Here is a 230,686-nt window from a genome sequence, read left to right as displayed (position 1 = left end):
CGTGGCGCTGGTGGACGGTCAGCCGCTCACCCTCGGCCTCAAGGAGCTCCTCGAGGTCTACCTGGACCACCGCTTCACCGTGGTGCGCCGCCGCAGCGAGTTCCGCCGCAGCAAGAAGCAGGCCCGCCTCCACCTGGTGGAGGGCCTCCTCGTCGCTCTGGTGGACATCGACGAGGTCATCCGCCTCATCCGCTCCAGCGACAACAGCGCACAGGCCAAGGAGCGCCTCATCGAGCGCTTCTCGCTGAGCGAGATCCAGACGCAGTACATCCTGGACACGCCGCTGCGCCGGCTCACCAAGTTCGACCGTATCGAGCTGGAGTCGGAGCGCGACAAGCTCAACGGCGAGATCGACGAGCTGACCGGGATCCTCGACTCGGACACGGAGCTGCGCAAGCTGGTCTCCTCCGAACTGGCCGCGGTGGCGAAGCAGTTCGGCTCCGACCGGCGTACCGTGCTCCTGGAGTCCGCGGGCGCCCCGGTGGCCGCGTCGTCGCTCCAGGTGGCCGACGACCCGTGCCGCGTCCTGCTGTCGTCGACGGGTCTGCTGGCCCGCACGGCGAACGGGGAGCCGTTCACGAACGACGAGGACGGCAAGCGCGTCAAGCACGACGTGATCGTCTCCGCGGTGCCGGCGACGGCGCGCGGCGAGATCGGCGCGGTCACCTCCGCGGGCCGGCTGCTGCGGCTGAACGTGATCGACCTGCCGCAGCTCCCGGACACGGCGGCCACGCCGAACCTCTCCGGCGGCGCGCCCATCTCCGAATTCCTCTCCTCCTTGGAGGCCGACGAGACGGTCGTCTGTCTGACGACGCTGGACGAGTCCTCCCCCGGCCTCGCCATCGGTACGGAACAGGGCATCGTCAAGCGCGTGGTGCCCGACTATCCGTCCAACAAGGAGGAGCTGGAGGTCATCACTCTGAAGGACGGCGACCGGATCGTGGGCGCCGTGGAGCTGCGGACCGGCGAGGAGGACCTGGTCTTCATCACGGACGACGCCCAGCTCCTGCGCTTCCAGGCGAGCATCGTGCGCCCGCAGGGGCGTCCCGCGGGCGGCATGGCCGGCATCAAGCTGGCGACCGGCGCGAAGGTCATCTCGTTCACGGCGGTCGACCCGGCGGCGGACGCCGTGGTCTTCACGGTGGCGGGCTCGCGCGGCACGCTCGACGACTCGGTGCAGACGACGGCCAAGCTCACGCCGTTCGACCAGTATCCGCGCAAGGGCCGGGCGACCGGTGGTGTGCGGTGCCAGCGGTTCCTGAAGGGCGAGGACTGCCTGAGCCTGGCCTGGGCAGGCCCGGCGCCCGCGCGCGCGGCGCAGAAGAACGGCACACCGGCCGAGCTGCCGGAGATGGACCCGCGCCGTGACGGCTCGGGTCTCTCCCTCGCGAAGACGGTGTCGGTGGTGGCGGGACCCGCCTAGAACTCCTTGTCCTGCACGTAGCGGAGAACGCCCCACATGCTGTGCTCGTCCACGGTGTGCGGGGCGTCGCTCGTACAGGCGTCGAGTTGCTTGCGGAGCCCTTCGGTGTCGATGTCCGTGCCGATGAGGACGAGCTGCGTCAGCCGGGGCTCCTGCGCGGGCCACGGCTCGGGATAGAACCGCAGGAACCGTCCGACGGCGTGCACGGCGTACCGGTTGCGGACGTCGGCGGTGCCGAAGTCGACGTAGCCCTTGATGCGGTACAGCCCGTCGGACCGGCGGTCGAGGAAATCCATCAGCCGGCGCGGGTCCATCGGCATGTCCGAGGTGAACGCGACGCTCTCGTAGGCGGAGTGCAGATGCCCGGTGTGCGGCTGTGAGGAGTCGTCGTGCCGGTGCATGTCGTCGAACGACAACTGTCCGATCCGCTCCTCCGTGGGGCGGCAGTCGAAGAGCAGCTCGGGGTCGACGCGCCCGTACGACGCGGACACGACGGCGGCCCGTGCCGCGGCCGCCCGCGCGACACTCAGCACCCGTTCCCGCTCGGCCTCCTCCACGCGGTCGGCCTTGTTCACCACGACGAGGTCGGCGATCCCCAGGTGCCGCTCCACCTCCGGGTGCTTCTCGCGCGTGGCATCGAACTCGGCGGCGTCGACGACCTCGACCAGGCCGCCGTACACGATCCGCGGGTTCTCGCTGGCGAGCACCATGCGCACCAGTTCCTGCGGTTCCGCGATGCCGCTCGCCTCGATCACGATGACGTCGATGGCATGACGGTCATTGACGGGACGAGTCAACTTGTCCAGATACAGATCAAGTTCACTCGCGTCCACGGCGCAGCACAGACAGCCGTTGCCGAGCGACACGGTGGAGTCACCGAGCTGGCCCGCGACCGCCATCGCGTCGATCTCGATGGCCCCGAAGTCATTGACGATCGCGCCGATACGGGTGCCTCCGCTGCGGTGCAGAAGGTGGTTGAGCAGGGTGGTCTTCCCTGATCCGAGGAAGCCCGCGAGGACGACGACGGGGATCTGCTGCGGGTTCACCTTGCTCAACACGCGACCTCTCTCACGCCGAAGCGTGCACCGGCTCGAGGACCGGCTCTCGTACGGAGAATGAATGCCGCCCCAGGATACGAGCGCGTAGAAAGGCCGCGTAGTGAACGATTGCTAACGGCGCTCGCGGGGCACACGTTGGACATGGCGCCGGTTTTCGCGACCTGAGCATCCCTCCGTGCGCCTCCTCTCCGCCTCCCTGCCGATCAGAGCCGCTCGGCACCCTGGGAGACGGCAAGCGCGCCGCCCACCGCTTCGCCGGTCCCCACCACTGTCGCCCCGCACCCGACGACCGGCGGACGGTCGCCTGAATCGGGGGTTGACATGACCACACAGAGTTATGGAGCGTGGCGGACGGTGTCCGCCGCGGTCGCGGGCGGAATCGCAGGGGCCGCCGGCCTGCACCTCTGGCAGCGGTTCGGCCGCCCGGCCCGGAAGTCGGCCGCGGCCGAGCGGCACCGACAGGCACGTGCGCATCAGCAACGCATGCACTGGGATTTGCTGACCAAGGCCCTGGACGACCCGTCGCTGGCCGTCGTGATCGACAATTACGGCCAGGACCTCTCCCCGGAGAAGCGGCGTCAGTTCCTGTACGCCAACCTCTGGTACGTCCAGGTCTTCCACCTGTACGACTCCGGGGCGCTGACCAAACGCGAGGTCTTCGGACGCCTGCGGGAGCTCTTCCAGAGCGCGTACATCCGTGACTACTGGGAGGCGACCCGCCACCATCGCGCCTCGCTCGACCCGAGGTCCACGGAGGCGGAGATGGGGCGGATCGCCGACGCGCTCTTCAAGGAACTGGAGGACGCGGAGACGGACGAGTGGTGGGTGGTGGGCGAGCCACCCCAGGCGTGAGAACGAGCGCGTCGACCCTGGGCCCGATCCGGTCCGGGGGCCTTGGTCTGCGGGGACTCGAAGGCCTTCGCCCATCCCGGTGACAGTCGCCAACTCCCCCTGGAATCAGGGCTAGGCTATTCGCGCCCCACCCAGGCGCACGACGCGTGACGCCTCACGTCACCATGCCCAGAAGGAACCGGTTTCCCTTGAAGATCGTACGTCGCATCGGGGTGCCCCCGAGCGCCCGTGGAAGCACCTCCGGCGCGACCTGCCCCGATGTATTCGAACTCAGCGACGGGAACTTCGCCGTGATCGGCACCGAGGCGACCGCGGACCTCAGGAACGAACTTCCGAAGGACGCGGGCGTCGCTGACTACGAGCGCATCGTGATCGTGAACCGGGAGACCTTGGTACGCGCCAAGAGCGACATCCCGGACGCCTGATCACCCTCCGCCCGCGGCGGTCGACCCACAACCCCGGGTCGGCCGCCGCGGCCGTTCGTCACGGCATGACAGGCACCGCCACCGGCGGCTCCGTCCCGACGTAGCGCGCCGCAGGCCGGATGATCTTCGAATCCTCCGCCTGCTCAAGGATGTTGGCGCTCCAGCCGACGACCCGGGCCGCCGCGAACGTGGGCGTGAACATCGTGCGCGGCAGCCCGCACAGCTCCATGACCACGCCGGCGTAGAACTCCACGTTCGTGTGCAGTTCGCGGCCCGGCTTCAGCTCCGCCAGGATCGCCTCGACGTGCCGTTCGACCTCGACGGCGAACTCCACGAGCGGTCCGCCGAACCGCTCCGCGATGCCGCGCAGCATGCGCGAACGCGGGTCCTCCGTGCGGTAGACGGGGTGCCCGAACCCCATGATCCGGTCACCGGCCGACACGCGCTCGCGAATCCAGGCATCGATGCGGTCCGGGGTGCCGATCGCGTCCAGCGTGTCCAGCGCACGGCTGGGCGCCCCTCCGTGCAGCGGCCCGGAGAGGGCACCGACCGCCCCGACGAGACAGGCCGTGACATCGGCTCCGGTCGACGCGATGACGCGCCCGGTGAAAGTTGATGCATTGAAACCGTGATCAATGGTTGAGATGAGGTACTGCTCGATGGCCCGCGCATGGGCGGGTTCGGGCTCCGAACCCGTCAACATGTAGAGGTAGTTGGCCGCGTACGAGAGGTCCTCGCGCGGCTCCACGGGGTCGAGGCCCTCACCGAGCCGGTGCAGTGCCGTCAACATCGTGGGGACCACGGCCGCGGCCGCGAGGGTGTCCGCGCGGCGCCGGTCGGCGTCGATGTCGTAGACGGGACGGAAACCGCGGGACGCGCCGAACAGCGAGAGCGCGGTGCGCAGTCCCGCAAGCGGTCCGGACACGGCTCCGGCGCGAGCGATCGCCGGGAGCGCCGCGCGCACCTCGTCGGGCAGGCCCCGCAGTGCCGCCGTCTCCCGCGCGAAGGCGGCCGACCGGGGGGCGTCGGGCAGCTCGCCGTGGATCATCAAATGCCAGACGTCCTCGAATCCGCGGGTCTGCGCGAGATCGACGGCGGAGTACTGGCGGTAGTGGTAGAAGCCCTCGCGCCCCCTGACGTCCCCGAGTGCGGTGTCGGTGACGATGACGCCCGCGAGCCCTCGCGGTACGTCGGCGACGGGGGCGGCAGTGGTCCCGTTGATCGGCATGTTTCCTCCCTGGACTTGATTCGACTGTCCATGCTTGACTCAATCTCTGTCAATATTGATCCAGTCAATACATCGCGATGCGGATACGGTGACGCCCATGAGGGATGAAGAGCCGGCACCGGCGCAGCAGGCCCGCCGACTGAGCACCAAAGAGACCGCCGAACGGCTCGGCGTGAAGCCCGAGACCGTGTACGCGTACGTGAGCCGTGGGCAGCTCTCCAGCAGGCGGAAACCGGACGGCAGGGGCAGTACCTTCGACCCGGGTGAGGTCGACGCCCTCGCCCGTCGTAACAGGCGTGAGAGCGCGCCGAGTTCGGGCACGAACGAGCTGTCCGTCCGCACCCGGATCACCCTCATCGAGGACGACAGGTACTTCTTCAGGGGGGTCGACGCCGCGGCCCTCGCCGCCCGCCATTCGTACGAAGAGGTCGCGGAATGGCTGTGGACGGGATCACTGCGGTCCGGCGCCCGGTTCGCGGCACCCAAGGAGTCCCTCGCCGCTGCCCGCCGCGCAGTCGGCGCGCTGCCCGAACACAGCAGCCCCGTCGACCGGTTGCGGGTGGCGGCCGTCGCCGCCGCGACGGCGGACCCGCTGCGCTACGACCTCTCCGAGCAGTCCGTCCTCGGCGCCGCGCGCTCCCTGATCCCGACGCTCGCCGCCGCGCTGCCGCTGCGGAACGCCACCTACATGGACGGCCAGCCGATCGCGCAGCGCCTCTGGGGTCGACTGACGTACAAGAGGCCTGACGAGGCGTCACTGCGGGCTCTGGACACGGCACTTGCGCTCCTGGTCGACCACGACCTGGCCGCGTCCACGCTCGCCGTGCGGGTCGCGGCGTCGGCACGCGCCCACGCCTACGCGGCCGTCTCCGCGGGCCTGGGAGTCCTGGAGGGGCCGCTGCACGGCGCGGCCAGCGGGCTGGCCCACCGGATGCTCCTGGAGGTCCTGGAGCGGGGCAGCGCCGGGCCGGTGGTCGCCGACGAGCTGCGGGCCGGCCGCCGTGTCCCCGGGCTCGGCCACCGCCTCTACAAGAGCGAGGACCCGCGCGCCCAGGCCCTGTTCGCGTGCCTGGAGGAACTGCCGGACGCGCACCCCGCCCTGGAGGCGGCACGGGACGTCGTGGCGACGACCGCACGCCACACGGACCTGCACGCCAACGTGGACCTGGCGCTCGCCGTGTTCACCACGTCGTTCGGGATGGCCGCCGAGGCGGGCGAGACGATCTTCGCGGTCGGCCGCACCGCGGGCTGGATCGCGCACGCTTTGGAGGAGTACGGCGAACGTCCGCTCCGTATGCGCCCATCAGGCCACTACGTAGGCCTGCGTCCACCGCAGCCCCTGCCGTCACCACACGGCGAGGAGTGATCTCGCGGGCAGGTTAGGCTCGCCTGTGTGAGTACGTGCGCGACCGCCTCGCAGGACCTGGACGAACCCCTCGCGGGCACCGCGGCCACCGCCCGGACCTGGCTGTTGATCGAGCAGTCCGGGCCGTGGGGCGCCAAGGCCCTGACCTCCAGCCATCTGGACCCTGACGTGGGCCGTGCGCTGGAGGCGGCCGCCGAGGGCACCGGAGTGCGTGTGGCGCTCATCCGGCGCCCCGGCCGGCATGCGGACTTCCACGCTCCGACCCGCCATCAGGTGTATGTGGCCCACACGGCTCCGGGTAACGCGTGGCTGCGGAGTGCCACGGTCGCCGACCCTGAAGCGCTGACGCGGCTCGACTTCGCTTCCTTGGGGGCGGGCGACCACGGCGGCTTCGGCGAGCCGCATGGAGGCGCCCCGCTCGCGCTCGTCTGCACGAACGGCAAGCGCGACCGCTGCTGCGCCCTGCTGGGACGTCCGCTCGCCTCCGAACTCGCCCTCTCCGGCGAAGAGGGCGTCTGGGAGGTCACGCACCTGGGCGGGCACCGTTTCTCCCCCACCTTGTTGGTGCTCCCGTACGGCTACGCCTATGGAAGGGCGACGACAGCCGACGTCAAAGAGGTTCTGGAGGCGGTGCGCTCGGGCCGGATCGTCACCGAGGGGTGCCGCGGCAGCTCCGCCTGGGACCGCCCGGGGCAGGCGGCGGAGCTCGCTGTGCGGCAGGCGGCCTCCGCGTTCGGCGCCGACGACCTGATCCTCGTACGGACGGAGGCGGTCGGGACCGACGCCCCTTCCTGGGAAGTGACCGTCGCCCACGTCGACGGCCGCCACTGGAGCGTGACGGTCGTCCAGGGGGCCTCGCTGCCTCCGCGCCCGGAGAGCTGCGGCGCCGCCCTGGCGTCTCCGGCCCGCATGGATGTCGTGGCTGTACGTGAGGTTCCCGCAGCGTAGAAGCGAAGTTCTCGCCCTATTGGATGCGGGGTTCTCGCCCTGTAGACGCGAGGTTCCCGCCCTGTAGAAGCGATGTTCTAGCTCTGTAGACGCTAGGTTCCCGCCCGGTAGAAGGATCATGGGAGAGCGGCGGAGGAGATCCGCACCACAAGGGCTACGAACGAGGGCGGAACGCCCCGTACCGTTCGTGACCATGAGCGCGAAACCCCCCTCCCGCCGACTGCGCCTCGCGATGCCGCGACGCGTGTTCGCGCAGGTCCTGCTGATGCAGGTGGCGATCGCCGCCGGGGTCGCCGTGCTGGCCACGGGGCTCTTCCTGGCGCCGCTCGGCGAGCAGTTGGACGACCAGGCGATGCGCCGCGCCCTCGCCATCGCGCAGACCACGGCCGCGCAGCCGCGGATCGCCGCGGACCTGGAGTCATCCCGGCCGACGGCGGACGGGCCCGTACAGGTCGATGCGGAGCGGATCCGGCGGGCCAGCGGCGCCGAGTACGTCGTGATCATGAACAACAAGGGGGTCCGCTGGTCGCACACCGATCGCGACCGGATCGGAAAGGTCGTCTCCACGGACCCCAGCGACGCTCTCGCGGGGCACGAGGTCATGGAGATCGACGACGGCACCCTCGGGCGCTCCGCGCGCGGCAAAGTGCCGCTGAGGGGCTCGGACGGGGCCATCGTGGGCGCCGTCTCGGTGGGCATCGAGTACGACAGCGTGCGCGCACGCCTCATCCACGCGATCCCCGGCCTGTTCGCGTACGCGGGCGGAGCCCTCGCCGTGGGCGCGCTGGCCGCGTATCTGATCTCGCGACGGGTGCAGCGGCAGACGCGTGACCTGGCGTTCTCGGACATCTCCGCGCTGCTCGCCGAGCGCGAGGCGATGCTGCACGGCATCCGCGAGGGCGTCGTCGCCCTCGACCGGACCGGCCGGATACGCCTGCTCAACGACGAGGCCCAGCGGCTGCTCGGCCTGGACGCCGAGGCGATCGGGCAGCCGCTCGACTCCGTGCTCGGCGCGGGACGCACGACCGATGTGCTCGCGGGACACGTCACCGGCACCGATCTGCTGACCGTACGCGGCCAGCGCGTTCTGGTCGCCAACAGGATGCCCACGGACGACGGCGGCGCGGTGGCCACCCTGCGCGACCGCACGGAGCTGGAGCAACTGGGCCGCGAGCTCGACTCCACGCGCGGCCTCATCGACGCCCTGCGGGCTCAGGACCACGAGCACGCCAACCGGATGCACACGCTGTTGGGGCTCTTGGAGCTGGAGATGTACGAGGAGGCCGCGGAGTTCGTCGGCGAGGTGGCCGACTCCCACCGGTTCACGGCCGAGCAGATCACCGAGAAGATCCGGGATCCGCTGCTCGCGGCCCTGTTGGTGGGCAAGGCGACCGTGGCCGCGGAGCGCGGGGTGGCCCTCGGCATCTCGCGGGACACCGAGCTGCCCGACCGTCTGGTGGATCCGCGCGGCCTGGTCACGATCGTCGGCAACCTGGTGGACAACGCCCTGGACGCGGCGGCCGGTACGGGGCTCCACGCGCGCGTGGAGGTGGTGTTGCGGGCGCAGGCCCGTACAGCGGTCCTCCGTGTGCGCGACACAGGGCCGGGCGTGCCCGCCGATCAGCGGGAGGCCGTCTTCATGGAGGGGTGGTCGACCAAGGAGCCGCCCGCTCACGGCAAGCGCGGTATCGGCCTGGCCCTGGTGCGACGGCTCGCGGAGCGGCAGGGTGGCACGGCCGAGGTCACCGCGTCGCCTTCAGGGGGCGCCGAGTTCGTCGTGGTGCTGCCGGAAGCCCTCACCGATCCCGTACCGAGCGCGGCCGAGGAGGTCCGATGATCGAGGTTCTGGTCGTGGACGACGACATACGTGTCGCCGACGTCAACGCCGCCTATGTGGCGAAGGTGCCCGGCTTCCGCGTGGTGGGCACGGCGCACAGTGCCGCCGAGGCGCTGGAACGTATCGAGGACGTCGATGTCGACCTCGTGCTCCTCGACCACTACCTGCCGGACGAGACGGGCCTCACCGTCGCCCGTACGCTGCGCGAACGCGGCCACCAGATCGACGTGATCATGGTGACCGCGGCGCGCGACGTGGCGACCGTGCAGTCCGCGATGCGCCACGGGGCCTTGCAGTACCTGGTCAAACCGTTCTCGTTCGCGGGTCTGCGCGGCAAGCTCGAGGCGTACGCGCAACTGCGGCGCACCCTCGACGGCGGGGGTGAGGCCGAGCAGGCGGAGGTCGACCGGATCTTCGGCGCGCTGTCGGCCACTCCCGCGCCCGAGCTGCCCAAGGGCCACTCCCCCACCACGGCCGAACTCGTCCGCAGGGCCATGATGGGCGCGGAAGGCCCGCTGTCCGCGCAGGAGTTGGCCGACCGCACTCGGCTCAGCCGCCAGACCGCCCAGCGCTATCTGAAGCTCCTGGAGCGCACGGGGCGGGTCCGGCTGAGCCTGAAGTACGGGGACACGGGGCGGCCCGAGCACCGCTACGAGTGGGCCGCCGGCCTCTGACGGGGGGCGGGGCCGCTAATCGCCGTCCCTAGTCACCGGTGGCCAGCGACCAGTCACCTGTCACCTGTCACCTGTCACCCGCGACGCGGGTCAGACGGCCCCGGCGCCGGTGAGGGCGCGTACTTCCGTCTCGGCGTGCTTGGCCTCGTCCGGCGGCTCGGCCGAGGTCACGGTGCCCAGCCAGCCCGCGAGGAAGCCGAGTGGAATGGAGACGAGCCCCGGGTTCTCCAGCGGGAAGTACTGGAAGTCCACGCCGGGGAAGAGCGACGTGGGACTGCCGGAGACCACCGGTGACAACACCACGAGCAGCAGCGCGGGCACCAGGCCGCCGTACACGGACCACACGGCGCCGCGCGTGGTGAAGTTCCGCCAGAACAGCGAGTAGAGCAGTACGGGGAGGTTGGCCGACGCAGCCACGGCGAAGGCCAGGCCGACCAGGAACGCGACGTTCAGATCGCGGGCGAGCAGGCCGAGGCCGATAGCGAGCACACCGATGCCGGCCGCGGCGACCCGCGCCACGGTGACCTCGCTGTACTGCTTGGCGTCCGCGCCCCGCTTCCGCAGCGTGGCGTAGAGGTCGTGTGCCACCGACGCCGAGGACGCGAGCGTGATGCCCGCGACGACGGCGAGGATCGTGGCGAAGGCGATCGCGGCGACGATCGCGAAGAGCACCGTTCCTCCCGTGGAGTCCGCGCCGCCGCCCAAGTCGAGCGCGAGCAGCGGAACTGCCGTGTTCCCCGCGGCATTTGACCCACGTACGGCGTCCGAGCCCACGATGGCGGCGGCACCGAATCCGAGCACGATCGTCATCAGGTAGAAGCTGCCGATCAGCCCGATGGACCAGATGACGGAGCGGCGCGCGGCCCGCGCCGTCGGCACGGTGTAGAAGCGCGACAGGATGTGCGGAAGGCCGGCCGTGCCGAGCACGAGAGCCAGGCCCAGGCTGATGAAGTCGAAGCGCGCGGTCCAGCTCCCGCCGTACTTCAGACCCGGCACGAGGAAGTCCGAGCCATGCCCACTGCGCGCGGCGGCCGTGCGCAGGAGTTCGTCGAAGTCGCCGTGGAAGCGCGCCAGGACGAGCACCGTCAGGGCGATCGTCCCGCCCATGAGCAGGACCGCTTTCACGATCTGGATCCACGTGGTGGCCCGCATCCCTCCCAACGACACGTAGATGACCATGAGCGCGCCGACCCCGACGACGGTCCATGCCTGCGCCGCGCCGCTCGACCCGCCGAGCAGCAACGCGACCAGGCTGCCCGCCCCCACCATCTGCGCCACCAGGTAGAGAACGGACACGGTGACCGAGGACGTGCCCGCCGCGATGCGTACGGGACGCTCCCGCATCCGGGACGCCACGACGTCGGCGAGCGTGAACCGGCCGCAGTTGCGCACCAGTTCGGCGACCAGGAAGAGCACCACCAGCCAGGCCACGAGGAAGCCGACGGAGTAGAGCAGGCCGTCGTAGCCGAAGAGCGCGATCAGGCCGGAGATGCCGAGGAAGGAGGCGGCCGACATGTAGTCACCGGCAATGGCGAAACCGTTCTCCATAGGTGAGAACAATCGTCCGCCCGCATAGAACTCCTCCGCCGAACCATGCCTGTTGCGGCTCACCCACGTCGTGATCCCGAGCGTGACCGCCACGAACGCGCTGAACAGCAACAGCGCCAGAGTCTGATGGTTCCCGGTCACCATTGCCCGCCTTCGCTCCGCGCCTTGCCGTTGACCTGGCCAAACGGGCCGACCTGACCGACCGGGCCAACCGAATCGACCTGACCGACCGGGCCGACGTGACCGGCCGGGCCGACGTGACCGGCCTGACCGCCTTGATCGACCTGACTCACCGGATCCGCCTGATCGGGCCTGCCAGCCGGGGCGGCTGCCCCCGGCTGCGCCGAACCGTTCATGCCTACGGCGCCGTCGATGCCGCGCGTCATCTCCTGCGTGTCCCAGCGCAGTTCGAGCGCGGGGCGGTCACGGCGCAGGCGGGCGTGGCGCGCGTACAGCCACGTCAGCAGGAACGTACTGGCGAACTGACCGAGCCCCGCCACCATCGCCACGTTCACAGCGCCCGCGACCGGCCGGGCCATCAGCGCGGGCGCGCTCGTGGCCGCCACGACGTACGCGACGTACCACGCGAAGAAGATCGCGACCGCGGGCACGACGAACCTCCGGTAGCGCCCGCGTACTTCCTGGAAGGCGGCACTGCGCTGCACCTCCAGGTAGACCCCTGCCGCGCTCCGCTCCGCGGGTACGGACTGGGCGGGCACCGCCGGCGCCGCCGCACCCGTGCCGTCCCACTCGCCCCACCCCGAGGCCAGCGCGTCGTGCCACGGATCGCCGAGGCCTCCGCGGTCACCGGCCCGGGGCTGCGCCGTATCGCGCCCGTCGTGCTTCTCCACCGAACTCTCCTTGTCCGCGGCCCACATCGGCCGCGTGCCCAAGGATGGACAGACCGGGAAGATCCCGGACTCTCCTCGCAAGCCCTTCACCCCATTAGGTGATGGACTAGGTGACGGACGTACCCGGCGGTCTCGCGAGCCCGTGCCCGTAGGCGTAACGGACCGCCTGGGCACGGTCCTTGAGGCCGGCCTTCGCGAACAGGTTGTTGATGTGGGTCTTCACCGTCGCGGTCGAGACGTGGAGTGTGCGGGCGATCTCCTGGTTGGTCAGCCCGTCGGCGATGAGCACCAGGACCTCGGCCTCCCTCGCCGTCATCCCGTCAGGCGGCTCTTTCGGACCGGGATCCGCGGCCACGGGCTGAGCCAGACGCTCGAGCAACCTCCGCTGGATGCTCGGCGCCAGCCCGGCGTCCCCGGACAGGACGTCGGACACCGCCCGCACGATCTCGTCACCCCCCGCGTCCTTGGTCAGATATCCGCGCGCCCCGGCCGTGAGAGCCGGGAACAGCGACTCGTCGTCCGCGTACGTGGTGAGGATGACGACCTGGGTGCCCGGGTACTCCGCCCGGATCCGTCTGGTCGCCTCGACTCCGTCGCAGCGCGGCATGCGCAGGTCCATCAGGACGACGTCCGGGGCCAGTTCGGCCACGAGCGCGACCGCTTCCTCGCCGTCTCCCCCCGCTCCCACGACCTCGATCCCGGGCAGCAGCCCGAGCAGCATCACGATGCCCTCGCGCACCACCGTCTGGTCGTCGACCACCACCACGCGGGCCGGGGGCCGCCCCGCGCCCGCCCCCGCGGCGGGCCCGCTCATACCGGAACCCTCAGCTTCACCACGAACCCCTCCTCGTACGGCCCGGCCTCCAGCGTGCCGCCCATCAACTCGGCCCGCTCCTTCATCCCCAACAGACCGTAACCGCCGCCACTGACAGTGAGCTCCTGGTGCGGCTGAAGCGCACCCGAATCCCTGATCTCCAGGGCCACTTCGCCCGGCCCGTACTCCAGCCGCATCTCCGTCTTCGCCCCCGGAGCGTGCTTGCGTACGTTCGTCAGGGCCTCCTGCGCCACCCGGCGCACCGTCTGGGATGCCTCCACCGACATCGGGCGCCGCTCGCCCCGCACGACGAGGCTCGCGCCGTCCGACGACCCGACCAGCTCCCGCAGGAAGTCCTCCAGCGGTGTCATCTCGCCCCGCAGCGCGGAGAGCGCCTGCCGGGTCTCGGACAGCCCGTCACGGGCCATGCCCCGGGCCGCGACGACCCGGTCCAGGATCTGGTCGCGGGCGGCCCCGCCCTCGATGAGCAGCCGGGCCGCCTCCAGGTGCACGAGCTGCGCGGAAAGGCTGTGCGCGAGGACGTCGTGGATCTCCCGGGCGATGCGGGAGCGCTCGGCGAGCGCGGCGGACTCCGCCTCGGCGACCCGTGCGGCCCGCTCCTGCACCAGGAGCCGCTGTGCGTTCCCCCGCGCCTCCGCGTCCAGGCGCAGCACGTAACCGGAGAGGCAGAGTCCGATGGTGATGGCCGCTGTGGTGAGCCACGGGTCGTCGTTGACCAGGACGAACCCGGTGAGGGACACCCCGGTCGCGGGCACCGCGGCAGCGAGCGGCATGCGCTCCAGCGCGGTCACCGCGCAGCCGCACCACAGCACCGTGGCCGGCGCGTAGAACCCACCGCGCTGCGCCAGTACCGCGACGGCCAGCAGAAAGGCGAGCAGTCCGAGGGAGGGCAGCAGTCGATGGGCGAGTGTCGTGCGGTAGAACGCCCACGCCGCGGCGCCGCACGCGAGCAGGACCACCGGCGCCAGGGCCGCCGCCCAGTCGGCGACGTCCCGCTGCTCGACCGCGGTCCACAGCAGGATCGCGAGGAGCGCCACCCGCACGGCCCACGCCAGCATCCGCCGGGCGCGCGTCAGCCCTTCACGGGAGAGCGCCTCCCGCGACGGCCACGCGGTCCACTGGCTCGGGGTCACCTGCGGTCCTCCCAGGCCGGCTGCGCGACAGGACCAACGTACGCCGATCGCACACCGTCGGCCCGCCACATCAGGACCCCGGCGCGGACCAGGAGCGAGAGGGCGAAGCCCAGCATCAGGGCGGAGGTGCCGAGGTGGATGCCCAGGGCGAGGCCGATGCCGACGAGGCTGACGCGGATCGCGATGCCGCCGGTCCAGGTGCCGACGGTCGCGGCGGTGCCTTTGGTCCAGACGTCCCCCTGCTCGTCCCGCCAGACGCGCGTCGTGAACGCCCACCCGATGCCGATGCCCAGGCTGACCAGCAGCTCGGCGACGAGCAGAATCACCGAGCCGGCCAGGTGGTGCGGGTCCGTGAGGGAGCCGTCCCGTATCGCGAAGAACGCGAGGAGGGCGGGCAGCAGCAACCACTTGCGATCCGTCGAGAGGCGCTCGGTCTTGAACTGGCGCACGAGCACGAGCGCGACAACAGCGACGATCACCAGGACATCGGTGAGCCCGGACATGACGGCCTCCGTGGAGCGGTCGGGAGCGAAGTGTTCTACGCCGTCGACGCTACGGAAAATGGCAGGTCAGGTGATCGGAGCCAGGGTGGATCACGGGTGGATCAGGTGGCTCCACCCGTGGGTGGAGCCACCTGCCGGGCCGCGCCGGAGGGCGCGGCGCACGCGTTACGCGTCGATGCGCGAGCGGTCGAGCGTCGCGGCGGAGCTGCTGATGAACTCCTTGCGCGGCGCCACGTCGTTGCCCATCAGCAGATCGAAGACCTGCTCGGCCGCGTCCAGCTCGCCGATGTTGATCCGGCGCAGGGTGCGGTGGCGCGGGTCCATCGTGGTCTCGGCCAGCTGGTCGGCGTCCATCTCGCCCAGACCCTTGTAGCGCTGGATCGAGTCCTTGTACCGCACGTTCTTGCGCTGGAACTCCAGGAGCGTCTCGCGCAGCTCCCGGTCCGAGTACGTGTAGACGTACTTGTCCTGGCCCTTCTTCGGCTGGACCAGTTCGATGCGGTGCAGGGGCGGCACGGCGGCGAAGACGCGCCCGGCCTCCACCATGGGCCGCATGTAGCGCTGGAACAGCGTCAGGAGCAGGCAGCGGATGTGCGCGCCGTCGACATCGGCGTCGACGAGCAGGATGATCTTGCCGTAGCGCGCCGCGTCGATGTCGAAGGTCCGGCCGGACCCGGCTCCTATGACCTGGATGATCGCGCCGCACTCGACGTTCTTCAGCATGTCGGAGACCGACGACTTCTGAACGTTGAGGATCTTTCCGCGAATCGGCAGGAGCGCCTGGAACTCGGAGTTCCGGGCGAGCTTGGCCGTGCCGAGCGCGGAGTCGCCCTCGACGATGAACAGCTCGCTGCGCTCGACGTCGTCACTGCGGCAGTCCGCGAGCTTCGCGGGCAGGGACGACGACTCCAGAGCGGTCTTACGGCGCTGCGCGTCCTTGTGCTGACGGGCCGCGATGCGCGTGCGGGCCGCGGCGACGGCCTTCTCCATGACGGCGCGGGCCTGGGCCTTGGCATCGCGCTTGGTGGAGGTCAGAAACGCCTTGAGCTCCTTCGCCACCACGTTGGCCACGATCCTGTTGGCCGCCGAGGTGCCGAGCACCTCCTTGGTCTGCCCCTCGAACTGCGGCTCCGCCAGGCGCACGGTGACGACGGCGGTGAGACCCTCCAAGGCGTCGTCCTTGACGATGTCGTCCTCGGCGACGCGCAGCAGCTTCTGGCTGCGCAGCACCTCGTTCATCGTCTTCGTGAGCGAACGCTCGAAGCCCGAGACGTGGGTGCCGCCCTTGGGGGTGGCGATGATGTTCACGAACGACTTGATGGTCGCGTCGTACCCGGTGCCCCAACGCAGCGCGACGTCGACGGCGAGCTCGCGCGTGACCTCGGTCGGCGTCATCTGACCGTGGTCGTCGAGGACCGGAACGGTCTCCTTGAAGCTGCCCTGTCCGGTCAAGCGGAGGACGTCGCAGACCGCCTTGTCCTGCGCCAGGTACTCGCAGAACTCGCTGATGCCGCCGTCGAAGCGGAAGGATTCCTCGCCCTTGCTGCCGCCCTCACCGAGGCCGTACTCGTCGCGTACGACGATGGTGAGTCCCGGCACCAGGAAGGCGGTCTGCCGGGCACGCTGGTGCAGGTTCTCCAGCGAGAGCTTCGCGTCCTTGAGGAAGATCTGCCGGTCCGCCCAGTAGCGGATGCGCGTCCCGAGGCGGTTCTTCGGCACCTTCTTGATCTTGCTCAGTCGCGCCGAAGGGTCGAACGGGGCGTCCGGGCCGGGCTTGGAGAAGGCGCCGGGAACTCCGCGGCGGAAGCTGATCGCGTGTGTGTGTCCACCGCGGTCCACCTCGACGTCGAGGCGCGCCGACAGTGCGTTCACCACGGAGGCGCCCACGCCGTGCAGACCGCCGGAGGCCGCGTAGGAGCCGCCTCCGAACTTGCCGCCCGCGTGGAGCTTGGTCATGACGACCTCGACTCCGGAAAGGCCGGTCTTGGGCTCGACGTCCACGGGGATGCCGCGGCCGTTGTCCCGCACCTCGACGGACCCGTCGTCGTGCAGGATCACCTCGATGTTGTCGCAGTAGCCGCCCAGGGCCTCGTCGACGGAGTTGTCGATGATCTCCCAGAGGCAGTGCATCAGGCCACGACTGTCGGTCGAGCCGATGTACATGCCCGGACGCTTGCGTACGGCTTCAAGCCCCTCGAGGACGAGCAGGTGCCGCGCGGTGTAGTTGGAACCGTCCCGGTCTGCTCCGGTCAGCAGCGCTGTGGACGGCACGGACGTTTCGGCGGTCACGCGGTTCGCTCCTCGCTGAATTTCAGATGGGGCCCTTTTGGGTACAGGGCCGGCGTCGGTCGCCGCTCAGAGGGTACCGAGGCCTGGTAGAGCCGTTGTCACGCCACCCTCACCTCAGCCCAGACTAGTCCAAGGTCGTATGCATGTTCGATCCCTCGATGGAGTGAAGCACACATCACGTTCCCTTCCAGGCATGAACCATTTAGGCTCCGGGCACGTCCTCATGAACAACCGGCAAGCCGGCCGGGGAGGACCGACCTGACAGAACGCGCGAACCCGTAAGACTCGTAAGAGACGCAATACGGCACATTCGCCGCCACCCGGCAGCAGACAGCCGGTCTCGGAGAAATTTTTCGAGGAAAAGCCGCGAGCGGGAACGTTTTCGGCCTGGTTGGATGTTGACCCTGGTACGACAGCTCGTCGAGCTAGAGAAGAGGCGACGTGACTACTGTTCTGACCCCCGCGAGCCCACTGACGGCCGCTGACCGCTGTGACCGTTGCGGCGCCCAGGCGTACCTGCGCGTCGTTCTCATCAGCGGTGGTGAACTGCTCTTCTGCGCCCACCACGGTCGCAAGTTCGAGCCGGAACTCAAGAAGATCGCCGCTGAGATACAGGACGAGACGGAGCGGCTCACCGCCGTTCCGGCAGGCCCCGAGACCGAGGATCGCTGACACCTCGCACCCACGACGAGCCAGCTCCGGCACCAGGCCGGTGAACGGGCGGCCACCCCTCGACCCAGGGGCGGCCGCCCGTCCTCGTATCCGTGGAGCGCGTCAGGAGTGCTGCCGCAGCACCCGCAGCACGTCGGAGACCCGCGTGTAGACACCAGGACTCCCCGCGCGCCCACAGCCACTCCCCCAGGACACCAGGCCGATGAGTCGACCCTGAGCGACCAGCGGACCCCCGCTGTCCCCCTGGCAGGCATCCTTGCCGCCGTCCGGCTCACCGGCACACAGCATGGAGGACGGCAGATACCTACCGTCCGAGCTGCCCGGATAGGCCTCCTCGCAGACGGCGTCGGGGAGCACCTGGACGCGCGCCGCGTGCAGGGTGCGCGCGTAGTCGCCCGTCCCCGTCGTGTCACCCCACCCGTAGACAGCGGCGCCCGTACCGGCTTCGTAAGCCGCGTCCCCGTCGTTGGCCATCGGGATCACGAATCCCCCGGGTAGCGGTGTGGCCAGTGTGAGGACCGCCACATCGCCGGAGTTGGTGTAGCCGTCGTAGTCGGGATTGATCCACGCGTCGCGCACATCGATCTCCGCGCCGTCGTCGGCCCGCAGGTCGCTCCGGCCCGCGATGACCTTGAGGTCGCGTACCTCGCCGCGCGGTGCGCCCAGTACGTCCTCGCTCAGGCAGTGCGCCGCGGTGAGCACGGTCGAGCGTGCGACGACCACACCGCCGCAGAACTGCCCCGCGCGGGTACCCCCGAATCGGTCACGACTGGCGAGCGCCACCGCCCAGGGGCTGTCGGCCACGCGGACCGGGCGGCCGCCGATGACTCCCTCGTCCGCGACCGCGGGCGGCGACGAGGTCAAGGGCAGCGCGACCGCCGCGGCCAGCGCGGCCAACGGCGCGGTCAGCGCTCTCGCGAAGGGGCGACGCATGCGGGCTCCTCACTCTGGGTGGCAACAGCACACCCAGAGTGATTCAGCCGCGCGCGCCACGCATCGCGAGGACGCGCTCACAAACGCGTGCGGCGAAGGCCCGGCACAGCCCCGCTCAAGGGGCGTGCCGGGCCTTCACAGAGCCGTACAGCGCGTGTGACTAGTCGAGGTAGTCGCGCAGCACCTGCGAGCGCGACGGGTGGCGCAGCTTCGACATCGTCTTGGACTCGATCTGGCGGATGCGCTCACGCGTGACGCCGTAGACCTTGCCGATCTCGTCGAGGGTCTTCGGCTGACCGTCGGTGAGACCGAAGCGCATGGACACGACGCCCGCCTCACGCTCAGACAGGGTGTCGAGCACGGAGTGCAGCTGCTCCTGGAGGAGCGTGAAGCTCACCGCGTCGGCCGGCACGACGGCCTCGGAGTCCTCGATGAGGTCACCGAACTCGCTGTCGCCGTCCTCACCCAGAGGGGTGTGGAGGGAGATCGGCTCGCGGCCGTACTTCTGGACCTCGATGACCTTCTCGGGGGTCATGTCGAGTTCCTTGGCCAGCTCCTCCGGGGTGGGCTCGCGGCCCAGGTCCTGGAGCATCTGGCGCTGCACGCGCGCGAGCTTGTTGATGACCTCGACCATGTGCACCGGGATACGGATGGTGCGGGCCTGGTCGGCCATGGCGCGGGTGATCGCCTGACGGATCCACCAGGTGGCGTACGTGGAGAACTTGTAGCCCTTGGTGTAGTCGAACTTCTCGACCGCGCGGATCAGACCGAGGTTGCCCTCCTGGATGAGGTCCAGGAAGAGCATGCCGCGACCGGTGTAGCGCTTGGCCAGGGAGACCACCAGGCGGAGGTTGGCCTCCAGGAGGTGGTTCTTGGCGCGGCGGCCGTCCTCGGCGATGATCTCCAGCTCGCGCTTGAGCTTGGGGGCGAGCTTGTCGGCATTGGCCAGCTTGTCCTCGGCGAACAGGCCGGCCTCGATGCGCTTGGCGAGCTCGACCTCCTGCTCGGCGTTGAGGAGCGGGACCTTGCCGATCTGCTTCAGGTAGTCCTTGACCGGGTCGGCGGTGGCGCCGGCGGCCGCGACCTGCTGGGCGGGCGCGTCGTCCTCGTCCTCGTCGGACAGGACGAAGCCCTGACCCTCGGGGGTCTCCTCGTCACCACTCTTGGCCGCGGTGGGGGTCTCCTCCGTGGCCTCGTCGTCGAGGAGCTCGTCGTCCTTCTTGCCCGCCGTCTTCTTGGCGGTGGCCTTCTTGGCGACGGTCTTCTTGGCCGTGGCCTTCTTGGCGGTGGTCTTCTTGGCCGCGGCCTTCTTGGCGGGCGCGGCGTCGTCCGCCGCCACCTCGTCGGCCGACACCTCGGGGGCGGCGGTGGCGGCGACCTTCTTGGCGGTGACCGTCTTGGCCGCGACGGTCTTGGTCGCGGTGCGCTTGACCGGACTCTTGGCTGCGACGCTCTTTCGGGGACGCTTGGGCTCAGCGGCACTGACCATCAGCGTCACACCCTCTTCCTCGAGGATCTGGTTGAGGCTGCGCAGAACGTTCTTCCACTGAGTGGCCGGAATCTGGTCGGCTTCGAACGCACGGCGCACGTCATCGCCGGCGATCTGGCCATCAGCCTTTCCCCGCTCAATGAGCGCCATGACAGAGACGGACTCGGCGATCTCCGGCGGGAGCGTACGGGATGTGCTGGCCGACACGAACAACCTCTCGGAACGTTGGAAAACGGCTTCCGGCCCCGTCCTGTGTGGACCGGAGCCGACGACCGCCGACTTGGGGATGGGTCGGCGGCGCGGGCGGGGGCCGGGGAGATGCACAGCGCCTTGAACGGCTGCTGTATTCCCTCCTCGGCTGTCACCTCTTAGGTCATCGCGTTGTTCCGAGGAGCGTTACGCCCAATCTGCGTGGCCCGAGTCACACCCCGTAAGTGGTCAAAAACAGACGGATACGGGCAGAGTCGGTCACTTATTGCGGATCGTACGGGCGAACACCCGCCCCCGCACGAACAACGGACCCATACGACCGAGTCGCCGGATGGGGCCTCCTCCTCATGCGCGAGGCATGCGGGGGCGCCGTCCGGCGACATCTGGTGCGTACTCCCTCGCTCTGCCGCGCTCTCGGCGCGGTCAGTGCTCGCGCGGGGCCGGCACGACGCGCTCCACCTCGGGGTGGACCATCAGCAGCTGGCGCATCGCGGCCTCGGCGCCGGAGCTGTCGCCCGCGGCGAGCGCGTCGGCGATGCGGCCATGGTGTGCGACGGACGTCTCGGTCGGACGGTCGCAGCCGGTGACGGGGCCGCCGGAGACCTGAAGGGCTGCGCAGACGATGCCGGAGAGGTGCTCCAGCATGCGGTTGCCCGCGAGCTGGATGAGCAGCGAGTGGAACTCGGCGTCGGCACGGGCGAACGTGATCGAGTCCCCCTGCCCGAGCGCGTGCCCCATGATCTCGACCATGTCCGCAAGGCGCTGCTGCACGTCCTCCCGGCCGTGCCCGGCGGCGAGCCGCGCGGCGAGGGGCTCGATCGTCCAGCGCAGCTCGCTCAGCTCGCGGCGCTGGTCGTCGCGCTGCGGCCCGAAGGCACGCCACTCGATGATGTCCGGGTCCAAGAGGTTCCAGTCGCTGACCGGGCGCACGCGCGTGCCCACGTTCGGCCGGGCGCTGACCAGGCCCTTGGCCTCAAGGACGCGGAGCGACTCGCGGACGACGGTACGGGACACCTCGAAACGCTGGCCGATCTCCTCGGGCACCAGCGGGCGATCCGCGCCCAGGTCGCCGGAGACGATCATCTGCCCCAGCTGCTGGACGAGTTGACCGTGCAGACCGCGGCCCCGGCTGCCCGCAGCGCGTCGGCCCATCCGGCCGAGATCCTGGTCGGTGTTGTCCCAGGGAGAGGCGCCGACGCGGTCGGCGGTCGACTCCGCGTAGGGGTAGCGGTCGAGTTCGCCCGGTCCGGAGAGGCTCGAGTCGGCGGAGCGGGCGGCGGTCATCATGGTGTGCGCAAGGGTAGTCACGGAATCTGTTGTCGGCGCCGTCCCCAACTCCCTTGAGGTCTTTGGTGAAAAGCACACGAAAGGGTGATCTCCCCCCTCGCCGCAATTGACGCCTTATCGGAAAGAAATGCGTGTTCCGTGGGGAGTTGTGCGCGGTGCGGGACCAGAAGGCGCCGGACGGTCGTCATCGCACCCTGGGACGCAGCACCATGAGCACATATGCGCAGAGCAGAGCAGTGAGCGACAACATCAGCGCACCGCCCACGGGTTGAACGATCATCCGAACTCCGGCGGCGACGAAACGCTCGGCACCGAAGGGCCAGTGCACGAGGGCGAGATCGCGCAGCCTCGCCGGAAGCCCCGCCGCCGTTCGCACAGACGGTCCCTCCAAGGCCTTTTGTACGAGAGGCACGACGACGATCGGCACGGCGATCACGGCGGCGAGGCCGGCGGCCGTGGACCGGAACACACCGGAGGCGAGAACGCCCGCCCAGGCGCACGCGATGACGAGGGCGAACCAACTCGCGGTCAACGAAAGCCAGTCGGCGGGAACCTGGGTGAGCTCTTCGCCGTACACGAGGTGGAGCAGCGCGGCGTCGCAGCCGACGACCAGGACGGCCATGAGAACGGCGGTGGCCGCTCCCACCAGCAGTTTGGCCGCCAGGAGTCCCAGGCGGCGCGGGACCGTGCCACGGTCGGCGGCGAGTGCGGGATGGCGGAACTCGTCGCCGAACGCGAAGGCGCCGAGCAGCCCAGCACCCAGCGCCGCGGGCGGCAGGGGCAGCTCCTGCGGCCAGGCCGCGAGCAGGCGCGGCTGCGGGGTGTGGCCGACGCGCGCGAGGAGTACGGAGAGGAGCGCCGATACGGCGAGGACGAGCGCGGCGGTGACGTAGCCGGTGGCGATACCGGTCGCGCGGCGCAGTTCGTACCGCAGGGGCCGCAGGGGGCTGCGGGCCGGGCGGACGGTGATGGGCGGGGGCAGCGGCGACAGCGCCGACGGCTGGTGCGTCGTACCGCTCTCATCCGCGCGACGACCGGTCGGCTCCCCATCGGCGAGCGGCACGAACGTACTGGCCGTGTGAGGGGTGTCGAGCGGAGCCGTGGTGGTGGCAGGTTGCGTGCCGGCCGCCGGTTCGGCGGGAACAGCGGCTTCGGCCGTCTGCACACCCTGGTCGTCGGCCGCCGCAGGCGCCGGGGCCGCGGGCGTCGGCGCCACCGGTGTCAGGGCCACGGCCGGGCCCGCGTCGCCGGTCTCGTCCGCGAGTTGATGGACGAGGATGCCGTGCCGGTACGCGGCCTCGCCCACGTCCGCGCAACTACTGCCGTACACCGAGAGCCTGCTGCCGTCCTCCGTGACCACTTCGACCGACCGCTTGGCCGTGCGCGCTTCCTTGGCCAGCAGGACGGCGAGCCGCGCGGCGTGCGGGCTGCGGACGGCGACCCGTGGCCGCAGCCGGGTGCGCGCGAACTCGGTGACTTCCTGGTCGGCCGTGAGCCTGCCCTCGTCGAGGGTGACGACGCGGTCGGCCGTGCGGGCCGCTTCCTTCGGGTCGTCGGTGGTGAACAGGACGGTGCCGCCGAGGGCCGCGTGTGCGCGCAGGATGCCGTGCAGCCACTTGCTCTCCCGGACCGACAGGCCCGCCGCGGGGCCGTCGAGCACGAGCGTGTGCGGGTCGGCGAGGAGCGCGCAGGCCAGGCCGAGGCGGCGGTCCATGCCCCGGGACAGCGTGCCCAGGCGCTGATCCCGCAGGCTGACCAGGCCGACGACTTCGAGGACCTCGTCGGCGCGCTGGACGGGGACCCCTGCCACGGAGCACAGCATGCGCAGTTGCCCGCGGACCGTACGGGCGGGGTGACCGGGTACGTCGCCGAGCAGGACGCCCACTTCGCGCGCGGGGTGGGCGATGCGGTGCAGCGGACGGCCTCTGAAGTAGGTGATGCCACGGCCCTGTTGGAGTTCGAGCATGAGCCGGACCGTGGTCGTCTTGCCTGCACCACGGGCGCCGAGCAGCGCCGTGACACGGCCGGCGTGCGCCTCGAAGGTCACGTCGTCGACCGTGGGCGGGCTCTCCTTACGGGCGTTGCTGGTCAGTCCGATGGCCTGGATCATCGCTTCTCTCGCAGGATGGGAGACCGCTCGGCGGCCGAGGCCCGTCCGTCGGAGGGACGAGGGACGAGTCTCGTGGGTACTCCAGCAAGATAACGCTACATTTCCGGCTTTTCGGGCAGGGGTGGGTGCGGGTGTCCCCCTTCCACGACGGATCGCCGGATCGGCCGGACCCTGGGCACGCACCGGGCCTGAGCAGCGGCGTCACCGCCGCGAGTCGGTCGGCTGGACCGTCAGACCTCCGGTCGCAGCATCGGCGGGTTGAGCAGCGTGGCACCGCCGGCCCGGAAGAGCTGGGCGGGCCGTCCGCCCTGCCGGGTGGTGGTGCCACCGGTCGGCACGAGGAATCCGGGCGTCCCGGTCACCTTGCGATGGAAGTTGCGCGGATCGAGGGCGACACCCCAGACCGCCTCGTAGACGCGGCGCAGCTCCCCGACGGTGAACTCGGGCGGGCAGAACGCGGTGGCCAGCGAGGAGTACTCGATCTTCGATCGGGCGCGCTCCACCCCGTCCGCCAGGATCTGCGCGTGGTCGAAGGCGAGCGGCGCGGCCTGCTCACCCTCCCGCCCGTACCCGCCCTGGTGCAGCAGTGCCTCGACCGGGGCCCAGCGGGCGCTGTGCGCGTCTCCGCCCGCACGCGGGGCGGGCAGATCAGGCGCGAGCGCGAGATGGGCGACGCTGACGACCCTCATCCGGGGGTCCCGCTTCGGCTCCCCATAGGTGGCGAGCTGCTCCAGGTGTGCGCCGTTGTCCTGCGCTGGCACGCCGGGATCGTGGGCGCACAGGCCCGTCTCCTCGGCCAGCTCGCGCGCCGCGGCCGCCGTCAGGTCCTCGTCGTCGCGTACGAATCCACCGGGGAGCGCCCAGCGGCCCTGAAACGGCGGTTCGCCCCGCCGCACCGCCAACGCACACAGGGCGTGGCGGCGCACGGTCAACACGACCAGGTCGACGGTGACAGCGAAGGGCGGGAAGGCCGACGGGTCGTAGGGCGACATGGAACGATCATAGTCGTCTGCCTGACGATAAACAGTCCCTTCGCTGGTTGCTTCCGCTGCGCAGATTCCGCAGTTTCGTGAGCACTTCCGCGTCGTCATGAGCACCGATCGAGCAGTTCCGCGTGATCATGAGCAGCGGTGACGTTCAGCAGCGGTCATGGCGTTGACGATCTTCTGGTTCGGGCGGTGCGCTCGCTTCGCACCAGGACCCGGCTCCTGGACATCGAGGACGGGCTCGTCGTCCGGCTGGGCGAAGTCAGGTAGGGGGCGCGTCGCGGTCGCCTTCTTCTCGTGGTCCGAGTGGGCCGAGCCGGTGGTCGAGCGCGGCGCCGACCTCGGGGCAGTTCTTCCGGATGACGTCGAGGAAGGCGTTCAGCGTCGGGGAACGGTCCCGGGCGCTGAAGGACAGGACCAGATCGGGCAGAGGCGTGCGCGGGGTCACCTCGCAGAACCACGTGCCCCGTCGTGGGGCCGTCAGCATGCGAGAGGGTCCCAGACCGACGCCCACACCGCAGGCGGCGAGACCGATGATGGTGTGGATGTCCCTCGCGACGGTCGCGCCGGACAGCGCCGGGGAGTCCTTGCCCAGGAGGGTCCGCAGCATGGTGACGACGGCCGGCTCGTCCTCCCCCGGCGCGACGATCAGCGGCTGTCGCCGCAGCTGGTCCACGTCCACCGATGCCTGGCCCGCGTACGGGTGCGTGCTGCTCACGACCGCGACCAGGTGGTCGTGTCCGATCGGCACCGATACCAACTGCTCGGCCCCGACGCCCCCTGGCCGGCCGAGGCCGATCGCCACGTCCAGTTCGCCGGCGACGAGCGCGGGCGTGCTGCGCCTGGTCGCCATCTCGTGCAGTTCCAACCGCACGTCGGGCCGTTCGCGGCCGAACCGACCGAGGACGTCCGGCAGGGGTTCGAGCAGCGCCGAGGCGATGAACCCCAGACGCAGCTGCCCCGTCTCGCCGCGTGCCGCCCTGGCTGCGTCGACCGAGGCCGCCGCGATCTCGTCGAGCGCCCTGCGCGCCCTGGAGAGGAAGGCCACGCCGGCAGCCGTCGGAAACACCCCCTGGCGGGTGCGATCGAACAAGCGCGCGCCCACTTCCCGTTCCAGGTCGGCGATCTGCTTGGACAGCGGTGGCTGCGCGATGCCCAGCGCACCGGCCGCCCGGCCGAAGTGCGCGTGCTCCGCGAGGGTCAGCGCATACCGCAGGTGCCGCGCCTCCATGCCAGCCTCCCCGTCATACCTCACATGTATCGTCGAACAGCCTGTCAGATCTTTCACTGGATGATCGGGGCCGGGTCGCGTGGACTGCGGTCATGACCGATTCTTCCTTCGCGGACACCGTCTTCGTCTTCGTGCACGGCGCCTGGCACGGTTCCGGACAGTGGGCGGCGACGCAGCGCGCACTGGCCGCACTCGGTGCCGCGAGCATGGCCATCGACCTGCCGGGGCACGGCTTCGACGCGCCACTGCCCACCGGATACCTCCAGCCGGGCCAGCCGGGCCTGCTGACCGAGAAGTCCGCGCTCGCCACCGTGACGATGGACGACAGCGCCGAGGCCGTCCTTGACACGCTGCGCCTGGCCCGCCACCACCGTCGCGTCGTGCTTGTCGCACACAGCGCGGGCGGCGGCCCCGCATCACTGGCTGTCGAGCGCGCACCCGAACTCGTCGACGAGATCGTCTACCTTTCGGCCTTCGTACCCGCCGGACGGCCCCGGTTCTTCGACTATCTCGGCGCACCCGAGAACGCCACGGCACGGGGCCGGAGTCTCAACCTCGGTGACCCCGCGGAACTGGGCGCCGTGCGGATCAACCCCCTCTCGCAGGATCCCGCCTACATCGAGGAACTGCGGCAGACCCACTACCACGACACCGCTCCGGACCGCTTCGACCGCTGGCGCTCGGCACTGAGCCCCGATCTGCCGCTGGCGATCCCCACCACCCCGGTCACCGTGACTCCACAACGCTGGGGGCGCGTCCCGCGGACCTTCCTGCGCTGCGCGGACGATCGGGCGCTGCCGACGGCCGTGCAGGATCTGATGATCGCGGAGGCCGACCGGGCCATGCCCGGCAACCCGTTCACCGTGCGCACCCTCCCGGGCAGCCACAGCCCGTTCGCAGCCCGGCCCCACGAGCTCGCCGCGGTTCTGCTGCCGTGAGCGGCGGACGCCTCGTGCTGCCGGTGGTGCTCAGCGCCACTTTTGTGCAACTGCTCAACGTCACTGTCGCCCAGGTGGCTGCGCCGGCGATACAGGCCGGCCTGGACGCTGGTCCCGGCGCCGTGCAACTGGTGCTCGCCGGATACACCCTGACGTACGCGTGCCTGCTCATCCCCGCCGCACGGCTGGGCGACCGGTACGGCTACCGCCGACTGTTCGTGGCGGGCACCGTGGTCTTCACCGCGGGTTCGCTGGCCGGAGCGTGTGCCCCCGACGCCGCATCGCTGATAGTCGCCCGGCTGGTGCAGGGCGCGGGCAGCGGTCTGGTCGCCCCCCAGGTCCTGTCGCTCATCCAGGCCGCCACTCCTGCCACGCGCCGGCCGCGCGCCTTCGGCCTGTACGGCGCCACCATGGCCGTCGCCTCACTGGCCGGGCCGCTGATCGGCGGCCTCGTCCTCAGTGCCGATCTCTTCGGCCTCGGCTGGCGGCCGGTGATGCTCCTCACCGTGCCGGTGGCGCTCGCCTCGCTGGCAGGAGCGACCGCGCTGCCCCGCACCCGCGGAGCGGACGGACTCCGCGTCGACAAGCTGGGTGCGCTGCTGGTCGCCATGGGAGCCGGCGCGCTGGTCCTGCCCCTGGCGCTGGGGCGGGAAGCAGGCTGGCCATGGTGGACGTGGGCCGGTTTCGCCGTGGCCGCGGCCGCCCTCGGTCACTTCGTCCGGAGCCTCCCGCACCGGCCTGATCCGCTGATCCATCCCGCGGTGCTGCGTGACAGGTCGGCGCGGAGCGGGACGTTGCTGGTGTTCGTGTTCAACACGGGCGTGCCCTCCTTCACCTACCTGCTCTTCCTCCATCTTCAGTCCGCTGTCGGGTACTCGGCCCTGGCGGCCGCACTGGTGTCGGCACCGTTCGCCGCCGGCGCCGTCGTCGGCAGCAGAGTCGCGCCCGCTCTCACCCGCCGGCAAGGGCCGACGGTGCTCACCGTCGCGTCCCTGATCCTCGCCGGTATGTGCCTGGCGCTGGCCCTCCTCGTCGGCTCGGCGACGGGACGCCAGGCGGCACTGCCGGTGCTGGCCGTCGGCGGAGCCGCGTTCGGCGCCTTCACCGCGTCGGTGTTCACCCTGGTCCTGGCCAAGGTGCACGGCCCCGCAGCCGGTTCGGTCTCCGGCCTGCTGCCCACAGCACAGCAGCTCGGCGGATCCATCGGAGTGACCGCGGCCGGACTCGCCTACTACGCCCCCGCCGCCGATGCGGACACCGCGTTCCGGCACGCCATGCTCTACCAGGTCGCCGCCTTCACGATCACCGCGCTGATCAGCCTCCGGCTCCACCACCGGCCTGGCACCGAGCCCGTTCACGCCCACAGCGGTCACAGCGGAGGGGCACGGAGGTAACGCGTCGGCCTCCAGCGGCCTTCGCCTCACCCTGTCGGCCGTGCCCGCTCCGAATCGCCGAGGGAACATAGACGACGATCGCCGGTTTCTGAAACCGGCGATCGTCGCGACACTTGAAGCTCTCCCGCGCCAACGTCCGCTCGGCCAAGGCGCTTTCCGCAGGACGACACAGCACTCAGGAGAGCGCCTCCGCAAGCAGGGGCCACCCGCCCTCAGTGGCCGGCAGCACGCCGTACTCAGAGCGACCGACGGGTAACCCTCTCGTGCGTTCTGCTCATGATCGGCTGTCGAAGGCGGTGCTCACAGGGCGCGGAAAGCCGCATCGCGGCAGAAGCCACTGCTCACGAACCCGCGTTCCCTACGCGCTGTTCCTGGGGTGGTCCGCGACTGTCCGGTTCCGATCCGTCGCAGACCCGTCACACCCCCAATTGCAGGACGTCCGCAGCCTCCTCGACCATGGCGAGGCCGAGTCTGCTGACGCGCGCCGAGAAGGCGTGTCCGGCCACGCGCAGGCCCGCGAGCCCGACCTCGCCGAGGGGCGCGCTACGCAGCGGGGACAGCGTCACCGTTCGGGCGGGCACGTCCGGGCGGATGCCCACGAGGGTGGCGAGCAGGTGCACCCCGGCCGCCGCCGCGACGGCGGCCGGTCTACAGGCGGCGGGATGCGGCAGCGGGGCACTGCCTTCGATGCGCTGCTCCCCCGCGTACATCTCGGGCAGCCGGTACGCGAAGGTCTCAGCGGCACCGAGGACGCCTTTGAGCAGGGACGACGCCTCCTTCTCGTAGCCGGCGGCGGCCAGGCCCGCGACGGCGACCGCCGTCTCGTGGACGCGCACCGCGCCGGCGCGGTGCCCGAACGGGTTGTACGACGCCTCCTTCACGGCAAGACTGCGCAGCCCCCAGCCCGAGTCCAGGCCCGGTCCGCCCAGCAGTCGGGCCAGTTGTTCGGTCTGCACCTTGTCCAGCAGGCCCGGTGCGCACGCCCCTGCGGCGAGCAGCCCGGTGTCCAGCAGATGGGCGGCGCTGCCGCTCAGGTGCGGCAGGGGGCGCCCGTCCGCGGTCCGCGCGGCCGCCGGTCTTCCGCCTCCCCGGTCCTCGACCCAGAAGTCCTGACGGAAGTGTGTACGCAGTCCGTCCGCCCACTGGCGCAGTTCGGCACCGCCGGGTCGGTCGTAGGCGTCGAGCAGCTCGGCACCGAGGAGCGCGGCCCGGTGGGCGTGTGCCTGGGTCTCGCAGCGCACGGGACCACCTGGACCGGGGTCCGGCAGATACGGCCCTTCACGAGTGGCGGCGCGCAGCCAGCGGAGGCACCTCTCGGCGGCGGGCAGCAGCTCCGTGACCTCCTGCTCGACGAGCCCCCACCGTCTGGCCTCGGCCAGGAGGACGGGGAACAACAGCGTGGCCTCGATGCCGGTGCAGCTGGGCGGCAGCTGGGGGCCCACGTTGCGCAGCGGCCCGGGAATTCGACCGAACTCCGGTCCCGGTTCGGTCAGTTGCGTGCGGGCCAGGGCGCGCAGGGTGCCGGCCGCCAACCGCGTCCCGAGAGGCAGGGCCATCCGCGCGGCCGCCAACGACTCCGCCGGGGCGGGGCCGCAGCGCCACGGCGCGCCGGCCGCGAGGGAGATGTCGAGCGGATGCGCGGGGTCGCGCACCAGCAGCGCCTGGAGGTCGTCGACGCAGGTCCCCAGCAAGGGCGCCACGCGCGGATCGTCGCCGTGCGCGCGGGCCGGGGCGAACGGCTTCACCGTGCTGTGCCCCCCGGCTCTGCCGATGCCCGAGCCGTCGGCCCGGATCCGTAGCTCCACGGTGTGCGCGCCGCCGGGCGGCAGGTCGAACTCCCAGCGCAACAGCCCTGCCGAGGCGAGGGCGTCCATCGGTGGAGGTGTCGCGGTGACGACGGTGAACCCGGTGGGCGACGACCATCGCATGCCGGTGTCATGGACCGTCGCGGGCAGTTCGCGACCGGGCATTCCCGCGGCCACTGCTCCGAGTTCGGCGAGATCGGTGCCGAGAGAGACTTCCAGAGGCAGGCGGAGCGGGCGGGATGCCGAGCTGTGCAGCGTGATCCGCTCTGTGCCGTCGGCATGCCGGAACCGCTCGACGACGACGTCCGGGTCGGGGCCCGCGTCGGGGGACGCGCGCACGGTCCCCACGAAGCGGGCTCGGTCGGCCGTCACCATCCGCGCCTGCACAGGCTGCGGTTCGCGCCCCGCCACCCGGATCCGGCAGCGCGACAGGAGGCGCCGGCCGCCGCGGTAGAAGCCTTCGAGGCCCTGCGCCGTCAACTGCCCTCCGTCGGAGGAGATGGCGAGCCCGGGGAGCGAGACGCAGATCAACGCTTGGTGCGCGGGCGGGAGTTGACCGGTCGGCCGCCGCGCGGGCGCGGGTGGCGGACCGGTGGGGGGAAGCGTGGGGCGCCCCGCGGCCATGGCCGGTGGAAGTGTGGAGCGCCCGGCGGGCGTGACCGATGGAGGAGTGGAGCGCCCCGCAGGCGCGGCTGGAAGCGGGGAGCGCCCTGTGGACGCCGCAGTGACCTGCGGTGGCGTGCGGTGGGCACTGCCTCCGTCGGGCAGGGGTCGGCCCCCGATGTCCGGCGCCATCACCCTTCCCCTCCCCGAAAGCACGCCGCGCGTGGTGCGCCTGTCCGCCCGATCCGGTGGCCGTGCCCGAAGATCTGTCCGCCGATGCACGCCCGCCGGCCCCCCGGGCCCGCACCGGGGGTCGGTCGAAGCTCCGACTGCCGCATGAGGCGCCTCCTTTCGCGCGCGGTCGCGCGAGGCGCCGGCATCCTGCCGGACTGGTGAACACGGAGGCGGCACGGCCCGGCCGTCGCTACCGCCACCGAGGTGAACGGAGCTGCCCCGCCCCAAGTAACGCCATAGCGCAGTGAAGCGGCTCCGGAGTGCCCCTGCGGCGCCGCTCATCCGTCGCGCCTTGTCCGCTGTCGGCCGACGCGGCGACGGCTCGTGGGGCGCCGGGGCGGGCGTACTCCCGATCGGCCACCCGGCCTCGTCCCCGCCCCGGGGCTGCGCTCGCCCCGCCGCCGCAGCGCGGCTTCGAGACCACGCGCGGCGCGCGACATGCCCGGGTCCACCGCGGATCCGCGCGGTGCGAGAAGAAACGCGTCACGGCTGTCGTCCCCTCCGTCGCGGCCGTCATCTCCGCCACTCCCACCGCTTCCGTCGCTCTCCGCCGTCGGCTCGTCGTCGGCCCTGTCCGCCCGCTTGCCTCGCAGGGAGCGCCGGACGAGCTCGGGGTCGACTCCGTCGGCCCGCGCCTCGTTGAGCAGGCGGGCGAACACGTACCCGGGGTCGACGGCGAGGGCCATCTCCAGTGCCTGATCCGCCTCGACCGTGTCACCGAGCGACCAGGCCACCCACCCGGCAAGGGACAAGGGGGCCGCGGCGTACTCCTCGTACGGTCCGACGCACCGTCGGGCCAGGGCCCGCCAGAGCCGGAGCGCGGCGCGCGCCTCCTCGCCCTCCATCCACTCCGCCGCCCGGTCCCGGGTGATCCGGTCCTGGAGGCCGAGGATCACCGCGGCGGCCTCGTCGTGCGCCACCAGCTCGTCGTCCTTGCGGTCCGCCTCCAGCGGTTCCGCGTCCTGCGGCGCCTCGGCGAGCCGCCACAGGACGCGGCGGGCCAGGTCGAGGGTGTCGGCCTCCACCTCCTCGCGCGGGACACCCCCGATGATCCTCGGGACGAGATCCATCGCCGCCGCGTCCAGGGCTCGCGTCTGCTCGGTGACGAGGGCGGTCTCCCACGGGGCGAGGCGCATGCGCACCTCCTGGACGGATGGCCGTACCTGGATGCCCGCGTACGCCGCCGTCGCCGCCATCACCGAGGTGCCCTCGGTGTCGATGGCGTTCCCCTCGGGCGGGCAGCACTCGGGGCGCGGGCAGCAGTAGGACCAGTACTTATTTACACACCGCAGCTACCAGCAACAACGTCGCAGACATGGCGCTGACCTGCGTTTTTACTACCACTGAGCTTCGGTTCTCTACTGCTGTTTTTCGCAGGCTCGTGCCAGGAGAGTGCCAGCCAGCTACCTTCTGGTCATCGCCGGATACTTAGGCCAAGGAAGGCAGGCGAAGCGCCATGACAGACGACGATGTCCGAACCAGAATCACGCTCGTCGCCAGGAACGACCAGGCACGCCAGGCGAGCGAGGTTTTCAAAACGCTGGCACGAGAGCTTGAACCCACCGTGTCGTTTATGGGGCCAGTCGCGACTCGACGGTCCATCCACCCTGACGACATGCTGCACCTTGCCCAGTCCCTGACTGGCGACGTCAGCGAGACGGTCAATGAGCGGCTAGCCGCCATGGGAACCCCATTCGAGACGACCGTCGAAGTTTGGGTCAACGGCCTTCCGACGGACGACGACTAGTCAGCCGCGCGTGCGCCCCCGCACGGTCTCTAGTCTCCGTGGCGGGCGTTGGGAACCATCCGAGGGTGCTGGCGAGTGAACGACAGGAGAAGCGTGCGTCGCCTGCTCGGGGCTGCAAGCGAAGGGGGAGCTAACGTCCTATGGAGACCGCACAGGTAGCCCTGGTCATCAGTGGCTGGGCAGGGCTCATGGCAGCTGGAAGCCTCGCCACGGCAGTCGCGACGTTTCGGCGTGGCCGCCCTCGCGTGGCTCTAGTCAGCACCATGCCTCACCTTTCACCGAAGGCTGGCGCTCGACAATACGATGTGCACGCGATAAACCGTGGGGCGGCCGACGTCAAGGTGTCCAACTTCTGGGTCGTCTGCCGACCTGCGAGGTTCCCAGGGCGAGGGACCCACATGCGGAGCGGGATCATTGTGGAGGGGAACCCAAGCGCCGAGCTGAGCGCCTTCAGCGATGCCTGGTGGACCATCGAAATCAGAACGTATCTGTTGGATGAGTCCAAGACCCACGTCCCCTGTGGTGGATGCCGAGTTGCGAATGGCCATTGCCTGTTTCGAGGCGGTGGGCAGTGAGTCGGCTATTACCGGTGTGAGTACGAGTAGTTTGCCGCCGTCTGCCTGGAAGGTTTCTGTGAGGTCGAAGATTCCTGCGATCATGAGGCATCACCGCTGCGCGTGAGTCGTTCTACGTCGGCGCGCCGGTACCGCCGGTGCCCTCCAGGAGTGCGAAAGCATGGCAGTTTGCCGAGGTTGGCCCACCTGGTGACGGTCTTGGGGTCGACGCCTAGGAGTGCGGCCACTTCGCCTCCGGACAGGAGTTGACGCGGGATACGGTTGGTCATGCCGTCGCCTCCTTCTTCTTCGATGCGGCAAGCCAGGAACGTACTTCGGCCGGTTCATATCGAAGGCAGCGCCCTACTTTGATGGGCGTGGGGCCGGTTCCGAGGTGGGACCACATGTAGAGGGTCTGGATGGGTACGTCCAGGTATTCGGCTAGCTGACGGACGGTAAGGAGTTTTTCCATTTTTCGGTTCCCTTCCTTCTCCTTTCTCACACTGCGGCACTTTGCCCAGCTTGGGAAGAGGTTCTGGTCGGCTTTCTCGCGCTGGAATTGTTAGCGAAATGGGTAAGAGGTTTTCGCAGGTCAGCGAACTTTCGGTGCGCTAAAAAAATCTTGCTGCTTCGGTGTCGGGGTGCAGCGGTAGAGTGGGTGCCAGCAAAGCCAGGGGGGCCGAGCGCAAAGAGTTTCGAAATGGCTACAGTCAGCGACAGGTGGCATTCGAGCCGCCCCCGAAATCCCGACGCGACGCCGTGCCATTCGCACAGCACCAAGACCAAGACCGTGTACGCCACGGCAGCGCACGGCGACACGAAACGCTGGTCGGTCCGCTATCGGGATAGCAACAAAACGGCGCGGCGAAAGTCCTTTGCAAGTAAGGGACTTGCCGACCAGTTCGCGCGCAAGACCGGCCACGACCTAGACCGGGGCGCGCTCGTAGACCCTGAAGCAGCACGCAAGACGCTCCGCGAAGTCGCAGAAGAGTGGCTGAAGTTGGAGGCTGGGGCGAATAGGCATCGGCTAACCACAGCCGAGGGAGCCCGCAGGCAGCTCGAACGTCACGTGTTGGCGTACCTGGGCGGACGCCAGATAGGCCAGATCAAGCGGCTGGACATCGAGCGATGGCTGAGCGACCGGAAAGACGACCTAGCAGCCAGCACCCTTGAAATCGTCTACGGCCGGTTCAAAGCCGTGCTCACGCACGCCGTCGTCCACGACTACATTCCGAAGTCACCCGCGATGCGCGTACCAGGCCCGGACGTAACACGACCCGAGATCAAGCCCCTGCCGCTGCCCGTGGTGCAAGCGCTCGCGCTCTCGGCACCGCCCCGGTACCGGGCACTCGTCTGGCTTGCCGCCGGTTCAGGTCTTCGGCTCGGTGAGCTGCTGGGGCTGGAGCGGAGCGCCGTCGACCTTGAAGCCGGTGTGGTGCACGTGCGGTCGCAGCTTGTCCGCTTGGACAAGGGGGCGCCCTTCATCGGTGAACCCAAGACGCAGGCTTCGTACCGGTCGGTGCCGCTCGCCCCTGCTGTTGTGGAAGCCCTACGGGCGCACCTGGCGGCGTTCCCTCCCGTGCCGGTCGAGTTGGTCGACCGCACCGATACTCGTAAGCCACACAGCCGCCCAGCGCGTCTGGTGTTCGCGAACGGGCACGGCAACGCGCTCAACACAGGGAACTGGTCGCGCGTGTGGTCGAACACCGTCAAGCGAGCGAACACGCGGCTGACGGCCGCTGGGCACGCGCCCGTGCCAGTCGGCACGTCCATGCACTCCCTTCGACACTTCTACGCGTCGATGCTCATCCAGCACCGCGAGTCCGTGAAGGTCGTCCAACGCCGTCTAGGGCACAGCAAGCCCAGCACCACGCTCGACGTGTACGTGCACCTGTGGGACGACGTCCCCGACACGACCGCCGACGCCGTGCAGGGCGTGTTGGGCGCGCTCCGGCTTGCAGCCTGATGTGCCAGGAGAGTGCCAGCCAATAGCGCGACGTGCCACGTCTTTGCAGGTCAAGCCGCTAGAGCAAGGCAGTAGGACCAGTACCTGCCCTCGGAGAGGCACAGTGCTTCCGTGACCGGCACGTCGAGGCCGCCACAGGCCGTCCGCAGCAGCTGGGCGAGGGGGCGCAGCCGCTCCATGACCTGCCGGCCCGATCGCGCTCCCGAGGGCGTGCCGTCCTGGCACAGGAAGGCGACCACGCTGTCGGGGCGCCCGTCCCTGCGCTCGCACTCGCCGATCAGGCAGCGGGCCATCTGCTGCGCGACGGACGCCCAGTCCTGCGGGCGCTCGGGAATTCCGATGCGCACCCTGCCGCCGAACCTCCCCTGATGCAGGGCGACCAGAACGACGCTGTCGTCCGGCCGGAATCCGAGCAAGTACGGGAGCGCCTCGGCGAGTTCACCGGCGGTGCGCAGGGTGATCTTTGCCTCGCCGGTCTGTCCGGCGGGCTGGCTGTGATTCGTCATGCGTCGACCATGCAACGGATCTCCTGATTCCGTTTTGGCCTGTGGATAACCTCAGTCAGGGACACGACACGAGTTGTCCACAGGTCGGCGGGCTCGTTCGCGCGATGTCGGTGCCATCGGGTTGCATGGGGGCATGAGCAACGAAGACCTACGGACTGCCGCCGATGTCGTCCTCGCCCGCCTCGTCGGAGATCCGAGCGGTACCGCCCGGCTGCGTGAGGACCAGTGGCGCGCGATCGAGGCGCTGGTCGCCGACCACAGACGTGCACTCGTCGTGCAGCGCACCGGCTGGGGCAAGTCCGCGGTGTACTTCGTGGCGACGGCCCTGCTGCGTGAGCGCGGCAGCGGCCCGACCGTGATCGTCTCCCCGCTGCTCGCCCTGATGCGCAACCAGGTGGAGGCCGCCGAGCGCGCCGGAATCCGCGCCCGCACGATCAACTCGTCGAACACCGAGGAATGGGACGCCGTCCGCTCCGAGGTCGCCGCCGGTGAGGTCGATGTGCTCCTGGTGAGCCCGGAGCGGCTCAACAACCCTGACTTCCGGGACAATGTGCTGCCGCAGCTCGCCGCCGCCACCGGCCTGCTGGTGGTCGACGAGGCGCACTGCATCTCCGACTGGGGGCACGACTTCCGCCCCGACTACCGACGCCTGCGCACGATGCTGGCCGAGCTTCCGCGGGACGTCCCCGTCCTGGCCACGACGGCGACAGCCAACGCGCGCGTGACGGCCGACGTCGCCGACCAGCTGGGCACGGGCGGAAACTCCGACGCGCTCGTGCTGCGCGGACCTCTCGACCGAGAGAGCCTGAGCCTGGGTGTCCTGCAACTTCCCGACGCCGCGCACCGGTTGGCCTGGCTCGCCGATCACCTGGACGAGCTGCCGGGTTCCGGGATCATCTACACCCTCACGGTCGCCGCCGCGGAGGAAGTCACCGCCTACCTGCGGCAGTGCGGGCACACCGTCACCTCGTACACGGGCAAGACGGAGAACGCCGACCGGCAGCAGGCCGAGGAGGACCTGCTCGCGAACCGGGTGAAGGCCCTGGTCGCCACCTCCGCGCTCGGCATGGGCTTCGACAAGCCGGACCTGGGGTTCGTCGTGCACCTGGGCTCTCCCTCGTCACCGATCGCGTACTACCAGCAGGTGGGCCGCGCGGGGCGTGGTGTGGAGCACGCCGAGGTCCTGCTGCTTCCGGGCAAGGAGGACGAGGCGATCTGGCGCTACTTCGCGTCCCTCGCCTTCCCGCCGGAAGAGCAGGTCCGACGCACCCTGGACGTGCTCGCGCAGTCCGAGAGGCCCCTCTCGCTCCCGGCGCTCGAACCTCTTGTGGAGCTGCGCCGCTCGCGTCTGGAGACGATGCTCAAGGTCCTCGACGTGGACGGGGCGGTGCACCGGGTCAAGGGCGGCTGGATCTCCACCGGGCAGCCCTGGGCGTACGACACCGAGCGCTACGCGTGGGTCGCCAAGCAGCGCGAGGCGGAGCAGCAGGCGATGCGCGACTACGCGACGACGAGCGGCTGCCGCATGGAGTTCCTGCGCCGCCAGCTGGACGACGAGGCGGCGGCCCCCTGCGGCCGCTGTGACAACTGCGTGGAGCCGAGGTTCACGACCGACGTCTCGCCGCAGGCGCTGACCTCGGCCAAGGGCGAGCTCGGGCGACCGGGTGTGGACGTGGAGCCCCGCAAGATGTGGCCCACCGGACTCACGGCCGTGGGCATCGACCTGAAGGGCCGGATCCCGGCGGGCGAGCAGGCGGGCACGGGGCGGGCGCTCGGCCGGCTCTCGGACATCGGCTGGGGCAACAGGCTGCGCCCCATGCTCACGCCCCAGGCTCCGGACGGCCCGGTGCCGGACGACGTGGCGCGGGCGGTCGTGGAGGTCCTGGCCGACTGGGCGAAGGGGCCGGGCGGCTGGGCGTCGGGCGCCCCCGATGCCACGCCGCGTCCCGTGGGCGTGGTGACCATGGCGTCCCACACCCGACCGCAGCTGATCGAATCGCTGGGCGCCGGCATCGCGCAGGTCGGACGTATGCCGCTGCTGGGCCGGATCGCGTACGCGCCCGGCAGCGACACCGCGCACATCCCGCGCAGCAACAGCGCACAGCGGCTGCGAGCCCTGGACGGTACGTTGACGCTGCCTCCCGAGCTGGCCGAGGCGCTCGCGCGCGCGAACGGGCCGGTGCTGCTCGTCGACGACTTCATGGAGACGGGCTGGACGCTGGCCATGGCGGCCCGACTGCTGCGTCGGGCCGGCGCCGAGGGGGTGTTGCCGCTGGTCCTCGCGGTGCAAGGCTGAGGTGCGCGTCCGAGGGGTGACCTGTGGGCAGGGATATAGGTGACGCATCGCCAAATACCGGGCCGCGAGCTCAATTGCTCGTTGCCGAGTGCCAGCGCGACGGGAAGAATTGGTCTCGCTCCCCGCGTGGCTCCCGTGGTCCGGTAGGGCTGTGCTGCGGTGCGCTCCCCCAGTCCGACCCCGCCCCCAGTGTGGGCGTGTAGCCGAAGGGAGGACCGTGACCTTCGGATTCGCTTCGTCCTCGGCGACATCGCTGTCCGCGTCCTCGATGCGCACCGAGAGGTCCGCCGATTCCACCAACCGACCGACCAGGCTGCTCGAACCCGCGGAATGGGCGGCGGCCGGGATCCCGCTGCTGCGCAATCCGCGTGAGGTCGTCAGCGGCCTGCACACCCGCCACCGACCCCTGCCGATGACCGCTGTCGTGGCCGTCCTGGACCCGGACGAACGACTGCGGGCGAGTGCCTCGTTCACGCGCCGCGAGAGCACCATGGACGGCTGGACGTTCCGCAACGCCCTGCTGTCCCAGCTGCGCCGGGTCATCCCGCACGATCTGCGCCGACGGACCCCGGTGCGTACCGCCGTCCTGCTCTACTGCCGTGACGGGGACGCCCGTTGGACGGAGGAGGACGGAGCCTGGATGTGGGGGCTGCGCGACGCCTGCACGCTGCACGGCCTGCGCTGCGGGGCCTACATCACGATGACTCGTGACGGTTGGCAGGTGCTCGGCGAGGGCCGCGGCGGTCGGCGCCCCAGTGTGGGTTCCGTGGCCGAGGTGCTCGGTGGGGACGAGCAACCGGCACCCCGGACCGGCGGTGCCGCGACGGAGATGCTGCGCCGCGCGGCGGCTCGCTGATCTGCCGGACCGTGATCGCGCGACGGCCTGCCGGGCTCCCCTGACACCGCCGAGCGGTGCGGGCAGCCGGCAAGCCGTGCGTCAGACCCCTGCGCCCAGCAGCGCGTTGATGCGCTGCGGGTCGCCGCACACGATCAGCAGCGCACCGGCCCTGCCGAGGGCGAGCGGCAGCGCCGTCACAGCCGTCTCGTCGGCGCCGCCGTTCATGGCGACGACGACCACCGGCCGCGCGGTGGCACGGCTGAGGGCGGAGGCATCGGCGTAGAAGACGTCGTCCCCTGCGTCGTGCTGCGCCCAGTAGGACTCCGCACCGAACGACAGCTCGTGCGTGGCCCACGGGTGCGCGTCACCCGTGGTGACCACCAGCACCTCGCCGGGCGCGCGGCCCGTGTCGAGCAGCAGGTCGACGGCTTCCTCCGCGGCGTCCAGCGCGCCCTCGACCGAGGCCGGGATGAGCTGGATCTGCGGCTGGGAGTCCGAAGTCGAAGGCGTGGCCGGGGCGTTCGACCCCGGCTTGGGGGCACCGGCCGACTCGCGCGGCGTGCGCTGCGCGGGAGGCGTGGGCCTTACGGGACCCGGGCGGCCGGGTCGCGGCGGCGCCGCGGGACGCGGGCCGGGTACGGGACGAGGGGTCGGCGCGGTGCGGCTGCTGGCCGGCGTGGCGCGGGGACCCTGGGCGCTCTCGTGAATCTGAGGCTCCTCGGGAATGAGAGGCATGAGGTGATATCTATCAAACGCGGGTGCGGATTGCGCCAGCGGGGGGGGGGCACATCAGTGCGGGCGCAGCGGTCAGAAGTCGAAGCCGAGCTGGCCCTCGATCTGCGGAACGCTGACGTCCGCCCAGCTGCGGGCCTTCTTGAGGTGCCGCCACTGGGGCAGCGCATCAAGATACGCCCACGAAAGTCGGTGGTACGGGGTGGGCCCCCGCTCCTCCAGCGCGGCGCGATGCACCGGCGACGGGTATCCGGCGTTGGCCGCAAACCCGAAGTCTGCATGGTCGATGCCCAGTTCGGCCATCATTTTGTCGCGGCGGACCTTGGCGATCACCGACGCGGCGGCGACGGCGATGCAGGAACGGTCCCCCTTGATCACCGTCCGGACCTGCCAGGGGTCGCCGAGATAGTCGTGCTTCCCATCGAGGATGACCGCGTCCGGTCGCACGGGCAGGGCTTCGAGGGCGCGTACGGCGGCGAGGCGGAGGGCCGCCGTCATGCCCAGGTCGTCGATCTCCTCGTGCGAGGCGTGCCCCAGGGCGTGCGCGGTGACCCAGCCCTCCAGCAGGCCGGCCAGTTCCTCGCGGCGCTTGGGGCTGATCAGCTTGGAGTCGGTCAGCCCCTCCGGCGGGCGGCGCAGCCCGGTGACGGCGGCGCAGACGGTGACCGGGCCGGCCCAGGCACCGCGGCCGACCTCATCGACACCGGCGACGATCTTGGCCCCGGTGGTGGCGCGCAGTGAGCGCTCGACGGCGTGGGTGGGTGCTTCGTACGGCATGGCGGCAGACAGCGTACGCCGCCATGCACCCCTCGCGACACCCGGCCGCCCTCAATCCGTGTGCGACCTGAGCAGGGGGACCATCACGCGGTCGATCAGCTCCACCAGATCGGCCTCTTCCCATTCACTTCCGCACACCTTGGAGCGGTACATCATCATCGCCGGAATGACGTCGCACACGTAGGAGTCCGACGCGTCGGCGCGCACGTCTCCGCGCTCGATTCCGCGACGTACGACTTCCTTGATCAACCGCACGCTCGGCTCGATGACTCCGTCGAAGATCACGCTGTGGAAGCGCTCCGCGGTGAAGGTGTCGCACTCGTGAACCACCGAGCGCAGCGCGAAGCCGGGCCGCGAGTACATGGCCGCCCTCGCCTGCTTGCACAGCTCCAGGAGGTCCTCGCGCAGGCTGCCCAGATCCGGCACCGCGTCGAGCGTCGGCAGTCCGGCCCGCAGGGCGTCCACGACGAGGTCTTCCTTGGAGGGCCAGCGCCGGTACACGGCGGCCTTGCCGGTCTGCGCGCCCGCGGCGACGCCTTCCATGGTCAGCCCGTTCCAGCCGACCGTACTGAGCTGATCCAACGCCGCTTCCAGGATGGCCCGTTCCAGCACGGGACCACGCCTACGCAAGGAAGCGGCCGACTGGGCGGGAGCGGCCGTCCAGCGCGAAGTAACCATCGTCATCTCTCCGTTGACAGTCCGAGAGCGGTCCGAACACACGGCAGCAAGTTCAGTGAACGGTTGCGTTCACTGAAGGGGAGTCACTACCGTTGAACGCGACAGTGAACGCGATCGTTCACTAACGCTCTTGTGGGGGATCCATAGTGACAACCTCTCAGTTAACGCAAGATCAGAAGCCAGGGACAGCCCGCCGGGAGGGGCATCCCGGCATCGCACTCACCGTCATCGCCGCCTGTCAGCTCATGGTGGTCCTCGACGCGACGATTGTGAACATCGCGCTCCCGCACATTCAGGACGCCCTCAAATTCTCCACCACCGACCTCACGTGGGTCGTCAGCGCCTACACGCTCACCTTCGGCGGCCTGCTGCTCCTGGGCGGCCGCGCGGGTGACATCCTCGGCCGTCGCCGGGTCTTCATCACCGGCATCCTGCTCTTCACGCTCGCCTCCCTCCTGGGCGGACTCGCCCAGGAACCCTGGCAGTTGCTGGCCGCACGAGCACTTCAGGGCGTGGGCGGCGCCATCGCGTCACCCACCTCACTGGCCCTCATCACCACCACGTTCCCCGAGGGGCCCGAGCGGAACAGGGCGTTCGGGGTCTTCGCGGCGGTCTCCGCCGGCGGCGGCGCCGTCGGGCTCCTCGCGGGCGGCATGCTCACGGAGTGGCTCGACTGGCGCTGGGTGCTGTTCGTGAACGTACCCATCGGCATCCTGATCGCCGTGGTCACACCGCGCTACATCAGCGAGTCGGAGCGGCATCCCGGCAGCTTCGACATATCCGGCGCGCTCACCTCGACGCTCGGCATGGCAGCGCTCGTGTACGGCTTCATCCGCGCCTCCGAAGCGGGCTGGCGGGACAGTCTGACGCTGGGGTCCTTCGGGGCGGCCGTCGTCCTGTTGCTCGCGTTCGTGGCGATCGAGAGCCGGGCCAAGGATCCGATCACTCCGCTGCGCATGTTCGCCGACCGCAACCGTTCGGGCACGTACGTGATCATGCTGGCCCTCGCCGCGGCCATGTTCGGCATGTTCTTCTTCATCGTGCTGTTCGTGCAGAACGTGCTGGACTACACGCCGATCAAGGCCGGTCTCGCCTTCCTTCCGGTGACCGCCGCGATCGCGATCGGCGCGGGCCTGTCCCAGCGGTTCCTGCCGGTGCTCGGACCGAAGCCGTTCATGGCGGGCGGTTCGGCGCTGGTGGTGATCGGCCTGGCGTGGCAGACGTTCATCAGCCCCGACAGCTCGTACGTCGGAGGGGTGCTCGGCCCGATGCTGATCTTCGGCTTCGGCATGGGGCTGAACTTCGTGACGGTGACCGTCACCGCGGTCTCCGGCGTCGCGCCGCACGAGGCAGGCGCCGCGTCGGGCCTGCTCAACACGACACAGCAGGTCGGCGGCTCGCTCGGCCTGTCCATCCTGACCACGGTCTTCGGCACGGCGAGCCGCGACGAAGGCAGGAGCCAGGCGGCCGACTTCATGGCGAACGCCTCGCCGGAACAGAAGGCCGCGTTCGCCAAGACCCACGAGCTGCCCGCTCCGTGGGCGAATGAGGTACTGGCCCATGGCATCTCGACGGCCTTCATACCGGCGGCGGCCATGGCGGTGCTCGCGTTGATCGTCGCAGGTCTGGTGATCAAGGTCCGCAAGAGCGATCTGGAGGCACTCGCCGGCACGGCCACCGCGGTCGGGCCTGCCGGAGGCTGAGGCCCCGCTCAGGGCGCGGACGACGTGGATGCCGGGTTGCCCCGACGGACGGGCCGACCCGGCGTTCGCGCCGCCTCTCACCCCCTACGGGCGCGAAAGCCGCGCGGGGTGGTCAGACCGACGCGGCCGGTAGCCACTCCGCGAGCGGCTCCGTACGCTCCAGCCACTCGGCCGGGGGCGCCCCGATCTTCTCGGCCGCGACGACGCCGCCCACGATCGCGCAGGTCGTGTCCATGTCGCCGCCCACCTGCGCGGTGCTCCAGAAGGCCCGCTCGAAGTCCCCGAGCCCGCGCGCCGCCGACCACAGAGCGAACGGCACGGTGTCGTGCGCGGTCGTGCGCCTGCCGCAGCCGAGGACCGCGGCCACGGTGGCCGGGTCGCCGTAGTCGAGCATGTCCTTGGCCCGGCGCAGCCCCGCGCCCACCGCGCTGCGCGGCACGAGAGCGATCACGCCGTCCAGCAGGTCCCCGGGTTCGGCGGGCCGGACGGTGAGGCGACGAGCGCCGCGGCGGCGGCCACGGCCATCGCCCCGACCACGGCCTCACGGTGCTGATGCGTCGGATACGCCGAGATCTCGGCCTGATGGGTGGCCTGCTCGGGGTCGTCGGCGTAGTAGGCACCCAGCGGCGCGATCCGCATCGCCGCGCCGTTGCCCCACGACCCCTGTCCCTTGAACAGCGCGGACGCCAGCGCGCGCCAGTCGCCGCCCTCCCGGATCTGCCGCAGCAGCCGGTTCACGGCGGGGCCGTAGCCCCGGTCGAAGTCATGGTGCTCGGCGAACGAGCAGGCGAGGTCGTCCTGGTCGATGCGGTCGTGCGCGGCCAGCACGGCCACCACGGAGCAGGCCATCTCGGTGTCGTCGGTCCACTCCCAGACGCCGTCCGGCAGGGCACGACGCTTGAGCAGCGGATAGTTCGCCGGAACGAAGAACTGTGAGCCCAGCGCATCGCCCACGCAGAGCCCGCGCAGGCTGGACAGGGCGCGGTCCAGTCGCCTGTCGGGAGAGGAATCAACGGTCATCGCTCTGCCACCCTATCCGGTGACTCCGTACGATTCCGGTTCGCACCAGCGGTCGAATTGCCTGTCCATCACGTACTTTCCGTTCTCCCCGAGAACGAGCGTGCGTGTCTCCGCGTTCCCCGGGTTCGAGAGCGACTCGAAATCCGCGACGGTCCAGTGGAACCAGCGCATGCAGAAGAGCCGCATGGTCAGGCCGTGGGTGACGAGCAGGACGTTCGGCGGATGGTCCGGGTCCTCGAAACTGCGGTACAGGCTCTCCAGGAACGCCCCCACCCGGTCGTACACGTCGGCTCCCGACTCGCCCTGAGCGAAGCGGTAGAAGAAGTGCCCGTACGCGTCCCGGTACGCCTTCTGGAGCCGAACGTCGTCGCGGTCCTGCCAGTTTCCCCAGTCCTGCTCCCGCAGCCGCGGCTCTTCCCGCACCCGTACGAGGTCGGGGTCGAGCCGGAAGGCGCGGAACGTCTCATGGGTGCGGCGGTAGGGCGAGACGTAGACGCTCACCCGCTCACGGCCGAACAGCTCCCGCAGCCCCTTGCCGGTCTCCTCGGCCTGCCGCCAGCCCTTCTCGGTGAGCGCCAGAGCATGGTCGGGCTCGCGCTCGTACACGGTGTCGTCGGCATTGCCTTCGGACTCCCCGTGCCGGACCAGAACGATGCGCCGCGGTCGTGCCATGCACAGACCCTAGATCGGTTCGGCCGATTTCGAGCACTCGTACGGCCCCATCCGGCGTATCTTCACACGGCACGCGCGCGTGCCGTGTGAACGCCTACACCGTCCAGGTCGGCTCCATCTGCACGATGTCGCCGGCGATGGCGGCCACGTCGTCGTCCGTCTGGGCCCGCAGCAGCAGCCGCTCCACCCGGTCGACCTGGTACTTGCCGTGCTCGGCCGCCGATCTCCACATCGACAGGACCAGGAACTCGTCGCCCGGAGCCTCACCGAAGAGGCCGCGGATCATGCCGGGCGAGCCGGCCATCGCCGGATTCCAGACCTTCTGCTGCATCAAGGTGAAGTGCTCGGCCCGCTCGGCGTTCACCTTGCAGTGCGCGACCCGTACGACGTCCGCGTCCGTGAAGATCGGCTCGAAGCCGGTCTTCACATCGAAGAGGTGGTCGAACAGCTTCACCTGGATGTCTTTGTACGTCCCCGACTGCGACGCCGCGAGCCGGTCGTGGGAGCGCGCCATGAAGGAGTCGTAGAAGGCACGGCTCTCCCAGAAGGCGAAGACATGCGCCACATCAGGACGCTTCCTGCTCCAGCCCCCGCCCTGCCCCCGGAACCCCGGCTCTCCAAGGAGCCCCGCCCATTTCCGCTGTCCCCGCTCGAACCCCCGACGGTCCACCACAGTGCAGCGAATCCACTTGACCAGCACCGCGCCATCGTACGGCGCGGTGCGTGACATGGGGTCACTCTCCGGCGTAGTGCACGCGCTCCAGCTCGCCGAGTTCGTCGTCGCTCAGCTCGATCCCGAACTCACGGTCGAGTACGGCCTTCAACTCGCCTGCCTGAACGGCTCGTTCGGACCTCTCCCCGTCCGCCGACTCGATGACCAGATCCCGCCCGGTGAGCATGCGCCGCGCCTCCTTGGCGGCGTACTGCACCACAGGGCGCCGGATGAACGTCGACCTTGTATGCGTGGAGGTGTAGTGATTCAGCACTACATAGTCGACAGGATGGCGCTCCTCCAGAGTGAAGGCGTAGAGGTCACGCCAGCCGTCGGGCCGCAGATTGCGCAGCACCCACAGGTCGTCGCCCTCCCGGGCCAGCCCGAACTCCCATACGCCTTGGCGCACTTGGGCGCCGTCCTGGAGCGGGATCGGCTCCCTCAGTCCCGCGGCACCGAAGCCGACATCGCACAGCCACTCCTCGCCCTCGCCCGTCGAGACCCGGGTCAGCATGTGGGTCACAGGGCGCAAAGAAGAGGAGCCCAGACGGACGCGGGCGCCAAGTCCCCTGACGGAGAAGCCGATGCGCTCCAGGAGGGCCGCGAACAGCAGGTTGTGCTCGTAGCAGTAGCCGCCGCGGCGGCGGCGCACCAACTTGTCCTGCACCGCGGACAGTTCGAGCGGGACCGGCCTGCCGAGCATCATCTCCAGGTTCTCGAACGGAATCGCCGCCACATGAGCGCGGTGCAGCGCGTGCAGCGTCTCCGCATCGGGCTTCAGGTCCCCCTTGACACCGGTTCTCGCCACGTAGGCGTCGACATCCACTTCTTCCCCGCTCCAGGTCATTCCCCCATGATCCCTCGCTCCGTGGCCCGTGGCACACCGATGTCAGTGCGACGACGTAGCGTGTCCGTAGCACGTGACACCAGGAGTCAACGGAGCACCGAGAAGGGGGAGTTCGGTGAGCAGCCTTCGCAAGGGGATCGACAAGGTCGAGGTCGGGCTGAAGTGGGATCCGAGCCCGATAGGCTCACCCCCCGACGACCTGGACCTCGTCGCCGCGACCTATACGAGCGACGATCCGCACGGCAGACCCGACTACCTCGTCCACTTCGACAGCCGCTCCCCCGACGGGACGATCACGCTGAACCGGGACAGCAGGACCGGGCAGGGCTTCGGCTTCGACGAGGTCATGACGATCGAGCTCGACCGGCTCGCGGCGCGGTACGCGCGCGTGGTCGTGGGCGTGGCCATCCAGCAGAACGAGGACGAGTCCGGCAGCACGAAGACGTTCTGGAACGTCGCGAACACCGCCGTGCGGATACGCGAGGGCCACACCGACCTGTCGCAGCACGACCTCTCGGCCGTGGCCGGCCACTCGGCCACCACCATCGGCGAGTTCACCCGCGACGCCGACGGCGAGTGGTCGTTCCGCGAAGTCATACGGGGCTTCGACGGCGACCTCGCCACGTTCGCCGCCGCGATGGGCTCCTTGTAGCGAACGCCAGAGCGACGCCCGAGCGAACGTGGTGGCGCAGGCGCGCGTACGAACACCGAAGGGCGGCGGGACCGTGATGGTCCCGCCGCCCTCGGCTCAAGCGATCAGATCAACGCTCGGTGATCAGCTGCAACCGCTGGTCGAGCCGCAGCCCTCGCAGATGTAGCAGGAGCCGGCGCGCTGCATCTTCGTACCGCAGGAGAAGCAGAGCGGGGCGTCGGCCTGGATGCCCAGCTGCATCTCGACGAGCTCGGCGCTGGTGTGGGCCTGCTTCGGGGCGGGCACCACGGCGGCGGACTCGGCCTTCGGCGTCTCGACGGCCTTCAGCTCCTGGGCGAGCGGCGCCGACTGGGCCAGGCCCTCGACGTCGACCTCGTCGTCGGCGGGCTCGTAGGAGCCCGTCTCCAGGTGACGCTGACGCTCCTCGGCGGAGTGGATGCCGAGCGCGGAACGCGTCTCGAACGGCAGGAAGTCGAGCGCCAGGCGACGGAAGATGTAGTCGACGATCGACTGCGCCATCCGCACGTCCGGGTCGTCCGTCATGCCGGCCGGCTCGAAGCGCATGTTCGTGAACTTCGAGACGTACGTCTCGAGCGGCACGCCGTACTGCAGACCCACGGAGACCGCGATGGAGAAGGCGTCCATCATGCCCGCGAGGGTGGAGCCCTGCTTGGACATCTTCAGGAAGACCTCACCGAGACCGTCGTCCGGGTAGGAGTTGGCGGTCATGTACCCCTCGGCGCCGCCCACCGTGAAGGAGGTGGTGATGCCGGGACGGCCCTTGGGGAGGCGCTTGCGGACCGGGCGGTACTCGACGACCTTCTCGACCGCCTTGCGGATCTCGGCCTCGGCCTTCTCGGTGACCTCGGTCTTCTCCTTCTCCTTGGTCTTGGCGGAGAGGGGCTGGCCGACCTTGCAGTTGTCGCGGTAGATCGCGAGCGCCTTGACGCCCATCTTCCACGCCTCGAAGTAGACCTCTTCGACGTCCTCGACGGTCGCCGTCTCCGGCAGGTTGACCGTCTTGGAGAGGGCGCCCGAGATCCACGGCTGGATGGCCGCCATCATGCGGACGTGGCCCATCGCGGAGATGGAGCGCTCGCCCATGGCGCAGTCGAAGACCTCGTAGTGCTCGGTCTTGAGGCCCGGGGCGTCGATCACATTGCCGTGGTCGGCGATGTGGGCGACGATCGCCTCGATCTGCTCCTCCTGGTAGCCCAGGCGGCGCAGGGCCTGCGGGACCGTGCCGTTGACGATCTGCATCGAGCCGCCGCCGACCAGCTTCTTGAACTTGACCAGGGCGAGGTCGGGCTCGAGGCCGGTGGTGTCGCAGGACATCGCGAGACCGATGGTGCCGGTCGGGGCGATGACCGACGCCTGGGCGTTACGGAAACCGTTCTTCTCGCCGAGGCGGACGACGTCCTGCCAGGCCTCCGTGGCGGCGGCCCAGATCGGGGTGTCCAGGTCGTCCACGCGAACGGCCACGGAGTTGGCGTCGGCGTGCTGCTTCATGACGCGCTGGTGCGGGGTGGCGTTCTTGGCGTAGCCGTCGTACGGGCCGACGACCGACGCCAGCTCGGCGGAGCGCTTGTAGGACGTACCCGTCATCAGCGACGTGATGGCGCCGGCGAGGGCGCGGCCGCCGTCCGAGTCGTAGGCGTGGCCGGTCGCCATGAGCAGGGCGCCCAGGTTCGCGTAGCCGATGCCGAGCTGACGGTAGGCGCGGGTGTTCTCGCCGATCTTCTCGGTCGGGAAGTCGGCGAAGCAGATCGAGATGTCCATCGCGGTGATGACCAGCTCGACGACCTGCGAGAAGCGCTCGACGTCGAAGGACTGGTTGCCCAGGCCGTCGTCCTTGAGGAACTTCATCAGGTTCAGCGAGGCGAGGTTGCAGGACGTGTTGTCCAGGTGCATGTACTCGCTGCACGGGTTCGAGCCGTTGATCCGGCCGGACTCCGGGCACGTGTGCCAGTGGTTGATGGTGTCGTCGTACTGGATGCCGGGGTCGGCACAGGCCCAGGCGGCCTCGGCCATCTTGCGGAAGAGCGACTTGGCGTCGACCTCCTCGATGACCTCGCCCGTCATACGGGAGGTGAGACCGAACTTGCCGCCCTCCTCGACCGCCTTCATGAACGTGTCGTTCACGCGGACCGAGTTGTTGGCGTTCTGGTACTGGACGGACGTGATGTCGTCGCCGCCCAGGTCCATGTCGAAGCCCGCGTCGCGCAGGGCGCGGATCTTCTCCTCTTCCTTCACCTTGGTCTCGATGAAGTCCTCGATGTCGGGGTGGTCGACGTCGAGGATGACCATCTTGGCCGCGCGGCGCGTGGCGCCACCCGACTTGATCGTTCCTGCGGAGGCGTCGGCACCGCGCATGAAGGAGACCGGACCCGAGGCGTTGCCGCCCGAGGACAGCAGTTCCTTGGAGGAGCGGATGCGGGAGAGGTTCAGGCCGGCGCCGGAGCCGCCCTTGAAGATCATGCCCTCTTCCTTGTACCAGTCGAGGATCGACTCCATGGAGTCGTCGACGGCAAGGATGAAGCAGGCGGAGACCTGCTGCGGCTGCGGCGTACCGACGTTGAACCACACCGGCGAGTTGAAGCTGAAGATCTGGTGCAGGAGGGCATACGCCAGCTCGTGCTCGAAGATCTCGGCGTCGGCGGGCGAAGCGAAGTACTTGTAGTCCTCGCCTGCCTTCCGATACGTCTTCACGATGCGGTCGATGAGCTGCTTGAGGCTCACCTCACGCTGCGGCGTGCCGACAGCACCGCGGAAGTACTTGCTGGTGACGATGTTGACCGCGTTCACCGACCAGAAGTCGGGGAACTCGACGCCACGCTGCTCGAAGTTGACCGAGCCGTCGCGCCAATTGGTCATGACGACGTCGCGATGCGCCCATTCCACCTCGTCGTACGGGTGCACGCCGGGGGTGGTGTGGATGCGCTCGATACGCAGACCCTTGGTGGCCTTGGAACCCTTCGTACGGGAACCTCGTGCCGGGCCGCTCGCCGTCTCTGTCATGCCGCCTCCCATATACCGGGCTAAAACGCCCAAAAGTGCCCGGATCTTCCCGTGCACGGTGTGTGTCTTGTGTCGCGGACGCCGCTCTCGCCGTCCGCAACAGGTCTGTGGTCGCCGCCGCCCGGCCTCGGCCGGTCAGTCGGCAGCGTGGGCGGGCACCGGGACTTCGACCGTCCCTCCGGGCCCGCAGTCGCTCTCTACGCGTTCTCCGCCCGCGTCGGCCGCCTGAGCGCCGCGCGTGTGTTCCCTCAGTTCCGCGATCGCCGACTCGAAGTCGTCCAGCGAGTCGAACGCCCGATAGACGGACGCGAATCGCAGGTAGGCCACGAGGTCCAGCTCCTGAAGTGGGCCGAGTATGGCCAGACCCACGTCATGGGTGGTCAGTTCGGCGCTTCCGGTGGCGCGCACCGCCTCCTCGACCCGCTGGCCGAGCTGGGCGAGGGCGTCCTCGGTGACCGGCCGCCCCTGACATGCCTTGCGTACGCCGTTGATGACCTTGGTGCGGCTGAAGGGCTCGGTCACCCCGCTCCGCTTGACCACCATCAGTGAGCACGTCTCCACCGTCGTGAAACGACGGGAGCAGTCCGGGCACTGACGGCGACGGCGGATCGACGTGCCGTCGTCGGTGGTGCGGCTGTCGACGACACGGCTGTCGGGATGCCTGCAGAAGGGGCAGTGCATGAACTCCCAACCCTCCTTCACGGCACGACTCGATAGCCACGAGAGGCTGGTCATGCCCCTCGCGACAGCCCCAAGCATAGGCGATGACCACGGGCCTGAAGGACCGGGGACCACAACTTCTGGGCTGCTGATGCAATCCAACCACTACATCTGGGGTTCGGCTGCTTTTTCGGCCCTAGAGCGTGTCGCGGCCCGGGAGTTCGCGCGGAACGCCGCCCCAGCCCCACAGGCCACAGGCCTCACCGGTGCGACGCACGGGAATCGGGGGTGGTGCCTCGTCCACGAGGCGACGGATGGCAGACTGAGGGAGCCCACGGAGCGGGCCTCGGCCCCGGCGGAGAAGCGTACCGGATTGAACCGAATTGCCCGTCCGGCCGGTTGGCAGCCATACACCTAGGCGCATGATCACAACAAGTAATCTGCGATTTTTCACTCGAACGTGTGTTTGGCGCAACCTTTCGAAAGGAACTACCGTTGGCTAGCTAGGGAGACATTCTCGAGAGGGGCCGACCGACGTGACCACGACCGCAGACAGCGCCACCATCACTGCCCAGGGCCACTCCCAGGGCCGACTCGAGCCGGTGCATGCCATGAATGACGCATCCATGAGCCAGGAGGGTCCCAAGCCCGGGCGCTCATTGCCCGGCCGACCCCCAGGGATCCGCGCGGACAGCTCGGGCCTCACCGACCGGCAGCGTCGGGTGATCGAGGTCATCCGCGACTCGGTGCAGCGTCGGGGCTACCCGCCGTCGATGCGGGAGATCGGTCAGGCGGTCGGCCTGTCCAGCACGTCGTCGGTCGCCCACCAGCTGATGGCTCTCGAGCGCAAGGGCTTCCTGCGCAGGGACCCGCACCGTCCTCGCGCGTACGAGGTCCGGGGCTCGGACCAGCCCAGCGCGCAGCCCACGGACACCGCGGGCAAGCCGGCGGCCTCGTACGTGCCGCTGGTCGGCCGGATCGCCGCCGGTGGGCCGATCCTCGCCGAGGAGTCGGTCGAGGATGTCTTCCCGCTCCCCCGGCAGCTGGTCGGTGACGGTGAGCTGTTCGTCCTGAAGGTCGTCGGCGACTCCATGATCGAGGCCGCGATCTGCGACGGTGACTGGGTCACGGTCCGCCGTCAGCCGGTCGCCGAGAACGGTGACATCGTGGCCGCCATGCTGGACGGCGAGGCCACCGTGAAGCGCTTCAAGCGTGAGGACGGCCATGTGTGGCTGCTGCCGCACAACTCCGCGTACCAGCCGATTCCTGGTGACGAGGCGACCATCCTGGGCAAGGTGGTTGCCGTACTGCGGCGCGTCTGACGCACCTCCCTGACCGGGCCCCGGGACCAACTGCGCCGGTTCCGGGGCCCAGCGCTGTCCGCGAGGGGCCCCGGTACGGGACTACGTGCCGTCGGCCTTCGCCACCGCGTCGATCGCCGAGAGCGAGCGGCGTACCTGATTGCGGTCCGTCGTGTACCAGAAGTCCGGCATCGAAGCCCGCAGATAGCTTCCGTAGCGGGCCGTGGCCAGGCGGGGGTCGAGCACCGCGACGACGCCGCGGTCCCCCGTCGCCCGTACGAGGCGGCCCGCGCCCTGTGCCATCAGGAGCGCGGAATGCGTCGCCGCCACCGCCATGAAGCCGTTGCCCCCCGCGTCCTCGACCGCCTTCTGGCGGGCGCTCATCAGTGGGTCGTCGGGGCGCGGGAACGGGATCTTGTCCATGACCACCAGCTGGCAGCTGGGTCCGGGGACATCCACGCCCTGCCACAGTGAGAGCGTGCCGAACAGACAGGTCTTCGGGTCGGCCGCGAAGTTCTTGATCAGCTCGCCGAGGGTGTCCTCGCCCTGGAGCAGGATCGGGAACTCGGGGAGCCTGGTGCGCAGCTCCTCCGCCGCGGCCTGCGCGGCGCGCATGGAGGAGAACAGGCCCAGCGTCCGGCCGCCGGCGGCCTGCATCAGCTCGGCCAGTTCGTCCGTCATGTCGCTGCGGGTGCCCTCGCGCGCGGGGCGGGCCAGGTGCTTGGCGACGTACAGGATGCCCTGCTTCGGATAGTCGAACGGCGAGCCGACGTCGACACCCTTCCACACCGGGAGGTCGTCCCCTGTCGTGCCCTCGGGGGCGAGACCCAGGGACGCGCCCACGCCGTTGAAGTCGCCGCCGAGCTTGAGGGTCGCCGAGGTCAGGACCACGGAACGGTCGGAGAAGAGCTTCTCTCTCAGCAGCCCCGACACGGACATGGGGGCGACGCGGAGGGAAGCGCCGAAGCGGTCGTGGCGCTCGTACCAGACGACGTCCCACTCCGATCCGTTCGTGATCCGCTCGGAGACGTCGTGGATCGTCTCCACGGAGGCGAGGGCCTGCTTGCGGACGGCGTCCTCGTCCTGGACGGACTTGTCGCGCGTGGAGCCGAGGGCCGTGATCACCGTGCGGGAGGCGTCGCGCAGCGCCATCAGCGCGTAGCCGAGGTCTTCGGGGATCTCTTCGAGGCGGCCGGGCAGGGCCAGCTCCATGAGCCGCTCGAAGCCCTCGGCGGCGGTCTGGAGCTGGTCCGCGGCCTTCTCGTTCACGAGCTTCGCGGCGCGGCGGACCGCGCGGTTGACCTGGCCCGGGGTCAGCTCGCCGGTCGCCACGCCAGTGACTCGTGAGACCAGCTCGTGGGCCTCGTCCACGATCAGGACCTCGTGCTGCGGCAGGACCGGGGCGCCCTCGATGGCGTCGATCGCGAGGAGCGCGTGGTTGGTCACGATGACGTCGGAGAGCTTGGCGCGCTCGCGGGACATCTCCGCGAAGCACTCCTGGCCGTACGCGCACTTGGACGCGCCGAGGCACTCCCGTGAGGACACCGACACCTGGGCCCAGGCGCGGTCCGAGACACCGGGGGTGAGGTCGTCCCGGTCGCCTGTCTCGGTCTCGTCCGCCCAGTCCCGCATGCGCAGCAGGTCCTGGCCGAGCTTGCTCGTCGGCGCGGCCGCCTCGAACTGGTCGAAGAGGCCCTCTTCCTCCTCCTGCGGCACGCCTTCGTGGAGGCGGTGCAGGCACAGGTAGTTCGACCGGCCCTTGAGCATGGCGAAGCTGGGGCGGCGGCGCAGCAGCGGGTGGAGCGCCTCGACGGTGCGCGGCAGGTCCCGCTCGACGAGCTGGCGCTGTAGCGCCAGCGTCGCCGTCGCGACCACGACACGCTCCCCGTGCGCGAGGGCCGGCACCAGGTAGCCCAGGGACTTTCCGGTGCCGGTGCCCGCCTGGACCAGCAGATGGGAACCGCCGTCGATCGCCTCGGCGACGGTCTCGGCCATGGTCACCTGGCCAGGGCGCTCCGTGCCGCCGACCGAGGTGACGGCGGCGTGCAGGAGATCGGGGAGTGAGGGCTTCGTCATAGGTCGACCACCCTAAACGGCACCACTGACATTCCCGCGATCAAGGCTGGTGCAGGGGGTTGGCGACGGTGCCCTCCACCGCGGCGTGCGGGCGGTGGGAGCGGTCGCGGTAACCGTCGAGGTGCAGCCGGTTGCGGTTGAGGCAGAGCCGCTCGATGCGCGGGGTGAGCAGGTCGAACATCTCGTAGCGGTCCTTCAGCTCGGGGAAGCGGGCGTGGTGGCGCAGGATCTCGGCGCGCAGCAGCGTCCAGAACTCTTCCTCGGGGACGCCGAGTTGAGCCTCGTACAGGGGCGCCAGATAGCGGAAGACGCCGACGAAGAGCCCGGAGTGGATGAACTGGGTGAGGAAGGACGGGCGCTCCGTGAGGAGGACGTTCCGTACGTCCTGGGGCATGGAGTCGTGTTCGGGGAGCGGCTCGGCGCTGATGTTGACGTCGTCCACGAAGTCCTTGACCGCGAGGCGTACGGGTACGTCCTGGTCGTCGAAGACCACGATGGCGTTCTCGCCGTGGGGGGAGAACACGGTGCCGTAGCGGTAGAGGAAGCGCAGCAGGGGCGGCAGCAGTGCGGCGAAGAGGCGGCGCAGCCAGGTCTTCGGGTCGAGGCCCGAGCGGACGACGAGCTCCGCGGTGAACGCGCGTCCTTCAGGGTCGGTGTGCAACAAGGAGGCGAGGGTGCGGGCGCGCTCCCCGGGTGCGAGGTGCCGCGCGACGGGCTCGCGCCAGATCGCGCCGAGCAGCTCCTTGTACTGGTACGGCACTTCGTCGAGGCCGTCGTAGAGCGGGTGCTTCACCGTCACGGAGGCGACTTCGCCCAGCAGGATGACACCGCATTCGTCCCGCAAGAAGGCGTCGGCGTCCCGCAGTCCGTGCATCCATGTGGTGACCGCGGGAGCCGCGAGAGTGCGCTCGGTGGGGAGTCCGCGCCAGACAAGGGTGTTGAGGACCGACAGCGGCAGTTTCACCGTGTGCCGCTCCGGGCGGGTGGTGTTCAGGAACGTACGGATCGACTGCTGGGGCAGGCGCAGGTCGCCGTCGGTGGGGAGCGGGACGATCGCGTTCGTGGCGACGGAGGGTGCGAACAGTTGCAGCACGACGTCGTCCCACTGCCAGGGGTGCACGGGAAGGTAGAGGTACGCGGCCGGGTCCAGGCCGCGAGCACGGAGCGTGTCCGCGAACAGCTGCCGGACGGGCCCGTCGAGTTCCCGCGCGTAGAGCCCGTCCGCGGATTCCAGGCCGGCCGCGCCCCGGTAGGTGGCGAGACCCGTGTGCACCGCGATCCAGGGGAGGCTGGTGTGGCGACGGGCCTCGGGGGCCCACCGGGAGGTGTCGGAGGCGGAGAAGCCGAGGCGGCCCTTGTTGAGGACGATCCAGGGGTGACCGGTCTGGTGCCCCTCCAGTTCCGCGTAGCCGAGGTCGGCGAGCCCGTCGGCGCTCAAAGCGGTGTGGTCGAGGCGGGCGTCGGCGGCGAGGGTGACGGTGAGTTCGCGGATGAGGTGGCCGAGGGTGGTGCCGTCCAGGCCGAGGACGTGTTTGGCGGCCAGAAGGAAGGCCAGTGGGTCGGTGGCTCGTTCCTCGGTGGCCGATCCATGGGTGGTCGGCTCGTCCGTGGCCTGCTGATTCGTGGTCGGCTGGTTCGTGGCCCGCTCGTCGGTGGTGGACTCGGCCGGTGCGGCTGACCAGCGCAGGCTTGCCGGGTCGACCTGCCAGCTGCCGTACGCCCCCCGGCGGGCGCGGAAGCGGAGCACGCCGCCGGCGGAGTCCGGGCCGGGCGGGATCGTCAGGGTGTGGGGGTGGTGGCCGGGCCCTGCCGCCGCCGCGGGGTCCTCGGGCACCGGCCGGAACAGGTCCTCGTAAGCGAACTCGCCGATCAGTTTGGCCAGCAGCCGCGCACCCGCCCTGTCCCAGTTCTCACGCGTGAGCTCGGGCGGGTCGTACAGCGCGGGCTGCTCTGCGGAACTCGGGACGATGGACGGATTCGGCACGGGGACTCCTCGCGAGGGAACCGGATCGGGTCGAACTTCGTTACTGTGAGTGACCGGCTCAGAGCGCGGCGCGCAGGGCTCGGTCACGCATCATGAGCGCCGCCCGTTTGTCGGGGAGGTCCACCTCGGCAGAAAGGCGGAAACCAGCGCTGAGGAAGGCTGAGACGGAAGGGGTGTTGCGAAGGTCGGGTTCTGCCACGACGCGCGCGCATTGCGGGCGATGGTCGAGCACGTGGTCGGCGACGGCTTTGAGGAGGGTGGTCCCGAGCCCTCGGCCGCGATTGGCGACACCACCGATGAGGAGGTGGATTCCGGTGTCGTGCGGGCGGGCGGGGTAGTGGCGGGCCAGCGGATCGAGGTCGGCGCGGTAGATCTCCCAGTAGCTCATCGGCGTGCCGTCGAGGACGCCGAGACAGGGGACGCTGCGCCCGTCGCCGTCGAGCTGGGGGGTCAGGTGGTCCGCGGTCACGCTGTCGGGTCCCGCGAGTTCCCAGAAGGCGGCCACCGCCGGGTCGTTCATCCACCGGCTGATGAGCGGCACGTCACGTTCGACGCGGGCCGGGATGAGTTGGAACACGCCTGAGGGGGTGGCGACGGGGCCCCACTCCCCCACGTCGTCGAGCAGATCGTGCTCGGTCAGCGCTGTGGGGCGGTCCGGGCGGCCCGTGGTGGCGGGCCCGGTGCCCGGGCCGGTGGCGTTCTGTTCGGCGATGAGCGCGAGCAGTTCGTCGGGGAGCCGGAGGTCGAGGGTGTCCTGGCCGTCGGTGTTCTCCGCGCGCGCGGCGGACGTACGGGGCTCGGCGACGGGTGCGGTGCCTGCGTCGGTGCTCGCATCGATGGGGGGCACGGCGACGCTCCTCTCAGGAAGGGTCAGGAAGGGGGTCAGGTGGGGGTGTGAGGCGGGGTCCTCGGGTTCGCGGGTCGCAAAAGGACGCGGGTTCTCGGGGGTGCGGAGGGGGCAGGGTCGAGCGGGATCGGGGAGCAGCGCTCGGGGCTAGGCGTAGAGGGGGTTGGCGATGGTGACGTAGACGGACTGGGTGTCGACGGGGCCGACGAGTTCGTCGAGGCCGTGAATGCGGGTGAGCAGGTTCGCCTTGCAGCGCAGCGTCGGTGTGTCCAGGAGTCGGCTCGGCAGGGGGCTGCGCAGGCGCGCGGGTCCGGTGGCCGCGTCGCCGAGGAACCGGCGGAACGCCGCGAGCAACAGGCGCTCGTCGGCGAGACGTTGGGAGCCGAAGGCGCCGATGAGGCCGAGGACGTTGTTGATGGCGAGGTAGTAGGCGAACCGCTCGTCGGTGACCTCGTCGGAGACGAAGGTGTCGCTGTGGGCGCCGATGCCGGGCAGCCGCCGGTCGAGTTCGGCGCGGCGGGACTCACGGAAGTAGTAACCCTGGTTGTCGCGGTAGCGGCCGCCGATGGGCCAGCCGTCGGCGTCGAGGAGGAGGAGGGTGTTCTGCTGGTGGGCTTCCAGCGCGATGCCGGCCTCGCTGTCGAGCCACAGGACGGGGCGGACGACGTGTTCGAGATAGCGCAGGAACCACTCGGCGCTCACGGCGGAGCGGGGGCGTCCGGTGCGGGCCGCCAGGCGAGTGACGGTGTCGGCAAGACGGGAGGTCATGCGGGTCGGTCCACCCCCGCCCGTCCGGTCTTCGCGGCCAGCCATGTCCGCGCGGTCCGAGACGTCCGTGAGGTCTGTGAGGTCCGTGCGGTCCTCGCGAGCCGTCCGGTCCTCGTGGGCCTTGGGGGCGTAGGAGGGGCGTGGAGAAACGAGGCCGGCGATGCACGTGGCGTCGTCGCCAGGGCGGAAGGGGTTGTTGCGGATCATCACGTCGAGACCGGGGACGGGCTCGCCGGACAGGTCGTCGACGGCCAGCCAGGCCGGGTCGCGGACGATGTCGAACCCCGGGTGCGCGGCGCGCCACTGGTCGGAGAGGCCGCTGCGCAGGAGGCGGTGGACCTCGACGCCGCGGTGGAGTTCCTTGCGGAGGTTCTCGCGACGGGAGTTGGTGATCCGCAGGCCGAGGGAGAGCTTCAGCATCGCGGGTGCGTCGGGGCGGTACAGGGTGCGGACGGAGGAGGTGGGGAACCAGGGGGCGCCGTGCGGGCCCAGATCGCGCAGCAGTCCGGCGTCCAGGAGGGCGGCGGTGGCGGGGTGGTGCTGGAGTTCGCGGATCTGCCAGGGGTGCAGGGGCAGGGCGGCCGCGTAGCCGTCGGGCACCGCGAGCTCGGGGCCGGCCAGCCGGGAGGTGAGTCGGCCTGCGGAGACCGTGCGGCCTCGCTCGGTCCAGGCCGAGTCCTGGGCCAGGACGTCGGGGGCCACGGCCATCCAGTGCAGCGGGAAGGAGCCGCGCAGTTCGGGTGAGTAGAGGCGGGCTTCGGCCTCGGAGAGTCCCTCGCGGCTCTTCGGTGTCGGGTGCAGGGGATGGCCGAGGATCAGCGACTGCTCCGCGGCGAGGAAGCGGTCGGGGCCGTCGGCGGGCTCCTCGCGCCGGTCGGCGATGAACGTGGCCGTGCGGCGGGCCGAGTCGGCGACCCGGCCCACCAGGTCGCCACCATCGCCTCCGCCACCGTCGTCTCCGCCACCGTCGCCGCCACCACCATCGCCGACGGCGGTGTCGGTGGCGGAGGCGAACTGCGCCGCCGCGCCCTCGGCGTCGCGGCCGTGGCCGGGACCCGTGCCCGTGTCGCCGGGCACCGATTCGCGGCCCAGCAGGGCCGCGAGGGTCACGGCGTCCACGGAGGGGGCGCTGTGCGGGGCGCCCTCCAGCCGGGGCGGGCCCAGACGGTGCCAGCCGGTGGGCGACCAGTAGAGGACGGGGACGAGGAGTGCGGTACCGCTCGCGGGCAGCGGGACGCGCAGGGTGCCGGGAGAAGGAGGGGTGATGGCGTTCTCACGTACCCAGCAGCGCAGCAGGTTCTCGACTGCCGCGCTCTGGGCGGCAGTGGTGGGGTCCGGGTGGTCCAGAAGGTCCTGGTGCCCCAGGAGGTCCGGATGTCCCCAGGAGTCCGCGGTGGGCGGGTGCAGACGCTCGGCCTCTTGGCCGCCGCCCATCTGCCGCGGGACCGTTTCGCGTTCCGAAGTGCGCGAGGGCTGCGTGTCGCAGGCGCCGCCGGCAGAGGGACGGGGACGGCCGTCGGATGCGGGAGTGGCGTTCAAGAGTGCTTCCTTGCGTGGGGTGGTGGGCTCCGTGAGGCGGTGGGCCGTGGTGCTGCTGGTCCGGTGTTCCGCTGCTGCTACCGCCGGGGGTGTGCGACCGGGCTCAGGCGTGCCGGGCACGGGCGACGGCCACGAGGGCGTCCGCGAACCGGTCGACGACGGCAGCGGCCTGCTCATCGGTGATCGTGAGGGGCGGCAGGAGACGAACGACGCTGGAGTGGCGACCTCCGAGCTCGACGATCAGGCCCCGGTCGAGGCACGCGTCGCGGACGGCCGCGGCGAGGTCCGGTGCGGCGGGGAGCGGTGTGGCGGCGGGTGCGCCGAGCAGTGGGGCGTCGGCGAGGCCGGACGGGCCGGTGTCGGGGGCGCCCTCCGGGTCGACCAGTTCGACGCCGATCATCAGGCCGCGGCCCCGGACGTCACCGATGCAGGAGAAATCCTCGGCCAGATGCTGGAGTTGGCCGAGCATCCGGGTGCCGAGTTCACCGGCGCGCTCGGCGAGCCGGTTCTCGCGGACGTACGAGAGTGTGGCGGCGCCCGCGGCCATCGCGAGTTGGTTGCCGCGGAAGGTGCCCGCGTGCGCGCCCGGCGGCCAGACGTCCAGGTCGTCGCGGTAGACGATGACGGCGAGCGGAAGACTGCCGCCGATCGCCTTGGACATGACCATCACGTCGGGGACGACACCGCTGTGCTCCACGGCCCAGAACGCGCCGGTCCGGCCGACGCCGGTCTGCACCTCGTCGGCGATCAGCGGGATCGACCGGTCCTCGGTGAGGGACCGCATCCGGCGCAGCCAGGCGTCGGGGGCGGGGATCACGCCGCCCTCCCCCTGGACCGGTTCCAGGATCATCCCGGCGGGCCGCGGCACCCCGGACTTGGTGTCGTCGAGCAGGGACCGGGTCCAGCGCGCGGCGATTTCGGCGCCGCGCGGGCCGCCGATACCGAAGGGGCAGCGGTAGTCCTGCGGATACGGCAGGCGCGTGACCCGCACGTCCTGCGCGCCGCCGGACGCTTCGAGCGCCCCCGCGGTCATGCCGTGGTACGCCCCGGTGAAGGCGAGGATGCCGGAGCGCCCGGAGGCGGTGCGGACCAGTTTCAGCGCGGCCTCGACGGCGTCGGTCCCGGCCGGGCCGCAGAACTGGACGCGGGCCCGGTCGGCGAGACCGGCCGGCAGCGTACGGAACAACTCCGTGGTGAAGGCGTCCTTGACCGGGGTGGCGAGGTCGAGGACGTGCAGCGGTGCGCCCGAGTCGATGACCTTCCTGATGGCCTCCAGGACGACCGGGTGGTTGTGGCCGAGGGCGAGCGTGCCCGCACCGGAGAGGCAGTCCAGATAGCGACGGCCGTCGGCGCCCTCGATGGTGAGTCCGCGGGCACGCACGGGCACGATCGGCAGGGCGCGCGCATACGTGCGCGCCGCCGACTCCCGAGCGGACTGGCGGCGCAGGATCCCTTCGTGCACGGCGCTGTCGCGTGCGACGCTCTCGCGCGCCTCCCCGTCGTACGGGGCGGGCACCGTCACGGACGCAGAATCGGTCACGGCCACGGCTGTTGGTCCTCCCGCTGCAGATATGGCTGCATATACGGCCGACAGGGCTCGTCGACTCATCCCAAGGCGGGGGCAGTTGGCGCGCGCAGACCAGAAGGACCGTCCTGGCATGCCAGGACGGTTCGAGGATTGAACGCCGACTGCGGATCCCCCGTACGTACCAACGACGATGTGGCCGGAGGAACACGGGTCGAACGCGGACTCATGAAGAGACCTTCGCCACGTGCCGTCCGCGAGCCGCACCGAAGTCGTTCACGAGCCGTTCGCGACCGTTCGCGACCTCATGTGCGACGCCGTCCCCGCCCCCGTGCCCGTCGGGACGAGAGGTTGTAACGATCCGTGGCCCGCACAAGATCCCTCCGTGACGGAACCGTTGCGGTTCCGTCGGTCGTCCCCGACGGCACCGGCATAGTGTGGGGTGCCGTCCGGGGAGGGGCCACGGCGCTCGTCCACCGCACACGTACGGCAGTGCAACGATCTCGAAGCCCAGGGGGATTCACGACATGCGACCCATACGCCCGCTGCTCGCCGCTCGCCGCTCGAGGAGCGTGCGCGGCAGAACGTCCCCTGTGGCGGCGGCAGTTGCGCTCGGCGCGGTTCTCGCTCTGACCGCCACGGCGTGCGGTCCGAGCGAGGACGACGCGAGCGACAAGCCGACCGCTTCCGCGACCGCGGGCGGCGACTCGATCCAGATCCCTGACGACCTCAAGGACAAGCTCAAGGATCACGGGATCGATCTCGACCAGTGGAAGAACGGCGAGTGGAAGAACTGGGACAAGGACAAGTGGCTGCGTGAGGCGCAGGACTTCGTCAACCCCATCATCGACGGTCTGTGGGACTCGGACCGCATGCGTGACGCCGACAAGAACCCGGACAACGAGGTCGACGACAGCGACATCTCCGGCGACCAGGGGGTGACGGACCCCGAGCCGAAGCCCGTGCAGGCGGCGGCCGCGGCCAGCCCGTACCACGGCAGCGCCCCGTACGCGGGCAAGTTGTTCTTCGACGGGCCCGAGGGTTCGCTGGTCTGCTCGGCGACCGTGGTCGCCGACCCGGCCAACCCCGGGAAGTCCGACATGATCTGGACCGCGGGCCACTGTGTGCACGCGGGCAAGAAGGGCGGCTGGTACCGCAACATCGCCTTCGTGCCGTCGTACAACGACAGCGGCAAGTCCGCGGCGGAGTTGCAGGGCGCGCCCAAGGAGGAGGTCGCTCCCTACGGTGTCTGGTGGGGCGACTGGGCGCAGACCTCGGACCAGTGGATCGAGCAGGGTGGTCCGACCGGCGGCGCGGGCGCTCCGTACGACTTCGCCGTGATCCACGTGACGCCGGAGAAGGGCAGCACCGCCAAGTCCCTGGAGGAGACGGTCGGTTCGGCGCTTCCGGTGAACTTCAACGCGCCGGCGGTGCCGAAGGTCGCGCAGCTGACCGCGAAGGGCTACCCGGCGGCGCCGCCGTACGACGGCCAGAAGCTGTACCAGTGCGCGGACAAGCCGGGCCGGCTGTCGCTCACGAAGACGGACCCGACGATGTACCGGATCGGCTGCACGATGACCGGCGGTTCGTCCGGTGGCGGCTGGGTCGGCCAGGGCTCGGACGGCAAGCCGGCGCTGGTGTCGAACACCTCGATCGGTCCGGTGACGGCGGGCTGGCTCGCCGGGCCGCGGCTCGGCAAGGAGGCCAAGGGGATCTACGACTCGGTGAGCAAGAAGTTCGCCGGCCGGTGATGCCCGGGTGACGCCTGCCTCACGGCCGCGTCACCCCTGAGTGGCGGGGTGGAGAAACCTTCACCACCCCGCCGCCGTTCGTACCCAACTCCCCAGGCATAGTGGGGGCTCCGTGTCTCAGCGGGTTCACGGAGTCACCTGTGCCCCGAATGACACGCTCATGACATTTTTTACCGGGGGTCATCTCACCATGCGTTCCATACGTCCATCCGTCGCGCGCGGTCGCGGGCGACGCGCCGTCCTCGCCGCGACCGGCATCGCCGCGGCGCTGGCACTCACCGTCACCGGCTGCAACGACAGCAAGGACACAGACGACGGAGCCGCCGGCAAGCCGGCCGCGACCACCTCGCAGGGGTCCGACAGCGGCGCGAAGCTGCCCGGCGACGTCGCCGACAAGTTGAAGAAGCACGGCATCGACCCCGACAAGTGGAAGAACGGGGACTGGAAGAACTGGGACAAGGACGACTGGCTGCGCGAGGCCAAGGACTTCGTCAACCCGGTCATCGACGGCCTGTGGAAGCCCGAGCGGATGAAGTCCGCCGAGGACCCGAACAAGACGATCGCGGCGAAGGACTACGCCGACGACCAGGGCGTCACCGACCCCGAGCCCGAGCCGGTGAAGGCGCAGGCCGAGAAGACGCCGTACCACCGGAACGCGGCGCCGGTCGGCAAGGTCTTCTTCGACTCCCCCGAGGGTTCGATGGTCTGCTCCGGCACCGTCGTGAAGGACCCGCGCAACCCCGGTAAGTCCAACCTGGTGTGGACCGCGGGCCACTGTGTCCACGCGGGCGCGGCGGGCGGCTGGTACCGCAACATCGCGTTCGTGCCGTCGTACAACGACCTGGGCAAGTCCGCGGCCACGCTGCGCAACGCGACGCAGCAGCAGATCGCCCCGTACGGCACCTACTGGGCGGACTGGGCGTCCACCTCGAACGAGTGGATCGACCAGGGTGCCGCGTCGGGCGGCGCGGGCGCTCCGTACGACTTCGCCGTGCTGCACGTGAAGCCGGAGCAGGGCACCAAGTCGCTGGAGGAGACCGTCGGTACGGCCCTCGCCGTGGACTTCTCGACGCCGTCGGTGTCGTCGGTCGGTTCGATGGGCGCGTGGGGCTACCCGGCCGCGCCGCCGTTCGACGGCCTGCTGATGCACAAGTGCCTCGACCGTCCCGGCCGGCTCTCGCTGAGCCCCGAGCAGCCGACGATGTACCGCATCGGCTGCACCATGACCGGCGGTTCGTCGGGCGGCGGCTGGTTCCGCGTCCGCGCCGGGAAGACCGTCCTGGTGTCGAACACGTCGATCGGCCCGGCCGGCAACACCTGGCTGGCAGGACCGCAGCTGGGCGCCGAGGCCCAGCAGCTCTTCGACAACATGAGTGAGAAGTACGGCAGCCGGTAAGACGGTCGCCCGACGGCTCCACGACGTGAAGGGCCCCCTCCGACCGATCGGAGGGGGCCCTTCACGTACAGCGCGTACGACGGCGAACGCGTCAGGCCGTGACCACCGCGGGGACGTACGGCGCGAACTCGGCCGCCAGTTCCTCGTGGACGCGGGCCTTCAGGAGCGTGCCTTCCGGGGTGTGCTCCTCGGAGATCACCTCGCCGTCGGAGTGCGCCCGCGCGACCAACTGGCCGTGCGTGTACGGCACCAGGGCCTCGATCTCGACCGAGGGCCGCGGCAGTTCGGCGTCGATGAGCGCGAGCAGCTCCTCGATGCCCTGGCCCGAGCGGGCCGAGACGGCGATCGAGTGCTTCTCGACGCGCAGCAGCCGCTGGAGGACCAGCGGGTCGGCCGCGTCCGCCTTGTTGATCACGACGATCTCGGGGACCTCGGTGGCGCCGACGTCCCTGATGACCTCGCGCACGGCGGCGAGCTGCTCCTCCGGCGCCGGGTGCGAACCGTCGACCACGTGCAGGATCAGGTCGGACTCGCCGACCTCCTCCATCGTGGAGCGGAACGCCTCGACGAGGTGGTGGGGCAGGTGCCGTACGAAACCGACGGTGTCGGCCAGCGTGTACAGCCGGCCGCTCGGCGTCTCGGCCCGGCGCACGGTCGGGTCGAGGGTGGCGAACAGGGAGTTCTCCACCAGGACGCCCGCGCCCGTGAGGCGGTTGAGCAGCGAGGACTTGCCCGCGTTCGTGTAGCCGGCGATGGCGACCGACGGCACCTTGTTGCGCTTGCGCTCCTGGCGCTTGATCTCGCGGCCCGTCTTCATCTCCGCGATCTCCCGGCGCATCTTCGCCATCTTCTCGCGGATCCGTCGCCGGTCCGTCTCGATCTTGGTCTCACCGGGGCCACGGGTGGCCATGCCACCGCCGGAGCCGGAGGAGCCACCGCCACCCATCTGCCGGGAGAGCGACTGACCCCAACCACGCAGACGCGGCAGCATGTACTGCATCTGCGCGAGCGCGACCTGCGCCTTGCCCTCTCGGGACTTGGCGTGCTGGGCGAAGATGTCGAGGATCAGGGCGGTCCGGTCGACCACCTTGACCTTGACGACGTCTTCGAGGTGGATGAGCTGGCCGGGGCTGAGCTCACCGTCGCAGACGACGGTGTCGGCCCCGGTCTCGAGGACGATGTCGCGCAGCTCCATGGCCTTGCCCGAGCCGATGTACGTCGCGGCGTCGGGCTTGTCCCGGCGCTGGATGACACCGTCGAGCACGAGCGCGCCCGCGGTCTCGGCGAGGGCGGCCAGCTCCGCGAGGGAGTTCTCCGCGTCGTGGACCGTTCCCGACGTCCAGACGCCGACGAGGACGACGCGCTCCAGGCGGAGCTGTCGGTACTCGACCTCGGTGACGTCCTCGAGCTCGGTGGAGAGGCCGGCGACGCGGCGCAGGGCCGCGCGCTCGGAGCGGTCGAGCTGGTCGCCGTCCCGCTCTCCGTCGATCTCGTGGCTCCAGGCGACGTCCTCTTCCATCAGGGCATCGGCCCGAAGACCTTCGGGGTTGTTCTGCGCGAAGCTCTGCGCGTCCTGGGAAGGGGAAGAAGAGGAGGTCATTGGATCCTTACGTCTGTGGGATACGGAATCTGTGACGGACGCCTCGTCCGTCATCAGTGACAACGCACGGCCCGTCCCCGGGATTCCCGCGCCGTCGACCTGAAGATGTTCGCACGGCACGGGGCGTCTCGTCACCCGACTTATTTCCCGTGGCGACCGGGCTGAAGCCCGCGATCACCGCCTACTTCTGCGGCTTCTCGCTCACCCAGTCCGGGTGCCCCGGCATCGGCGGGGTCTTCGCCCCGTACAGCCAGGCCTGGAAGAAGTCGCTCAGGTCGCGTCCGGCGGTCCGGGAGGCGAGCGCGACGAAGTCCTCGGTGGTGGCGGTGGAGTCACGGTGCGTGCTCACCCAGCGCCGTTCGAGCCGCTCGAAGGCGTCCTTGCCGATCTCCTGGCGCAGCGCATACAGGACGAGCGCGCTGCCGTCGTAGACGACCGGCCGGAAGATGCTGATCTTCTCGCCGTGGGCGGGAGCCCTGGGCGCCGCGGGCGGTCCGCCGGCCGCGCGCCAGGCGTCGGAGGCGCGGTAGGCCTCCCGCATCCGCGTCTTCATGGGCTGCCGCGCCTTCTCCTCGGCGTACTGGGCCTCGTACCAGGTGGCGTGTCCTTCGTTGAGCCACAGGTCGGACCAGGTACGCGGGCTGACGCTGTCGCCGAACCACTGGTGCGCCAGCTCATGGACCATGATCGATTCGACGTACCACTCCGGGTACTCGGGGCGCAGGAACAGCTCTCTCTCGAAGAGAGAGAGCGTCTGCGTCTCGAGTTCGAAGCCGGTGGTGGCGCGGGCGACGAGCAGCCCGTAGTTCTCGAAGGGGTAGCGGCCGACCTTCTGCTCCATCCAGGCGAGCTGCGCGGGCGTCTTGTCGAGCCAGGGGCGCAGCGCCTTGACGTCGCCGGCCGGAACGACATCGCGTACGGGCAGGCCGTGCGGTCCCTTCTGGTGGAGGACCGCGGAGTGGCCGATGGAGACCTGGGCGAGTTCGGTGGCCATGGGGTGGGCGGTGCGGTAGGCCCAGTCCGTGGCTCCTCCTTGTCGCGTGGTCGGCGACGTCGCTACAGGAAGCCCGTTGGCGACGGCCGTGTACCCCTTCGGCGCGGTGACGCGGAAGGTGAAGTAGGCCTTGTCGGCGGGGTGGTCGTTGCAGGGGAACACGCGGTGCGCGGCGTCGGCCTGGTTCGCCATCGCGAGCCCGTCCTTGGTGCGCACCCACCCCACCTCCTCCTTGCCGGGCACGGGGTCGCTGGTGTGCCGCACGGTGATGTGCAGCGGCTCACCGGGCGCGATCGACCGCGGGGGCGTGACGATCAGGTCCTCGGCGCTCGTGGCGAAGTCCGCGCGGGCGCCGTTGACGTCCACGGAGCGGACGGTGCCGTGCGAGAAGTCGAGGTTGACCCGGTCGAGCCAGGTGGTCGCCCGAGCGTCGATCTTGGTGACGGCGTCGAGCGGCTTGCTGTTGTCGCCCCGGTAGGTGAAGGCGATGTCGTACGACCGCACGTCGTAGCCGGGGTTGCCGAGGTGCGGGAAGAGCCGGTCGCCGATGCCGAGCGGAACGGCGGGCTGGGGCGCGGCGGCGGCGAGCAGGGCGACGGAGGCACCGGCGGCGAGCAGGGCGGCGGCGCGCGGCCCGCGCGCCCCGCGGACGAGGGGCTGAGGTGGCTGAGTGAGCTGAGCGGCATGGACTACGGCTATCAGCGCGCGCGGCCGCGCCACGGACGGCACGCGCCGCACCACTCGAACGGGGTCCGGCGATGGCTTACAGGGCGTCGGCCGTCGCGTGCTGGGCGCGCCCCACGTCGTACACCCCCGGCACGTTGCGCATCGCTCTCATCAGGCCCTGGAGGTGGGCGGCGTCCGGGAGTTGGAGGGTGTACGTGTGCCGGACGCGGCCCTGGGCGGGCGGTTCGACGGTCGCCGAGATGATGGCGACGCCCTCGAGCGCTATGGCTTCGGTGAGGTCCGCGAGGAGGTGCGGGCGGCTGAAGGACTCGGCGAGGAGCGTCACGCGGTACTCGGCGCTCTGCGCGTCCGCCCAGTGCACGCCGATCTCGGCGCGCCCGGCGCCCTTCATGCGCTCCACTCCGGAGCAGGCGACGCGGTGGACGGTGACGACGCCGCCGCGGATGGCGAAGGCGGTGACCTCGTCGGGCGGTACGGGCGTACAACAGCCCGCGAGGCGTACGGACGCTCCGGGCTGGTCGACCACGGCGTTGGCCGCGGCGGGCCGCGCGGACGGGCCGCTGTAGGGCGCCCGCGGCGCCGACCCGGTGTCGCTCGGGCCTTCCGGATGCGTGGCGAGCCAGCGGCGGATGGCGATGCGCGCGGCGGGCGTACGGGCGTGGTCGAGCCAGTCGCGGGACGGCTCGGAGGCGGCGGCGCCCTCGCTTCCCGCCATGAGCAGTTGGACCGTGTCGCCGTCGCTGAGGACCGTACTGAGCGTCGCCAGGCGGCCGTTGACCCGCGCGCCGATGCAGGCGTGCGCGTCCTCGCCGTACTGCGCGTACGCGGCGTCCACGCAACTGGCGCCCGCGGGCAGGCCGATGGTGCCGCCGTCGGGCCGGAAGACGGTGATCTCGCGGTCCTGGGCGAGGTCCTCGCGCAGCGTCGACCAGAAGGTGTCGGCGTCGGGCGCGGACTGCTGCCAGTCGAGGAGCCGGGAGAGCCAGCCGGGCCGGGTGGGGTCGGCGCGCTCGCCGACGGTGTCCAGGTGCTCCTCGCCGGAGGGCGTGTACGGGTTGCCGAGGGCGACGACGCCGGCCTCGGCGACCTTGTGCATCTGGTGCGTACGGATGAGGACTTCGGCGACCTCGCCGTCGCCGCGGGCCACGGCGGTGTGCAGCGACTGGTACAGGTTGAACTTCGGTACGGCGATGAAGTCCTTGAACTCCGCGACCACCGGCGTGAAGCAGGTGTGGAGTTCGCCGAGGACGCCGTAGCAGTCCGCGTCCTCGGCAACGAGGACGAGCAGGCGGCCGAAGTCGGAGCCGCGCAGCTCGCCGCGTTTCCGCTTCACGCGGTGCACGGACACGAAGTGCCGTGGCCTGATGAGGACTTCGGCGCTCAGTCCGGCCTCGCGCAGCACGCCGCGCACCTCGTCGGCGATGGCGGCGAGCGGGTCGTCGCCGCGCGCCGCGTTGAGCGCCATGAGCGTCCGGGTCTCCGCGTACTCCTCCGGGTGCAGGATCGCGAAGACCAGGTCCTCCAGCTCGGTCTTCAGGGCCTGGACACCGAGGCGCTCGGCGAGCGGGATGAGGACGTCTCGGGTGACCTTGGCGATGCGCTCCTGTTTCTCCTGGCGCATGACGCCGAGGGTGCGCATGTTGTGCAGCCGGTCCGCGAGCTTGATCGACATGACGCGCACGTCGTTGCCGGTGGCGACCAGCATCTTGCGGAAGGTCTCGGGCTCGGCGGCGGCTCCGTAGTCGACCTTCTCCAGTTTGGTGACGCCGTCGACGAGATAGGCGACCTCCTCGCCGAACTCCTCGCGCACCTGGTCGAGGGTGACGTCCGTGTCCTCGACGGTGTCGTGGAGCAGGGAGGCGGTCAGCGTCGTGGTCTCCGCGCCCAGCTCGGCCAGGATCAGCGTCACCGCGAGCGGGTGGGTGATGTACGGCTCGCCGCTCTTGCGCATCTGGCCGCGGTGCGAGGACTCGGCGAGCACATAGGCGCGGCGCAGGGGTTCCCGGTCGGCGTCCGGGTAGTGGGCGCGGTGGGCCTCCACGACGTGGCCGATGGCGTCGGGGAGCCGGTCGCGGGCGGCGGGGCCGAGGAGCGCGGCGCGGCCCAGACGCCGCAGATCGATCCGTGGGCGGGCGCGCCGGCGGTGTGCTCCGGGCGTGATCGGCCCCGGGGTCGCGGGGTTGGTCGCCTCCGCACTCATGAGCACCTCCGGCTGGTTCGACCGGTGGCGGGCTGGCGGGGGCACCCGTCCGGACCGGTGCTTGATGCTACCGAGCCCATCACGTGGCGCAGTCCCGCTCTCGCCCAGCGTGAAACGGATCACCCATTCGAGCGAAGGTTCACGGGTTTACGGTTTCGATTCCCGCGAACCAGTCCGCGTCGATCTCACCCTCGGCCACGATCACGGCGGGACCGGTCATCTCGATCTCGCCGTCGGGCCGCTCGGTGATCGTCAGCCTGCCACCGGGCAGATCGATCTCGTACGTGACGGGGGCCCCGGTCACGGCCGGGTCCCGGCCGTCCCTGCGGGCGGTCGCGACAGCGACGGCGCAGGCGCCGGTGCCGCAGGAGCGGGTCTCTCCGGAACCGCGCTCGTGGACGCGCATGGCGACGTGTCCGGGGCCGCGGTCCACGACGAACTCGACGTTCACCCCCTGCGGGTAGGCGTTCGCCGGTGCGAAGAGCGGCGGGTCGTAGAGGGTGCCGGCGTGACCGAGATCATCGACGAAGGCCACGGCGTGCGGGTTGCCCATGTTCACGTTCGTCGCGGGCCAGGTGCGGTCGTCGACACTGACCGTGACGTCGCCCGCGGGGAGCGTCGCCTTGCCCATGCCGACCGTGATCAGGCCTTCCTTGTCGATGTGGACCGCCTTCACACCGCCCCGGGTGGCCACGGCGACATCGCCCTCGGTGACGTGTCCCGCGAGCTGGAGGTAGCGGGCGAAGACCCGCACGCCGTTACCGCACATCTCGGCGATCGAGCCGTCCCCGTTGCGGTAGTCCATGAACCATTCGGCCTCGTCGGCCAGGTGCCGCGCCTCGGGGTGGGCGGCGGAGCGCACGACGTGCAGGACGCCGTCCCCGCCGATACCGGCGCGACGGTCGCACAGAGCCGCGACGGCGGCCGGGGGCAGCGCGATCGCGTTCTCAGGATCCGGGATGATCACGAAGTCGTTCTCGGTCCCGTGGCCCTTGAGGAAGGTCGTCATTCGTCGATCGTACGAGATCGGTCCGACAACCGGCTCGGGGGTCCCGCGCGGCGCCTCAGCGCAGGCGGGCGACGCGCCAGACCGCGAGGACCGCCACGGCGGCGACCACGACCACATAGGCGCCCACGACCCGCCAGTCCGGCCAGCGGCCGGAGCCGCGCGGCGGGAGGCCCGGCAGGGTGTAGCCGACGCGGCGGGCGGCCATCATGCCCCAGCCCGCGGCGCAGGAGCTGATCAGCAGGCCCAGCATCGCGACGACGGCGCCGCCGTCACCGAACTCGAAGAACAGCGGGAACGCGAACATCAGGGACCCGACGGTGGCGAGCATCACAATGGGGGCGAGCTGCCAGATCCGCAGTCGACGCTGCGGGCGCAGCTCGACCTCGACCTCGGCCGCCTCGTCCTGCGCGGCGATCTCGTCCGCGGTCGGACCGTCGGCGATCACGCCGTCAGGGGTCCTCTCAGGACCGTCGGGGCTCAGTTGCTCGCCGCCTGGTGCGGTGTCACGAGGGCCGGCCTCCATCGCCACGCGCCCTCCCACTTCGGACTCCACTGGTCGATCGATGGTCGATGATGGCACGCTCCGGGAGGCCGGGATGACCGCCCGAGCGTCCCGATGCCATCACGTGATCAGGCTGTAACCGGTCGTTCGACCAACGCCATTGCGCGGTCCGGGAGTTCCCCGCGTTCGGCGACGGCCCCACTGAGCCAATGCACCCGGGGGTCACGCCGGAACCATGAATCCTGGCGGCGCGCGAAGCGTTTGGTGGCGCGGACGGTCTCGGCGCGCGCCTCGTCGTCGGTGCACTCCCCCGCGAGCGCCGCGAGTACCTGCTGGTAGCCGAGGGCGCGCGACGCCGTACGCCCCTCGCGCAGACCCTGGGCCTCCAGCGCGCGCACCTCGTCGACGAGTCCCGCGTCCCACATGCGGTCCACGCGCGTGGCGATGCGTTCGTCGAGTTCGGGGCGGCCCACGTCGACGCCGATCTGGACGGTGTCGTAGACGGAGTCGTGTCCCGGGAGGTTGGCGGTGAAGGGCTTGCCGGTGATCTCGATGACTTCGAGGGCGCGCACGATGCGGCGGCCGTTGCTCGGCAGGATGGCGGTCGCGGCCTCCGGGTCGGCGGCGGCGAGGCGGGCGTGCAGGGCGCCGGAACCACGCAGCGCGAGCTCGTCCTCCAGGCGGGCACGGACCTCGGGGTCGGTGCCGGGGAACTCCATCTTGTCGACGGCGCCTCTTACGTAGAGCCCTGATCCGCCGACGAGGATGGGCCAGCGGCCCGCGGCGAGGAGGCGGTCGATCTCCGCGCGGGCGAGCCTCTGGTACTCGGCGACGCTCGCGGTCACCGTGACGTCCCAGATGTCGAGGAGGTGATGGGGGACGCCGGACCGCTCCTCGGGCGTCAGCTTGGCGGTACCGATGTCCATCCCCCGGTACAGCTGCATGGAGTCGGCGTTGACGACTTCGCCGCCGAGTTCCTTGGCGAGGAAGACACCGAGATCCGACTTTCCTGCCGCGGTGGGACCGACGACGGCGATGACCCGCGGGGCGGGAGCTGCGCTCTTCACCGGCACAGTCTCGCAAACCTCGGGGCCTCTTCTCGAACGAGCTACGTGACGGCACGGGTGCGGGGTCGTTGCCTGTTGCGAGGTTCCGGCCGCCCGGTTCGAGGACCGGTGACCCGTGCGACGCAATGAGACGCACCGGGCAGGGCGGGAACTCGCCCACACGAGTAACGTATGGAGTTGAAATGGGCGTTTTTGCCATGTTTCGCCGGAAGGCCAAGACCAGCGACGAGGCGTCAACCGCCGAGGCGCAGGCCGCCACTCTGACGGCCGACCCGGAGGCGGAGGAGGCCGAGGCCGCGACCGAGGCCGCCGAGGCCCCCACGGCCGAGCAGGAGGCCACGGAGGCCGAGGCCGGCGAGACCGTGGAGGCCGCCGCGACGGAGAGCGTGGAGATTCCGAAGCAGCAGTCGGCGGAACAGGCCGCCGACAACGAGGCCGGCGAGAGCGTCCGTAAGTAGGTTCCGCGCGGAAGGTGCTCCCATGGGCTTCCTGGACACTCTGAAAGCCAAGCTCAACCCTGCGAAGGACAAGGTCTCCGACCTCGCGCAGCAGCACGGGGACAAGATCGACCAGGGTCTCGACAAGGCCGCCAAGGCGGTCGACGACAAGACCAAGGGCAAGTACAGCGACAAGATCCAGCAGGGTACGGACAAGGCGAAGGATGCCCTGGACAAGCTCTCCGGACCCGACGCGAACGGCAAGGACGGCGGGGGCACGCCGTCGCCCCCGGCGGCGTCCTGACGTCGCGGGTGTGCAGGGCGGACGGCCGCGGGACCACTGGGTTCCGCGGCCGTCCGCCGTGTGCGACCGGTTCGGAGGTCAGGTCCAGGAGGCGACGAAGTAGCCGACTCCGTAGGGGGCGTCCTCGTACAGGAGGCGGGCCGTGCCGTCCTGCTTGTCCCAGGCGTCGCTGAGGAGCCGCCAGGGGACGCGGCCGGAGATCTTGAGCTCGCGGGCGAGGTCCTCGTCGAGGCGGGCCAGGTACCCGTCCCGGTCGGCGGTGCGCAGGGCCTCCGCGATGTCGGCGTCCACGCCTTCGGCGCGCTCGTCCAGATAGCCGGGGGCCTTCACCGTGCGGCAGGCGGTGCCGTCGCCCATGACGAGGAAGCCGATGCGCTCGGTGCCGAGGGGGCCGTCGGCGAGGCGCCAGCCGCTCTCGGCGACGTCGGGCGCCGACCCGTCGGCCGTCACCTCGTGGCCGAGGACCTTCCCGGTCCACCCCGCGCGCGCGAGCAGCCACGCGCCTACGGAGAGGGACGGCGGGAGCGTGGCCTCCACGGCGTCGGACGGCGCGCCCAGGTGGACGTCGAGGTCGACGCCGAACGGGCGGAAGGAGCCCTTGGCGCCCGGCCGGTGGACGCCGGTGCGCGGGCCCTCGCCGATCACCCGGATCAGGTCGGGAGCGGCCGCGAGCAGCGCCGCGATCGCCTCGTCGCACGCCGCGCGCGCGGCGTCCAGTTCCGGGGCCGCCCCGGCGGCGACCTCGGGCACGAGGAGGGGCGGGCAGGGGCAGACGGCGGCGGCGACAAGCATGATCGGCAGCCTACTGGTCGGGCGGGCTCGCGCAGGAGGGAGCCGTGTCCCGGCCGTCGCCGGACCCCCGATCACGGTGCCCGTCAGTCGACGGCGCAGCCCCCGGTCATCGCCGGGAGCGGCTCGGGGACGCCCACCTTGGGGAGGCCGAGCAGGACGCCCTGCTGCTTGTCCTGGACTTCCTTGGTGCGCTTCTCCCAGGCGTCGCCCGCGCGCGTGCGCCGTACGGACAGGGGTGCGCCCTCGGCGAGGAGGTGGTGCGGGGCCGCGTACGTGATCTCGACCGTGACGACGTCGCCGGGGCGGACCTCCTCGTCCGGCTTCGTGAAGTGGACGAGGCGGTTGTCGGGGGCGCGGCCGGAGAGGCGGTGGGTGGCGCCGTCCTTGCGGCCCTCGCCCTCGGCGACCATGAGCTCCAGGGTGCGACCGACCTGCTTCTTGTTCTCCTCCCAGGAGATCTCCTCCTGGAGGGCGACGAGACGCTCGTAGCGCGCCTGCACGACCTCCTTGGGGACCTGGTTCTCCATGGTGGCCGCCGGCGTTCCGGGGCGCTTGGAGTACTGGAAGGTGAAGGCGTTCGCGAAGCGGGCCTCGCGGACGGCGTGCATCGTCTGCTCGAAGTCCTCCTCGGTCTCGCCGGGGAAGCCCACGATGATGTCGGTGGTGATGGCCGCGTGCGGGATGGCCGCGCGGACCTTGTCGATGATGCCGAGGAAGCGCTCCTGGCGGTACGAGCGGCGCATCGCCTTGAGGACGGTGTCCGAGCCGGACTGCATCGGCATGTGGAGCTGCGGCATCACGTTCGGCGTCTCGGCCATCGCCGCGATCACGTCGTCCGTGAAGTCGCGCGGGTGCGGGGACGTGAAGCGCACGCGCTCCAGGCCCTCGATCCGGCCACAGGCGCGCAGCAGCTTGCTGAAGGCCTCGCGGTCGCCGATGTCGCTGCCGTACGCGTTCACGTTCTGGCCGAGGAGCGTGATCTCGGAGACGCCCTCGGCGACCAGGGCCTCGATCTCGGCGAGGATGTCGCCGGTCCTGCGGTCCTTCTCCTTGCCGCGCAGCGCGGGGACGATGCAGAAGGTGCAGGTGTTGTTGCAGCCGACCGAGATGGAGACCCAGGCCGCGTACGCGCTCTCGCGGCGGGTCGGCAGCGTGGAGGGGAAGGCCTCCAGGGACTCGGCGATCTCGACCTGCGCCTCTTCCTGGACGCGGGCGCGCTCCAGGAGGACGGGGAGCTTGCCGATGTTGTGCGTGCCGAAGACGACGTCCACCCAGGGCGCCTTCTTCACGATGGTGTCGCGGTCCTTCTGGGCGAGGCAGCCGCCGACGGCGATCTGCATCCCGGGACGCGAGGTCTTACGGGGAGCGAGCCGGCCGAGGTTGCCGTACAGCTTGTTGTCCGCGTTCTCCCGCACCGCGCACGTGTTGAACACCACGACGTCGGCGTCGCCGTCGGAGCCCTCGGGGGCGCGGACGTAACCGGCGTCTTCAAGGAGGCCCGAGAGGCGCTCGGAGTCGTGGACGTTCATCTGGCACCCGTAGGTGAGCACTTCATACGTCTTGGGGTCCTGAACGTCCACTGCCTGACTCCGGTCGCCGCTGCTGGTCATGGAACAAGGGTAGGCCGTCCGGACGACACGTCTTCACGGCCGCCTCACGGCCTCAGCCGCGCCTCCTCGGGCCGCTGGTCCTGCGCGCCGTCGTCCAGGAAGCCGCCCGACTGGTGCAGCCACAGGCGGGCGTAGGTGCCGTCGGAGTCGAGCAGTTCCTGGTGGGTGCCCTGTTCCACGATGCGGCCGCGGTCGAGGACGACGAGGCGGTCCATGCCCGCGACCGTGCTCAGGCGGTGGGCGACGACGAGGGCCGTGCGGTCCTCCATGAGGCGCCACAGCGCTTCCTGGACGAGGACCTCGCTCTCGGAGTCGAGGGCGCTGGTCGCCTCGTCCAGGAGCAGGATCGGGGCGTCGCGCAGGATGGCGCGGGCCAGGGCGACGCGCTGGCGCTGGCCGCCGGAGAGCTTGATGCCGCGCTCGCCGACCAGGGTCGCGAAGCCGTCGGGGAGGGTGTCGGCGAACTCCGTGACGTGCGCCGCCTCGGCCGCGCGCCGGATCTCGGCCTCGGTGGCGTCGGGCCGGGCGAAGGCGATGTTGTCGCGCAGGCTGCGGTGGAACATGGCCGGGTCCTGGGGCACGTACGCGATCAGGCCGCGCAGGTCCCGCTGGCGGAGACCGGTGATGTCCTGGCCGCCGACGAGGATCCGGCCGCCCTGGAGGTCGGTCATCCGCAGCAGCAGCCGGGTCAGGGTCGTCTTGCCGCCGCCGGAGCGGCCGACGAAGCCGATCCGGGCGCCGCCGGGCACGTCCAGGTCGAGGCCTTCGAAGAGCGGTCGGCCGCCCGCGTGCGCGAAGGTCACCCGCTCGAACCTGACGTCGGCGCGGCCCGTGCGCACGGGTGCGGGCGACGGCGGGTCGAGGACGGTCGGCGGCTCCAGGAGGAGCTGGGTGAACTGGGCCGCCTCCGTCATCGAGCTCTCCAGGCGGCGGTAGATCTGGTTGAAGTCGAACATGATGCGCGTCGCGTTCGTGTAGTACGTGAAGGCGACGACGACGCCCTCGACGCCGTGCCCGGCGCCGAGCGTGACCGCGAGCAGCAGTCCGAGCGCGTTGGTGAGGACGGAGAGCGGGGCGACGACGGTGTCGATGCGCAGGTTGCCGTAGTCCCAGGAGCGGAGCATCAGGCGCCGTGACTCGGCCACGCGGGTGCGGTGCTCGGCGGCCTCGCGCTCCTCGGCGGCGAACGCGCGGACGGTGTCCATGTTCATCAGGCTGTCCGCGACGTGTCCGGCGACCCGGGCGATCGCCGCCTCGCGCGCGTCGACGAGCCGCTGGCGGCGGCGGATGAGCGGTGCGACGCACAGCCCGGTCAGCGTGATCATCGACAACAGGCCGACGACGAGCAGGGGTTCGTAGGTCCACAGCACCACCGAGCCGAACAGCAGCGGCACGAGGCTGCCCGTCACCTGGAAGACGAGCGTGTCGACGAACTCCTCGAAGCGGGACGCGAAGCTCAGGACGCGCTTGGTGAGCGATCCGGCGAAGTTGTCGTGGAAGAACGTGGCGTCCTTCGCGTACAGCTCGTCCATGCCGAAGACGTAGAGCCGCTCGACGCCGCGCGCGTCCAGGCGGTTGAGGCAGTGGAAGCCGAAGCGCCACAGCGTCTCGGCGAACAGGAGGACACCGGCGAAGGCGAGGACGTACGGGAGCGCTTCGGCGATACCGACCGTGCCGGAGCCCGCGATGTCGCCGACGAGTTTCGCGACGAGGAGCGGTGCCACGTAGTGCAGGCCGATGTTGCCGAACGCCGGGAGCAGCAGGGCGGGAGCGGTCAGCCGGCGCTGCCGGGCGAGTTCGCGTCCGTAGCAGCGCAGCGCCAGCAGGACCGCTCCGCGGCCCGGGGTGGTGCGGGGTGACTCGGGTGTGGTCGACACGTCCGCCCCCTCGGCATCGGGGGGAAAGTGTCCCGCGGCGGCGGGTGCAGGGTCCACGTGTTTTTTCCGGGCCGGCCCCTGCTCGCCCGCCGCTGCTCCTGTTCAGGAGGTCGCGGGCAGCGGAACCTCCTGTTCGGCGGCCGCCTGGGTCGGTCGGGTGGCTCGGTGGCCTCCGCGCGCTCGGCGGCGGCGCGTTCCTCGAACTCGCCTTGTGGCACGGACAGATCCGTCGTGCCGCGACCGCGCACGTCGAGCGTGATCCTCGTGAACTGCTCGCGCGGGGCCACGACTTGCTGTCACCGGAGCGAACCGCCACCTCACTCCGCGCCCCGGCGAAGGGGAACGGACGGGCGCCGATGGGCCGGGGCTGAGCCGCCGCTGCCCGAGTCCGCCGGGCCTGGTCAGGCCGGGTGCGACCTGGCAGGATCGCGCCCATGCCGCAGCCGTCCGCCCGTTTCTCCCGCCACCGCGCCCTCCTGGGCTCCGTGGCCGGCCTCGTGGTGTGCGGGCTGCTGCTGTGGTGGCTGCTGCCGCTGGGTGACGAGCGGCCGAGCGGCCGGATCACGTTCAGCACGGGCGCCAGGACCGGTGTCTACGAGCGCTACGGCAACCTCCTCGAATCGGCGCTCGCCCGCGACCTGCCCGACCTCGACGTGACGCTCGCCGACAGCGAGGGCTCGTGGATGAACGTGGAGCGCGTGGCGACCGGTAAGGCCGACTTCACGATCGCCGCGGCCGACGCCGTCGCCAAGTACCAGTCGGAGGGCCTGCCCGGTGCCGACCGGCTGCGCGGCTGCGCCCGCCTGTACGACGACTACATGCAGCTCGTCGTACCGAAGTCGTCCTCCGTGAAGTCGGTCGCCGACCTGCGCGGGAAGAAGGTCGCCGTCGGCGGCGCGGGCTCCGGCGTGCGGCTGATCGCCGACCGGCTCCTGTCCGCGGCGGATCTGGACATCGACCGGGACATCCAGCCGCAGAACCTGGGGATAGACGCCATGCCGCGCGCCCTGAGGTCCGGCAAGATCGACGCCTTCTTCTGGTCCGGCGGCCTGCCCACCAACCACGTGCGCGATCTGTCGGACGAGTTCCCGATCCGCCTGATCGAGCTCGGCAGCCTCCTGAAGAAGCTGCACGAACAGGGCGACGCCTCCCGCTACTACCGCGCCGCCGTCATGCCCGCCGACGCCTATCCGGCGGCGCAGCAGGGCGAGCCCGTGACCACGCTGGCCGTGGCGAACCTCCTGGTGACGACCGACCGCACCGATCCGGAACTGACCGAGGCGATGACCCGTACGGTGATCGACAGCCGTGACCGCATCGGCGCCGAGGTGCACGCGGCCCAGCTCGTCGACCTCAGGACGGCCGTCTACACGGACCCGCTGGCCCTGCACGAGGGAGCCCGCCGCTACTACCGGTCGGTCAAGCCCTGAGACGTGGTGAGCCGGTCGTCGAGCTGTGAGGCGCCGGTCTCGTCCCGGGACCGCGGGACGGGCGCGGTCCTGGGCACGCGCAGCGTCACCTTGAGGCCGTGCGGCTCGTGCGTGGCGTACGTGAGGGTGCCGCCGCCGGCCGTCAGGAGGGCCCGCGAGATGGACAGGCCGAGGCCCGACCCCTTGATGTTCTGGTGCTGGGTGCTGCGCCAGAACCGGTCGCCGATCCGGGCGAGCTCCTCCTCGCGCAGGCCCGGACCGCGGTCGGCGACCTCGATGGCGGTGGTGTCGCCGTTCGCCACGACGGTGACGCGTACCTCCTCGCCCGCGGGCGTGAACTTCAGGGCGTTGTCGACCACGGCGTCCAGGGCGCTGGACAGCGCGATCGGGTCGGCCCAGCCGGTCGCGGCGGGGCAGTCGGCGACGAGCCGTACGCCCTTCTCGTCGGCGGTGGGACGCCACGCGTCGACCCGCTCGGCGGCGAGGTCGCCCAGGTCGGTGAGGTGCAGGTCGGCGGCGGCGTGCTCGGCCAGGGCCAGGTCGAGCAGGTCGTCGAGGACCCGGGCGAGGCGCTTGCCCTCGGCCCGTACGGACGCGATCTCCTCGTTGCCCTCCGGCAGCTCGTACGACAGGACTTCGATGCGCAGCAGCAGGGCGGCCAGCGGGTTGCGCAGTTGGTGCGAGGCGTCGGCGACGAAGGCGCGCTGCTGCTCCAGGACGTCCTCGACGTGATCGGCCATCTCGTTGAACGACCGGGCCAGGCGCCGGAGTTCCGGCGGACCGCCCGCGGCCGCGACCCGGGACTTGAGGCGGCCCGTCGCGATGTCGTGGGTCGTGGCGTCGAGGACCCGTACGGGGCGCAGCACCCAGCCGGTCAGGCGCAGCGCGGCGCCGACCGCGAGCAGCATCGCGGCCACTTCGCCCGCCGCGATGATCAGCCAGCCGCGCAGCGTCTTGGCGCGCATCGCGCCGGTCGGCGAGTCGGTGACGACGACCGCGACGACGTCACCGTCACGGATGACGGGCGAGGCGACCACGAGCCGGCCGTGCTGCCACGGCCACACCTGCGGCGGATCGTGGCTGCCGCGCGAGTACAGCGCCTCCTCGAAGGCGTCGCGTACGGCGCCCTCACCCAGCGGGACCCGGAAGGTGCTCGGCGCGCGCCCCATGGGGGCGCGGTCCCGGTAGAAGACACCGGCCCTTATCCCGTACACGTCGTGGTAGCGGTCGAGCTCCTTCTGGAGCGTCTGCTGCCGCTCGTCGGTCTCGGCGGCCGCGCCCGCCGCGGGGCGGGTCGTGACGAACTGCGCGAGCGAGGCGAACCGCGCGGTGTCGTCGATGCGGTCGACCACGACCTTCTGCTGCTGCGCGGAAGCCACGCTCACGGCGAGCGGGAAGCCGAGCGCGAGAAGTACGCCCGCCATGAGGACGATGAGCAGCGGAAGCAGGCGTGTGCGCACCCCGGGACTCTACGGGGTCCGCTACGCGGCCGGGGCGACGAGCCGGTAGCCGACGCCGCGCACGGTCTCGATGAGGGCGGGCATCCGCAACTTGGAGCGGAGCGAGGCGACATGCACCTCCAGGGTGCGCCCCGTCCCTTCCCAACTGGTGCGCCACACCTCGCTGATGATCTGCTCCCGGCGGAAGACGACGCCGGGCCGCTGCGCGAGCAGGGCCAGCAGGTCGAACTCCTTCCGGGTGAGCTGGACCGCGCTGCCGTCCACCGTGACCTGCCGGGTGGGCAGTTCAATGTGCACGGGGCCGAGCCGCAGCCCGCTCTCCGCGGCGGGCGCGGCCTCCCCCGCCGTACTGCGCCGGCTGACCGCATGGATGCGGGCGAGCAACTCCCCCGTGTCGTACGGCTTCACCACGTAGTCGTCCGCGCCGAGATTGAGGCCATGGATGCGCGACCGTACGTCCGCGCGCGCGGTCACCATGATCACGGGTGTCGAGGTGCGTTTGCGGATCTTTCCGCAGACCTCGTAGCCGTCCTGGTCGGGCAGGCCCAGATCCAGCAGGACGACACCGAACGCGGCGGCCTCGGGCACGAGCGCCTGGAGCGCCTCCTCGCCGTTGCGCGCGTGGTGCACGGCGAATCCGTGGCGGGACAGGACCGCCGACAGGGCCGCGGCCACATGGTCGTCGTCCTCGACGAGCAGCAGTCTCATTCCGGCCCCCTCACGCATTCCGGTCTCTCCATGTTCACCAAGGCATCCACGCCGATCCATAAGGATGTCGTCAAGTGCCTGCGGGTTACGTCCTTGTTCCGTTATGCACCCGGTACGCGGACCCCGCGTCGCCTTCACGCATAGTGTCCGGTTGCGGCCGGATCGTTATGCTCAATTTCCCCTCAGATGTAATGACGCTGGTCGTACCGGGTTACTACTGTCCTCCCAACCGAGGAGGATGGAGCACCACCCCGATGACCGATGTTTCGGTGACCAAGGACGCCACTCCCGACGCACTGGTCGCGCTGAGCCGGGTGAACAAGCACTTCGGCGCGCTGCACGTGCTCCAGGACATCGACCTGACCATCTCGCGCGGCGAGGTCGTGGTCGTCATCGGCCCGTCCGGTTCCGGCAAGTCGACCCTGTGCCGCACGATCAACCGCCTGGAGACCATCGACGACGGCGCGATCACGATCGACGGCAAGCCGCTGCCGCAGGAGGGCAAGGAGCTGGCCCGGCTCCGCGCCGATGTGGGCATGGTCTTCCAGTCCTTCAACCTCTTCGCGCACAAGACGGTGCTCGAGAACGTGATGCTGGGCCAGATCAAGGTCCGCAAGACGGACAAGAAGCAGGCCGAGGAGAAGGCCCGCGCGCTGCTCGACCGCGTCGGCGTCGGCACGCAGGCGGACAAGTACCCCGCGCAGCTCTCCGGCGGCCAGCAGCAACGCGTCGCCATCGCACGGGCGTTGGCGATGGACCCGAAGGTGATGCTCTTCGACGAGCCGACGTCCGCGCTCGACCCGGAGATGATCAACGAGGTCCTCGAGGTGATGCAGCAGCTCGCCCGGGACGGCATGACGATGGTCGTGGTCACGCACGAGATGGGCTTCGCCCGCTCGGCGGCCAACCGTGTCGTCTTCATGGCGGACGGCCGCATCGTCGAAGAGGCCGTCCCCGACCAGTTCTTCAGCAACCCGCGCAGCGATCGGGCCAAGGACTTCCTGTCGAAGATCCTGCACCACTAGACGCGTGTCTCGCGCGTGCGCCCTCGACCGGCGCCCCGCGCGCGCGTGTTGAACCTTTCCCACCTGCCGAATCTGCCGACACGAAGGATGTTCCTCATGAAGCTCCGCAAGGTCACCGCGGCGGCCTCCGTCGCCCTCGCGCTCGCCGTCACCGCCACCGCTTGCGGCGGGGACGACAAGGACAGCGACAACGCCGGCTCGGGCGGCGGCAAGATCACCATCGGTATCAAGATCGACCAGCCGGGCATCGGGCAGAAGACCCCGGACGGCAAGTACAAGGGCTTCGATGTCGACGTCGCCACGTACGTGGCGAAGGCGCTCGGTTACGACGCGGGTGACATCGAGTGGAAGGAAGCCAAGAGCGCCGACCGCGAGACGATGCTCCAGCGCGGTGACGTGGACTTCATCGCCGCCTCGTACTCGATCAACGAAGAGCGTGAGGCGAAGGTCGACTTCGCCGGTCCGTACCTCCTGGCCCACCAGGACGTCCTGATCCGCGCCAACGACAACAGCATCAAGGACCCGAAGGACCTGAACAGCAAGAAGCTGTGTTCGGTGACGGGTTCGACGTCGGCCCAGAACGTCAAGGACAAGCTGGCCCCCAAGGCGCAGCTCCAGGAGTACGGCGGCTACTCGGAGTGCCTGACGGGCGTTGAGAACAAGGCCATCGACGCGCTGACCACCGATGACTCGATCCTCGCGGGTTACGCCGCGCAGGCCGAGTTCAAGGGCAAGTTCAAGCTGGCCGGCTTCAAGATGACCAACGAGAACTACGGCATCGGCGTCAAGAAGGGCAGCGACCTCAAGGCCAAGATCAACAAGGCCCTGGAGAAGATGGTCTCGGACGGTTCCTGGGAGAAGGCCGTGACGGCCAACTTCGGCCCGGCGAACTACAAGAACGAGCCCGCCCCGAAGATCGGCAACATCGTCAAGTGACGTGGTGACGCAGGGCGCGGCGGTCCCTCCGCAAGGACGGACCGCCGCGCCCTCCCCACATCCGGCAGCCCTCCACACACGCGGAAGCGCGGGAGATCGTGTTCGACTTTCTTGAAGGTTACGACCTGCTGGGAGCGTTCTGGGTGACGGTGAAACTCACCGCTCTCTCAGCCGTCGGCTCCCTCATATGGGGAACCGTCCTGGCCGGGATGCGAGTCGGCCCGGTCCCCCTGATGCGCGGCTTCGGCACCGCGTACGTCAACATCGTGCGGAACATTCCGCTCACCGTCATCATCGTGTTCACCTCGCTCGGCCTCTTCCAGACGCTCGGCATGGACCTGGGCTCCGAAGAGTTCGCGACGATCAACTTCCGGCTCTCGGTGCTCGGTCTGACCGCGTACACGGCGGCGTTCGTCTGCGAGGCGCTGCGCTCGGGCATCAACACGGTGCCGATCGGCCAGGCCGAGGCGGCCCGCGCGATCGGGCTCAGCTTCAACCAGGTGCTGCGGCTGATCATCCTTCCGCAGGCGTTCCGTTCCGTGGTGGCCCCGCTCGCCAACGTGCTGATCGCGCTCACGAAGAACACCACGGTGGCCGCGGCCATCGGTGTCGCCGAGGCCGCGCTCCTCATGAAGGAAATGATCGAGAACGAGGCCCAGCTCATCCTGATCTCCGCCGTCTTCGCGTTCGGCTTCATCTGCCTGACGCTGCCGACCGGTCTGATCCTCGGCTGGGTGAGCAAGAAGGTGGCGGTGAAACGATGACGTCGGTCCTCTACGACGCCCCCGGCCCCCGGGCCAAGCGGCGCAACATCCTGTACTCGATAGGGTTCCTCGCCGTCTTCGCGCTCGTCGTGTGGTGGCTGGTGACCAAGCTCAACGAGAAGAACCAGCTCGACTGGGTCAAATGGAAGCCGTTCTTCACGGACAGCCGTCCGTGGGAGACCTACATCTGGCCGGGTCTGGAGAGCACACTGACGGCGGCCGGGTACGCGATGGTCATCGCGCTGCCGCTGGGCGCGCTCTTCGGTATCGCCCGTCTCTCCGACCACCTGGCGGTGCGCATTCCGTCGGGCACGGTCGTCGAGTTCTTCCGCGCGATCCCCGTCCTCATTCTGATGATCTTCGCGAACGCGGCGTACTCCGAGTTCACGAACGTCTCCTCGGACGACCGTCCGCTCTACGCGGTCGTCACCGGCCTGGTGCTCTACAACGCCTCGGTCCTCGCCGAGATCGTCCGCGCGGGCATCCAGTCGCTGCCCAAGGGCCAGACGGAGGCCGCGTACGCCATCGGTCTGCGCAAGGGCCAGACGATGCGGGCGATCCTGCTGCCGCAGTCGGTGACCGCGATGCTGCCGGCGATCGTCAGCCAGCTCGTCGTCATCGTGAAGGACACCGCGCTCGGCGGCGCGATGCTCACGTTCTCCGAACTGCTCGCCTCCGTACGGCCGATGAGTGCCGCCTACGGAGCGAACACGATCGCCTGCTTCACGATCGTGGCGGTCATCTTCGTCGCGATCAACTTCACCCTGACGACGTTCGCCTCGTGGCTGGAGGCACGGCTGCGGCGGGCGAAGAAGTCGACGGGGGCGGTGCTGCCGCCGGCGGCCGTGGCGGGCACGGCGGCGACCGGCGCCGGGGGCGGCGTCTAGGTGTATTGACCCGCAGGGTTGTTGACGCGGGTGATGGGTGGCTGGCCGCCGAGTGCGGTGTGGCTGCGGTGGTGGTTGTAGGTGTGCAGGAAGTCTGCCAGGGCCGCGGTGCGTTCGTCGTTTGAGGTGTAGAGCCGCAGGTAGGCCCATTCCTCGAGCAGGGTGCGGTTGAAGCGTTCGACCTTGCCGTTGGTCTGGGGCCGGTAGGCGCGGGTGAGCTTGCCACTCGCGCCGAGTTCGGCCAGGACGTTCTTCCAGGCCAGGCCCTTGCGGTAGGCCCAGGCGTTGTCCGTCAGCACGCGTTCGATGCGGGTGATGCCCATCTCGGCGAAGAACGCGGCCGCGCGGGTGAGGAAGGCCGCGCAGGTCGCGGCCTTCTCGTCCGGGTGGATCTCGCTGTAGGCGAGGCGGGAGTGGTCGTCGACGGCCGAGTGGATGTAGTCGTAACCCATGTTGTTGCGGGTGACGCGGCCGGCCTGGCGGCCCAGGGCCTTGTGGCCGCCGCCGTCGGGAATCCGGCCGAGTTTCTTCACGTCGATGTGGATCAGTTCGCCGGGCCGGTCGCGTTCGTAACGGCGGATCACGGTGCCGGTCGGCCGGTCGATCCAGGACAGCCGGTTCAGCCGGTGGCGGGTCAGAACGCGGTGCACGGTCGAGGCGGGCAGTCCCAGGATCGGGCCGATCCGGGCCGGCCCGAGCTTGCGGTCGGTCCGCAGCCGGCAGACGTCGGCCTCGATACTCGCCGGGGTCCGATGCGGTGTCGTCAAAGGCCTGCTGGAGCGGTCGGCCAGGCCCGCCCCGCCCTCGGCTCGCCACCGCCGGAGCCATTTATGGGCGGTCGCCCGCGAGATGCCCATCTCGGCGGCGACATGGGCGACGGGACGGCCGGACGCGACACGTTCGACCAGCAGGCGCCTGCCGTGCACGGTCAGCCGGGCATTACGGTGGGACACGAAGACCTCCGTGTGGTGCAGTCCTAGACAGCTCCACCACACCGGAGGTCTTCGCCATGATCAAGACCCGCCAGTGTCAACAACGCTCGTGATCAATACATCTAGGGCCTGGCCCGTCCGCGGCATCCGAGGCCGCGTCATCGACCGGTCGTGTATCACGGAGGCAGTGGCGAGAGCGCCACTGCCTCCGTCACTTGACGCAAGCACCGGCAATGGGTTGCATACGCTCTGTGAACGCGCACCCCGCTCCAACTGCCCGTCCTTGTACGTCCAGTACGCCACCCGCGGATCACCGCGGGACGCTCGTCGGCGGGCTTCTCGGGGCAGGAGGAGCCGCGCCGTGGATCCGGTGATCGTCGTCGGCGCGGGCCCGGTCGGGCTCACGCTGTCCCTCGCCCTCGCGCGTCAGGGCGTCCCGTCCGTGATTCTCGACGAAGGCCCCGGCAAGGACGAGCAGCGTCCGGCCCGTACCGTCGTGCTGCGCGAGGACACCGCGGCGCTCGCCGAACGCCTGGCGGGAACGTCCTTCGACGGCGTCGGCACTCGCTGGACCGGCTGGCGCTCGCTGCGCCGCAAGCAAGAGATGCGCGCCCTCACCTTCGGGGAGCCTGGCGAGCAAGGTGAGCCCGGCGGGCCGCTGCCCGCCCCGCTGCACATCGCCCAGCACGACCTGACGGGCGCTCTGCGCGCGGCCGTCGCACGCGAACGGCTCATCAAGGTCGCCGTCGACTCCCGGCTCGACTCGATCGAGGAGGAGAGGACCGGCCTGACCGCCCACACCCGCGGCCCCAAGGGCACGTGGTGGCGCGGCAGTTACCTGGTCGGCTGCGACGGTCCGCGCTCCACGGTCCGCAAGCTCCTCGACATCCGGTTCCCCGGCCGCACCGCCGTCGAACGACACGCGGTCGCCGCGCTGCGCACGGAACTTCCGTGGCCCGGTGAGGCGTTGCTCCATCGGAGCCCTCCGTGGCGGACCTCGGGTCCTTCGGGCGCGGAAGTCGTCGGCCGGCCCCTCACCGACGGCGTCTGGCGCCTGGACTGGCTGCTGCCGCCCCGCAGCGACCTGGTCACCCCGGATGTCCTGGTGACCCGCATCCGGGAGACCCTCGCGGGCTGGTGCGGAGGCTCCACCCCGCCGTACGAGCTGCTCGACACGGGCGTCCACACCGTCCACCACCGGCTCGCCCGCCGCTGGCGCGTGGGCCGCGTCTTCCTCGCCGGGGACTCCGCGCACCTCCTGGGCGCACTCGGCACCCAGGGCCTGGACGAGGGTCTGCGCGACGCGGACAACCTCGCCTGGAAACTGGCGCTGGCCTGGCACGACGGGCCGCGCCCCAGCTCCGACGCGCTCCTCGACAGCTACCAGGCCGAGCGACGCGCGGTCGTCGCCGGACGGCTGCGCGCCGCGGACCAGGCGCTGCCCATACTGCGCGGCGGCAAGGGCCTGCGGTCGTACGTTCCCGGGTCGGCCCGCGGACACGACGCACTGCTCACCGACGGTCACCTGGGGCACGGCCCGCTCGGCGCGCCCGGGGCGTACGCCGACTCGCCGCTCGCGCCCGCGCGCTCCACCTCGCAGGTGGAGGTCGGCACCGCCCCGGCGCGCCCGTCGCCGATGTACGGGTGACGGCGCCCGACGGCTCGTTCGTCCAGCTCCGCGACCGGCTCGGTCTCGGACCGCTGCTCGTCGTCCTCGTCGCGCCGGGCACCGGCGTCTGGGACCGCAAGCACTGGATGTCGGCGGGTCTGATGCCGCGGCTCGCGGCGGCCGTCGCCGCGCTGCCGCACGAGGCGGAACTCCTGGTCACCGAGAGCTACCCGGAGGCCGCCGCGCACACCGTGCTGCTGATCCGGCCCGACGGCCATCTGGTGACGGCACTGAGCGGGGTGCGCCCCGCGGAGCTCTACGAAGCGGCGCGCTCCGCCCTCGGCGGGCCCGCGTCGGACGCGGACCCCAAGGAGAGCCCGAAGAGCGCGGAGAGCGCCGCCCGGGCCTGAACATGGAGAGGGTGGGCGTCCTCACGGTCGGTTGACCGGCGCCCACCACCATGCTGTACTGCGGAGCGTGACGATCGACACCGATGTGCGCCTGTGGCGGAGGGTCCATATGGACCTCGTCCGCTACGCGGGCTGCATGTGTCGCCCGTCCTGCTGAAGTCGCCTCTTTTCTTCCCCGCGCGCCCTGCCCTGCGCCGCCATTCCCACGGCCGCCGCGGCGCGCGCCCTTCGCGAACTCCTCAGGACGGTACCCGTGTCACCGCACACGTCTCCTCGTACGACTGGTACGACCACGATCGCGCCGCCCACGCAGGCGGAACTCCTCGACTTCGTCCGCCGCACCGCCGCGGACCACGACCTCGTCGCCTCCCTCCCCCTCGATCCCGAAGGCCGTACGTGGGTGCGGCTCGAAGGCCCCGGTGGCAGCGAGGCCTGGCTCATCGGCTGGCCGCCGGGGACCGGCACCGGCTGGCACGACCACGCCGAGTCCGTCGGCGCGTTCCTCACCGCCGCCGGTGAACTGACGGAGCACTCACTCGCCGCCCGGCTGCCCACCGACGGCTGGAAGACCCTCGAACTGTCCGAAAACGTCGACAGGCAACGGCAGTTGCGCACCGGCCAGGGTCGCGCCTTCGGCCGCCATCATGTGCACGAGGTGCTGAACGAGTCCCGTACCGAGCACGCCGTCTCGGTCCACGCCTACTACCCGCCGCTCCCGCAGATCCGCCGCTACAGCCGTACCGGCCCCGTGCTGCGCCTGGAGTCGGTGGAGCGTCCGGAGGACTGGCAGTGAGCGACGCCACGCGCCCGGTGGGCATCGACGAACTCCTGGAGCACGTACGGTCCGGGCTCGACCGGGTCGAGGCGGCGGAGATCTTCGCGGCGGCCTCCGCCGGCGAGGCGCTCCTGGTCGACATCCGGTACGCGGCACTGCGGGAGCGCGACGGGCTCATCCCGGGCGCCCTCGTGGTCGAGCGCAACGAACTGGAGTGGCGCCTCGACCCACAGGGCAGCCACCGCGCCCCGGAGGCGACCAGCCACGACCTGCGGGTCGTGGTCGTCTGCAACGAGGGATACGCGTCCAGCCTCGCGGCCGCGTCCTTGCGGCAGTTGGGGCTGCACCGCGCGACGGATCTGGTCGGCGGCTTCCAGGCGTGGCGAACGGCGGGACTTCCGGTGACTCCGGTGACTCCGGTGACTCCGGACACCTAGATCGCTCCGGTGACTCCGTACGACTGGATCACTCCGGACGTGGTGGCGGCTTCGGACGCTGCGGCGAACCCGGAGGTGCGGTGAACGCGGCCGCTGTGGTGAGCATGGCGGCTGCGGGTAACTCGTTGGCCCCGGAAGGTCCGGTGCTCGGTCGTCGACAGCCCAGCCGTTGCCGCGCCCGCTGGCCTCAACCCCCGGTCTGCCGACGGCGGCCCGGAAAGCTGTGTCCTGGGGCCACGGGGTCTGAGGTCACACGGCCTGAGGTCACAAGGCCTGAGGCCACGGGCCTCCCGGAACAACGGGCCCGATGAGAGGAAAGCTGCACCAGTAGGAGCCTGTGCCTGCGCCGACCACCGCCGCGAGGCGGGATGCGGGCACAGGCTCCAAAGTCTCCCCCGGGGCCTTGAACACCCCCGGGGCCTTGGACAAAGGCCGCCCCGCTTGGATGCGGCCCCGACCCCGGCCCCGACCCCGGCAGAGCCCCTACACCTCGAACCCCTACTCCTCGAACCCCAAGTCCTCGGTCTCCTCGCCCTCTTCCTCCAGCGCCTGCCGCACCACACGCAACGCCATGCCCTCCGGGTACCCCTTGCGGGCGAGCATGCCCGCGAGGCGCCGCAGCCGCTTGTCGCGGTCGAGGCCGCGCGTGGAGCGGAGCTTGCGGGCGACCAGGTCACGCGCGGTCTCCTCCTCCCGCTCGGTGTCGAGCTGCCCGACGGCTTCGTCGATCACCGCGGAGTCGACACCCTTGGTACGCAGTTCACGGGCGAGCGCCCGACGGGCCAGCCCCCGACCGTGGTGCCGGGACTCCACCCACGCGTCGGCGAAGGCGCTGTCGTTGATGAGCCCGACCTCTTCGAACCGGGACAGCACCTCCTCCGCCACGTCGTCGGGGATCTCCCGCTTGCGCAGGGCGTCGGCCAACTGCTTGCGCGTGCGCGGGGTCCCGGTGAGCAGGCGCAGACAGATGTTCCGCGCCCGCTCCGCCGGGTCCCCGGACGGCTCCCCCCGTCCGGCCCTCGACGGGTCCGGGGGGCCGTCGTCCTGCTCGGCACCGGACGAGTCCCCGAACCCGCTCCGGCGCCGACGCCCGCGCGGCCCGGCCCCGCTCCGCGCACGTCCACCCCGGCGCGGCCCGTCCGCCGCGCCGTCCCCCGCTTCGCTGTCGTATCCACCCTCCCCGTACCCGGCAGCGTCGTACGCCTCGCCGTCCCCGCGCCCCTGGTCCGCGGGGACGGCGAGGTGGGCGGCGTCGTACTCGGCCCAGTCGGTTCGTCGTGTCACGGACTAGCTCTTCGCCGCCGCGGCCTTGGACTTGGCGGCCTTGGGCGCGGGCACCGTCTTGGCCGCGTCCTCGGTGGCCGCGGGGGCTGCCGCGTCCACGGCCGGCTCGACGCTCGGCTCCTCCGCCTTCTTCACGCCGACGCCCAGCTTCTCCTTGATCTTCCTCTCGATCTCATTGGCCAGGTCGGGGTTGTCCTTGAGGAAGTTGCGCGCGTTCTCCTTGCCCTGGCCGAGCTGGTCGCCCTCGTACGTGTACCAGGCACCGGCCTTGCGGACGAAGCCGTGCTCCACGCCCATGTCGATCAGGCCGCCCTCGCGGGAGATGCCCTGGCCGTAGAGGATGTCGAACTCGGCCTGCTTGAAGGGCGGCGCGACCTTGTTCTTGACGACCTTCACGCGGGTGCGGTTGCCGACCGCGTCCGTGCCGTCCTTCAGGGTCTCGATGCGGCGGATGTCCATGCGCACCGAGGCGTAGAACTTCAGCGCGCGGCCACCGGTCGTGGTCTCCGGCGAGCCGAACATCACGCCGATCTTCTCGCGCAGCTGGTTGATGAAGATCGCGGTGGTCTTGGACTGGTTGAGCGCGCTGGTGATCTTCCGGAGCGCCTGGCTCATCAGACGGGCCTGAAGACCCACGTGCGAGTCACCCATCTCGCCCTCGATCTCCGCGCGCGGCACCAGGGCCGCCACGGAGTCGATGACGATGAGGTCGAGGGCGCCGGAACGCACCAGCATGTCGACGATCTCGAGCGCCTGCTCGCCGTTGTCCGGCTGCGACAGGATGAGGTTGTCGATGTCGACGCCGAGCTTCTTCGCGTACTCGGGGTCGAGGGCGTGCTCGGCGTCGATGAAGGCCACCGAGCCACCGGCGCGCTGCGCGTTGGCCACGGCGTGCAGGGTCAGGGTCGTCTTGCCGGAGGACTCCGGGCCGTACACCTCCACCACGCGGCCGCGCGGGATGCCGCCGACGCCGAGCGCGACGTCGAGCGCGGTCGACCCGGTGGGGATGACCTCGATGGGCTCATTCGGCCGCTCGCCCATGCGCATCACTGCGCCCTTGCCGAATTGCCGTTCAATCTGTGCGAGCGCGGCGTCGAGCGCCTTCTCGCGGTCGGTTCCTGCCATGGGTTCCACCCGGTTTGCTTGAGTCGATCGCTTCACGTCAAAGACGCTAACGCCTGCCACTGACAATCGGCCTCGACGCCCGTCCGGCCTGTGGATAACTCGAGGCTCCTCGCCCGGTCACTCTTCTCGAATCCCTTGGGATTACTGGCGAGAGAGCCCCTGGACACTCCATAAGAATGGATGTTCGATTTTGGTGTCAAGCGCACCACGCGGCACACGGCGACCTGTCGCATCCGGGATGACGTCCTCGCTCCCGATGAGCGACGAGGGGGATGACGTGCGGGTTCAGGTGCGTGGGCGGAGCGTTCGCGGGCGGGGCGCCAGCCGGTGGATCACGTGCGGGGTGATCGCGTTCGGCGCCGTGTTCCTGGATCCAATCCTCCGGCCCACGGTGTGGGTGAGCGGGTCGAGGTGCTGTTCCGCGCCGGCTCCCCCGAGAACGCGAGGATCAACGGCTTCGTCTCGTTGCGGCTGCTGCCGCTGGTCTTGGGCGGTCTCAGGCTGCTGGCTGCTGGTCTCGGCCATCGGGCATCGGGCATCGGGCATCGGGCATCGGGCATCGGGCATCGGGCATCGGGACGACCGTCGCCGTGATGCGCCGACGACAGCGCTCCTGACGGTCGTCTCCGGGGGGGGCGGCCCCTGACTCTCCCGGGCACGTCACCGCGTACTCCCCGCGGCGTACGGCGAGCGTCTTCGGCGGGACGACGACTCGACGGGCGCACGCGACGAGCCTTGTCCGCATGGAGATCATGCGGGCCACTGGAACCGACGCCCGGCGGCGCGCAGCCCGCCCGGCCGAGCGCATCGCCTACGCGACCGGCTTGGCGCTCATCGCCTCCGGCGCTTTCCACCTCGGAGTCTTCGGTGTGGACGGCGGCCCGTGGGACGGCCCCGTCTCCTGGCGCAAGCCGGTCACCTTCGGGCTCTCCTTCGGGCTGACGCTGATCGCCCTCACCTGGGTGACGTCGTACCTACAGGTGGGCGCACGACTCAGGAACGTCCTTCTCGTCGTGTTCACGGCGGACTGCGTCCTGGAGGTCGGCGGCATCACTCTCCAGGCCTGGCGCGGGGTTCCGTCGCATCTCAACATGGAGACCGCCTTCGACACCGCCGTCTCCATGTCGCTCGCGGTGGGCGGCGGCGTTCTGGTGGTGCTGCTGACGGTCTTCGCGATCGTCGCCTTCAGGAACCGTCCGGACGGCCCCACCGGAATGCCTCTCGCCGTGCGCGCCGGTTTCGCCGTCCTCCTGGTCGCCCTCGCGTCCGGCGCGGCGATGATCGCGCGCGGGGTAACGCTGACGCGGACGGGGCACCAGGAGGCGGCCTATCACTCGACGGCCGCCCTGAAGCCACTGCACGGCGTGAGCCTGCACGCCGTGCTCGTCCTGCCGGTACTGGCCTGGCTCATGACCCGTACGTCGTGGAGCGAGCTCACCAAGAACCGCGTCATGTATGCGGCCGTCAGCGCCTATGTGGCCGCGGTCCTCGCGACCGGCACCTGGGCCGCCCTCACCTACGAGACCTGAGACGTACTAAGACCTACTGGCTAAGTCCTGCTTGCTAAGACCTACCAAGTCCTACTGAGCATCGGTCTCCGAGTCTTCCCGCGGCTCCTTCAGCGCCCGTCGCGCCCGCGCGAGGAGGGACGCGCCGCCACGTCGGCGATGCCCGTGCACCCGCGGGTCGTCCGTGACGTCGTAGCGCTTCACGTAGGCCCCCAGGAACGCCTGGAGCGTGGCCACGGCGGGGATCGCGATCAGCGCGCCTACGGCGCCGAGCAGCGCCGTCCCCGCGATGACCGACCCGAAGGCGACCGCCGGGTGGATGTCCACGGTCTTCGCGGTCAGCTTCGGTTGCAGCACATAGTTCTCGAACTGCTGGTAGACGACTACGAAGATGAGCACCCACAGCGCGTACCAGGGGTCCACGGTGAAGGCGATCAGCATCGGCAGAGCGCCCGCCAGATACGTGCCGATGGTGGGGATGAACTGCGAGACGAGGCCCACCCACACTCCGAGCACGGGCGCGTACGGCACATCGAGCGCCGCGAACAGGATGTAGTGCGCGATCCCGGAGATCAGTGCCATCAGGCCGCGCGAGTACAGATAGCCGCCCGTCTTGTCGACGGCGATCTCCCAGGCGCGCAGCACCTCGGCCTGCTTCGCGGGCGGCAGCACCGAGCACAGCGCGCGCCGCAGCCGCGGTCCGTCGGCGGCGAAGTAGAACGAGAACAGCAGGATCGTCAGGAGCTGGAAGAGGCCGCCGAGCACCTGCGCCGACACGTCCAGGACGCCGGTCGCGCTGTTCTGCACGTACTTCTGGAGCCAGTCCGAGTGCAGCAGACTGTCCTGGACCTCCACCCTGTTGAGGTCCGTGTGGAACGTCTGGTTGATCCAGTTGATCACCTGGTCGAGATACTTCGGAAAGTCCTCGACCATGTCCACGATCTGGCCCGCGAGCATCGATCCGAGCAGCACCACGAAACCGGCGCCCACGACCATCACGGCCAGGAAGACGAGCGCCGTGGCCAGACCGCGACGCACTCGGCGCGCGGCCATCCAGCTCACCGCGGGCTCCACGGCGAGCGCCAGGAAGAACGCGATCAGGATGTTGATCAGCAACCCGGTCAGCTGGTGGAAGGCCCAATTGCCCAGCTGGAAGCAGGCGATGAGTGCCAGGGCCAGCACCATGGCGCGCGGCAGCCAGCGCGGCATGCCCACGCGCGTGCCGGACGCCGCGCCCGGCGGTCGCTCGGGCGGCGTCGTACCGGGCGGAGCGGCGTCGACCGCCACCTGGAGGTTCTCGTCTGTCGCAGCCACGGGGCCAGTCTCGCCCACTCCGCCGGCCATCGGTGGCCGTCCTCGCTCATCCACCCCGCTCAGCGCTTCTCGGCCGGGACGTCCATGGCGGCGCACACCACACGCCAGACGTCCTTCGCTTCCCAGCCGGCGTCGAGCGCCTCCTGGACGGTGCGCCCTCCCAGACCCGCCATCACGTGATCGCGCGCGAAGGTGTCCGCGTACCCGGAACCGAAATGTTCCGCCATCTGCTGCCAGAAGACCGTCAACCGCATGACTCCAGTATCCCGCCCCTGAGAGTGCAGCCGAGCCGGGGAGGCTTGCTGAGAACGCTTTCCACCCTACGGTCGGTGCATGGCCGAAACCGGAGCTTCCCCACTCCCCTCATCGTCCTCGGCACGCTCCCCGCTCTCTCGTGCCGAACCGTTCGTCTGGCTGACCGCGCGCGTTCTGGAACAGCGCCGCTTCGCCTACCACTTCCTGGAGGGTTCGCCCGCGGCGGCCGACGCCGTCGAGACCGCGCTGGCCGCGTATCGCAACGAGGACGACGGCTACGGGCACGCTCTCGAACCCGATCTGCGCGGCCCGGTCAGCCAGCCCCTGGCCACCGCTCACGCGCTGCGCGTCCTGGACTCCGTCGGGCGGTGCTCGGGGCAGCGCGTGGAGCGCGTGTGCCGCTACCTGACCGCCGTCTCGACCCTGGAAGGCGCGCTTCCGGCGGTGCATCCCAGCCAGCGCGGCTACCCCTGCGCGCCGTTCGTGCCCGTGGTGGACGACCCACCGAGCGACCTGCTCGCCACCGGCCCCGTCGTCGGCCTGCTGCACCGCAACGAGGTGTGGCACGCCTGGCTGTTCCGCGCGACGGACTTCTGCTGGTCCGCCATCGAGTCCCTGAAGACGTCGCATCCGTACGAGGTGGAGGCCGCGGTCGCCTTCCTGGACGGCGTACCGGACCGCTCACGCGCGCGGGCCGCCGCCGACCGGGTCGGCCGTCTCGTACGCGAGCAGCGGCTCGTGGTGCTCGATCCGGACCACAGGGACGAGTATCAGGTCGCTCCCGGATACGCCCCGGGCGAGCATCACTTCCCGTACGACTACGCGAAGGCGCCCGAGTCGCTGGCGCGCTCCTGGTTCACCGACGAGGAGATGGCCCGCTCGCTCGACCATCTGGAGCGCGAACAACAGGCGGACGGCGGCTGGCCGCTCCGCTGGCGGCAGTGGGCGCCCGGAACCGCCCTGGAGGCGCGTCCCATGGTGACGATCGAGGCACTGCGCACCCTGCGCGCGTACGGGCGTCCTCTGTAGAGGAGGCGATGCCGCCCGCCTACAGAAGTCAGCTTCCGAAGGCCGACCCTCAAAGATCAGCTCCTCAAGGTCGGCCCTCAAGGACCAGGTCTCATGAGCCGGTCCGGCCCGCATCAGGCACCTCGCACGTGCGTGGGTCAGCTCTCGGCGTCGCGCAGCAAGAGCGCCGCGAGGGCGAGCGCCGTGCCGCGCGGTGACGACAGATCGATGCCGGTCTGGTCGGCGATCTTCGCGAGCCGGTTGTCGACGGTGTTCGGGTGCAGCCCGAGCGCCGCTGCGGTCGCCCTGCGGTCCTGCTGGTGGGACAGGTGCGTCCGCAGCGTCTCCACGAGCTCGGGCCGGTCGGCGACCGGGTCGAGCAGCGCGGCGATGCGGTGGCTGCTCTCGTTCCGGCGCGAGAGGTGGTACTCGAGCAGGACGTCGTCCAGGCGGTGCAGGCCGGGCGGCACCCCGCACGCGCGCGCGATGCGCAGGATCTCGGTCGCGGTGCGGCCCGCGTCGGTGATGTCCTCGGGGCCGGCCGCCGGGACCGCGGCTACCCGCACCCGCAGGCCGCTGGCCCGGCTCAGGCGGCGCGGCAGGTCCTCGGGCGGGGCGCAGTCCTCGGGCACGATCACCCGGCCGCCGTCGCCGTCCAGGAGCGCCAGGACCTCCACGCCGAAGGAGTGGTCGAGTACGGTCTGCACCCGCCGTAGCCGGCGCCGGACCGCGACAGGCCCCTCGGCGGGCGGCGTCTCCAGGCCGAGCGCCAGGACGAGCGCGGGCCCTTCGAGGCGGAGCTGGTCGAGGAGCACATGGCCGGGCGGGACCATCCCGTCGAGCAGCCCGCGCACCAACGACCGCTGCTGCGCCCGCTGTTCGGCCTCCAGGGCGGACCGCTCGTCCAGATACGTCTCGGCGACGGCGCCCACGATGGCCGGATGGCTCTGCAACAGGATGTCGACAAGCTCGACGAGGGCGGCCTCCTCGCCGGGTCGTGCGACGTCGCGCAGCGCCTGCCAGAGCGCGTAGACGCCGAGGGCGTGGGTCCGCAGCAGCAGGTGCAGCGGCATGCCTTCCTCGGCGCGCTGAGCGGCCCGCTCGCGGAACACCCGGTGGTTGCCGGACCGGTCGGGGTCCGGGTCGCCGACGCGGCGCAGGAAGAGGCGTACGCCGTGCCGGGCGGTCGCCGCGATCTCCAGGTCCTTGACGTCGTCGGGCAGCTCCGCGTACCCGGGCAGTTCCTCGAAGGACTCCCGCGCCATCCGGCGGGCCAGCTCGTTGACGCGCGGTTCGCAGCGTGCGGCGAGCGAGCGCGCCTCGGGCGACAGGGACACGGTTCCTCCCTCGTCCGGTTCCGGCGCCTCCTTGTGACGCGTCACATTACCCAGCCGCCCTGGAGGCGACGTGGGGTGGCGTTCCACGCCCTGGAGGTCGCCTCGGACATGTATGAGGCAGAGGGACGAAAGCCCCCGGGCGTCACGTCACACGAAGCAGGTCATCCGGTGAGCGCCCGCACTCCCGCGGTGACCACTACGGCGACCGCGACGACCACCAGGAAGGGCGCGCGCAGCACGAGGGCCAAGGCGGCCGCGGCGAGCCCGGCCGCCTTGGCGTCGAGGACCAGCGTGCGCCCGTCCGCGAAGGCCTGCTGAGCAGTGAGAGCGGCCAGCAGCGCGACCGGCAACAGCGCCGCGAGACGCCGCACCACGGGCCGCTCCAGGGCACCCGCGGGAACCAGCAGGCCGATGAGTTTGACGGCGTAACAGCCCACAGCGGTGACGCCGATGGCGATCCAGATGTTCAACGGTCCGCTCCTTGCGACGTAGACGTGGACGTGGACTGAGACGTGGACTTAGACGTGGACGTGGACGTGGATGTAGAGGTGATGGAGGTGTCGGCCTGCCGCCGCCCCTGTATGTAGAGCACCGCGGGCGCGGCGAGCGCGGCCACCAGCACCGGCACTCCCGCGGGCAGCACGGGCAGCAGACCGAGCCCCAGGACGACGGCGAGCCCGGCGACCATGCGCTCCGTGGCGGACTTCAGCATGGGCGCGAGCAGGGCCAGGAAGACGGCGGGCCCCGCCGCGTCGATCCCCCAGGCGTCCGTGTCACCGATGGCCTCGGCCCCCAGGGCGCCGACCAAGGTGGTGAGGTTCCACAGCACGTACAGGGACAGCCCGGTCACCGTGAAGCCGATGCGCGCACTGCGCCGGGTCGGCTGCGCGAGCGAGACGGCGGAGGTCTCGTCGATGACCCAGTGCGCGGCGAACGGCCGCACCGCGCGCGGGAGAGCGAGCAACTGCGAGAGCCGCAGCCCGTAGAACGCGTTGCGCACCCCCAGGAAGAACGCTCCCGCGGCCGCCGTGAGCGGATTGCCACCAGCCGCGAGCGCGCCCACGAGCGCGAACTGCGAGGCTCCCGTGAAGACAAGAAGGCTGAGCGCACAGGTCTGCAGCACGGTGAGGCCGCTGCCCGCCGAGGTCACTCCGAAGGCGAACCCGGAGAGTCCGACGGCGATGCCGACGCCGAGCGCGTCCCGCACGACGGCGGCATCGGTCTTGTCCACCGCTGCTCCGTGCTCGGGAGGAGCGCCTTCTGTTGTTCGTATGTCTGCGGGTGCTGTCTGTTCTGCCACGTCTCGGACGGTACGAGAAGGCCGGTGCCGGAGTCTTGTACGTTCTTGCGCTCGCGCTGGTACGCCCCTGGTGGCACGCCGACGATCCGGGTGAAGTGCCGGTTCAGATGCGGTTGGTCGGTGAAGCCGACGGCCGTGGCGGCGTCGGCGGGCGGCGTGCCCGCCTCCAGGAGGCGCCGCGCGGTCCGCACGCGCGCGTTGGTGAGCCAGGTGTGCGGTGGCATCCCGTAGGCGTCGCGGAACGCGCGCAGCAGCGCGAACGGGCTGGAGCCGAGCTCGGCGGCGAGCGCCTCCAGGGACGGTGGATCGACCAGCCGCTCGCCGAGCACCTCGCGCGCGCGTGCCGCCGCCCGGGCCCCGGCGGACCGGCGCGGCCGCTGGGCGAGGACGTGCCGTGGTCGCGCAGCAGCCGGGCGAGGACGACCCGCAGGAGGCTGTCGGCGGCCAGGGCGTTGCCCTGCTCGGCCGCCCGGTGCACCTCGCGGATGAGGCGTGAGGCGTGCGGATCGGCGACGATCGTCTCGCCGAAGGCGGCCGTGCCCCGCACGGTGGTGGTCTCGGCGGCGATCTCCGCGACCACGTCGGCCGACGGGTAGAGCGTGAAGTACGACCAGCCGTCGGGGCCGCCCGCCCGCGCGGTGTGCGCCACCTCGGGGTTGATCATGACGACACTGCCGGGCCCCGCGTGCAGGGTGCCGTCGGGCATGCCGACCTCCTCGACACCGCGGGTGACCGCGCCGAACACGTACCCGTCGTGGCTGTGACGCGGGAACGTGTGCCGCAGGTACCGGGCGCGCAGCAGGTCGAGGCCCGGCAGACTCTCGTACCGCCAGTGCCGCGCCCATTCGCCGTCGCCCGCCATACCCCCATTCTGCGGTACGCCGGATCGTCCGTTTGCCCAGGTCACGGCGGTTGTCAGTGGTGGGGTGCAGGATGGGGGCATGGTCAGGTCCACCCCAGGGGCCCACAGCGCCCACGACGCCCTCGGCGGCTTCTCCCCCGCGACCCGCGGCTGGTTCACGGGGGCGTTCCCCGCGCCCACGTCCGCGCAGGCCGGGGCGTGGCAGGCCATCGGCGCGGGGTCCGACGTGCTGGTCGTCGCCCCGACCGGCTCGGGCAAGACGCTCGCCGCGTTCCTGGCCGCCCTCGACCAGCTGGCGTCGACGCCGCCCCCGGCCGACCCCAAGAAGCGTTGCCGCGTGCTGTACGTCTCCCCGCTGAAGGCGCTCGCGGTCGACGTGGAGCGCAATCTGCGCAGCCCGCTGACCGGGATCCGCCAGGAGGCCGTGCGGCTGGGCCTGCCCGAGCCTGAGGTGAAGGTCGGCATCCGCTCAGGCGACACCCCGCCCGCCGAGCGCCGCGCTCTGGCCACACGCCCGCCGGACATCCTCATCACGACGCCCGAGTCGCTGTTCCTGATGCTGACGTCGGCGACCCGGGACGCCCTGACCGGCATCGAGACGGTCATCCTGGACGAGGTGCACGCGGTGGCCGGCACCAAGCGCGGCGCCCATCTGGCGCTCTCCCTGGAGCGTCTCGACGAGCTGCTGCCCCGCCCGGCCCGCCGTATCGGCCTGTCCGCGACGGTCCGCCCGGTCGACGAGGTGGCACGCTATCTGTCGCCGCAGCGCAAGGTGGAGATCGTCCAGCCGCCGTCCGGCAAGGAGTTCGACCTGTCGGTGGTCGTCCCGGTCGAGGACCTCGGTGAGCTGGGCGGCTCCCCGGTCGCCGACTCAGGACAGGCTGCCGAGCGCCCCTCGATCTGGCCCTCCGTGGAGGAGCGCATCACGGACCTCATCGAGGCCCACCGCTCGACGATCGTCTTCGCCAACTCGCGCCGCCTGGCGGAGCGGTTGTGCAACAGGCTGAACGAGATCGCGTACGAGCGGGCCACCGGCGAGGCCCTGCCCGAGGACCACTCACCGGCCGAGCTGATGGGCGGCTCCGGCGCGGCGACCGGCGCGCCCACGGTCATCGCGCGCGCCCACCACGGCTCGGTCTCCAAGGAGCAGCGCGCCCTGGTGGAGGAGGACCTGAAGGCGGGCCGGCTGCCCGCCGTCGTGGCCACGTCCAGTCTTGAGCTCGGCATCGACATGGGAGCGGTCGATCTCGTCGTCCAGGTCGAGTCGCCGCCTTCGGTGGCCTCCGGGCTTCAGCGCGTCGGGCGTGCGGGCCACCAAGTGGGCGCGGTGTCCACGGGCGTCGTGTTCCCCAAGTACCGGGGTGACCTGGTGCAGTCGGCGGTCGTGACCGAGCGCATGCGGTCCGGCTCCATCGAGTCCCTCAGGGTCCCGGCCAACCCGCTGGACGTCCTGGCCCAGCAGCTGGTGGCGATCACCGCGCTCGACACCTGGCAGGTGGACGACCTCCTGGCGCTGGTCCGCCGCGCCGCCCCCTTCGCCTCGCTCCCGGAGTCGGCGTTCACGGGCGTCCTCGACATGCTCGCGGGCCGCTATCCGTCCGACGCCTTCGCGGAGCTGCGGCCGCGCGTCGTGTGGGACCGCGTGGCCGGCACCGTCACGGGCCGCCCCGGAGCGCAGCGCCTCGCCGTCACATCGGGCGGCACCATCCCCGACCGCGGCCTCTTCGGGGTGTTCCTCGCGGGATCCGACCCCAAGAAGGGCGGCGGCCGCGTCGGAGAGCTCGACGAGGAGATGGTCTACGAGTCCCGCGTCGGGGACGTGTTCACCCTCGGCACCAGCTCCTGGCGCATCGAGGACATCACCCGCGACCGCGTCCTCGTCTCGCCCGCCCCCGGAGTCCCCGGCCGGCTGCCGTTCTGGAAGGGCGACCAGCTGGGCCGCCCGCTCGAACTGGGGCGTGCGGTGGGCGCGTTCCTGCGCGAGGTCGGCTCCGCGAAGCCCGACGACGCGCGCGTGCGTCTCGCCACGGCGGGCCTCGACACCTGGGCCGTGGAGAACGTGCTGTCGTATCTGGCCGAGCAGCGTGAGGCCTGCGGCCACATCCCGGACGACCGCACGATCGTCGTCGAGCGGTTCCGTGACGAGCTGGGCGACTGGCGCGTCGTCGTCCACTCCCCCTTCGGCGCACAGGTGCACGCCCCCTGGGCGCTCGCCCTCGGAGCCCGCCTGAGCGAGAAGTACGGCATGGACGCCCAGGTCATGCACGCCGACGACGGCATCGTGCTGCGCCTGCCCGACGCCGATCTGATGGGCCTGGACCTCCTCGACCAGGAGCCTTCCAAGCCGGGCATGGAGTACGACGCCGAGCAGGCCCCCATCGGCGCGGCCGACGTCGCCTTCGACAAGGGTGACGTGGACCAGATCGTCACCGAGCAGGTGGGCGGCTCGGCCCTGTTCGCCTCCCGCTTCCGCGAGTGCGCGGCCCGCGCGCTGCTGCTCCCGAAGCGCAACCCGGGCAAGCGCACCCCACTGTGGCAGCAGCGCCAGCGCGCGTCCCAACTCCTCCAGGTGGCGAGCGAGTTCGGCTCCTTCCCGATCGTCCTGGAGGCCGTGCGGGAGTGTCTCCAGGACGTCTTCGACGTACCGGGCCTCGCGGAGCTCATGGGCGACATCGAGTCCCGCAAGGTCCGTCTCGTCGAGGTCACCACCCCCGAGGCGTCCCCCTTCGCCCGTTCCCTCCTGTTCGGCTATGTCGCGCAGTTCCTCTACGAGGGCGACTCCCCGCTCGCCGAGCGCCGCGCGGCGGCGCTGTCCCTGGACGCCCGCCTCCTGGCGGAACTCCTCGGCCAGGCCGAGCTGCGCGAGCTCCTGGACGCGGACGTCCTGGCCGAGCTGGAGCAGGAGCTCCAGTGGCGCACGGAGGACCGCCGCATCAAGGACGTCGAAGGCGTCGCCGACCTGCTGCGCCTCCTCGGCCCGCTCACGGACGCGGAGTTGACCGAGCGCGGCGCGGAACCCGGCTGGGCCGAGGACCTGGCCGCGGCCCGGCGCGCCATCCGGGTCCGTATCGCGGGCGCCGACCACTGGGCGGCGATCGAGGACGCGGGCCGGCTGCGCGACGCCCTGGGCACAGCCCTCCCCGTGGGCGTCCCGGAAGCCTTCACGGAGCCGGTCAAGGATCCCCTCGGCGACCTCCTGGCCCGCTATGCCCGCACCCACGGCCCGTTCACCTCGACGCAGGCGGCGTCCCGCTTCGGCCTCGGCGCCGCGGTCACCGAGGGCGCCCTGCAGCGCCTCGCCGCGAGCGGCCGTGTCGTACAGGGCGAGTTCCACCCGGCGGGCATCGGCCAGGAGTGGTGCGACGCCACGGTCCTGCGCCGGCTGCGCCGCCGCTCGCTGGCGGCGCTGCGCCACGAGCTCGAACCGGTACCGCCCGCCGCCCTGGCTCAGTTCCTGCCCCAGTGGCAGCACCTGGGCGGCCACGGCCTGCGCGGTATCGACGGCCTGGTCCGCGCCGTCGAGCAGTTGCAAGGCGCCTCGGTCCCCGCCTCCGCCCTGGAGAAGCTCGTCCTGCCCTCCCGCGTCTCCGGCTACGCCCCGGCGATGCTGGACGAACTCACGGCGTCCGGTGAGGTGTTGTGGGCCGGCGCCGGTTCCCTGCCCGGCAAGGACGGCTGGGTCAGCCTGTACCTTGCCGACAGCGCTCCGCTCCTCCTGCCGCCCCCGCACCCCTTGGAGCCGACGGCGCTCCACCAGTCGGTCCTCGACACCCTCTCCGGCGGCTACGGACTGTTCTTCCGGCAGATCGCCGACCAGATCCGTGCCACGACGCATCCGGAGGTCACCGATCCGCACCTGGCCGACGCCCTGTGGGAGCTGGCCTGGTCGGGTCGCCTGACGAACGACACGATGGCCCCGATGCGCGCCCTCCTCGGCTCGGGCCGCACCGCGGGCTCCACCGCCCACCGGGCCCGCCGCGCGGTCCCCCGCGGCCGCTACGGAAGCCTGACCGGGGCCGCCCGGCCCACCTCACGCACCGGCCCGCCCACGGTCGCGGGCCGCTGGTCCCTGCTGCCCGCCCTGGAGCCCGATCCGACGGTCCGCGCCCACGCCCTGGCCCGCACCCTCCTCGACCGGCACGGCGTGGTGACCCGCGGTGCGGTCGCCGCGGAAGGCGTCGAGGGCGGCTTCTCGGCCACGTACCGGATCCTGTCCGTCTTCGAGGAGAGCGGCCAGGCCCGCCGCGGCTATGTGGTGGAAGGGCTCGGCGCGGCCCAGTTCGCGATGGACGGCGCGGTGGACCGCCTGCGCGCGGCGGCGAACGCGCGGGAGCGCGGTGCGACCCTCCCGACCCGTACGCACCCCCGGACGCCCCCGCCCCGAAGACCGCCGCGCCCCGCGCCCTCATCCTGGCCGCCGCCGACCCTGCGAGCGCGTACGGGGCGGCCCTGCCCTGGCCCGAACCCCCGCCGGCGTGAGTCACAAACCGGGCCGTAAAGCGGGCTCCCTCGTGGTCCTGGTCGACGGCGAGCTGACGCTCTACATGGAGCGCGGCGGCAAGACGCTCCTGGCCTGGCCCGCGCCGGAGGGCGCCGACACCACCACGGCTCCCGCGACCCTGACCGCCGCCCAGCTGGCGCAGGACCCCCGTCTGCCCGCCGCCGCCCAGGTCCTCGCCGACGCGGCCCGCTCCGGCGTCCTCGGCACGATCACGGTCGAGCGGATCAATGCCGAGGCCGCGCTCTCCTCCCCGTACGCACCTCTCCTGGAAGGAGCCGGCTTCCACGCGACACCGCGCGGCCTGCGCCTGCGCGCGTAGCGAGCCGCGCACGGCCGAAGCGGGGCCGCCGTGCCTACCCTGGACCCATGCCCGAAGGAGACACCGTCCTCCAGGCCGCGAAGCGGCTGCACACCGCCCTCGCGGGTCAGGTGCTCATCCGCTCCGACCTGCGGGTCCCGCGGTTCGCCACGGCGGACCTCACGGGTCGCACGGTCCTGGACGTCATCTCGCGCGGCAAGCACCTGATGACCCGGATCGAGGGCGGCCTCACGCTCCACTCGCACCTGCGGATGGACGGCTCCTGGAAGATCTACGCGCCCGGCGAGCGCTGGCGCGGCGGCCCCACCCACCAGATCCGCGCGATCCTCGCCAACGACGCCCACGCAGCGGTCGGCTACCGCCTACCGGTGCTCGAACTGCTGCGCACCGCGGAGGAGTCCAAGGCCGTCGGCCACCTCGGCCCCGACCTGCTCGGCCCCGACTGGGACCCCGACACGGCCCTGCGCAACCTCCGCAAGGATCCGGCCCGCTCCCTCGGCGAAGCCCTCCTCGACCAGCGCAACCTGGCCGGTATCGGCAACGTCTACAAATCCGAGCTGTGCTTCCTGCTCCGCGTCACTCCCTGGCTCCCCGTCGGCGAGTTGCCGGCCGAGACCGCCGACCGTCTCCCGCTCCTCGCGAAGAAGCTCCTCGAAGCCAACCGCGACCGGCCGACCCGCGTCACCACGGGCCGCCCCCGCCCCGACGAGCGCCTCTACGTCTACGGCCGCGCTCCCCGCCCCTGTCTGCGCTGCCGCACCCCGATCCGCGTGGCCGACCAAGGTGACGGCACTCGCGAGCGCCCCACCTACTGGTGCCCGACCTGTCAGCAGGGCGCGGCCCCCACCCGCTGACGAGCAACCCACGCACGACAATTGACGACCCGTCAGAAAAGCTCGTACGGTCCCCTCATGCCCGTCAAGGCGTACGACCTCACCGGACGCACCTCCTTCGTCACCGGCGCCGCGAGCGGTATCGGCCGCTCCACCGCCGCCCTGCTCGCCGAGGCGGGAGCCACCGTGCACTGCGCCGACCGCGACGCACAGGGCCTGCACGAGACGGCGGCCCTCATCAAGGAAGCCGGCGGCACCGCCCACACCCACACCCTCGACGTGAGCGACCACGACCAGGTCGCCGAGGCCGTGGCCACCGCCGTCGAGACCTCCGGCGGGCTCGACATCATGGCGGCGATCGCCGGAGTCATGCACAGCAGCCCGGCCCTGGAGACCCCCGACGAAGACCTCGACCGCGTCCTCGCCATCAACTTCAAGGGAGTGCTCTACGCCTGCCAGGAGGCGGCCCGCGCCATGATCGCGGCAGGCACGCGGGGCAGCATCGTCACCATGGCCTCGGGCGCCGTCGACACCGGCGGCCCGGGCCTGCTCTGCTACGGCGCGGCCAAAGCCGCCGTCGTCCAGCTCACCAAGACGCTCGCCACGGAAGTGGGCCCGCACGGCATCCGCGTCAACGCGGTCGCGCCCGGCTGGATCCGTACGCCGATGACGACCCGACACGACGAGAGCATCCAGGCCCACACGGAGGCCCTGATGGTGCGCATGTCACCCCTGGGCCGTGTCGGCGCACCCGACGACATCGCGCACGCGGTGCTGCACCTCGCCTCGGACGCCGCCGCGTTCACGACGGGCCAGATCCTCCGCCCGAACGGCGGCGTCGCCATGCCCTGGTGATCCGCCCCCACAACCCCGCCCCCGCCTGCCGCCCCGCTCGCACGGCCCGTACCCGCACCCTGCGGGCCCCGTGATGCCCCGGCGCCCCGGCCACCCCCGCGGCCCGCGACTTCGGCAGCGCGTGCACCGGCAACAGGCTGAGCCCCCATCCCCCGACAGCGACCGCCCCCTCGAAGGCCCCGGCGTCCGACGCGAACGCGAGACGCAGCATCCCCCACCACCACAGCACCCCGAGCGCCACGGCCGGTATCCAGCGCAGCATCGGTATCCAGCGCACCACCGACCGCCCTGCCACCGACCGCTCACCTCCGCCCGACCAGCCCCACCTCTTTGACGCTAAGCGCACCGCCCGGCCCTCGCCAGGGCGCGAAGGGGGCGCGCCGCGATCACGCGACACGCCCCCGACGCCCTACGACAGCGACGCTCAGCCTCGATCCTCCGCCTGGAACATCCAGTGGTGCTTCTCGAGGTCCGCCGTAACCCCGATGAAGATGTCCTGGCTCACCGGATCCGCCTCACCGGTCGCGTCGATCCGTTCCCTCATCCGGGTGATCACCGCGCCGAGCGCCTGCACCAGGGTGCCCACGGCGTCGGTGTCCTTGATCCAGCCTTCTGCCACGGCGCCGATGCCGCTCGTGGCCGCCACCGTCCCGGCCCGCCCGTCCGGCGGGACGCCCAGCGTCGAGGCGCGCTCGGCCACGGTGTCGGAGTGCAGGCGCGCGGTGTCCACGACCTCGTCGAGCTGAAGATGCACCGACCTGAACCGGGGGCCGACCACGTTCCAGTGGACCTGCTTCGCCACCAGCGAGAGATCCACCAGGTCCACCAGGGCGCCTTGCAGCGCCTCGGACACGGTCTTCAGATCAGCTTCGGACAGCGGGCTCTTCACGGCGTACATCCGTCTCCTCCGTTGCACAGCGACTCAACGAACCACTACTAACGAACCACCAACAAAGATGGCACACATGCACTATTACGGACACACAGAGGCAAACGGCATGGACTTAAGGCCCGAAGCGCACAGCAGAAGGCCCCGGCCGGTCACCCCGGCCGGGGCCTTCTCCCCATACACGCTGAGCGCAGGCGCTACGCCGCTACGACGTCGACCGCCTCCGCAGGCGCCTTGATCGTCACCCGTTCCGGCGGTACGCCGGTCACGGAGACCGAATTGAGCATCGGACGTACCGGTGCGGGCACCGGCTCCGACGGGACCGCTGCTGCCGACTCGGCCAGCTCGGCGAGGCTGAGCTCGTCGCTCACCTCACGCATCAGCTCGGACATCCGTACGTCAAGCGCGTCGCAGATCGCGGAGAGCAGCTCGGAGGAAGCCTCCTTCTGCCCCCGCTCCACCTCGGAGAGATAGCCGAGCGAGACTCGGGCGGACGAGGAGACTTCGCGCAGAGTACGGCCCTGGCGCTGGCGCTGCCGACGCAGCACGTCACCCAGCAGGCGACGGAGCAGAATCATCGGTGGCTCCCTCCTCGGACCGCGTAGCCGCATCCTTCACGCCCCACCGTACCGCCTCGTGCCGCGGCCGTGCGGGGAGCGATGTCGTGTTCACTCAGGGCTGCAAACATCAAAACCCCCCGTTCTGTTCCGTATCCTGTGCCCGCGCATTCTCAGTACGTTCGCCGGAATGCCCTCCGACCAGCTCTTCCGTGAGCAGCCCGAGCACGCTCCGTGCACTCTTCATACGGATTTCCGTACGGTCGCCGTTCAACCGCAGCGCGGTCACTTTGCGGCTACCAGCGAAATTCCGGGTACTCCCGGCGCGATCCGCTCCGGGCCCCACGACGGCCACGAAAACGGTGCCCACCGGCTGCCCGTCCTGCGGCTCGGGGCCGGCCACACCGGTGGTGGCGATCCCCCAGTCCGCGCCGAGCGCCGCCCGCACACCCGCCGCCATCTGCAACGCGACCTCGGGATGCACCGGACCGTGCGCGGCGAGCAGCTCGGCGTCGACACCGAGCACCTGGTGCTTCAGTTCGGTCGCGTACGCCGTCACGGAACCGCGGAAAGCCTTCGAGGCTCCCGGTACGGCCACCAGCTCGGCGGCCACGAGACCGCCGGTGAGCGACTCGGCGACGGCGAGGGTCTGCCCTCGCTCCGTCAACAGCCGCAACGCCTCGGCAGCCCCGTCCGTCACTTCTCGGCCGCCTCCGAGGTCGACGCCGCGGACGCCTTCGACACGGCCGCGGCCTCGGCGGCCTCCGCGAGGCCCGCGCGGCGCAGCACGATCGCCTGCCGCACGTAGTCGAGCCCGGTGACCACGGTCAGCACCACGGCGACCGCCATCATCCAGAACCGGAAGGTGGCGAGCGGCCCGGTCAGCGCCAGCACATACATGCCGACCGCCGTGCCCTGCGCCAGCGTCTTCATCTTGCCGCCGCGGCTGGCCGGGATGACCCCGTACCGGATCACGACGAACCGCAGCAGCGTGATCCCGAGCTCACGCCCGAGAATGACGCCCGTCACCCACCACGGCAGGTCTCCGAGATACGAGAGACAGATCAGCGCCGCGCCCATGATCGCCTTGTCGGCGATGGGGTCGGCGATCTTCCCGAAGTCGGTGACCAGGTTGTACGTACGGGCCAGATGCCCGTCGAAGACGTCCGTGATCATGGCGACGGCGAACGCCGCCCACGCCCACGCCCGCCACACCGGGTCGTACCCGCCGTCGGCGAGCATCAGCATCACGAACCCCGGCACCAGCAGCAGCCGCACCATGGTCAGGATGTTGGCGATGTTCCACAGGCTGGCCTGGTCGACGGCCGCAGCGCTCAGCTTGCCGCCGGGCGCAGGCCTACCGGTCCCGCCCGTGGCGGATGCCGGCACTCCGGTCATCTGGCCGCCTCCTCAGTACAGTCGAGCGGCTCGGCCACGAGGTCCACGCCCTCGGTGCCAACCACCTTTGCCTCGACCATACGGCCGACCGTCAGACCCGTGCCGCCCGTGAGCCGCACCTGTCCGTCCGTCTCGGGCGCCTGGTGCGCGGCGCGGCCGACCACGCCCTCGCCGTCCTCGGACTCGTCCACGGACTCGACGAGCACCTCGACGGTCTCACCGAGGCGGTCCTCGGCGCGCTGCGACACCAGCTGCTCGGCGAGGCGCGAGATGTGGGCGAGGCGCTGCGCGACGACGTCCTCGTCGAGCTTGTTCTCGTACGTGGCGGCTTCCGTGCCGTCCTCGTCGGAGTAGCCGAACACACCGATGGCGTCGAGCCGCGCCCCGTTCAGGAACCGCTCCAGCTCGGCGAGGTCGCTCTCGGACTCGCCGGGGAAGCCCACGATGAAGTTCGAGCGGACACCGGCCTGCGGGGCCTTGGTCCGAATGGTGTCGAGCAGCTCCAGGAAGCGGTCGGTGTCACCGAAGCGGCGCATCGAACGCAGCACGCCCGCCGCCGAGTGCTGGAAGGAAAGGTCGAAGTACGGCACGACCTTGTCGGTTCCCGTCAGGACATCGATCAGTCCCGGTCGCATCTCGGCAGGTTGCAGGTAGCTGACGCGCACCCGCTCGATCCCGTCGACACCGGCCAGCTCGGGCAGCAGCGACTCCAGGAGACGGATGTCACCCAGGTCCTTGCCGTACGAGGTGTTGTTCTCGGAGACCAGCATGACCTCCTTGACACCCTGCTCGGCGAGCCAGCGCGTCTCGTTCAGCACGTCGCTGGGTCGTCGCGAGATGAAGGAGCCGCGGAACGACGGGATGGCGCAGAAGGAACAGCGCCGGTCGCAGCCGGAGGCCAGCTTCACGGAGGCCACGGGCGCCCCGTCGAGCCGGCGGCGCAGCGGCGCGCGCGGTCCGGAAGCGGGCGCGAGCCCGTCGGGCAGGTCCACCGGAGCGTGCCCGGGCAGGGCGACGCCGGCACCGGCGTCCTGGCGCTCGGCGGGGCTGATCGGCAGCAGCTTGCGGCGGTCGCGCGGGGCGTGCGCCTCCACGCTGCCACCCGCGAGGATGGTCTGGAGGCGGCCGGAGATGTCCTCGTAGTCGTCGAACCCGAGCACGCCGTCGGCCTCGGGCAGCGCCTCGGCGAGCTCCTTGCCGTAGCGCTCGGCCATGCAGCCCACGGCCACGACGGCCTGGGTTCTGCCATGCCCCTTGAGGTCATTGGCTTCGAGGAGGGCGTCGACGGAGTCCTTCTTGGCGGCTTCGACGAAGCCACAGGTGTTCACGACGGCGACATCGGCGGCCTCGGCGTCCTCGACGAGCTCCCAGCCGTCCGCCTCCAAGCGGCCTGCGAGCTCCTCCGAGTCCACCTCGTTACGGGCGCAGCCAAGGGTGACAAGTGCGACGGTACGGCGTTCGGGCATGGAATCAAGACTACTTCGTTCCACTGACACCCCTCGCCGCGAGGGGTGTCAGCAAGATCGCCGAGGGCGTCCGTCAGCCGACTTCGGGGTCACCCTTGGTGTACGTGAGGCGCTCGACCTGGCCGGCCTGGAACTCGTCCTCGATCTCCTTGCCGTTCACGAACAGCTGGATGGCACCGGCGTCACCGAGCACGAGATCGATCTTCTGACTGTCCTGGAAGGTCTTCGACTGGCCCTTTTCGAGCAGCCCGTCGAACATGATGCGCCCGTTGTGGTCCTTCGCGGAGATCCAGCTGCGCCCGTCCGGCGCGCTGATCTTCACGGTGACCTTGTCCCGGGGAGCGGCGGCGATCGCGCTGTCGGACGGGTCCGGCTTCGGGTCCGCGGGCTTCTTGGAGGGACTCGGCTTCGGGTTCGCGGGCTTGCTGGTGGCGGGCGTGGAGCCCTCGGCGGCCTGCTGCTTGTCGCCGTCGTCGTCTCCGCCGTTGACCGCGGTGTAGCCCACGAAGGCGATGACCGCGACGATCGCGGCGACCATGGCGGCCGTCCAGTTGGGCCGGCGCGGCTCGGACCGGATGCGCTCGGCCTCGAACAGCGGTGTGGCCGGTGTCGGAGCGGGCCGGCTGCCGTGTTCGGCGCCGAACTGTTCGAGCAGGGGTTCGGGATCGATCCCGACGGCACGCGCGAGGGTGCGGATGTGGCCGCGGGCGTACACATCGCCGCCGCAGCGCGAGAAGTCGTCCTGTTCGACGGCGTGCACGATCGGAATGCGCACGCGCGTGGACTGGCTGACCTCGTCGACGGTCAGACCCGCGTCGATCCGTGCCTGCTGAAGGGCACGGCCGATCGAGGGCCGGTCGTCCGCGGGAGGGATCCGGTCTTCCGAAGGGCGGTCGTCTTCAGGGGAGTTGCCGATGGACACGGGGGCGCCTTTCGAGCGTGTAGCCACCTGCTGGAGGTTCAGTCTAGGGGGGGTACGAAAGGGTGGGGCAACCGGGCGGTCGGACTTTGTACGCCATCGGAGCCATCAGTACCGCCCGACATCCTGATGGTGGGACGTGGAGCCGTCCCCTCCTCAACTTGACGTACTCGAAAGGGAAACGGTTGCCCCCGCCGCCCTTACGAGTGATATCGAAAGAGAAACGTTCTAGGACTGAGCCTCCCCGCGGATCACCGCGAGCACTCCATCGAGTTCGTCGGCCTTGACCAGCACGTCCCTCGCCTTCGAACCTTCGCTCGGGCCCACGATGTTCCGTGACTCCATGAGGTCCATCAGCCGTCCGGCCTTGGCGAAGCCGACCCGCAGCTTGCGCTGGAGCATGGAGGTGGACCCGAACTGGGTCGAGACGACCAGCTCGGCGGCCGCGCACAGCAGCTCCAGGTCGTCGCCGATGTCCTCGTCGATCTCCTTCTTCTGCTTGGTGCCCACGGTGACGTCGTCCCGGAAGACGGGCGCCATCTGGTCCTTGCAATGCTGCACGACGGCGTGGATCTCGTCCTCGGTGACGAAGGCGCCCTGCATACGGGTGGGCTTGTTCGCCCCCATGGGGAGGAAGAGCCCGTCGCCCTTGCCGATGAGCTTCTCGGCACCGGGCTGGTCGAGGATGACGCGGCTGTCGGCGAGCGAGGAGGTCGCGAAGGCGAGGCGCGAGGGCACGTTCGCCTTGATCAGACCCGTGACGACGTCGACGGACGGCCGCTGTGTGGCGAGCACCAGGTGGATGCCGGCCGCGCGCGCGAGCTGCGTGATGCGCACGATCGAGTCCTCGACGTCCCGCGGCGCGACCATCATCAGGTCGGCCAGCTCGTCGACGATGACCAGCAGGTACGGATACGGCTTCAGCTCCCGCTCACTGCCCTCGGGCGTCTTGAGCTTGCCGTCCTTGACGGCCTGGTTGAAGTCGTCGATGTGCCGGTATCCGAAGGCCGCGAGGTCGTCGTAGCGCAGATCCATCTCCCGTACGACCCACTGGAGCGCCTCGGCGGCTCGCTTGGGGTTGGTGATGATCGGCGTGATGAGGTGCGGAATCCCCTCGTACGCGGTCAGCTCCACGCGCTTGGGGTCGACGAGGACCATCCGTACGTCCTCGGGGGTGGCCCTGACCATGATCGAGGTGATGAGGCAGTTGATGCAGGACGACTTACCGGAACCGGTGGCACCGGCGACGAGGATGTGCGGCATCTTCGCCATGTTCGCCATCACGTAGCCGCCCTCGACGTCCTTTCCGAGCGCGACCAGCATCGGGTGGTCGTCCTCCGCCGCGTCGGCGAGGCGCAGCACGTCGCCCACGTTGACCATCTCGCGGTCGGTGTTCGGGATCTCGATGCCGACCGCGGACTTGCCGGGGATGGGCGAGATGATCCGGACGTCCGGGGACGCGACGGCGTACGCGATGTTCTTGGCGAGGGCCGTGATCTTCTCGACCTTCACGGCGGGGCCGAGCTCGACCTCGTAGCGCGTGACCGTCGGGCCGCGCGTGAAGCCGGTGACCGCCGCGTCCACCTTGAACTCGGTGAAGACGTTCGACAGCGAGTCGACGACCAGGTCGTTCGCGGCGCTGCGCGACTTGCCGGGGCCACCGCGCGTGAGCAGGTCGAGCGAGGGCAGCGCGTACGTGATGTCGCCGGCGAGCTGGAGCTGCTCGGCGCGCGACGGCATGTCGCGGTGCCCGTCGGGCGCGGACTTGGTCAGGTCGGGAACGGCCAGCTTGGACGGGGTGGGCTCGGGCTCCGCGGCGACCGCCCCGGCCTTCTTGGCGCGGGCCGTCGGCACGGGCGCCGTGCGCTCCGGCGCGGGCGCCTCCCCGTACGCTCCCCACGCTCGGCCCCGACGCCCTGCGTCAGGTCGGCGACGAGCGGCGACGGCGGCATGCCGTGCAGCACCGCACCGTCGAGCGCGGCGGCAGCGGCGGCGGCCACGTCGACGGCGTCCATCGGCCGGTCCATGGCGGGCTGCACCGACGTCCGCCGGGGCCTGCGCCGCTTGGAGAGCGCGTCTTCCTCTATGCGGTCGGCGTCGTACGCCTCCGGGGCGGTGGGACGCCGCCTCGCGCGCGCGGGTGGGGCCTCGCGCCACTCCTCGTCGTACTCCCCCACGCCCGCCTGAGCCGCCTCGACGGCCCCGTCGTCGTGCACGACGCCGAGCCGCACGCCGAGCAGACGCAGCCGCTGCGGGATCGCGTTGACGGGCGTCGCGGTGACGACCAGGAGCCCGAAGACGGTGAGCAGCACGAGCAGCGGGACCGCGAGCACCTCGGTCATGGTGAAGGTCAGCGGCGTCGCCGCAGCCCAGCCGATGAGCCCGCCCGCGTCCCTTATGGCCTGCATGCCGTCGTCCCGCGCGGGCGAACCGCAGGCGATGTGCACCTGGCCGAGCACGCCCACGACGAGCGCGGACAGACCGATGACGATCCGTCCGTTGGCCTCGGGCTTCTCGGGGTGCCTGATGAGCCGTACGGCGATGATGCCGAGCAGCAGGGGCACCAGGAGGTCGAGCCGGCCGAACGCGCCGGTGACGAGCATCTCCACGAGATCGCCGACCGGCCCGCGCAGATTCGACCAGGTTCCGGCGGCGCAGATCAGCGCGACGCCGAGCAGCAGCAGTGCCAGACCGTCCTTGCGGTGCGCGGGGTCGAGCCCCTTCGCGCCGCGCCCTATGCCGCGGAACATGGCTCCTACGCTGTGCGCGACGCCGAGCCACAGGGCGCGCACGAGTTTGTAGAGGCCGCCTGTGGGGTTGGGCGCCGGCTTGGGTGCGGGCTTCTTCGCCACTGCCTTCTTGGCAGGCGCCTTTTTGGCGGCCGCCTTCTTGGCAGGGGCCTTCTTCGCCGGAGCCTTGGTCGGCGCGGCCGCCTTCTTCGCGGGCGTCTTCTTGGCTGCGGGACGTGAGGCCATAGGTGCGAGGTTACCGGGGGAGACGACTGTGGACACGTGCGCCCGGTGCTTCACCCGTAAGTGTCGCGGACTGACGGGCCATGAACTGACGGGCTCTCAAAGCCCGGTCGGTGTCTCAGTTCTGGGAAGGCAGGGTGGGCGTGCCGCTGCCGGTACCGGGTTCCAGAGCGTCAAGAGCTCTGCGCAGTCCGGTGAGTTTGCGCTCCAGGTGGGCCGCCGTGGCCACCGCCGCCGCGTCCGCCGATTCGTCGTCGAGCTGCTTGGACAGCGCCTCGGCCTGCTCCTCGACGGCCGCGAGCCGCGCCGAGAGCTCGGCGAGCAGCCCCGCGGGCTCCTTCGTGTCACCCACGGCCTTGCCGCCGCCCTCCAGCTGGAGACGCAGCAGAGCGGCCTGCTCACGGAGTTGGCAGTTCTTCATGTACAGCTCGACGAAGACCGAGACCTTCGCGCGCAGCACCCACGGGTCGAACGGCTTGGAGATGTAGTCCACCGCGCCCGCCGCGTAGCCGCGGAACGTGTGGTGGGGGCCGTGATTGATCGCGGTGAGGAAGATGATCGGGATGTCCCGTGTCCGCTCCCGACGCTTGATGTGCGCGGCGGTTTCGAATCCGTCCATTCCCGGCATCTGAACGTCCAGCAGAATGACCGCGAAATCGTCCGTGAGCAGCGCCTTGAGCGCTTCCTCCCCGGACGATGCCCGAACCAGTGTCTGATCGAGCGCGGAGAGGATGGCCTCCAGCGCCAGCAGATTCTCCGGCCGATCATCGACCAGGAGGATCTTGGCCTTCTGCACCATGGCCCGCCCTCCTCGCCCCGGCATGGGGCCGCCCCTGTCCGCAGGACTCGGGGAGGCTCCGTTCGCCGCCCCGGGGGTCGACTCCCTTGCGTCGCCCGTCCTTGTGCCGGTCATGGTAGCCGCACCCCGCCTGTCGCCACACCCTGTCACCGCGATGTCACTGTGCACGTAGCAGAAACGTAGCGGGAGACCAGAAGGTTCCCCGAATACCGCGCTTCTACACGGCTACGGCCACACTCAGTCAGCAACTCCGCGTGAAAATTCCGGTTCCCGCTCACTCACCGCGCATCCACTGCTCCATCACAGAGAGCAGATGGTCGGGATCGACCGGCTTCGTAACGTAGTCGGACGCCCCGGACTCGATGGCCTTCTCCCGGTCGCCCTTCATCGCCTTCGCCGTGAGGGCGATGATCGGCAGGCCGGCGAACTGCGGCATCCGCCGGATCGCCGTCGTCGTCGCGTAGCCGTCCATCTCCGGCATCATGATGTCCATGAGCACGACCGTCACGTCGTCGTGCTGCTCCAGGACTTCGATGCCCTCCCGGCCGTTCTCCGCGTACAGGACCGACAGACCGTGCTGCTCCAGGACGCTGGTGAGCGCGAAGACGTTACGGATGTCGTCGTCGACGATGAGGACCTTCTCGCCGCCGAACTGGAACCCGCGGCGCGGCGCGGGCGCACTCTGCTCCACCGCTCCGTCCCACTGCTCCTCCGCTCGCTCCTGGGCGGGCGCCGGCTGACCCGGCAGCGCGGCCCGCGACTCGATCGAGGGCAGGTGCCTGCGACGCCGCCTGAAGAGCGCGGCGGGGCCGTTCTGCGTCTCCTGGTACGACTTCACCTCCGCCGGCGTCTCCACGTCCACGCGCTCCGGCGCGGCGTCGAGCGCAAGCGGCTGGCCCGGTTCGATGGCCGGGGCGAGTTGCGCGTAGCCCTGCGGCGGCAGCTCGCTCGGGTGCAGCGGCAGGTAGAGGGTGAACGTCGAGCCGCGCCCCGGCTCGCTCTGGGCGTGGATCTCGCCGCCCAACAGGCGGGCGATCTCACGGCTGATGGACAGACCGAGGCCGGTGCCGCCGTACTTGCGGCTGGTCGTTCCGTCGGCCTGCTTGAACGCCTCGAAGATGACACGCATCTTGCTGGCCGCGATACCGATCCCGGTGTCGGTCACCGAGAAGGCGATGAGATCGCCGTCCGCCTCCCGCAACGAGCCCGCTTCCAGGAGCTGTTCACGGATCGCGTTCGGTACGTCGGCACCGGCCGGCCTGATGACGAGCTCCACGGCTCCGGAGTCGGTGAACTTCACCGCGTTGGAGAGCAGGTTGCGCAGCACCTGAAGGAGGCGCTGTTCGTCGGTGTGCAAGGTAGTGGGCAGTTCCGGCGACACCCTTACGGAGAAGTCGAGTTGCTTCTCCGCGGTCAGCGGCCTGAACGTCGCCTCTACGTAGTCGACGAGCTGCACCAGCGCGATGCGCGTCGGCGAGACGTCCATCTTGCCCGCCTCGACCTTCGACAGGTCCAGGATGTCGTTGATCAGCTGGAGCAGGTCGGAGCCCGCTCCATGGATCGTCTCGGCGAACTCGACCTGCTTGGGGGTGAGGTTCGCGTCGGCGTTGTCGGCCAGCAACTTGGCGAGGATCAGAAGCGAGTTGAGCGGCGTCCGCAGTTCGTGCGACATGTTGGCGAGGAACTCGCTCTTGTAGCGCATGGAGACCGCGAGCTGCTCGGCGCGCTCCTCCAGGACCTGCCGCGCCTCTTCGATCTCGGTGTTCTTCACCTCGATGTCGCGGTTCTGCTGAGCGAGCAGCTCCGCCTTCTCCTCCAGCTCGGCGTTGGACGCCTGGAGGGCCTTCTGGCGGTTCTCCAACTCGGCCGACCGCTCACGGAGTTGCTCGGTCAACTCCTGGGACTGCTTGAGCAGCACCTCGGTCTTCGTGTTGACGGAGATCGTGTTGACGCTCGTCGCGATCATCTCCGCGATCTGCCCCAGGAAGTCCTTCTGGATCTGTGTGAAGGGCGTGAAGGACGCCAGCTCGATCACGCCGAGCACCGTGCCCTCGAAGAGCACGGGGATCACGATGACCTGCGCCGGCGGCGCCTCCCCGAGGCCCGAGGCGATCTTCAGGTAGCCGCTGGGCGCGTTGTCGACGAGGATCGTGCGCCTCTCCTGGGCGGCGGTCCCGATGAGCGTCTCACCGGGCCTGAAGGACGTCGGCATCGAGCCCATGGAGTAGCCGTAGCTGCCGAGCATGCGCAGCTCGTACGCGTCCTCGGGCGCGATCCCCGCCTCGGCCGCGTCGTCCAGCGGCAGCGCCAGGAAGAACGCGCCGTGCTGCGCCGAGACCACCGGAGTCAGCTCGCTCATGATCAGGGATGCCACGTCGTCGAGGTCGCGGCGGCCCTGCATCAGACCCGAGATGCGGGCCAGGTTGCCCTTGAGCCAGTCCTGTTCCTCGTTGGCGATCGTGGTGTCGCGCAGGTTGGAGATCATCTTGTTGATGTTGTCCTGAAGGACCTGGATCTCGCCCGCGGCGTCGACGTCGATCTTGAGGTTGAGGTCGCCGCGGGTCACCGCGGTGGCGACGGCCGCGATGGCGCGCACCTGACGGGTCAGGTTCCCTGCCATCTCGTTCACGGACTCGGTCAGGTCGCGCCACGTGCCGTCCACGTCGCGCACCCGCGCCTGGCCGCCCAGCTGTCCTTCCGTGCCCACCTCGCGGGCCACCCGGGTCACCTGCTCGGCGAAGCTCGACAGCTGGTCGACCATCGTGTTGATCGTCGTCTTCAGTTCGAGGATCTCGCCGCGCGCGTCGATGTCGATCTTCTTGGTCAGGTCGCCCTTGGCGATGGCCGTCGTGACCATCGCGATGTTGCGCACCTGGCCGGTGAGGTTCGACGCCATGCCGTTCACGGACTCGGTGAGGTCCTTCCACGTACCGGACACTCCGGGTACGCGGGCCTGCCCGCCGAGGATGCCGTCCGTACCCACCTCGCGGGCCACCTTGGTGACCTGGTCGGCGAACGAACTCAGCGTCCGCACCATGGTGTTGAACGTGTCGGCGAGCTGCGCGACCTCGCCGCGCGCCTCGATGGTGACGGTCCGGGTCAGGTCGCCGTTGGCCACGGCCGAGGCCACCTGGGAGATGTTGCGCACCTGACTGGTCAGGTTGTTGGCCATCAGGTTGACGTTGTCGCTGAGTTCCTTCCAGATGCCGGTGACACCGGGAACCCGCGCCTGGCCGCCCAGTTGTCCCTCGGTACCCACTTCACGGGCCACCCGGGTCACCTGCTCGGCGAAGCTCGACAGCTGGTCGACCATCGTGTTCACGGTGGTGACGAGTTCGAGGATCTCGCCCTTGGCGTCGACGGTGATCTTCTTGGAGAGGTCGCCGCGCGCCACCGCCGTCGTGACCTCGGCGATGTTGCGCACCTGAAGGGTGAGGTTGTTGGCCATGCCGTTCACGGACTGCGTCAGGTCCTTCCACGTACCCGACACACCCTGCACCTCGGCTTGTCCGCCGAGGATGCCGTCCGTACCCACCTCGCGGGCGACCCGCGTCACCTGCTCCGCGAAGGCCGAGAGCTGGTCCACCATCGTGTTGAGGGTGTTCTTCAGCTCCAGGATCTCGCCGCGCGCGTCCACATCGATCTTCTGCGACAGGTCACCGCGCGCCACCGCCGTCGCGACCTGGGCGATGTTGCGCACCTGGGCCGTGAGGTTGCCGGCCATGCCGTTCACGGAGTCCGTCAGGTCGCGCCACACACCGGCGACGCCGGGCACCTGAGCCTGCCCGCCCAGCCGGCCTTCGGTGCCCACCTCGCGGGCCACCCGGGTCACCTGGTCGGCGAAGGCGGAGAGCTGGTCGACCATCGTGTTGATGGTGTTCTTCAGCTCCAGGATCTCGCCGCGCGCGTCGACGTCGATCTTCTGCGACAGGTCACCGCGCGCCACCGCCGTGGTGACCTGCGCGATCTGTCGCACCTGTGACGTCAGGTTCCCCGCCATGAAGTTGACGGAGTCGGTGAGTTCCTTCCACGTACCGCTCACACCGTCGACACGGGCCTGACCGCCGAGGCGGCCCTCCGTGCCCACGTCGCGCGCCATACGGGTCACCTGATCGGCGAAGCTCGACAGCTGGTCCACCATCGTGTTCACGGTGTTCTTCAGCTGGAGCATCTCGCCGGAGACGTCGACGGTGACCTTTTGCGACAGGTCACCGTTGGCCACCGCCGTCGTCACCTGCGCGATGTTGCGCACCTGACCGGTGAGATTGCGGAAAGCCGTGTTCACAGAGTCGGTGAGGTCCTTCCAGGTACCGGCGGCCCCCACCACCAGCGCCTGGCCACCCAGCTCACCTTCGACACCGATCTCCCGTGCCACACGCGTGACTTCGGAGCCGAAGGCGGAGAGCTGGTCCACCATCGTGTTGACGGTGTTCTTCAACTCCAGCATTTCACCGGCGACATCGACGGTGACCTTCTGCGACAGGTCACCGTTGGCCACCGCCGTCGTGACCGTCGCGATGTCCCGCACCTGCGTGGTGAGGTTGCGGAACACCGTGTTCACGGAGTCCGTCAGGTCCTTCCACGTACCGGCGGCACCCGGCACGTTCGCCTGCCCGCCCAGTTGCCCCTCGGCCCCGACCTCGTTGGCGACGCGTGTGACCTCGTCCGCGAACGTACGCAGCGTCTCGGTCATCTGGTTGATCGTCTCCGCGAGCTGGGCGACCTCGCCGCGCGCCGACACCGTGACCTTCTGGGACAGGTCGCCGCTCGCCACGGCCGTGGTGACCTGAGCGATCCCGCGCACCTGCGCCGTCAGATTGCCGGCCATGAGGTTCACCGAATCGGTGAGGTCCTTCCACACGCCGGCCACTCCGGGCACCTGCGCCTGCCCGCCGAGCTCGCCTTCCGTACCCACCTCGCGGGCCACTCGCGTGACCTCGGAGGAGAACGACGACAGCTGGTCGACCATCGTGTTCACGGTGTTCTTCAGCTCGAGCATCTCGCCCGCGACGTGAACCGTGACCTTCCGCGACAGATCACCCTTGGCCACCGCGGTCGTGACGAGAGCAATGTCACGCACCTGCGCGGTGAGCCGGTACGCCATCGTATTGACGGAATCCGTCAGATCTTTCCATGAACCGGACATTCCGCGTACGCGCGCCTGCCCGCCGAGCTTGCCCTCGGTACCCACTTCGCTGGCCACGCGCGTGACCTCGTCGGCGAAGGTGGAGAGCTGGTCGACCAGATTGTTGACGGTCCGCCCGACCTTCAGGAACTCGCCCCGCAGCGGATGTCCCGCCCCTTCGGGCACCTGCGCGCGCAGCTCCATGCGCGGCGACAGATCGCCCTCGGCGACCGCGGTGAGTACCCGGCCGACCTCGGAGACGGGTCGTACGAGATCGTCGACGAGCGCGTTCGAGGCGTTGATGGCGGCCGCCCAGGAGCCCTCGCAGGCGCCCGTCTCCAGGCGTTCGGTGAGCTTGCCCTCCCTGCCGACCATGCGCCGCACACGGGACAACTCGCCGGTCAGGTGCAGATTCCGGTCGGCCACCTCGTTGAAGACGGCCGCGATCTCCGACATCACGCCGTCGCCGTTGACCGTCAGCCGCTTGCGGAAATTGCCGTCCCGCATCGCGACGAGGCCGGCGAGCAGCCTGTTCAGCGCCGCAGTGTCCACGTTTGTCGTGCCATTACGTGACTTGCGCTGTTTAGTCAGGGACTGTCCGCCTTCCGCGCGCGCCTTCTTGCCCCGCGTCGCTGCGCCAGACTCCACTGTGTCCCTCCCGCAGGGGTCGACCTGTACTGCTCGGGTTGCTCGGGTTCGCTTCTACCGTCGCATCGGCGATTCGATGCGTTTCTCTCGAGAAGCTTGCCCAGTGTTTCACCATGGCTGAACCAGGCCATAACAGTTCGGCAGCTTCGCACACCGTCCGCACACCCTCCGGGCGGAAACACAGACGACCGGCATCCGCATGGACGGCGAAGGTAAGTAACCTGGCATGCGGCTGTCCACCCACCCCGGTCCGCCCGGCTGGGCGGTGGCGAGAAACGAGCGGGCATCGGAGGGGCGGCCGAGACATGGGTACGGGAGACCTGAGCCTCGACACTCGTACAGCGAGTACAACTCGTACAGGGAGTTCTGTGATCACCGCGCGCGCGGCTGCCACCTTCGAACCCGTCGGACGATCCGTCGCGACCGCCCGCTCCTTCGTTCGCGACACCCTCCAGGGGTGGGGCCACGCCGACATCATCGACGATGCGGTGGTCCTGACCAGCGAACTCGTGACAAATGCCGTGGTTCACGCGGGCACATCCGCGGAGGTCCTGTGTCTGCGCGGTGACGACCACGTCCGTATCGAGGTCTCCGACCGCTACCCAGAGCGCGAGATTCCGATCCAGTCCTCGCCGATCAACATGGGCAGCCCCGACCGCGAGGGCGGCCGCGGCCTCCAGCTGTGCGCGGCGCTCGCGGGCCGCTGGGGCGTCGACTATTCGGCCACCCACAAGCTCGTCTGGTTCCAACTCGACCTGCCCGAGCGCTCGGTGGGCACCCGCACCGCGGGCCCCGCGCTCCCCACGGACCTCCTGCCGCTCGCCGACGACCACGTGCGCGTCGCGGTCGTCCAGATCGACAAGACGGGCGCGATCACGTCCTGGAACGAGGACGCGGAGCACCTTTTCGGTTACGCCGCCGAGCTCGTCACCGGCAAGCCCCTCACCGACTTCGCGGCCTGGCCGCACACCCCCGGCACCAGCACGGGCATCGCCGACGCGCTCCTGCTCTCGCGCTGGGAGGGCAGCTACGGCATCCGCGACGCCAACGGCCGGGTCGCCCCGGTCTACGCCTCCCACCTGCGCGTCCGCGACACCGACGGCGAGCCGTCCACGGTCTGCCTTCTCGTACGGGAGCACGAGCGCGCCGTCCTCCAGACGCCGCTGCGCGGTCCCGCCCCCGATTCCGCCGGGCACTCGGACAGTCAGGGCGCGGACCCCTTCGAGGTCTTCATCGGCTCGCCGGCCCCCGACGACCTGGACGGACTCCTTCAGCGCACGGTCGAGCGCGCCCGCGACATGCTCGACGGCGACTCCGCGTTCCTCCTCCTGGCGACGGACGACGAGACGGAACTGGAGGTCCGTGCCTCCACCGGTCTCCCCTCGGCCCGCCAGCGTTTCGCACGGGTTCCGGTCGAGGTGGGCCCCGGCCGCTACAGCTCGGCGCGGATGCCCGCCGTTCACGAGGACCTGACCCAAGTCCCGGGCGCGGTCCCCCTGTTGAACGGCACGGGAATGCGCTCGGTGGTGACCGTCCCCCTGAAGGTCGAGGGCCGTCTGACCGGTTCCCTCGGCGTCGCGGCGGAGGCCCCCGACCGCTACTCGAACGAAGAGGCCCTGCGCCTGCAATTCGCGGCCGACCGCATCGCGCTGGCCGTCGAGTCGGCCCGCCTCGGCGAGCTCGAGAAGCTCCGCCGCGGCTCCCTCAGTTTCCTCGTCGAGGCCTCGGACCTCCTGGCCGGCACCCTCGACAGAGACCAGACCCTGGCCCTCATGGCCCAGATGACGGTCCCGACCCTGGCCACGTGGTGCGCGGTCTACACGATCGCCGACCAGGCTTCGGACCCGTATCTCTCGTACGTCCTGCACGAGGACGAGGAGCGCATCGACGGCCTCAAGGCCCTGCTCTCCAAGATCGCTCCCCCGGACCCGGTCCCGACCCCGGGCGCCCGCGTCTGGGCGGCCCCCGCGGAGGCCGCCCACGAGGCCGCACTCCGTTCGTCGATGCGCAGCCTGGGCCTCGGCGGACCGGCGAGCGTCAGCTCCGGAATCGGCCCGACGCTCCAGACGGCGGCGGCGGTCGGCGGCGAGACAGTGGTCCTCCCCCTGGTGGCCCGCAACCGCGTCATCGGCATGCTCACCCTCGGCAAGCCGACGGACGAGCACTTCCGCCAGGAAATCCTGGAACTGGCCGAGGACTTGAGCCGCCGAGCGGCCCTCGCCCTCGACAACGCCCGCCTGTACTCGGAGCGCATGGCCATCAGCCAGTCCCTCCAGCGCAGCCTCCTCCCCCCGGAGCTCCCTGACGTCCCCGGCGTCGAGGTGGAGGTCATCTACCGAGCGGCCGGCGAGGGCAACGAGGTGGGCGGTGACTTCTACGACCTCTTCCCGATCCGCGACGGCGCGTACGGCTTCGCCATCGGCGACGTCTGCGGCACGGGCCCCGAGGCGGCGGCCGTCACGGGTCTCGCCCGCCACGCACTGCGCCTGCTGGCCCGCGAGGGATTCGGCGGCCCCGCGGTCCTGGAACGCCTGAACGCGGCGATCCTCGACGAGGGCGCCCGCAGCCGCTTCCTCACCCTGCTCTACGGGGAGTTGTGGCCGCAGGAGGACGGCTCGGCCATCCTCAAGATGGTCTGCGCCGGCCATCCTCTCCCGCTCCGCCTGCGCCAGGACGGCACGGTCGTCCCCTTCGCCGAACCGCAGCCCCTCCTCGGCGTCATGGACGACCTGGAGCTCTACGAGCAGACGATGACGCTCGACCCGGGCGATGTCCTGCTCTGTGTCACGGACGGCATCACGGAGCGCCGCGAGGGCAGCCGCATGCTCGGCGATGACGGCCTCGCCGAAGTCCTCTCGACGTGTACGGGCCTGACGGCCGGAGCGGTGGCGGCCCGCATCATGCGCGCGGTGGAGCGCTTCGCCGCTGACGCCCCGTCCGACGACATGGCGATCCTGACGATGCGCGTGCCCGGCCTTCCGCACGACTGAGGCCGAGGGGGGCGGGGGCAAAGAAAAAGGCCCCCGCCCGATCAGGGCGGAGGCCTTAATGTCAGAGCCCCCAAGCGGAATCGAACCGCTGACCTTCTCCTTACCATGGAGACGCTCTACCGACTGAGCTATAGGGGCCGGTCGCTTTCGGGGTTTCCCCCGCAGCAACGAGATAAATGATACCTGAAGTTCAGGCCCTGCCGAACCGCCCTAGAAGGCGGGTTGGAGCAAACCGCCCAGCGCATTGCAGCTCGTCACGAGTCGCTGCAATTGCCGCCGCGACATGTGCGCGTCCACCGGCAGGGCCAGCGTCTCGTCGGCGGCCCGCTCGGTCTCGGGCAGCACCACGTCGCGCCGGAACGCCGGCATCCGGTGCACCGGCGTCTTCACGGGCACGCTGCAGTCAACTCCCTTGCCCCGCAGCACCCGGGCAAAGGCGTCCCGGTCCGGCCGCCCGTTGCCGGGCACCCGCACCACGTACTGCTGATAGGTGTGCCCGTCGTGCCCCGTGGGTGTGCGTACGCCGTTGAGCCTGCCGCTCAAGTACGCGGCGTGAGCCCGCCGTTGAGCGACCTCGTCGTACGGCTTCTCGGATTCGCCCTGCTCGAGGACGAGTACACCGTGCCGCTGCCCGAGCTCCCTCAGCCGTACGACGTCGGCCCTGTGCCCGAAGCGGTGCACGGCGACGACAGCCGCGGTCCGCCCTGTCACACAGGCTGCGACGTGTGCGGGATCGATGCAGTACGTGTCCGGGTCGATGTCCGCGTAGACGGGTGCCGCCCCGGCCAGCAGTACCGCCTCGGCCAGCTCGGCGTGCCCGTAGGCCGGCACGATCACTTCATCTCCGGCGCCGACACCCGCGGCTTGCAGCATTGCAACTGTGCCCATGACCTGGATGTTGGCCTCACAACGTGAACGAGAAGTGACGCACAACAAAAAAGAGCTGGTCCCCGAACCAAAAGGTTCGGGGACCAGCTCTTTATATAAAATTTGTTCGGCGGCGTCCTACTCTCCCACAGGGTCCCCCCTGCAGTACCATCGGCGCTGTGAGGCTTAGCTTCCGGGTTCGGAATGTAACCGGGCGTTTCCCTCACGCTATGACCACCGAAACACTATGAAACTGTCAACCGGAGTCGTGGCCTATGACTACGACGGTTGTTCATGGTTTCAGAACCAACACAGTGGACGCGAGCAACTGAGGACAAGCCCTCGGCCTATTAGTACCAGTCACCTCCACCCGTTACCGGGCTTCCAGATCTGGCCTATCAACCCAGTCGTCTACTGGGAGCCTTAACCCCTCAAAGGGGGTGGGAGTCCTCATCTTGAAGCAGGCTTCCCGCTTAGATGCTTTCAGCGGTTATCCTTTCCGAACGTAGCCAACCAGCCATGCCCTTGGCAGGACAACTGGCACACCAGAGGTTCGTCCGTCCCGGTCCTCTCGTACTAGGGACAGCCCTTCTCAAGACTCCTGCGCGCGCAGCGGATAGGGACCGAACTGTCTCACGACGTTCTAAACCCAGCTCGCGTACCGCTTTAATGGGCGAACAGCCCAACCCTTGGGACCGACTCCAGCCCCAGGATGCGACGAGCCGACATCGAGGTGCCAAACCATCCCGTCGATATGGACTCTTGGGGAAGATCAGCCTGTTATCCCCGGGGTACCTTTTATCCGTTGAGCGACGGCGCTTCCACAAGCCACCGCCGGATCACTAGTCCCGACTTTCGTCCCTGCTCGACCCGTCGGTCTCACAGTCAAGCTCCCTTGTGCACTTACACTCAACACCTGATTACCAACCAGGCTGAGGGAACCTTTGGGCGCCTCCGTTACTCTTTGGGAGGCAACCGCCCCAGTTAAACTACCCATCAGACACTGTCCCTGATCCGGATCACGGACCCAGGTTAGACATCCAGCACGACCAGAGTGGTATTTCAACGACGACTCCCCAACCACTGGCGTGGCTGGTTCAAAGTCTCCCACCTATCCTACACAAGCCGAACCGAACACCAATATCAAACTGTAGTAAAGGTCCCGGGGTCTTTCCGTCCTGCTGCGCGAAACGAGCATCTTTACTCGTAGTGCAATTTCACCGGGCCTATGGTTGAGACAGTCGAGAAGTCGTTACGCCATTCGTGCAGGTCGGAACTTACCCGACAAGGAATTTCGCTACCTTAGGATGGTTATAGTTACCACCGCCGTTTACTGGCGCTTAAGTTCTCAGCTTCGCACACCCGAAAGTGCACTAACCGGTCCCCTTAACGTTCCAGCACCGGGCAGGCGTCAGTCCGTATACATCGCCTTACGGCTTCGCACGGACCTGTGTTTTTAGTAAACAGTCGCTTCTCGCTGGTCTCTGCGGCCACCCCCAGCTCATGGAGTAAATCCAATCACCAGTGATGGCCCCCCTTCTCCCGAAGTTACGGGGGCATTTTGCCGAGTTCCTTAACCATAGTTCACCCGAACGCCTCGGTATTCTCTACCTGACCACCTGAGTCGGTTTAGGGTACGGGCCGCCATGAAACTCGCTAGAGGCTTTTCTCGACAGCATAGGATCATCCACTTCACCACAATCGGCTCGGCATCAGGTCTCACCCTCATGTCATCCGGATTTACCTAGATAACGGGCTACACCCTTACCCCGGGACAACCACCGCCCGGGCTGGACTACCTTCCTGCGTCACCCCATCACTCACCTACTACCAACTTGGGCCGGCGGCTCCACCACTTTCCATTCCCCGAAGGGTCCGGAACGGCTTCACGGCCTTAGCATCACTGGATTCGATGTTTGACGCTTCACAGCGGGTACCGGAATATCAACCGGTTATCCATCGACTACGCCTGTCGGCCTCGCCTTAGGTCCCGACTTACCCTGGGCAGATCAGCTTGACCCAGGAACCCTTAGTCAATCGGCGCACACGTTTCTCACGTGTGTATCGCTACTCATGCCTGCATTCTCACTCGTGAACCGTCCACAACTCGCTTCCGCGGCTGCTTCACCCGGCACACGACGCTCCCCTACCCATCACGATCCCCGTTGGGGGTATATATCGCAATGACACGACTTCGGCGGTACGCTTGAGCCCCGCTACATTGTCGGCGCGGAATCACTAGACCAGTGAGCTATTACGCACTCTTTCAAGGGTGGCTGCTTCTAAGCCAACCTCCTGGTTGTCTCTGCGACTCCACATCCTTTCCCACTTAGCGTACGCTTAGGGGCCTTAGTCGATGCTCTGGGCTGTTTCCCTCTCGACCATGGAGCTTATCCCCCACAGTCTCACTGCCGTGCTCTCACTTACCGGCATTCGGAGTTTGGCTAAGGTCAGTAACCCGGTAGGGCCCATCGCCTATCCAGTGCTCTACCTCCGGCAAGAAACACACGACGCTGCACCTAAATGCATTTCGGGGAGAACCAGCTATCACGGAGTTTGATTGGCCTTTCACCCCTAACCACAGGTCATCCCCCAGGTTTTCAACCCTGGTGGGTTCGGTCCTCCACGAAGTCTTACCTCCGCTTCAACCTGCCCATGGCTAGATCACTCCGCTTCGGGTCTTGAGCGCGCTACTGAATCGCCCTATTCGGACTCGCTTTCGCTACGGCTTCCCCACACGGGTTAACCTCGCAACACACCGCAAACTCGCAGGCTCATTCTTCAAAAGGCACGCAGTCACGACGCAAGGAACAAGTTCCTTGCGCGACGCTCCCACGGCTTGTAGGCACACGGTTTCAGGTACTATTTCACTCCGCTCCCGCGGTACTTTTCACCATTCCCTCACGGTACTATCCGCTATCGGTCACCAGGGAATATTTAGGCTTAACGGGTGGTCCCGCCAGATTCACACGGGATTTCTCGGGCCCCGTGCTACTTGGGTGTCTCTTAAACGAGCCGCTGACGTTTCGACTACGGGGTCTTACCCTCTACGCCGGACCTTTCGCATGTCCTTCGTCTACATCAACGGTTTCTGACTCGTCTCACAGCCGGCAGACTGTGACAAAGAGATCCCACAACCCCCTGCATGCAACCCCTGCCGGGTCTCACACATACAAGGTTTGGCCTCATCCGGTTTCGCTCGCCACTACTCCCGGAATCACGGTTGTTTTCTCTTCCTGCGGGTACTGAGATGTTTCACTTCCCCGCGTTCCCTCCACATACCCTATGTGTTCAGGTATGGGTGACAGCCCATGACGACTGCCGGGTTTCCCCATTCGGAAACCCCCGGATCAAAGCCTGGTTGACGGCTCCCCGGGGACTATCGTGGCCTCCCACGTCCTTCATCGGTTCCTGGTGCCAAGGCATCCACCGTGCGCCCTTAAAAACTTGGCCACAGATGCTCGCGTCCACTGTGCAGTTCTCAAACAACGACCAACCACCCATCACCCCGAACCAACCGGTTCGAGTGCACTGGGGCCGGCACTGAAGGCGACCACACGGCCGTACCTTCAGACACCCAACAGCGTGCCCGACACCCTCGCCCGATCTTTTCGCTTTCCACGCCGAAGCAGTATTTACGACCAGAGCAGGTCAAGTGTGCCGAATAATCAACGTTCCACCCATGAGCAACCACCGTCGAACATTTGCCGACGTAATGGCCCTGGACCACCAAGCAAGCTTGGCAGCCTAGATGCTCCTTAGAAAGGAGGTGATCCAGCCGCACCTTCCGGTACGGCTACCTTGTTACGACTTCGTCCCAATCGCCAGTCCCACCTTCGACAGCTCCCTCCCACAAGGGGTTGGGCCACCGGCTTCGGGTGTTACCGACTTTCGTGACGTGACGGGCGGTGTGTACAAGGCCCGGGAACGTATTCACCGCAGCAATGCTGATCTGCGATTACTAGCAACTCCAACTTCATGGGGTCGAGTTGCAGACCCCAATCCGAACTGAGACCGACTTTTTGAGATTCGCTCCACCTTGCGGTATCGCAGCTCATTGTATCGGCCATTGTAGCACGTGTGCAGCCCAAGACATAAGGGGCATGATGACTTGACGTCGTCCCCACCTTCCTCCGAGTTGACCCCGGCGGTCTCCTGTGAGTCCCCATCACCCCGAAGGGCATGCTGGCAACACAGAACAAGGGTTGCGCTCGTTGCGGGACTTAACCCAACATCTCACGACACGAGCTGACGACAGCCATGCACCACCTGTACACCGACCACAAGGGGGGCACTATCTCTAATGCTTTCCGGTGTATGTCAAGCCTTGGTAAGGTTCTTCGCGTTGCGTCGAATTAAGCCACATGCTCCGCTGCTTGTGCGGGCCCCCGTCAATTCCTTTGAGTTTTAGCCTTGCGGCCGTACTCCCCAGGCGGGGAACTTAATGCGTTAGCTGCGGCACCGACGACGTGGAATGTCGCCAACACCTAGTTCCCACCGTTTACGGCGTGGACTACCAGGGTATCTAATCCTGTTCGCTCCCCACGCTTTCGCTCCTCAGCGTCAGTAATGGCCCAGAGATCCGCCTTCGCCACCGGTGTTCCTCCTGATATCTGCGCATTTCACCGCTACACCAGGAATTCCGATCTCCCCTACCACACTCTAGCCTGCCCGTATCGACTGCAGACCCGGGGTTAAGCCCCGGGCTTTCACAACCGACGTGACAAGCCGCCTACGAGCTCTTTACGCCCAATAATTCCGGACAACGCTTGCGCCCTACGTATTACCGCGGCTGCTGGCACGTAGTTAGCCGGCGCTTCTTCTGCAGGTACCGTCACTTTCGCTTCTTCCCTGCTGAAAGAGGTTTACAACCCGAAGGCCGTCATCCCTCACGCGGCGTCGCTGCATCAGGCTTTCGCCCATTGTGCAATATTCCCCACTGCTGCCTCCCGTAGGAGTCTGGGCCGTGTCTCAGTCCCAGTGTGGCCGGTCGCCCTCTCAGGCCGGCTACCCGTCGTCGCCTTGGTGAGCCACTACCTCACCAACAAGCTGATAGGCCGCGGGCTCATCCTTCACCGCCGGAGCTTTCAACCTCCCCCATGCGAGGAGAGGTGGTATCCGGTATTAGACCCCGTTTCCAGGGCTTGTCCCAGAGTGAAGGGCAGATTGCCCACGTGTTACTCACCCGTTCGCCACTAATCCACCCCGAAGGGCTTCATCGTTCGACTTGCATGTGTTAAGCACGCCGCCAGCGTTCGTCCTGAGCCAGGATCAAACTCTCCGTGAATGTTTCCCCGTAATCGGGGTGACACCACGAGAGCGGAACAACCAGGAGGAATAATCCCGGTCGTTCACAGCGTCCTCGCTGTGCGCCTGCCAACCCACTAGAGGCCGACAGGACTTTTTCAAAGGAACCTCATCTTCGACCCGAAAGGGCCGGAGACGGGGTATCAACATATCTGGCGTTGATTTTTGGCACGCTGTTGAGTTCTCAAGGAACGGACGCTTCCTTTGTACTCACCCTCTCGGGCTTTCCTCCGGGCGCTTCCCTTCGGTCTTGCTATCTTGCGTTTCCGACTCTATCAGATCTTTCCGATCCGATTTCCTCGGGGTTTTTCTCGGCTTTTCAGGATTCCGCTTTCGCGTTTTCCTTTCCGGCGGCTCCGACTTTATCAGAGATTCTGAGTCGGAATTCCCCGCCCGATGCGGGGAGTTGGTCCGAGCACGTGAGTGCGCCGGTTTCCCCTCGGGCGGAGACGTAAACGTACTGGAGCGGGGCGCCTCGATGCAAATCGAGGCGCCCCGCTCCCTACGAGCTCCGGACGAGCGTCAGACCTCGACGACGACCGGGAGGATCATCGGGCGTCGGCGGTAGGTGTCCGAGACCCACTTGCCCAGCGTGCGGCGGATGAGCTGCTGCAGCTGGTGGGGCTCGACCACGCCGTCCTGGGCCGACTTCTCCAGGACGTCCTGGATCCTCGGCATGACGGCGCTGAACGCCGAGTCCTCGATGCCGGATCCGCGCGCCTGGATCATCGGGCCGCTGGTGATCTTGCCGGTGCTGGAGTCCACGACGACGAAGACCGAGATGATGCCCTCGTCCCCGAGGATCTTGCGGTCCTTCAGCGCCGGCTCGCCGACGTCGCCGACCGAGAGGCCGTCCACGTAGACGTATCCGGCCTGGACCTTGCCGACGATCTTGGCCTTGCCCTCGACGAGGTCGACGACGACGCCGTCCTCGGCGATCACGATGCGGTCGTGCGGGACGCCGGTGAGGGCGCCGAGCTCGGCGTTGGCGCGCAGGTGGCGCCATTCGCCGTGGACCGGCATCAGGTTCTTGGGCTTGCAGATGTTGTAGAAGTACAGGAGCTCGCCCGCGGACGCGTGGCCCGAGACGTGCACCTTGGCGTTGCCCTTGTGGACGACGTTCGCGCCCCAGCGGGTCAGGCCGTTGATCACGCGGTACACCGCGTTCTCGTTGCCGGGGATCAGGGACGACGCCAGGATCACCGTGTCGCCGGAGACGATGCGGATCTGGTGGTCGCGGTTGGCCATGCGCGACAGGGCCGCCATCGGTTCGCCCTGCGAGCCCGTGCAGACCAGGACGACCTCGCTGTCGGGCAGGTCGTCGAGCGTCTTGACGTCCACCACGAGACCGGCCGGGACCCTGAGGTATCCGAGGTCGCGGGCGATGCCCATGTTGCGGACCATCGAGCGGCCGACGAAGGCGACCCGGCGGCCGTACTCGTGCGCCGCGTCCAGGATCTGCTGGATGCGGTGCACGTGGCTGGCGAAGGACGCGACGATGATCCGCTTCTGGGCGCCGGCGAAGACGCCACGGATCACGTTCGAGATGTCGCGCTCGGGCGGGACGAAGCCCGGGACCTCCGCGTTCGTCGAGTCGGAGAGGAGAAGGTCCATGCCCTCCTCGCCGAGCCGCGCGAAGGTCGGCAGGTCCGTGAGGCGACGGTCCAGCGGAAGCTGGTCCATCTTGAAGTCGCCGGTGTGGACCACCATGCCGGCCGGGGTGCGGATGGCGACGGCCAGCGCGTCCGGGATGGAGTGGTTGACCGCGACGAACTCGCAGTCGAAGGGGCCCAGACGCTCGCGGTCGCCCTCGCTGACCTCGAGCGTGTACGGGCGGATGCGGTGTTCCTGGAGCTTCGCCTCGATCAGGGCGAGGGTCAGCTTCGAGCCGATCAGGGGGATGTCCGGCTTCTCACGCAGGAGGTACGGGACACCTCCGATGTGGTCCTCGTGACCGTGCGTCAGGACGATGCCCTCGATGTCGTCGAGGCGGTCCCTGATGGACGTGAAGTCCGGCAGGATCAGGTCGATTCCGGGCTGCTCCTCCTCCGGGAAGAGCACTCCGCAGTCGACGATCAGCAGACGGCCGTCGAACTCGAAGACGGTCATGTTGCGGCCGATCTCACCGAGGCCGCCGAGCGGGGTGACCCGCAGGCCGCCCTTCGGAAGCTTCGGAGGGGCGCCGAGTTCAGGATGCGGATGACTCAAAAGACTCTCCTCACCACGCGCGCCACGTACCTGTAGGCACGTGGCGCGCGTGACGTTCGTGCAGTAGCAGTTGTTGTTTGGGTGGTGCTCAGGTCTTGCTGTTCTGTTGATTCAGTTGTGGAGCTTTGCCAAGTCTGTTGTCAGAGCTGTACCCCGCCGGCTGCAAGATCGATCTTGAGCTGGGCGGTTTCGTCAGCGGTGAGTTCGACGAGGGGCAGGCGCAGCGGTCCGGCCGGGAGGCCCTGGAGGGCGAGCGCGGCCTTCGTCGTGATCACGCCCTGGGTGCGGAACATGCCCGTGAACACCGGAAGCAGCTTCTGGTGGATCTCTGTCGCCTTGTGTACGTCGCCGGAGGCGTACGCGTCGAGCATGGCGCGCAGTTCGGGTGCGACCACATGGCCGACGACCGAGACGAAGCCGCAAGCGCCGACGGAGAGCAGGGGGAGGTTGAGCATGTCGTCGCCGGAGTACCAGGCGAGGCCCGAGCGGGCGATGGCCCAGCTGGCGCGGCCGAGGTCGCCCTTGGCGTCCTTGTTCGCGACGATCCGGGGGTGCTCGGCGAGCCGGACGATCGTCTCCGTGTTGATCGGTACGCCGCTGCGGCCCGGGATGTCGTAGAGCATCACGGGCAGGTCGGTCGCGTCCGCGATCGCCGTGAAGTGGCGGAGCAGGCCCTCCTGCGGGGGCTTGTTGTAGTACGGCGTCACCGTGAGCAGGCCGTGGGCACCCGCTGCCTGGGCGGTGCGGGCCAGTTCGATGCTGTGGTGCGTGTCGTTGGTGCCGACTCCGGCGACGACGTGGGCGCGGTCGCCGACCGCTTCCACGACGGCGCGTACGAGCTCCGCTTTCTCCGCGTCGCTGGTGGTCGGGGACTCGCCGGTGGTGCCGTTGACGATCAGGCCGTCGTTGCCTGCGTCCACCAGGTGGGCGGCGAGTCGCTGCGCGCCGTCGAGGTCGAGTGCGCCGTCCGCCGTGAAGGGCGTGACCATGGCGGTGAGGACCCTCCCGAAGGGGGTCTGCGGAGTCGAGGTCGGAGCCATGGGTAACACGCTACTCGCTGCTCAGCACCGGGTCCCCCCTCGGGGGATACGACGAGTCATGACAAAGGAGGAGCCCGGCACTGCCTGCTCGGGGGTTCAAGCAGTGCCGGGTCCGTTTGATCAGGCTAGATGAACTTCCCGAAATGCCGCAATACGGACACTTCGGTCGGCTCATCCGTACATCTGTGCCGTAGCAGGGACTACGGCGCCACGCGACCGTTCGCGTTGAACGCGGCGTACGTGAGCGGCATGAGCTGGGCCCACTCCGCCTCCATGCGCTCGCCGACCATCTCGATCTCGCGCTGCGGGAAGGACGGCACCTTGGCCATCTCGTGCTGGGTGCGCAGGCCAAGGAAGTGCATCAGCGAGCGCGCGTTGCACGTCGCGTACATGGACGAGAACAGGCCGACCGGGAGCACCGCGCGGGCCACTTCGCGGGCCACGCCGGCGGCCAGCATCTCCTGGTACGCCTCGTACGCCTGGCGGTACGAGTCCTCCATGCAACGAGCCGTCAGCTCCTGCTGGGCCTGGGTGCCCTCGACGAACACGTACTTGCCCGGACGGCCCTCCTGGACCAGCTTGCGGTCCGCGTCGGGGACGTAGAAGACCGGCTCGAGCTCCCTGTAGCGACCCGATTCCTCGTTGTACGACCAGCCCACGCGGTGCCGCATGAACTCGCGGAAGACGAAGATCGGGGCGCTGATGAGGAAGGTCATCGAGTTGTGCTCGAAGGGGCTGCCGTGGCGGTCGCGCATCAGGTAGTTGATGAGCCCCTTGGAGCGGGCAGGGTCCTTGGACAGCTCATCCAAGGACTGCTCGCCTACGGTGGAGACACGGGCCGCGAACAGCACGTCGGTGTCGCTCGCGGAGTGCTTGACGAGCTCGACGGAGACGTCGCCTCGGAACGTCGGCTTGAGGTCTTCAGCAGGGGTTTCGGTCACGGCTTGGGGGGTCCTTCCCATCACTTCGCTCGGGCGGCGCCCACTCTACGGGCCCCCACTGACACCCGGGCATTCGCGCGCTTCTCACGACGTTCCCTGGCGAAGACGAAAAACTTCTGTGTTTTTGGGTGAAAGGTGGCACCTTTTGGGGCAGTCGAGCGTCTGTGTAGATGAACACACTTCGTTCGAACCCCTTGAGGAGAAGCACCGCCCATGTTTCGTCGGCGCGAGCCCGTACCGTTCGCCTTCATCGCCGAAGCCGACAAGTTCCGCAGTAACGTCACGCCGCCTGCGCGCGAGCGCCCCTCCGCGGGGCAGATCGCCGGTCGCACCCTCGTGGGGCTGACCGTGGTCGCCGGGCTCGTGGGTTCCCTGTTGTTCGGGATGCCGGCTCTTTCGGCAGATCAGTCCCCCGCGCAGACCCAGCAGTCAGAAGCCTCAGACGGTCGTTGACCGAGATCCGACTCGTCCGGACCCCCTGGGGTGGAAGGCCGGAGCGCGCCTGGGTAGCCTCACCGGGCACAGCCCCATGCAGCATGGATCGAGTGAGGACCAGCCGTGCCCCTGCCCTTCCTGACGGCCGACCGTGCTTTCGACGAGGCCGCGGACACCGCGCTGCCCTTCGACGACCGCGATCAGTGGCGCCGCCCGTACCGCCCCGGGCCGTACCGGGTGGGCGCGGCCGCGTTGCTGCTTCTGCTGGCGTCGTACGTGCTCTTCGCCTCGGTGATCATCGCGGTCGCCGGTGACACGTCCGCCGCCACGGTCTGCGGCGTGCTCGCGGTGTTCGTCATCGTGGTGGCGCTGCGCCTGCTGCGGATGGGCACCTGGGTGAGCGCGCGCGGACTGCGCCACGTCGGCTTCCTCCAGACCCGTACGGCGCCGTGGAACCAGATCGTGACCGCGCGCACGGTGCAGCAGCCCGTGCGCTGGCTCGGGCTGCCCCGCACCGTGCAGGGGCAGGCCCTGGTCCTCGTACGACGTGACCGGCAGGGGGAGCAGATGACGCTGCTCACCAGCCACAACGGAGACTTCCTCGGGCGGAGCACCGCGTTCGACCGGGCCGCGGACACCGTCGAGGTGTGGGTCGAGGAGTACCGGCCGCAGAAGTGACACCGGCTCAGCACGAAGGGGCCGCACCGACATCGCGTCGGTGCGGCCCCTTCGTCGTACGGGTCAGACGCCCGCGGTACGCCCTTCGTGGAGGGCGATCGCGCGCTGCATCGCCTTCCGCGCGCGCGGGGTGTCCCGTGCGTCCTTGTAGGCGACCGCGAGACGGAACCAGCAGCGCCAGTCGCCCGGGGTGTCCTCGGCCTCGGCCTTGCGCCGGGCGAAGACCTCGTCGGCCGAGTCACGGTCGATCCGGCCGTGCTGGTCGCGGCGGAGCTCGTCGACGGGCAGGCCGCCCTCCGCGTCCAGGAGTTCGGCCAGGCGGTTGGCCTTGCGGACGAACTGGGTGTTCGCCCACAGGAACCACACGCCGATCACCGGCAGGATCAGCACCGCGACCCCGAAGGTGATCGTCAGCGCGGTGCCGTGCCGGATGAGCATGATGCCGCGGTCGCCGGCCAGGACGAAGTAGACGACCAGGACGGCGGCCGTGACGGCGTAGGTGATTTTGGCGCGCATCGCAGCAGGTCAGCCGTTCAGGTCGAGGAAGTGTTCCAGGCCGAAGGTGAGGCCGGGGGTCGTCGTGACCTTGCGGGCGCCGAGCAGGATGCCCGGCATGAAGCTGCTGTGGTGCAGCGAGTCGTGCCGGATCGTGAGGGTCTCCCCCTCGGCGCCGAGCAGCACCTCCTGGTGGGCCAGGAGGCCGCGCAGGCGGACGGAGTGCACGGGGATGCCGTCCACGTCCGCACCACGGGCGCCGTCGAGCGCCGTCGTCGTCGCGTCCGGCTGCGGCGCGCTGCCCGCCTTGGCGCGCGCGGCGGCGATGAGCTGCGCCGTGCGGGAGGCCGTGCCCGACGGGGCGTCGACCTTCTTCGGGTGGTGAAGCTCGATGACCTCGACGGACTCGAAGTACGGGGCCGCCACCTCCGCGAACTTCATGGTGAGGACCGCGCCGATGGAGAAGTTGGGCGCGATGAGGACACCGGTCCCCGGGGAGGCCGCCAGCCACTGGTCGAGCCGCGCGAGACGTTCGTCCGTCCAGCCGGTGGTACCGACCACCGCGTGGATGCCGTGGCCCGTGCAGAACTCCAGGTTCTCCATCACCGAGTCGGGCGTGGTCAGTTCGACCGCGACCTGGGCACCGGACTCGACGAGCGTGTCCAGCTTGTCGCCGCGGCCCAGGGCCGCGACCAGCTCCATGTCCTCGGCGGCCTCGACGGCCCGTACGGCCTCGGAACCGATCCGGCCCCTGGCTCCGAGGACCGCCACGCGCAGCTTGCTCATGTTCTCCCTGATCCTTACGTGCGTGCGGAAGGCTGTTACGCGACCGCTTCGTGCAGACGCGCGGCCTGCTTGTCCTTGAGCGGGCCGATGACCGCCAGCGACGGGCGCTGTCCCAGGATGTCGCGTGCGACGGAGCGCACCTCGTCCGGGGTCACCGCGGCGATGCTCTCCAGCATGTCGTCGACCGACATCTGCTCGCCCCAGCACAGCTCGCTCTTGCCGATGCGGTTCATGAGCGCGCCGGTGTCCTCGAGGCCGAGGACGGTGGAGCCCTTGAGCTGGCCGACGGCGCGGGCGATCTCGTCGTCCGTGAGGCCGTCTCGCGCGACCTGGTCGAGCTCGTCGCGGCAGATCTTCAGGACGTCGTGCACCTGGCTCGGGCGGCAGCCCGCGTACACGCCGAACAGGCCGCAGTCGGCGAAGCCCGAGGTGTACGAGTACACGCTGTAGGCCAGGCCGCGCTTCTCGCGGACCTCCTGGAAGAGGCGGGAGGACATGCCGCCGCCGAGTGCCGTGTTGAGGACGCCCATGGCCCAGCGGCGGTCGTCGGTGCGGGCCAGGCCCGGCATGCCGAGGATGACGTGGGCCTGCTCGGTCTTGCGGTCGATGACCTCCATGCGGCCGGCGGCGCGCAGGGTCTTGAGGCCGCCGCGCGGGCCGACGGGGGCCGCGCTCGCGCCGCTCAGGGCGCCCGACTTCTCGAAGGCGGCGCGGACCTGGCGTACGACCGTGTTGTGGTCGACGTTGCCGGCCGCGGCGACGACGAGGTGCGTCGGGTCGTAGTGCTTCTTGTAGAAGCGCGAGATCTGGCCGCGGGTCAGGGAGTTGATCGTGTCGACCGTGCCGAGGACCGGACGGCCCAGCGGGGTGTCGCCGAGCATGGTGTGCGCGAACAGGTCGTGCACGCAGTCGCCCGGGTCGTCCTCGGTCATCGCGATCTCTTCGAGGATCACGCCGCGCTCCGCGTCGACGTCCTCCTCCTCGATGAGGGAGCCCGTGAGCATGTCGCAGACGACGTCTATGGCGAGCGGCAGGTCGGTGTCGAGCACGCGCGCGTAGTAGCACGTGTACTCCTTCGCCGTGAACGCGTTCATCTCGCCGCCGACCGCGTCGAGCGCGGCGGAGATGTCGAGGGCGCTGCGCTTCTTGGTGCCCTTGAAGAGGAGGTGCTCCAGGTAGTGCGTCGCGCCGTTCAGCGTCGGGGTCTCGTCGCGCGAGCCCACGTGCGCCCAGATGCCGAAGGTGGCCGAGCGGACGGAGGGGAGGGTCTCGGTGACGATGCGCAGGCCGCTGGGGAGCGTGGTCCTGCGGACCGTACCGATGCCGTTCTCGCCCTTGATCAGGGTTTGGGTACGGGCGACGGCCCGCGCCTCCGAGGAGGTGCGGGCCGTCGCCTTGGTGCTACGGGACGTCACTTGTCGGTGTCGTCCTTCGTGTCGTCGCCCTCTTCACCCTCGATGACGGGGATCAGGGAGAGCTTGCCGCGGGAGTCGATCTCGGCGATCTCGACCTGGACCTTCTGGCCCACGCCGACGACGTCCTCGACGTTCTCCACGCGCTTGCCGCCGGCGAGCTTGCGGATCTGCGAGATGTGCAGCAGACCGTCCTTGCCCGGCATGAGCGAGACGAACGCGCCGAAGGTCGTCGTCTTCACGACGGTGCCCAGGTAGCGCTCGCCGACCTCCGGCATGGTCGGGTTGGCGATGCCGTTGATCGTGGCGCGGGCGGCCTCGGCCTGCGAGCCCTGCGCGGCACCGATGTAGATGGTGCCGTCGTCCTCGATCGTGATGTCGGCGCCGGTGTCCTCCTGGATCTGGTTGATCATCTTGCCCTTGGGGCCGATGACCTCACCGATCTTGTCCACGGGGATCTTGACGGTGATGATCCGCGGGGCGTTCGGGGACATCTCGTCCGGGACGTCGATCGCTTCCATCATCACGTCGAGGATGTGGAGGCGGGCGTCACGGGCCTGCTTGAGGGCGGCGGCCAGGACGGAGGCCGGGATGCCGTCGAGCTTCGTGTCGAGCTGGAGAGCCGTCACGAACTCCTTGGTGCCGGCGACCTTGAAGTCCATGTCACCGAAGGCGTCCTCCGCACCGAGGATGTCGGTGAGGGCGACGTAGTGCGTCTCGCCCTTGATCTCCTGGGAGATCAGGCCCATGGCGATACCGGCGACGGGGGCCTTCAGCGGCACACCGGCGTTCAGCAGCGACATGGTGGAGGCGCAGACGGAGCCCATGGACGTCGAGCCGTTGGAACCGAGGGCCTCGGAGACCTGACGGATCGCGTAGGGGAACTCCTCGCGCGTCGGCAGGACCGGCACGATCGCGCGCTCGGCGAGCGCGCCGTGGCCGATCTCGCGGCGCTTCGGGGAGCCGACGCGGCCCGTCTCACCGACGGAGTACGGCGGGAAGTTGTAGTTGTGCATGTAGCGCTTGCGGGTCACCGGAGAGAGGGTGTCCAGCTGCTGCTCCATGCGCAGCATGTTCAGCGTGGTGACGCCCAGGATCTGGGTCTCGCCACGCTCGAACAGGGCGGAGCCGTGCACGCGCGGGATGGCCTCGACCTCGGCGGCCAGGGTGCGGATGTCGGTGACACCGCGGCCGTCGATTCGCTTCTTCTCCTTGATGACGCGCTCACGGACCAGGGACTTGGTCAGCGAGCGGTACGCGGCGGAGATCTCCTTCTCGCGGCCCTCGAACTCCGGGAGGAGCTTCTCGGCGGCCAGACCCTTGACGCGGTCCAGCTCGGCCTCGCGGTCCTGCTTGCCCGGGATGGTGAGGGCGGCGGACAGCTCGGTCTTGACCGCGGCGGTCAGGGCCTCGAGCACGTCGTCCTGGTAGTCCAGGAAGATCGGGAACTCGGCGGTCGGCTTGGCGGCCTTCGCGGCGAGGTCCGACTGGGCCTTGCAGAGGACCTTGATGAAGGGCTTCGCGGCATCCAGACCGGCGGCGACGACCTCTTCGGTCGGCGCCTCGGCGCCGCCCTCGACCAGCTTGATGGTCTTCTCGGTGGCCTCGGCCTCGACCATCATGATCGCGACGTCGCCGTCCTCCAGGACGCGACCGGCGACGACCATGTCGAAGACGGCGTCCTCGAGCTCGGTGTGCGTCGGGAACGCGACCCACTGGCCGTTGATCAGCGCGACGCGGACGCCGCCGACCGGGCCGGAGAAGGGCAGACCGGCCAGCTGCGTCGACGCGGACGCGGCGTTGATCGCCACGACGTCGTACAGGTGGTCGGGGTTGAGCGCCATGATCGTGGCGACGACCTGGATCTCGTTGCGCAGGCCCTTCTTGAAGGACGGGCGCAGCGGGCGGTCGATGAGGCGGCAGGTGAGGATCGCGTCCTCGGAGGGCCGGCCCTCACGACGGAAGAAGCTGCCGGGGATCTTGCCGGCGGCGTACATCCGCTCCTCGACGTCCACCGTCAGGGGGAAGAAGTCGAGGTTGTCCTTGGGGTTCTTCGAGGCCGAAGTGGCCGAGAGCACCATGGTGTCGTCGTCGAGGTAGGCGACGGCGGAACCGGCGGCCTGGCGGGCCAGACGGCCCGTCTCGAAGCGGATGGTGCGGGTGCCGAAGGAGCCGTTGTCAATGACGGCCTCGGCGTAGTGGGTCTCGTTCTCCACTAGCGTTTTCTCCGTTACTTTCGTCTGTTTCGTCTTTTGTCCGGATCTGCCCGTGTGGCAGTCGGACGGAACGGAGAAGCGCGCCTGGGTGCGGGCCGGTCTTCGATCGAAGCACCCGGGGATCCTCTTGCGTCTCCGGGGGCCACTACCGAGGACCGGCGGCGGCGCGAGTGCGCTTCTCCTCGTACTCGTACGTCGTACGCGTACGTCACCAGACTACAAAGCCTGTGTGACAGTGCGCACGTACAGCAAAGGGAGCGGCCCCATCAAGTGGGAACCGCTCCCCGTCGTGCCGTCTTAGCGGGCGCCGGCCGCACCGCGGCGGATGCCGAGGCGCTCGACCAGGACACGGAAGCGCGCGATGTCCTTCTTGGCCAGGTACTGCAGCAGGCGGCGACGCTGACCGACCAGGATCAGCAGACCACGACGCGAGTGGTGGTCGTGCTTGTGCGTCTTGAGGTGCTCGGTCAGGTCCGAGATGCGGCGGGAAAGCATGGCGACCTGGACCTCGGGGGAGCCGGTGTCGCCCTCCTTCTGGCCGAACTCGGCGATGATCTGCTTCTTCGTAGCGGCGTCGAGAGACACGCGTACTCCTCGTAGTGTTCTTCGTGGCCACCGAGTGCCCCTGGTCTCAATCTCAGGGGAGCTTCCGTGACTCGGGAGGCGGGGCTCGCTGGGCGCTGTCCCCAGGAGGACCCGGGGGCGCGTACACAAACGGCCGTCACACAGCGTACCAGCCGTCGGCCACGTCCCCGACCGGGCCCTTGGTCCCGGATCAGCTGGTCATGGCGCGAGCCGACGCGTACACGTCGAAGACGGCGAGAGCCAGCGGGATCAGCGTGAGCAGAACGAACGTCTCGGCGATCTCCAGGAAGCGGCCCCAGAACGGGGTGACGCCGCGCCGCGGGGTGATCAGGCCGATCGCGGTGACCAGGGCGGTGGCCGCGCCGATGGCGGCGACGATCCAGACCGTACGGATGTCGAGCGCGGTCGTGTCCTGCTTCAGGGCGTCGATCACGTAATCGACCGGCGGGTGCAGCGCGAGGCCGAGGCCGAGGAAGACCAGCGCGGCGAGGCCGGCGGCGAGCGTGGCGCCCACTTGTGCCGTGTAGCGGAACAGGTGGGCGCGCATCAGCATCGCGATGCCGGTGGCCAGCGCGAGCAGCTGTCCCCATACGTTGCTGGAGAAGCCGAGGACGATCGACGCGCCTACGGAGACCAGGGCGCAGCCGCCGACGAGACCGACGAGCAGCTCGTGGCCGCGGCGGGCCTGCGCGGCGACCCGCTCGGCGTCGACGGCCTCGTGCGGGTCGGCCGGGGCGGCGGAGGTCTCATAACCCGCGCGTGCGGGGTTCGGCGGCTCGAAGCCGATGGGCAGCCGCGCGAAGCGCATGGACAGACCCGGCAGGAACGCCAGGGCGCTCACCGCGAGCGGGGCGCAGATGGCGGCCGTCTCGATGGGCTTCAGGTGCGTGAGGATCGCGATGAAGGTGGTGATCAGGCCGATCAGGGACGCGAAGACGAACGCCACGAAGGGGCCGTCACCGCCCGGCGACACCAGCGTGAGCACTACAGAGGCGACCAGAACCGCCGCGCAGGCGAGCAGGAACTGGAGGCGGCCGATGCCCTGCCCTTCGGAGAGGGGCAGCAGGCCGGAGCCGGCCACCGCGACGTTCGGCAGGGCGCCGAGGCCGAGCGCGACGGCCGAGCCGCGGTCGTCGTAGACCCGCGCCCGGACGCAGGCGAGGGTGATCAGGAGGACTCCGGCGACCGCCGCGAGGATGCCCTGGAGGCTGTTCATGTCGTGCCGGACTCGCAGCGTCGTGTACTGGGAGTTCCAGGCCACGAAGGCGATCAGGGCGGGCAGGACACCGGCGGCGACGAGGCCGGCCGCGCGCGTGAGGTCACCGCTCCACAGGGTGCGGTCCTTCGTGACGGCGGAGGCCACCGCTTCGGAGACGTCGTCGAAGACGGCGGGCGGCAGCGACTCGGCGAACGGGCGCAGCGTCAGCAGCTCGCCGTCCAGGATGCGCTGCGCCGCGAACGAGCGGGCGCTGTCGAGGACCGTGCCGTCGCGTCGTACGAGGTGGTAGCCGACGGGCGCGCCCTCGGCCGGGCTCTGCCGGGAGAGCCGCAGGATCTCGGGGTACAGGTCGGCGACCGGTACGTCGTCGGGCAGGGCCACGTCGATACGGCTGTCGGGCGCCACGATCGTGACGCGGCAGAAGCCGAGGCCGGCGCCTGCCCCCGCAGGGGTTCTGGTGCCCGATCCGCCGGCGCGGCCGGTCGGCGCGGAGGCCGTCATGCTCACCTGCTGTTCCCCCTTATGTTCCCGAAGGCTCTGTAGAGATCCTGTGTACGTTGCGCCGCGCGCTCCGCGATGCCGGTCACCCGCGTTGTTCCGCCGGGAGTTCGGGAGAGGCGCACGATCCGAACCGTGCGGATTGCCCGTTTTTCCCGGGCGGATTCGCAACTGCTCACGCGTACCTCCGGCACCCTACCGCCCGCCGTTGTCAGTAGTTGTCAGTAGGATCGCGAACCGCGATCGACGTCCGCCTGACACGGGGCGGCGGACGGAAACGCTCGGTCCGGCAAGGGAATTGGTGCTAAGTGAGCCACATCGTCGTCAAGCGCCCACCTCGGGCACTGCCGTCCGAGGTGCCCACGGAAGAGGTGGTGCTCCAGCCGCCGCCGGAGCTTCCGCGCGGGCAGCAAGAGGGCGCGCTGATGCAGATCCTGCCCATGCTGGGCATGGGCGGTTCCGTGGTGTTCTTCTTCAACCCGCAGGCCCAGCCCTTCATGAAGATCATGGGCATGGTCATGGTGGCGTCCACGATCGCGATGGGCATCGCGATGCTGGCCCGCTACCGCAAGGGCAACCAGGGACAGATGGCGGACATGCGCCGCGACTACCTGCGCTATCTGTCGCAGACCCGGCGGGACGCCCTGGGTACCGCGCGCAAGCAGCGCGACGCGCAGTACTACCTGCACCCTTCGCCCGAGCAACTGTGGGCGCTGGTCGCCGAGGGCAGCCGCGTGTGGGAGCGGCGTACCGGTGACGAGGACTTCGGACAGGTCCGCGTGGGACTGGGCCCGCAGGGTCTGGCCACTCCCCTGGTGCCGCCGCAGACCGCCCCGGTCGACGAGCTGGAGCCGCTGACGGCGGGCGCGATGCAGCGCTTCCTGGCCACGCACAGCACCATCGAAGAGCTGCCGATGGCCGTGTCGCTGCGCGCCTTCTACCACGTGTCCGTGAGCGGTGAGCCGACGACCGTGCGCGGCTCGGCCCGCGCGCTGGCCGCCTCCCTCGCCTCGCTGCACTCCCCCGAGGACCTCGTCATCGCCGTCGCCACCGGGCGCGAGTCGGCGCACGAGTGGGAGTGGACCAAGTGGCTCCCGCACACGCAGGCGCAGGGCGTCTCCGACGGTGCGGGCAGCCGCCGCCTGATCGCCACCAACCCGGTGGAGCTGGAGGACCTGCTCGCCGCGCGCCTCGAAGGCCGGCCGCGCTTCCATCCGGGAGGCGCCCCGGTCCCCGAGCAGCCGCACCTGGTGGTCGTCCTCGACGGCGTCTCCCTGCCGCCCACGTCCCTGCTGGCCAGCCCCGAGGGTCTCCAGGGCGTGACGGTCCTGGAGGTCGTCCCCGGCGACCTGGCCGCCGGCCGCGGTGACCTCTCCGTCGTCGTCCACCCCCAGGTGCTGCGCCTGGAGTCGGCGCACGGCATGGTCTACGAGGGCACGCCGGACGTCCTCTCGTACGAGGGTGCCGAAGCGCTCGCGCGGCAGCTCGCGCCGCTGCGCATGGCCACGGGCGGCGACAGCGACGACGAGCCGCTGCTCGCGAACCTGGAGTTCACCGACCTGATGAACCTGGGCGACGCGGCGAGCGTCGACACCAAGCGGACCTGGCGCCCGCGCTCGCAGGCCGAGCGGCTGCGCGTCCCCATCGGTGTCGGTGACGACGGCCGGCCCGTCATGCTCGACCTGAAGGAAGCGGCCCAGGAGGGCATGGGCCCGCACGGTCTGTGCGTCGGCGCCACCGGTTCCGGCAAGTCGGAGCTGCTGCGCACCCTGGTGCTCGGTCTCGCGGTGACGCACTCCTCCGAGACGCTGAACTTCGTCCTCGCGGACTTCAAGGGCGGTGCGACGTTCGCGGGCATGGCCCAGATGCCGCACGTCGCGGCCGTGATCACGAACCTCGCGGACGACCTCACGCTCGTCGACCGTATGGGTGACTCCATCCGCGGTGAGCTCAACCGCCGCCAGGAGATGCTCCGCGACGCGGGCAACTACGCGAACATCCACGACTACGAGAAGGCGCGCGCGGCCGGTGCCCCGCTCCAGCCGATCCCCTCACTCGTCCTGGTGATCGATGAGTTCTCCGAGCTGTTGACGGCGAAGCCGGACTTCATCGAGATGTTCGTCCAGATCGGCCGCATCGGCCGTTCGCTGGGCGTGCACCTGCTGCTCGCCTCGCAGCGCCTGGAGGAGGGCCGGCTCCGGGGTCTGGAGACGTACCTGTCCTACCGGATCGGTCTGCGGACGTTCTCGGCCGCCGAGTCGCGTGCCGCGCTCGGTGTCCCGGACGCGTACGAGCTGCCGAACGTGCCGGGTTCCGGCTTCCTGAAGTACGGCACCGACGAGATGGTGCGCTTCAAGGCGGCGTATGTGTCCGGTGTGTACAGGACGGGTGCGGCGGCGCAGGTCACGACGTCCGGCGGGTCCCTCCCGGTGGACCGGCGGCCCGTGCTCTTCACGGCCGCCGAGGTTCCGGTGCAGTACGTGGCGGTGCCGCAGCAGCGCGAGGAGACGCCGCGCGACGACAAGGACGACGCGCTCGCCGACACGGTGCTCGACGTCATCGTCCGGCGCCTGGAGGCGCAGGGGCCGGCGGCGCACCAGGTGTGGCTGCCGCCGCTGGACAGCCCGCCGTCGCTGGACTCGCTGCTGCCCGGCCTGGCGCCCGTACCGGGCCGTGGCCTCACGCAGCCCGGGTACGAGGGCGCGGGGCGCCTGATCATCCCCGTCGGCCTCGTCGACAAGCCGTACGAGCAGCGCCGTGATCCGCTGTGGGTCGACTTCGGCGGCGCCGCCGGTCACATGCAGATCCTCGGCGGTCCGCAGTCCGGCAAGTCGACGCTGCTGCGCTCGATCATCGCGTCGTTCGCCCTGACGCACACGCCTCAGGAAGTCCAGTTCTACGGCCTCGACTTCGGTGGCGGCGGCATGGCGGCCGTCGCCGGTCTGCCGCACGTGGGCGGGGTGGCCTCGCGGCTCGACCCCGAGAAGGTGCGGCGTACGGCCGCCGAGGTCTACGGCGTCCTGACGCGTCGCGAGGAGTACTTCCGCACGGCGGGCATCGCCTCGATCGCCGACTTCCGCAACCGCCGCGCGCGGGGCGACATCTCGATGACCGACCAGCCGTGGGGCGACGTGTTCCTGGTCATCGACGGCTGGGGCAACTTCCGTACCGACTACGAGGCGTTGGAGCCGCTCGTCCTGGACATCGCCGCGCGCGGTCTCGGCTATGGCATCCACGTGATCCTGACGGCGTCGCGGTCCATGGAGGTCCGGGCGAACATGAAGGACCACCTCATGAACCGCCTGGAGCTTCGGCTCGGCGACACGATGGACTCGGAGTTCGACCGCAAGGTCGCGGCGAACGTGCCGACGGGTGTTCCGGGACGTGGCCAGACGCCGCAGAAGCAGCACTTCATGGCGGCGGTGCCGCGTATCGACGGTCTCTCGTCGGACACGGACCTGGCGGAGGCGACGAGCGCGCTGGCCAACGAGGTGACCCGGCACTGGACCGCGCCGGGCGCTCCCGAAGTCCGTCTGCTGCCGCGCGAGTTCTCCGCGAAGCAGCTGCCGCCGGGCGACCGCTTCCCGGAGCGGGGCATCTCGTTCGCGCTGGACGAGGACAACCTCGAACCGGTGTTCGTGGACTTCGACCAGGACCCGTTCTTCCTGATCTTCGGCGAGAGCGAGTCCGGCAAGTCGAACCTGCTGAAGCTGCTCATCCGGCAGCTCACGCAGCGCTACAGCGGCGACAGCTGCAAGCTCTTCGTGGTCGACAACCGCCGTTCGCTGCTCGATGTCACGCCGAAGTCGCACCTGGCCGAGTACATCCCGATGTCGAACCAGATGCAGCACCACATGGACGCGCTCGCCGACCTGATGCAGCGGCGCACGCCGACCGCGGACGTCACGGCTCAGCAGCTGCGCGACCGCAGTTGGTGGCGCGGCCCGACCGTCTACGTCGTCATCGACGACTACGACCTGGTGTCCACTTCGAGCGGCAACCCGCTGTCGGGGCTGACGGAACTGCTGCCGTTCGCCCGTGACGTGGGCGTCCGCTTCATCATCGCGCGCTCCACGGCCGGTGCGGGGCGCGCCGGTTACGAGGCCTTCATGCAGCGCATCAAGGAACTCGGCGCGCAGGGCGTCCTGTTGGCGGGCGACCCGGCCGAGGGCGACCTCCTGGGCGGGCTGCGGCCCCGGCCGATGCCGGCGGGGCGTGGCACGTTCGTGTCGCGCAAGCGGGGGAAGCCGTTGGTTCAGGTGGGGTTGGAGGAGTAGGTGCGTTGGCGCCGACGCCGGCGCTGGTGCGTGAGCATGCGGGCTCCTCGCGGGTGCTCGTGGGTGCTCGTGGGTGCCTGTGAGTGCTCGCGAGCAGGTGAGTACGCACCTGTGAGTGCTCGCGAGCAGGTGAGTACGCGAGAGGGCCCGGACCGTGGTTCATCGGTTCGGGCCCTCTCGCGTCGCCGTCGATCCGGGCGCTGCCCTGTGCCCGGCAGGCCGAACGGGCCCTAGCAGACGCGGAGGCCGCCCGTGGCACATCTGCGGCATATCCGCCCCGCCCGCCCCTGACCGCCCAGTAGGCTGATCGCTCCGTTCGTCCGCACCTTGGAAGGGGCCCGCACACCATGGCCGACGCTCAGGAGACCCCTGAAGAGATCAAGGCCCGCAAGGAACGCGAGAAGGACGAGCTGTACGCGCTCGACATCTCCGGTGTCGAGTGGCACAGCGCGCCCGGTACGGAGCAGGACGAGGAGCGCGTCGAGATCGCGTATCTGCCGGCCGGCGCCGTGGCGATGCGGTCGTCGCTCGAGCCGGAGACCGTGCTGCGCTATACCGAGGCGGAGTGGACGGCGTTCGTGCTCGGGGCGCGGGACGGGGAGTTCGACCTGGAGCCGGCGCCGCACAACGGCGGGCTCGACGCGTAACGCGGGCACTTCGCGTAACGCGGACACTTCGCGTAACGCGGACACTTTGCGTGGAGCAAGCTGCGTCGTGCCCAGCGCTGGCAGCGTCGTCCAGCGCGGGCGGTGTCGCGTCGTCCGGTTCGGGTGCCACGAAATCGTGAACGTTCTACTACCCCTGCCCCACTATGCCCCGATCTCGACGAGCTTTCCTGTCAGACAAGTGATCGCTGAAGCTGATACGCGTACCGCGAGAGCAGGCCGCAGGGGGCAGCGACTGAGCCCGATCCGCGAGCCGACGGAGCGAGAATCCGCAGGTCACCGAGGCACTTGCGACCCCTTCTCGCTCTTGCCCCGCGCGGCTGCGACTCTTTAACTTGCTGACAAGTGAGGTAAGCGCAGGGAGAGGGAGCGCCGTGAAAGGCACCGAGCAACGCCGTCCGGTGGTCGTGCTCTACGAGCGGATCGTGGACGCCGTGCACGCGGGCACCTACCCGCCGGGCTCCGTCCTCCCCTCCGAACCGAAGCTCGCAGCCGCGTTGGGGGTCAGCCGCCCCGCCCTGCGTGAGGCGCTGCTCCTGTTGCAGGAGGACGGCCTGCTCACCGTGCGCCGCGGCGTCGGCCGGACCGTGGCCGCGAGCCCGCCCCGCCGGGGTTTCGAGCGGCTGCGACCGCTGGAGGAGCTCCTCGGCGCGTCGCAGGTGAGCCCGCTGGTGCGGGCGATGGAGGAGCCGACGGACTTCACGACCCAGCAGCTGCTGACCCCGGCCACCGCCGAACTCGCCTTCTGGGAGTCGGTGTTGACGGGTGAGGGCGCGTCGGCCGCGCACAGTCAGGAGTGGGCGGCGCCCGCGGACGTGCTCGCCGACGTCCACCCCGCGTTCGCCGAGGCACTGGCCGCGGAGCGCTCGGGCGTCACCATGCTCAGCTGCCTGATCGGCGTCTCGCGCGGCCTTCCGCTCGCCGGACACAGCGCGCTGTCGGCCACGCTGCTCGGGCGGCGCCGCGGAGAGCAGTTGGGTCGCCCCGCGGACACGGCCGCGCTGCTGGTCATCCAGTCCGTACGGGTGGGGGACGTGCCCGTACTGGCCGCCAAGTACACGCTGCCCACGGGGACACCGTCCCTGCCGGTGGTGCAGTCGCTGTAAGAGCCCGGACGAGCGCACCACACGATCGTCATGTGACCTCGTGCACTCCCCCGAGGGCAGCCCTGTCGCCGCCGCACCCGCTCCCGTACACTCTCGCCGCATGCACTTGTCTGACAACGTCACCGTCGCCGACTGGATCCGTCGCGCCCCCAAGGTCGCCCTCCACGATCACCTGGACGGCGGGCTGCGCCCCGCGACGATCATCGAGCTGGCCCGCGAGTCCGGTTACGAGGGACTGCCCTCCGAGGACCCGGTCGAACTGGCCGCCTGGTTCCGGGACGCCGCGGACTCCGGTTCGCTGGAGCGGTACCTCACCACCTTCGCCCACACCTGCGCGGTGATGCAGACCAAGGAGCAGCTGCACCGGGTCGCCGCCGAGTGCGCCGAGGACCTGGCGGCCGACGGCATCGTCTACGCCGAGGTGCGCTACGCCCCCGAGCAGCACCAGGAGCGGGGGCTGACCCTGGACGAGGTCGTGGACGCCGTCAACGAGGGCTTCCGCGAGGGCGAGCGGCGGACCGGCGGGCGCATCACCGTACGGGCGCTGCTCACCGGCATGCGGCACACGGACCGTTCCACGGAGATCGCCGAACTGACGATCGCCCACCGGGACAAGGGCGTCGCGGGCTTCGACATCGCGGGCGGCGAGATCGGCAACCCGCCGGCGCGTCACCTCGCGGCGTTCCAGCTCCTCAAGCAGGCCAACTGCCACTACACGATCCACGCCGGAGAGGCGGTCGGGCCCGAGTCGGTGCACGAGGCGCTCCAGGTCTGCGCGACCGAGCGGCTCGGCCACGGTGTGCGCGTCATCGAGGACATCGAGTTCGCCGCCGACGGCACCGCGACCCTCGGCGCCCTGGCCGCGTACGTCCGCGACAACCGCGTTCCGCTGGAGGTCTGCCCGACCTCGAACCTCCAGACCGGCATCGCCGACGGCTACAAGGCCCACCCGATCGACGACCTGCGCAGGCTCGGCTTCACGATCACGCTGAACACCGACAACCGCACGGTCTCGGGCACGACGCTGTCGGCCGAGTTCCAGCACCTGCACGAGGCGTTCGGCTACGGCCCGGAGATCCTGTACGACTTCACGCGCGCCGCCGTCGAGGCCGCGTTCCTGCCGCTGCCGGAGCGGACGCGGCTCATGGACGAGGTCATCGACCCGGCGTACGACGAGCTCGCCGGCCGGGTCTGACCCGATCCACCCTCTCCTCCCACGACGCCCACGACGCCCACGACGTCAACGACGCGCCCAACTCGCCCTCCGCCAGGATGGTTTGGCGCATGGGCCGGGTCGCCGTGTGGCAGGTCTGTCGGCGAACGGGCGGGCATGTGGACACCGCCCGCAGTCGACAGGAGCAGCAGCATGAAGATCCGTACCGCGGTCGTCTCGGCCTTCCTCGTCGCCGGCGCAGTGTTCGGCGGCGCGGGGGCGGCCGTCGCCCACGGCGGCACCGGGGCCGGAGCCTGGGGCACCGCAGTCGGCTCCCCCGGGGTCCTGTCGGGCAACGTCGTCCAGGTCCCGATCAGCATCCCCGTGAACGTCTGCGGCAACAGCATCAACGTCATCGGGCTGCTGAACCCGGCGGTGGGCAACACCTGCGTCAACGGCTGACGCCGCCCGGCGCCGACCGGAATCACCGAGGGCGCCACTCTCGTACCGCGTGCTCCTATCGCGTACGGGGGTGGCGCCTTTCCGCGCCCGCGGCCCCGGCCCGCCCCCGCGTGCCCTGCCCCCCGCTCGCCGCTCGGCCCAACTCCGTTACCCGCGAGACACCTTGACGCCCGAGGGGCGCGATGCCACGATTCCGGCGCCGTGATGTTTACGTAAACATCGATCGACGCCAGAAGCTCCGAAAGGCGATCGCATGCCCACGACACCCGCCCGCTCGCACCGCATCCGCGCCACCCGCACACCCGCGGCCCTCGCGGCGGCCGCGCTCACGATGATCTGCGCCACGACCGCGTCGGCCGCCTCCCCGCCCCCGCCCCCGCCCCCGGCGCGCTGCCTGCCGACACCACCCAGTTCAAGGGCGTCAACTGGGCTGATCCGCGCGACAACTTCGCCGACGACACGCTCCAGCTCTCCGGTCTCTCGACCTCCGACACCTACGCCCGTACGTACGCGAAGTCGACGCGCATCATCTCGGCGTTCCGCGCCAACCTCGGCGCGAATACCGTCCGGCTCCCCATCAACCCGTACACGGTGAACGGCAGTTACTGGAAGTCGTACCGTGCGGTCATCGACGCGGCGTCCGACCAGGGATTCAACGTGATCGTGTCCTACTGGGAGGGCACGGGCGCCCGGAAGGACGGCTTCATCGACGACGAAGCCGCGTACTGGCCCATGTGGAACACGGTCGTGGGCGCGTACAAGCGCGACCCTCACGTCTACTTCGAGCCCATGAACGAGCCGCACGGCTACACGGAGACGGAGTGGGCCGACATCGCGGCGAAGTGGCTGGACACGTACGCGTCGGTGCCGCGCAATCGCGTCGTCGTCAGCGGCGCGGGCTACAACGACCACGTCACGTCCGTCTGCGCCGACCCGCGCCTCGCGGGCACCTACCTCTCCCTCCACCACTACGGCTTCTGGAAGTCCTACGCCACGTACGACGAGTGGAAGTCCGACCTCAAGGAGCGCATCGGCGGCTGCGCGAGCCGCACGGTCGCGGACGAGTTCGGCGCCCCGATGACGACGGGACTCGACTACAACCTCCCGGCCCCGACCTCCGACGCCACATCCGACAACAACTTCGTCAACTACGTCCAGGCGGTCACGGACACGTTCCGCGAACTGAAGATGGGGTCGGTGTACTGGCCCGGATTGCGCACGGACGACACGTATTCGCTCCAGACGTTGACGGGTCCGACGAACCGGCCCTGGCTGGCGACGACCAACCAGTCGGGGGCGGATCGGCTGGCTTGGGGGTGGGGGCGGGGGGCCGCGGTCGGTCGCTGACGTGGCGTCATGATGTGACGTGGCGTCATGATGTGGTGAGTGGGCGGATGTTGATCGATCCGTCGATCGGTAGTGGTGTGTCACGCCTCGCGGCGGTGATCCTGTCCGTTCCCGGTCTCAGGCATGGCGAGGGTCTGCCGCACGTGAGGCCGAGAACGGGCATGATCGGCCTCACGACATGACACGACGCGACGCGACGCGACACCATGCGACGCGACGCGACACGACGCGTGTGCCCGAGCATCAACGCGCTCCTCACCACTCATGCTCGCGAGCCGGGAGGCCCCATGGAGATTTCGCTGCGCGAAGTGCGAGACGCCGACCTTCCGGTCTTCTTCGCCCAGATGAACGATCCCGAGGCGATCCGCATGGCGGCGTTCACCGCCCAAGACCCCGCCGACAGGGTCTACTTCGAGGCCCATTGGGCGCGGATCCGCCAGGATCGGGCGGTGGTGATGCGTACGGTTGTCGACGGTGATGGCGGCTTCGACGGTGGTGGCGACGGCGAGATCGTCGGGCACGCCTCCGTCTACGGCCCTCCCGAGGAACGCGAGGTCACGTACTGGATCGGGCGCCGGTACTGGGGCCGTGGGGCGGCCACGGCCGCTCTGCGCGCGCTGCTCGACCTCGTTCCGGAACGTCCGCTGCACGCCCGCGCGGCCGCCGACAACTTCGGCTCGCTCCGGATCCTGGAGAAGTGCGGGTTCGTGGTCACGGGGAGGGAGCGGGGCTTCGCGAACGGGCGGGGTGAGGCGGTCGATGAGGTGGTCTTGACCTTGCATGGCCGCGGCTGAACCCGGACCGAGGTGGGGCGGAGCTCTGTGGCCGCCCAGTCCTGCGCCCGCCGATCCAGCGAGCGGAGTCAGCCGGCGGAGCCGACACCGAAAGCCAAGCGGATGAGGGACGGAATGCCCTTCTTCGCCTCACCTGTCGCCGACAGCACGCCGAAATAGACGCGCCCATGCTCCACCTGGACCTGATACGGGTCGACCCTGGAGAAGAATGCCTCGCCCCCGGAAGGGATCGCGAAGTAGAAGTACGTGGACTGCTTTCCGGTCTTCGGATCGAGGCTCACCAGTGACACGGGTGCCACGTCGTCCGTGCCCATGGTCAGCGCCAACAACCGATCGCCGCTCATGCGCAGGGGGTACATCTTCTGGTCGTGTCCCGCGTCGAACTTCACACCGGTTTTGCCGGTGGCCAGATCGAAGGCCACGACCCAGTTCGTCTTGTCCTCGATGGACTCGAGCCGCTCCCCGCTGGTGATGAACACCTGGTCATCGCTCACCACGGCCTGTGTGCAGTCGTCCACGGCATCGCCGCTGCACGCCACTTCGTAGTGACCGCCCTCCAGGCGGATGGTCGCCCGGTACTTTCCGCCGGAGTCCAGAGAGATCAGATCCGTGATCTCCATGTCCCCCGCGCCGACCGCGATCACCGCGGGCTTGCTCGAGAGGATGGCGACGAGACCGACGCCGTCCGCGACCCGGTAGACCCACTTGGTGCGCGCGGTCCGCGGTTCCAACTCCTTGACCTGATAAAGAATCTCGGATTCCTTCTCCGGCGGATAGCAGTCATAACGCACCGTCAGTGCCTTGCCGCCGGCGAATCCACCGATCGTGCACTTCTTCGTCCGGTCCAACTGCCACAGCTGCTTGCCGGTACGCATGTCGTAACCGGCCGCCCCGACCTGCCAGTTGGTGGCGACGACCCCCTTCACCATGGCCATCGTCGTGCCCTTGGTGAAGTAGTTCTTCTTCCGCGGGATCGTGGTCTGCCACAGCTTCTTGCCGGAACTGAGCTTGATCACAGCGAGTTGGTCACACGCGTTCCCGTGCTTGGGATCTCGCATGAGCACCGCCGTACGCTCGTCCGCCGTGACGGAGGACGTGTATCCGCAGATGCCGCCGGGGAGTACGAGGCTCCAGACGACGGTTCCCCGCCCGGACGGCTCATAGGCCTTGATGCCGTACAGGGTCGTCCCCTTGGCCTTGACGAGGACCTTCTTGGTCACCCAGAGCCCTGAGGTGTCCTCCTGCTTGCCCTGCGCCAGAGTGTTGGTCTGCATGTCGGCCACGAGATGACCGGCGCGAGGTGCGGACTTCGGCAGCGACTCGACCGTCTCCCGAATGTCATCGGGGGCCTGTTCGACGGCCTTCTGCTCCGCGACGTCCTGGGACGCCCCCCTGCCCGATCCCGGCCATACGAACCAGGCTCCGAACCCCATCGCGACGACCAGCACGAGCACAAGACCGAACACCGTCCGCCTTCGCCGCCTCCTCGTCTCTGCCGCGGTCTGCTGCGACTGGGTGAAGGGGGACGGCGGCGGTCCGAATGCCATGGTTCGCTTCTGCCCTTTCGCAGGCCGGAGATAGGAGAAGGGTGGGCGCCTCCCGCGCGCGCCCACCCTCTGCTGTGTTCAGCCGAGTCCTACTGGAAGTAGCTGGCAGCCTTCTTGTCGCCCGCCATGTAGTCGCCACCGGAGGTGTGCACCGTGTGGCCGATGCCGGTCAGCGCCTGGTGGATGTCGTCGGCTTCCTTGTCCCACTTCTGGAGCTTCTCGCCGAACTTCGACTGGGCCTCGCCCGCCCAGTACTCCTGGCTGCGCACGACCAGCTGTCGGAGCTCCGCCAGGTCGGACTCGAGCGCCTTGGCCTCGTTTCCGATGGTGGTGGCTGCCATGTCCAGCCCGTCGTACTTGACTGTCAACCCGTCCGCATTGCTCGCCATGTCGGCTTACCTCGTCTCGCTCGGTCGTGTACGTGTGGTGGGGTGTTCGCTGCGCTCGGATGTGCTCTGAGACGCCGGACGTCTCAGTAGCTGCTCAGCGAGGACTGGGCGCCGTCGTTCAGGTTGATCTTGTTCATGGCCGCCCGCACCTCGTCTTCCTTGGTGTCCTTGAGGTTGCGGGTCTGCGTCATCGCGTCGATGACATCGGCCAGGATCTTGCCGATCGCCTTGAGCGACTGGTTGATCTCGATCTGCTTCTTGTCGAAGGCACTGCGCCCGATGCCCTGCCACTGACCCTCAAGGCTGTCGATCACGCCCTGAAGGTGGTGCGCACGCTTGCCGATGCCCTCGTACTTCTCAAGCATCTGCTTCTGGAGCGCGACTACTGCGGCATCTTCAAGCCTCTGCTCACCAGCCATGCTGTGCCTGCCTTCCTTGGTATGCCTCTAGTTCCAATTGCTGTGGCTCAGACCTCACTTGAGGCCGAACCGTTCCCCCGTGGTCCACCCAGGGAACACTGGCACCCCACGGTTGAAAGTCTCACTGGCTGCGCCGTGCCCTCATCACTGCGAACCCGCCGCCCCCGATCACGATCACCGCCGCAACAGCTCCGAGCGCAATCCACAACGTATTGCTGTCACTTGAAGACTTCGCTTCCGATCCTGCCGCCTCGGCCGGGACTTCTGAAGCCTCCTGCGAGGGCTGTGACGAGCCTGATGCAGAAGCGGAAGGGGAGGTCTCGGTCTTCGCGGGGCTGCCGTTCTCCTTGAGGAGGGGGTCCTGATTCGCGGCGCCGGCGCTGTAGTTGGCGTCTTCAAGTACCTTGCGTGGGCGAATGATTCCGTAGCCGAGGTACTTGCTCGGGTCGTCCTTCTTCCAGGTGCGGCTCGCCGTGTCGATCATCGAGCGCAGGACCTGGTTCGCCGTCCAGTCGGGGTGGGCGGACCAGATCAGGGCGGCGGCGCCGGAGGCGATGGCGGTTGCCGAACTGGTGCCTCCATCACGCGTGCAGTACGACTTGAACGTGGCATCGCACCAGCCAGGAATATCGATGCCGGGCGCTGCCAGGTCCACGTAGTTGCCGTACGACGAGGACTTGGAGACCGTTCCTCGCTCGTCCACCGACCCGACTCCGACCGCGTACGGATAGGCGGCCGGATAGCCGATGTGGCCCGACTTCACGCCTTCGTTGCCTGCCGCGACCATCAGCAGCTTGCCCTTGGACGCGGCGTACTTGAGCGCGGCCTCCTGGTCCGGATCGATCGTCTCGGAGCCGAACGACATGCTGAGAATGTCCGCGTCCGAGTCCGCGGCCGCCCTGATCGCCTCCGCGGGCTCCGGCGTCTTCTTCAGTTCCGCCTTGTCCTTCAGTTCGGCGAGCTGGATGCGGAAGGGCAGAACCTTGGCATCGGGTGCGAGGCCCTTGATCCCGCCGCTCGCACCTGTTCCGGCGATCAGTTCCGCCATGGTCGTGCCGTGGCCCGAGTAGTCCTGAGTCGAGTGGTACGCGACGGACGCCGGGACTTCGCTCGCAAGGACCTGCCCCTTCAAGGACGGGACCTGTGCGTTCACCCCTGTGTCGATGACCGCGATCTTGACGCCCTTACCGGTGCTGATCTTCCACATCTGGTCGGCCTGCATCGCGTCCAGGTACCACTGCTGGGACTGGGCGTCGTACGCGGCCGCGCTCGGCGCGAAGCCGACGCTCATCGCCGCCAGGGCGCCGACGACCGCCCCCACCGCGCGCACGCGTCTGCCACCGCACGCCGTGAGGAGCGAGGAACGGTCGGATCGTCGGCTGGTCCCTGACTTCATACTGCTTGTGTCCTCGTTCGGCTTCAGTTGACGACCGGCGGCACGTCGCGCCGGTTGGCGGGCAGGTGGGTGTTCACGTCCTCGACGACGTAGTCCGGACGCTCCGCGGCCTCTGTCTCTTCCTCGTTCGGCTTGCCGTTCTTGCCCGGGCCGCGCACGAGGCCGGAGCCGCCGCGCGTCATGCCGTTGCGCTCGGCCCGCGCTGCGGAGCCACGCGACGCGGGGTTGCCGGTCACCGCCTCGCGTGCCGTGCCGCCGCGATTCGTACCCGCGGGGTTCGCCCCGGTCTGCTTGGCGCCGGAGCCGTTGGAACCGGGCGCTCCGAAGACCCCCCGCTGCCCCACGCGCCCGGTGGTCGACCGGGAGTTGCCCCCAGTGGCCTCGGCGCCCATGACCGATCCGCGAGGGATGCGCGAACCGTTCTGTCCGGGCGCGCCGGTGCGCGCGTTCGTGGGACGGCCGCCGACCACGCCGTTGGACCGCCCGGCACCCGTCGTCGGTCCGCCGGCCGTCCGCGGCGTCGAACCCGCGGCGCGTGGCGTTCCGCCCGAGATGCCGCGGCCCATCGGCGAAGCAGCCTTCCCGCCGGCTGTCCCGCCGCGGGCGGTCGACGCCGCCCTGCCCATCTCGCCCGCACCGCCACGGCCCATGGACCGGGCCGCACTCTGGTTGCCCGTACCGGACGGGCCTCCGGACCGGCCTTGAGCCGACAGCGGCGAACGCGTCCCTGCCGGGCCGACGTTGCGGCCGGTCGTGCCGCCCGTCATCGGAGGTACGTAACCGTTGCCGAACCCGTTGGCCGACGGGCCCGTGAGGTTCGGACCGCCGGAGACCGGAGCGGGCCCGGTCGTCGGCGACGGCGCGGTGGGCGACGGCAGCGTGCCGACGCTGTCGATCTCCGTACCGACGGCGCGGTCCGGAAACGTGATGGTGCCTTCCGCGTGCTTGGCGGGCGGCGTGGTCGTAGCCGTAGCCGAATCGCTGACCTGCGGATGGCCGACCGCCACCTGCGAGACGTGGTGGGAGCCGCTGGTGGCGGTCCCGGTGGACGTGCCGGTCCCGGTCTCTCCGGGAGAGCGGGTGTGGCCGGCAGGCTTCGGCACCCCCACATCAGGCATCGCCTCAAGCTTCGGCGGGTTCTGCTGCAACGTCTCCAGCTGCTCCGCGGAGACGACGTAGTACGACGAGAGGCGGTTCATCTGGTTGATCGCCTCTTGGCGGTCCTTCTCCACCTTGACCGCGGCCGCGTAGTCGTCGTTTCCCTCGACCTGCTTGACCGCCGGAAGCTGCTCGGGCCGCTGCCCGGCGTTGGGCCTGGTGTCCCGCGGCGGCATCGCGCTGCGTACGGACGCCAACCCCGCGGAGGCCGCGCTGAGTTGGTCGCCGGCCGTGCCCGCGTACGTACTGAGCTGCTCGGCGTACACGACCAGCTTCCCGCCGAAGTCGCGGAAGCTGTCGCCGGACTCACCGACCCAGTGGACCTTGGTGATGTGGCCGTCCAGCTCGGAGGCCGCGGCCTTGATGGCATCGCGGGCGTCCCACAGGGCCGAGCCTGAGGTCTCGAGGTCCTCGGGGTTCGTCTGGTGGACCATGTCGAGCATGGTGTTGAGGTCGTGGTCCTCGAAGTCCGACTTGCGCGCCGCGAGTGCCTGGCCGACCGGGGTGGCGCCGACGGCGGCACGGAAGATTCCGTTGACCCAGCCGCCGCCCTTGTTGTTGTCCTCGACGTCGTGGGCGAAGTTCGTGAAGGAGTTCTGCTGGGCGACCCGCTCGTGGTCCGCCTCGTGATTCTTGTCGGTCATGGTCAGAACCCACCGCCGGTCTTCGCGTCGTTGGTGCGCCGAGTGCCCTCACGCTTCTCGTCCTGATGCTGCTGGAGCTCGGAGACCTGCGTCTGGATCTGCCAGAACCGCCGCCGCTGCTCTTCTTCGAGATTGTCGAAGCCGCGGTGCGCTCCCTGCACGGCGATACCGATCGCCTCGATCTGCAGCTTGAGCGTCTTCGACAGCGTGACCAGCTGGCCGTGCACCGAGTGGTAGGCGGTGAACAGGGACTCGGCCTCGGGGAATGCCTGCGCGCCCTCGTTGTGCAGGGACGACTTGTTGATGGTCTGCGCGTCCACCTTGGTCGGGTTTCCGGCCGAGGCCTCCAGGTCCCGCAGCACGGTCGCCACGCGCTTCTGGAACGTGGTCAACGCCTCGTTCGTGACCTCCAGGTTCGCCGCCCTCGCCGCCGACGGTCCCCCCACCATGTCTGCTGGAAGCACGACGTCTTCCTCCCCGTTTCCCCGTACACCCGACTCGTCCGAAACGGACCGTCCACCGGTCCCCATCGCCACGCGATCGCAAAGCTGGTCGCGCCTTACAACGCTTTTACCACTGTAGTCATCCTGTACATCTGCTCCAACCGAGCTTCTGCGTCAACTCCGCTACAGGGCGGCCCCGAGGATGTAGATCTTTAGCGTGAATCCGGGCAATTCTCCGTGCCCGTAGGACCTCCGAGACAAGCGCCTGCCGTCGGCACCCGCGCGCCCGCATGACCTCACGCGGGAGGAAACGGGCATTCCGGCCGATGCTCCCGCGAAGCCTTTACGGAATATCCACGAACAGGCCCCGGCCATCCGAAGTCCACTTCTGTGAACATCTTTACGGGTTGCTAGCTTGACCGGAAGCAATGCGTCCAGCGGGCGCCGCCGGCACATCGAACGCGGGGGAAGGATCGTCCATGGCATGGGATGAGTGGGAGCAGCTGAAGGCGGACGCCGCCGACCGGCAGTCGACTCGCATGCAGTTGAACCAGCTCGACCCGGGGGACGGCGGCGGCAGCGCCTCGCTGCCCGGCCAGACCGGCGATCTCAAGGTGCGCAACGGCGACCTCGCCAAGATCGGCAGCCAGGCCCACACCCTGTACGACAACCTGTGGGACAAGGCCCGCGTGGCCATCCCCAGCAGCGACAAAGCCGCCGGCGATCTGAGCGGGCAGGGCTTCGCGCTCGGGAGCGGCCTCAAGCACGTATCGAACAGGTGGGACGAGCAGCTGAAGTCCCTGATGGACGCGTGCGCCCACATCTCGAACCACATGCAGGTCACCAAGAAGGTCCATGCCGGTGACGAGCACTACATCCAGAGGCAGATGAGCAGCATCGACGCCCTGGACGCCGGGTTCGACGAGCGGGCCGGGGCGCCGGGCGAGAAGAACCCTGCCTACGACCCGCCGAAGAAGAAGTAGCGCGACAGAGACGTACAGGAGAAACGAATACTCATGGATCTCGACGCGCTGCGCTTCGCCAACTTCAAGACTCTCGACGACGCGGTCGCCGACTGGAGCCTGCTGGTACGTCATCTCTCGGACCTGAAGAAGCAGGCCGAGGAAGGGCTGCACAAAGCCGCCAATACGGCCGACTGGTCGGGGCTGAACGCACAGGTCACAAAGGAGTTCGTCGGCAAGACCGCCGGCGAGTTCGCCGACGCCCACACGCAGGCCAACACCATCCACAAGATCCTCAGCGACACTCAGGGCGAGTTGAAGCAGTACAAGAAGGATCTTGAGGACGCGATCTCCCGCGGGCTCAAGAAGAACCTGACCGTCACCAGCACCGGTGGTCACGGCTTCACCGTCACCATGAACATCCACCCGGACCGGGCCGCCAAGGGGACCACCGTCCCCGAACACAGCGAGAGTGATGTCACCGCGCTTCGCGACGAGGTCCAGCGCATTCTCGACAAAGCCTCGGAGAGCGACAATTCGGCATCCAAGGTGCTGACCGCCATCGCCGACCAGGCGCAGATGGGCTTCGCCGACGCCGACTACAAGGATCGTGACTCCGCGGCGGAGGCGGTGAAAGCCGCCGAGGATCTCTCGAAGATCGCGGCGAAGAACCCGAAGGACCTCACACCCGCGGACTTCGACAAGATCAACGCGGGTCTGGAGAAGTACAAGGACGACCCGCTGTTCGCCGAGCGGTTCGCCACCCAGCTCGGGCCGAAGAAGACGCTCGAGTTCTGGGAGGGCATCAACGACCCGCACGTGAACCCGAACGTGGGCCGTGAACGCCTCGACAAGCTCGACGACCTCCAGCGCAACCTCGGCCTGACGCTCGCCACCGCCACCCGGAGCGACTCCGCCGACATGACCAGCTGGAAGGGCAACATGATCAAGATGGGCGATCAGACGATCGGCCCCAACAGCCTTGGTCCCAGCGGGTTCCAGGTCATGAGCAACCTGATGCGCACGGGCGACTACGACGACGACTTCCTCAAGAGCTACGGCACCAAGCTCATGGAGACCGAGCGCAAGCTCACGCGTGACGGCGAGATGGACAACCGCACGTGGATGCGGTCGATGAACACTCCTTGGCTCAACCGCATCGGTGACGACAGCGGATCCGACCCCCTCACCGGATATCTCAAGGGGCTCTCCAACTCCCCCGATGCGGCTGCCGACTTCTTCAACGAGGAATACCTGCCCAAGGACGACGACCACAAGGAAGCGGTCAGCAACTTCAAGTACCTCTTCGAGGACCGGAAGTGGCCCGAGGAGACCGATCTCCACGGTGACGACCTGCACACCGGACAGAACAACCTGGCGCTGGCCCTGGAAGCCGCCACGACCGGGCATCCGGCGGGTGAGCTGCCGACGCTGGACACGCCCGCGCACACCGCCGATCAGGCGAAGCTGTTCAACGCCATCGTCTCCTCCATCGGGGACGATCCGGAACGGCTGACCGGCAACAGCTACATGTCCGACAGCATGGGGCAGATCGCCTCCGAGTACCTGCCGGACATCAACCGGGCGACGACGGATGTGTCACGGGACTCGAGCGACTGGGGCGAGATCGAGAATCTCTATCCCATCGACGGCGCGGACTCCGAGGTGAACCACAGGGACGTGACCAAGTTCCTCTTCGCCGTGGGCCAGAACCCCGAGGGCTACGCTGCCGTCGAAGTGGGCCAGGAGGCCTACATGTCCAAGCTCATGGCGCATCATCTCGACCCCGACCTCCCCGCGGACCAGCGTTTCTCGAACGACCAGGAGACCACGGTCAAGTACATTGCCGAGCGGTCCGGAGAGGTCTCCGGCACGCTCGGCCTCGGGCGTCAGGAAGAGCTGGCGAAGCCTGCCGGTGACGAGGACAAGGACTTCGACTACGGCGTCTCGCAGCGGAAGAACATCATCTCGGGCACCGTCGGCACGGTCGTGGGCGTCGGAACGTCCTTTGTCGCGACTCCCTGGGTGGGCGCGGCCGTTGGCGGCGCGGCCGGCACGGCCACGAGCGCGGTGCTCGAAGGCGTCTTCAAGGATGCGGAAGGACACGCGCTGGAGAAGGCCTCGGACGAGATGGGCAGCCGCTGGCAGGCCGGCCTGTCACGGAACAACGAATACGTTGCCCTCGGCGCCCAGACGGCGGCAAACGAGTACCACTTGAAGAACACCGACGACATCGGCACCTGGGCCCGCGAGGGATCGCGCCAGGGCTATATCAACGCCCGGTCCATTCTCGATGGTCAGGCTCCGGGTAGCACCACCCACTGACCTTCAGCCACACCTGTGAGAGTCCAATGAACCCCATCTCGATGTCATGTCGCGGTCGACGCGCGAGACTCGTCGTCGCCCTGCCCGCTCTGCTTGTCGCGCTCACGTCGTGCACCGGCGACGAGGAGCAGCGCGAGTACGCCACGCCGAAGTCGCTGTGTGGTTCGCGGATCGACTCCGACGAGCTCGCGAAGTTCCTCCCGCCGGGCGAGGAGGTCTCGGTGAAGGCCACGGCGGACACCTCCAAAGCCAGTCGGTGCGCTGTCTCCGTGGACGGCAAGCGCATCGTCTTCACCGCTCAGGAGTGGTGGAACGACATGTCGGTGCTGAACTTCGCCCTGGGCATGACGGACGCGAAGCTCGATCACCGGACCGACGACGGGCGTTTCGTCTACTCGGAGAACCAGGCGTTCGGCAAGACCGAGGGCTGTCGGAACAGCGAGCACGCCGATCAGGTCCTCTATACCGCCATTCAGGCCACCGGGTCCGATCACAAGGACGCGGCGGCCATGAAGAGGCTCATCTCGGACTACACGAAGGACGTCGAGGAGTCGAAGAGCTGCCGGTGACGGTGACGCTCGCGGGCGTCAGCTCGCCGCGGGCGAGGGGGTCTGGTCGGCCTGGATGTCGAAGTCGACGTTCTTGCCTTCCACCTTGGAGACCTTGACGGTGATGCCCAGGGTGCTGCCGTCGCTCGCGGTGAGCGTGCAGCGCGTGGTGGTGCCGACCTTGCCTTCGAGGTCCTCGGGGCAGGTGATGTCCGGCTCGGGCTGTCCCGTCGTCTTGGCGAGCTGCTCGGCGACCGTGTCGGCCAGCTTGCTCTTGGACACCTTCGGGTCGGTGCTGCCCACGCTGACCGAGCCCGAGCAGCCGACGAGGAGCGTGCCCACCGCTACGGCGGAGAGGGCGCAGGTGGCAGCGGCGAGACGGGACTTGATCATGGTGGTTCCATTCCTGATGGTCAGGGAGGCGGGACGCCGAAAGGGAGAAGCGGAGGCCGAGGCGCTCCGGCTCATCGGGGCGGTCAGCATATGGCGCATACGGGGACCACGCCTGGGGTGTTTCGTCGCCTGTCCGGCACATCGCCATACTCCATGGACTCTTCGCTTCAGCAACAGACGATCTTCACCGTCAACTGCCGCGACTGAGCTCAGTTCACAGGAGTACATGGCGTCCGCAGTAATCTCGCCCCATGGAGCAGCTGGTAGGGATCCTGGCGAAGGTCTTCCTCTTCGCTTTCATCATCGGAATGTTCACCCTGGTCATCAGGGCATTCATGCGCAGCAGCCAAGAGGACAAGCGGATGCGCAGGGGGTGGACGGAGCTCGAGCAGGTGGCCGCGGAGCGCGGCTGGACGCATGAACGCCGTGCGGCCGGGCGGGCCACCGAATACTGCGGTGTGGGCCCCATGCCGGGCAGCGGCTCCAACCTGACCGCGTGGCACTACACCACCGGGGAGTTCCGAGGCCGTTCGTTCAAGTGTTTTGAGTACCGGTACTCGAACCCGCTCTCGGGCAGCAGCCAGGTCGGAGAGAGCAGGAAGCTCACGATCGAGTCGGTGTTCCTTGTCTCGGCTCCTGGTACGGCGCCGTACCTGAACCTGAGGCGGCCGGGCACGTTCGACAGGATGATGGGCCGAGGGCCCAGGAAACTGCTCGGTGTTCCGGAATTCGACGCCAAGTTCCGATTCGACACGCATGACGAGGATTTCGCCAGGAGCGTCCTGAGCGACGACTTCCGGGCCTTCCTTCTGTCCGATCAGCGCGCCAGGAAGAATCCCCTTCGAGTGCGCGACGACGAGTTGTTCACCTGGTACACCGGAACTCTTTCGCCGCAGGCGCTCGAAGACCGCCTCGACTACCTGTGCGACGTACTCGACCACATGCCTGAGCAGGCCTGGGTGGCGCTCTGACAAAGAAGAATGCCCCTTACCCGGCGTGAAAGCCTGCCAAGGTAAGGGGCACTTCGCCCAGAGGGTCGGCCTGCCGCTCCGAGCCGTGCTGGCTCAATCGTGGTGTGCTCGCCCCCGGGTACGACGCTCCTCATCGATCTCTGCCTTCTGCTCCCACAAGTACGTGCGGGCAGCGGCTTCTTGATTCTTCCGCTCCTCCGGCGAAAGTTGATCGAACTCCCGCCACCCCTGCTTCATCCGCTCGCCCAGCGCTTCCGCGTACGCAGGAATGCGTGCGGCCTCACGGAGGCCGACCCGGCCGCTGAGCACCTCGCGCGCCATCTCGCGCAACGGGTCGTCAGGGGCTCGGCCGTCAGCCAATCTTTGCAGGCTCTTGCGGAGGGCTCGGGCACGAGCCCGGTCGCCGCACGTGTTGAAGGTGTCCAGGATCGCTCCTTGGGACAACTCTTCGGGTTTGCTCGGCGCTTTGAGGAGGGTCGCCGGCTCGATGACGTCAGTGAAATTGACCATACGGTCGTCCATCTCTCGCTGATTCCAGAACCTGCCGAACCCTGTCCAGCGCGGCGTTCACCGTCTGGACCGTGGCCGCGTGCGTCGTGAGGAAGAGATTCAGCAGTCCCTGATCCGAGATACCGATGCCGGTGTGCTTACCGCAATGGTTCTTGAGTTCGGCGGCCTCTTCCGCCGCTCGACCGACTTGTCGAGCGAACCTATCGAGATCCGAGGGAGTCACCTTCAACGCCACCCGTAGACCTCCATTTCGATCGTCACAGTCCGGCCCCTTCGTCAACTCGCCTCGCTCGCCACGCTGTTCACTCGCACGGTGCATGGTGGCGGTACGCAGGGAGAAACGAGCAAACAGGCTTTGAGGCGGCGATAGGGTGCCCGCCGTGACCGAGAACAGGAGCGGCAGGCTCCGCGGCAGTGAGTCCCTGGACGACCGTGTGAACGCGATGGCCGCGACCGATGACCGCGCGCGGCGTCTCTTCTCCGGTCTTACCGTCCTCTTCGCCGCGTTGCTCGGCCTCGGCTCAGTGGTGTTGCTGGCTCGTGGGCTGAGCGGTGCAGGGCCTCACTACAGCGGCTCGCAGATGGTCGTGGCGGGGGTCGGTGTCGGTGTGGCCGGCGCGGCGCTCGTCGTCCGGGCGCGTCGGGACGCGAGTTGGACGTTGCTGGGGGGCGCGTGCGGGGCATGTGTCGCGTGGCTGGCCGTGGGTGCCGCTCTGGGAAGGATGTAGAGGTTGAGCTGCCCCGGCATACAGCAGGGGAGGTCGATGCCACCGGGGACGAGCGGCCGGGCTGCCTGTCCATCGGGGCCGTCTTGGCGGCAGGGACGCCCGGTGGTGCCGTTCAGCAGGTGGTGAGGTGCGGCGGTCGCCGCGCAGGGGCCCGGCGGGGAGCGGCCTCAGCACTTCCCGTTCCGCGACGTAACCGTCAAGCGGTACGCGAGTTGCTTGTACTTGTCGCTGCTCTCGGCGCCCGCGAGGCCCGGCGGCGTGTGGTCCTGCTTCTTGTAGCGGGCGCGCTCGACGTGCAGGCAGTACGCGTGGTCGGTGCCGTCCGCCTCGACCGTGAAGTCGCCGTCGGTGGACGGGTCTGCGGAGGTCGGCGTGGCGGTCACTCCGGACTGTGGTGCGCCGCCGCCTCCGTAGCGGATGACCGTGTCCTCGATCAGCGTCGCGTAGTCGTCGAAGGAAGGGGTGTCGCCCGTCAGGTTGCTGACGCGGTACCAGTAGCCGTCCAGGTCGTCCGTCGACCGCGTGACCGCGTTCGTCAGCTCGTCGTCGCTCCACTCGCCGTCGCCGTCCATCGCCGTCAACTGCGCGCCCTGCCAGACGCAGAGCGCCGCCATCGTCAGGAGCAGCACCCGCGCCACCACGAAGGCCGCCGTGGGCAGTTCGTCGCCCGAGGGGTGCGTACGGCGGCGTAGCGAGCGGATCCAGTCCGCCCTGACGCAGGCCATCGCCACCACCACCGCCGCCAGGGCGAAGCAGGCGATCGCCGGGCCGGTCACGGGCGGGCCTTGCGGCGGCGGGCGTCGCGGACCGCGACCGCCGTGCCCATGAGGCCGACGACCAGCACGATCGCGCCGAGCGCCGCGTACGTGCCCAGGCGGGCGTTGCGTTCGTCGGCCGTCTCGCCGAAGTGGGCCTGCGGGACCATCGGGGCCTGCGCCTGGGGGCCCGCCTCGTGCGGGGAGGGGGACTCGACGGGGTGGTCGTCGTCGGTCAGGGCGGCCACCGGGTCGATCACGCCCCAGCCCACGTACGCGTCCTTGCCGGGCACCGAGCGCTCCGCGGTCTGTTCGATCTGGGCGACGATCTGGGCCGCGGTCCAGTCGGCGTGCTTCTCCTTCAGGAGGGCCGCGACGCCCGCGACGTACGGGGCCGAGAAGCTCGTACCGCTGTCGGCGCACTGGCCGCCCATCGGGACCGTGGAGACCATGTCGACGCCGGGGGCGGCCACGCCGACCCAGTCGCCGGCCTGGGAGAAGGCGGCGCGTTCGTTGTTGCGGTCGGAGGCCGCGACGGCGAGGACGCCGGGGTACGACGCCGGGTAGGTGCGGCCCGCCTTGCCGCCCATGCCGTCGTTGCCCGCGGAGGCGACGACGACGATCTCCTTGGCCAGGGCCGCGTTCACGGCCTGCTGGAGTCGGGGGGTCGGCTTCGCCGCGTTCGACGTGTCCTGGGAGATGTTGATGACGTCGGCGCCCTTGGCGACGGCGTGGTCGATCGCGTCGGCGAGGGTCTCCGCGGTACCGGTGCCCTCGGCGTCGTTCTGCTTGATCGGGATGATCTTCGCGTCGGGGGCCAGGCCCTCGAACCCGGTGCCGTCGGCCTTGCGGGCGGCGATGATGCCGGCGACGCGCGTGCCGTGGCCGACGGTGTCCGTCGTGCCGTACGCGTTGCCCCAGTCCTCGATCTTCTCGCCCTTCTTGTTCTTCTTGGGGAGGAGGTTGGCGCCGCTGCTCTTCTCGACGGCCGCCGCGAGCTGCTTGTTGTTGGTGGCGACGCCGGTGTCGATGACCGCGACCTGCACATTCTTGCCGGTCGCCTCCTGCCACAGCTCGTCGAGGTTGACGCGCTGGAGCGCCCAGGGGCGGCCTTTGTACGTGGTCTTGCCGAACTCGCACTGGTCGGCCGCGGCGGCCGGGGCCGCGGGCAGCAGGAAGGTGGTCGTCAGCGTGGCGGTCGCGGTGAGGGCGGTCGCCGCGGCGATCAGCGCCGGCCTGCGGATCCCGCGCGCCCCGGCGTCCTCGACTCGGCCGGTGTGTCGCATCAGTTGTCGCGTGAGTCGTCGCGTCAGTCGTGGCATCAGTCGGTCCCCCGTACGCCTACGAACCCTGCGGCTGGCTGGCCGCGCCGATCGACAGACGCGGGCCCGTGGGCAGGAGCTTCGCCCACTCCAGCGGGATGTCGGTCGTGGGCGTGTTCTCGTATCCCAGGCGGGTCTGCGCGATCTTCGCCTCCTGGAGGAGCTCCTTCTGCTGCTTCTCCGAGAGGCCGACGCCCTTGTCGTTCGCGTCGCCGTCGCTGTTGGACTGGAGCGCGTACCGCAGGCCGGTGTCGGTGACCAGGAAGGTGCCGCCGGAGTCGTCCGTGCCCTGGACCTGGCGGAAGAGCTGGCCCGAGCCAGGGGTGACGTAGGTGCTGGAGGAGCCGGTGGCCAGCGGCACCGGGAAGTCGTCGCCCGCCCAGGTGCTGAGCGTGGTGGCGTTGCTCGCTCCGACGCCGCGCAGGGTGTTGCAGATGACGTTGCGGCCGTGGGTCGTGGCGCTCGCGTCGTTGACGGTCTTCGCCGCCTGCGTGGGCCAGTGCTTGTCGTCGGCGAAGCTGCCGTCGGTGACGATCTGGCCGAGCGACACCTTCTGGGCCTCACTGCTCGGGTTGACGGCGGAGAGGTCCTTGGAGGCGAGCAGGAGCTGCGCCGTGAAGGGGGTGACCGTGGCGATGCGGTCCGCGAGGACCACGTAGTACTGCACACCGTTGGTGGCGTTCTCGGTGACCAGGACCTTGCCGACCTTGTTGGTGGCCGCGTCCAGCGAACCGTTGTTGCGCGAGGGGGTGTTGGCGGTGGCGCCGACCGACGGGAAGGAGACGGCGGTGCCGTTGTGCAGCGTGGCCAGCCACTCGTCGGAGACCTTCTGCGGCGTGCGGTTGGCGGCGTCGAGGGCGCGCAGCAGCTGCTGCTTCTCGATGTCGTCCGAGGCGGCCAGCGCGTACTTGGTGCCGCGCGCGTCGACGACGTACTCCTTCTTGGCCTTGTCGTCGGAGATCACGTACATCAGCTCGCCGCCGGTGAGCCGGTTCGTGTTGTCGGTCTGCTTGCGGTCGTCCTTGCCGAGCACGAACGTCGCCTGCTGGACCTCGCCGCCGCTGGTGGGCCGCTCGCACACCATCCAGCGCTTGGCGGCGGCGGCTTCCTTGGCGGAGGGCAGACGGTCGGGGGCGTACGGGATGCCGACGGTGACACCGTGCGGGATCTTGCCGCTGTCGAGCACCGACTCCTCGACGGTCATCACGCTGTCCTGGTGGCCGTCCCCGAGCAGGAGCTTGGCGGAGGCCATGTTGAGGACCGGGTGCAGCTGGGCCTGGCGCTTCTTGCCCTTCTTCTCGCCGGCCTCCATGATCACGTAACGCGTCGTGGACTTGCTCGCCACGATGACGTTCGCGTACGGCGTCTTCCAGCCCTTGGGTGCCGTGGGGCTGAAGAGGCCGATGCCGCCGAAGACCGCGAGGACCACCACGCCGACGATCGTGCCGGGCAGCACCGCCCGCAGCGGCCTCGGCGCTCCCTCCTCCGAGCCCGAAGGAGAGGGCTGGAGGAAGGACGCCAGGGTGCGGCGCTTCGCGAAGGTGTAGGCGTTGAGTTCGTCCCGCCGTGATGCCATCTGTGTCCGCTCTCTCCCCGTGCGGAGCCATGGGGGCAGCTTCCCGCTCCCCCGTCTTTCGGTGACTGTGGTGCCCCGGTGCGCTGCGCGACTGCCGTGGCTGTCAGACCCGGCCCCTACTATGCCTGTTGCGACGTTGTGCGTGTGGCACGGGTAGGGTGCTGAGGCTTTCCAACGAAGACTGAACGAGGACTGCACGAGGACCGTGAAGCCTTCTATGGGGCCTTTGCGTATGGGATTTCGGGAGAGTTCGGGGGGTTTTGAGTGATGGCTTCCGCAACGCGGACTCGATCGCGGTCGCAATCGGGTTCACGGTCGAGATCACGATCGGGTGACCCCTCTCAGCAGGGCTCCCCGCCCCCTTCACAGATGTCACACATTCCTGCACAGAATTCCCGTACGGGAAATGCGCAGGCCCCCTATCGCGGTCCCGTTTCCCCGCATCTGAAGTCGCGTTCCGGACGCGGCGGTTCCTTCGGTGTGCAGCGGCTCGTGATGATCGAGCTGGCCGGCGCGCTCGTCGTGGTCGGCTGGGTGATCGGCACGGTCGCGCTCATCGCCACGGGTGCCGTCGCCGCCCTCCTTCTGCTCCTCGCTCTCGTACGACGCCGGGGGCGTTCCCTGCCGGAGTGGCTGGGCACCGTCCTCGCGCTGCGCTCCCGCCGCCGGCGCGCGGCGAGCACGCCGGTGCCGCCGGGGACCGAGCCGGGTCTGGCGCCCGCCGTGGAGTGCGACCCGAGCCTGCGCACGTACAGCCTCAACCGCGGTGACGACCGGGACCAGCGTCCGGTGGGCATGGTCGGTGACGGCGGGTTCCTGACCGCGGTCCTCCAGGTCGAGTCGGACGCGACCGCGCTGCGCGCCGAGCGCAGCCGCCGCCCGCTGCCCGTCGCGATCGTCCGGGACGCGCTCGAGGTGGACGACATCACGCTGGAGTCCGCGCAGGTCGTGCTGCACACGCAGCCCGCGCCCGCCCTGCACCTGCCCCAGCAGTCGGTGGCGGTCAGCAACTACGCGCCGTTGCAGGCGCAGACCGGTTCGCCCGCGGTGCGCATCACCTGGATCGCACTGAAGCTCGACCCCGAGCTCTGCCCGGAGGCCGTCGCCGCGCGCGGTGGCGGCGTGGTCGGGGCGCAGAAGTGCCTGGCGCGGGTCGCCGAGCACCTGTCCAGCCGGCTGAGCGGTGCCGGGTTCCGGGCGAGCGTGCTCACCGAGGAGGAGCTCGTCGCCGCGGTCGCCACGTCCGCGTGCGCGAACCCGATGGTGACCGCGCAGGCCGGGCGCAGCGAGGCGCCGCAGCGGCGGACCGAGGAGGAGGGCCGCAGCTGGCGCTGCGACAACCGCCGCCACACCACGTACTGGGTGCGCCGCTGGCCCCAACTGGGCGCGGACACTGTTCAGTTGCCCCAGCTCGTCGCGCAGCTGACCACGGTTCCCGCGCTGGCGACGACCTTCAGCCTGACTCTCGCCAAGGGCGACCAGCAGGATGTGACCATGACCGGCCACATGCGCATCACCGGCCGCAGCGACAGCGAGCTGACCACCGCGCGGCGCGATCTGGAGCGGGCCGCGCGCCAGGTGCGGACCGGCCTCGTGCGGCTCGACCGTGAACAACTGCCCGGCGTTCTGGCCACGTTGCCGCTCGGAGGTGCCCGCTGATGGCCATGACGACCCAGGTCACCGAGTTCGGCGAGCGGCTGCGCACCGGCTTCGGGCTGCTCGGCCCGCGCCACGCGCGGCACTCGCTCTCCGTCGAGCAGATGGACGCGCTGGCGCTGCCCATCGGCGACGACGGCGTGGTCGTCGGCGTGGACGCCGAGGGCCAGCCCGCCGTCATGGGCATCAACCGCCCCACCCCGTACGACATCGTGCTCATCGGCGGTCTGTGGACCGCGCAGGTGCTCGCCCTCCGGGCGGCCGCGACGGGGGCGCGGGTCGCCGTCGAGACGGGTCGCGCGCAGCAGTGGGCGCAGCTCGTGCAGGCGGTCGGCGGCGGGCAGTCCGGGATGACCGTGCACGACGTGGGGCGGGTGCCGCCGCAGGGCGCCTCGGCCGGCGGTCCGGTGCTCGTCATCCGCGACTGCGGCATGCGGCCGCCGCGCGGGCGGGTCGCCTCGGCGCCCTGGCAGTCCGTCCTGACGCTGCTGCCGTACCTGAGCCCGGTCGCGCCGCGCCTGATGCGGCAGGCCCGTCTGGTGGGCGTACAGCGGGTGTCGCCGGACGAGGCGACCGAGATCGGGCGCGTCATAGGGCTGCCGCGCGGGGAGTACGAGTCGCTGCCGACGCTCGCCGACGGCGTGACGCTGTGGTGCACCGACCGCGACCGCCAGTACGTGATGACGCAGGCGACGGACGCCGAGAACGGCTTGCTGGGTACCGCGCGCCGGATGGACTGAGGGAACTCCGTTGCCTTCACGGGCGATTCGGGCATTTGCGGTCAAGTGGCCATGCTCGTTCGTCACGTTTTGGTGTACGTCCGCCTCGGTCCCGGCACTCCGGGCCCCACGTGACGCAGCGGACAGCCGGGACGGGGTGGATGGGCCTGCCGTGCACCCGGTTTTCGTGATTAGGCTGGGGTTGAACGTGTTGCGGGCACCCTTGTACGGGTGGGCGCGTACGGCGGCAGGTGCTCGACCACACCAGGAGGCATTGTGAACAGCGATCGGGACGGAATCCGCGGGGGCTGGGATTCACCCGCCGATGATCAGTCCGACGCGGAGTCCAGTGTCGAGATGACGGGCGAGTTCACCATCGACTACGCCCCTCCGGCCTGGTACACGCAGAACGCGGCGGCGAGCACGCCCGAGCCGCCCGCACCGGCTCCGGTTCCGGCCCCGCCCGCTCCGGTTCCGCCGGCTCCCGCGCCGGTCGCCCCGCCCGCGCCCCAGGCCGCGTCCGACGTCAGCTCCGACTCCGGCTCCGGCAACGGGGACTTGGAGAGCGGCGCCACGATGAAGTTCTCCGCGGCCGCGCTGAAGCGGGAGTTCGCGGAACTGTCGGCGCTCGGCGAGCAGCAGCCCGAGCAGGGCAGCACGCAGGAGCACGAGCACGGGAACGCGCAGGGGAACGCGCAGGGCGACGAGCACAAGGACGAGCAGCCGGCCCCGCAGGCGGACGTGACGCCCGCCGAGGGCGACGCCGAGACGCCACGCTCCTGGGTCGACGCCCACAGCACGCAGGGCGACGCCCCCACCGGCGGCTCGGACGACGGGGACTTCGCGCTGCGCGCGGCGGACACGAGCGCCGGTACCGGTACGGACACGGGCACGGGCACGGGAGCAGACCCGGGTACGGGCACCGACACGAGCAGCGGTGCTGACAGCGGCGCCCCCACGAGCACGGGCCTCGACGCAGGCGTCGACCCGGTCGCCGGCAGCGACGCCGCGAACACCGGCGAGGCTCCCGCGCTCCCGGATGCCTTCGTGACCCCGACGTCTCCCGAGGCCCCTGAGTCTCCCGAGCTCCCCGAGCCGGCCGTCGTCGCCGAGACCGCCGGCACGGACGGCTCGGATCAGGCGGAGTCCGCGCCCGACGCCCCCGTCGTACCGGACGCGCCCGCCGCCTGGACTCCCCGCCCGCCCCGGAAGGCGGGGTCCCGCCGCTGCCCCCGGCGTTCCAGCCGGCCGCGCCGCCCGCCGCCCAGCAGTGGACCGAGCCGGCTCCCGGCCAGCAGCCCCGGCCGCTCCGGTGGCCCCCGCCGCCCCGGTCGCCCCCGCCGCGCCGGAAGCATGGCCCGCGCAGCCCCCGGCGGCCGCACAGCACCAGCCTCCGGCCCCGGCGCAGGGCGGCTACGGCTTCCCGCAGCAGCAGGCTCAGCCCCAGCCGGGCGGTGGCTACGGCTTCCCCAGCCTCAGCCGCAGGCGCAGCCCCGGCCCCGATCGCGGCACCGGGTCAGCCCATCGCCCCCAACCCCCTGCCCCGCAAGGCGGTTACGGCTTCCCGCAGCAGCAGCCCCGGCTCAGCCGCAGCCGCAGCCGCAGCCGCAGGCACATCCCCCGCCCCCCAGGGCGGCTACGGCTTCCCCAGCAGCAGCCTCAGGCCCAGCCCCAGCCGCACCCGCAGCCCCCATGCAGGCTCAGCCGCAGCCCGGCGCCCCCAACCCCCTGCCCCGCGAGGCGGTTACGGGTTCCCCCAGCAGCAGGGCCAGGCCCAACCGCAGCCCCCGGCCCAGGGTCAGGGTCAGGGTCCGTACCCGCAGCCGCCCGCGGCCGCGCAGCCCGCCCCGGCCGCCGACCCCCGTACCGGCGCCGCCTGGCCGCAGCCCATACAGCACGACCAGCGCCAGCCCACGAACGTCGGCGGCGCACCGCTCGGCTACACCGCGGCCGTCGAGCTGTCGGCCGACCGGCTGCTCAACAACAAGAAGCAGAAGGCGAAGAGCAGCCGCCCCGGCGGCGGCAACAACCGCTTCAAGCTCGGCGGCAAGAAGGAAGAGGCCGAGCGGCAGCGGAAGCTGGACCTGATCCGCACGCCGGTCCTGTCCTGCTACCGCATCGCCGTGATCAGCCTCAAGGGCGGTGTGGGCAAGACGACCACGACCACCGCGCTCGGCTCGACCCTGGCCACCGAGCGCCAGGACAAGATCCTCGCGATCGACGCCAACCCGGACGCGGGCACCCTCGGCCGCCGCGTGCGCCGGGAGACCGGCGCGACCATCCGCGACCTGGTGCAGTCGATCCCGCACCTGCACTCGTACATGGACATCCGGCGGTTCACGTCGCAGGCGCCGTCCGGACTGGAGATCATCGCGAACGACGTGGACCCGGCGGTCTCGACGACGTTCAACGACGAGGACTACCGCAGCGCCATCGACGTGCTCGGCAAGCAGTACCCGATCATCCTGACCGACTCGGGCACCGGCCTGCTCTACTCCGCGATGCGGGGGGTCCTCGACCTCGCCGACCAGTTGATCATCATCTCGACCCCGTCGGTCGACGGCGCGAGCAGTGCCAGTACGACGCTGGACTGGCTCTCCGCGCACGGCTACGCCGACCTCGTCTCGCGCTCCATCACCGTCATCTCGGGTGTGCGCGAGACCGGCAAGATGATCAAGGTGGAGGACATCGTCAGCCACTTCGAGACGCGCTGCCGCGGTGTCGTCGTGGTCCCGTTCGACGAGCACCTGGCGGCCGGTGCCGAGGTCGACCTCGACATGATGCGGCCGAAGGTGCGCGAGGCGTACTTCAACCTCTCCGCGATGGTCGCCGAGGACTTCGTGCGGGCTCAGCAGCAGCAGGGCCTGTGGACCCAGGCGGACGGCGGCCAGCCGCCCACCATGGCCCCGCCGATGCCCGGTTACCAGCAGCAGCCCTACCCGGGTCAGCAGCCGCCCCCGCAGCCGTACCCCGGCCAGCAGCCGCAGGCCCCGTACCCGCCGCAGGGGATGCCGCCCCAGGGTCCGCCGCCGCCCGCCCAGCCGGGTCAGCCCGGACCGCAGCCCGGCTGGCAGACCCCGCCGCCTCCGCCGCCGCAGCAGGCACAGCCGCAGGCGCAGCCGCAAGGTCAGCCCGGCCCGCCGCCGGCGTGGCAGCAGCAACCACCGCAGCAGTGACAACTCACCGAAAGGCCCGCACCGTTGGACGGTGCGGGCCTTTCGCGCGCTCCTGAGCATTACGGGCATCACGCTCTGGCCTGCAAAGCGTCAGAGGTCTCGACCAATGTGCGTGAAATGCACGTCAACTCGTTATTTCCGCAGGCCACATGGGGTTCACCTGCCGTTGACGTGCGTCAACAGCCGCTGATAAACACACACTTCATTCAGCCATGCCCATGCTGTGCGAGCGATGCGCGAGGTCACCGACCGATGAACGAACAAGCTCAGCAACATCCGCACCACAGAACTCTCCTGGCAGCCGGTCTCGCCGCGTTCTCCCTGACCGCCGCGCTGGCCACGCCGCTCAATCCGTTCCCCCAAGAGGCCCAGGCCAAAGACAGCGGCGACAAGACGACGCTCACCGTCGCGGTCGCGCAGAGCGTCGACTCGCTGAGCCCGTTCCTGGCGCAGCGGCTGCTCAGTACGAGCATCCACCGACTCACGTACGAGTACCTGACGAACTACGACGCCAAGGACAACCACGTCATCCCCGGCCTCGCCACCAAGTGGGAGTCGTCGTCCGACAAGTTGACGTGGACGTACACGATCCGGGACGACTCGAAGTGGTCCGACGGTGAGCAGGCGACGGCCAAGGACGCGGCCTTCACGTTCAACAAGATGATGACGGACGAGGGCGCGGCCACCGCGAACGGCTCCTTCGTCGGCAACTTCAAGAAGGTCACGGCGCCCAGCGACACCCAGCTGGTCATCGAGCTCAAGAAGCCGCAGGCGACCATGACGGCGCTCGACGTCCCGATCGTGCCGGAGCACGTCTGGAAGGACGTCAAGGACTACTCGAAGTTCAACAACGACGACACGTTCCCGGTCGTCGGCAACGGCCCGTACGTCCTGACCGGCTACAAGACCGACCAGTACGTGAAGCTGGAGCGCAACAAGGACTTCTGGCGCAAGACCGGGAAGCCGCAGTTCGACGAGATCGTCTTCAAGACGTACAAGGACCAGGACGCCGCGGTCGCCGCGCTCCGCAAGGGCGAGGTCTCCTTCGTCGCCGGTTCCCCGGCCCTGACACCCGCTCAGGCGGCGTCCCTCAAGGGCGAGAAGAACATCAAGGTCAACGAGGGTCCGGGGCGCCGCTTCTACGCGATCGCCACCAACCCGGGCGCGCGGACCAAGGACGGCAAGAAGTTCGGCGACGGCAACAAGGCGCTGCTCGACCAGAAGGTGCGCCAGGCGCTGTTCCGCGCGGTCGACACCAAGGCCATCGTCGACCGGGTCTTCCAGGGCCACGCGGTGCAGGGCGAGGGCTACATCCCGCCGCGCTTCAAGGACTACTTCTGGCAGCCGTCGGACAGCCAGAAGCTGAGCTACGACACCAAGGCCGCGGCCGAGCTGCTCGACGACGCGGGCTACAAGCTCAAGGACGGCAAGCGCGTCGGCAAGGACGGCAAGCCGCTCGACTTCCGCATCCTGTGCCACGCCACCGACCCGAACGACAAGGCGATCGGCAAGTACCTGAAGGAGTGGTGGGGCAAGCTCGGCATCGGCCTGAAGGTCGACTGCATCGACGACGTCTCCGTGCCCTGGTACGCCGGTGAGTACGACCTCGCCTTCGACGGCTGGTCGGTGAACCCGGACCCGGACTTCGTGCTCGGCATCCACACCTGCGCGGCGCTGCCCACCAAGGCCAAGGAGAGCGCGGCCACCGACAACTTCATCTGCGACAAGAAGTACGACGAGCTCTACCAGAAGCAGCTGGCCGAGTACGACCCCGCCAAGCGGGCGGACATCGTCAAGCAGATGGAGTCGTGGCTGTACGACTCCGGGTACATGAATGTCATGGCGTACCCGAACGCGGTCGAGGCGTACCGCACGGACCAGATCAAGTCCATCCAGACGATGCCCACCGCGGCCGGCAACATCTACGGCCAGGACGGCTACTGGAGCTGGTGGTCGGCCGTTCCGGCGTCCTCGTCGGACAGCGGTGACTCGTCGGACTCGGGCAGCTCCACCGGTGTCGTGATCGGGATCGTGGTCGTCGCGCTCCTGCTGATCGGCGGAGGCGTGTTCTTCGGGATGCGCCGCCGGACGACCGCGGACGACCGCGAGTAAGAGAGCACGTGAACCATGGCTGCTGACAGCACCCCGGCGCTCGTGCAGTCCGCGACGTCCGACGGCGGCCCCACTCCGGTGGGGCCGTCGTCGGCCGCCCGCGGCCCACGGGCCCGCAACACCAAGGCGTACCTCCAGTACGCCGCGACGAAGATCGTGGGGGCGGCGGTCTCGCTCTTCGCCGTCCTCGTCACGAGCTTCTTCCTGTTCCGCCTCATCCCGAGCGACCCGGTCAAGCAGATGACCGGCGGCCGGCGCGTCTCCGAGCAGCAACTGGAGAACCTGCGTCACCAGTTCGGCCTCGACCAGCCGATGTGGAAGCAGTTCACGTCGTACATCGGGGACGCGCTGACCGGCGACTTCGGGATGTCGTACCAGTTCCACACCCCGGTCATCGACAAGATCACCGATGCGCTCCCCGCGACGCTGCTGCTGACCGGCACGGCGTACGTCCTGTACTCGGCGCTCGGCATCTGGCTGGGCACCCGCACGGCGTGGCGCAACGGATCGCGCAGCGACCGCTTCAACACGGCGTTCGCGCTGACCCTGTACTCGGTCCCGTCGTTCTGGCTGGGCCTGCTCCTCATCATCGTGTTCGCGGTGGGCGTCGGCCCGATCCCCGGCATGTTCCCGACGGGCGGCCTCGAATCGGGTGGCGAGAGCGGATTCGCGTACGTCATCGACGTCGCGCACCATCTGGTCCTCCCGGTGATCACGCTGGTCGCGGTCGGCTACGCGCAGACGCTGCTCGTCATGCGCTCCTCGCTGCTCGACGAGATGGGCAGCGACTATCTGACGACCGCGCGGGCCAAGGGGCTGCGCGACGACGTCGTGCGCCGCAAGCACGCGGTGCCGAACGCGATGCTGCCCACCTTCACCCTGATGTTCGTGAACCTCGGACAGGTGGTGGCGGGGCAGATCCTCGTCGAGACGGTGTTCTCCTGGCCGGGCCTCGGCGGCCTCTTCTACCAGGCGCTCTCCGTGCCCGATCTCCCGCTCGTCCAGGGCCTGTTCTTCGTCTTCGCCACCGCGGTGATCCTCGCGAACACCCTCGCCGACATCCTCTATCCGCTGCTCGACCCGAGGGTGGGCCGATGACGACGACAACCCCCGCGAGCGCCAGTGCCAGGTCGCTGGCGCGCGCCCGCAAGCGGCAGTCCCTGGCCCGCTTCTGGCGCTCCTACCGCGCGCACAAGGGCGGCCTGTGGGGCCTGGGTCTGCTGCTCCTGATCGCGCTCGTCGCGATCCTCGCCCCGGTCCTGGTCGGCGCGGACGCGCAGTCGGTGACCAGTGCGCCCGGCGGCCCGCTGGAGGGACCGAGCGCCGAGTTCCCGCTGGGCACCGACCAGTTCGGGCGCAGTGTGCTCGCGCTCCTGGTGTACGGGGCCCGGGTCTCGCTCACCGTCGGTCTGCTCGCCGCGTTCCTGTGCGTGGCGATCGGCACGGTCATCGGGATCGTCGCCGGGCACTTCCGCGGCTGGTACGCGACCGTGCTGATGCGTGTCACGGACTGGTTCCTGGTGATGCCGACGCTGGTCCTCGCGATCGCGCTGGCGACGGTGATGGACCGCTCGATGTGGACCGTCATCATCGCGATCGGCGTGACGACCTGGCCGACCACGGCCCGGCTCGTGCGCGCCCAGACGCTGGCCGTGGAGTCCCGCCCGTACATCGAGCGGGCCCGCGCGCTCGGCGGCGGCCACGGTCATGTCATGACCCGGCACGTGCTGCCGAACGTGATGCCGCTGGTCCTCGCCCAGACCACGATGATCATCTCGTCCGCGATCCTCACGGAGGCGACCCTCGCCTTCCTCGGTCTGTCCGATCCGACGATCACCTCGTGGGGCGGCATGCTCCAGGACGCGCGCGAGGCGGGCGCGGTGAGCGCGGGCGACTGGTGGTACCTGGCACCGCCCGGCATCGCGATCGCCGTCGTGGCGCTCTCCTTCACGCTGTGCGGCCGCGCCATCGAATCCGTCCTCAACCCGAAGCTGGGGGTGCGGTCATGACGCTTCTGGAGGTACGGGACCTCGAAGTGACGTACGCCGGAGGGGCGCAGGCCGTCCGCGGCGTGAACCTGTCCGTCGAGGCGGGCCAGAAGCTCGGCATCGCGGGCGAGTCGGGCTGCGGCAAGTCGACGCTGGCTCTCGCGCTGCTGCGGCTGCTGCCCGCCGGAGCGAAGGTCTCCGGCGAGATCCTCCTGAACGGGGAGGACGCCCTGGCCATGAAGTGGGGCCGGGTCCGCGCGGTGCGCTGGGCGGGCGCGTCGATCGTCTTCCAGGGCGCGATGCACTCGCTGAACGCCGTGCACCGCGTCGGCGACCAGATCGCCGAGCCGATCCTGCTGCACAAGAAGGCCACGCAGGCGGGCGCGAAGAAGAAGGTCGCCGAACTCCTCGAACACGTGGGGCTTCCGGCCGCGCGCGCCGCCTCGTACCCGCACGAGCTGTCCGGTGGCCAGCGCCAGCGCGTGATGATCGCGATGGCGCTCGCCTGCGACCCGGAGCTGATCATCGCGGACGAGCCGACGACGGCGCTGGACGTGATGATCCAGGCCCAGATCCTGCGCCTGATCGAGCAGTTGGTGGCGGAGCAGAGCCTCGGGCTCATCATGATCAGCCACGACCTCGCGGTCCTCTCCGACACCTGCGACCGGCTCGCGGTGATGTACGCGGGCCGCGTCGTCGAGGAGGGCCCGGCCGCCGAGGTGTACGAGAACGCGGCGCATCCGTACGGCAAGGCGCTGTCGGCCGCGTTCCCCACGATCGGCGATCCGGCGTCCCGGTTCGCGCCGCGCGGGCTGCCCGGCGACCCGCCGGACCCGTCGGCGCTGCCGTCCGGCTGTACGTTCCATCCCCGCTGCCCGGTGGCGGTGGAGGTGTGCTCGACGCAGGACCAGGTGCTGCGGGACGCGGGGCCGGGGCGACGCGTGGCGTGTGTGCACGTGGACGCGACCGACAGCGCCGCCGACGCGGTCGAGGCAAGGAGCACGACGGCATGACCGAGACACTGTTGAGCGCCGACCGACTGCACATGACGTTCCCGGGCCGGCGGGGCGCCGCCGAGGCACGGGCCGTGGACGGCGTCGACCTGGACATCGCGCCGGGCGAGATCGTGGCCCTGGTCGGCGAGTCGGGCTGCGGCAAGACGAGTCTGGCCCGCACGCTGCTCGGCCTGGAGCGGCCGACGTCGGGGCGAGTCACGTTCTCCGGGAAACCGCTGGACTACGGCTCACGGGCGCTGAAGGCGTACCGCAAGCGGGTGCAGCTGGTGCTCCAGGACCCGAGCGGCTCGCTCAATCCGCGGCACACCGTGTACGACGCGGTGGCGGAGGGGCTGCGTATCCACGGGTACGCGGGCGACGAGCGCGAGGCCGTCGCCCACGCCCTGTCCCGTGCGGGGCTGCGGCCCCCGGAGCGGTTCTTCCTGCGCTACCCGCACGAGCTGTCCGGCGGTCAGCGCCAGCGCGTGGTGATCGCGGGTGCGCTGGTCCTGGAGCCGGAGCTGATCGTGGCGGACGAGCCGGTGGCGTCGCTGGACGCGTCGGTGCGCGGCGAGATCCTGGCGCTGCTCCTGCGGCTGCGGGACGAGTTGGGGCTCTCGGCGCTGGTCGTCACGCACGACCTGGGGCTCGCGTGGAACATCGCGGACCGGGTCGCGGTGATGTACCTGGGGCGGATCGTGGAGACGGGCAGGGTGGAGGAGGTCCTGACGTCGCCTCAGCACCCGTACACGCAGGCCCTGTTGTCGGTGCTTCCCGAGGCGCCCGGCGATCCGGTGGTCCTCACCGGCGAGCCGCCGGACCCGTCGCGGATTCCCGGCGGCTGCCGGTTCCACGCGCGGTGCCAGATCCTGGCGAGCGGGGAGGCGGACGCGGCGGGTGTCTCCGAGGCGTGCCGGACCGTGGACCTGCCGGTGCTGTCGGGTGCGGGCGGGGCGCAGGTGGCGTGCCACTGGGCCGCCGCCCGGGTCACGGAGGGGGCGCCTTAGGCGCCGCCTCCGGGGGCTCGGCGACGGGTACGGGTCGTTCGTGGCCGCTCGCGCGGTTCCTCGCGCCCCTGAAGGCGTGCGGCTTCGCCGCTTGCCCTTCAGGGGCGACACCCCCGCCCGGCGACGAAGGCGCGGAACCGCCTACTCCTGGTGGAACGCCGCCGCCTGGCCCACCACATAGTCACCGGCCGGCTGCTGCGTGATCACGTTCAGGCGGTTGAACGCGTTGATGCCGGCGATCAGGCAGACCAGGGCCCCGAGCTGCTCCTCGTCGAAGTGCTTCGCGGCGTTCTCCCACACCGCGTCGCTGACGCCGCCGGCACCGTCCGCGAGGCGCGTGCCCTCCTCGGCCAGTTCGAGCGCGGCGCGCTCCGCGTCGGTGAAGACCGTGGCCTCGCGCCAGGCGGCGACGAGGTGCAGCCGCAGCGTGGTCTCACCGGCGGCGGCCGCCTCCTTGGTGTGCATGTCGAGGCAGCCCGAACAGCCGTTGATCTGGCTGGCGCGGATCTTCACGAGTTCCTGCGTCGCGGCGGGCAGACCCGCGTCCGCGAGCGGCATGTGCGCCCCGGCGAGACGCTTCACGAAGCTCATCGCGGACTTGTTGGCGAACATGTTCAGGCGCGCTTCCATGGCGTGCTCCCTGTCTCGTTGTGGCTGGGTACGCCTAGGTGACGAGACAGGGGGCGACGGTGTGACACACCTGAGGTGTGGCCTGGGCCACGTCCTAGTCGGTGTACGCCTCGATGAGCTCGCGCGCGCGCTTCACGTCGTCGGCGATCGCCTCGACGAGCTGCTCCAGCGAGTCGAACTTCGACATGCCGCGCACGAACGCGAGGAAGTCCACGGCGACGTGCAGCCCGTACAGGTCGAGGCCGACGCGGTCGATCGCGTACGCCTCGACGGTCCGCTCGGTGCCGTCGAACTGCGGGTTCGTGCCGACGGAGATCGCGGCGGGCATCGCCTCGCCGTTCACGTGCAGCCAGCCCGCGTAGACGCCGTCGGCGGGGATCGCGGTGTGCGGCAGGGTCTCCACGTTGGCGGTCGGGAAGCCGAGTTCGCGGCCACGCTGCGCGCCGCGCACGACGACGCCCTCGACGCGGTGCGGCCGCCCGAGGATCTCGCGGGCCCCCTCCACGTCACCCTCGGCGACGAGCCGCCGGGTCAGCGTGGACGAGAACGGCTCGCCGCCGCCCGCGCTGCCACTGACGTACAGGTCGACGACCTCGACCTCGAAGTCGTAGGTGGCACCCTGCTCGACGAGGAAGTCGACGGTGCCCGCGGCCTTGTGGCCGAAGCGGAAGTTGGGGCCCTCGACGACCAGGCGCGCGCGCAGCTTGTCGACGAGCACCTTCGCCACGAAGTCGGCCGGCGACAGCTTCGAGAACTCGGTGGTGAACGGGAGGATGAGGACCGCGTCCACGCCGAGCTCGGCCATCAGCTCGGCACGCCGGTGGTGCGGCGCGAGCAGCGGCGGGTGCGAGCCGGGGCGCACGACCTCGCTCGGGTGCGGGTCGAAGGTGACGACGACGGCCGGGACGCCCAGCTCGCGCGCCCGTTCCACGGCCCGCCCGATGATCAGCTGGTGTCCGCGGTGCACTCCGTCGTAGGAGCCGATGGTGACGACGCTGCGCCCCCAGTCCTGGGGGATGTCCTCCAAGCCACGCCAGCGCTGCACGGTGATTGCTCCTCGCGAACCTGTGTACGACGGTTTCGTCTCTGCGTCTGCGCGTCCCGGTCCGTCTCCGCACCGAATACGCAGGTCTAAGAGTGCCATGCCGACTGCTCGCGCCTCGCATCGGGAGGCGGGGCGTCGGTCAGGCGGGGACCCGCACCCCGGCCAGGTTCTCGATCATGCGGCGGGCGCTGGGGCCGACCAGCGCCGCCCACTCCTGGGGCGCCGCCGCGAGCCACCGCGCGACCAGCGGCGCGAACTCCGGCACGGTCCGTGCCAGCTCCACCAGGCGCCGGTCGAAACAGGCGGCGCCCTCCGGGGTCCGTACGAGCAGCATGCCGGTGCGGTGCACCAGCTCCCGGCTGGGCGCCTGTCCGCGTCGCGCCGCGCTCCGGGCGACCGCGCACAGCACGGCGTCCAGGACCGTGAGGTCCCGCTCCTGGCCGAGCAGGACGTCGAGGAGCTCGGCCCGCAGGGCGCGCGAGGCGGGCGTGCCGGGGGCGGCGAGCACGGGGGCGAGGGCGCCGCGCACGGCCACGGCCCCGGTCTGGAGCAGGCCCACGACCAGCGGGAACAGCACGGCTCGCGCACCGGCGCCGTACTCCAGACGCCGGTCCACGAACCCGGCCACCTGCCCGGCCGCCGCCTCCGGCCGGTCCCGTGCCAGATCCTGTACGAGACCCGCGGCTCGGCGGGCGAGTGCGGGGGTGGTGACCTCGGCCAGGGTGCGCAGCACGTCCCCGGTGCCGGGTCCCTGCTCCCGCAGCCTCGCCTGGAACGCGGCGAGGACCGGCTCCGGGTGCGTGCCGAGCGCCGTGGCGAGCGCCGCCGCGGGCAGCTGCGGGTCACCGGCGGCGAACCGGCTCAGGGCGGGCGCGAGATACGCGGAGCGGGACTGCGGATCCCGGACGAGGAAGGCGAGCGCGGCGCCGTGCAGGGTGCAGTCGGAGGGGCGGGACAGCAGGGCGAGCGCCGCGTACCGCAGCAGGCCCCGGTCGGCCTCGCTGGTGACGCGGGGCGCGGCCCGCAGTCCGTACGCCACGGCCGCCACGTGCCGGGCGGGCCGCTCGTCGTGCGCCCATCGGTCGACGGCCCGGCACAGCGCGGACGGCTCCTCGTCGGCGAGCGCGGCGAGCAGCTCGTCGGCGCGCGGGTGGGCGCAGTCGACGAGCGCCTCGGTCAGGTCGTCGACGGCCCGGTGCCGGTGGGTGTGGAGCAGCGCCTGGGCGGCGGTCGCGACGGTGGCGTCGGGCAGCGCGGGCAGCTCCCGCTCGTCGTCGAACCACCGGGTCAGCTGCCGCTGCACCCGCCCCGGGTCGGCGGCGAGCGCCTCGGCGACGGCGTCGAGATACCGCTCACCGGCCTCGGCCCCGTCCCGTACGACGAGCCGCCGCAGCAGCGCGAACCGCGTGTCGTCGTCGATGTCGAGCGCCATCCAGAACCACGGCCCGAAGGCCCCGGCGTCGGCGAGTTCTTCGAGTACGGGGAGGTGGGCGCGGGCCTCCCGCACGCGCAGCAGCACCTCGCCGACGAGGTGGGCCGCCCACCAGGAAGCCTCGTCCCCGGCGCCGGGCACCCCTGCCGCGGGCCGCGGTGGCTCCGGCCCGATCCAGGGCACCAACTCCCTCAGCTTGGAACCCAGTTCGGCCGCGCCCACCTGTCGCTCGACCTGAAGCAGCGCGCGTACGACCGGGCCCGCCCGGTGCCGGGGCACCGGCACCGACGACCCGCCGCGCCGCCGCAGCACCAGCGCCTCGACCGCCGCCTCCAGATCCAGATGCATGCCCTGGATCCAGTCGGCGACCTCCTCGTGCGCGAACCGGTACCCGCCCCCGGCCGGCACCAGGACGCCCTCCGCGAGCACGGCCGACGCCCACCCGGACACCCCGTCCCGCACCCCCCACGGGAACAGCTCCTCGAAGGCCGCCCGGTCCAACTCCCCCTGCCCTGGCCCCAGACAGCGCCGTGCCGCCTCGTGCAACTGCCCCGACACCCGCGCCGCGAGCCGCCGCACGCCGCTGCCGCGCACTCCGGCGGGCGCGGCGAGCCGCACCGCCACCCGCAGGCACATCAGGTCCAGATACGCGCCGAAGATCTCGTCCCGGTCGGGGCACCCAAGGACTCCCCGGCAGCGCCGCCCGTACCTCCGCGAGCAGCCGCAGCGACAGCGGATGTCCCGCCTCCTGCCCGGCCAGGGCGCCCTCCGGGATGCCGTACCGCTCCCGCGCCGTCCGCGCGGGGCCGTCCGCCAGGTCCCCGATCCGCACGCAGGCGGGCAGTCGTCCGGCCCGCCCGTGCAGCACGTCGGCGCCGAACAGCGCCCCGGCGCGCTCCCAGTGCTCCGCGCGGCAGGCCACGACGAGCCGTACGCCCGCCGCCGTCAGCCAGCGCTCGGTGCCGCGCGACCACGCGGCGAGCCGGTGCGCGAGGACCGGGGCATCTCCTCCGGCCCGTCGAGCAGCAGCACGAGCGGGCGCCCCGCGTCGCGGGCGACCTTGGCGACGCGGTCGGGCGTGAGGTCGCCGAGCTCGCCGGGTTCGGTGTCGCGGGACGCGGCCACGATCCGGCAGGACCGCTCCAGAGCCCGCGCCACGGCGTCCGCGACCGACGTGTCGGCGCCGCGCAGATCGGCGCCGCGCAGCCAGAGGGTGGGCGCGGCCCCGTCGCCCGCGGCCCGCCGCGCGGCGAGGGCCGCCAGCTCCGTCGTACGCCCGCTGCCCGGGTCCCCGACGAGCGCGAGCACGGCGGCGCCGCCCGCCGTGAAGGTCGCCAACTCCCGCACCACGTCCGGCCGTTCGACGGGTTCGACCCTGCCGCTCCGCCCCGGCCCGTCGCTGCCCACGGAGACGGCGGCCACCTGGAGGACACCGGCGAGATTGAGGTCGCCGCCGTACGCGGGCACCGTCGCCGCGTTGCGGGCGAGGAGTTCGGCGAGCGGCCCGCGCGGGTCCGCGGCGGCGGCCGCCCGCAGCGGCACGGCGAACCCGGCGGCCTGATGCGCGGATTGCAGTGCGGTACCGAGGACGGCGACCACGGCCCCCGTGCCGGCGTCGAGCACGGGCCCGCCCGCGGCGCCTCCCCGAGCCGCAGCGCGTCGGCGCCCGCGGTGCCCACCGCCAACTCCATGGCGCTGTCGAGGAGATGGAAGCGGTCGGTGGCCGTGTACGTCACCTCGCCGTGCCCGAGCACCCGCGCCTCGCGCCAGCCTCCGGCGGGAATGCGCACGTACGCCCCGTTCTCCAGCGGCCCCCGAGCCGCGACCGGCAGCGGGGCCGCGCCGAGCCCTTCGGTCCGTACGAGGGCGAGATCGGCCTCGGGGAGCGCGACGACCGACTCGGGTCCGACGACGCAGGTGACTCCGCCCGGCGCGTGCAGCACGACGCGGCCGAGCCCGTCCACCGCCTCGTGGCTGGTGACGACGGTGCCGCGGTCGTCCGCGGCGAACCCCGTCCCGCGCGGCCGTCCGGCCAGATCACAGATCCGTACCAGAGGCGGATCCACCATGCCCGCCGCCCTCCCGCCCGCTCTCCGCCACGCCCCGTAGGTCCGACGGTAGGCGCGCGATGATCAGCGGAACAGGACACGGCCCGAACGCGCCCCCTTCCACTCCCCCGGTTCACTCCGAGCGCCTGCTCGAAGGGGTGAAGTGGACGGGCAGGGCGGATACACCCTGAGAGGGGGAACGTGGAGCGGCGGCCACCACGCAAGCCGGAACCCGCCGCTCCACCGCCACGAAAGGGGTGCCTCAGCCGAAGACGGCCAGGCTCTTCGCCTTGCCCTTCGACTCCTCGACCAGCGCGAGGAACCGCCCGTCCGGACCGTACACGGCGATCGGACCGGCGCCCGCGTACTCCGCGGGCATCTCCAGGCGGACGCCGTTGAGCAGCAGCTGCCCGCGCTTCGCGTCCACGTCCCAGCGGGGGAACGCGGCGCTCGCGGCATCGGCCACCGGCATCACGGTGAGCGTCTCCTGGAGCTGGTCCAGGGTGCGCGCCGAGTCCAGCTTGTACGGGCCGACGCGGGTACGGCGCAGCGCGGTGAGATGGCCGCCGACACCGAGGTCGGCGCCCAGGTCCCGGGCGAGCGCCCTGATGTACGTACCGGACGAGCAGACCACGGACACGACCAGGTCGAGCACGGGCGTACCGTCCTCGGCGACCGCGTCACGGACGTCGTACACGGCGAAGGACGAGATGGTGACCGGGCGGGCGGGGATCTCGAAGTCCTCGCCGTCCCGGGCCCGCTTGTACGAGCGGACGCCCTTGATCTTGATGGCGCTGACCTTGGACGGCACCTGCATGATGTCGCCGGACAGCTTGGCGATGCCCGCGTCGACGGCCTCGCGCCGCACACCGGAGGCGTCGGTGGACGAGGTGATCTCGCCCTCCGCGTCGTCCGTGAGCGTGTTCTGTCCCAGGCGGATGGTGCCCAGGTACTCCTTCTCGGTCAGCGCGAGGTGGCCGAGGAGCTTGGTGGCGCGCTCGACGCCGAGCACGAGGACACCCGTCGCCATCGGGTCGAGGGTGCCCGCGTGGCCGACCTTGCGGGTCTTGGCGATCCCGCGCATCTTGGCCACGACGTCGTGCGAAGTGAAGCCCGACGGCTTGTCGACGATGACAAGCCCGTCGGGCGGTGGGGTGCGGTCGGACATGCTCAGGCGTCGCCGTCCTTGGCGGAGGCAATGCCGTCGGTGTCGTCCGCGTCGTCATCGTCCTCCGGCTTCTTGTACGGGTCCGCGTCGCCGGCGAACCGGGCGCCCGCGGACGCCTCGCGCACCTGGGCGTCGGAGGACCGCGCCTTGTCGAGGAGGTCCTCGATCGTCTTGGCGTTGTCCGGGAGGGCGTCCGCGACGAACGTCAGCGTCGGCGTGAACTTCACACCGGCCGCCTGACCGACCGCGGAGCGGAGAATGCCCTTGGCGCTCTCCAGGCCCGCGGCCACCTCGGCCCGCTCCTCGTCGTCCCCGTACACCGTGTAGAAGACGGTGGCCTCCCGCAGGTCACCCGTGACCCGGGTGTCCGTGATGGTGACGTGGGTGCCGAGGCGCGGGTCCTTGATCCCGCGCTGGAGCTTCTTGGCCACCACCTCTCGGATGAGGTCCGCCAGCCTCTTGGCGCGCGCGTTGTCGGCCACTGCCGTCTCCTTAGTAACTAACCACTGTCTTGCTCAGTGCTGCTTGCTTCAGTCTTCGTCGCTGTGGAGTCTGCGTCGAACCGAGAGCAGTTCCACCTCGGGCCGCCCGGCGACCAGACGCTCGCAGCGGTCCAGTACGTCGGTGAGGTGTTCCGTGTCCCCGGAGACCACCGCGAGCCCGATCTCGGCCCTGCGGTGGAGGTCCTGGTTGCCCGTCTCCGCCACGCTCACCGCGTACTTGCGTTGGAGCTCGGCCACGATCGGACGGACGAGGGAGCGTTTTTCCTTCAGCGAGTGGACGTCGCCGAGGAGCAGATCGAAGGACAGAGTCCCCACATACATGTGTGTCCGGATGTCCCGCCGGTTCGGGTTCGTATGGGTGCCGGGTCCGGGCACCGATACGGGAACCGTACACGCAACGGCCGGGGCCGATCGACGGAAATAAGTCCCGTCGACCGGCCCCGATCGCTTACCGCCTCGCTCAGGCGCGCGGCTTCTCGCGCATCTCGTACGTCGCGATGACGTCGTCGACCTTGATGTCGTTGAAGTTGCCGAGGTTGATACCGCCCTCGAACCCTTCGCGGATCTCGGTGACGTCGTCCTTGAAGCGACGCAGTCCGGAGATGTTGAGGCTCTCCGCGATGACCTTGCCATCGCGCAGCAGGCGCGCCTTGGTGTTGCGCTTGACCTCGCCGGACCGGACGAGCACACCGGCGATGTTGCCCAGCTTGGACGACTTGAAGACCTCGCGGATCTCCGCCGTGCCGAGCTCGACCTCTTCGTACTCCGGCTTGAGCATGCCCTTGAGGGCCGCCTCGATCTCCTCGATGGCCTGGTAGATCACCGAGTAGTACCGGACGTCGACACCCTCGCGCTCCGCCATCTGCTGCGCACGGCCGGCTGCCCGGACGTTGAAGCCGATGACGATGGCGTCGGAGCCGGTCGCCAGGTTGATGTCGGACTCGGTGACCGCACCCACACCGCGGTGCAGGACACGGATGTCGACCTCTTCGCCGACGTCGAGCTGGAGCAGCGAGGACTCGAGAGCCTCCACCGAACCGGACGCGTCGCCCTTGATGATGAGGTTGAGCTCCTGCACCAGACCGGCCTTGAGGGCCTCGTCCAGGTTCTCCAGGGAGAACCGGACGCCACGCCGCGCGAAGTTCGCGTTGCGCTCACGAGCGGCACGCTTCTCGGCGATCTGACGGGCCGTACGGTCCTCGTCGACCACCAGGAAGTTGTCGCCGGCACCCGGGACGTTGGTGAGACCGAGCACGAGGACGGGGGTCGAGGGACCCGCTTCCTCGACGTTGTTGCCGTTGTCGTCGAGCATCGCCCGGACGCGGCCGTACGCGTCGCCGACCACCATCGTGTCGCCGATACGCAGCGTGCCTCGCTGGACGAGGACGGTCGACACCGCACCGCGACCGCGGTCGAGGTGGGACTCGATCGCAATACCCTGCGCGTCCTGCTCCGGGTTGGCCCGCAGGTCGAGCGAGGCGTCCGCGGTCAGGACCACGGCCTCCAGCAGCTGGTCGATGTTCAGACCCTGCTTGGCGGAGATGTCGACGAACATGGTGTCGCCGCCGTACTCCTCGGCCACGAGGCCGTACTCGGTCAGCTGACCGCGCACCTTGGTCGGGTCGGCACCCTCGACGTCGATCTTGTTGACCGCGACGACGATCGGGACCTCGGCGGCCTTGGCGTGGTTCAGCGCCTCGACCGTCTGCGGCATGACACCGTCGTTGGCCGCGACCACGAGGATCGCGATGTCGGTCGACTTCGCACCACGGGCACGCATGGCGGTGAACGCCTCGTGACCCGGGGTGTCGATGAAGGTGATGCGACGCTCTTCGTCGTTGACCTCGGTGGCGACCTGGTACGCACCGATGTGCTGCGTGATACCGCCGGCCTCACCCGCGACGACGTTCGTCTTGCGGATGGTGTCGAGCAGTCGGGTCTTACCGTGGTCGACGTGACCCATGACGGTCACGACCGGCGGACGCGCGACGAGGAGTTCCTCGCCACCCTCGTCCTCGCCGAACTCGATGTCGAAGGACTCGAGCAGCTCGCGGTCCTCCTCCTCGGGGCTGACGATCTCGAGGATGTAGTTCATCTCGTCCGCGAGGAGCTTCAGCGTCTCGTCGGAGACGGACTGCGTGGCAGTGACCATCTCGCCGAGGTTCATCATCACGGCGACGAGCGAGGCCGGGTTGGCGCCGATCTTCTCCGCGAAGTCCGTGAGGGACGCACCGCGCGACAGGCGGACGGACTGTCCGTTGCCGCGAGGCAGCATGACGCCGCCCACCGACGGGGCCTGCATGGCCTCGTACTCCTGGCGCCTCTGACGCTTCGACTTGCGACCACGACGGGCGGGCCCGCCGGGACGGCCGAACGCACCCTGTGTGCCACCACGGCCACCCGGACCACCGGGACGACCGCCGAAGCCGGGACGGCCACCGCCGCCGCCACCGGGACGACCGGCGAAACCGCCGCCACCGCCACCGGGACCACCGGGACGACCGGCGAAACCGCCACCGCCGCCACCACCGGGACGACCGGCGAAGCCGCCGCCGCCACCGGGACGACCGCCACCGCCGCCACCCGGGCGACCGCCGCCGCCGGGACCACGGCCACCGCCGGGGCCACCACCGGGACGCGGGCCCGCGGCGGGACGCTGCGGCATCATGCCCGGGTTCGGACGGTTACCCGCGGGGCCACCGCCGGGACGCGGACCGGCCGCGCCGCCCTGCGGACGAGGCATGCCGCCCGGGGTCGGACGAGCGCCGCCCTGACCCTGGGGACGGGGACCACCCTGGCCGCCACCCTGCGGGCGCGGACCGCCCGGGGCACCCTGGCCACCGGGACGCGGGGCGCCGCCCGGACGGGGCGCCTGCGGGCGCGCCATGCCGGTGGAGCCACCAGAGGTGAAGGGGTTGTTGCCCGGACGGGGACCCGCGGGACGGGCACCACCCGGACGAGCACCCTGGCCGCCGGGGCGCGGGGCGCCCTGACGGTCGCCGCGCTGACCCTGACCGCGGTCCTGGCCACGCTCCTGCGCACGGTCCTGACCCGGGGCCGGACGGCCACCGGGCTTCGGGGCGCCGGGACGGGCGGCCGGACGCGCAGCGGGAGCCGGGGCCGACGAAGCGGCCGGGGCTGCCGGGGCGGCGGGCGGCGCCGTGAACTCGGGCACGGCCGGGGCCGGCGTCGCAGGCTTGGGAGCCGGCTTCGGACCCGGACGGGGACCCGGCGCGGCCGGAGCCGCCGCCGGCTTCTCCGCGACGGCCGGCTTGGGGCCGGCGGACGCGGCGCGGCAGGCTTGGCGGCCTGCGCGGGGGAAGGGGTGGGACGCGGCGCCGCGGGCTTCGCGGGCGCGGCCTTCTTCGCGGCGGGCTTGCCGCCGCCGTTGCCCTGCTGGAGGGCATCAGTCAACTTGCGTACAACCGGCGCCTCGATCGTCGAGGACGCCGAACGTACGAACTCACCGAGTTCTTGGAGCTTGGCCATGACGACCTTGCTCTCCACACCGAACTCCTTGGCGAGTTCGTATACCCGGACCTTAGCCACTTCGCTCCTTTTAGGTCCGGGTTACGCCGGACCGTCGCTACTTCATGGGCGTACTCATCGCGTGCTCATCGAGTGCTCATCGCAATCTCGACCTACTTCCAACTCGCGGGGTACCAGGGCCGCACGGGGGTTCCGCGCGGCGCTTCTTACGGTGTTGCCTGCTCGACTCGGTGGCGGAGTGCCTCCGTGTCGAACGGTCCAGGGGACTTGTACGCCCGCTGGAACGCCCGGCGGCGGACCGCCAGGTCGAGACAGACCAGGGCGGGGTGCACGTAGGCACCCCGGCCGGGCAGCGTACCGCGATCATCGGGGACGCAGGCGCCCTCGATCACCACGATCCGCAGCAGATCGCTCTTGGCCGCTCGCTCCCGGCAACCCACACAGGTTCTCTCAGGGCAGGCGCGGGCTTGCGTCCGGCCAGACACGATTAAGTCTACCTCCCCGTACCGACCTCACCCCTTTGGGGTAAGAATCGAACGGCCGTCTCTGTCACATACTGTCGTGATCCAAGCGCGGAGCGCGTGGAATTATTCCCCGGCGGGGGCGTCCTGCTGCTCCGTGTCCGGACGGATGTCGATGCGCCAGCCGGTCAGCCGGGCGGCCAGGCGAGCGTTCTGCCCCTCCTTGCCGATGGCCAGCGAGAGCTGGTAGTCCGGCACGGTCACCCGGGCCGAGCGGGCACCGAGGTCGACGATCTCGACCTTGGAGACGCGGGCCGGGGACAGCGCGTTGGCCACCATCTGCGCCGGGTCGTCGGACCAGTCGACGATGTCGATCTTCTCGCCGTTGAGCTCGCCCATGACGTTGCGCACGCGCCCGCCCATGGGACCGATGCACGCGCCCTTGGCGTTGAGTCCGCTGCGGGTGGAGCGCACGGCGATCTTCGTACGGTGACCGGCCTCGCGGGCGATCGCCGAGATCTCGACGGAACCGTCGGCGATCTCCGGGACCTCCAGCGCGAACAGCTTCTTCACGAGGTTGGGGTGCGTACGCGACAGGGTCACCGACGGGCCACGGACACCCTTGGCGACGCGGACGACGTACGAGCGCAGGCGCAGCCCGTGCGGGTACTCCTCGCCCGGCACCTGCTCCTGCACGGGCAGGATGGCCTCGAGCTTGCCGATGTCCACCAGCACGTTCTTCGGGTCGCGGCCCTGCTGGACCTGGCCCATGACGATGTCGCCCTCACGGCCGGCGTACTCGCCGAGCGTCGCGTCGTCCTGCGCGTCGCGCAGACGCTGGAGGATGACCTGCTTCGCGGTGGTGGCGGCGATGCGGCCGAAGTCGGACGGGGTGTCGTCGAACTCCTTGGCCTCCTGGCCCTCTTCGAGGTCCGCCGGGTCCTCCGTCGCCCACACCGTCACATGGCCGCTCTCGCGGTCGAGCTTCACCCGCGCGCGGCGGAAGCTGCCTTCGGTGCGGTGGTAGGCGATGAGGAGGGCCGACTCGATCGCCTCGACCAGCAGGTCGAAGGAGATCTCCTTCTCCCGGACCAGACCCCGCAGGGCACTCATGTCGATGTCCACGGCTACGCCTCCTCTTCTTCGATGTCGTCGCTCTTGTTCTTGCGGTTGAACTCGACCTGGACGCGCGCCTTGGCGATGTCGCTGAAGTCGAGTCGTCGGGCGGTGGCCTTGCGGCCCTTCACGCCCGGTACTTCGAGGTCGAGACCCTTGTCGTCGACCGTGAGAATGCGCGCGACCAGCTCGCTGTCGTCGTTCAGCGTGAACTTCACGAGGCGGGTCGTGGCACGGATGTAGTGCCGGTGCTCGGTCAGGGGGCGCTCGGCGCCCGGCGTTCCGACCTCGAGTTCGTACTCGCCGTCGCCCATCACCGAGCTGTTGTCGGGGTCGTCGAGCTTCGCCGAGAGCGCGCGGCTCACATCGGCGATCGCGTCGAGGTCAGCTCCCTCGTCGGAGTCCACGACGACACGCAGCACACGCTTGCGTCCTACCGAGGCAACTTCGATCTCTTCGAGATCGAGCCCCTGTGAGCTGACGAGCGGTTCCAGTAGTTCCCGCAGCCTCTCGTTCTGGGTCGTGCTCATCCGGGTGACTCCTCGGCCGCGTGTGCTGTTGTGATTGCTGACTTTCCTTGCGCGTAAGGTCAAAGGGTATCCGGTCCAGGGGGGTGTTGCCGTCCACCGGAGAAGGGCCGACGGTACGGTGATCTTCGGTCACCCCTCCTGCTTCCCGCCGAATCCTTCCTGCCGAGGACGTCCGCCGTGCCGATCCCCTCTCGTAGAACCCTGCTCGCCTCACTGGCCGGGGCCGCGCTCGTGACGGGCTGCTCGGGCGGCTCCGACCGGAACGCCGAGGGCGGCAGGGGCGCGCCCGCTGTCTCGCAGGAGAAGCGGCTGACGGCGAAAGCGGCGCGGGAGAGCGCCGATCTGCTCGGCCAGTACGACGCGGCGCTCGCGGCGCTGCCGTCCCTGGCGGGGCGGCTCGGTCCGCTGCGCGCCGAGGTGGAGCGGCACGTGAAGGCGTTCGGCGGGGCGGCCCGGCCCTCCGCGTCGACCGCGCCGTCCACGCCGCCGGTCGCCGAGAAGGACGTCCTGAAGGCGCTGGCGGCCGCCGAGCGGGCGCTGTCGGACCGGCGGATGACCGCGCTGGTGGACGCCCCGGCCGAACTGGCGCGGCTGCTCGCGTCGGTGGCGGCGGCGGGCGCCGGGCACGCGTACCTGCTGACGGAGGGCTGACGGGGATGAGCGAGAACGAACTGCTCGCGGCGGTGCAGGCGGCGCTGCGCGCCGAGCACGCGGCGGTGTACGGATACGGAGTGGTCGGCGGCCGGATCCGCGAGGGCCGCAGGGACGAGGCGAAGGCCGCGTACGACGCGCACCGCTCGCGCCGGGACGCACTGCGGCGCACGGTGCGCGATCTGGGCGGGACGCCGGAGGAGTCGGCGGGGGCGTACGCGCTGCCGTTCCCCGTGCCGGACTCCCCGCCGCGGCCCGGCTCGCGGCGGACATCGAGGACAAGGTCGCCGGGGTCTACTCGGATCTCGTACGGGCGTCGAGCGGTGAGCGGCGCCGGGGGCGGCGGACGCGCTGCGGGAGGCGGCGGTCCGTGCGGTGCGCTGGCGCGACGGGAGCGTAGCCTTCCCTGGGCTCGCCGAACGGGCCGCGGCGCCCTCGGCGTCGGCCTCCGCTTCGTCGGTGACACCCCGCACGTAAGCAGTCTTTGGAAGGGAATCACGCGCGCATGGCTTTCGAACCGCCGCAGCGGTTGGTGAACGCGCTCGGCGAGGTGCGCGACGACGGCGCGTCCGCGTGGCTCGCCCGGGTGGGCACGCTCCTCGACGAGGCCGCGGCCCGCCGCGAGGTGACGGTCGAGCGGGTGCACGTGCCCGGCGGGCGCAGCGGTCTGGTCGCGCACGTGCGGCGGGCCGACGGTTCGCCGGCGGTGCTCAAGCTGGCGCCGGAGCGGTTCAGGCCGGAGGCGGAGCGGGCGGCGCTGACGCACTGGGACGGATTCGGGGCCGTACGGCTGCTCGATCCCGGCGTCAACGACGGGGCGCTGCTGCTGGAGCGGCTGCATCCCGAGGTGTCCGTGCGGACGCTGCCGGAGGCGAAGGCGCTGCTGGAAGCCGCGGGGACGCTGCGGCGGCTGTGGGTGGAGCCGCCGACCGGGCGCAACTGCGAGACCGTGCCGGAGCGCACGGGGCGGCAGGCGGTCGCCGTGCGGGCGTCGGTCGAGGCGTTCCCCGAGGTCGCGCCGCTGGTCGACGCGGCGCTGGAGGCGCGGGAGGCGCTGGTCGCGTCGGCGCCCGAACTCCGGTTGCTGCACGGGACGTTCCGGCAGAGCAAGGTGCTGTCCGGGGAGCGGATGCCGTGGCTGGCCGTGGGGCCCGACCCGGTGGTGGGCGAGTGCGCGTTCGATCTGGCGCGGCTGGTGCGGGACCGGGTGGAGGACCTGATCGGGTCGCCGTCGGGGCCCGCGATCACCCGGCGGCGGGTCAAGCGCCTCGCGGAGTCGCTGGACGTGGATCAGGAGCGGTTGCGCGGCTGGACGCTGTTCCGGGCCGTGGAGTCCGGGGTGCGGGCGCTGCGGGTGGGACGGGAGCGGGACGCGGAGAACCTGCTGGAGTTCGCGGGCTGGCTGTAGGACCGCCGGCGCGCGGGGCGCGGTCGGCGGTGGCCGGGGCGGCGGCGGGGCCTGGAGGGCCTTCTCGCCGGTTGTGGCAGCGCGGGACGAGCCGGGGCTGTCCGTGGCCGCCGTGACGCGCTCATGCCCGCTCTCGTCCGTTCCGGAGCGGCTCCGGCGGAGACGACGATCGCCCCGCAGTCAGGACTGCGGGGCGACCATGAGGGCGATCGAGCGTCACGCGGTGAGGCGGGCCACGGCCTCCTCGACCGTCAGCTCCTCGCGCTCGCCGGTGCGGCGGTCCTTCAGCTCCAGGACGCGGTCGCCGCTGCGGCGGCCGGCCACCAGGATCTTCGGGACGCCGATCAGCTCGGAGTCGGTGAACTTCACACCGGGCGAGATGCCCGGACGGTCGTCGACCAGGACGCGGACGCCGGCCGCGGCCAGCAGGTCCGAGACCTCCAGGGCCAGCTCGGTCTGGAGGGCCTTGCCCGCGGCCACGACGTGGACGTCGGCGGGGGCGATCTCCGCGGGCCAGATGAGGCCCTTGTCGTCGGCGTGCTGCTCGGCGAGAGCGGCGACGGCGCGCGAGACGCCGATGCCGTAAGAGCCCATGGTCACGCGGACCGGCTTGCCGTTCTGGCCGAGGACGTCGAGCTGGAAGGCGTCGGCGTACTTGCGGCCGAGCTGGAAGATGTGGCCGATCTCGATGGCGCGGTCCAGCTTGAGGCCGGTGCCGCAGTTCGGGCACGGGTCGCCCTCCTGCACGACGACGACGTCGACGTACGCGTCGACCTCGAAGTCGCGGCCCGCGACGACGTTCTTGGCGTGCAGGCCGTCCTTGTTGGCGCCGGTGATCCAGGCGGTGCCGGGGGCGACGCGCGGGTCGGCGATGTACTGCACCTTCTCCAGGCCCTGCGGACCGACGTAGCCGCGGACCAGGTCGTCGCGGCCCTCGAAGTCCTCGGCCGTGACCAGCTCGACGGCGGCCGGGGCGAAGTGCGCCTCGACCTTGTCCATGTCGACCTCGCGGTCGCCGGGGACGCCGACGGCGACGATCTCGCCGTCGACCTTCACCAGGAGGTTCTTGAGGGTCGCGGACGCCGGGACGTCGAGGTGCGCGGCGAGCGTCTCGATGGTCGGGGTGTCGGGGGTCGGGATCTCCTCGAGCGCGGGGACGCCGGCCGCGTCGACCGGGTTCAGGGCGAAGGAGACGGCCTCCGTGTTGGCCGCGTAGTCGCAGTTCGGGCAGTCGGCGAAGGTGTCCTCGCCGGCCGCGGCCGGGGCCAGGAACTCCTCGGACTTCGAGCCGCCCATGGCGCCGGCGGTCGCGGCGCAGATGCGGTAGTCGAGGCCGAGGCGCTCGAAGATCTTCTGGTAGGCGGCGCGGTGCAGCGCGTAGGACCGGGCCAGGCCCTCGTCCTCCAGGTCGAAGGAGTACGAGTCCTTCATCAGGAACTCGCGGCCGCGCAGGATGCCGGCGCGGGGGCGGGCCTCGTCGCGGTACTTCGTCTGGATCTGGTAGAGGATCACCGGCAGATCCTTGTAGGACGTGCACTGGTCCTTGACCAGGAGGGTGAAGATCTCCTCGTGGGTGGGGCCGAGGAGGTAGTCGCCGCCCTTGCGGTCGTTCAGGCGGAACAGCTCGGCGCCGTACTCGGTCCAGCGGTTCGTCGCCTCGTAGGGCTCCTTGGGCAGCAGGGCGGGGAGGGTGACCTCCTGGCCGCCCATCTCGTCCATCTCCTCGCGCACGACGCGCTCGACGTTGGCGAGGACCTTCTTGCCGAGCGGCAGCCAGGACCAGACGCCGGCGGCGGTGCGGCGCACGAAACCGGCGCGGACGAGCAGCTTGTGGCTGAGGACCTCGGCGTCCGCCGGGTCGTCGCGCAGTGTCTTCACCATCAACCGGGACATGCGCTGGACCTGGGCCTTGGCCATGATTCTTGACTCCTGCTGCGAAAGGGTGGTCCCAGGAGGTTAGCCGGGGGGCGGGCGCGGCCGGAAATCGGTTACGGGTCGTCGCGGCGCAGCGGCAGGGGCGCGCCCATCACGGCGTACGGCTTCGGGGCGCTGGGGAACAGGACCTTGCGGGCCAGATCGTCGTAGCCGAGGGAGTGGTAGAGGCCGCGGGCCGGGCTGTCGAAGTCGATCGCGGAGAGGATCGAGCGGGGCTGGGCGGCGCCGTCGGTGAGGGCGGTGATGAGGGTGCGGCCGATGCCGCGGTTCTGGTAGCCGGGGTGCACGTGCAGCTCGGTGATGACGAACGAGTCGTCGAGCCAGTGCTCGTTCCCCCCGGCGCGCAGGTACGGCTCGACCACCGTGGACCACCAGTGGGTCCGGTCGTTCGGCATGCCGTAGACGAAGCCGACGAGCCGGCCGGACTCGGTGGTGGCGCCCAGCGAGCGGGCGCCGGGATAGGTGATGTGCCGCAGTACGATCTGCCGGCGCACGGCGATCTCGTCGTCGCCCAGGCCGAAGGCGTGCGCCTGCACGGCGAGCGCCTCGTCCACCCGGGCGCGCAGGTCGAGCGGGCCGATGGTGACGGCTGCGTCGTCGATGGCATCCGTACGGTTGCGGTGCGGCATGCGGGGAGGGTACCCCGGGGCGGCCGTTCGGGGAGAGGCGGTCAGCGGGCGTCGCCGTCGCGCAGCACGGGGAGCTTCTCTCCGGCCTCGACGGGCAGGTGGAATCGGTTCTGCCGCGGGGGCATGGGGCAGTTGTACTGCTCGGAGAAGCCGCAGGGGGGCACGAAGGCCCGGTTGAAGTCGAGGCGTACGCGGCCCTCCCCCGTGTGCTCGACGAACAGGAAGCGGCCCGCGCCGTAGGTCGTGGAGCCGTTCGTCGGGTCGCCGAAGACGAGCAGCAGGGTGCCGTCGTCGTCGAAGGCCGAGAGCGTGTAGGCGGTGCCGTCGACGGTGAGCGCGATGTCGCCGGGGACGGCCTTCTCGCGGGTGCCGCCGTTGTCCCGCAGGTGCTCGAAGGCGACGGTGCGGGCGCCCTCGACGGGGGTGTACGTGGCGTCCAGGACCCAGGCCGGGTCGTACGGGAAGGCGTCGATGCGGTCGAAGTCCCGGATCGCGGGGGCGTCCGCGTCCCAGAAGCGCAGGCCGTGCTCGGGTTCGCCGGTGATCATGTCGGTGCGTTCGAGGGCCGTGACGATGACGGTGTCGGGCTGTCCGGCGCGGGCGGCCGCCGGGTCGGGGAGTTCACCGGCGGGCAGCCAGCGGGTCTCGACGAGCGCGAGATTGCCGGTGGGGGCGGTGACGGAACGGTGCCGGTCGGCGCGCCATTCCTGCCAGGCGCCCACGGCGGAGGCGGAGAGGGGCGCTTCAGGGGAATCGGGCATCGGTGGCACCTGCGTCCGGAGTGGGGGGTGGGAACGGGAGATCGCTCTAGAACAGGATGCTCATGAACGCGCCGACTTCCTCGAAGCCGACCCGGCGGTACGCGGCACGCGCCGGGGTGTTGAAGTCGTTCACGTACAGGCTGACGACGGGGGCGACGTCGGCCAGGGCGTAGCGCAGGACCGCCGCCATGCCGGGGGCGGCGAGGCCGCGGCCGCGGTACTCGGGTGCGACCCAGACGCCCTGGATCTGGCAGGCCTGGTCGGTGGCGGCGCCGATCTCCGCCTTGAACATGACCTTGCCGTGCTCGTCGAGGCGGGCGAACGAGCGGCCCGAGCCGACCAGTTCGGCGACCCGCGCCTGGTAGAGCAGACCGCCGTCGCCGGCCAGCGGGGAGACCCCGACCTCCTCGGTGAACATCGCCACACACGCCGGCATGATCGTGTCCATCTCGTCCTTGCGGATCCGGCGTACGTACGGGTCCGGGGTGACGTCGGCGGGGAGGCGGTCGGTGACCATCAGCGGCTGCTGGGCGCGGACCTCGCGGGCCGGGCCCCAGCTGGGTTCCAGCAGACGCCACAGCAGCGCGGTGGGCTCGGCGGGGCCGACGATCGAGGAGCAGCGGCGGCCGGCCCGCCGGGCGCGGTCGGCGAAGCCGCGGACGGCCCGGTCGGTGGCGCAGATCGGCACCAGGTTGGCGCCCGCGTAGCAGAGGGACTGGAGCATGCCGTCCTCGTACCAGCCCCACATCTCGCCGCCGAGGCGCCACGGGTCGAGCCCCGCTACGCGGACGCGCGCCGTCACGAAGGCGTTCACGACCGGCTCGCGGTCGAGGACGACGAGTGCGGCGTCCAGGTCACTCGGTTCGAGGACCCGGGTGGTGGTCTGAGTCAACACGGGCGGGCCTTTTTGACTGGGTTGCTGATCTCCGAACTGTACCTGCCGGTGCTGAGGGTCGCAGGGGGCCTGCCTGGTGCGGCCGGTGGGAGGCCGGCCACCACGCGACGCGCGCCCGACCGCCGGGCGGAACCCGGCGGACGAGCGCGCGAGGAAGTCGGACGGTCCCGAGGGCACCGGGCAGGCGTCAGCCCGCGACGGCCACGGTCGGCTCGCCGGAGGCGACGCCGTCCTTCTCCATCTGCTCGGCGATCTTCATCGCCTCTTCGATGAGGGTCTCCACGATCTTCGACTCGGGGACGGTCTTGATGACCTCGCCCTTGACGAAGATCTGGCCCTTGCCGTTGCCGGAGGCGACGCCGAGGTCGGCCTCGCGGGCCTCACCCGGGCCGTTGACGACACAGCCCATGACGGCGACGCGGAGGGGGACCTCCATGCCGTCGAGGCCGGCCGTGACCTCCTCGGCGAGCTTGTAGACGTCGACCTGGGCGCGGCCGCAGGACGGGCAGGAGACGATCTCCAGGCGGCGGGGCTTGAGGTTCAGCGACTCCAGGATCTGGTTGCCGACCTTGATCTCCTCGACGGGCGGGGCCGACAGGGAGACGCGGATCGTGTCGCCGATGCCCTCGGAGAGCAGCGCGCCGAAGGCGACGGCCGACTTGATCGTGCCCTGGAAGGCGGGGCCCGCCTCGGTGACGCCGAGGTGGAGGGGGTAGTCGCACTTCTCGGCGAGCAGGCGGTAGGCGTTGACCATCACGACCGGGTCGTTGTGCTTGACCGAGATCTTGATGTCGCGGAAGCCGTGCTCCTCGAAGAGGGACGCCTCCCACAGGGCCGACTCGACGAGGGCCTCGGGGGTCGCCTTGCCGTACTTCTGGAGCAGGCGGCGGTCCAGGGAGCCCGCGTTCACACCGATGCGGATCGGGGTGCCGTGGTCGTTCGCCGCCTGGGCGATCTCCTTGACCTTGTCGTCGAACTGCTTGATGTTGCCCGGGTTCACGCGGACCGCGGCGCAGCCGGCCTCGATGGCCGCGAAGACGTACTTCGGCTGGAAGTGGATGTCCGCGATGACCGGGATCTGCGACTTCTTGGCGATGATCGGCAGCGCGTCGGCGTCGTCCTGCGTGGGGCAGGCCACACGCACGATCTGGCAGCCGGACGCCGTCAGCTCGGCGATCTGCTGGAGCGTGGCGCCGATGTCGGAGGTGCGGGTCGTCGTCATCGACTGGACGGAGACCGGGGCGTCACCGCCGACCGCGACGGTGCCGACCTGGATCTGACGGCTCTTGCGCCGCTCGGCGAGCTTGGTCGGTACGTCCGGCATGCCGAGTGAAATCGCAGTCATCTGCTGTGCAACCCCAAGGTGTGGATCGAGTCCCAGAACTTCGAGATTACGTCACCGGCGCGGGCCCGAGCACACCGCGCCCCGCAACTCCACCCAAAGGTGGGCGGCGCGGGGCGCGGTCTCGTTCTCCTCCTGGGCGCGTGCGATCAGGAGATCTTCACCGGGTTCACGACGTCCGCGATGAGCACGAGGATCGTGAAGCAGACGAAGATCCCGGCCACCACGTACGCCACCGGCATGAGCTTCGCCACGTCGAACGGGCCCGGGTCGGGGCGCCGGAACACCCGCGCCAGGTTCCGCCGCAGCGACTCCCACAGGGCGCCCGCGATGTGCCCGCCGTCGAGCGGGAGCAGCGGGAGCATGTTGAAGAGGAAGAGCGACAGGTTGAAGCCGGCCACCAGCATCAACGCCATCGCCAGCTGCTGGGTCGCCGGGATGTCCATGGTGAAGATCTCGCCGCCGACGCGGGCCGCGCCGACCACGCCCATCGGGGAGTCCTGCTCGCGCGGGCCGTCGCCGAACGCCGCGTCCCACAGGGCCGGGATCTTCGCCGGGAGCGCGATGATCGAGTCGACGGCGTCGCCGACCCGGTCGGTCATCCACGACACGGAGTCGCCGAAGTCCTGGCGTACGACACCGGTGGCGGCGGTGAAGCCGAGGAAGCCGGCATTGACGTAACCGTCGGTGATCTGGCCGCTGGAGTCCTTCTTCGCCACCTGGTTCGTGGCGATCTTCGCGGTCAGCGTCTGCTGCCGGCCGTCGCGCTCGACGACGATCGGGACGGTCTTTCCGGCGCTCTCGCGGATCTCGTCGGACAGGGTGTTCCACTTGTCCGTCGTGACTCCGTCGAAGGACACGATCTTGTCCTTGGGCTGGAGCCCGGCCGCCTTCGCCGGGGACTCGGCGTCGGTCGCCTTGCAGGTGTCGCGGTTCTCACTGACCTTGATGACGCACGGCGAGACCGACGAGACCACGTTCGTCTGCTGGGTGACGCCGAAGCCCATGAGGACCGTGAAGAACAGGCCGACCGCGAGGATCAGGTTCATGAACGGTCCGGCGAACATGACGATGACGCGCTTCCACGGCTTGCGTGTGTAGAAGAGACGGGTCTCGTCGCCGGGCTTGAGCTCCTCGAAGGCCGCCGCCCGCGCGTCCTCCACCATCGAGCGGAACGGGGACGTGGAGCGGGCTTCGATCTTCCCGTCCGCGCCGGGCGGGAACATGCCGATCATGCGGATGTAGCCGCCGAGCGGGATGGCCTTGATGCCGTACTCGGTCTCGCCCTTCTTCCGCGAGAAGATGGTGGGCCCGAAGCCGACCATGTACTGCGGGACGCGGATGCCGAAGAGCTTCGCCGTCGACAGGTGGCCCAGCTCGTGCCAGGCGATGGAGATGAGCAGGCCCACCACGAAGACGACTATGCCGAGGATCATCATCAAGGTCGTCATGCACGAGCCTCCGCGGCTGCCTTGTCCGTAGCGGTCAGTTCACGGGCCCGGGCGCGCGCCCAGGTCTCCGCTTCGAGGACGTCCGCGACGGTCAGGGAAGTTCCCGATTCCGGTGTGCCGTGTTCCTCGACGACCCGGGTGACGGTCTCCATGATCCCGTTGAACGGCAGGGCGCCCTTCAAGAACGCGTCCACGCACTCCTCGTTGGCGGCATTGAACACCGCCGGGGCCGTGCCCGCGAGCTCCCCCACGTGCCGGGCGAGCCCCACCGAGGGGAACGCGTCGGTGTCGAGCGGGAAGAACTCCCAGCTCGACGCCTTGGTCCAGTCGAACGCGGGGGCCGCGTCGGGGATTCTTTCCGGCCAGCCGAGTCCGATGGCGATCGGGCCGCCCATGTCCGGCGGGGTCGCCTGGAGGATCGAGGAGCCGTCGACGTACTCGACCATGGAGTGCACGTACGACTGCGGGTGCACGACCACGTCGATGCGGTCGAAGGGGATGTCGTACAGGAGGTGCGCCTCGATGACTTCGAGGCCCTTGTTGACGAGGGTCGCGGAGTTGATCGTGATGACCGGGCCCATCGCCCACGTGGGGTGCGCGAGGGCGTCCTCGACGGTGACGTGCGCGAGGTCCGCCTTCGTGCGTCCGCGGAACGGGCCGCCGGACGCCGTGACGACGAGCTTGCGGACGTCGGCGCGGGTGCCGGCCGCGATGGCCTGGAAGAGGGCGGCGTGCTCGGAGTCGACCGGGATGATCTGGCCGGGCTTCGCGATCGCCTTCACCAGCGGGCCGCCGACGATCAGCGACTCCTTGTTGGCGAGGGCGAGGGTGCGGCCCGCTTCGAGGGCGGCGAGCGTCGGGGCCAGGCCGATGGAACCGGTGATGCCGTTGAGGACGGTGTGGCAGTCGCCGCGGCCCGCGACCTCGGTGGCCGCGCCCGGTCCGGCGAGGATCTCGGGGAGCGGCTCCCGTGACCCGTACCGCGCGACGAGCGCCTCGCGCAGCGCCGGTACGACGTCCTCGCGGGCGACGGCGACGGTGCGTACGCGCAGTCGGTGGGCCTGCTCGGCGAGCAGGTCGACGCGGCCGCCCGCGGCGCTCAGCGCGGTGACGCGGAACCGGTCCGGGTTGCGCCGGACGAGGTCGATCGCCTGCGTGCCGATCGAGCCCGTCGAGCCCAGGATCGTGATGTCCCTGGGTCCGGCCGTGCCGTGCGGCGGCGCTGGGTCGAAGACGAGATGCGGGTCCGCGAGGGGGGATGGGCTGTCGCTCATCCCCCTATTGTTGCGTGGCTCCGCTGTGAGGAGGCCTACCGGTCTCCCCGGTGGTGCGCGGGCCCCGCCCGCCGGGCCCGCGCACGCCGGTGATCAGCGGATCGGGCGGTGCGCGTTCTCCCGTTTCGAGGGACCCGGCGTGGCGTCCGCGATCCACGGGCCGTCGCCGCTCGGGTCCACCACGCCCTCCTCCAGCCAGGTGTACGTACCGCTGAGGACGCCCTTGACGACCTTGTGGTCGATGGCGTCGGTGTTGGTCCACAGGCGGTCGAAGAGTTCGTCGGCGCGGATGCGGGCCTGGCGGCAGAAGACGTCGGCGAGCTGGTACGCCTCGCGGCCGTAGTCCTCGGTGGTGCGCAGGAGTTCGGCGCGGACGCAGGCCGCGCTCATGGCGAAGAGTTCGGCGCCGATGTCGACGATGCGGCCGAGGAAGCCCTGTTTCGTCTCCATGCGGCCCTGCCAGCGGGACATGGCGTAGAAGGTGGAGCGGGCCAGCTTGCGGGCCGCGCGTTCCACGTAGCGCAGGTGGCCCGACAGGTCGGGGTGGCCTTCGGGATGGAACTCGGCGTACGAGCGCGGCAGCTGGCCGGGGCCCGCGACCAGTTTGGGGAGCCAGCGGGCGTAGAAACCGCCTGCCTTCGCGCCCGCTTTCGCCTTGTCCGCGAGGGACTTGTCGGGGTCGATGAGGTCACCGGCGACGGCGAGGTGCGCGTCGACGGCCTCGCGCGCGATGAGCAGGTGCATGATCTCGGTCGAGCCCTCGAAGATGCGGTTGATGCGCAGGTCGCGCAGGACCTGTTCGGCGGGGACGGCGCGTTCGCCGCGCGCGGCGAGCGAGTCTGCGGTCTCGAAGCCGCGGCCGCCGCGGATCTGGACGAGTTCGTCGGCCATGAGCCAGGCCATCTCGGAGCCGTACAGCTTGGCGAGTGCGGCCTCGATGCGGATGTCGTTGCGGTCCTCGTCCGCCATCTGCGAGGAGAGGTCGAGGACGGCCTCCAGGGCGAACGTGGTCGCCGCGATGAAGCTGATCTTCGAACCGACCGCCTCGTGGAACGCGACCGGTTTGCCCCACTGCTCACGCGCCGCCGACCACTCTCGGGCGATCTTCAGGCACCACTTGCCGGCGCCCACGCACATCGCGGGCAGCGACAGGCGGCCCGTGTTGAGGGTGGTGAGTGCGATCTTGAGGCCCGCGCCCTCGGCGCCGATCCGGTTCGCGGCCGGCACCCGGACCTGGTGGAAGCGGGTGACGCCGTTCTCCAGGCCGCGTAGTCCCATGAAGGCGTTGCGGTTCTCGACGGTGACGCCCTCGGCGGCGGCCTCGACCACGAAGGCGGTGATGCCGCCCCGGTGGCCCTCCGACTTCGGGACGCGGGCCATGACGACGAGGAGGTCGGCCACGACCCCGTTCGTCGTCCACAGCTTCACTCCGTCGAGGACGTAGTCGTCCCCGTCGGGGACGGCCGTCGTCGCCAGGCGGGCCGGGTCGGAGCCCACGTCGGGTTCGGTGAGCAGGAACGCGCTGATGTCGGTGCGGGCGCACCGCGGCAGGAACGCGTCGCGCTGCTCCTGCGTGCCGAACAGCTTCAACGGCTGTGGTACGCCGATGGATTGATGCGCCGAGAGCAGCGCGCCGATGGCCGGGCTCGCCGAACCGACCAGCGCGAGGGCCTTGTTGTAGTAGACCTGCGTCAGGCCGAGGCCGCCGTACTTCGTGTCGATCTTCATGCCGAGGGCGCCGAGCTCCTTGAGCCCGTTGATCGTCTCGTCCGGGATCTTCGCCTCGCGCTCGATGCGGGCCGGGTCGATCTTCGTCTCGCAGAAGTCGCGCAGTTTGGCGAGGAACTCCTCGCCGCGCTGCGCGTCCTCGTCGGCGGGCATCGGGTGCGGGTGGACGAGGTCGAGCCGGAACCTGCCGAGGAACAGTTCCTTGGCGAAGCTGGGCTTGCGCCAGTCCTGTTCCCTGGCGGCCTCGGCGACCTGCCTGGCCTCCCGTTCGGAGACCTTCGCCTGATGCCGGGGTGCGGAGGGTGTTGCGGACATGAGGTTCACCTCGCCGCGCGTCGGGTGACCGGTCCGGCTCGTTACCGACCGGTGCTACTCGATCGTATGTACCTGATAACGGGCATGTCGACCAGTCCTCGCGCCATGGTTGTCATCAGTTTCGTCTGCGTATCGGGCGCGCTGTCCAGGGCGAGAGTCGTCCGGTGCAGCTGGTGCAGGCGCTTGGCGAGCGTCTCGGCACGGCGGCGGGCCCGGGTATAGCCGCAGGGTCGCCGCGAGGGTGGCGATCAGCTCGTCGGGGGCCACGGGTTCGGTGCGGTAGGCGTCGGCGCCCCGGTTCAGTCCCTGGGTGCGGTCGTCGACGGAGACGGCGGTCGCGGAGACACGCGCACGGGGCTGGAGGGATTTCCGTAAAGGGATGTCCATTCCCGATGTTTATGACGGGATGCAGCGGTCAGACGGACTGCGCACACGGAACGCCGCAATTCAGGGAGCGTGAGCGGATATGAGCGCGAGCGAGAAGGCCAAGGCGAAGACCGAGCAGGCCACTGGTTCCGCCAAGGAGGCCGTCGGCCGCGCGGTGGGAAACGAGCGGCTCACCGCCGAGGGCCGCGCCGATCAGATGAAGGGCGACGCCCGGCAGGCCAAGGAGAAGACGAAGGACGTCGGCAAGCACTGACACCGGCGCACTCACGCGCGAGGGGCGGCCCCGGATCCCCGGGAGCCGCCCCTCGCGCGTCCGCACGTCGACGTCCACACCGTCCGCACAAGCACACCATGTTCTTCTCACGAATTCGTTTGAATCGAGCGGTCTCGGCCAGACGGAATGCATGGCTGAAACAACGAAGACCAAGCAGACCGCACAGCGCATGAAGGCCGGCAGCGCGGCTCGATCGGCCGGCAGGTCCGCCGCGTCCAAGGCGTCGTCGGCGGCAGAGAAGTCCTCGTCGGCAGCCGCGGGGCTGCGCGAGAAGGGCGCCGGTCAGGTGGGCGCCCTCGCCTCCAGGGCGAAGGCCGGCGGGGCGTTCCTGTCCACCGTTCCGGGCAGGTCCCTGCAGGCGGCGACGACCACCTGGAGCGTCATCAAGCACCGCAAGGCGATGGCGGCGGGCGTCGGCGGCGGTGTCCTCGCCGGGCTGGCGGGCGCCTACGCGCTGGGCCGGGCGAACGCCCGGCGCGGCCACGGCCCGATCACCCGGTGGACCGGCGGGCGGTTCTGACCGCACGGGGCTGCGGGCCTTCAGGCCCGGCGCGCCGTACGGCTCAGCTCACCCGCTTCTCGTACCGCTCGCCCCAGGCCCGGCGGTCGCGGGGCTCGACGAAGGGCTCGGCATCCTCCGCAGGTCCGGCGACCGGAGCGCGAGGCCTCCGCCCGGGGTGCCCCAACGCCACCCCCGGTCCTTCACATTGGGCGCGGTACGTCATAGCCCATGTCTCAGCCCTTTCAGCACCTGCTGAATGGCCTTTCCCTCACGACTCCGAGAATCCGCCACCGGAAGCAGGAGCGCAGGAAAGATCGACAGCGCTCCGTAAAAGGTCAACACCGCTGCACGGTCGACGAGTTCGTCCTCTGGAACTCTCGGATGCCCCTCCTGAACACCTCGCGCGGGTATCCGCCCGCCCGTCACTTGGCGGAAACCTGTGTCGACCTTCACACCGTCGACAGAAATACCTCCGCCCGGTGCGGTAACCCGATGGCTACGGGGCAGCCGGTAGGAGACGTTCGCGGCGCTGCCCGATACGCGGGGCACGATCCGTCGATCTTTTGAGCAAACCCCGGACCAGGTGCTTCGCATCGGTCCACGGGATTTCTGATTCAGCCAGGAAAGCACGGGCAGAGGGGGCGGGAGGCTCTTATGACGGACTCTTCACAATCGGCGGAAGCCGAGTCCAGCACAGGCAAGAAGACAACCAGCAGCAGGGCCCAGAATTCCGGTTCCCGCAAGAGCGCCGAGTCGCCGGCGCCTCGTCGGCGCAAGCGGCTCCGGCCCGCGGAAGCCATTCGCGAGGCTCGGGACCAGTTGCTCGAACTCACCGGCAAACCGGTCGACGCGGTATCGACGTTCGCTGCCGTCGACGACGGCTGGCGGCTGGAGGTCGAGGTTCTCGAACTCGAACGCGTCCCCGACACGATGAGCCTGCTCGCGAGCTACGAGGTCACCCTCGACCACGAGGGGATGCTCACCGGCTACCAGCGGCTCAGGCGTTACGAACGCGGCCGGTCCGACGACCGCCGCTCCTGACGCCGGGGGCCGCACCGGCCCCCGGCAGAAGCAAGAACGCGCCCACGACAGGAAAGGGAGGAACTGCCCATGACAGTCGCCACGACACAGAGCGCAGGAGGCGGCGGCGGAGGCACCAGCGGCCTCTACGACGTACTCGAACTGGTCCTCGACCGAGGGCTCGTGATCGACGCGTTCGTCCGCGTCTCCCTGGTCGGCATCGAGATCCTGAAGATCGACGTACGTGTCGTCATCGCCAGCGTCGACACCTATCTGCGGTTCGCCGAGGCCTGCAACCGCCTCGATCTGGAGGCCGGCAGCAAGAAGCCGTCCGGCCTGACGGACATGATCGGCGACACGATGGAGTCCGGCGCCCGGGGCAAGACCAAGGGTGCCCTCTCCGGGGCGGCGGAGACCATATCCGACGCCTTCAACCAGGCCCGTGACGAGGGCAAGAGCCAGTCCCGGACGCGCCAGCGCCGCACATCGAGCCGCAAGGAGGAGCAGGAATGAGCACCTACGTCTACGGCATCGCCGACGCGGGCCACCCGGGCCTGCCCGACGGCGTGGAGGGTATCGGCAGCCCGGCGCACACCCTCCGCACGGTCACCGGCGGCGGCCTGATCGCGCTGGTCAGCGACGCGCCCGAGAATCTGCGGCCCAAGCGTCGCGATCTGCTCGCGCACCAGAACGTCCTGTCCGAGGCAGGGGCCGAGGGGACGGTGCTGCCCATGCGCTTCGGCAGTGTCGCCGCCGACGACGACGCGGTCGCCGCCGCCCTTGAAGAGCGCTCGGAGCACTACAAGGAGCGGCTGACGGCGCTGCGCGACCGGGTCGAGTACAACATCAAGGCCCAGCACGACGACGAGGCCGTGCTGCACACGGTCATGGCGGAGAACGCCGAGCTGCGCGCCATGGTGACCCGCAACCAGCAGGCCGGCGGCGGCAGCCACGAGGACAAGCTGCGGCTCGGCGAAGCGGTCGCCGGCGCGGTGCAGCAGCGCGAGGCGCGGGACGCCGCGGCCGTGCGCGAGGCGCTGGAGCCGCACGCGGAGGCCCTCAGTGCCGCACCCGAGAGCACGGGGTGGGTCACCAACCTGTCCTTCCTGACCGGCCGGTCCTCCTCCGCGCAGCTGCTGGAGGCCGTGGAGGCGTTCCGGCAGGCGAACCCGCACGTCGTCCTCCGGGTGAACGGCCCGCTTCCGCCGTACAGCTTCGTGGAAGAGACGCCGGCGGCAGCAGAGGTGGGCTGAGCACCCCATGGGACTGCTGAGCGAGGTGCTCCTGCTCCCGCTTGCTCCCGTGCGCGGCTCCATGTGGGTCCTGGACCAGGTGGTCGCCGACGCCGAGCGTCAGTACTACGACCCCACGGCGATCCAAGAGCAACTGGGCACGCTGGAGAAGCAGTTGGAGGCGGGCGAGATCGACGAGGAGACGTTCGACCGGCAGGAGGACGCGCTGCTCGACCGGCTGGAAGCCACCCGCACGAGACAAACAGGCGCGTGACGTGACACGGCGCGCGGAAACGGATCACACATCATGGACAACCGAGCCACGCTCGGCCTCGCCGTCGGCGCGGGGTACCTCCTCGGCCGCACCAAAAAGCTGAAGCTGGCCTTCGCGGTCGGCACCATGGTCGCGGGAAAGAAGATGCAGCTGAGCCCCAAGATGATCATGGATCTGGTGCGCACTCAGCTGGACAAGAATCCGCAGTTCAAGGAGATCGGCGGGCAGCTCCGCCAGGACTTCCGCGGCGTCGGCAAGGCAGCCACGGGCGCCATTCTCGAACGGCAGATGGAAGGTCTGGCCTCCAGGCTGCACAGCAGCACGGAAGGCGTCCGCGACCGCATAGCGGGGGTGGCGCCCGACACGGACGACGTCGAGCAGGCCGCGGACAAGGCCACCGGCGGGCTGAGCGGCAGGGCCACGAAGGCCGCCTCGAAGAAGCGCGGCACCGCCGGGAGCCAGGACGACGACCGCGCGCAGGACTCCGGCGACGACGGAGCCGACAGGGCCGAGGCGAAGGATTCGGGTCGGCAGGCTCCCCGCAAGCGGACCCCGGCCAAGAAGTCCGCGTCGGCGGGCGAGCGCACGTCCGCGCCGCGCAAGCGCACCCAGGGCGGCCAGGCCGCCAAGAAGACGGCGCCGACGGCGCGCAAGACCGCCGGAGCCGCACGGCGTGCCCCGCGCGGCGGCGCGAAGGGAGAGCGCGGCAATGGCTGAGCTGCCCGCCTCGAACCCGCTGAAGGACCTGGCCAAGAGCCAGGCGGCGGATCGCCTCAAGGCCGAGGCCCAGGACTATCTCGCCGCCCAGGCGACCCGTCTGCTCACCGGCGCCGGCCGCACGCTGGGCCGGACGACCACCAGACTGAACGACATCGCCGAGGGCAACAGTCCCGGGTTCGCCAAACTGGCCCTGGACGGCGGCCGCAAGCTCGCCGAGGGCAAGGGCCCGCTGCGCACCGCCGTCGAGGTCGGCGCGGGGCATCTCAAGGACAACCTGGTCAGCGGGGTCAAGGGGATGTTCGGCAAGGGCGGCAAGGGGAAGTCCAAGGCCGGCGGCGGCAAGAAGCCGACGGTCATCCTCGAGAGCATCGACGTCGGTGTGAACGTCCGCACGGCGTACGACCAGTGGACCCAGTACCAGGAGTTCTCGACGTTCGCCCGCGGCGTGAAGAACGCCGATCGCGCGGACGACGTCACCTCCGACTGGCAGATGAAGATCTTCTGGTCGAGCCGCAGCTGGAAGGCGCACACCACGGAGCAGGTGCCCGACCAGCGCATCTGCTGGACCTCGGAGGGCGCCAAGGGCACCACCAAGGGTGTCGTCACCTTCCACGAGCTGGGCGAGAACCTGACGCGGGTCCTGCTGATCATCGAGTACTACCCGAAGGGCCTGTTCGAGAAGACCGGCAACATCTGGCGCGCCCAGGGCCGCCGGGCCCGCCTCGACCTGAAGCACTTCGCCCGCTTCATCTCCATCAAGGGAGAGGCGAGCGACGGATGGCGCGGTGAGATCCAGGACGGCGAGGTCGTGCGGACGCACGAGGACGCCGTGGCCGCGGAGGAAGAGGAGAACGCCCGCGACGCGTCCGAGGAGCCGAGGGCCGAGGAGCGACCCGACGAGGACGACGACGCGGAGTACGACGACTACGAGGACGAAGAGGGTCCCGAGGAGTACGTCGACGAGGACGAGCCGGCCTACGAGGACGACGACGTCGAGGACGAGTACGCCGACGACGACCTCGCGGAGGACGAGGACGTGGAGGACGCGGAGGACGACGCCGCGTACGAGTACGAGGACGAGGACGACGAGTACACCGAGGGCGGGCCCGAGCGTCACGAGCCCGCCGGGGCGCGAGGTCGCTGATGGGTCCCGCGAACAGCTTCCCCGACTCCCCTCTCGGCGGGGGGAGTTCGGGGGCCAATCTCGCCGACATCCTTGAGCGCGTCCTCGACAAGGGCATCGTGATCGCCGGTGACATCAAGATCAATCTGCTCGACATCGAGCTGCTCACCATCAAACTGCGCCTGATCGTCGCCTCGGTCGACAAGGCGAAGGAGATGGGCATCGACTGGTGGGAGCACGATCCGGCGCTGTCCTCGGGCGCCCGTCACCAAGAACTCGCCCGGGAGAACGCCGAGTTGAGGCAGCGTCTGGCGGCACTGGAGGACAACCGGTCGCAGGACGCGCTCGACCCGGCTCACGAAACGGAGACGTCACGTGACTGAGTTGCGCTATGTCTACGCGGTCTGCGACTCCCTCGACGCCCCGCTCGCCTCGGACGTGACAGGAGTGGCGGGGGCTCCCCCGCACCTGCTCGTCCATGCCGGCCTGACCGCCGTGGTCGGTCACGTGCCCGCCGAGCAGTTCACCGAGACGGCGCTCCGCCGGAACCTGGAGGACCTCGACTGGCTGTCCGAGACGGCTCGGGCGCACCAGGCCGTGATCGCGGCGCTGGTCTCGGTCGCCAGCCCGCTCCCCCTGCGGCTGGCGACGGTGTTCCATGACGACAGCGGTGTGCGGGCCATGCTGGAGGGAGAGGCCGAGCGCTTCCGTGCCTCCCTCGATCGCCTGCGCGACCGGGTGGAGTGGGGCGTCAAGGTGACCGTGGAGCCGGCCTCGAAGACCGGACAGGAGGGCCGGCCCTCCCCCGCCACCGCCTCCACCCCGTCGAACGGCGGCCGACGCGAACGCCTCTCGTCGGCGGCGCTCGCCTCGGGCTCGGGCCGCGACTTCCTCCGCCGCCGGCGTGCCGAGCGCGGTGAACGGGACGAGACGTGGCGGCATGCCGAGACCTTCGCGCAGGAACTGCACGACACGCTGGCCCGGCGCGCCGACGACGCCCGGATCCATCCTCCGCAGAATGCGGAGCTCAGTGGTTCGTCCGGACGCAATGTCCTCAACACGGCCTACCTGGTGCACCGCTCGCAGGCGGAGTCCTTCGTCGAGTGCGTCAGCCGGGACGCGGACCGGGCTCGGGGCCTGCGCGTGGAGCTGACCGGCCCGTGGGCCGCCTACTCCTTCTCCATGCCTCCCGAAGAGCGGTCCGAAGGCCGACCGACGGCAGGGGGTACCCGCCGATGACCGTGATCGAACGGCGGGAGATCGCTCTGGTCGACCTCCTCGACCGGCTGCTCGCGGGCGGAGTCGTCCTCGCGGGGGACGTCACCCTGCGCATCGCCGACGTGGATCTCGTGCGGATCAATCTCAACGCCCTGATCAGTTCGGTGAACGAGAATGTCCCCTCACCCTGGGAAAACCTGCTGTGAGTACACATGACGCGCCCGTCCCTCGCGGAAGGGTCCAGATCGACCACGACACAGTGGAGCGCGATCTGATGAAGCTCGTACTGACCATCGTGGAACTGCTGCGGCAGCTGATGGAACGTCAGGCTCTGCGCCGCTTCGACACGGGAGACCTCACCGAGGACCAGGAGGAGCGCGTCGGCCTGACGCTGATGCTGCTGGAGGACCGCATGGCCGAGCTGCGCGAGCGCTACGACCTCGCCCCCCAGGACCTGAACATCGACCTCGGTCCGCTGGGTCCGCTGCTGCCGCGCTGATCGGCGAGTCCACGCTTTCCGTCCGGTGCGAACGTTGCACCGGCGTGCACGTGATCAGTGGTCAGCCTGGTTCACCGTGCGGAAAGAGCATGATGCCGAAGAGGTTCAAGAGATCCGCTGCCGCACCGCAGCGCCACCTCCACCTGGTCACCGCCGTCGCCCGGGATTCGGTCCGGCCGGCATGCAGAACGAACAACGGCCGGAGCCCCCGCACAGTGGGCTCCGGCCGTTGGGTCACAGGGAGTTGAAGGGCGTCAGAGCGCGAGGCCCGTCAGGACCAGGACACGCTCGTACGTGTAGTCGTCCATGGCGTAGCGGACGCCCTCGCGGCCGACGCCGGACTGCTTGGCGCCGCCGTACGGCATCTGGTCGGCGCGGTAGGACGGGACGTCGCCGACGACGACACCGCCGACCTCCAGCGCGCGGTGGGCGCGGAAGGCGGTCTGGAGGTCGTGGGTGAACACCCCGGCCTGGAGGCCGTACTTGGAGTCGTTGACGGCGGCGAACGCCTCGGCCTCGCCGTCGACCTTCTTCACCGTGAGGACCGGGCCGAAGACCTCTTCGCAGGAGATCGTGACGTCGGCCGGTACGTCGGCGAGGACGGTCGGCGCGTACGTGGCGCCGTCGCGCTTGCCGCCCGCGAGGAGCGTCGCCCCGGCGTCGACGGCCTCGGTCACCCAGGACTCCACGCGCTTGGCGGCGTCCTCGCTGACCAGCGGGCCCACGTCCGTGGCGTCGTCGGCCGGGTCGCCGGTGACCTGCGCCTCGACGGCGGCGACGATCTTCGGGAGCAGCCGGTCGTAGACGGCGGCGTCGGCGATGACGCGCTGCACCGAGATGCAGGACTGGCCGCCCTGGTAGTTGGAGAAGGTCGCGATGCGGGTCGCGGCCCAGTCCAGGTCCTGGTCACTGGCCCAGTCGCCGAGGACGACGGCCGCGCCGTTGCCGCCGAGCTCCAGGGTGCAGTGCTTGCGCGGCACGCTGTCCATGATCGCGTAGCCGACCGGGCCCGAACCGGTGAAGGAGATGACCGGGAGGCGCTCGTCCTGGACCAGGGCGGGCATCCGGTCGTTCGGGACGGTCAGGACCGACCACGAGCCGGCGGTCAGGTCCGTCTCGGCGAGCAGTTCACCGAGGATCAGCGACGAGATCGGGGTCGCCGGGGCCGGCTTGAGGATGATCGGCGCGCCGACCGCGATGGCCGGGGCGACCTTGTGGGCGCTCAGGTTCAGCGGGAAGTTGAAGGGGGCGATACCGAGGACGACACCCTTGGGGATGCGGCGGGTCAGCGCGAGGCGCCCCTGACCGCCGAGGTCCGTGTCGAGGCGCTGGGCGTCACCGCTGTTCCAGCGGCGGGCCTCCTCGGCGGCGAACCGGAACACGGACACCGCGCGGCCGACCTCGCCGCGGGCCCACTTGATCGGCTTGCCGTTCTCCGCGGAGATCAGCTGGGCGATCTCCTCGGTGCGCTCGGTGAGGCGGTCGGCGACGTGGTTCAGCGCCTTGGCGCGGACGTGCGCGGGGGTCGCGGCGAACTCGTCCACCACGGCGTGGGCGGCGGCGACCGCCTCCTCGACCTGGGCCTCGGTCGGCACGGCGACGGTGCCGACGAGACGGCCGTCGTAGGAGTTGTGGACCTCGAAGGTCTCGTCTCCGGTGGCCTGGCGGCCGGCGAGCCAGAAGGCGTGGGTGGCGGTCATGTGTCTTCTACCGGCCTCTCCGTGTACGTGGGCTGTTGCGGGGTCCACGTTAGGGGGGTGCCGGGCGATTACGGCTGGCCGGGGTGGAGTGTTCGGGCTCGCTTGTTGTCCGGTTCGGAGTGTCGTCGGGTGCGGGTTCGGTGGGGGCTGGTCGCGCCCCGCGGCGAGGCCGCTCGTGACACAGCCCCGCGCCCCTGCGGCGAGCGGCTTCGCCGCTCAGCCTTCATCGGGGAGATGCGCGCGAAGCGCCGGCATTTCAGGGGCGCGGGGAACTGTGCGACCAGCCCCCACCCACCCGCGGAGGACAACGCACACCCGGCCGCCCCGCGATCACCCCCCGGTCGCCTTCAGCGCCAGCCACAACTCCATCCGCACGTCCGGATCGTCCAACGACCGCCCCAGGATCTCCTCGACCCTGCGCATCCGGTACCGCAACGTGTGCCGGTGCACCCCGAGATCCGCCGCCGCCGCGTCCCACTGCCCGTGGCGCGACAGCCACGCCCGCAGCGAGGCGACCAGGTCGCCCCGGCCCGTCGCGTCGTGATCGCGCAGCGCCCGCAGCAGCCCGTCCGCGAACGCCCGCACCGCGTCGTCGCCGAGCAGCGGCAGCACGGACCCGGCCACGACGTCCTCGTGCTCGACGAGGACGCGCCCGCGCCGTCGCGCGACCGACAGCGCCTGCTCGGCCTGCTTGAAGGCGGTCGCCGCGGCGATCGGCCCGGACGGCGCCGAGAAGCCGACGACGAGTTCGTCCCCGGACCCGCCGGACCCGGAACCAGTACCCGACCCGGATCCCGCCGAGCCCCCGGAACCGGCGGAGCCGACCCGCGTCGCCTCCAGCGCCTCCGCGTAGTGCCCGCACGCCTCCGCCGCCGCGCCCCCGTCGACCACGAGCAGCACGAGCCGCTCGCCGTCCGGTACGACCAGTACGGCCTCGCCGGCCCGCGCGGCGGCGGACTCGACGACGTCGGCGAGGGCCGGCAGCAGATCGCCGCCCGCCCCGGTCACCGCCTCGGCGAGCAGCGACGCCGTGCCGGACGCCGGGACCACCGGGCCCGCGACCCCGCTCGGCGGCGGTGTGGCCGCCTCCGCGAGCACCATCCGGAAGGGCGCGTCGAGCAGTTCCCCGTACAGGTCACCGGCGACGGCCCGCGCGTGGTCGGGCTCCCCGGCGAGCAGCATGCGCAGCACCGCCGCGCCGATCCGCTGTTCGGCGGCGTACAGCGCGCGCGAGCGTTCGGTGGTGAGGGTCAGCAGGGCGATCGCCGAGTGGAGCGCGTAGCGCTCGGCGGTGCCGAGGGCGGAGGCCGTGCCGACCGCGAGGGCCGCCCGCGCCCGCCGTCCCGTACCGATGGAGTGGAGTTCGACGCGGTCGTCCGCGCCGCCGGCGACGACGGCGCTGGCGGGCGCGGGCCGTTCCCGCAGCCGCTCGACGTCGGCGGTCAGGCGGGCGGCCCTGCGCCCGGCCCACTCGGGCGCGGTGGCGACGACGGCGCCCGACGCGTCGTACAGCGCGGCCCATCCGTCGACCTGCGCGGCGAGGACGGCGAGCAGTCCTTCGGGGCCTTCGTTCAGCGCCTGCTTGGTCAGTTCGCGCTGCGCGGCGAAGCCGGAGGTGACGGCCCGGTACTGGTCGGCGGCGATCGCGGCGGAGACGGCCTTGCTGATCGCGATGAAGGGGGTGCGCGGCGGTACTTCGAGCAGGGGGAGACCCTCCTGCCGCGCCGCCTTCACGAGGGCGTCCGGTACGGCGTCGTAGTTGACGCCGACGGCGAAGCCGAGCCCGACGACGCCCGCGCCGGCGAGCCGCTTCACGTACCGCCGCATCGCCTCGGGGTCGTCGGCGTCGAGCTTGAGGGCGGTGATGAGGAGGAGTTCGCCGCCCTCCATATAGGGGACGGGGTCGGCGAGCTCGCTGACATGGGCCCAGCGGACGGGGGTGTCCAGGCGTTCCTCGCCCGCGCGCACGGTGAGCTTGAGCGCCGAGTGGTGGACGAGCGAGGCGAGCGTGGGCGGCATGGGGCCTTCAAGTGTGCTGGGGGGGTGCAGGCAGGTCAGTGGCGGGGAGCGGGCGCGGGCGCCCGGACGGGAGCCGGATGTGAAGCTTTTGGCCGGTCCGTATGAACGCCCTGTGCCGATTCTGCCTCACCGTACGTACTCCGGGAGCCCGCCCCTGGGATCCTCAGCCAACCTTCAGACGTCGCCTCAGCCCCGCAGGTCCACGAGCAGCGGTGGAGCGTGCTCGCCGCGCACCGTGGTGAGCGAGAGCACAGCGTGGCCGGGCGGCACGGCGTGGGCGAGGTCGGAGGCCGACCAGCGTTCACGCTCGACCTTGCGTACGGTCACGGCGTCGGTCGTCACGGCCTTCCCCGTGATCATCTTGCGCATCTTGTGGAGTGCCCTGGTCACCGGCTGGTTGGCGAAGACCGTGTGCTGGGCGACCTCCTCGGTCTCCACCCATTCGGTGCCCCAGGCCTCGGCGAACCGCCGCCCGTCCCAGGTGGTGACCCCGGAGAACGCCATCCGGCAGCCGACCGCCGCGTACAGCGGTCCCTGCAACGTCTCGGGCACCTCGCCGATGGTGCGCAGCCCGAGCACGACCCCGGCGTTCAGCGACCGCAGCCGCTGGATCGCCCGTACCGTCTCGGCGGTGACGGTGCGCGCCGCGTCGTCGAGGACCAGGCAGGCGAAGTGGGACCGGGCCGAGCGGCCGCGTACGACGGTGGTGAACTGGGCGAGCAGCAGCCGGGCGAGCAGCCGCGACGCCTCCTCGTGCCCCTGCTCGGGCAGGTCGACGCGGACCCGCACCGGGTGGTGCGTGAGCGCCCGCACCGAGAACGGCCGGCCCTCGCCGCCCGGGTCGAAGAAGCGGGCGAACACCGGCCGGTCGAGCAGTGCGAGCCGGTCGGCGAGCATCGGTCCCGGGTCGCTCGCCGTGCCGGACTGCCGCGCTCGGGCGTCGAGTTCGCGTCGCAGGGCGGCATCGGTGAGGCGTTCCCTGAGGTCGGCGAGGGCGTCGGGCTCGCCCTCCAGGAGTTCGCGCAGCACCGGTACGGAGGGGAAACGGCCGTGGGCCGCGTGGTACGGGCCGATCAGCTGGGCCAGCGCGGTGGCGGCGCGGCGCGTGTCGACGCCCTCCAGGTCGCCGACCAGGCCCTGCGCGAGGAATCCGGCGGCCTCGTCCGGGTCGGTGGCGCCCGCGTACAGGTCGAGGTCGTACGCGGAGGAGGCGTCGCCCGGCTTCACGACGACGTCGTAAATGTCGTCGGGGCCGAGCCCGGAGCCCGCCGCGCCGACGACGAGGACCGCGCACTGTCCGGTCAGCGCCTGGAGCGCGAGCGACTCGACGACCGGCCGGACCACGCCGGCGGTCTTGCCCGCGCCGGGGGCCCGACGGCGAGCAGCGAGGTGCCGAGGACGCCCGGGTCGAGGGCGGCGCCGATGCCGCGCAGCGCGTACGGGTTGCGTTCGTCGCGCGCGTACCGGCCGATCCGCACCTGTCCGACGAGCAGGTCGTGCGTGGCGGCGCGGGACGGCAGGTCGCGCTGGCCCGAGGGGTGCGTCCAGGCGGCGGCGCCCTGGCGGACCACGGTGTCGGCGAAGGCGTCCGGGTCGCCGGAGCGGGCGGCGCGCCAGGCGTGGGTGACGCGGACGCAGTCGACGTCGTTCATGCGGCCGCTCACGACCTCGGCGGTGAGCACGTCGGCGGCCTTGTCCTGGCCCGCCGCGCGCAGTTCGGCCCACTGGGCGCGGGCGGGCGGCGCGGCGGTGGGCCTGCGCGGGACGTCGCGCGAGCGGCGCGCCCGCCCCGACCAGGCCTCCAGCCAGCCGCCGATCCGGGCGAACGGCCACAGCACGCCCAGGGTGATCAGGGCGTAGAGGAGGTAGGTGAGGGCCGGGACCTTGAAGACGCCGTAGCCGCCGGTGAGCAGGACGACGAGGGAGAGGACCGGGTCGGCGACCGGCAGCGGCCGCCAGTCGAGCCCGAGCGCGTCCGGCCACACGAAGACCAGGACGCCCACCGCGGCGACCGACGCCACGACGGCGCGGGCGGGCTGGGGCCGCCGGATCACGAAGTGCCGGATGCCTTCCACCCAGGCCCCGAACCGGCCGACCAGGAAGACGAGGATGCCGAAGGACACCCCCTCGTAGACGATGAGCGCGTCGTACGCCTTGGAGTCGCGGGGGCTCGTGGTGCCCGGCCACCACCAGGCGTCGGGCGTGAACACCTTCAGCGGGGTCCACTGGTACGGGAGCGTGCCGCGCCGCCACAGGCTCCACAGGAACATGCCGACCAGGAAGGAGCCCGCCATCCATGCGAGCAGCTTGCGTCCGACGGCGGCCTCGTCGCGCCGGGGCGGCCGGGGCACGTAGCCGAAGCGCCACACGCCGGGTTCCGTCTTCGGGCGGCGGACCGACAGCCACTCAGCGACCGAGGACCGCGCGGCGTCCGGCGCCTGCCGGGGCATCGGCGGGGCGGCCGGGCGGGGCGGCTTCGCGGGGCGCGGCACCGGTGCGGCCTGCCGCCCGCCTGCCGGGTCCTGGGTCCCGTGCGTGCCCTCGGTGTCCATGGCTCCTGCCCCCTGACCTGCCGGTCCGTCCGCGTCGATCCGGGCTCAATCTAGTGCCAGGACCGGGAGTTCGTGGGCCTCGTCGGCCGGTGTGTGACAGCGGATGCATGTATCCAACTCGGACAACGCCGTCGCGCAACCCCACCCACATGGAGCATGACCGGCCGCCCCGCCCGCCCCTAACCTGCGAGGACACCCCCGTACAACCCGGCGAAACCGGGTCCGGGAGCGAGCCACGGACTCGCTCCCGCCCCGGTGAACCCGCCGCCTCATGAACCAGGAGCCCCGCATGAGCGACATCCCGCAGGAGCGCCGCGTCGTCACCGCCATCCCCGGCCCGAAGTCGCAGGAGCTGCAGAAGCGCCGCCTGGCCGCCGTCGCCGCGGGCGTGGGCTCCACGCTGCCGGTCTTCACCGCCCGCGTGGACCGCGGCATCATCGAGGACGTCGACGGCAACCGCCTGATCGACTTCGGCTCCGGCATCGCCGTGACCTCGGTCGGCGCGTCCGCCGAGGCCGTCGTCCGCCGCGCGAGCGCCCAGCTGCAGGAGTTCACCCACACCTGCTTCATGGTCACGCCGTACGAGGGGTACGTGGAGGTCGCCGAGGCCCTCGCCGAGCTGACGCCGGGCGACCACGCGAAGAAGTCGGCCCTGTTCAACTCCGGCGCCGAGGCCGTGGAGAACGCGGTCAAGATCGCCCGCGCCTACACCAAGCGCCAGGCGGTCATCGTCTTCGACCACGGCTACCACGGCCGTACGAACCTGACGATGGCGCTGACCAGCAAGAACATGCCGTACAAGAACGGCTTCGGCCCGTTCGCGCCCGAGGTCTACCGCGTCCCGGTGGCCTACGGCTACCGCTGGCCGACCGGTCCCGAGAACGCCGGCCCGGAGGCCGCCGCCCAGGCGATCGACCAGATCACCAAGCAGGTCGGCGCCGACAACGTCGCCGCGATCATCATCGAGCCGGTGCTCGGTGAGGGCGGCTTCATCGAGCCCGCGAAGGGCTTCCTGCCCGCGATCCGCCAGTTCGCCGCCGACAACGGCATCGTCTTCGTCGCGGACGAGATCCAGTCCGGCTTCTGCCGCACCGGCCAGTGGTTCGCGTGCGAGGACGAGGGCATCGTCCCGGACCTGATCACGACGGCCAAGGGCATCGCGGGCGGTCTGCCGCTCGCCGCCGTGACCGGCAAGGCCGAGATCATGGACGCCGCGCACGCGGGCGGCCTCGGCGGCACGTACGGCGGCAACCCGGTGGCCTGTGCCGGTGCGCTCGGCGCCATCGAGACGATGAAGGAGCTCGACCTCAACGCCAAGGCGAAGGAGATCGAGTCGACGATGAAGACCCGGCTCTCCGCCATGCAGGAGAAGTTCCCGGCCATCGGCGAGATCCGCGGCCGCGGCGCGATGATCGCCATCGAGCTGGTCAAGGACCCGGCGACCAAGGAGCCGAACCCGGAGGCGGCCGCCGCCCTCGCCAAGGCCTGCCACGCCGAGGGCCTGCTCGTCCTCACCTGCGGCACCTACGGCAACGTGCTGCGGTTCCTGCCCCCGCTGGTGATCGGCCAGGACCTCCTCAACGAGGGTCTCGACATCATCGAGAGCGCGTTCGCCGCTCTCTGAGGGGCACTCCGAACGGGACTCCCACGGCCCTGAGGGCGGCTCCTCGCCCACCCGTCACCGCGACGGTTGAACCGGTAACCATTCCGTGACCTGCGGTAACGGTCGGGCCGTGTGAAGAACGTGTGGGGGCCCGATGGCTTGTTGCCCAACCGGCTGTCGCGCCCCCGACGCCTGACGTACGGTTTCTGCAGATGAGAGAAACACCTCGCCCACAGGGGACTGCGGGCGATACAGGGTCGGAGCCTCCCCAGCCTCGCCCTGGTCGTGCCCTCGCGCACACACCCGGAGCTTCCGGCTCCGGAACTCCTCACCGATCGGACGGTCGCCCGCCCCACACCCCCCGGGGCGCGCGGCACGCCGGTCAGATCGGGCGCCCCGGAGCCACCCCCCCTGCTCCGGGGCGCCCGGCCGTTTTCCTCGCCGTCCTCGCGGCCCTGCTCTTCTCCGCGCTGACGTGGCAGGTGGCCGCCGACGGCCCGTTCCTGACGCTGGACGAACGCGTCGGGAACGCGATCCGCACCGGTGCGATCCCCTCCGGCCCGGCGGAGTTCTTCGCCGATCTCGGCAATCCGACCGTAGCCCTCCCGGTCCTGGCCGCGGCCCTCGCGTACGTCACCTGGCGCACCCGTGACCTGCGCGCGCTCTTGCCACCCCTGCTGGCGATGACCCTGGTCCCCGTCCTCGTCGGCCCGCTCAAGGCCCTGCTCGCACGCCCCGGACCGCCGCCCATGTCCCCCGAGACGGGCTTCTACCCGTCGGGGCACGCGGCGACGGCGGCGGTGGCGTACGGCTTGTGCGCGCTGCTCCTGCGACGACGCGAGGTGGCCTACGGCTGCGTCGTGGTGAACGCGGCCGTAGGCCTGGGACTCGTGCGCCAGGGGTACCACTGGCCGGTCGACGTGATCGGCAGCTGGTGTCTCGCGACGGTGCTGCTGTACGCGACGGCCTGGGCGCTCAGCCGAAGTACGCGTCGAAGTTCTTCTGGAACTCCCAGCTGTTGAAGCGGTCCCAGTTGACCGACCACGTCATCAGGCCGCGCAGCGCCGGCCAGGTGCCGTGGGTGGGGTAGGAGCCGCAGTTCGTCTTCTTCGTGAGGCAGTCCAGGGCCTTGTTCGTCTCGGCGGGGGTGACGTGGCCGTTGCCCGCGTTGGTCGAGGCGGGCATGCCGATCGCGACCTGGTCGGGGCGCAGGGGCGGGAAGACGTTGTTGGCGTCGCCCGCGACCGGGAAGCCCGTCAGGAGCATGTCGGTCATCGCGATGTGGAAGTCGGCGCCGCCCATGGAGTGGTACTGGTTGTCGAGGCCCATGATCGGGCCCGAGTTGTAGTCCTGGACGTGCAGCAGGGTGAGGGCGTCGCGCATCGCGTAGATCACCGGGAGGTACGCGCCGCAGCGCGGGTCCTGGCCGCCCCACTTGCCGCTGCCGTAGAACTGGTAGCCGTTCTGGACGAAGAAGGTCTCCGGGGCCATCGTCAGGACGAACCTGTCGCCGTACTTGGCCTTCAGGGTCTTCAGCGCCGAGATCAGGTTCACGATCACGGGTGTGGTCGGGTTCTTGAAGTCCGTGTCGCCGGTGTTCAGGGACAGGGAGTGGCCCTCGAAGTCGACGTCGAGGCCGTCGAGGCCGTAGGTGTCGATGATCTTCGAGACCGAGGAGACGAAGGTGTCGCGGGCCGCCGTGGTGGTCAGCTGGACCTGGCCGTTCTGGCCGCCGATGGAGATCAGGACCTTCTTGCCCGCCGCCTGCTTCGCCTTGATCGCCGCCTTGAAGTCGGCGTCCGACTCGACGTTCGGGCACTCGGTCACCGGGCAGCGGTTGAAGCGGATGTCGCCCGAGGTGGTGGAGGTGGGTTCGCCGAAGGCGAGGTCGATGACGTCCCAGCTGTCGGGGACGTCGGCGAGCCGGGTGTAGCCGGCGCCGTTGGCGAAGCTCGCGTGGAGATAGCCGACCAGGGCGTGGGCCGGGAGGTCCGCGGAGCCGCCGCCCGGCGAGCCCTCGGTCGTCGTGGCCGTGACCGCCGTCGACTTCGCGGACTCCCCCGCGTCGTTGAGGGCCGTGACCTGGAAGCTGTACGCCGTCGCGGCGGTGAGGCCGGTGACGGTGGTCGTGTTCCCGCTCGCCGTACGGGACTTGGTGCCGTTGACGTACACGGCGTAGCTCGTCGCGCCGGGGACCGCGGTCCAGGACAGGGCGACGCTCGTGGAGGCGACCGCGCCGGTCGCGAGGCCCGTGGGCGCCGCGGGCGGGACCGGGGCCTGCGCGCCGGGGCCGACGAGCGTGAGGTCGTCGGCGTGGTAGGCCGGGGTCCCGTACCAGCCGTGCGTGTAGATCGTGACCTTGGTGGTGGCCGGGCCGGTGCGGAACGTCGTCGTCAACCGCTGCCAGTCCGTCGCCGACGGGGTCCACGTCGACACGTCCGTGGTGCCGGTGCCGCTCGCACCGAGGTAGACGTAACTGCCGCGGACGTACCCGGAGAGGGTGTACGTCGCGTCGGGGCGCACCGTCACCGTCTGGGCGCACTGGGCGTTGTCGGCGGCGGTCGGGGTCGCCCGGAGCGACGAACTGCCGCTGTGGACGGGCGAGTTGACGGTGGCGCCGGTGTTCGCCGTGCAGGTCCAGCCGTCCAGGCCGGACTCGAAGCCGCCGTTGCGGGCGAGGTCGGTGTCGGCCGCGTGGGCGGCGGGGCCGAGCGCGGTGAGGCCGGTCGCGGTGAGCGCGGCGGCCGTGAGCGCGGTCAGCAGTGCGCGGCGCAGACGTCCGCGTACGGGCAGGGGTCTGGGACGGGTCATGGCTGCCTCCGGGCGTGGCGGGGGAACGGGCACGGTGGAGCGCGCCCAACCTGGTCCAGACCAATTGAGTTGTCAAGAGTCCCGGGCGTCTCCCTTCTCCTCGCGCATCTCCTCTACTCCCCCGTTTCCCGGGCCAGTTGGGCCGCGGCCTCGTGCATGGCGAGTTCGAGGAGCGCCGGATCCGTGAGCGTGCCCGAGCCGTCCGGCGACACCAGCCAGCGGACGCCGCCGGTGGAGCGGCCGGGGTACGGCACCACGATCCAGGTGCCGCAGCCCGCGCCGCGCACCCCGGTGCCGAGCCAGCGGGCCACCGTCCCCGCCGGGACGAAGAAGCCCATGCGGGCGTCGCCGAAGTCCGCGAGGACGGGGCCGGGCCGGCCGATCACCCGGGTCAGCACATCGAGCGTGGGATAGCCCAGCTCGCCCGGCAGGATCAGCACGTCCCACTGTTTGCCCGCGGGCAGCAGCGCCACCCCGAGCGGATTGCGCTCCCATTCCCAGCGGCACGCCTCCGGATCCGGCGCCACCGACACCAGCCACTCGACCGCCGACTTAGCCGCTCCTGCGCCAGTCATGGCGGGACCTCCCTTTTCGCTTCGACTCCGTTGGTCATCAGCGAGAGGGCGGGAGGGGCCTCCGCATTACGCGAGTTCGGGTTACTTTCTGGTAGTGAACCGGGTCACAGGGTCCGACCAGGGCGTACGCCGGTCGATCAAGGACGGAGCGCACGGATGGCCACGCGGGACGAACAGGCGCAGATCCAGGCCGCGATCGACGGCGAGCTCCGGCTCCTCGACCCGGCGGTGCGGGCGTCCGACGCGCGGGTGACGGCCCTGCTCGACCCGGAGTTCTTCGAGTTCGGGGCGTCGGGGCGGCGCTGGGACCGGTCGTCGATCCTGGCGGTGACGGGCGCGGCGTCCGAGGATCCGGGGCCGCCGGCCCGGATCACGGAGATGGCGGGGGCGGTGCTCGCGCCCGGCCTCGTCCACCTGACCTATCACGCGGAGCACGACGGCCGCCGGGTGCGCCGCAGTTCGCTGTGGCGGCGCGACCCGGAGGCCGGGTGGCGGATGTACTTCCATCAGGGGACGCCGACCGGGCAGTGAGGTGCGGGGGAGCTGCACGGCGCGGCTCCCCCGCGGGGTCAGCTGTCGAAGCCCAGGCCCACCGCGTCCATCGCCTTCAGCCACAGGTTCCTGCGGCCGCCGTTGTCGTCGGCCCGCGCCAGGGACCACTTCGTCAGGGCGATGCCCGTGTACGCGAACGGCTCCGGCGGGAAGGGCAGCGGCTTCGTGCGGACCATCTCCAGCTCGGTGCGCTCGGTGCGCTCGCCGGACAGCAGGTCCAGCATGACGTCCGCGCCGAAGCGGGTGGCGCCCACGCCGAGGCCCGTATAGCCCGCGGCGTACGCGACGCGGCCCGCGTGGGCCGTGCCGAAGAACGCCGAGAAGCGCGAGCAGGTGTCGATCGCGCCGCCCCACGCGTGCGTGAAGCGCAGGCCCTCCAGCTGCGGGAAGCAGGTGAAGAAGTGCTCGGCGAGCTTCGCGTACGTCTCCGGGCGGTGGTCGTGCTCGTCCCGCACCCGGCCGCCGTACGGGTAGATCGCGTCGTAGCCGCCCCACAGGATCCGGTTGTCGGCGGACAGCCGGAAGTAGTGGAACTGGTTCGCCGAGTCGCCCAGGCCCTGCCGGTTCTTCCAGCCGATCGACTCCAGCTGGGCCGCGCTCAGCGGCTCCGTCATCAGCGCGTAGTCGTACACCGGCACCGTGTAGGAGCGGACCCGCTTGACCAGCGACGGGAAGACGTTCGTGCCGAGTGCCGCGTACCGGGCGAAGACCCGGCCGTACGGGGTGCGGACGGCGAGGCCGGTGGCGTTCGAGGAGAGCGCGGTCGCCGGGGTGTTCTCGTAGATCCGCACGCCGAGGTCGAGGCAGGCCCGCTTGAGGCCCCACGCGAGTTTCGCCGGGTGGAGCATCGCGACGCCGTCGGGGTCGTACAGCGCGCCGAGGAACGTCGGGGACCCGACCTGCTCCCGGGTGGCCTCCCCGTCGAGCAGCTCCAGGCCGTCCGCGAGGCCGGCCTCGCGCAACTCCTCGTAGAACTCGCGCAGTTCGGCGACCTGGTGCGGCTGCGTCGCCACGTCCAGTTCGCCGGTGCGCTCGAAGTCGCAGTCGATGGAGTAGCGGGCGACCGCCGCCTCGATGGCGTCGAGGTTGGCGGCGCCCAGCTCCTCCAGCTTCTTGATCTCCTTCGGCCAGCGGGCGAGCCCGTTGGCCGTGCCGTGCGTGAGGGAGGCGGCGCAGAACCCGCCGTTGCGCCCGGAGGCGGCCCAGCCGATCTCCTTGCCCTCGACCAGGACCACCTCACGCCCCGGGTCGCGCTCCTTGGCGATGAGCGCGGTCCACAGGCCGCTGTAGCCACCGCCGACGACGAGCAGATCGCACCGCTCGTCGCCGGTGAGGGCGGGGCGCGGCTCGGGGCGGCCGGGGTCGTCCAGCCAGTACGGGACGGGCTTGGCGTCGGCGAGTGCCTGCAACGACGCGGTCCTGCGATTCATGGCGCCAGCGGCCATGATTCCAACTCCCTCGGAAATTCAGAGAACAGCCTCAGGCGGCTGTCTTGCTCTTTCGCTTCCCCACCATCATTCCGGTGAGGACACACAGCACGGCGACCAGGAACATGGCCGTGCCGATGACATTGATCTGAACGGGTGTGCCGCGCTGCGCCGATCCCCAGACGAACATGGGGAAGGTCACGGTCGAACCCGCGTTGAAATTCGTGATGATGAAATCGTCGAAGGAGAGCGCGAAGGCGAGCAGCGCGCCCGCCGCGATTCCCGGCGCCGCGATCGGCAGGGTCACCCGCAGGAACGTCTGGACCGGTCCCGCGTAGAGGTCCTGCGCCGCCTGCTCCAGGCGCGGGTCCATCGACATCACGCGCGCCTTCACCGCCGTCACGACGAAGCTCAGGCAGAACATGATGTGGGCGATGAGGATCGTCCAGAAGCCCAGCTGGGCGCCCATGTTGAGGAAGAGCGTGAGCAGCGAGGCCGCCATCACGACCTCCGGCATGGCCATCGGCAGGAAGATCAGCGAGTTGATCGCGCCGCGCGCCCGGAACCGGTAGCGCACCAGGGCGAAGGCGATCATCGTGCCGAGCGCCGTCGCGCCGAGCGTCGCCCAGAAGGCGATCTGGAGGCTCAGCGAGAGCGAGCCGCACATGTCGGCGACCCCGCACGGGTTCTTCCAGGCGTCGAGCGAGAACGCCGTCCACTCGTAATTGAACCGGCCCTTGGGCTTGTTGAACGAGAAGACCGTGACGACGACGTTCGGGAGGAGGAGATAGCCGAGCGTGATCAGGCCCGCTATCACCACGAGGTTCTTCCGCAGCCAGCGCATCAGACGAGGTCCTCCGTTCCGGCACGGCGAATGTAGACGGTGACCATGACGAGAATGGCCGCCATGAGGATGAAGGAGAGCGCGGCCGCTGTCGGATAGTCCAGGATGCGCAGGAACTGCGTCTGGATGACGTTTCCGACCATGCGGGTGTCGGTGGAGCCGAGCAGGTCGGCGTTGACGTAGTCACCGGCCGCGGGGATGAAGGTGAGCAGCGTTCCGGAGACCACGCCCGGCATCGACAGCGGGAACGTGACCTTGCGGAAGGTGGTCGCCGGGGACGCGTACAGGTCGCCCGCGGCCTCGTGCAGCCGGCCGTCGATCCGCTCCAGCGAGGTGTAGAGCGGCAGGATCATGAACGGCAGGAAGTTGTACGTGAGTCCGCAGATCACGGCGAGCGGTGTCGCGAGCACCCGGTCGCCCTCGGTCATGCCGAGCCAGGTCGTCACGTCCAGGACGTGCAGCGTGTTGAGCGCGCCGACGACCGGGCCGCCGTCCGCGAGGATCGTCTTCCAGGCGAGCGTGCGGATCAGGAAGCTGGTGAAGAACGGCGCGATGACGAGGATCAGCACGACGTTGCGCCAGCGGCCCGCGCGGAACGCGATGAGGTACGCCAGCGGATAGCCGAGCACCAGGCACAGGAGCGTGGCGCAGCCCGCGTACAGGACCGAGCGCAGGAACTGCGGGTAGTAGTCGGTCAGCGCGTCCCAGTACGTGGCGAAGTGCCAGGTGACCTGGTAGCCGTCCTCCAGTGACCCCGTCTGTACGGACGTGGAGGCCTGGTAGACCATCGGCAGCGCGAAGAAGACGACGAGCCACAGGATGCCGGGCAGCAGCAGCCAGTACGGGACCAGGCGGCCGCGCTTGCGGGTCTTCTTGGGCGGGGTCTTCTCCGGGGTGGGCGCCAGCGGGGGCGCCTCGGTGGCGGTAGTCATGCGGCCGCGTCCTCCGAGACCTTCTCCACGCCCGCGGCCGCGTCCTGGGCGGCGTCCAGGCCGAAGGTGTGGGCCGGGTTCCAGTGCAGGACGACCTCGGCGCCGGGCGCCAGGCGGCTGTCGCGCTCGATGTTCTGGGCGTAGACCTCCAGGGTCTCGCCGGCCTGGCCCTCGATGACGTACTGCGTGGAGACGCCGATGAAGCTGGAGTCGGCGATCCGTCCGGTGAGGCGGTTGCGGCCGTCGGGGATCGCGGTCGCGTCGTCGGCGTGCGCGAGCGAGATCTTCTCCGGGCGCACGCCGAGCAGGACGCGGCCGCCGGCGGTGGTGGGCGCCGAACATCGGGCGGTGGGCAGCGTGAGCTTGCCGTCGGCGCCGACGGGGCGCAGCGTGAGGTCGTCGCCCGCGCTGCCGGTGACCTCGGCCTCGATGAAGTTCGAGGTGCCGAGGAAGTTGGCGACGAAGGTGGAGCCCGGGTTCTCGTACAGGTCGGTGGGGGCGCCGAGTTGCTCGACGCGGCCCTGGTTCATCACGGCGACGGTGTCGGCCATGGTCATGGCCTCCTCCTGGTCGTGCGTGACGTGGACGAAGGTGATGCCGACCTCGGTCTGGATGCGCTTGAGCTCCAGCTGCATCTGGCGGCGCAGCTTGAGGTCGAGGGCGCCGAGCGGCTCGTCGAGCAGGAGCACCTTGGGGTGGTTGATCAGGGCGCGGGCGACGGCGACGCGCTGCTGCTGGCCGCCGGAGAGCTGGTGCGGCTTCTTGCGCTTGTGCTCGCCGAGCTGGACCAGGTCGAGCATCTCCTCGACCTGCTTCTTCACGGACTTGATGCCGCGCCGGCGCAGGCCGAAGGCGACGTTCTCGAAGATGTCGAGGTGCGGGAAGAGCGCGTACGACTGGAAGACGGTGTTCACCGGCCGCTTGTACGGGGGCAGCGAGGTGACGTCCTGGTCGCCGAGGTGAACCGTTCCCGTGGTCGGTTCCTCAAGGCCAGCGATCATGCGCAGGGTGGTGGTCTTGCCGCAGCCGGAGGCGCCGAGCAGGGCGAAGAACGAGCCCTGGGGCACGGTGAGGTCGAGCGGGCGTACGGCGGTGAAGCCGTTGTCGTACGTCTTGCTGATCCCGGAGAGACGGACGTCGCCGCCGTTGTCGGTCGTCATGGTGAGTCCAAGGAGTCTGGGGGCGGGGAGGGGCGCGGGCAGGATCGGCTCAGCCGCCGGTGAGCTGGGCGAACTTCTCCTCGAACGACGTCTCTTCCTTGGCGGTGAGCGAGCGGAAGCCGTGCGCCTTGGCCGCCATGGCCTTGTCGGGGACGATCAGCGGGTCGTTCGCGACGTCCTTGTCGATCTTGGCGAGTTCGGGCTTGACGATGCTGCCCTCGAGCGGCGTGACGTAGTTGATCCACGCGGCGAGCTCGGCGCCGACGGCCGGCTCGTAGTAGTAGTCCATCAGCTTCTCGGCGTTCGTCTTGTGACGAGCCTTGTTCGGGACCAGCATGTTGTCGGTCGACGAGATGTAACCGGCGTCCGGGATCGCGAACTTGACGTGCGGGTTGTCCGCCTGGAGCTGCACGACGTCACCGGCCCACGCGAGACAGGCCGCGAGGTCGCCCTTGGAGAGGTCGGCGATGTAGTCGTTGCCGGTGAAGCGGCGGACCTGCTTGCTGTCGACGGCCTTCTGGAGGCGGGCGACGGCCGCGTCGAAGTCGTCGGCCTTGAAGTCGCGCGGGTCCTTGCCCATGTCGAGGAGCGTCATGCCGATGGTGTCGCGCATCTCGGAGAGCAGGCCGACCTTGCCCTTGAGCTTCGGGTCGTCGAGCAGCTGGGAGACCGAGGTGACCTCTTTGCCGCCCGTCGCCTTGGTGTTGTACGCGATGACCGTCGCGATGCCCTGCCAGGGATAGGAGTAGGCGCGGCCCGGGTCCCAGTCGGGGTTGCGGAACTGGGAGGACAGGTTCGTGTACGCGTGCGGCAGGTTCGCCGCGTCGAGCTTCTGCACCCAGCCGTAGCGGATGAGGCGGGCGGCCAGCCAGTCGGTGAGCACGATGATGTCGCGCCCGGTGTCCTGACCGGCGGCCAGCTGGGGCTTGATCTTGCCGAAGAACTCGACGTTGTCGTTGATGTCCTCGGTGTACTTGACCTGGATCCCGGTGCGTTTGGTGAACGCCTCCAGCGACGGCCGGTGCTTCTCGTCGTCGCTCATGTCGATGTACTCGGTCCAGTTGGAGAAGTTGATCGTCTTCTCCTTGGCCGAGTGGTCCTCGGACGATATGCCGCCCTGGGACTTGCTCGCCGCGGGGATGCCGCAGGCACTGAGGGTGCCGAGCCCGCCGATGGCGAGCGCGCCCCCCGTCGATGCGCGCAGCAGCGAGCGGCGGGACAGGGAGGCCCTGGCCCTGCCGTTCCTCAGACTGCGCCGCATGGCGGCCAGTTGGGCCGGGGCAAGGGGGTCGGGCTCGTACTGCTCCATGCGCGTGGTTGCCCTTTCGGGAGGTTGGCGGCCGCTGGTCGGTGCGGCCTGTCGACTATCGGTCCCCGAAGATCGTGCGGTGCCAGTCCTTGCGGACCACCGCGGTGTTGTCGAACATGACGTGCTTGATCTGCGTGTACTCCTCGAAGGAGTAGGCAGACATGTCCTTGCCGTAGCCGGACGCCTTGTAGCCGCCGTGCGGCATCTCGCTGAGGATCGGAATGTGGTCGTTGATCCAGACGCAGCCCGCCTTGATGTCGCGGGTGGCGCGGTTCGCGCGGTAGACGTTCGTCGACCAGGCGGAGGCGGCGAGACCGTAGGGAGTGTCGTTCGCGAGCCGGATGCCCTCGTCGTCGCTGTCGAAGGGCAGCACGACGAGGACCGGGCCGAAGATCTCGGACTGCACGATCTCGCTGTCCTGCGCGGCGTCGGCGATCAGGGTCGGCCGGTAGTAGGCGCCCGGGTGATCGAGCGCCTCGCCGCCGGTGACCACGCGCGCGTAGCCGCGGGCACGGTCGACGAATCCGGCGACGCGGTCGCGCTGGGCGTGCGAGATGAGCGGGCCGAGGTCGGTGTCGTCGGCGAACGGGTCGCCGAGCCGCACGGTCTCCATGAGGGCGGCCGTCTTCTCGACGAACGCGTCGTAGAGCGGGCGCTGCACGTAGGCGCGGGTGGCGGCGGTGCAGTCCTGCCCGGTGTTGATGAGGGAGCCCGCGACGGCGCCGTGCACGGCGGCGTCGAGGTCGGCGTCGTCGAAGACCACGAAGGGGGCCTTGCCGCCGAGTTCGAGGTGCAGCCGCTTCACGGTGGCGGTGGCGACCTCGGCGACGCGCTTGCCGACGCCGGTGGAGCCGGTGAAGGAGGTCATGGCGACGCCGGGGTGGCCGACGAGGTGCTCGCCCGCGTCCCGGCCCGCGCCCGTGACGACGTTGACGACGCCGTCGGGGATGCCGGCCGCCGTCGCCGCCTCGGCGAACAGGAGCGAGGTCAGCGGGGTCAGCTCGGCGGGCTTGAGGACGATCGTGTTGCCCGCGGCGATGGCCGGCAGGACCTTCCACGCGGCCATCTGGAGCGGGTAGTTCCAGGGGGCGATGGAGCCGACGACCCCGATCGGTTCACGGCGTACGTACGAGGTGTGGTCGCCGCTGTACTCCCCGGCGGACTGGCCCTGGAGGTGGCGGGCGGCGCCGGCGAAGAACGCGGTGTTGTCCACGGTGCCCGGCACGTCGAACTCGCGGCTCAGCTTGATCGGCTTGCCGCACTGGAGCGACTCGGCCTGCGCGAACTCCTCGGCCCGCTCGGCGAGCACCCCGGCGAAGGCGTGCAGCGCGTCGGAGCGCTCGCCCGGCGTCGCTCCGGCCCAGCCCGGGAAGGCGTCGGCGGCGGCCGCGACGGCGGCGTCCACGTCGGCCGTGCTCGCGAGCTCGTACGTGTAGACGTCCTTGCCGGTCGCCGGGTCGACGACGGCGTGGGTGCGGCCCGAGGTGCCCCGGGTCAACCGGCCCGCGATGAAGTTCGCGCCGTCGGCGAATCGTTCCTGTGCGGGGAAGGGGTTGTGCATGAGGTTCTCGCTCTCGCTCTCCTCCGCCGGCGTCCCGTCCCACGGGCCCCGGCGTGGCTCCAGCTCGATTTGAGTGCCGATCCTGACAGAGGAGTAGTACTCCAACAAGTGATTCCGTTGTTGCCTTTTGGTTACGCGACGGAATCTGTCGACCGACTGTCGAGTGGGCCTGGAAAACCCAGGACGGACTGTCCGTGGTGCGTGCCAGACTCGCGTGCATGGGGATGATCAACAGCAGGGAGTCGCTGGTCGGGGCCCTGGACGCGGGGGCGCGGGTCAAGTACCTGTACTTCTGGGGGCACACACCGCGCGAGGACGGGACGCTCGGACCGAGTTGTCTGAGTCAGTGGTGGCCGTCGCCGTTCACGGTGGACGGTGTGGAGTACGCGACGGCGGAGCACTGGATGATGGCGGGCAAGGCCCGGCTGTTCGCTGACGCCGAGGCCGAGCGGGCGGCGATCACGGCGGGCCACCCCGCGCAGGCCAAGAAGGCGGGCCGCCTGGTGCGCGGCTTCGACGACACGGTGTGGGAGCGGGAGCGGTTCGCCGTCGTGGTCGAGGGCAGCGTCCACAAGTTCGCCTCGGACCCGGCGCTGCGCGGCTACCTCCTGACCACGGGCGACCGGGTCCTGGTCGAGGCGAGTCCGGTGGACCGGGTGTGGGGCATCGGTCTGGCCGCCGACGACCCGGCGGCGCAGGATCCGCGCCGGTGGCGGGGGCCGAATCTGCTGGGGTTCGCGCTGATGGAGGCGCGGGCGCGGTTGGCGGGCTAGGGCCTGCCCGGGGGATCAGGTCGCGGCCCGGTGGAGGCTCGGCCGGCGCCGGGGCCGCTCGCTCAGCGCAGGACGACGGAGTACCCGGGGTCGTCCGATCCGGGGCCGCGGTCGCCGTCGCCCGGCGCGTCACGGTCGTCGTCGAGCGCCCCGGCCAGGAACACCACGCAGAGCAGCAGCGCGAGCAGCAGTCCGCCCAGGCCGCAGATGAATCCGGCGAGGGCCTGCCCGCCGTTGGTCGCGGCGCCGCGGCCTGCCCGGCGCCGCCCGATGACACCGAAGACGACCGCGAGCACGCCGGTGACGATCGCGAGCGGCCAGAGCAGGAAACCGACGGCCGTGAGGATCCCGAGGACCAGGGCGGCGACCCCGAGCCCGTTGCTCGGACCCGTCGGCACCGTGTTCCACCCGTATCCGTACGCGGGGCAGGGGAAG

Annotated in this window: 180 protein-coding genes, 1 tRNA gene, 3 rRNA genes and 15 pseudogenes (2 of these 199 cut by a window edge); 78 read left to right on the top strand and 121 right to left on the bottom strand. The window is 70.1% G+C overall.

The annotated features are described in order from the left end of the window. On the top strand, positions 1 to 1,423 hold the 3' portion of the coding sequence (locus V2W30_RS29925) for a DNA topoisomerase IV subunit A (protein WP_338701339.1). The gene continues 1,034 nt to the left of window position 1, outside the view; the window shows 1,423 of its 2,457 coding nt (coding positions 1,035-2,457); the start codon falls outside the window, past its left edge; it ends in the stop codon at positions 1,421 to 1,423. Here V2W30_RS29925 and V2W30_RS29920 read toward each other — a convergent pair. Next, positions 1,420 to 2,481: a CobW family GTP-binding protein gene (locus V2W30_RS29920; RefSeq protein WP_425244612.1), complete on the bottom strand. Its 1,062-nt coding sequence runs from the start codon at positions 2,479 to 2,481 to the stop codon at positions 1,420 to 1,422. The genes V2W30_RS29925 and V2W30_RS29920 overlap by 4 nt on opposite strands. 321 nt (positions 2,482 to 2,802) lie before the next feature. Here V2W30_RS29920 and V2W30_RS29915 point away from each other — a divergent pair, with 321 nt between their 5' ends. Together V2W30_RS29915 and V2W30_RS29910 are read left to right on the top strand one after the other, a co-directional pair. After that, the gene (locus V2W30_RS29915) at positions 2,803 to 3,333 is read left to right on the top strand and encodes a DUF6082 family protein (RefSeq protein WP_338701338.1); all 531 of its coding nucleotides are present in this window, start codon (positions 2,803 to 2,805) and stop codon (positions 3,331 to 3,333) included. 188 nt (positions 3,334 to 3,521) lie between these two features. Next, a complete protein-coding gene (locus tag V2W30_RS29910) occupies positions 3,522 to 3,758 on the top strand; it encodes a hypothetical protein (protein WP_338701337.1) in 237 nt (78 codons plus the stop codon). A 58-nt stretch (positions 3,759 to 3,816) separates the two neighbouring features. Here the strand turns inward: V2W30_RS29910 and V2W30_RS29905 are convergent, their stop codons facing one another. Beyond that, a complete protein-coding gene (locus tag V2W30_RS29905) occupies positions 3,817 to 4,986 on the bottom strand; it encodes a citrate synthase/methylcitrate synthase (RefSeq protein ID WP_338701334.1) in 1,170 nt (389 codons plus the stop codon). Between the two features lie 97 nt (positions 4,987 to 5,083). Between V2W30_RS29905 and V2W30_RS29900 the strand changes: the two genes are divergently transcribed. The 4 genes from V2W30_RS29900 to V2W30_RS29885 all read left to right on the top strand — a co-directional run bounded on the left by V2W30_RS29900 (position 5,084) and on the right by V2W30_RS29885 (position 9,811). Beyond that, entirely contained in the window at positions 5,084 to 6,352 is a 1,269-nt protein-coding gene (locus tag V2W30_RS29900; protein WP_338701332.1) for a citrate synthase, read from the top strand. A 27-nt stretch (positions 6,353 to 6,379) separates the two neighbouring features. Continuing rightward, entirely contained in the window at positions 6,380 to 7,300 is a 921-nt protein-coding gene (locus V2W30_RS29895; protein WP_338701330.1) for a sucrase/ferredoxin-like family protein, read from the top strand. Positions 7,301 to 7,493: 193 nt separating this feature from the next. Beyond that, positions 7,494 to 9,137 (top strand): sensor histidine kinase, encoded by a 1,644-nt coding sequence (locus tag V2W30_RS29890; RefSeq protein ID WP_338701328.1) that lies wholly within the window; start codon positions 7,494 to 7,496, stop codon positions 9,135 to 9,137. Further along, positions 9,134 to 9,811: a response regulator gene (locus tag V2W30_RS29885; protein WP_338701326.1), complete on the top strand. Its 678-nt coding sequence runs from the start codon at positions 9,134 to 9,136 to the stop codon at positions 9,809 to 9,811. Before V2W30_RS29890 ends, V2W30_RS29885 begins: the two co-directional genes overlap by 4 nt. A gap of 90 nt (positions 9,812 to 9,901) precedes the next feature. Here the strand turns inward: V2W30_RS29885 and V2W30_RS29880 are convergent, their stop codons facing one another. The 6 genes and pseudogenes from V2W30_RS29880 to V2W30_RS29855 all read right to left on the bottom strand — a co-directional run bounded on the left by V2W30_RS29880 (position 9,902) and on the right by V2W30_RS29855 (position 16,970). Further along, positions 9,902 to 11,500, bottom strand: coding sequence for a cation acetate symporter (locus V2W30_RS29880; protein ID WP_338703819.1), 1,599 nt, complete (start codon positions 11,498 to 11,500; stop codon positions 9,902 to 9,904). Positions 11,501 to 11,724: 224 nt separating this feature from the next. Next, positions 11,725 to 12,237, bottom strand: a pseudogene (locus V2W30_RS29875) (DUF485 domain-containing protein); the annotation flags it as partial. A gap of 79 nt (positions 12,238 to 12,316) precedes the next feature. Next, complete coding sequence (locus tag V2W30_RS29870) at positions 12,317 to 13,024, bottom strand: response regulator transcription factor (RefSeq protein ID WP_338701324.1); 708 nt, start codon at positions 13,022 to 13,024, stop codon at positions 12,317 to 12,319. Further along, positions 13,021 to 14,178 (bottom strand): sensor histidine kinase, encoded by a 1,158-nt coding sequence (locus V2W30_RS29865; protein ID WP_338701323.1) that lies wholly within the window; start codon positions 14,176 to 14,178, stop codon positions 13,021 to 13,023. The genes V2W30_RS29870 and V2W30_RS29865 overlap by 4 nt, the downstream gene beginning before the upstream one ends. Beyond that, a complete protein-coding gene (locus V2W30_RS29860) occupies positions 14,175 to 14,681 on the bottom strand; it encodes a DUF1453 domain-containing protein (protein ID WP_338701321.1) in 507 nt (168 codons plus the stop codon). The genes V2W30_RS29865 and V2W30_RS29860 overlap by 4 nt, the downstream gene beginning before the upstream one ends. Positions 14,682 to 14,846: 165 nt before the next feature. After that, entirely contained in the window at positions 14,847 to 16,970 is a 2,124-nt protein-coding gene (locus tag V2W30_RS29855) for a DNA topoisomerase IV subunit B (protein ID WP_338701319.1), read from the bottom strand. A 441-nt stretch (positions 16,971 to 17,411) separates the two neighbouring features. On the opposite strand from V2W30_RS29855, the gene V2W30_RS29850 reads away from it, so the two are divergent. Then, a complete protein-coding gene (locus tag V2W30_RS29850; RefSeq protein ID WP_338701317.1) occupies positions 17,412 to 17,642 on the top strand; it encodes a DUF7455 domain-containing protein in 231 nt (76 codons plus the stop codon). A gap of 102 nt (positions 17,643 to 17,744) precedes the next feature. Here the strand turns inward: V2W30_RS29850 and V2W30_RS29845 are convergent, their stop codons facing one another. The 6 genes from V2W30_RS29845 to V2W30_RS29820 all read right to left on the bottom strand — a co-directional run bounded on the left by V2W30_RS29845 (position 17,745) and on the right by V2W30_RS29820 (position 25,888). Continuing rightward, entirely contained in the window at positions 17,745 to 18,575 is an 831-nt protein-coding gene (locus V2W30_RS29845) for a serine protease (protein ID WP_338701315.1), read from the bottom strand. A 160-nt stretch (positions 18,576 to 18,735) separates the two neighbouring features. Then, positions 18,736 to 20,271: an RNA polymerase sigma factor gene (locus V2W30_RS29840; RefSeq protein ID WP_338701313.1), complete on the bottom strand. Its 1,536-nt coding sequence runs from the start codon at positions 20,269 to 20,271 to the stop codon at positions 18,736 to 18,738. A gap of 426 nt (positions 20,272 to 20,697) precedes the next feature. Next, positions 20,698 to 21,582, bottom strand: a complete 885-nt coding sequence (locus V2W30_RS29835; protein ID WP_338701311.1) for a FadR/GntR family transcriptional regulator — start codon at positions 21,580 to 21,582, stop codon at positions 20,698 to 20,700. Positions 21,583 to 21,745: 163 nt separating this feature from the next. Beyond that, positions 21,746 to 23,671, bottom strand: a complete 1,926-nt coding sequence (locus V2W30_RS29830) for an ABC transporter ATP-binding protein (protein WP_338701309.1) — start codon at positions 23,669 to 23,671, stop codon at positions 21,746 to 21,748. Between the two features lie 230 nt (positions 23,672 to 23,901). Next, positions 23,902 to 24,663 carry an NUDIX hydrolase gene (locus tag V2W30_RS29825; RefSeq protein WP_338701308.1) on the bottom strand — a complete coding sequence of 254 codons (762 nt, stop codon included), beginning with the start codon at positions 24,661 to 24,663 and terminating at the stop codon, positions 23,902 to 23,904. Positions 24,664 to 24,919: 256 nt separating this feature from the next. After that, entirely contained in the window at positions 24,920 to 25,888 is a 969-nt protein-coding gene (locus tag V2W30_RS29820; RefSeq protein ID WP_338701306.1) for a LysR family transcriptional regulator, read from the bottom strand. 92 nt (positions 25,889 to 25,980) lie between these two features. Between V2W30_RS29820 and V2W30_RS29815 the strand changes: the two genes are divergently transcribed. Both V2W30_RS29815 and V2W30_RS29810 read left to right on the top strand, forming a co-directional pair. Next, positions 25,981 to 26,826, top strand: coding sequence for an alpha/beta hydrolase (locus V2W30_RS29815; RefSeq protein ID WP_338701304.1), 846 nt, complete (start codon positions 25,981 to 25,983; stop codon positions 26,824 to 26,826). After that, entirely contained in the window at positions 26,823 to 28,220 is a 1,398-nt protein-coding gene (locus V2W30_RS29810) for an MFS transporter (RefSeq protein ID WP_338701302.1), read from the top strand. Before V2W30_RS29815 ends, V2W30_RS29810 begins: the two co-directional genes overlap by 4 nt. 416 nt (positions 28,221 to 28,636) lie before the next feature. On the opposite strand, the gene V2W30_RS29805 is transcribed toward V2W30_RS29810, so the two are convergent. Together V2W30_RS29805 and V2W30_RS29800 are read right to left on the bottom strand one after the other, a co-directional pair. Then, positions 28,637 to 30,649, bottom strand: coding sequence for a glycogen debranching N-terminal domain-containing protein (locus V2W30_RS29805; RefSeq protein WP_338701300.1), 2,013 nt, complete (start codon positions 30,647 to 30,649; stop codon positions 28,637 to 28,639). A gap of 491 nt (positions 30,650 to 31,140) precedes the next feature. Beyond that, positions 31,141 to 32,082, bottom strand: a complete 942-nt coding sequence (locus tag V2W30_RS29800; protein WP_338703817.1) for a DUF4192 domain-containing protein — start codon at positions 32,080 to 32,082, stop codon at positions 31,141 to 31,143. A 236-nt stretch (positions 32,083 to 32,318) separates the two neighbouring features. On the opposite strand from V2W30_RS29800, the gene V2W30_RS29795 reads away from it, so the two are divergent. Continuing rightward, positions 32,319 to 32,609 (top strand): hypothetical protein, encoded by a 291-nt coding sequence (locus V2W30_RS29795; protein WP_338701298.1) that lies wholly within the window; start codon positions 32,319 to 32,321, stop codon positions 32,607 to 32,609. A gap of 655 nt (positions 32,610 to 33,264) precedes the next feature. On the opposite strand, the gene V2W30_RS29790 is transcribed toward V2W30_RS29795, so the two are convergent. Next, positions 33,265 to 33,453: a BldC family transcriptional regulator gene (locus V2W30_RS29790; RefSeq protein ID WP_338701295.1), complete on the bottom strand. Its 189-nt coding sequence runs from the start codon at positions 33,451 to 33,453 to the stop codon at positions 33,265 to 33,267. Then, on the bottom strand, positions 33,450 to 33,635 hold the full coding sequence (locus tag V2W30_RS29785; protein WP_338703816.1) for a helix-turn-helix domain-containing protein: 186 nt from the start codon (positions 33,633 to 33,635) through the stop codon (positions 33,450 to 33,452). Before V2W30_RS29785 ends, V2W30_RS29790 begins: the two co-directional genes overlap by 4 nt. 318 nt (positions 33,636 to 33,953) lie before the next feature. Here V2W30_RS29785 and V2W30_RS29780 point away from each other — a divergent pair, with 318 nt between their 5' ends. Then, entirely contained in the window at positions 33,954 to 35,129 is a 1,176-nt protein-coding gene (locus V2W30_RS29780) for a tyrosine-type recombinase/integrase (protein WP_338701293.1), read from the top strand. A 68-nt stretch (positions 35,130 to 35,197) separates the two neighbouring features. Here the strand turns inward: V2W30_RS29780 and V2W30_RS29775 are convergent. Further along, positions 35,198 to 35,635: pseudogene (locus V2W30_RS29775) on the bottom strand (DUF4192 domain-containing protein); the annotation flags it as partial. A 133-nt stretch (positions 35,636 to 35,768) separates the two neighbouring features. Here V2W30_RS29775 and V2W30_RS29770 point away from each other — a divergent pair. Next, positions 35,769 to 37,931, top strand: a complete 2,163-nt coding sequence (locus tag V2W30_RS29770; RefSeq protein ID WP_338701292.1) for a RecQ family ATP-dependent DNA helicase — start codon at positions 35,769 to 35,771, stop codon at positions 37,929 to 37,931. Between the two features lie 217 nt (positions 37,932 to 38,148). After that, positions 38,149 to 38,787 (top strand): hypothetical protein, encoded by a 639-nt coding sequence (locus tag V2W30_RS29765; protein WP_338701290.1) that lies wholly within the window; start codon positions 38,149 to 38,151, stop codon positions 38,785 to 38,787. Positions 38,788 to 38,868: 81 nt separating this feature from the next. Here V2W30_RS29765 and V2W30_RS29760 read toward each other — a convergent pair whose 3' ends face one another. From V2W30_RS29760 to V2W30_RS29750, 3 genes are all read right to left on the bottom strand, one after another. Continuing rightward, positions 38,869 to 39,504, bottom strand: a complete 636-nt coding sequence (locus V2W30_RS29760; protein ID WP_338701289.1) for a hypothetical protein — start codon at positions 39,502 to 39,504, stop codon at positions 38,869 to 38,871. A 72-nt stretch (positions 39,505 to 39,576) separates the two neighbouring features. Further along, a complete protein-coding gene (locus V2W30_RS29755; protein WP_338701287.1) occupies positions 39,577 to 40,278 on the bottom strand; it encodes a ribonuclease HII in 702 nt (233 codons plus the stop codon). Between the two features lie 51 nt (positions 40,279 to 40,329). Beyond that, on the bottom strand, positions 40,330 to 40,956 hold the full coding sequence (locus V2W30_RS29750) for a TetR/AcrR family transcriptional regulator (RefSeq protein WP_338703815.1): 627 nt from the start codon (positions 40,954 to 40,956) through the stop codon (positions 40,330 to 40,332). Between the two features lie 146 nt (positions 40,957 to 41,102). On the opposite strand from V2W30_RS29750, the gene V2W30_RS29745 reads away from it, so the two are divergent. Then, positions 41,103 to 42,659, top strand: a complete 1,557-nt coding sequence (locus V2W30_RS29745; RefSeq protein ID WP_338701285.1) for an MFS transporter — start codon at positions 41,103 to 41,105, stop codon at positions 42,657 to 42,659. Positions 42,660 to 42,771: 112 nt separating this feature from the next. Here V2W30_RS29745 and V2W30_RS29740 read toward each other — a convergent pair. From V2W30_RS29740 to V2W30_RS29725, 4 genes and pseudogenes are all read right to left on the bottom strand, one after another. Next, positions 42,772 to 43,679, bottom strand: a pseudogene (locus V2W30_RS29740) (ADP-ribosylglycohydrolase family protein). 12 nt (positions 43,680 to 43,691) lie between these two features. Beyond that, positions 43,692 to 44,351, bottom strand: coding sequence for a histidine phosphatase family protein (locus tag V2W30_RS29735; RefSeq protein WP_338701283.1), 660 nt, complete (start codon positions 44,349 to 44,351; stop codon positions 43,692 to 43,694). A gap of 94 nt (positions 44,352 to 44,445) precedes the next feature. After that, positions 44,446 to 45,051 carry a YdbC family protein gene (locus V2W30_RS29730; protein ID WP_338703814.1) on the bottom strand — a complete coding sequence of 202 codons (606 nt, stop codon included), beginning with the start codon at positions 45,049 to 45,051 and terminating at the stop codon, positions 44,446 to 44,448. A 34-nt stretch (positions 45,052 to 45,085) separates the two neighbouring features. Continuing rightward, entirely contained in the window at positions 45,086 to 45,910 is an 825-nt protein-coding gene (locus V2W30_RS29725) for an arylamine N-acetyltransferase (protein WP_338701281.1), read from the bottom strand. Between the two features lie 115 nt (positions 45,911 to 46,025). On the opposite strand from V2W30_RS29725, the gene V2W30_RS29720 reads away from it, so the two are divergent. Beyond that, complete coding sequence (locus V2W30_RS29720; RefSeq protein ID WP_338701278.1) at positions 46,026 to 46,562, top strand: TerD family protein; 537 nt, start codon at positions 46,026 to 46,028, stop codon at positions 46,560 to 46,562. A gap of 123 nt (positions 46,563 to 46,685) precedes the next feature. Here V2W30_RS29720 and V2W30_RS29715 read toward each other — a convergent pair whose 3' ends face one another. Beyond that, positions 46,686 to 49,580 carry a vitamin B12-dependent ribonucleotide reductase gene (locus tag V2W30_RS29715; protein ID WP_338701276.1) on the bottom strand — a complete coding sequence of 965 codons (2,895 nt, stop codon included), beginning with the start codon at positions 49,578 to 49,580 and terminating at the stop codon, positions 46,686 to 46,688. Between the two features lie 135 nt (positions 49,581 to 49,715). Then, positions 49,716 to 50,261, bottom strand: a complete 546-nt coding sequence (gene nrdR, locus V2W30_RS29710; RefSeq protein WP_338701274.1) for a transcriptional regulator NrdR — start codon at positions 50,259 to 50,261, stop codon at positions 49,716 to 49,718. 515 nt (positions 50,262 to 50,776) lie between these two features. Here nrdR and lexA point away from each other — a divergent pair. Further along, positions 50,777 to 51,562 (top strand): transcriptional repressor LexA, encoded by a 786-nt coding sequence (gene lexA, locus V2W30_RS29705; RefSeq protein ID WP_338701272.1) that lies wholly within the window; start codon positions 50,777 to 50,779, stop codon positions 51,560 to 51,562. Positions 51,563 to 51,643: 81 nt separating this feature from the next. On the opposite strand, the gene V2W30_RS29700 is transcribed toward lexA, so the two are convergent. The 5 genes from V2W30_RS29700 to V2W30_RS29680 all read right to left on the bottom strand — a co-directional run bounded on the left by V2W30_RS29700 (position 51,644) and on the right by V2W30_RS29680 (position 60,301). After that, complete coding sequence (locus V2W30_RS29700; RefSeq protein WP_338701271.1) at positions 51,644 to 53,617, bottom strand: ATP-dependent DNA helicase; 1,974 nt, start codon at positions 53,615 to 53,617, stop codon at positions 51,644 to 51,646. Between the two features lie 40 nt (positions 53,618 to 53,657). After that, a complete protein-coding gene (locus V2W30_RS29695) occupies positions 53,658 to 55,601 on the bottom strand; it encodes an IucA/IucC family siderophore biosynthesis protein (RefSeq protein WP_338701270.1) in 1,944 nt (647 codons plus the stop codon). A 58-nt stretch (positions 55,602 to 55,659) separates the two neighbouring features. Further along, on the bottom strand, positions 55,660 to 56,448 hold the full coding sequence (locus tag V2W30_RS29690) for a GNAT family N-acetyltransferase (protein WP_338701269.1): 789 nt from the start codon (positions 56,446 to 56,448) through the stop codon (positions 55,660 to 55,662). A 147-nt stretch (positions 56,449 to 56,595) separates the two neighbouring features. After that, positions 56,596 to 58,650: an IucA/IucC family protein gene (locus V2W30_RS29685; protein ID WP_338701268.1), complete on the bottom strand. Its 2,055-nt coding sequence runs from the start codon at positions 58,648 to 58,650 to the stop codon at positions 56,596 to 56,598. Positions 58,651 to 58,858: 208 nt separating this feature from the next. Further along, a complete protein-coding gene (locus tag V2W30_RS29680; protein WP_338701267.1) occupies positions 58,859 to 60,301 on the bottom strand; it encodes a diaminobutyrate--2-oxoglutarate transaminase family protein in 1,443 nt (480 codons plus the stop codon). A 506-nt stretch (positions 60,302 to 60,807) separates the two neighbouring features. Here V2W30_RS29680 and V2W30_RS29675 point away from each other — a divergent pair. Together V2W30_RS29675 and V2W30_RS29670 are read left to right on the top strand one after the other, a co-directional pair. Next, the gene (locus V2W30_RS29675) at positions 60,808 to 62,031 is read left to right on the top strand and encodes a hypothetical protein (RefSeq protein ID WP_338701266.1); all 1,224 of its coding nucleotides are present in this window, start codon (positions 60,808 to 60,810) and stop codon (positions 62,029 to 62,031) included. 190 nt (positions 62,032 to 62,221) lie between these two features. After that, entirely contained in the window at positions 62,222 to 63,427 is a 1,206-nt protein-coding gene (locus V2W30_RS29670; protein WP_338701265.1) for a hypothetical protein, read from the top strand. A 91-nt stretch (positions 63,428 to 63,518) separates the two neighbouring features. Here V2W30_RS29670 and hflX read toward each other — a convergent pair whose 3' ends face one another. From hflX to miaA, 6 genes are all read right to left on the bottom strand, one after another. After that, positions 63,519 to 65,027, bottom strand: coding sequence for a GTPase HflX (gene hflX / locus V2W30_RS29665; RefSeq protein ID WP_338701264.1), 1,509 nt, complete (start codon positions 65,025 to 65,027; stop codon positions 63,519 to 63,521). Between the two features lie 181 nt (positions 65,028 to 65,208). Further along, a complete protein-coding gene (locus V2W30_RS29660; RefSeq protein WP_425244709.1) occupies positions 65,209 to 66,720 on the bottom strand; it encodes a M1 family metallopeptidase in 1,512 nt (503 codons plus the stop codon). 64 nt (positions 66,721 to 66,784) lie between these two features. Beyond that, the gene (locus V2W30_RS29655) at positions 66,785 to 68,908 is read right to left on the bottom strand and encodes a RelA/SpoT family protein (protein ID WP_338701263.1); all 2,124 of its coding nucleotides are present in this window, start codon (positions 68,906 to 68,908) and stop codon (positions 66,785 to 66,787) included. Positions 68,909 to 69,047: 139 nt separating this feature from the next. Beyond that, positions 69,048 to 69,917 carry a diaminopimelate epimerase gene (gene dapF / locus V2W30_RS29650; RefSeq protein ID WP_338701261.1) on the bottom strand — a complete coding sequence of 290 codons (870 nt, stop codon included), beginning with the start codon at positions 69,915 to 69,917 and terminating at the stop codon, positions 69,048 to 69,050. Positions 69,918 to 69,972: 55 nt separating this feature from the next. After that, positions 69,973 to 70,440, bottom strand: a complete 468-nt coding sequence (locus V2W30_RS29645) for a hypothetical protein (RefSeq protein ID WP_338703812.1) — start codon at positions 70,438 to 70,440, stop codon at positions 69,973 to 69,975. A gap of 107 nt (positions 70,441 to 70,547) precedes the next feature. Beyond that, positions 70,548 to 71,486: a tRNA (adenosine(37)-N6)-dimethylallyltransferase MiaA gene (gene miaA, locus V2W30_RS29640; protein WP_338701259.1), complete on the bottom strand. Its 939-nt coding sequence runs from the start codon at positions 71,484 to 71,486 to the stop codon at positions 70,548 to 70,550. 197 nt (positions 71,487 to 71,683) lie between these two features. Between miaA and V2W30_RS29635 the strand changes: the two genes are divergently transcribed. Together V2W30_RS29635 and V2W30_RS29630 are read left to right on the top strand one after the other, a co-directional pair. Further along, the gene (locus V2W30_RS29635; RefSeq protein ID WP_338701257.1) at positions 71,684 to 71,944 is read left to right on the top strand and encodes a hypothetical protein; all 261 of its coding nucleotides are present in this window, start codon (positions 71,684 to 71,686) and stop codon (positions 71,942 to 71,944) included. Between the two features lie 22 nt (positions 71,945 to 71,966). Next, on the top strand, positions 71,967 to 72,227 hold the full coding sequence (locus V2W30_RS29630) for an antitoxin (RefSeq protein ID WP_338701255.1): 261 nt from the start codon (positions 71,967 to 71,969) through the stop codon (positions 72,225 to 72,227). A 78-nt stretch (positions 72,228 to 72,305) separates the two neighbouring features. Here V2W30_RS29630 and V2W30_RS29625 read toward each other — a convergent pair whose 3' ends face one another. The 3 genes from V2W30_RS29625 to V2W30_RS29615 form a co-directional block, all read right to left on the bottom strand. Beyond that, positions 72,306 to 73,019: a class III extradiol dioxygenase subunit B-like domain-containing protein gene (locus V2W30_RS29625; protein ID WP_338701253.1), complete on the bottom strand. Its 714-nt coding sequence runs from the start codon at positions 73,017 to 73,019 to the stop codon at positions 72,306 to 72,308. Positions 73,020 to 73,102: 83 nt separating this feature from the next. Beyond that, on the bottom strand, positions 73,103 to 74,629 hold the full coding sequence (miaB, locus tag V2W30_RS29620; protein ID WP_338701252.1) for a tRNA (N6-isopentenyl adenosine(37)-C2)-methylthiotransferase MiaB: 1,527 nt from the start codon (positions 74,627 to 74,629) through the stop codon (positions 73,103 to 73,105). A 44-nt stretch (positions 74,630 to 74,673) separates the two neighbouring features. Then, on the bottom strand, positions 74,674 to 76,506 hold the full coding sequence (locus V2W30_RS29615) for an ABC transporter ATP-binding protein (protein WP_338701250.1): 1,833 nt from the start codon (positions 76,504 to 76,506) through the stop codon (positions 74,674 to 74,676). Between the two features lie 434 nt (positions 76,507 to 76,940). Here V2W30_RS29615 and V2W30_RS29610 point away from each other — a divergent pair, with 434 nt between their 5' ends. Further along, on the top strand, positions 76,941 to 77,936 hold the full coding sequence (locus V2W30_RS29610) for a TAXI family TRAP transporter solute-binding subunit (protein ID WP_338701247.1): 996 nt from the start codon (positions 76,941 to 76,943) through the stop codon (positions 77,934 to 77,936). Here V2W30_RS29610 and V2W30_RS29605 read toward each other — a convergent pair. Next, the gene (locus V2W30_RS29605) at positions 77,915 to 79,396 is read right to left on the bottom strand and encodes a HAMP domain-containing sensor histidine kinase (RefSeq protein ID WP_338701245.1); all 1,482 of its coding nucleotides are present in this window, start codon (positions 79,394 to 79,396) and stop codon (positions 77,915 to 77,917) included. The two genes, V2W30_RS29610 and V2W30_RS29605, sit on opposite strands and share 22 nt — an antisense overlap. 21 nt (positions 79,397 to 79,417) lie before the next feature. Next, entirely contained in the window at positions 79,418 to 80,104 is a 687-nt protein-coding gene (locus V2W30_RS29600; RefSeq protein WP_338701243.1) for a response regulator transcription factor, read from the bottom strand. 254 nt (positions 80,105 to 80,358) lie between these two features. Between V2W30_RS29600 and V2W30_RS29595 the strand changes: the two genes are divergently transcribed. From V2W30_RS29595 to V2W30_RS29580, 4 genes are all read left to right on the top strand, one after another. Next, positions 80,359 to 81,129, top strand: coding sequence for an amino acid ABC transporter ATP-binding protein (locus V2W30_RS29595; protein ID WP_338701242.1), 771 nt, complete (start codon positions 80,359 to 80,361; stop codon positions 81,127 to 81,129). Positions 81,130 to 81,225: 96 nt separating this feature from the next. Then, the gene (locus tag V2W30_RS29590) at positions 81,226 to 82,065 is read left to right on the top strand and encodes a glutamate ABC transporter substrate-binding protein (protein ID WP_338701240.1); all 840 of its coding nucleotides are present in this window, start codon (positions 81,226 to 81,228) and stop codon (positions 82,063 to 82,065) included. A gap of 98 nt (positions 82,066 to 82,163) precedes the next feature. Then, positions 82,164 to 82,829, top strand: a complete 666-nt coding sequence (locus V2W30_RS29585) for an amino acid ABC transporter permease (RefSeq protein WP_338701238.1) — start codon at positions 82,164 to 82,166, stop codon at positions 82,827 to 82,829. After that, positions 82,826 to 83,716 carry an amino acid ABC transporter permease gene (locus V2W30_RS29580; RefSeq protein WP_338701236.1) on the top strand — a complete coding sequence of 297 codons (891 nt, stop codon included), beginning with the start codon at positions 82,826 to 82,828 and terminating at the stop codon, positions 83,714 to 83,716. Before V2W30_RS29585 ends, V2W30_RS29580 begins: the two co-directional genes overlap by 4 nt. Here V2W30_RS29580 and V2W30_RS29575 read toward each other — a convergent pair. Further along, the gene (locus V2W30_RS29575; RefSeq protein ID WP_338694943.1) at positions 83,713 to 84,669 is read right to left on the bottom strand and encodes an IS481 family transposase; all 957 of its coding nucleotides are present in this window, start codon (positions 84,667 to 84,669) and stop codon (positions 83,713 to 83,715) included. The genes V2W30_RS29580 and V2W30_RS29575 overlap by 4 nt on opposite strands. A gap of 340 nt (positions 84,670 to 85,009) precedes the next feature. Between V2W30_RS29575 and V2W30_RS29570 the strand changes: the two are divergent. From V2W30_RS29570 to V2W30_RS29560, 4 genes and pseudogenes are all read left to right on the top strand, one after another. Beyond that, positions 85,010 to 86,667, top strand: a pseudogene (locus tag V2W30_RS29570) (FAD-dependent monooxygenase). 67 nt (positions 86,668 to 86,734) lie between these two features. After that, positions 86,735 to 86,824, top strand: a complete 90-nt coding sequence (locus V2W30_RS41685) for a putative leader peptide (protein ID WP_365575980.1) — start codon at positions 86,735 to 86,737, stop codon at positions 86,822 to 86,824. Between the two features lie 96 nt (positions 86,825 to 86,920). After that, complete coding sequence (locus tag V2W30_RS29565; protein ID WP_338701235.1) at positions 86,921 to 87,460, top strand: cysteine dioxygenase; 540 nt, start codon at positions 86,921 to 86,923, stop codon at positions 87,458 to 87,460. Continuing rightward, positions 87,457 to 87,879: a rhodanese-like domain-containing protein gene (locus V2W30_RS29560; protein ID WP_338701233.1), complete on the top strand. Its 423-nt coding sequence runs from the start codon at positions 87,457 to 87,459 to the stop codon at positions 87,877 to 87,879. The genes V2W30_RS29565 and V2W30_RS29560 overlap by 4 nt, the downstream gene beginning before the upstream one ends. Before the next feature lie 498 nt (positions 87,880 to 88,377). On the opposite strand, the gene recX is transcribed toward V2W30_RS29560, so the two are convergent. Both recX and recA read right to left on the bottom strand, forming a co-directional pair. Next, positions 88,378 to 89,163 carry a recombination regulator RecX gene (recX, locus tag V2W30_RS29555; protein ID WP_338701231.1) on the bottom strand — a complete coding sequence of 262 codons (786 nt, stop codon included), beginning with the start codon at positions 89,161 to 89,163 and terminating at the stop codon, positions 88,378 to 88,380. A 3-nt stretch (positions 89,164 to 89,166) separates the two neighbouring features. Further along, positions 89,167 to 90,288 carry a recombinase RecA gene (gene recA, locus V2W30_RS29550; protein WP_338701229.1) on the bottom strand — a complete coding sequence of 374 codons (1,122 nt, stop codon included), beginning with the start codon at positions 90,286 to 90,288 and terminating at the stop codon, positions 89,167 to 89,169. 743 nt (positions 90,289 to 91,031) lie between these two features. Between recA and V2W30_RS29540 the strand changes: the two genes are divergently transcribed. Then, positions 91,032 to 91,817, top strand: coding sequence for a hypothetical protein (locus tag V2W30_RS29540; protein ID WP_338701226.1), 786 nt, complete (start codon positions 91,032 to 91,034; stop codon positions 91,815 to 91,817). Positions 91,818 to 91,868: 51 nt separating this feature from the next. Here the strand turns inward: V2W30_RS29540 and V2W30_RS29535 are convergent, their stop codons facing one another. Both V2W30_RS29535 and V2W30_RS29530 read right to left on the bottom strand, forming a co-directional pair. Then, positions 91,869 to 93,110 (bottom strand): AI-2E family transporter, encoded by a 1,242-nt coding sequence (locus V2W30_RS29535; RefSeq protein WP_338701224.1) that lies wholly within the window; start codon positions 93,108 to 93,110, stop codon positions 91,869 to 91,871. A gap of 59 nt (positions 93,111 to 93,169) precedes the next feature. Next, the gene (locus V2W30_RS29530; RefSeq protein ID WP_338701222.1) at positions 93,170 to 93,364 is read right to left on the bottom strand and encodes a DUF3046 domain-containing protein; all 195 of its coding nucleotides are present in this window, start codon (positions 93,362 to 93,364) and stop codon (positions 93,170 to 93,172) included. Positions 93,365 to 93,443: 79 nt separating this feature from the next. Here V2W30_RS29530 and V2W30_RS29525 point away from each other — a divergent pair, with 79 nt between their 5' ends. After that, positions 93,444 to 94,394 (top strand): hypothetical protein, encoded by a 951-nt coding sequence (locus V2W30_RS29525; protein WP_338701220.1) that lies wholly within the window; start codon positions 93,444 to 93,446, stop codon positions 94,392 to 94,394. A gap of 137 nt (positions 94,395 to 94,531) precedes the next feature. Here V2W30_RS29525 and V2W30_RS29520 read toward each other — a convergent pair whose 3' ends face one another. From V2W30_RS29520 to V2W30_RS41675, 5 genes and pseudogenes are all read right to left on the bottom strand, one after another. Continuing rightward, positions 94,532 to 95,710 carry a helix-turn-helix domain-containing protein gene (locus V2W30_RS29520; protein WP_338701218.1) on the bottom strand — a complete coding sequence of 393 codons (1,179 nt, stop codon included), beginning with the start codon at positions 95,708 to 95,710 and terminating at the stop codon, positions 94,532 to 94,534. Positions 95,711 to 95,871: 161 nt separating this feature from the next. Further along, positions 95,872 to 96,180 (bottom strand): AzlD domain-containing protein, encoded by a 309-nt coding sequence (locus V2W30_RS29515; protein WP_338701216.1) that lies wholly within the window; start codon positions 96,178 to 96,180, stop codon positions 95,872 to 95,874. After that, entirely contained in the window at positions 96,177 to 97,010 is an 834-nt protein-coding gene (locus V2W30_RS29510) for an AzlC family ABC transporter permease (RefSeq protein ID WP_425244611.1), read from the bottom strand. The genes V2W30_RS29515 and V2W30_RS29510 overlap by 4 nt, the downstream gene beginning before the upstream one ends. 113 nt (positions 97,011 to 97,123) lie before the next feature. After that, a pseudogene (locus V2W30_RS41680) lies at positions 97,124 to 97,339 on the bottom strand (helix-turn-helix transcriptional regulator); the annotation flags it as partial. Positions 97,340 to 97,494: 155 nt separating this feature from the next. Then, positions 97,495 to 97,872, bottom strand: a pseudogene (locus V2W30_RS41675) (AraC family ligand binding domain-containing protein); the annotation flags it as partial. Positions 97,873 to 97,951: 79 nt separating this feature from the next. Here V2W30_RS41675 and V2W30_RS29500 point away from each other — a divergent pair. The 3 genes and pseudogenes from V2W30_RS29500 (at position 97,952) to V2W30_RS29490 (ending at position 104,380) form a co-directional block, all read left to right on the top strand. After that, positions 97,952 to 102,692, top strand: a pseudogene (locus tag V2W30_RS29500) (ATP-dependent helicase). Positions 102,693 to 102,739: 47 nt separating this feature from the next. After that, complete coding sequence (locus V2W30_RS29495) at positions 102,740 to 103,546, top strand: Fpg/Nei family DNA glycosylase (protein WP_338701214.1); 807 nt, start codon at positions 102,740 to 102,742, stop codon at positions 103,544 to 103,546. Positions 103,547 to 103,603: 57 nt separating this feature from the next. Further along, complete coding sequence (locus V2W30_RS29490; RefSeq protein WP_338701213.1) at positions 103,604 to 104,380, top strand: SDR family NAD(P)-dependent oxidoreductase; 777 nt, start codon at positions 103,604 to 103,606, stop codon at positions 104,378 to 104,380. 424 nt (positions 104,381 to 104,804) lie between these two features. On the opposite strand, the gene V2W30_RS29480 is transcribed toward V2W30_RS29490, so the two are convergent. The 9 genes and pseudogenes from V2W30_RS29480 to V2W30_RS29440 all read right to left on the bottom strand — a co-directional run bounded on the left by V2W30_RS29480 (position 104,805) and on the right by V2W30_RS29440 (position 119,153). Next, positions 104,805 to 105,278, bottom strand: a complete 474-nt coding sequence (locus V2W30_RS29480) for a DNA starvation/stationary phase protection protein (protein WP_338701212.1) — start codon at positions 105,276 to 105,278, stop codon at positions 104,805 to 104,807. Positions 105,279 to 105,466: 188 nt separating this feature from the next. After that, positions 105,467 to 105,847, bottom strand: coding sequence for a helix-turn-helix domain-containing protein (locus tag V2W30_RS29475; protein ID WP_338701211.1), 381 nt, complete (start codon positions 105,845 to 105,847; stop codon positions 105,467 to 105,469). Positions 105,848 to 105,956: 109 nt separating this feature from the next. Next, positions 105,957 to 106,526, bottom strand: a complete 570-nt coding sequence (locus V2W30_RS29470; protein ID WP_338701210.1) for a nicotinamide-nucleotide amidohydrolase family protein — start codon at positions 106,524 to 106,526, stop codon at positions 105,957 to 105,959. Next, positions 106,523 to 107,224: a CDP-diacylglycerol--glycerol-3-phosphate 3-phosphatidyltransferase gene (pgsA, locus tag V2W30_RS29465; protein WP_338701209.1), complete on the bottom strand. Its 702-nt coding sequence runs from the start codon at positions 107,222 to 107,224 to the stop codon at positions 106,523 to 106,525. Before pgsA ends, V2W30_RS29470 begins: the two co-directional genes overlap by 4 nt. Next, positions 107,221 to 108,690: a 30S ribosomal protein S12 methylthiotransferase RimO gene (gene rimO / locus V2W30_RS29460; RefSeq protein ID WP_338701208.1), complete on the bottom strand. Its 1,470-nt coding sequence runs from the start codon at positions 108,688 to 108,690 to the stop codon at positions 107,221 to 107,223. The genes pgsA and rimO overlap by 4 nt, the downstream gene beginning before the upstream one ends. Positions 108,691 to 108,763: 73 nt before the next feature. Beyond that, the gene (locus V2W30_RS29455; protein WP_338703809.1) at positions 108,764 to 109,612 is read right to left on the bottom strand and encodes a helix-turn-helix domain-containing protein; all 849 of its coding nucleotides are present in this window, start codon (positions 109,610 to 109,612) and stop codon (positions 108,764 to 108,766) included. 225 nt (positions 109,613 to 109,837) lie between these two features. After that, a pseudogene (locus tag V2W30_RS29450) lies at positions 109,838 to 112,584 on the bottom strand (DNA translocase FtsK). Positions 112,585 to 112,699: 115 nt separating this feature from the next. After that, complete coding sequence (locus V2W30_RS29445) at positions 112,700 to 113,380, bottom strand: response regulator (RefSeq protein ID WP_338701207.1); 681 nt, start codon at positions 113,378 to 113,380, stop codon at positions 112,700 to 112,702. A 274-nt stretch (positions 113,381 to 113,654) separates the two neighbouring features. After that, complete coding sequence (locus V2W30_RS29440) at positions 113,655 to 119,153, bottom strand: HAMP domain-containing protein (RefSeq protein WP_338701206.1); 5,499 nt, start codon at positions 119,151 to 119,153, stop codon at positions 113,655 to 113,657. Positions 119,154 to 119,521: 368 nt separating this feature from the next. On the opposite strand from V2W30_RS29440, the gene V2W30_RS29435 reads away from it, so the two are divergent. After that, positions 119,522 to 122,143: a SpoIIE family protein phosphatase gene (locus tag V2W30_RS29435; protein WP_338701205.1), complete on the top strand. Its 2,622-nt coding sequence runs from the start codon at positions 119,522 to 119,524 to the stop codon at positions 122,141 to 122,143. A 65-nt stretch (positions 122,144 to 122,208) separates the two neighbouring features. Here the strand turns inward: V2W30_RS29435 and V2W30_RS29430 are convergent. The 8 genes from V2W30_RS29430 to thyX all read right to left on the bottom strand — a co-directional run bounded on the left by V2W30_RS29430 (position 122,209) and on the right by thyX (position 132,506). Continuing rightward, positions 122,209 to 122,281: transfer RNA gene (locus tag V2W30_RS29430), tRNA-Thr, on the bottom strand. A gap of 72 nt (positions 122,282 to 122,353) precedes the next feature. Next, positions 122,354 to 123,016: a DegT/DnrJ/EryC1/StrS family aminotransferase gene (locus tag V2W30_RS29425; RefSeq protein ID WP_338703808.1), complete on the bottom strand. Its 663-nt coding sequence runs from the start codon at positions 123,014 to 123,016 to the stop codon at positions 122,354 to 122,356. Positions 123,017 to 123,135: 119 nt separating this feature from the next. Continuing rightward, positions 123,136 to 123,252 (bottom strand): 5S ribosomal RNA (rrf, locus tag V2W30_RS29420). 88 nt (positions 123,253 to 123,340) lie between these two features. After that, positions 123,341 to 126,463, bottom strand: a 23S ribosomal RNA gene (locus V2W30_RS29415). Positions 126,464 to 126,772: 309 nt separating this feature from the next. Continuing rightward, positions 126,773 to 128,297 (bottom strand): 16S ribosomal RNA (locus V2W30_RS29410). The 16S, 23S and 5S rRNA genes sit together here, the layout of an rRNA operon. A 542-nt stretch (positions 128,298 to 128,839) precedes the next feature. Then, the gene (locus V2W30_RS29405; RefSeq protein WP_338701203.1) at positions 128,840 to 130,525 is read right to left on the bottom strand and encodes a ribonuclease J; all 1,686 of its coding nucleotides are present in this window, start codon (positions 130,523 to 130,525) and stop codon (positions 128,840 to 128,842) included. A gap of 140 nt (positions 130,526 to 130,665) precedes the next feature. Next, positions 130,666 to 131,565, bottom strand: a complete 900-nt coding sequence (dapA, locus tag V2W30_RS29400) for a 4-hydroxy-tetrahydrodipicolinate synthase (RefSeq protein WP_338701202.1) — start codon at positions 131,563 to 131,565, stop codon at positions 130,666 to 130,668. 200 nt (positions 131,566 to 131,765) lie between these two features. Then, complete coding sequence (gene thyX / locus V2W30_RS29395) at positions 131,766 to 132,506, bottom strand: FAD-dependent thymidylate synthase (protein WP_338701201.1); 741 nt, start codon at positions 132,504 to 132,506, stop codon at positions 131,766 to 131,768. A 213-nt stretch (positions 132,507 to 132,719) separates the two neighbouring features. Between thyX and V2W30_RS29390 the strand changes: the two genes are divergently transcribed. Continuing rightward, entirely contained in the window at positions 132,720 to 132,959 is a 240-nt protein-coding gene (locus V2W30_RS29390) for a hypothetical protein (protein ID WP_338701200.1), read from the top strand. A gap of 105 nt (positions 132,960 to 133,064) precedes the next feature. Continuing rightward, complete coding sequence (locus tag V2W30_RS29385) at positions 133,065 to 133,619, top strand: hypothetical protein (RefSeq protein ID WP_338701197.1); 555 nt, start codon at positions 133,065 to 133,067, stop codon at positions 133,617 to 133,619. Positions 133,620 to 133,682: 63 nt separating this feature from the next. On the opposite strand, the gene V2W30_RS29380 is transcribed toward V2W30_RS29385, so the two are convergent. The 6 genes from V2W30_RS29380 to eccD all read right to left on the bottom strand — a co-directional run bounded on the left by V2W30_RS29380 (position 133,683) and on the right by eccD (position 140,833). Continuing rightward, the gene (locus V2W30_RS29380; protein ID WP_338701195.1) at positions 133,683 to 134,135 is read right to left on the bottom strand and encodes a hypothetical protein; all 453 of its coding nucleotides are present in this window, start codon (positions 134,133 to 134,135) and stop codon (positions 133,683 to 133,685) included. A gap of 9 nt (positions 134,136 to 134,144) precedes the next feature. Then, positions 134,145 to 134,900: a 4-hydroxy-tetrahydrodipicolinate reductase gene (gene dapB / locus V2W30_RS29375; RefSeq protein WP_338701193.1), complete on the bottom strand. Its 756-nt coding sequence runs from the start codon at positions 134,898 to 134,900 to the stop codon at positions 134,145 to 134,147. Between the two features lie 35 nt (positions 134,901 to 134,935). Next, positions 134,936 to 136,315 carry a pitrilysin family protein gene (locus V2W30_RS29370; RefSeq protein ID WP_338701191.1) on the bottom strand — a complete coding sequence of 460 codons (1,380 nt, stop codon included), beginning with the start codon at positions 136,313 to 136,315 and terminating at the stop codon, positions 134,936 to 134,938. Beyond that, positions 136,312 to 138,528, bottom strand: a complete 2,217-nt coding sequence (locus V2W30_RS29365) for a polyribonucleotide nucleotidyltransferase (protein WP_338701190.1) — start codon at positions 138,526 to 138,528, stop codon at positions 136,312 to 136,314. Before V2W30_RS29365 ends, V2W30_RS29370 begins: the two co-directional genes overlap by 4 nt. Before the next feature lie 297 nt (positions 138,529 to 138,825). After that, positions 138,826 to 139,113 carry a 30S ribosomal protein S15 gene (gene rpsO, locus V2W30_RS29360; protein ID WP_338701189.1) on the bottom strand — a complete coding sequence of 96 codons (288 nt, stop codon included), beginning with the start codon at positions 139,111 to 139,113 and terminating at the stop codon, positions 138,826 to 138,828. A 190-nt stretch (positions 139,114 to 139,303) separates the two neighbouring features. Then, positions 139,304 to 140,833, bottom strand: coding sequence for a type VII secretion integral membrane protein EccD (eccD, locus tag V2W30_RS29355; protein WP_338703806.1), 1,530 nt, complete (start codon positions 140,831 to 140,833; stop codon positions 139,304 to 139,306). A 305-nt stretch (positions 140,834 to 141,138) separates the two neighbouring features. Between eccD and eccCa the strand changes: the two genes are divergently transcribed. The 7 genes and pseudogenes from eccCa to V2W30_RS29320 all read left to right on the top strand — a co-directional run bounded on the left by eccCa (position 141,139) and on the right by V2W30_RS29320 (position 150,634). Then, entirely contained in the window at positions 141,139 to 145,107 is a 3,969-nt protein-coding gene (eccCa, locus tag V2W30_RS29350) for a type VII secretion protein EccCa (RefSeq protein ID WP_338701188.1), read from the top strand. Between the two features lie 347 nt (positions 145,108 to 145,454). Continuing rightward, positions 145,455 to 145,754, top strand: coding sequence for a DUF397 domain-containing protein (locus V2W30_RS29345; protein WP_338701187.1), 300 nt, complete (start codon positions 145,455 to 145,457; stop codon positions 145,752 to 145,754). Positions 145,755 to 146,146: 392 nt separating this feature from the next. Then, on the top strand, positions 146,147 to 146,878 hold the full coding sequence (locus V2W30_RS29340) for a GntR family transcriptional regulator (protein WP_338701186.1): 732 nt from the start codon (positions 146,147 to 146,149) through the stop codon (positions 146,876 to 146,878). A gap of 100 nt (positions 146,879 to 146,978) precedes the next feature. Next, a complete protein-coding gene (locus V2W30_RS29335) occupies positions 146,979 to 148,073 on the top strand; it encodes an adenosine deaminase (protein ID WP_338701185.1) in 1,095 nt (364 codons plus the stop codon). 171 nt (positions 148,074 to 148,244) lie between these two features. After that, complete coding sequence (locus V2W30_RS29330; protein ID WP_338701184.1) at positions 148,245 to 148,493, top strand: chaplin; 249 nt, start codon at positions 148,245 to 148,247, stop codon at positions 148,491 to 148,493. A gap of 253 nt (positions 148,494 to 148,746) precedes the next feature. Continuing rightward, positions 148,747 to 149,840 (top strand): annotated as a pseudogene (locus tag V2W30_RS29325) (glycoside hydrolase family 5 protein). A gap of 287 nt (positions 149,841 to 150,127) precedes the next feature. After that, on the top strand, positions 150,128 to 150,634 hold the full coding sequence (locus V2W30_RS29320) for a GNAT family N-acetyltransferase (protein WP_338701183.1): 507 nt from the start codon (positions 150,128 to 150,130) through the stop codon (positions 150,632 to 150,634). A 68-nt stretch (positions 150,635 to 150,702) separates the two neighbouring features. On the opposite strand, the gene V2W30_RS29315 is transcribed toward V2W30_RS29320, so the two are convergent. The 6 genes from V2W30_RS29315 to V2W30_RS29290 all read right to left on the bottom strand — a co-directional run bounded on the left by V2W30_RS29315 (position 150,703) and on the right by V2W30_RS29290 (position 156,651). Next, a complete protein-coding gene (locus V2W30_RS29315; protein ID WP_338701181.1) occupies positions 150,703 to 152,181 on the bottom strand; it encodes a PQQ-binding-like beta-propeller repeat protein in 1,479 nt (492 codons plus the stop codon). 89 nt (positions 152,182 to 152,270) lie between these two features. Then, a complete protein-coding gene (locus V2W30_RS29310; protein ID WP_338701180.1) occupies positions 152,271 to 152,570 on the bottom strand; it encodes a WXG100 family type VII secretion target in 300 nt (99 codons plus the stop codon). An 83-nt stretch (positions 152,571 to 152,653) separates the two neighbouring features. Beyond that, entirely contained in the window at positions 152,654 to 152,989 is a 336-nt protein-coding gene (locus tag V2W30_RS29305) for a WXG100 family type VII secretion target (protein ID WP_338701179.1), read from the bottom strand. A 121-nt stretch (positions 152,990 to 153,110) separates the two neighbouring features. Beyond that, positions 153,111 to 154,319: a S8 family serine peptidase gene (locus tag V2W30_RS29300; protein ID WP_338701177.1), complete on the bottom strand. Its 1,209-nt coding sequence runs from the start codon at positions 154,317 to 154,319 to the stop codon at positions 153,111 to 153,113. Between the two features lie 89 nt (positions 154,320 to 154,408). Beyond that, positions 154,409 to 156,187 carry a hypothetical protein gene (locus V2W30_RS29295; RefSeq protein WP_338701174.1) on the bottom strand — a complete coding sequence of 593 codons (1,779 nt, stop codon included), beginning with the start codon at positions 156,185 to 156,187 and terminating at the stop codon, positions 154,409 to 154,411. Positions 156,188 to 156,189: 2 nt separating this feature from the next. Then, positions 156,190 to 156,651: a hypothetical protein gene (locus V2W30_RS29290; protein WP_338701172.1), complete on the bottom strand. Its 462-nt coding sequence runs from the start codon at positions 156,649 to 156,651 to the stop codon at positions 156,190 to 156,192. 458 nt (positions 156,652 to 157,109) lie between these two features. Here V2W30_RS29290 and V2W30_RS29285 point away from each other — a divergent pair, with 458 nt between their 5' ends. From V2W30_RS29285 to V2W30_RS29275, 3 genes are read left to right on the top strand one after another with little or no spacing between them, the layout of a single operon-like run. After that, a complete protein-coding gene (locus V2W30_RS29285) occupies positions 157,110 to 157,613 on the top strand; it encodes a hypothetical protein (RefSeq protein WP_338701171.1) in 504 nt (167 codons plus the stop codon). A gap of 33 nt (positions 157,614 to 157,646) precedes the next feature. Then, positions 157,647 to 159,917 (top strand): hypothetical protein, encoded by a 2,271-nt coding sequence (locus tag V2W30_RS29280; RefSeq protein ID WP_338701169.1) that lies wholly within the window; start codon positions 157,647 to 157,649, stop codon positions 159,915 to 159,917. A 26-nt stretch (positions 159,918 to 159,943) separates the two neighbouring features. Next, positions 159,944 to 160,486: a hypothetical protein gene (locus V2W30_RS29275; protein ID WP_338701167.1), complete on the top strand. Its 543-nt coding sequence runs from the start codon at positions 159,944 to 159,946 to the stop codon at positions 160,484 to 160,486. Between the two features lie 18 nt (positions 160,487 to 160,504). Here V2W30_RS29275 and V2W30_RS29270 read toward each other — a convergent pair whose 3' ends face one another. Next, positions 160,505 to 160,858: a DUF4333 domain-containing protein gene (locus V2W30_RS29270; protein ID WP_338701165.1), complete on the bottom strand. Its 354-nt coding sequence runs from the start codon at positions 160,856 to 160,858 to the stop codon at positions 160,505 to 160,507. Positions 160,859 to 161,109: 251 nt separating this feature from the next. Here V2W30_RS29270 and V2W30_RS29265 point away from each other — a divergent pair, with 251 nt between their 5' ends. After that, complete coding sequence (locus V2W30_RS29265) at positions 161,110 to 161,829, top strand: hypothetical protein (protein WP_338701164.1); 720 nt, start codon at positions 161,110 to 161,112, stop codon at positions 161,827 to 161,829. A gap of 93 nt (positions 161,830 to 161,922) precedes the next feature. Here V2W30_RS29265 and V2W30_RS29260 read toward each other — a convergent pair whose 3' ends face one another. Both V2W30_RS29260 and V2W30_RS29255 read right to left on the bottom strand, forming a co-directional pair. Further along, positions 161,923 to 162,339 (bottom strand): hypothetical protein, encoded by a 417-nt coding sequence (locus tag V2W30_RS29260; RefSeq protein ID WP_338701163.1) that lies wholly within the window; start codon positions 162,337 to 162,339, stop codon positions 161,923 to 161,925. Then, positions 162,323 to 162,574 (bottom strand): hypothetical protein, encoded by a 252-nt coding sequence (locus V2W30_RS29255; RefSeq protein ID WP_338701162.1) that lies wholly within the window; start codon positions 162,572 to 162,574, stop codon positions 162,323 to 162,325. Before V2W30_RS29255 ends, V2W30_RS29260 begins: the two co-directional genes overlap by 17 nt. A 145-nt stretch (positions 162,575 to 162,719) precedes the next feature. On the opposite strand from V2W30_RS29255, the gene V2W30_RS29250 reads away from it, so the two are divergent. Continuing rightward, a complete protein-coding gene (locus tag V2W30_RS29250; protein WP_338701161.1) occupies positions 162,720 to 163,067 on the top strand; it encodes a hypothetical protein in 348 nt (115 codons plus the stop codon). 167 nt (positions 163,068 to 163,234) lie between these two features. Here V2W30_RS29250 and V2W30_RS29245 read toward each other — a convergent pair whose 3' ends face one another. The 3 genes from V2W30_RS29245 to eccB are packed head-to-tail and all read right to left on the bottom strand — an operon-like array spanning position 163,235 to position 166,720. After that, a complete protein-coding gene (locus V2W30_RS29245) occupies positions 163,235 to 163,843 on the bottom strand; it encodes a hypothetical protein (RefSeq protein ID WP_338701160.1) in 609 nt (202 codons plus the stop codon). After that, the gene (gene mycP, locus V2W30_RS29240; protein ID WP_338701159.1) at positions 163,840 to 165,108 is read right to left on the bottom strand and encodes a type VII secretion-associated serine protease mycosin; all 1,269 of its coding nucleotides are present in this window, start codon (positions 165,106 to 165,108) and stop codon (positions 163,840 to 163,842) included. The genes V2W30_RS29245 and mycP overlap by 4 nt, the downstream gene beginning before the upstream one ends. A 55-nt stretch (positions 165,109 to 165,163) precedes the next feature. Beyond that, a complete protein-coding gene (gene eccB, locus V2W30_RS29235; RefSeq protein ID WP_338701158.1) occupies positions 165,164 to 166,720 on the bottom strand; it encodes a type VII secretion protein EccB in 1,557 nt (518 codons plus the stop codon). Positions 166,721 to 166,987: 267 nt separating this feature from the next. Here eccB and eccE point away from each other — a divergent pair, with 267 nt between their 5' ends. The 3 genes and pseudogenes from eccE to V2W30_RS29220 all read left to right on the top strand — a co-directional run. Continuing rightward, positions 166,988 to 168,379, top strand: a complete 1,392-nt coding sequence (gene eccE / locus V2W30_RS29230) for a type VII secretion protein EccE (protein ID WP_425244610.1) — start codon at positions 166,988 to 166,990, stop codon at positions 168,377 to 168,379. Continuing rightward, a complete protein-coding gene (locus V2W30_RS29225) occupies positions 168,379 to 169,116 on the top strand; it encodes a hypothetical protein (RefSeq protein WP_338701154.1) in 738 nt (245 codons plus the stop codon). The genes eccE and V2W30_RS29225 overlap by 1 nt, the downstream gene beginning before the upstream one ends. Positions 169,117 to 169,326: 210 nt before the next feature. Continuing rightward, positions 169,327 to 169,452: pseudogene (locus V2W30_RS29220) on the top strand (hypothetical protein); the annotation flags it as partial. Positions 169,453 to 169,475: 23 nt separating this feature from the next. Here V2W30_RS29220 and V2W30_RS29215 read toward each other — a convergent pair. Continuing rightward, complete coding sequence (locus V2W30_RS29215) at positions 169,476 to 169,982, bottom strand: hypothetical protein (RefSeq protein ID WP_338701152.1); 507 nt, start codon at positions 169,980 to 169,982, stop codon at positions 169,476 to 169,478. Between the two features lie 567 nt (positions 169,983 to 170,549). Here V2W30_RS29215 and V2W30_RS29210 point away from each other — a divergent pair. The 6 genes from V2W30_RS29210 (at position 170,550) to V2W30_RS29185 (ending at position 178,373) form a co-directional block, all read left to right on the top strand. Then, positions 170,550 to 172,271 (top strand): MinD/ParA family protein, encoded by a 1,722-nt coding sequence (locus V2W30_RS29210; protein WP_338701150.1) that lies wholly within the window; start codon positions 170,550 to 170,552, stop codon positions 172,269 to 172,271. Between the two features lie 252 nt (positions 172,272 to 172,523). After that, the gene (locus V2W30_RS29205) at positions 172,524 to 174,383 is read left to right on the top strand and encodes an ABC transporter substrate-binding protein (RefSeq protein ID WP_338701148.1); all 1,860 of its coding nucleotides are present in this window, start codon (positions 172,524 to 172,526) and stop codon (positions 174,381 to 174,383) included. Between the two features lie 15 nt (positions 174,384 to 174,398). Beyond that, positions 174,399 to 175,481: an ABC transporter permease gene (locus V2W30_RS29200; protein ID WP_338701146.1), complete on the top strand. Its 1,083-nt coding sequence runs from the start codon at positions 174,399 to 174,401 to the stop codon at positions 175,479 to 175,481. Beyond that, a complete protein-coding gene (locus V2W30_RS29195; RefSeq protein WP_338701145.1) occupies positions 175,478 to 176,392 on the top strand; it encodes an ABC transporter permease in 915 nt (304 codons plus the stop codon). The genes V2W30_RS29200 and V2W30_RS29195 overlap by 4 nt, the downstream gene beginning before the upstream one ends. After that, a complete protein-coding gene (locus tag V2W30_RS29190; RefSeq protein ID WP_338701143.1) occupies positions 176,389 to 177,384 on the top strand; it encodes an ABC transporter ATP-binding protein in 996 nt (331 codons plus the stop codon). Before V2W30_RS29195 ends, V2W30_RS29190 begins: the two co-directional genes overlap by 4 nt. After that, complete coding sequence (locus tag V2W30_RS29185) at positions 177,381 to 178,373, top strand: ABC transporter ATP-binding protein (protein ID WP_338701141.1); 993 nt, start codon at positions 177,381 to 177,383, stop codon at positions 178,371 to 178,373. Before V2W30_RS29190 ends, V2W30_RS29185 begins: the two co-directional genes overlap by 4 nt. A gap of 141 nt (positions 178,374 to 178,514) precedes the next feature. Here the strand turns inward: V2W30_RS29185 and V2W30_RS29180 are convergent, their stop codons facing one another. The 10 genes and pseudogenes from V2W30_RS29180 to rimP all read right to left on the bottom strand — a co-directional run bounded on the left by V2W30_RS29180 (position 178,515) and on the right by rimP (position 190,795). Beyond that, positions 178,515 to 179,003, bottom strand: coding sequence for a carboxymuconolactone decarboxylase family protein (locus tag V2W30_RS29180; RefSeq protein WP_338701139.1), 489 nt, complete (start codon positions 179,001 to 179,003; stop codon positions 178,515 to 178,517). 94 nt (positions 179,004 to 179,097) lie between these two features. Continuing rightward, positions 179,098 to 180,048 carry a bifunctional riboflavin kinase/FAD synthetase gene (locus tag V2W30_RS29175; protein WP_338701138.1) on the bottom strand — a complete coding sequence of 317 codons (951 nt, stop codon included), beginning with the start codon at positions 180,046 to 180,048 and terminating at the stop codon, positions 179,098 to 179,100. Between the two features lie 139 nt (positions 180,049 to 180,187). Then, positions 180,188 to 183,549, bottom strand: a pseudogene (locus V2W30_RS29170) (trypsin-like peptidase domain-containing protein). 241 nt (positions 183,550 to 183,790) lie between these two features. Continuing rightward, entirely contained in the window at positions 183,791 to 184,696 is a 906-nt protein-coding gene (gene truB, locus V2W30_RS29165) for a tRNA pseudouridine(55) synthase TruB (RefSeq protein ID WP_338701137.1), read from the bottom strand. A gap of 2 nt (positions 184,697 to 184,698) precedes the next feature. Continuing rightward, a complete protein-coding gene (gene rbfA, locus V2W30_RS29160) occupies positions 184,699 to 185,178 on the bottom strand; it encodes a 30S ribosome-binding factor RbfA (protein ID WP_338701135.1) in 480 nt (159 codons plus the stop codon). A 48-nt stretch (positions 185,179 to 185,226) separates the two neighbouring features. Next, a complete protein-coding gene (locus V2W30_RS29155) occupies positions 185,227 to 185,520 on the bottom strand; it encodes a DUF503 domain-containing protein (RefSeq protein WP_338701133.1) in 294 nt (97 codons plus the stop codon). A 139-nt stretch (positions 185,521 to 185,659) separates the two neighbouring features. After that, positions 185,660 to 188,748: pseudogene (gene infB / locus V2W30_RS29150) on the bottom strand (translation initiation factor IF-2). A gap of 146 nt (positions 188,749 to 188,894) precedes the next feature. Next, complete coding sequence (locus tag V2W30_RS29145) at positions 188,895 to 189,173, bottom strand: YlxR family protein (RefSeq protein ID WP_338701131.1); 279 nt, start codon at positions 189,171 to 189,173, stop codon at positions 188,895 to 188,897. A gap of 102 nt (positions 189,174 to 189,275) precedes the next feature. Further along, entirely contained in the window at positions 189,276 to 190,274 is a 999-nt protein-coding gene (gene nusA, locus V2W30_RS29140; protein ID WP_338701129.1) for a transcription termination factor NusA, read from the bottom strand. A 2-nt stretch (positions 190,275 to 190,276) separates the two neighbouring features. After that, entirely contained in the window at positions 190,277 to 190,795 is a 519-nt protein-coding gene (rimP, locus tag V2W30_RS29135; protein WP_338701127.1) for a ribosome maturation factor RimP, read from the bottom strand. Between the two features lie 177 nt (positions 190,796 to 190,972). Between rimP and V2W30_RS29130 the strand changes: the two genes are divergently transcribed. The 3 genes and pseudogenes from V2W30_RS29130 (at position 190,973) to V2W30_RS29120 (ending at position 192,854) form a co-directional block, all read left to right on the top strand. Continuing rightward, positions 190,973 to 191,446: a hypothetical protein gene (locus V2W30_RS29130; protein ID WP_338701125.1), complete on the top strand. Its 474-nt coding sequence runs from the start codon at positions 190,973 to 190,975 to the stop codon at positions 191,444 to 191,446. A 5-nt stretch (positions 191,447 to 191,451) separates the two neighbouring features. Beyond that, positions 191,452 to 191,923, top strand: a pseudogene (locus tag V2W30_RS29125) (ferritin-like domain-containing protein). A 28-nt stretch (positions 191,924 to 191,951) separates the two neighbouring features. Next, positions 191,952 to 192,854, top strand: coding sequence for an aminoglycoside phosphotransferase family protein (locus tag V2W30_RS29120; RefSeq protein ID WP_338701123.1), 903 nt, complete (start codon positions 191,952 to 191,954; stop codon positions 192,852 to 192,854). A gap of 216 nt (positions 192,855 to 193,070) precedes the next feature. Here V2W30_RS29120 and V2W30_RS29115 read toward each other — a convergent pair whose 3' ends face one another. From V2W30_RS29115 to V2W30_RS29075, 9 genes and pseudogenes are all read right to left on the bottom strand, one after another. Further along, entirely contained in the window at positions 193,071 to 194,771 is a 1,701-nt protein-coding gene (locus tag V2W30_RS29115) for a proline--tRNA ligase (protein WP_338701122.1), read from the bottom strand. A 71-nt stretch (positions 194,772 to 194,842) separates the two neighbouring features. After that, entirely contained in the window at positions 194,843 to 195,418 is a 576-nt protein-coding gene (locus tag V2W30_RS29110) for a GNAT family N-acetyltransferase (protein WP_338701121.1), read from the bottom strand. A 41-nt stretch (positions 195,419 to 195,459) separates the two neighbouring features. Further along, positions 195,460 to 196,179, bottom strand: coding sequence for a DUF1684 domain-containing protein (locus V2W30_RS29105; protein ID WP_338701119.1), 720 nt, complete (start codon positions 196,177 to 196,179; stop codon positions 195,460 to 195,462). 46 nt (positions 196,180 to 196,225) lie between these two features. Then, positions 196,226 to 197,074 (bottom strand): GNAT family N-acetyltransferase, encoded by an 849-nt coding sequence (locus V2W30_RS29100; RefSeq protein WP_338701117.1) that lies wholly within the window; start codon positions 197,072 to 197,074, stop codon positions 196,226 to 196,228. 187 nt (positions 197,075 to 197,261) lie between these two features. Then, positions 197,262 to 198,419 carry a flavodoxin-dependent (E)-4-hydroxy-3-methylbut-2-enyl-diphosphate synthase gene (gene ispG, locus V2W30_RS29095; RefSeq protein ID WP_338701116.1) on the bottom strand — a complete coding sequence of 386 codons (1,158 nt, stop codon included), beginning with the start codon at positions 198,417 to 198,419 and terminating at the stop codon, positions 197,262 to 197,264. Positions 198,420 to 198,565: 146 nt separating this feature from the next. Continuing rightward, complete coding sequence (locus V2W30_RS29090) at positions 198,566 to 199,867, bottom strand: site-2 protease family protein (RefSeq protein ID WP_338701115.1); 1,302 nt, start codon at positions 199,865 to 199,867, stop codon at positions 198,566 to 198,568. Further along, positions 199,864 to 201,141: a 1-deoxy-D-xylulose-5-phosphate reductoisomerase gene (gene dxr, locus V2W30_RS29085; protein WP_338701114.1), complete on the bottom strand. Its 1,278-nt coding sequence runs from the start codon at positions 201,139 to 201,141 to the stop codon at positions 199,864 to 199,866. Before dxr ends, V2W30_RS29090 begins: the two co-directional genes overlap by 4 nt. Positions 201,142 to 201,234: 93 nt before the next feature. Beyond that, positions 201,235 to 203,184, bottom strand: coding sequence for an acyl-CoA dehydrogenase family protein (locus V2W30_RS29080; RefSeq protein WP_338701113.1), 1,950 nt, complete (start codon positions 203,182 to 203,184; stop codon positions 201,235 to 201,237). A gap of 137 nt (positions 203,185 to 203,321) precedes the next feature. Beyond that, positions 203,322 to 203,535: pseudogene (locus tag V2W30_RS29075) on the bottom strand (hypothetical protein); the annotation flags it as partial. A 115-nt stretch (positions 203,536 to 203,650) separates the two neighbouring features. Here V2W30_RS29075 and V2W30_RS29070 point away from each other — a divergent pair. The 12 genes from V2W30_RS29070 to V2W30_RS29015 all read left to right on the top strand — a co-directional run bounded on the left by V2W30_RS29070 (position 203,651) and on the right by V2W30_RS29015 (position 210,433). After that, positions 203,651 to 203,824, top strand: coding sequence for a CsbD family protein (locus V2W30_RS29070; RefSeq protein ID WP_338701112.1), 174 nt, complete (start codon positions 203,651 to 203,653; stop codon positions 203,822 to 203,824). 151 nt (positions 203,825 to 203,975) lie between these two features. Continuing rightward, on the top strand, positions 203,976 to 204,365 hold the full coding sequence (locus V2W30_RS29065) for a hypothetical protein (protein ID WP_338701111.1): 390 nt from the start codon (positions 203,976 to 203,978) through the stop codon (positions 204,363 to 204,365). Positions 204,366 to 205,001: 636 nt separating this feature from the next. Next, positions 205,002 to 205,388, top strand: a complete 387-nt coding sequence (locus V2W30_RS29060; RefSeq protein WP_338701109.1) for a gas vesicle protein — start codon at positions 205,002 to 205,004, stop codon at positions 205,386 to 205,388. A 69-nt stretch (positions 205,389 to 205,457) separates the two neighbouring features. Then, the gene (locus V2W30_RS29055; protein ID WP_338701108.1) at positions 205,458 to 205,880 is read left to right on the top strand and encodes a gas vesicle structural protein GvpA; all 423 of its coding nucleotides are present in this window, start codon (positions 205,458 to 205,460) and stop codon (positions 205,878 to 205,880) included. Beyond that, the gene (locus V2W30_RS29050) at positions 205,877 to 206,620 is read left to right on the top strand and encodes a GvpL/GvpF family gas vesicle protein (protein ID WP_338701106.1); all 744 of its coding nucleotides are present in this window, start codon (positions 205,877 to 205,879) and stop codon (positions 206,618 to 206,620) included. The genes V2W30_RS29055 and V2W30_RS29050 overlap by 4 nt, the downstream gene beginning before the upstream one ends. A gap of 7 nt (positions 206,621 to 206,627) precedes the next feature. Continuing rightward, positions 206,628 to 206,873 carry a gas vesicle protein GvpG gene (locus V2W30_RS29045; protein ID WP_338701104.1) on the top strand — a complete coding sequence of 82 codons (246 nt, stop codon included), beginning with the start codon at positions 206,628 to 206,630 and terminating at the stop codon, positions 206,871 to 206,873. A 33-nt stretch (positions 206,874 to 206,906) separates the two neighbouring features. Next, positions 206,907 to 207,590, top strand: coding sequence for a DNA primase (locus tag V2W30_RS29040; RefSeq protein ID WP_338701103.1), 684 nt, complete (start codon positions 206,907 to 206,909; stop codon positions 207,588 to 207,590). Continuing rightward, the gene (locus V2W30_RS29035; protein WP_338701101.1) at positions 207,583 to 208,737 is read left to right on the top strand and encodes an SRPBCC family protein; all 1,155 of its coding nucleotides are present in this window, start codon (positions 207,583 to 207,585) and stop codon (positions 208,735 to 208,737) included. The genes V2W30_RS29040 and V2W30_RS29035 overlap by 8 nt, the downstream gene beginning before the upstream one ends. Then, entirely contained in the window at positions 208,737 to 209,099 is a 363-nt protein-coding gene (locus V2W30_RS29030; protein ID WP_338701099.1) for a gas vesicle protein, read from the top strand. The genes V2W30_RS29035 and V2W30_RS29030 overlap by 1 nt, the downstream gene beginning before the upstream one ends. Continuing rightward, positions 209,092 to 209,955: a GvpL/GvpF family gas vesicle protein gene (locus V2W30_RS29025; protein ID WP_338701097.1), complete on the top strand. Its 864-nt coding sequence runs from the start codon at positions 209,092 to 209,094 to the stop codon at positions 209,953 to 209,955. The genes V2W30_RS29030 and V2W30_RS29025 overlap by 8 nt, the downstream gene beginning before the upstream one ends. After that, the gene (locus V2W30_RS29020; RefSeq protein ID WP_338701095.1) at positions 209,952 to 210,140 is read left to right on the top strand and encodes a gas vesicle protein; all 189 of its coding nucleotides are present in this window, start codon (positions 209,952 to 209,954) and stop codon (positions 210,138 to 210,140) included. Before V2W30_RS29025 ends, V2W30_RS29020 begins: the two co-directional genes overlap by 4 nt. Beyond that, positions 210,137 to 210,433, top strand: coding sequence for a gas vesicle protein K (locus V2W30_RS29015; protein WP_338701093.1), 297 nt, complete (start codon positions 210,137 to 210,139; stop codon positions 210,431 to 210,433). The genes V2W30_RS29020 and V2W30_RS29015 overlap by 4 nt, the downstream gene beginning before the upstream one ends. A gap of 254 nt (positions 210,434 to 210,687) precedes the next feature. On the opposite strand, the gene V2W30_RS29010 is transcribed toward V2W30_RS29015, so the two are convergent. From V2W30_RS29010 to V2W30_RS29000, 3 genes and pseudogenes are all read right to left on the bottom strand, one after another. Then, a complete protein-coding gene (locus V2W30_RS29010) occupies positions 210,688 to 212,133 on the bottom strand; it encodes an aldehyde dehydrogenase family protein (RefSeq protein ID WP_338701091.1) in 1,446 nt (481 codons plus the stop codon). Positions 212,134 to 212,463: 330 nt separating this feature from the next. Next, complete coding sequence (locus tag V2W30_RS29005) at positions 212,464 to 214,152, bottom strand: PucR family transcriptional regulator (protein WP_338701088.1); 1,689 nt, start codon at positions 214,150 to 214,152, stop codon at positions 212,464 to 212,466. Positions 214,153 to 214,338: 186 nt separating this feature from the next. Next, positions 214,339 to 216,704: pseudogene (locus V2W30_RS29000) on the bottom strand (ATP/GTP-binding protein). A gap of 289 nt (positions 216,705 to 216,993) precedes the next feature. Between V2W30_RS29000 and gabT the strand changes: the two are divergent. Together gabT and V2W30_RS28990 are read left to right on the top strand one after the other, a co-directional pair. Further along, complete coding sequence (gabT, locus tag V2W30_RS28995; RefSeq protein ID WP_338701086.1) at positions 216,994 to 218,328, top strand: 4-aminobutyrate--2-oxoglutarate transaminase; 1,335 nt, start codon at positions 216,994 to 216,996, stop codon at positions 218,326 to 218,328. A gap of 461 nt (positions 218,329 to 218,789) precedes the next feature. Then, positions 218,790 to 219,329, top strand: coding sequence for a phosphatase PAP2 family protein (locus V2W30_RS28990; protein ID WP_338701083.1), 540 nt, complete (start codon positions 218,790 to 218,792; stop codon positions 219,327 to 219,329). Here V2W30_RS28990 and V2W30_RS28985 read toward each other — a convergent pair. Both V2W30_RS28985 and V2W30_RS28980 read right to left on the bottom strand, forming a co-directional pair. Beyond that, positions 219,283 to 221,118, bottom strand: coding sequence for a glycoside hydrolase family 18 protein (locus V2W30_RS28985; protein ID WP_338701081.1), 1,836 nt, complete (start codon positions 221,116 to 221,118; stop codon positions 219,283 to 219,285). The two genes, V2W30_RS28990 and V2W30_RS28985, sit on opposite strands and share 47 nt — an antisense overlap. Before the next feature lie 113 nt (positions 221,119 to 221,231). Further along, positions 221,232 to 221,693 (bottom strand): hypothetical protein, encoded by a 462-nt coding sequence (locus V2W30_RS28980; protein ID WP_338701079.1) that lies wholly within the window; start codon positions 221,691 to 221,693, stop codon positions 221,232 to 221,234. 156 nt (positions 221,694 to 221,849) lie between these two features. On the opposite strand from V2W30_RS28980, the gene V2W30_RS28975 reads away from it, so the two are divergent. Next, on the top strand, positions 221,850 to 222,224 hold the full coding sequence (locus V2W30_RS28975) for a DUF4440 domain-containing protein (RefSeq protein ID WP_338701077.1): 375 nt from the start codon (positions 221,850 to 221,852) through the stop codon (positions 222,222 to 222,224). Positions 222,225 to 222,262: 38 nt separating this feature from the next. Here V2W30_RS28975 and V2W30_RS28970 read toward each other — a convergent pair whose 3' ends face one another. The 6 genes from V2W30_RS28970 to V2W30_RS28945 are packed head-to-tail and all read right to left on the bottom strand — an operon-like array spanning position 222,263 to position 229,478. Continuing rightward, entirely contained in the window at positions 222,263 to 223,690 is a 1,428-nt protein-coding gene (locus V2W30_RS28970; protein WP_338701076.1) for an FAD-dependent oxidoreductase, read from the bottom strand. Positions 223,691 to 223,724: 34 nt separating this feature from the next. Then, complete coding sequence (locus V2W30_RS28965) at positions 223,725 to 224,516, bottom strand: ABC transporter permease (protein ID WP_338701074.1); 792 nt, start codon at positions 224,514 to 224,516, stop codon at positions 223,725 to 223,727. Next, complete coding sequence (locus V2W30_RS28960) at positions 224,516 to 225,448, bottom strand: ABC transporter permease (protein ID WP_338701072.1); 933 nt, start codon at positions 225,446 to 225,448, stop codon at positions 224,516 to 224,518. The genes V2W30_RS28965 and V2W30_RS28960 overlap by 1 nt, the downstream gene beginning before the upstream one ends. Next, on the bottom strand, positions 225,445 to 226,608 hold the full coding sequence (locus V2W30_RS28955) for an ABC transporter ATP-binding protein (RefSeq protein ID WP_338701071.1): 1,164 nt from the start codon (positions 226,606 to 226,608) through the stop codon (positions 225,445 to 225,447). The genes V2W30_RS28960 and V2W30_RS28955 overlap by 4 nt, the downstream gene beginning before the upstream one ends. Positions 226,609 to 226,657: 49 nt before the next feature. Beyond that, positions 226,658 to 227,917: a spermidine/putrescine ABC transporter substrate-binding protein gene (locus V2W30_RS28950; RefSeq protein ID WP_338701069.1), complete on the bottom strand. Its 1,260-nt coding sequence runs from the start codon at positions 227,915 to 227,917 to the stop codon at positions 226,658 to 226,660. Between the two features lie 55 nt (positions 227,918 to 227,972). Continuing rightward, positions 227,973 to 229,478: a gamma-aminobutyraldehyde dehydrogenase gene (locus V2W30_RS28945; RefSeq protein ID WP_338701067.1), complete on the bottom strand. Its 1,506-nt coding sequence runs from the start codon at positions 229,476 to 229,478 to the stop codon at positions 227,973 to 227,975. A 218-nt stretch (positions 229,479 to 229,696) separates the two neighbouring features. On the opposite strand from V2W30_RS28945, the gene V2W30_RS28940 reads away from it, so the two are divergent. Next, a complete protein-coding gene (locus V2W30_RS28940; RefSeq protein ID WP_338701066.1) occupies positions 229,697 to 230,251 on the top strand; it encodes an NADAR family protein in 555 nt (184 codons plus the stop codon). Between the two features lie 62 nt (positions 230,252 to 230,313). Here the strand turns inward: V2W30_RS28940 and V2W30_RS28935 are convergent, their stop codons facing one another. Further along, a protein-coding gene (locus V2W30_RS28935) for a DUF4190 domain-containing protein (RefSeq protein ID WP_338701064.1) crosses the window boundary here: on the bottom strand, positions 230,314 to 230,686 show its 3' portion. Its footprint extends 137 nt past the window's final position; 373 of the gene's 510 nt are visible here — the last part of the coding sequence; its start codon lies beyond the right edge, outside the window; the stop codon is at positions 230,314 to 230,316.

This window comes from Streptomyces sp. Q6 (assembly GCF_036967205.1).
Lineage (GTDB): Bacteria > Actinomycetota > Actinomycetes > Streptomycetales > Streptomycetaceae > Streptomyces > Streptomyces citrinus.
The sequence above is the reverse complement of the archived record's forward strand: the minus strand, read 5'-3'. Positions and strand labels throughout refer to the sequence as shown.

Bases quoted from the DNA above. Each gene is read 5' to 3' on its own strand.
- V2W30_RS28950 (WP_338701069.1), bottom strand. From the start codon at position 227,917: ATGGAGCAGTACGAGCCCGACCCCCTTGCCCCGGCCCAACTGGCCGCC.
- V2W30_RS29595 (WP_338701242.1), top strand. From the start codon at position 80,359: ATGACCGATGTTTCGGTGACCAAGGACGCCACTCCCGACGCACTGGTC.
- V2W30_RS29285 (WP_338701171.1), top strand. From the start codon at position 157,110: ATGGCATGGGATGAGTGGGAGCAGCTGAAGGCGGACGCCGCCGACCGG.
- eccE (WP_425244610.1), top strand. From the start codon at position 166,988: ATGGCTTCCGCAACGCGGACTCGATCGCGGTCGCAATCGGGTTCACGG.
- dapB (WP_338701193.1), bottom strand. From the start codon at position 134,900: ATGAGCAAGCTGCGCGTGGCGGTCCTCGGAGCCAGGGGCCGGATCGGT.
- V2W30_RS29635 (WP_338701257.1), top strand. From the start codon at position 71,684: ATGTTTCGCCGGAAGGCCAAGACCAGCGACGAGGCGTCAACCGCCGAG.
- V2W30_RS29540 (WP_338701226.1), top strand. From the start codon at position 91,032: ATGGAGATCATGCGGGCCACTGGAACCGACGCCCGGCGGCGCGCAGCC.
- V2W30_RS29610 (WP_338701247.1), top strand. From the start codon at position 76,941: ATGCCGCAGCCGTCCGCCCGTTTCTCCCGCCACCGCGCCCTCCTGGGC.
- V2W30_RS29335 (WP_338701185.1), top strand. From the start codon at position 146,979: ATGCACTTGTCTGACAACGTCACCGTCGCCGACTGGATCCGTCGCGCC.
- recA (WP_338701229.1), bottom strand. From the start codon at position 90,288: ATGGCAGGAACCGACCGCGAGAAGGCGCTCGACGCCGCGCTCGCACAG.
- V2W30_RS28975 (WP_338701077.1), top strand. From the start codon at position 221,850: ATGGCCACGCGGGACGAACAGGCGCAGATCCAGGCCGCGATCGACGGC.
- hflX (WP_338701264.1), bottom strand. From the start codon at position 65,027: ATGACCTCCTCTTCTTCCCCTTCCCAGGACGCGCAGAGCTTCGCGCAG.
- V2W30_RS29105 (WP_338701119.1), bottom strand. From the start codon at position 196,179: ATGCCCGATTCCCCTGAAGCGCCCCTCTCCGCCTCCGCCGTGGGCGCC.
- V2W30_RS29830 (WP_338701309.1), bottom strand. From the start codon at position 23,671: ATGATCCAGGCCATCGGACTGACCAGCAACGCCCGTAAGGAGAGCCCG.
- V2W30_RS29600 (WP_338701243.1), bottom strand. From the start codon at position 80,104: ATGAGACTGCTGCTCGTCGAGGACGACGACCATGTGGCCGCGGCCCTG.
- V2W30_RS29330 (WP_338701184.1), top strand. From the start codon at position 148,245: ATGAAGATCCGTACCGCGGTCGTCTCGGCCTTCCTCGTCGCCGGCGCA.
- mycP (WP_338701159.1), bottom strand. From the start codon at position 165,108: ATGCGACACACCGGCCGAGTCGAGGACGCCGGGGCGCGCGGGATCCGC.
- dxr (WP_338701114.1), bottom strand. From the start codon at position 201,141: ATGAGCGACAGCCCATCCCCCCTCGCGGACCCGCATCTCGTCTTCGAC.
- V2W30_RS29270 (WP_338701165.1), bottom strand. From the start codon at position 160,858: ATGATCAAGTCCCGTCTCGCCGCTGCCACCTGCGCCCTCTCCGCCGTA.
- V2W30_RS28980 (WP_338701079.1), bottom strand. From the start codon at position 221,693: ATGACTGGCGCAGGAGCGGCTAAGTCGGCGGTCGAGTGGCTGGTGTCG.
- V2W30_RS29790 (WP_338701295.1), bottom strand. From the start codon at position 33,453: ATGACCAACCGTATCCCGCGTCAACTCCTGTCCGGAGGCGAAGTGGCC.
- V2W30_RS29685 (WP_338701268.1), bottom strand. From the start codon at position 58,650: ATGGGCGGCGGCCAAGAGGCCGAGCGTCTGCACCCGCCCACCGCGGAC.
- V2W30_RS29645 (WP_338703812.1), bottom strand. From the start codon at position 70,440: ATGGAGGCCGGCCCTCGTGACACCGCACCAGGCGGCGAGCAACTGAGC.
- eccD (WP_338703806.1), bottom strand. From the start codon at position 140,833: ATGACGGCCTCCGCGCCGACCGGCCGCGCCGGCGGATCGGGCACCAGA.
- V2W30_RS28940 (WP_338701066.1), top strand. From the start codon at position 229,697: ATGGGGATGATCAACAGCAGGGAGTCGCTGGTCGGGGCCCTGGACGCG.
- V2W30_RS29280 (WP_338701169.1), top strand. From the start codon at position 157,647: ATGGATCTCGACGCGCTGCGCTTCGCCAACTTCAAGACTCTCGACGAC.
- V2W30_RS29590 (WP_338701240.1), top strand. From the start codon at position 81,226: ATGAAGCTCCGCAAGGTCACCGCGGCGGCCTCCGTCGCCCTCGCGCTC.
- V2W30_RS29445 (WP_338701207.1), bottom strand. From the start codon at position 113,380: ATGGTGCAGAAGGCCAAGATCCTCCTGGTCGATGATCGGCCGGAGAAT.
- V2W30_RS28960 (WP_338701072.1), bottom strand. From the start codon at position 225,448: ATGACTACCGCCACCGAGGCGCCCCCGCTGGCGCCCACCCCGGAGAAG.
- V2W30_RS29890 (WP_338701328.1), top strand. From the start codon at position 7,494: ATGAGCGCGAAACCCCCCTCCCGCCGACTGCGCCTCGCGATGCCGCGA.
- gabT (WP_338701086.1), top strand. From the start codon at position 216,994: ATGAGCGACATCCCGCAGGAGCGCCGCGTCGTCACCGCCATCCCCGGC.
- V2W30_RS29630 (WP_338701255.1), top strand. From the start codon at position 71,967: ATGGGCTTCCTGGACACTCTGAAAGCCAAGCTCAACCCTGCGAAGGAC.
- V2W30_RS29205 (WP_338701148.1), top strand. From the start codon at position 172,524: ATGAACGAACAAGCTCAGCAACATCCGCACCACAGAACTCTCCTGGCA.
- V2W30_RS29080 (WP_338701113.1), bottom strand. From the start codon at position 203,184: ATGTCCGCAACACCCTCCGCACCCCGGCATCAGGCGAAGGTCTCCGAA.
- V2W30_RS29900 (WP_338701332.1), top strand. From the start codon at position 5,084: ATGAGGGATGAAGAGCCGGCACCGGCGCAGCAGGCCCGCCGACTGAGC.
- ispG (WP_338701116.1), bottom strand. From the start codon at position 198,419: ATGACTGCGATTTCACTCGGCATGCCGGACGTACCGACCAAGCTCGCC.
- rimP (WP_338701127.1), bottom strand. From the start codon at position 190,795: ATGAGCACGACCCAGAACGAGAGGCTGCGGGAACTACTGGAACCGCTC.
- V2W30_RS29725 (WP_338701281.1), bottom strand. From the start codon at position 45,910: ATGACCTGGAGCGGGGAAGAAGTGGATGTCGACGCCTACGTGGCGAGA.
- V2W30_RS29180 (WP_338701139.1), bottom strand. From the start codon at position 179,003: ATGGAAGCGCGCCTGAACATGTTCGCCAACAAGTCCGCGATGAGCTTC.
- dapA (WP_338701202.1), bottom strand. From the start codon at position 131,565: ATGGCTCCGACCTCGACTCCGCAGACCCCCTTCGGGAGGGTCCTCACC.
- V2W30_RS29480 (WP_338701212.1), bottom strand. From the start codon at position 105,278: ATGTACGCCGTGAAGAGCCCGCTGTCCGAAGCTGATCTGAAGACCGTG.
- V2W30_RS29525 (WP_338701220.1), top strand. From the start codon at position 93,444: ATGGCCGAAACCGGAGCTTCCCCACTCCCCTCATCGTCCTCGGCACGC.
- V2W30_RS29490 (WP_338701213.1), top strand. From the start codon at position 103,604: ATGCCCGTCAAGGCGTACGACCTCACCGGACGCACCTCCTTCGTCACC.
- V2W30_RS29005 (WP_338701088.1), bottom strand. From the start codon at position 214,152: ATGCCGCCCACGCTCGCCTCGCTCGTCCACCACTCGGCGCTCAAGCTC.
- V2W30_RS29310 (WP_338701180.1), bottom strand. From the start codon at position 152,570: ATGGCGAGCAATGCGGACGGGTTGACAGTCAAGTACGACGGGCTGGAC.
- rimO (WP_338701208.1), bottom strand. From the start codon at position 108,690: ATGCCCGAACGCCGTACCGTCGCACTTGTCACCCTTGGCTGCGCCCGT.
- V2W30_RS29700 (WP_338701271.1), bottom strand. From the start codon at position 53,617: ATGACGAAGCCCTCACTCCCCGATCTCCTGCACGCCGCCGTCACCTCG.
- V2W30_RS29010 (WP_338701091.1), bottom strand. From the start codon at position 212,133: ATGACCGCCACCCACGCCTTCTGGCTCGCCGGCCGCCAGGCCACCGGA.
- V2W30_RS29185 (WP_338701141.1), top strand. From the start codon at position 177,381: ATGACCGAGACACTGTTGAGCGCCGACCGACTGCACATGACGTTCCCG.
- V2W30_RS29050 (WP_338701106.1), top strand. From the start codon at position 205,877: ATGAGCACCTACGTCTACGGCATCGCCGACGCGGGCCACCCGGGCCTG.
- V2W30_RS29315 (WP_338701181.1), bottom strand. From the start codon at position 152,181: ATGGCATTCGGACCGCCGCCGTCCCCCTTCACCCAGTCGCAGCAGACC.
- V2W30_RS29805 (WP_338701300.1), bottom strand. From the start codon at position 30,649: ATGGCCGCGGGGCGCCCCACGCTTCCCCCCACCGGTCCGCCACCCGCG.
- truB (WP_338701137.1), bottom strand. From the start codon at position 184,696: ATGTCCGACCGCACCCCACCGCCCGACGGGCTTGTCATCGTCGACAAG.
- V2W30_RS29795 (WP_338701298.1), top strand. From the start codon at position 32,319: ATGACAGACGACGATGTCCGAACCAGAATCACGCTCGTCGCCAGGAAC.
- V2W30_RS29065 (WP_338701111.1), top strand. From the start codon at position 203,976: ATGGCTGAAACAACGAAGACCAAGCAGACCGCACAGCGCATGAAGGCC.
- V2W30_RS29825 (WP_338701308.1), bottom strand. From the start codon at position 24,663: ATGTCGCCCTACGACCCGTCGGCCTTCCCGCCCTTCGCTGTCACCGTC.
- V2W30_RS29260 (WP_338701163.1), bottom strand. From the start codon at position 162,339: ATGGTCAATTTCACTGACGTCATCGAGCCGGCGACCCTCCTCAAAGCG.
- V2W30_RS29030 (WP_338701099.1), top strand. From the start codon at position 208,737: ATGGGTCCCGCGAACAGCTTCCCCGACTCCCCTCTCGGCGGGGGGAGT.
- V2W30_RS29390 (WP_338701200.1), top strand. From the start codon at position 132,720: ATGTTTCGTCGGCGCGAGCCCGTACCGTTCGCCTTCATCGCCGAAGCC.
- V2W30_RS29495 (WP_338701214.1), top strand. From the start codon at position 102,740: ATGCCCGAAGGAGACACCGTCCTCCAGGCCGCGAAGCGGCTGCACACC.
- V2W30_RS29670 (WP_338701265.1), top strand. From the start codon at position 62,222: ATGCGTTCCATACGTCCATCCGTCGCGCGCGGTCGCGGGCGACGCGCC.
- V2W30_RS28955 (WP_338701071.1), bottom strand. From the start codon at position 226,608: ATGACGACCGACAACGGCGGCGACGTCCGTCTCTCCGGGATCAGCAAG.
- V2W30_RS29225 (WP_338701154.1), top strand. From the start codon at position 168,379: ATGGCCATGACGACCCAGGTCACCGAGTTCGGCGAGCGGCTGCGCACC.
- V2W30_RS29425 (WP_338703808.1), bottom strand. From the start codon at position 123,016: ATGCTGCAAGCCGCGGGTGTCGGCGCCGGAGATGAAGTGATCGTGCCG.
- V2W30_RS29115 (WP_338701122.1), bottom strand. From the start codon at position 194,771: ATGGCCAAGGCCCAGGTCCAGCGCATGTCCCGGTTGATGGTGAAGACA.
- V2W30_RS29090 (WP_338701115.1), bottom strand. From the start codon at position 199,867: ATGACGACCTTGATGATGATCCTCGGCATAGTCGTCTTCGTGGTGGGC.
- V2W30_RS29035 (WP_338701101.1), top strand. From the start codon at position 207,583: ATGGCTGAGCTGCCCGCCTCGAACCCGCTGAAGGACCTGGCCAAGAGC.
- V2W30_RS29755 (WP_338701287.1), bottom strand. From the start codon at position 40,278: ATGCCGTACGAAGCACCCACCCACGCCGTCGAGCGCTCACTGCGCGCC.
- pgsA (WP_338701209.1), bottom strand. From the start codon at position 107,224: ATGACCGGAGTGCCGGCATCCGCCACGGGCGGGACCGGTAGGCCTGCG.
- V2W30_RS29055 (WP_338701108.1), top strand. From the start codon at position 205,458: ATGACAGTCGCCACGACACAGAGCGCAGGAGGCGGCGGCGGAGGCACC.
- nrdR (WP_338701274.1), bottom strand. From the start codon at position 50,261: ATGCACTGCCCCTTCTGCAGGCATCCCGACAGCCGTGTCGTCGACAGC.
- V2W30_RS28985 (WP_338701081.1), bottom strand. From the start codon at position 221,118: ATGACCCGTCCCAGACCCCTGCCCGTACGCGGACGTCTGCGCCGCGCA.
- V2W30_RS29120 (WP_338701123.1), top strand. From the start codon at position 191,952: ATGGCTTTCGAACCGCCGCAGCGGTTGGTGAACGCGCTCGGCGAGGTG.
- V2W30_RS29785 (WP_338703816.1), bottom strand. From the start codon at position 33,635: ATGGAAAAACTCCTTACCGTCCGTCAGCTAGCCGAATACCTGGACGTA.
- V2W30_RS29475 (WP_338701211.1), bottom strand. From the start codon at position 105,847: ATGATTCTGCTCCGTCGCCTGCTGGGTGACGTGCTGCGTCGGCAGCGC.
- V2W30_RS29070 (WP_338701112.1), top strand. From the start codon at position 203,651: ATGAGCGCGAGCGAGAAGGCCAAGGCGAAGACCGAGCAGGCCACTGGT.
- V2W30_RS29155 (WP_338701133.1), bottom strand. From the start codon at position 185,520: ATGTATGTGGGGACTCTGTCCTTCGATCTGCTCCTCGGCGACGTCCAC.
- V2W30_RS29530 (WP_338701222.1), bottom strand. From the start codon at position 93,364: ATGCGGTTGACGGTCTTCTGGCAGCAGATGGCGGAACATTTCGGTTCC.
- miaB (WP_338701252.1), bottom strand. From the start codon at position 74,629: ATGACCAGCAGCGGCGACCGGAGTCAGGCAGTGGACGTTCAGGACCCC.
- V2W30_RS29915 (WP_338701338.1), top strand. From the start codon at position 2,803: ATGACCACACAGAGTTATGGAGCGTGGCGGACGGTGTCCGCCGCGGTC.
- V2W30_RS29040 (WP_338701103.1), top strand. From the start codon at position 206,907: ATGGACAACCGAGCCACGCTCGGCCTCGCCGTCGGCGCGGGGTACCTC.
- V2W30_RS29870 (WP_338701324.1), bottom strand. From the start codon at position 13,024: ATGAGCGGGCCCGCCGCGGGGGCGGGCGCGGGGCGGCCCCCGGCCCGC.
- V2W30_RS29045 (WP_338701104.1), top strand. From the start codon at position 206,628: ATGGGACTGCTGAGCGAGGTGCTCCTGCTCCCGCTTGCTCCCGTGCGC.
- V2W30_RS29380 (WP_338701195.1), bottom strand. From the start codon at position 134,135: ATGCGCGCCAAAATCACCTACGCCGTCACGGCCGCCGTCCTGGTCGTC.
- V2W30_RS29860 (WP_338701321.1), bottom strand. From the start codon at position 14,681: ATGTCCGGGCTCACCGATGTCCTGGTGATCGTCGCTGTTGTCGCGCTC.
- V2W30_RS29275 (WP_338701167.1), top strand. From the start codon at position 159,944: ATGAACCCCATCTCGATGTCATGTCGCGGTCGACGCGCGAGACTCGTC.
- V2W30_RS29885 (WP_338701326.1), top strand. From the start codon at position 9,134: ATGATCGAGGTTCTGGTCGTGGACGACGACATACGTGTCGCCGACGTC.
- V2W30_RS29060 (WP_338701109.1), top strand. From the start codon at position 205,002: ATGACGGACTCTTCACAATCGGCGGAAGCCGAGTCCAGCACAGGCAAG.
- V2W30_RS29760 (WP_338701289.1), bottom strand. From the start codon at position 39,504: ATGCCTCTCATTCCCGAGGAGCCTCAGATTCACGAGAGCGCCCAGGGT.
- V2W30_RS29820 (WP_338701306.1), bottom strand. From the start codon at position 25,888: ATGGAGGCGCGGCACCTGCGGTATGCGCTGACCCTCGCGGAGCACGCG.
- V2W30_RS29320 (WP_338701183.1), top strand. From the start codon at position 150,128: ATGGAGATTTCGCTGCGCGAAGTGCGAGACGCCGACCTTCCGGTCTTC.
- V2W30_RS29845 (WP_338701315.1), bottom strand. From the start codon at position 18,575: ATGCGTCGCCCCTTCGCGAGAGCGCTGACCGCGCCGTTGGCCGCGCTG.
- V2W30_RS29735 (WP_338701283.1), bottom strand. From the start codon at position 44,351: ATGGCACGACCGCGGCGCATCGTTCTGGTCCGGCACGGGGAGTCCGAA.
- V2W30_RS29345 (WP_338701187.1), top strand. From the start codon at position 145,455: ATGGCCGACGCTCAGGAGACCCCTGAAGAGATCAAGGCCCGCAAGGAA.
- V2W30_RS28965 (WP_338701074.1), bottom strand. From the start codon at position 224,516: ATGCGCTGGCTGCGGAAGAACCTCGTGGTGATAGCGGGCCTGATCACG.
- V2W30_RS29305 (WP_338701179.1), bottom strand. From the start codon at position 152,989: ATGGCTGGTGAGCAGAGGCTTGAAGATGCCGCAGTAGTCGCGCTCCAG.
- V2W30_RS29110 (WP_338701121.1), bottom strand. From the start codon at position 195,418: ATGCCGCACCGCAACCGTACGGATGCCATCGACGACGCAGCCGTCACC.
- V2W30_RS29190 (WP_338701143.1), top strand. From the start codon at position 176,389: ATGACGCTTCTGGAGGTACGGGACCTCGAAGTGACGTACGCCGGAGGG.
- dapF (WP_338701261.1), bottom strand. From the start codon at position 69,917: ATGACGACCTTCCTCAAGGGCCACGGGACCGAGAACGACTTCGTGATC.
- V2W30_RS29580 (WP_338701236.1), top strand. From the start codon at position 82,826: ATGACGTCGGTCCTCTACGACGCCCCCGGCCCCCGGGCCAAGCGGCGC.
- V2W30_RS29815 (WP_338701304.1), top strand. From the start codon at position 25,981: ATGACCGATTCTTCCTTCGCGGACACCGTCTTCGTCTTCGTGCACGGC.
- V2W30_RS29750 (WP_338703815.1), bottom strand. From the start codon at position 40,956: ATGGTTACTTCGCGCTGGACGGCCGCTCCCGCCCAGTCGGCCGCTTCC.
- V2W30_RS29905 (WP_338701334.1), bottom strand. From the start codon at position 4,986: ATGCCGATCAACGGGACCACTGCCGCCCCCGTCGCCGACGTACCGCGA.
- V2W30_RS29195 (WP_338701145.1), top strand. From the start codon at position 175,478: ATGACGACGACAACCCCCGCGAGCGCCAGTGCCAGGTCGCTGGCGCGC.
- V2W30_RS29295 (WP_338701174.1), bottom strand. From the start codon at position 156,187: ATGACCGACAAGAATCACGAGGCGGACCACGAGCGGGTCGCCCAGCAG.
- V2W30_RS29715 (WP_338701276.1), bottom strand. From the start codon at position 49,580: ATGACAGAGACGGCGAGCGGCCCGGCACGAGGTTCCCGTACGAAGGGT.
- V2W30_RS29625 (WP_338701253.1), bottom strand. From the start codon at position 73,019: ATGCTTGTCGCCGCCGCCGTCTGCCCCTGCCCGCCCCTCCTCGTGCCC.
- V2W30_RS29770 (WP_338701292.1), top strand. From the start codon at position 35,769: ATGAGCAACGAAGACCTACGGACTGCCGCCGATGTCGTCCTCGCCCGC.
- V2W30_RS29200 (WP_338701146.1), top strand. From the start codon at position 174,399: ATGGCTGCTGACAGCACCCCGGCGCTCGTGCAGTCCGCGACGTCCGAC.
- V2W30_RS29675 (WP_338701266.1), top strand. From the start codon at position 60,808: ATGCGACCCATACGCCCGCTGCTCGCCGCTCGCCGCTCGAGGAGCGTG.
- V2W30_RS28970 (WP_338701076.1), bottom strand. From the start codon at position 223,690: ATGGCCGCTGGCGCCATGAATCGCAGGACCGCGTCGTTGCAGGCACTC.
- eccB (WP_338701158.1), bottom strand. From the start codon at position 166,720: ATGGCATCACGGCGGGACGAACTCAACGCCTACACCTTCGCGAAGCGC.
- V2W30_RS28945 (WP_338701067.1), bottom strand. From the start codon at position 229,478: ATGCACAACCCCTTCCCCGCACAGGAACGATTCGCCGACGGCGCGAAC.
- V2W30_RS29655 (WP_338701263.1), bottom strand. From the start codon at position 68,908: ATGAGTGCGGAGGCGACCAACCCCGCGACCCCGGGGCCGATCACGCCC.
- V2W30_RS29020 (WP_338701095.1), top strand. From the start codon at position 209,952: ATGACCGTGATCGAACGGCGGGAGATCGCTCTGGTCGACCTCCTCGAC.
- V2W30_RS29265 (WP_338701164.1), top strand. From the start codon at position 161,110: ATGGAGCAGCTGGTAGGGATCCTGGCGAAGGTCTTCCTCTTCGCTTTC.